This window comes from Actinomadura mexicana (assembly GCF_900188105.1).
GTDB lineage: Bacteria > Actinomycetota > Actinomycetes > Streptosporangiales > Streptosporangiaceae > Spirillospora > Spirillospora mexicana.
In genome coordinates this window covers 56,495-254,006 of record NZ_FZNP01000013.1, presented here as the reverse complement: position 1 = coordinate 254,006, position 197,512 = coordinate 56,495, and the positions used below count along the sequence as shown (strand labels likewise).

The 197,512-nt window shown below is 71.6% G+C and carries 207 protein-coding genes, 3 pseudogenes and 1 riboswitch (1 of these 211 only partly in view); of the genes and pseudogenes, 114 read left to right on the top strand and 96 right to left on the bottom strand.

What is annotated here, in order from left to right; all coding sequences use genetic code 11:
• Positions 1-641: 641 nt before the first annotated feature.
• Positions 642-1,025, bottom strand: coding sequence for a hypothetical protein (locus CHC11_RS30150; protein ID WP_089315221.1), 384 nt, complete (start codon positions 1,023-1,025; stop codon positions 642-644).
• A 351-nt stretch (positions 1,026-1,376) separates the two neighbouring features.
• Here CHC11_RS30150 and CHC11_RS30145 point away from each other — a divergent pair, with 351 nt between their 5' ends.
• Positions 1,377-2,876: a DMT family transporter gene (locus CHC11_RS30145; protein ID WP_143227374.1), complete on the top strand. Its 1,500-nt coding sequence runs from the start codon at positions 1,377-1,379 to the stop codon at positions 2,874-2,876.
• 154 nt (positions 2,877-3,030) lie between these two features.
• Here CHC11_RS30145 and CHC11_RS30140 read toward each other — a convergent pair whose 3' ends face one another.
• Positions 3,031-3,720 (bottom strand): methyltransferase domain-containing protein, encoded by a 690-nt coding sequence (locus CHC11_RS30140; protein WP_089315219.1) that lies wholly within the window; start codon positions 3,718-3,720, stop codon positions 3,031-3,033.
• Here CHC11_RS30140 and CHC11_RS30135 point away from each other — a divergent pair.
• Complete coding sequence (locus tag CHC11_RS30135) at positions 3,719-4,156, top strand: helix-turn-helix domain-containing protein (protein WP_245919943.1); 438 nt, start codon at positions 3,719-3,721, stop codon at positions 4,154-4,156. The genes CHC11_RS30140 and CHC11_RS30135 overlap by 2 nt on opposite strands.
• A gap of 467 nt (positions 4,157-4,623) precedes the next feature.
• On the opposite strand, the gene CHC11_RS30130 is transcribed toward CHC11_RS30135, so the two are convergent.
• Together CHC11_RS30130 and CHC11_RS30125 are read right to left on the bottom strand one after the other, a co-directional pair.
• Positions 4,624-5,175: a hypothetical protein gene (locus CHC11_RS30130; protein ID WP_089315218.1), complete on the bottom strand. Its 552-nt coding sequence runs from the start codon at positions 5,173-5,175 to the stop codon at positions 4,624-4,626.
• Between the two features lie 379 nt (positions 5,176-5,554).
• A complete protein-coding gene (locus tag CHC11_RS30125; RefSeq protein ID WP_245919935.1) occupies positions 5,555-6,049 on the bottom strand; it encodes a cupin domain-containing protein in 495 nt (164 codons plus the stop codon).
• Between the two features lie 126 nt (positions 6,050-6,175).
• Between CHC11_RS30125 and CHC11_RS30120 the strand changes: the two genes are divergently transcribed.
• Positions 6,176-7,048: a LysR family transcriptional regulator gene (locus CHC11_RS30120; protein ID WP_089315216.1), complete on the top strand. Its 873-nt coding sequence runs from the start codon at positions 6,176-6,178 to the stop codon at positions 7,046-7,048.
• A 46-nt stretch (positions 7,049-7,094) separates the two neighbouring features.
• Here the strand turns inward: CHC11_RS30120 and CHC11_RS30115 are convergent.
• The 3 genes and pseudogenes from CHC11_RS30115 to CHC11_RS30105 form a co-directional block, all read right to left on the bottom strand.
• Positions 7,095-7,459 (bottom strand): annotated as a pseudogene (locus CHC11_RS30115) (VOC family protein); the annotation flags it as partial.
• A 92-nt stretch (positions 7,460-7,551) separates the two neighbouring features.
• Positions 7,552-8,124: a helix-turn-helix domain-containing protein gene (locus tag CHC11_RS30110; RefSeq protein WP_089315215.1), complete on the bottom strand. Its 573-nt coding sequence runs from the start codon at positions 8,122-8,124 to the stop codon at positions 7,552-7,554.
• Positions 8,112-8,600, bottom strand: a complete 489-nt coding sequence (locus CHC11_RS30105) for a GNAT family N-acetyltransferase (protein ID WP_245919932.1) — start codon at positions 8,598-8,600, stop codon at positions 8,112-8,114. The genes CHC11_RS30110 and CHC11_RS30105 overlap by 13 nt, the downstream gene beginning before the upstream one ends.
• Before the next feature lie 205 nt (positions 8,601-8,805).
• On the opposite strand from CHC11_RS30105, the gene CHC11_RS30100 reads away from it, so the two are divergent.
• Positions 8,806-9,735 (top strand): Rieske (2Fe-2S) protein, encoded by a 930-nt coding sequence (locus tag CHC11_RS30100; protein WP_089315214.1) that lies wholly within the window; start codon positions 8,806-8,808, stop codon positions 9,733-9,735.
• Positions 9,736-9,864: 129 nt separating this feature from the next.
• Here the strand turns inward: CHC11_RS30100 and CHC11_RS30095 are convergent, their stop codons facing one another.
• Positions 9,865-10,221, bottom strand: coding sequence for a MerR family transcriptional regulator (locus tag CHC11_RS30095; RefSeq protein ID WP_089315213.1), 357 nt, complete (start codon positions 10,219-10,221; stop codon positions 9,865-9,867).
• 85 nt (positions 10,222-10,306) lie between these two features.
• Here CHC11_RS30095 and CHC11_RS30090 point away from each other — a divergent pair, with 85 nt between their 5' ends.
• Entirely contained in the window at positions 10,307-11,110 is an 804-nt protein-coding gene (locus CHC11_RS30090) for an aminotransferase class IV family protein (protein ID WP_089315212.1), read from the top strand.
• 158 nt (positions 11,111-11,268) lie between these two features.
• On the opposite strand, the gene CHC11_RS30085 is transcribed toward CHC11_RS30090, so the two are convergent.
• Positions 11,269-12,405, bottom strand: a complete 1,137-nt coding sequence (locus CHC11_RS30085) for a serine hydrolase domain-containing protein (RefSeq protein ID WP_218826306.1) — start codon at positions 12,403-12,405, stop codon at positions 11,269-11,271.
• 160 nt (positions 12,406-12,565) lie between these two features.
• On the opposite strand from CHC11_RS30085, the gene CHC11_RS30080 reads away from it, so the two are divergent.
• From CHC11_RS30080 to CHC11_RS30070, 3 genes are all read left to right on the top strand, one after another.
• Positions 12,566-13,009, top strand: coding sequence for a hypothetical protein (locus tag CHC11_RS30080; protein WP_089315211.1), 444 nt, complete (start codon positions 12,566-12,568; stop codon positions 13,007-13,009).
• 327 nt (positions 13,010-13,336) lie between these two features.
• Positions 13,337-13,510 (top strand): hydrophobic protein, encoded by a 174-nt coding sequence (locus CHC11_RS30075; RefSeq protein WP_089315210.1) that lies wholly within the window; start codon positions 13,337-13,339, stop codon positions 13,508-13,510.
• A gap of 134 nt (positions 13,511-13,644) precedes the next feature.
• Positions 13,645-15,162 (top strand): alpha/beta hydrolase domain-containing protein, encoded by a 1,518-nt coding sequence (locus CHC11_RS30070; RefSeq protein ID WP_089315209.1) that lies wholly within the window; start codon positions 13,645-13,647, stop codon positions 15,160-15,162.
• A 275-nt stretch (positions 15,163-15,437) separates the two neighbouring features.
• Here CHC11_RS30070 and CHC11_RS30065 read toward each other — a convergent pair whose 3' ends face one another.
• Both CHC11_RS30065 and CHC11_RS30060 read right to left on the bottom strand, forming a co-directional pair.
• A complete protein-coding gene (locus tag CHC11_RS30065) occupies positions 15,438-15,791 on the bottom strand; it encodes a PRC-barrel domain-containing protein (protein WP_089315208.1) in 354 nt (117 codons plus the stop codon).
• A gap of 61 nt (positions 15,792-15,852) precedes the next feature.
• On the bottom strand, positions 15,853-16,680 hold the full coding sequence (locus CHC11_RS30060; RefSeq protein WP_089315207.1) for an MBL fold metallo-hydrolase: 828 nt from the start codon (positions 16,678-16,680) through the stop codon (positions 15,853-15,855).
• 157 nt (positions 16,681-16,837) lie between these two features.
• Between CHC11_RS30060 and CHC11_RS30055 the strand changes: the two genes are divergently transcribed.
• The 5 genes from CHC11_RS30055 (at position 16,838) to CHC11_RS30035 (ending at position 20,088) form a co-directional block, all read left to right on the top strand.
• Positions 16,838-17,665 carry an SAM-dependent methyltransferase gene (locus CHC11_RS30055; protein WP_089315206.1) on the top strand — a complete coding sequence of 276 codons (828 nt, stop codon included), beginning with the start codon at positions 16,838-16,840 and terminating at the stop codon, positions 17,663-17,665.
• On the top strand, positions 17,662-17,877 hold the full coding sequence (locus tag CHC11_RS30050; protein WP_089315205.1) for a DUF397 domain-containing protein: 216 nt from the start codon (positions 17,662-17,664) through the stop codon (positions 17,875-17,877). Before CHC11_RS30055 ends, CHC11_RS30050 begins: the two co-directional genes overlap by 4 nt.
• A gap of 75 nt (positions 17,878-17,952) precedes the next feature.
• The gene (locus tag CHC11_RS30045) at positions 17,953-18,795 is read left to right on the top strand and encodes a helix-turn-helix domain-containing protein (RefSeq protein ID WP_179279077.1); all 843 of its coding nucleotides are present in this window, start codon (positions 17,953-17,955) and stop codon (positions 18,793-18,795) included.
• Positions 18,796-18,802: 7 nt separating this feature from the next.
• Positions 18,803-19,000, top strand: coding sequence for a DUF397 domain-containing protein (locus CHC11_RS30040; RefSeq protein WP_089315203.1), 198 nt, complete (start codon positions 18,803-18,805; stop codon positions 18,998-19,000).
• A 341-nt stretch (positions 19,001-19,341) separates the two neighbouring features.
• Positions 19,342-20,088: an ATP-binding protein gene (locus CHC11_RS30035; protein WP_089315202.1), complete on the top strand. Its 747-nt coding sequence runs from the start codon at positions 19,342-19,344 to the stop codon at positions 20,086-20,088.
• Between the two features lie 42 nt (positions 20,089-20,130).
• Here CHC11_RS30035 and CHC11_RS30030 read toward each other — a convergent pair whose 3' ends face one another.
• The 4 genes from CHC11_RS30030 to CHC11_RS30015 all read right to left on the bottom strand — a co-directional run bounded on the left by CHC11_RS30030 (position 20,131) and on the right by CHC11_RS30015 (position 22,703).
• Positions 20,131-20,616, bottom strand: coding sequence for a hypothetical protein (locus tag CHC11_RS30030; RefSeq protein WP_089315201.1), 486 nt, complete (start codon positions 20,614-20,616; stop codon positions 20,131-20,133).
• A gap of 6 nt (positions 20,617-20,622) precedes the next feature.
• Positions 20,623-21,210: a hypothetical protein gene (locus CHC11_RS30025; RefSeq protein ID WP_089315200.1), complete on the bottom strand. Its 588-nt coding sequence runs from the start codon at positions 21,208-21,210 to the stop codon at positions 20,623-20,625.
• A 492-nt stretch (positions 21,211-21,702) separates the two neighbouring features.
• Complete coding sequence (locus CHC11_RS30020) at positions 21,703-21,900, bottom strand: DUF397 domain-containing protein (protein WP_179279076.1); 198 nt, start codon at positions 21,898-21,900, stop codon at positions 21,703-21,705.
• A complete protein-coding gene (locus CHC11_RS30015) occupies positions 21,891-22,703 on the bottom strand; it encodes a helix-turn-helix domain-containing protein (protein WP_089315199.1) in 813 nt (270 codons plus the stop codon). The genes CHC11_RS30020 and CHC11_RS30015 overlap by 10 nt, the downstream gene beginning before the upstream one ends.
• 471 nt (positions 22,704-23,174) lie before the next feature.
• On the opposite strand from CHC11_RS30015, the gene CHC11_RS30010 reads away from it, so the two are divergent.
• Entirely contained in the window at positions 23,175-23,459 is a 285-nt protein-coding gene (locus CHC11_RS30010) for a putative quinol monooxygenase (RefSeq protein WP_089315251.1), read from the top strand.
• A gap of 13 nt (positions 23,460-23,472) precedes the next feature.
• On the opposite strand, the gene CHC11_RS30005 is transcribed toward CHC11_RS30010, so the two are convergent.
• Positions 23,473-24,792, bottom strand: coding sequence for a phosphotransferase family protein (locus tag CHC11_RS30005; RefSeq protein WP_089315198.1), 1,320 nt, complete (start codon positions 24,790-24,792; stop codon positions 23,473-23,475).
• Between the two features lie 7 nt (positions 24,793-24,799).
• Positions 24,800-25,420 (bottom strand): TetR/AcrR family transcriptional regulator, encoded by a 621-nt coding sequence (locus CHC11_RS30000; protein ID WP_089315197.1) that lies wholly within the window; start codon positions 25,418-25,420, stop codon positions 24,800-24,802.
• 114 nt (positions 25,421-25,534) lie between these two features.
• Between CHC11_RS30000 and CHC11_RS29995 the strand changes: the two genes are divergently transcribed.
• The 3 genes from CHC11_RS29995 to CHC11_RS29985 are packed head-to-tail and all read left to right on the top strand — an operon-like array spanning position 25,535 to position 27,886.
• On the top strand, positions 25,535-26,107 hold the full coding sequence (locus tag CHC11_RS29995; RefSeq protein ID WP_089315196.1) for a VOC family protein: 573 nt from the start codon (positions 25,535-25,537) through the stop codon (positions 26,105-26,107).
• Positions 26,091-26,732 carry a carboxymuconolactone decarboxylase family protein gene (locus CHC11_RS29990; protein ID WP_089315195.1) on the top strand — a complete coding sequence of 214 codons (642 nt, stop codon included), beginning with the start codon at positions 26,091-26,093 and terminating at the stop codon, positions 26,730-26,732. The genes CHC11_RS29995 and CHC11_RS29990 overlap by 17 nt, the downstream gene beginning before the upstream one ends.
• Complete coding sequence (locus CHC11_RS29985) at positions 26,732-27,886, top strand: acyl-CoA dehydrogenase family protein (protein WP_089315194.1); 1,155 nt, start codon at positions 26,732-26,734, stop codon at positions 27,884-27,886. The genes CHC11_RS29990 and CHC11_RS29985 overlap by 1 nt, the downstream gene beginning before the upstream one ends.
• A 12-nt stretch (positions 27,887-27,898) precedes the next feature.
• Here the strand turns inward: CHC11_RS29985 and CHC11_RS29980 are convergent, their stop codons facing one another.
• Together CHC11_RS29980 and sepF are read right to left on the bottom strand one after the other, a co-directional pair.
• Positions 27,899-28,453 carry a hypothetical protein gene (locus CHC11_RS29980; protein WP_143227372.1) on the bottom strand — a complete coding sequence of 185 codons (555 nt, stop codon included), beginning with the start codon at positions 28,451-28,453 and terminating at the stop codon, positions 27,899-27,901.
• Between the two features lie 203 nt (positions 28,454-28,656).
• The gene (gene sepF, locus CHC11_RS29975) at positions 28,657-28,863 is read right to left on the bottom strand and encodes a cell division protein SepF (RefSeq protein WP_089315192.1); all 207 of its coding nucleotides are present in this window, start codon (positions 28,861-28,863) and stop codon (positions 28,657-28,659) included.
• A 122-nt stretch (positions 28,864-28,985) separates the two neighbouring features.
• On the opposite strand from sepF, the gene CHC11_RS29970 reads away from it, so the two are divergent.
• Together CHC11_RS29970 and CHC11_RS29965 are read left to right on the top strand one after the other, a co-directional pair.
• Positions 28,986-29,348 carry a DUF1801 domain-containing protein gene (locus tag CHC11_RS29970; RefSeq protein WP_089315191.1) on the top strand — a complete coding sequence of 121 codons (363 nt, stop codon included), beginning with the start codon at positions 28,986-28,988 and terminating at the stop codon, positions 29,346-29,348.
• A 347-nt stretch (positions 29,349-29,695) separates the two neighbouring features.
• Positions 29,696-30,091 carry an ATP-binding protein gene (locus tag CHC11_RS29965; protein WP_245919930.1) on the top strand — a complete coding sequence of 132 codons (396 nt, stop codon included), beginning with the start codon at positions 29,696-29,698 and terminating at the stop codon, positions 30,089-30,091.
• A 56-nt stretch (positions 30,092-30,147) separates the two neighbouring features.
• Here the strand turns inward: CHC11_RS29965 and CHC11_RS29960 are convergent, their stop codons facing one another.
• From CHC11_RS29960 to CHC11_RS29950, 3 genes are all read right to left on the bottom strand, one after another.
• A complete protein-coding gene (locus CHC11_RS29960) occupies positions 30,148-30,804 on the bottom strand; it encodes a choice-of-anchor P family protein (RefSeq protein WP_089315190.1) in 657 nt (218 codons plus the stop codon).
• A 46-nt stretch (positions 30,805-30,850) separates the two neighbouring features.
• A complete protein-coding gene (locus CHC11_RS29955) occupies positions 30,851-31,657 on the bottom strand; it encodes a L,D-transpeptidase (RefSeq protein WP_089315189.1) in 807 nt (268 codons plus the stop codon).
• A 151-nt stretch (positions 31,658-31,808) separates the two neighbouring features.
• On the bottom strand, positions 31,809-32,282 hold the full coding sequence (locus CHC11_RS29950; protein ID WP_089315188.1) for a MarR family winged helix-turn-helix transcriptional regulator: 474 nt from the start codon (positions 32,280-32,282) through the stop codon (positions 31,809-31,811).
• A gap of 95 nt (positions 32,283-32,377) precedes the next feature.
• Between CHC11_RS29950 and CHC11_RS29945 the strand changes: the two genes are divergently transcribed.
• Positions 32,378-33,583, top strand: a complete 1,206-nt coding sequence (locus CHC11_RS29945) for a PP2C family protein-serine/threonine phosphatase (RefSeq protein ID WP_245919928.1) — start codon at positions 32,378-32,380, stop codon at positions 33,581-33,583.
• On the opposite strand, the gene CHC11_RS29940 is transcribed toward CHC11_RS29945, so the two are convergent.
• Positions 33,580-35,235, bottom strand: coding sequence for a sensor histidine kinase (locus CHC11_RS29940; protein WP_245919926.1), 1,656 nt, complete (start codon positions 35,233-35,235; stop codon positions 33,580-33,582). The genes CHC11_RS29945 and CHC11_RS29940 overlap by 4 nt on opposite strands.
• A complete protein-coding gene (locus CHC11_RS29935; protein WP_245919924.1) occupies positions 35,232-36,434 on the bottom strand; it encodes a PP2C family protein-serine/threonine phosphatase in 1,203 nt (400 codons plus the stop codon). The genes CHC11_RS29940 and CHC11_RS29935 overlap by 4 nt, the downstream gene beginning before the upstream one ends.
• A gap of 212 nt (positions 36,435-36,646) precedes the next feature.
• Between CHC11_RS29935 and CHC11_RS29930 the strand changes: the two genes are divergently transcribed.
• Together CHC11_RS29930 and CHC11_RS29925 are read left to right on the top strand one after the other, a co-directional pair.
• Entirely contained in the window at positions 36,647-37,279 is a 633-nt protein-coding gene (locus tag CHC11_RS29930) for an RNA polymerase sigma factor (RefSeq protein ID WP_089315187.1), read from the top strand.
• Between the two features lie 104 nt (positions 37,280-37,383).
• The gene (locus CHC11_RS29925; protein WP_143227370.1) at positions 37,384-38,538 is read left to right on the top strand and encodes a CU044_5270 family protein; all 1,155 of its coding nucleotides are present in this window, start codon (positions 37,384-37,386) and stop codon (positions 38,536-38,538) included.
• A gap of 67 nt (positions 38,539-38,605) precedes the next feature.
• On the opposite strand, the gene CHC11_RS29920 is transcribed toward CHC11_RS29925, so the two are convergent.
• Together CHC11_RS29920 and CHC11_RS29915 are read right to left on the bottom strand one after the other, a co-directional pair.
• Positions 38,606-38,842 carry a hypothetical protein gene (locus tag CHC11_RS29920; protein WP_089315185.1) on the bottom strand — a complete coding sequence of 79 codons (237 nt, stop codon included), beginning with the start codon at positions 38,840-38,842 and terminating at the stop codon, positions 38,606-38,608.
• A gap of 144 nt (positions 38,843-38,986) precedes the next feature.
• Entirely contained in the window at positions 38,987-40,471 is a 1,485-nt protein-coding gene (locus CHC11_RS29915) for a pentapeptide repeat-containing protein (RefSeq protein ID WP_143227369.1), read from the bottom strand.
• A gap of 197 nt (positions 40,472-40,668) precedes the next feature.
• Between CHC11_RS29915 and CHC11_RS29910 the strand changes: the two genes are divergently transcribed.
• The 6 genes from CHC11_RS29910 to CHC11_RS29885 all read left to right on the top strand — a co-directional run bounded on the left by CHC11_RS29910 (position 40,669) and on the right by CHC11_RS29885 (position 46,967).
• Positions 40,669-42,753, top strand: a complete 2,085-nt coding sequence (locus CHC11_RS29910; RefSeq protein ID WP_089315183.1) for an RNA degradosome polyphosphate kinase — start codon at positions 40,669-40,671, stop codon at positions 42,751-42,753.
• Positions 42,746-43,645, top strand: coding sequence for an NUDIX hydrolase (locus tag CHC11_RS29905; protein ID WP_089315182.1), 900 nt, complete (start codon positions 42,746-42,748; stop codon positions 43,643-43,645). The genes CHC11_RS29910 and CHC11_RS29905 overlap by 8 nt, the downstream gene beginning before the upstream one ends.
• Positions 43,646-43,742: 97 nt before the next feature.
• Entirely contained in the window at positions 43,743-44,462 is a 720-nt protein-coding gene (locus CHC11_RS29900; RefSeq protein ID WP_089315246.1) for an ABC transporter ATP-binding protein, read from the top strand.
• On the top strand, positions 44,459-45,178 hold the full coding sequence (locus CHC11_RS29895) for an ABC transporter permease (protein WP_089315181.1): 720 nt from the start codon (positions 44,459-44,461) through the stop codon (positions 45,176-45,178). Before CHC11_RS29900 ends, CHC11_RS29895 begins: the two co-directional genes overlap by 4 nt.
• Positions 45,175-46,296 carry a sensor histidine kinase gene (locus CHC11_RS29890; RefSeq protein WP_089315180.1) on the top strand — a complete coding sequence of 374 codons (1,122 nt, stop codon included), beginning with the start codon at positions 45,175-45,177 and terminating at the stop codon, positions 46,294-46,296. The genes CHC11_RS29895 and CHC11_RS29890 overlap by 4 nt, the downstream gene beginning before the upstream one ends.
• Positions 46,293-46,967 carry a response regulator gene (locus tag CHC11_RS29885; RefSeq protein ID WP_089315179.1) on the top strand — a complete coding sequence of 225 codons (675 nt, stop codon included), beginning with the start codon at positions 46,293-46,295 and terminating at the stop codon, positions 46,965-46,967. The genes CHC11_RS29890 and CHC11_RS29885 overlap by 4 nt, the downstream gene beginning before the upstream one ends.
• A 149-nt stretch (positions 46,968-47,116) precedes the next feature.
• On the opposite strand, the gene CHC11_RS29880 is transcribed toward CHC11_RS29885, so the two are convergent.
• On the bottom strand, positions 47,117-48,607 hold the full coding sequence (locus CHC11_RS29880) for a CYTH and CHAD domain-containing protein (RefSeq protein WP_245919921.1): 1,491 nt from the start codon (positions 48,605-48,607) through the stop codon (positions 47,117-47,119).
• A gap of 91 nt (positions 48,608-48,698) precedes the next feature.
• Here CHC11_RS29880 and CHC11_RS29875 point away from each other — a divergent pair, with 91 nt between their 5' ends.
• Positions 48,699-48,923: a nuclear transport factor 2 family protein gene (locus CHC11_RS29875; protein WP_179279074.1), complete on the top strand. Its 225-nt coding sequence runs from the start codon at positions 48,699-48,701 to the stop codon at positions 48,921-48,923.
• A gap of 3 nt (positions 48,924-48,926) precedes the next feature.
• Here the strand turns inward: CHC11_RS29875 and CHC11_RS29870 are convergent, their stop codons facing one another.
• On the bottom strand, positions 48,927-49,379 hold the full coding sequence (locus CHC11_RS29870; RefSeq protein ID WP_089315178.1) for a GNAT family N-acetyltransferase: 453 nt from the start codon (positions 49,377-49,379) through the stop codon (positions 48,927-48,929).
• Between the two features lie 149 nt (positions 49,380-49,528).
• On the opposite strand from CHC11_RS29870, the gene CHC11_RS29865 reads away from it, so the two are divergent.
• The 3 genes from CHC11_RS29865 (at position 49,529) to CHC11_RS29855 (ending at position 51,240) form a co-directional block, all read left to right on the top strand.
• Entirely contained in the window at positions 49,529-49,876 is a 348-nt protein-coding gene (locus tag CHC11_RS29865; RefSeq protein WP_342750012.1) for a WhiB family transcriptional regulator, read from the top strand.
• Positions 49,877-49,991: 115 nt separating this feature from the next.
• Entirely contained in the window at positions 49,992-50,609 is a 618-nt protein-coding gene (locus tag CHC11_RS29860; RefSeq protein WP_089315177.1) for a rhomboid family intramembrane serine protease, read from the top strand.
• 178 nt (positions 50,610-50,787) lie between these two features.
• Positions 50,788-51,240 (top strand): hypothetical protein, encoded by a 453-nt coding sequence (locus CHC11_RS29855; protein ID WP_143227368.1) that lies wholly within the window; start codon positions 50,788-50,790, stop codon positions 51,238-51,240.
• A 92-nt stretch (positions 51,241-51,332) separates the two neighbouring features.
• Here the strand turns inward: CHC11_RS29855 and CHC11_RS29850 are convergent, their stop codons facing one another.
• From CHC11_RS29850 to CHC11_RS29830, 5 genes are all read right to left on the bottom strand, one after another.
• Positions 51,333-52,091, bottom strand: coding sequence for an SDR family oxidoreductase (locus CHC11_RS29850; protein WP_089315175.1), 759 nt, complete (start codon positions 52,089-52,091; stop codon positions 51,333-51,335).
• Positions 52,092-52,177: 86 nt separating this feature from the next.
• Complete coding sequence (locus tag CHC11_RS29845) at positions 52,178-53,635, bottom strand: hypothetical protein (RefSeq protein ID WP_089315174.1); 1,458 nt, start codon at positions 53,633-53,635, stop codon at positions 52,178-52,180.
• 85 nt (positions 53,636-53,720) lie between these two features.
• Positions 53,721-54,506, bottom strand: a complete 786-nt coding sequence (locus CHC11_RS29840) for a sporulation protein (RefSeq protein WP_089315173.1) — start codon at positions 54,504-54,506, stop codon at positions 53,721-53,723.
• Between the two features lie 163 nt (positions 54,507-54,669).
• Positions 54,670-54,993, bottom strand: coding sequence for a DMT family transporter (locus CHC11_RS29835; RefSeq protein WP_089315172.1), 324 nt, complete (start codon positions 54,991-54,993; stop codon positions 54,670-54,672).
• Between the two features lie 33 nt (positions 54,994-55,026).
• Positions 55,027-55,090, bottom strand: a riboswitch (guanidine-III (ykkC-III) riboswitch).
• A gap of 80 nt (positions 55,091-55,170) precedes the next feature.
• Complete coding sequence (locus CHC11_RS29830; RefSeq protein WP_089315171.1) at positions 55,171-56,508, bottom strand: UDP-glucose dehydrogenase family protein; 1,338 nt, start codon at positions 56,506-56,508, stop codon at positions 55,171-55,173.
• Between the two features lie 266 nt (positions 56,509-56,774).
• Between CHC11_RS29830 and CHC11_RS29825 the strand changes: the two genes are divergently transcribed.
• Positions 56,775-58,610 (top strand): acyl-CoA dehydrogenase, encoded by a 1,836-nt coding sequence (locus CHC11_RS29825; protein WP_089315170.1) that lies wholly within the window; start codon positions 56,775-56,777, stop codon positions 58,608-58,610.
• An 87-nt stretch (positions 58,611-58,697) separates the two neighbouring features.
• On the opposite strand, the gene CHC11_RS29820 is transcribed toward CHC11_RS29825, so the two are convergent.
• On the bottom strand, positions 58,698-59,162 hold the full coding sequence (locus CHC11_RS29820; RefSeq protein ID WP_245919920.1) for a dienelactone hydrolase family protein: 465 nt from the start codon (positions 59,160-59,162) through the stop codon (positions 58,698-58,700).
• A 53-nt stretch (positions 59,163-59,215) separates the two neighbouring features.
• Complete coding sequence (locus CHC11_RS29815) at positions 59,216-59,665, bottom strand: hypothetical protein (protein ID WP_089315169.1); 450 nt, start codon at positions 59,663-59,665, stop codon at positions 59,216-59,218.
• A gap of 275 nt (positions 59,666-59,940) precedes the next feature.
• Here CHC11_RS29815 and CHC11_RS43570 point away from each other — a divergent pair, with 275 nt between their 5' ends.
• Complete coding sequence (locus CHC11_RS43570) at positions 59,941-60,069, top strand: hypothetical protein (RefSeq protein ID WP_281258386.1); 129 nt, start codon at positions 59,941-59,943, stop codon at positions 60,067-60,069.
• Between the two features lie 156 nt (positions 60,070-60,225).
• On the opposite strand, the gene CHC11_RS29810 is transcribed toward CHC11_RS43570, so the two are convergent.
• From CHC11_RS29810 to CHC11_RS29790, 4 genes are all read right to left on the bottom strand, one after another.
• On the bottom strand, positions 60,226-60,963 hold the full coding sequence (locus tag CHC11_RS29810) for a dienelactone hydrolase family protein (RefSeq protein WP_089315168.1): 738 nt from the start codon (positions 60,961-60,963) through the stop codon (positions 60,226-60,228).
• Positions 60,964-61,677: 714 nt separating this feature from the next.
• Positions 61,678-62,265 (bottom strand): type VII secretion system-associated protein, encoded by a 588-nt coding sequence (locus CHC11_RS29800; protein ID WP_179279073.1) that lies wholly within the window; start codon positions 62,263-62,265, stop codon positions 61,678-61,680.
• Positions 62,258-62,692: a hypothetical protein gene (locus CHC11_RS29795; protein WP_089315166.1), complete on the bottom strand. Its 435-nt coding sequence runs from the start codon at positions 62,690-62,692 to the stop codon at positions 62,258-62,260. The genes CHC11_RS29800 and CHC11_RS29795 overlap by 8 nt, the downstream gene beginning before the upstream one ends.
• A 1-nt stretch (position 62,693) precedes the next feature.
• Positions 62,694-64,106, bottom strand: a complete 1,413-nt coding sequence (locus CHC11_RS29790; protein WP_089315165.1) for a scabin-related ADP-ribosyltransferase — start codon at positions 64,104-64,106, stop codon at positions 62,694-62,696.
• A gap of 476 nt (positions 64,107-64,582) precedes the next feature.
• Between CHC11_RS29790 and CHC11_RS29785 the strand changes: the two genes are divergently transcribed.
• The gene (locus tag CHC11_RS29785; protein WP_089315164.1) at positions 64,583-66,067 is read left to right on the top strand and encodes an OmpA family protein; all 1,485 of its coding nucleotides are present in this window, start codon (positions 64,583-64,585) and stop codon (positions 66,065-66,067) included.
• Positions 66,068-66,105: 38 nt separating this feature from the next.
• Here CHC11_RS29785 and CHC11_RS29780 read toward each other — a convergent pair whose 3' ends face one another.
• The 4 genes from CHC11_RS29780 to CHC11_RS29765 all read right to left on the bottom strand — a co-directional run bounded on the left by CHC11_RS29780 (position 66,106) and on the right by CHC11_RS29765 (position 71,473).
• Complete coding sequence (locus tag CHC11_RS29780) at positions 66,106-67,503, bottom strand: dihydrolipoamide acetyltransferase family protein (RefSeq protein WP_089315243.1); 1,398 nt, start codon at positions 67,501-67,503, stop codon at positions 66,106-66,108.
• A 5-nt stretch (positions 67,504-67,508) separates the two neighbouring features.
• Positions 67,509-68,492: an alpha-ketoacid dehydrogenase subunit beta gene (locus CHC11_RS29775; protein ID WP_089315163.1), complete on the bottom strand. Its 984-nt coding sequence runs from the start codon at positions 68,490-68,492 to the stop codon at positions 67,509-67,511.
• The gene (pdhA, locus tag CHC11_RS29770; protein ID WP_089315162.1) at positions 68,489-69,619 is read right to left on the bottom strand and encodes a pyruvate dehydrogenase (acetyl-transferring) E1 component subunit alpha; all 1,131 of its coding nucleotides are present in this window, start codon (positions 69,617-69,619) and stop codon (positions 68,489-68,491) included. The genes CHC11_RS29775 and pdhA overlap by 4 nt, the downstream gene beginning before the upstream one ends.
• Positions 69,620-69,853: 234 nt before the next feature.
• Positions 69,854-71,473, bottom strand: a complete 1,620-nt coding sequence (locus CHC11_RS29765) for a hypothetical protein (protein ID WP_089315161.1) — start codon at positions 71,471-71,473, stop codon at positions 69,854-69,856.
• Positions 71,474-71,568: 95 nt separating this feature from the next.
• On the opposite strand from CHC11_RS29765, the gene purS reads away from it, so the two are divergent.
• The 4 genes from purS (at position 71,569) to purL (ending at position 76,618) form a co-directional block, all read left to right on the top strand.
• A complete protein-coding gene (gene purS / locus CHC11_RS29760) occupies positions 71,569-71,811 on the top strand; it encodes a phosphoribosylformylglycinamidine synthase subunit PurS (RefSeq protein ID WP_089315160.1) in 243 nt (80 codons plus the stop codon).
• A gap of 225 nt (positions 71,812-72,036) precedes the next feature.
• A complete protein-coding gene (locus CHC11_RS29755) occupies positions 72,037-72,477 on the top strand; it encodes an ATP-binding protein (RefSeq protein WP_245919942.1) in 441 nt (146 codons plus the stop codon).
• A gap of 101 nt (positions 72,478-72,578) precedes the next feature.
• Positions 72,579-73,259: a phosphoribosylformylglycinamidine synthase subunit PurQ gene (purQ, locus tag CHC11_RS29750; protein WP_089315158.1), complete on the top strand. Its 681-nt coding sequence runs from the start codon at positions 72,579-72,581 to the stop codon at positions 73,257-73,259.
• Positions 73,260-73,291: 32 nt separating this feature from the next.
• Positions 73,292-76,618 carry a phosphoribosylformylglycinamidine synthase subunit PurL gene (gene purL, locus CHC11_RS29745; RefSeq protein WP_425427360.1) on the top strand — a complete coding sequence of 1,109 codons (3,327 nt, stop codon included), beginning with the start codon at positions 73,292-73,294 and terminating at the stop codon, positions 76,616-76,618.
• Positions 76,619-76,681: 63 nt separating this feature from the next.
• On the opposite strand, the gene CHC11_RS43705 is transcribed toward purL, so the two are convergent.
• Positions 76,682-76,861: a DUF1737 domain-containing protein gene (locus CHC11_RS43705; protein ID WP_089315157.1), complete on the bottom strand. Its 180-nt coding sequence runs from the start codon at positions 76,859-76,861 to the stop codon at positions 76,682-76,684.
• Between the two features lie 235 nt (positions 76,862-77,096).
• Here CHC11_RS43705 and CHC11_RS29735 point away from each other — a divergent pair, with 235 nt between their 5' ends.
• Entirely contained in the window at positions 77,097-77,378 is a 282-nt protein-coding gene (locus CHC11_RS29735; RefSeq protein WP_089315156.1) for a hypothetical protein, read from the top strand.
• Between the two features lie 144 nt (positions 77,379-77,522).
• Here the strand turns inward: CHC11_RS29735 and CHC11_RS29730 are convergent, their stop codons facing one another.
• A complete protein-coding gene (locus CHC11_RS29730; protein ID WP_089315155.1) occupies positions 77,523-77,915 on the bottom strand; it encodes a VOC family protein in 393 nt (130 codons plus the stop codon).
• 469 nt (positions 77,916-78,384) lie between these two features.
• Here CHC11_RS29730 and CHC11_RS29720 point away from each other — a divergent pair, with 469 nt between their 5' ends.
• Both CHC11_RS29720 and CHC11_RS29715 read left to right on the top strand, forming a co-directional pair.
• On the top strand, positions 78,385-78,963 hold the full coding sequence (locus CHC11_RS29720) for a GNAT family N-acetyltransferase (RefSeq protein ID WP_089315154.1): 579 nt from the start codon (positions 78,385-78,387) through the stop codon (positions 78,961-78,963).
• A gap of 226 nt (positions 78,964-79,189) precedes the next feature.
• Complete coding sequence (locus CHC11_RS29715) at positions 79,190-79,426, top strand: hypothetical protein (RefSeq protein ID WP_143227366.1); 237 nt, start codon at positions 79,190-79,192, stop codon at positions 79,424-79,426.
• A gap of 257 nt (positions 79,427-79,683) precedes the next feature.
• Here CHC11_RS29715 and CHC11_RS29710 read toward each other — a convergent pair whose 3' ends face one another.
• From CHC11_RS29710 to CHC11_RS29700, 3 genes are all read right to left on the bottom strand, one after another.
• A complete protein-coding gene (locus CHC11_RS29710) occupies positions 79,684-80,652 on the bottom strand; it encodes a coiled-coil domain-containing protein (RefSeq protein WP_089315152.1) in 969 nt (322 codons plus the stop codon).
• Between the two features lie 149 nt (positions 80,653-80,801).
• On the bottom strand, positions 80,802-81,965 hold the full coding sequence (locus CHC11_RS29705) for a S8 family peptidase (RefSeq protein ID WP_089315151.1): 1,164 nt from the start codon (positions 81,963-81,965) through the stop codon (positions 80,802-80,804).
• A gap of 136 nt (positions 81,966-82,101) precedes the next feature.
• Positions 82,102-83,970, bottom strand: a complete 1,869-nt coding sequence (locus CHC11_RS29700) for a serine/threonine protein kinase (RefSeq protein WP_179279071.1) — start codon at positions 83,968-83,970, stop codon at positions 82,102-82,104.
• Between the two features lie 129 nt (positions 83,971-84,099).
• On the opposite strand from CHC11_RS29700, the gene CHC11_RS29695 reads away from it, so the two are divergent.
• Both CHC11_RS29695 and CHC11_RS29690 read left to right on the top strand, forming a co-directional pair.
• A complete protein-coding gene (locus CHC11_RS29695; RefSeq protein WP_089315149.1) occupies positions 84,100-84,543 on the top strand; it encodes a sterol carrier family protein in 444 nt (147 codons plus the stop codon).
• A 116-nt stretch (positions 84,544-84,659) separates the two neighbouring features.
• Entirely contained in the window at positions 84,660-85,298 is a 639-nt protein-coding gene (locus CHC11_RS29690; RefSeq protein ID WP_179279070.1) for a LamG domain-containing protein, read from the top strand.
• 19 nt (positions 85,299-85,317) lie between these two features.
• Here the strand turns inward: CHC11_RS29690 and CHC11_RS29685 are convergent, their stop codons facing one another.
• Positions 85,318-85,686 (bottom strand): hypothetical protein, encoded by a 369-nt coding sequence (locus tag CHC11_RS29685; RefSeq protein ID WP_089315147.1) that lies wholly within the window; start codon positions 85,684-85,686, stop codon positions 85,318-85,320.
• A gap of 128 nt (positions 85,687-85,814) precedes the next feature.
• Here CHC11_RS29685 and purF point away from each other — a divergent pair, with 128 nt between their 5' ends.
• On the top strand, positions 85,815-87,269 hold the full coding sequence (purF, locus tag CHC11_RS29680) for an amidophosphoribosyltransferase (RefSeq protein ID WP_089315146.1): 1,455 nt from the start codon (positions 85,815-85,817) through the stop codon (positions 87,267-87,269).
• Positions 87,266-88,306, top strand: a complete 1,041-nt coding sequence (gene purM, locus CHC11_RS29675) for a phosphoribosylformylglycinamidine cyclo-ligase (RefSeq protein ID WP_089315145.1) — start codon at positions 87,266-87,268, stop codon at positions 88,304-88,306. The genes purF and purM overlap by 4 nt, the downstream gene beginning before the upstream one ends.
• Before the next feature lie 200 nt (positions 88,307-88,506).
• Here purM and CHC11_RS29670 read toward each other — a convergent pair whose 3' ends face one another.
• Both CHC11_RS29670 and CHC11_RS29665 read right to left on the bottom strand, forming a co-directional pair.
• A complete protein-coding gene (locus tag CHC11_RS29670; protein ID WP_089315144.1) occupies positions 88,507-88,713 on the bottom strand; it encodes a DUF3073 domain-containing protein in 207 nt (68 codons plus the stop codon).
• Between the two features lie 311 nt (positions 88,714-89,024).
• Positions 89,025-90,107, bottom strand: coding sequence for a Leu/Phe/Val dehydrogenase (locus CHC11_RS29665; protein WP_089315143.1), 1,083 nt, complete (start codon positions 90,105-90,107; stop codon positions 89,025-89,027).
• Positions 90,108-90,152: 45 nt separating this feature from the next.
• Here CHC11_RS29665 and CHC11_RS29660 point away from each other — a divergent pair, with 45 nt between their 5' ends.
• The gene (locus CHC11_RS29660) at positions 90,153-91,130 is read left to right on the top strand and encodes a DUF8083 family protein (RefSeq protein WP_483860533.1); all 978 of its coding nucleotides are present in this window, start codon (positions 90,153-90,155) and stop codon (positions 91,128-91,130) included.
• A gap of 273 nt (positions 91,131-91,403) precedes the next feature.
• Complete coding sequence (gene bldC, locus CHC11_RS29655) at positions 91,404-91,607, top strand: developmental transcriptional regulator BldC (RefSeq protein WP_012850682.1); 204 nt, start codon at positions 91,404-91,406, stop codon at positions 91,605-91,607.
• 352 nt (positions 91,608-91,959) lie between these two features.
• Here bldC and CHC11_RS29650 read toward each other — a convergent pair whose 3' ends face one another.
• Positions 91,960-92,649 carry a TetR/AcrR family transcriptional regulator gene (locus CHC11_RS29650; protein WP_245919917.1) on the bottom strand — a complete coding sequence of 230 codons (690 nt, stop codon included), beginning with the start codon at positions 92,647-92,649 and terminating at the stop codon, positions 91,960-91,962.
• A gap of 278 nt (positions 92,650-92,927) precedes the next feature.
• On the opposite strand from CHC11_RS29650, the gene CHC11_RS29645 reads away from it, so the two are divergent.
• From CHC11_RS29645 to CHC11_RS29630, 4 genes are all read left to right on the top strand, one after another.
• Positions 92,928-94,034 carry a LacI family DNA-binding transcriptional regulator gene (locus CHC11_RS29645; protein WP_425427359.1) on the top strand — a complete coding sequence of 369 codons (1,107 nt, stop codon included), beginning with the start codon at positions 92,928-92,930 and terminating at the stop codon, positions 94,032-94,034.
• 570 nt (positions 94,035-94,604) lie between these two features.
• Positions 94,605-94,844, top strand: coding sequence for a hypothetical protein (locus CHC11_RS29640; RefSeq protein ID WP_089315141.1), 240 nt, complete (start codon positions 94,605-94,607; stop codon positions 94,842-94,844).
• Between the two features lie 85 nt (positions 94,845-94,929).
• Positions 94,930-95,763 (top strand): N-acetylmuramoyl-L-alanine amidase, encoded by an 834-nt coding sequence (locus tag CHC11_RS29635; protein WP_342750011.1) that lies wholly within the window; start codon positions 94,930-94,932, stop codon positions 95,761-95,763.
• Between the two features lie 54 nt (positions 95,764-95,817).
• Positions 95,818-97,254, top strand: a complete 1,437-nt coding sequence (locus CHC11_RS29630) for a N5-glutamine methyltransferase family protein (RefSeq protein WP_089315140.1) — start codon at positions 95,818-95,820, stop codon at positions 97,252-97,254.
• 19 nt (positions 97,255-97,273) lie between these two features.
• Here the strand turns inward: CHC11_RS29630 and CHC11_RS29625 are convergent, their stop codons facing one another.
• The gene (locus CHC11_RS29625; RefSeq protein ID WP_089315139.1) at positions 97,274-98,344 is read right to left on the bottom strand and encodes a quinone-dependent dihydroorotate dehydrogenase; all 1,071 of its coding nucleotides are present in this window, start codon (positions 98,342-98,344) and stop codon (positions 97,274-97,276) included.
• Positions 98,345-98,591: 247 nt separating this feature from the next.
• On the opposite strand from CHC11_RS29625, the gene CHC11_RS29620 reads away from it, so the two are divergent.
• Positions 98,592-98,786, top strand: coding sequence for a DUF6243 family protein (locus CHC11_RS29620; RefSeq protein ID WP_089315138.1), 195 nt, complete (start codon positions 98,592-98,594; stop codon positions 98,784-98,786).
• Positions 98,787-99,016: 230 nt separating this feature from the next.
• Here CHC11_RS29620 and CHC11_RS29615 read toward each other — a convergent pair whose 3' ends face one another.
• Entirely contained in the window at positions 99,017-100,189 is a 1,173-nt protein-coding gene (locus CHC11_RS29615; protein WP_089315137.1) for an alpha/beta hydrolase, read from the bottom strand.
• A gap of 163 nt (positions 100,190-100,352) precedes the next feature.
• Here CHC11_RS29615 and CHC11_RS29610 point away from each other — a divergent pair, with 163 nt between their 5' ends.
• Entirely contained in the window at positions 100,353-101,234 is an 882-nt protein-coding gene (locus tag CHC11_RS29610; protein ID WP_245919938.1) for a LysR family transcriptional regulator, read from the top strand.
• A gap of 59 nt (positions 101,235-101,293) precedes the next feature.
• On the opposite strand, the gene CHC11_RS29605 is transcribed toward CHC11_RS29610, so the two are convergent.
• The gene (locus tag CHC11_RS29605) at positions 101,294-102,457 is read right to left on the bottom strand and encodes a hypothetical protein (protein WP_089315135.1); all 1,164 of its coding nucleotides are present in this window, start codon (positions 102,455-102,457) and stop codon (positions 101,294-101,296) included.
• Positions 102,458-102,657: 200 nt separating this feature from the next.
• On the opposite strand from CHC11_RS29605, the gene CHC11_RS29600 reads away from it, so the two are divergent.
• The 7 genes from CHC11_RS29600 to CHC11_RS29570 all read left to right on the top strand — a co-directional run bounded on the left by CHC11_RS29600 (position 102,658) and on the right by CHC11_RS29570 (position 109,420).
• Entirely contained in the window at positions 102,658-103,641 is a 984-nt protein-coding gene (locus CHC11_RS29600; protein ID WP_089315134.1) for a hypothetical protein, read from the top strand.
• Between the two features lie 262 nt (positions 103,642-103,903).
• On the top strand, positions 103,904-105,283 hold the full coding sequence (locus CHC11_RS29595; RefSeq protein ID WP_089315133.1) for an extracellular solute-binding protein: 1,380 nt from the start codon (positions 103,904-103,906) through the stop codon (positions 105,281-105,283).
• A gap of 79 nt (positions 105,284-105,362) precedes the next feature.
• Entirely contained in the window at positions 105,363-106,307 is a 945-nt protein-coding gene (locus CHC11_RS29590) for a carbohydrate ABC transporter permease (RefSeq protein ID WP_089315132.1), read from the top strand.
• Positions 106,307-107,137 (top strand): carbohydrate ABC transporter permease, encoded by an 831-nt coding sequence (locus CHC11_RS29585; RefSeq protein ID WP_089315131.1) that lies wholly within the window; start codon positions 106,307-106,309, stop codon positions 107,135-107,137. Before CHC11_RS29590 ends, CHC11_RS29585 begins: the two co-directional genes overlap by 1 nt.
• Before the next feature lie 10 nt (positions 107,138-107,147).
• On the top strand, positions 107,148-108,464 hold the full coding sequence (locus tag CHC11_RS29580; protein ID WP_089315130.1) for an ABC transporter ATP-binding protein: 1,317 nt from the start codon (positions 107,148-107,150) through the stop codon (positions 108,462-108,464).
• Between the two features lie 4 nt (positions 108,465-108,468).
• Complete coding sequence (locus CHC11_RS29575; protein WP_089315129.1) at positions 108,469-108,675, top strand: hypothetical protein; 207 nt, start codon at positions 108,469-108,471, stop codon at positions 108,673-108,675.
• Positions 108,676-108,733: 58 nt separating this feature from the next.
• Positions 108,734-109,420, top strand: a complete 687-nt coding sequence (locus CHC11_RS29570) for a class I SAM-dependent methyltransferase (protein WP_218826303.1) — start codon at positions 108,734-108,736, stop codon at positions 109,418-109,420.
• A gap of 42 nt (positions 109,421-109,462) precedes the next feature.
• On the opposite strand, the gene CHC11_RS29565 is transcribed toward CHC11_RS29570, so the two are convergent.
• A complete protein-coding gene (locus CHC11_RS29565) occupies positions 109,463-110,416 on the bottom strand; it encodes a helix-turn-helix domain-containing protein (RefSeq protein ID WP_089315127.1) in 954 nt (317 codons plus the stop codon).
• A gap of 328 nt (positions 110,417-110,744) precedes the next feature.
• On the opposite strand from CHC11_RS29565, the gene CHC11_RS29560 reads away from it, so the two are divergent.
• Positions 110,745-111,326: a hypothetical protein gene (locus CHC11_RS29560; protein WP_089315126.1), complete on the top strand. Its 582-nt coding sequence runs from the start codon at positions 110,745-110,747 to the stop codon at positions 111,324-111,326.
• A 90-nt stretch (positions 111,327-111,416) separates the two neighbouring features.
• Here CHC11_RS29560 and CHC11_RS29555 read toward each other — a convergent pair whose 3' ends face one another.
• From CHC11_RS29555 to CHC11_RS29545, 3 genes are all read right to left on the bottom strand, one after another.
• Positions 111,417-111,611 (bottom strand): hypothetical protein, encoded by a 195-nt coding sequence (locus CHC11_RS29555; protein ID WP_089315125.1) that lies wholly within the window; start codon positions 111,609-111,611, stop codon positions 111,417-111,419.
• Positions 111,612-111,736: 125 nt separating this feature from the next.
• On the bottom strand, positions 111,737-112,288 hold the full coding sequence (locus CHC11_RS29550) for a GNAT family N-acetyltransferase (RefSeq protein ID WP_089315124.1): 552 nt from the start codon (positions 112,286-112,288) through the stop codon (positions 111,737-111,739).
• A gap of 31 nt (positions 112,289-112,319) precedes the next feature.
• Positions 112,320-112,823: a nuclear transport factor 2 family protein gene (locus tag CHC11_RS29545; RefSeq protein ID WP_089315123.1), complete on the bottom strand. Its 504-nt coding sequence runs from the start codon at positions 112,821-112,823 to the stop codon at positions 112,320-112,322.
• Between the two features lie 123 nt (positions 112,824-112,946).
• Between CHC11_RS29545 and CHC11_RS29540 the strand changes: the two genes are divergently transcribed.
• On the top strand, positions 112,947-113,912 hold the full coding sequence (locus CHC11_RS29540) for an alpha/beta fold hydrolase (RefSeq protein WP_089315122.1): 966 nt from the start codon (positions 112,947-112,949) through the stop codon (positions 113,910-113,912).
• 1 nt (position 113,913) lies between these two features.
• On the opposite strand, the gene fahA is transcribed toward CHC11_RS29540, so the two are convergent.
• The 4 genes from fahA to CHC11_RS29520 all read right to left on the bottom strand — a co-directional run bounded on the left by fahA (position 113,914) and on the right by CHC11_RS29520 (position 117,767).
• Entirely contained in the window at positions 113,914-115,086 is a 1,173-nt protein-coding gene (fahA, locus tag CHC11_RS29535) for a fumarylacetoacetase (protein ID WP_089315121.1), read from the bottom strand.
• Complete coding sequence (locus CHC11_RS29530) at positions 115,083-115,949, bottom strand: hypothetical protein (RefSeq protein ID WP_089315238.1); 867 nt, start codon at positions 115,947-115,949, stop codon at positions 115,083-115,085. Before CHC11_RS29530 ends, fahA begins: the two co-directional genes overlap by 4 nt.
• Positions 115,946-117,151, bottom strand: coding sequence for a homogentisate 1,2-dioxygenase (locus CHC11_RS29525; protein ID WP_089315120.1), 1,206 nt, complete (start codon positions 117,149-117,151; stop codon positions 115,946-115,948). Before CHC11_RS29525 ends, CHC11_RS29530 begins: the two co-directional genes overlap by 4 nt.
• An 82-nt stretch (positions 117,152-117,233) precedes the next feature.
• Positions 117,234-117,767 carry a MarR family winged helix-turn-helix transcriptional regulator gene (locus CHC11_RS29520; protein WP_089315119.1) on the bottom strand — a complete coding sequence of 178 codons (534 nt, stop codon included), beginning with the start codon at positions 117,765-117,767 and terminating at the stop codon, positions 117,234-117,236.
• Between the two features lie 191 nt (positions 117,768-117,958).
• Between CHC11_RS29520 and CHC11_RS29515 the strand changes: the two genes are divergently transcribed.
• The gene (locus CHC11_RS29515) at positions 117,959-119,692 is read left to right on the top strand and encodes a pyruvate dehydrogenase (RefSeq protein ID WP_089315118.1); all 1,734 of its coding nucleotides are present in this window, start codon (positions 117,959-117,961) and stop codon (positions 119,690-119,692) included.
• Positions 119,693-119,767: 75 nt separating this feature from the next.
• Here the strand turns inward: CHC11_RS29515 and CHC11_RS29510 are convergent, their stop codons facing one another.
• Positions 119,768-120,352: a TetR/AcrR family transcriptional regulator gene (locus CHC11_RS29510; protein WP_089315117.1), complete on the bottom strand. Its 585-nt coding sequence runs from the start codon at positions 120,350-120,352 to the stop codon at positions 119,768-119,770.
• 149 nt (positions 120,353-120,501) lie between these two features.
• On the opposite strand from CHC11_RS29510, the gene CHC11_RS29505 reads away from it, so the two are divergent.
• Entirely contained in the window at positions 120,502-122,103 is a 1,602-nt protein-coding gene (locus CHC11_RS29505; protein WP_483860532.1) for an MDR family MFS transporter, read from the top strand.
• A gap of 96 nt (positions 122,104-122,199) precedes the next feature.
• Entirely contained in the window at positions 122,200-123,864 is a 1,665-nt protein-coding gene (locus tag CHC11_RS29500; RefSeq protein ID WP_089315116.1) for an AMP-binding protein, read from the top strand.
• A gap of 4 nt (positions 123,865-123,868) precedes the next feature.
• Here the strand turns inward: CHC11_RS29500 and CHC11_RS29495 are convergent, their stop codons facing one another.
• A complete protein-coding gene (locus CHC11_RS29495) occupies positions 123,869-124,276 on the bottom strand; it encodes an ATP-binding protein (protein WP_245919915.1) in 408 nt (135 codons plus the stop codon).
• 290 nt (positions 124,277-124,566) lie between these two features.
• On the opposite strand from CHC11_RS29495, the gene CHC11_RS29490 reads away from it, so the two are divergent.
• Positions 124,567-125,715: a hypothetical protein gene (locus tag CHC11_RS29490; protein WP_089315115.1), complete on the top strand. Its 1,149-nt coding sequence runs from the start codon at positions 124,567-124,569 to the stop codon at positions 125,713-125,715.
• 22 nt (positions 125,716-125,737) lie between these two features.
• Positions 125,738-126,619: an SCO6745 family protein gene (locus tag CHC11_RS29485; RefSeq protein ID WP_089315114.1), complete on the top strand. Its 882-nt coding sequence runs from the start codon at positions 125,738-125,740 to the stop codon at positions 126,617-126,619.
• A gap of 1 nt (position 126,620) precedes the next feature.
• On the opposite strand, the gene CHC11_RS29480 is transcribed toward CHC11_RS29485, so the two are convergent.
• From CHC11_RS29480 to CHC11_RS29470, 3 genes are all read right to left on the bottom strand, one after another.
• Positions 126,621-127,244 carry a DUF4232 domain-containing protein gene (locus CHC11_RS29480; RefSeq protein ID WP_089315113.1) on the bottom strand — a complete coding sequence of 208 codons (624 nt, stop codon included), beginning with the start codon at positions 127,242-127,244 and terminating at the stop codon, positions 126,621-126,623.
• Between the two features lie 7 nt (positions 127,245-127,251).
• Positions 127,252-128,547: a PucR-like N-terminal domain-containing protein gene (locus CHC11_RS29475; protein ID WP_089315112.1), complete on the bottom strand. Its 1,296-nt coding sequence runs from the start codon at positions 128,545-128,547 to the stop codon at positions 127,252-127,254.
• Between the two features lie 205 nt (positions 128,548-128,752).
• On the bottom strand, positions 128,753-129,883 hold the full coding sequence (locus CHC11_RS29470) for a serine hydrolase domain-containing protein (RefSeq protein ID WP_179279069.1): 1,131 nt from the start codon (positions 129,881-129,883) through the stop codon (positions 128,753-128,755).
• A gap of 166 nt (positions 129,884-130,049) precedes the next feature.
• Here CHC11_RS29470 and CHC11_RS29465 point away from each other — a divergent pair, with 166 nt between their 5' ends.
• Positions 130,050-131,609 carry a flavin-containing monooxygenase gene (locus tag CHC11_RS29465; protein ID WP_089315110.1) on the top strand — a complete coding sequence of 520 codons (1,560 nt, stop codon included), beginning with the start codon at positions 130,050-130,052 and terminating at the stop codon, positions 131,607-131,609.
• On the top strand, positions 131,606-132,445 hold the full coding sequence (locus tag CHC11_RS29460; RefSeq protein WP_089315109.1) for a metal-dependent hydrolase: 840 nt from the start codon (positions 131,606-131,608) through the stop codon (positions 132,443-132,445). Before CHC11_RS29465 ends, CHC11_RS29460 begins: the two co-directional genes overlap by 4 nt.
• Before the next feature lie 18 nt (positions 132,446-132,463).
• On the opposite strand, the gene CHC11_RS29455 is transcribed toward CHC11_RS29460, so the two are convergent.
• The 6 genes from CHC11_RS29455 to CHC11_RS41685 all read right to left on the bottom strand — a co-directional run bounded on the left by CHC11_RS29455 (position 132,464) and on the right by CHC11_RS41685 (position 137,675).
• Positions 132,464-134,128 carry a hypothetical protein gene (locus CHC11_RS29455; protein ID WP_089315108.1) on the bottom strand — a complete coding sequence of 555 codons (1,665 nt, stop codon included), beginning with the start codon at positions 134,126-134,128 and terminating at the stop codon, positions 132,464-132,466.
• A gap of 198 nt (positions 134,129-134,326) precedes the next feature.
• Positions 134,327-135,067 carry a hypothetical protein gene (locus CHC11_RS29450; protein WP_143227364.1) on the bottom strand — a complete coding sequence of 247 codons (741 nt, stop codon included), beginning with the start codon at positions 135,065-135,067 and terminating at the stop codon, positions 134,327-134,329.
• Positions 135,068-135,386: 319 nt separating this feature from the next.
• On the bottom strand, positions 135,387-136,052 hold the full coding sequence (locus CHC11_RS29445; protein ID WP_089315106.1) for an NAD(P)H-dependent oxidoreductase: 666 nt from the start codon (positions 136,050-136,052) through the stop codon (positions 135,387-135,389).
• 34 nt (positions 136,053-136,086) lie between these two features.
• Entirely contained in the window at positions 136,087-136,419 is a 333-nt protein-coding gene (locus CHC11_RS29440) for an ArsR/SmtB family transcription factor (RefSeq protein WP_089315105.1), read from the bottom strand.
• A gap of 145 nt (positions 136,420-136,564) precedes the next feature.
• Positions 136,565-137,524 carry a DUF6596 domain-containing protein gene (locus CHC11_RS42940; protein WP_179279068.1) on the bottom strand — a complete coding sequence of 320 codons (960 nt, stop codon included), beginning with the start codon at positions 137,522-137,524 and terminating at the stop codon, positions 136,565-136,567.
• A 1-nt stretch (position 137,525) separates the two neighbouring features.
• Positions 137,526-137,675 carry a hypothetical protein gene (locus CHC11_RS41685; RefSeq protein ID WP_218826311.1) on the bottom strand — a complete coding sequence of 50 codons (150 nt, stop codon included), beginning with the start codon at positions 137,673-137,675 and terminating at the stop codon, positions 137,526-137,528.
• 237 nt (positions 137,676-137,912) lie between these two features.
• Here CHC11_RS41685 and CHC11_RS29430 point away from each other — a divergent pair, with 237 nt between their 5' ends.
• On the top strand, positions 137,913-138,383 hold the full coding sequence (locus CHC11_RS29430; protein ID WP_089315104.1) for a hypothetical protein: 471 nt from the start codon (positions 137,913-137,915) through the stop codon (positions 138,381-138,383).
• Positions 138,384-138,519: 136 nt separating this feature from the next.
• Here the strand turns inward: CHC11_RS29430 and CHC11_RS29425 are convergent, their stop codons facing one another.
• Positions 138,520-138,915, bottom strand: a complete 396-nt coding sequence (locus tag CHC11_RS29425) for a RidA family protein (protein WP_089315103.1) — start codon at positions 138,913-138,915, stop codon at positions 138,520-138,522.
• 131 nt (positions 138,916-139,046) lie between these two features.
• Here CHC11_RS29425 and CHC11_RS29420 point away from each other — a divergent pair, with 131 nt between their 5' ends.
• On the top strand, positions 139,047-140,021 hold the full coding sequence (locus CHC11_RS29420; RefSeq protein WP_089315102.1) for a helix-turn-helix transcriptional regulator: 975 nt from the start codon (positions 139,047-139,049) through the stop codon (positions 140,019-140,021).
• Positions 140,022-140,033: 12 nt separating this feature from the next.
• Here the strand turns inward: CHC11_RS29420 and CHC11_RS29415 are convergent, their stop codons facing one another.
• From CHC11_RS29415 to CHC11_RS29405, 3 genes are all read right to left on the bottom strand, one after another.
• Positions 140,034-140,441, bottom strand: a complete 408-nt coding sequence (locus tag CHC11_RS29415) for a YciI family protein (protein WP_089315101.1) — start codon at positions 140,439-140,441, stop codon at positions 140,034-140,036.
• A gap of 43 nt (positions 140,442-140,484) precedes the next feature.
• Positions 140,485-140,982 carry a pyridoxamine 5'-phosphate oxidase family protein gene (locus CHC11_RS29410; protein WP_089315100.1) on the bottom strand — a complete coding sequence of 166 codons (498 nt, stop codon included), beginning with the start codon at positions 140,980-140,982 and terminating at the stop codon, positions 140,485-140,487.
• Between the two features lie 221 nt (positions 140,983-141,203).
• Positions 141,204-142,355, bottom strand: coding sequence for an epoxide hydrolase family protein (locus CHC11_RS29405; RefSeq protein ID WP_089315099.1), 1,152 nt, complete (start codon positions 142,353-142,355; stop codon positions 141,204-141,206).
• A gap of 62 nt (positions 142,356-142,417) precedes the next feature.
• Here CHC11_RS29405 and CHC11_RS29400 point away from each other — a divergent pair, with 62 nt between their 5' ends.
• Positions 142,418-143,395: a helix-turn-helix transcriptional regulator gene (locus CHC11_RS29400; protein ID WP_089315098.1), complete on the top strand. Its 978-nt coding sequence runs from the start codon at positions 142,418-142,420 to the stop codon at positions 143,393-143,395.
• Between the two features lie 82 nt (positions 143,396-143,477).
• Here the strand turns inward: CHC11_RS29400 and CHC11_RS29395 are convergent, their stop codons facing one another.
• Positions 143,478-144,335, bottom strand: a complete 858-nt coding sequence (locus CHC11_RS29395) for a restriction system modified-DNA reader domain-containing protein (RefSeq protein ID WP_143227363.1) — start codon at positions 144,333-144,335, stop codon at positions 143,478-143,480.
• 274 nt (positions 144,336-144,609) lie between these two features.
• Between CHC11_RS29395 and CHC11_RS41680 the strand changes: the two genes are divergently transcribed.
• Positions 144,610-144,768 carry a hypothetical protein gene (locus tag CHC11_RS41680; protein ID WP_179279067.1) on the top strand — a complete coding sequence of 53 codons (159 nt, stop codon included), beginning with the start codon at positions 144,610-144,612 and terminating at the stop codon, positions 144,766-144,768.
• A gap of 4 nt (positions 144,769-144,772) precedes the next feature.
• Here the strand turns inward: CHC11_RS41680 and CHC11_RS29390 are convergent, their stop codons facing one another.
• The 5 genes from CHC11_RS29390 to CHC11_RS29370 form a co-directional block, all read right to left on the bottom strand.
• A complete protein-coding gene (locus CHC11_RS29390; RefSeq protein WP_179279066.1) occupies positions 144,773-145,825 on the bottom strand; it encodes a methyltransferase domain-containing protein in 1,053 nt (350 codons plus the stop codon).
• 80 nt (positions 145,826-145,905) lie between these two features.
• Entirely contained in the window at positions 145,906-146,868 is a 963-nt protein-coding gene (locus CHC11_RS29385; RefSeq protein WP_089315095.1) for an MvdC/MvdD family ATP grasp protein, read from the bottom strand.
• Entirely contained in the window at positions 146,868-147,125 is a 258-nt protein-coding gene (locus CHC11_RS29380; RefSeq protein ID WP_089315094.1) for a hypothetical protein, read from the bottom strand. Before CHC11_RS29380 ends, CHC11_RS29385 begins: the two co-directional genes overlap by 1 nt.
• Positions 147,126-147,272: 147 nt before the next feature.
• Complete coding sequence (locus CHC11_RS29375) at positions 147,273-147,458, bottom strand: DUF397 domain-containing protein (RefSeq protein WP_089315093.1); 186 nt, start codon at positions 147,456-147,458, stop codon at positions 147,273-147,275.
• Positions 147,455-148,267, bottom strand: coding sequence for a helix-turn-helix domain-containing protein (locus CHC11_RS29370; protein ID WP_281258384.1), 813 nt, complete (start codon positions 148,265-148,267; stop codon positions 147,455-147,457). Before CHC11_RS29370 ends, CHC11_RS29375 begins: the two co-directional genes overlap by 4 nt.
• A gap of 99 nt (positions 148,268-148,366) precedes the next feature.
• On the opposite strand from CHC11_RS29370, the gene CHC11_RS29365 reads away from it, so the two are divergent.
• Together CHC11_RS29365 and CHC11_RS29360 are read left to right on the top strand one after the other, a co-directional pair.
• Entirely contained in the window at positions 148,367-148,795 is a 429-nt protein-coding gene (locus CHC11_RS29365) for an ATP-binding protein (RefSeq protein ID WP_089315091.1), read from the top strand.
• Positions 148,796-148,861: 66 nt separating this feature from the next.
• Positions 148,862-149,248: pseudogene (locus tag CHC11_RS29360) on the top strand (transposase family protein); the annotation flags it as partial.
• A gap of 165 nt (positions 149,249-149,413) precedes the next feature.
• Here CHC11_RS29360 and CHC11_RS29355 read toward each other — a convergent pair.
• Positions 149,414-149,896 (bottom strand): hypothetical protein, encoded by a 483-nt coding sequence (locus CHC11_RS29355; protein ID WP_089315089.1) that lies wholly within the window; start codon positions 149,894-149,896, stop codon positions 149,414-149,416.
• A gap of 182 nt (positions 149,897-150,078) precedes the next feature.
• On the opposite strand from CHC11_RS29355, the pseudogene CHC11_RS42935 reads away from it, so the two are divergent.
• Positions 150,079-150,296: pseudogene (locus CHC11_RS42935) on the top strand (helix-turn-helix domain-containing protein); the annotation flags it as partial.
• Positions 150,297-150,491: 195 nt separating this feature from the next.
• Here CHC11_RS42935 and CHC11_RS29345 read toward each other — a convergent pair.
• Positions 150,492-151,919, bottom strand: a complete 1,428-nt coding sequence (locus CHC11_RS29345) for an MFS transporter (protein WP_089315087.1) — start codon at positions 151,917-151,919, stop codon at positions 150,492-150,494.
• A gap of 131 nt (positions 151,920-152,050) precedes the next feature.
• Between CHC11_RS29345 and CHC11_RS29340 the strand changes: the two genes are divergently transcribed.
• Complete coding sequence (locus tag CHC11_RS29340) at positions 152,051-152,548, top strand: winged helix-turn-helix transcriptional regulator (RefSeq protein WP_179279065.1); 498 nt, start codon at positions 152,051-152,053, stop codon at positions 152,546-152,548.
• A gap of 171 nt (positions 152,549-152,719) precedes the next feature.
• Here the strand turns inward: CHC11_RS29340 and CHC11_RS29335 are convergent, their stop codons facing one another.
• On the bottom strand, positions 152,720-153,475 hold the full coding sequence (locus CHC11_RS29335) for a carboxymuconolactone decarboxylase family protein (RefSeq protein ID WP_089315085.1): 756 nt from the start codon (positions 153,473-153,475) through the stop codon (positions 152,720-152,722).
• Between the two features lie 106 nt (positions 153,476-153,581).
• Here CHC11_RS29335 and CHC11_RS29330 point away from each other — a divergent pair, with 106 nt between their 5' ends.
• The 3 genes from CHC11_RS29330 to CHC11_RS29325 all read left to right on the top strand — a co-directional run bounded on the left by CHC11_RS29330 (position 153,582) and on the right by CHC11_RS29325 (position 155,380).
• The gene (locus CHC11_RS29330) at positions 153,582-154,133 is read left to right on the top strand and encodes a TetR/AcrR family transcriptional regulator (protein WP_089315084.1); all 552 of its coding nucleotides are present in this window, start codon (positions 153,582-153,584) and stop codon (positions 154,131-154,133) included.
• 569 nt (positions 154,134-154,702) lie between these two features.
• Complete coding sequence (locus tag CHC11_RS41675; protein ID WP_179279064.1) at positions 154,703-154,840, top strand: hypothetical protein; 138 nt, start codon at positions 154,703-154,705, stop codon at positions 154,838-154,840.
• Between the two features lie 213 nt (positions 154,841-155,053).
• On the top strand, positions 155,054-155,380 hold the full coding sequence (locus tag CHC11_RS29325; RefSeq protein WP_089315083.1) for a rhodanese-like domain-containing protein: 327 nt from the start codon (positions 155,054-155,056) through the stop codon (positions 155,378-155,380).
• Positions 155,381-155,444: 64 nt separating this feature from the next.
• Here CHC11_RS29325 and CHC11_RS29320 read toward each other — a convergent pair whose 3' ends face one another.
• The 3 genes from CHC11_RS29320 to CHC11_RS29310 are packed head-to-tail and all read right to left on the bottom strand — an operon-like array spanning position 155,445 to position 159,481.
• Positions 155,445-157,376, bottom strand: coding sequence for an ABC transporter permease (locus CHC11_RS29320; protein ID WP_089315082.1), 1,932 nt, complete (start codon positions 157,374-157,376; stop codon positions 155,445-155,447).
• 3 nt (positions 157,377-157,379) lie between these two features.
• On the bottom strand, positions 157,380-158,138 hold the full coding sequence (locus CHC11_RS29315) for an ABC transporter ATP-binding protein (RefSeq protein ID WP_089315081.1): 759 nt from the start codon (positions 158,136-158,138) through the stop codon (positions 157,380-157,382).
• 11 nt (positions 158,139-158,149) lie between these two features.
• Positions 158,150-159,481 (bottom strand): SGNH/GDSL hydrolase family protein, encoded by a 1,332-nt coding sequence (locus CHC11_RS29310; protein ID WP_089315080.1) that lies wholly within the window; start codon positions 159,479-159,481, stop codon positions 158,150-158,152.
• A 126-nt stretch (positions 159,482-159,607) separates the two neighbouring features.
• On the opposite strand from CHC11_RS29310, the gene CHC11_RS29305 reads away from it, so the two are divergent.
• On the top strand, positions 159,608-160,939 hold the full coding sequence (locus tag CHC11_RS29305; RefSeq protein ID WP_245919912.1) for a sensor histidine kinase: 1,332 nt from the start codon (positions 159,608-159,610) through the stop codon (positions 160,937-160,939).
• Entirely contained in the window at positions 160,909-161,595 is a 687-nt protein-coding gene (locus CHC11_RS29300) for a response regulator (RefSeq protein WP_089315079.1), read from the top strand. Before CHC11_RS29305 ends, CHC11_RS29300 begins: the two co-directional genes overlap by 31 nt.
• A gap of 11 nt (positions 161,596-161,606) precedes the next feature.
• Here the strand turns inward: CHC11_RS29300 and CHC11_RS29295 are convergent, their stop codons facing one another.
• Positions 161,607-162,356, bottom strand: a complete 750-nt coding sequence (locus CHC11_RS29295) for a GbsR/MarR family transcriptional regulator (RefSeq protein ID WP_089315233.1) — start codon at positions 162,354-162,356, stop codon at positions 161,607-161,609.
• Between the two features lie 253 nt (positions 162,357-162,609).
• On the opposite strand from CHC11_RS29295, the gene CHC11_RS29290 reads away from it, so the two are divergent.
• The 11 genes from CHC11_RS29290 (at position 162,610) to CHC11_RS29240 (ending at position 174,264) form a co-directional block, all read left to right on the top strand.
• Complete coding sequence (locus CHC11_RS29290) at positions 162,610-163,272, top strand: DUF4097 family beta strand repeat-containing protein (RefSeq protein WP_089315078.1); 663 nt, start codon at positions 162,610-162,612, stop codon at positions 163,270-163,272.
• A 37-nt stretch (positions 163,273-163,309) separates the two neighbouring features.
• On the top strand, positions 163,310-164,269 hold the full coding sequence (locus tag CHC11_RS29285; RefSeq protein ID WP_089315077.1) for an ATP-binding cassette domain-containing protein: 960 nt from the start codon (positions 163,310-163,312) through the stop codon (positions 164,267-164,269).
• Entirely contained in the window at positions 164,266-165,039 is a 774-nt protein-coding gene (locus CHC11_RS29280; protein ID WP_089315076.1) for an ABC transporter permease, read from the top strand. Before CHC11_RS29285 ends, CHC11_RS29280 begins: the two co-directional genes overlap by 4 nt.
• Positions 165,040-165,496: 457 nt before the next feature.
• Positions 165,497-167,095 carry a dolichyl-phosphate-mannose--protein mannosyltransferase gene (locus tag CHC11_RS29275; RefSeq protein ID WP_089315075.1) on the top strand — a complete coding sequence of 533 codons (1,599 nt, stop codon included), beginning with the start codon at positions 165,497-165,499 and terminating at the stop codon, positions 167,093-167,095.
• 49 nt (positions 167,096-167,144) lie between these two features.
• Positions 167,145-168,524 (top strand): DUF6801 domain-containing protein, encoded by a 1,380-nt coding sequence (locus CHC11_RS29270; protein ID WP_089315074.1) that lies wholly within the window; start codon positions 167,145-167,147, stop codon positions 168,522-168,524.
• Positions 168,525-168,595: 71 nt separating this feature from the next.
• Positions 168,596-169,612 carry a cupin-like domain-containing protein gene (locus tag CHC11_RS29265; RefSeq protein ID WP_089315073.1) on the top strand — a complete coding sequence of 339 codons (1,017 nt, stop codon included), beginning with the start codon at positions 168,596-168,598 and terminating at the stop codon, positions 169,610-169,612.
• A 259-nt stretch (positions 169,613-169,871) separates the two neighbouring features.
• Positions 169,872-170,705 carry a DUF6801 domain-containing protein gene (locus CHC11_RS41670; RefSeq protein ID WP_179279063.1) on the top strand — a complete coding sequence of 278 codons (834 nt, stop codon included), beginning with the start codon at positions 169,872-169,874 and terminating at the stop codon, positions 170,703-170,705.
• A 34-nt stretch (positions 170,706-170,739) separates the two neighbouring features.
• Complete coding sequence (locus CHC11_RS29255; RefSeq protein ID WP_089315072.1) at positions 170,740-171,216, top strand: hypothetical protein; 477 nt, start codon at positions 170,740-170,742, stop codon at positions 171,214-171,216.
• A gap of 108 nt (positions 171,217-171,324) precedes the next feature.
• Complete coding sequence (locus tag CHC11_RS29250) at positions 171,325-172,467, top strand: DUF6801 domain-containing protein (protein WP_089315071.1); 1,143 nt, start codon at positions 171,325-171,327, stop codon at positions 172,465-172,467.
• 8 nt (positions 172,468-172,475) lie between these two features.
• Positions 172,476-173,699 carry a lipase family protein gene (locus CHC11_RS29245; RefSeq protein WP_089315070.1) on the top strand — a complete coding sequence of 408 codons (1,224 nt, stop codon included), beginning with the start codon at positions 172,476-172,478 and terminating at the stop codon, positions 173,697-173,699.
• Positions 173,700-173,745: 46 nt separating this feature from the next.
• Positions 173,746-174,264, top strand: a complete 519-nt coding sequence (locus CHC11_RS29240; RefSeq protein WP_143227361.1) for a hypothetical protein — start codon at positions 173,746-173,748, stop codon at positions 174,262-174,264.
• Positions 174,265-174,271: 7 nt separating this feature from the next.
• Here the strand turns inward: CHC11_RS29240 and CHC11_RS29235 are convergent, their stop codons facing one another.
• Positions 174,272-174,625, bottom strand: a complete 354-nt coding sequence (locus CHC11_RS29235; protein WP_089315068.1) for a hypothetical protein — start codon at positions 174,623-174,625, stop codon at positions 174,272-174,274.
• Between the two features lie 98 nt (positions 174,626-174,723).
• On the opposite strand from CHC11_RS29235, the gene CHC11_RS29230 reads away from it, so the two are divergent.
• From CHC11_RS29230 to CHC11_RS29160, 16 genes are all read left to right on the top strand, one after another.
• Entirely contained in the window at positions 174,724-175,506 is a 783-nt protein-coding gene (locus CHC11_RS29230; RefSeq protein WP_089315067.1) for an MlaE family ABC transporter permease, read from the top strand.
• 2 nt (positions 175,507-175,508) lie between these two features.
• On the top strand, positions 175,509-176,378 hold the full coding sequence (locus CHC11_RS42200) for an MlaE family ABC transporter permease (RefSeq protein ID WP_218826302.1): 870 nt from the start codon (positions 175,509-175,511) through the stop codon (positions 176,376-176,378).
• Complete coding sequence (locus tag CHC11_RS42195; protein ID WP_218826301.1) at positions 176,375-177,631, top strand: MCE family protein; 1,257 nt, start codon at positions 176,375-176,377, stop codon at positions 177,629-177,631. The genes CHC11_RS42200 and CHC11_RS42195 overlap by 4 nt, the downstream gene beginning before the upstream one ends.
• A 68-nt stretch (positions 177,632-177,699) precedes the next feature.
• On the top strand, positions 177,700-178,740 hold the full coding sequence (locus CHC11_RS29220) for an MCE family protein (protein ID WP_089315066.1): 1,041 nt from the start codon (positions 177,700-177,702) through the stop codon (positions 178,738-178,740).
• Positions 178,737-179,780, top strand: a complete 1,044-nt coding sequence (locus tag CHC11_RS29215; protein WP_089315231.1) for an MCE family protein — start codon at positions 178,737-178,739, stop codon at positions 179,778-179,780. Before CHC11_RS29220 ends, CHC11_RS29215 begins: the two co-directional genes overlap by 4 nt.
• Positions 179,780-180,772: an MCE family protein gene (locus CHC11_RS29210; RefSeq protein ID WP_089315065.1), complete on the top strand. Its 993-nt coding sequence runs from the start codon at positions 179,780-179,782 to the stop codon at positions 180,770-180,772. The genes CHC11_RS29215 and CHC11_RS29210 overlap by 1 nt, the downstream gene beginning before the upstream one ends.
• Entirely contained in the window at positions 180,769-181,794 is a 1,026-nt protein-coding gene (locus CHC11_RS29205; protein ID WP_089315064.1) for an MCE family protein, read from the top strand. The genes CHC11_RS29210 and CHC11_RS29205 overlap by 4 nt, the downstream gene beginning before the upstream one ends.
• The gene (locus CHC11_RS43565; protein ID WP_089315063.1) at positions 181,794-183,059 is read left to right on the top strand and encodes an MCE family protein; all 1,266 of its coding nucleotides are present in this window, start codon (positions 181,794-181,796) and stop codon (positions 183,057-183,059) included. The genes CHC11_RS29205 and CHC11_RS43565 overlap by 1 nt, the downstream gene beginning before the upstream one ends.
• Positions 183,056-183,607: a hypothetical protein gene (locus tag CHC11_RS29195; protein ID WP_089315062.1), complete on the top strand. Its 552-nt coding sequence runs from the start codon at positions 183,056-183,058 to the stop codon at positions 183,605-183,607. Before CHC11_RS43565 ends, CHC11_RS29195 begins: the two co-directional genes overlap by 4 nt.
• Positions 183,604-184,125, top strand: a complete 522-nt coding sequence (locus CHC11_RS29190; RefSeq protein WP_089315061.1) for a hypothetical protein — start codon at positions 183,604-183,606, stop codon at positions 184,123-184,125. Before CHC11_RS29195 ends, CHC11_RS29190 begins: the two co-directional genes overlap by 4 nt.
• 9 nt (positions 184,126-184,134) lie before the next feature.
• Positions 184,135-184,686 (top strand): hypothetical protein, encoded by a 552-nt coding sequence (locus CHC11_RS29185; RefSeq protein ID WP_218826299.1) that lies wholly within the window; start codon positions 184,135-184,137, stop codon positions 184,684-184,686.
• 1 nt (position 184,687) lies between these two features.
• Positions 184,688-185,329 (top strand): hypothetical protein, encoded by a 642-nt coding sequence (locus tag CHC11_RS29180; RefSeq protein ID WP_245919910.1) that lies wholly within the window; start codon positions 184,688-184,690, stop codon positions 185,327-185,329.
• A gap of 195 nt (positions 185,330-185,524) precedes the next feature.
• Entirely contained in the window at positions 185,525-186,745 is a 1,221-nt protein-coding gene (locus CHC11_RS29175; protein WP_089315060.1) for a helix-turn-helix domain-containing protein, read from the top strand.
• A 139-nt stretch (positions 186,746-186,884) separates the two neighbouring features.
• Positions 186,885-188,600, top strand: coding sequence for an FAD-dependent oxidoreductase (locus CHC11_RS29170; protein WP_089315059.1), 1,716 nt, complete (start codon positions 186,885-186,887; stop codon positions 188,598-188,600).
• A 39-nt stretch (positions 188,601-188,639) separates the two neighbouring features.
• Positions 188,640-189,002, top strand: coding sequence for a PadR family transcriptional regulator (locus tag CHC11_RS29165; RefSeq protein ID WP_245919908.1), 363 nt, complete (start codon positions 188,640-188,642; stop codon positions 189,000-189,002).
• The gene (locus CHC11_RS29160; RefSeq protein WP_089315057.1) at positions 188,999-190,054 is read left to right on the top strand and encodes a hypothetical protein; all 1,056 of its coding nucleotides are present in this window, start codon (positions 188,999-189,001) and stop codon (positions 190,052-190,054) included. The genes CHC11_RS29165 and CHC11_RS29160 overlap by 4 nt, the downstream gene beginning before the upstream one ends.
• Before the next feature lie 18 nt (positions 190,055-190,072).
• On the opposite strand, the gene CHC11_RS29155 is transcribed toward CHC11_RS29160, so the two are convergent.
• Positions 190,073-191,290, bottom strand: coding sequence for a coiled-coil domain-containing protein (locus CHC11_RS29155; RefSeq protein WP_089315056.1), 1,218 nt, complete (start codon positions 191,288-191,290; stop codon positions 190,073-190,075).
• 207 nt (positions 191,291-191,497) lie between these two features.
• Between CHC11_RS29155 and CHC11_RS29150 the strand changes: the two genes are divergently transcribed.
• A complete protein-coding gene (locus CHC11_RS29150; protein WP_089315055.1) occupies positions 191,498-191,860 on the top strand; it encodes a VOC family protein in 363 nt (120 codons plus the stop codon).
• Positions 191,861-191,916: 56 nt separating this feature from the next.
• Here the strand turns inward: CHC11_RS29150 and CHC11_RS29145 are convergent, their stop codons facing one another.
• The 3 genes from CHC11_RS29145 to CHC11_RS29135 all read right to left on the bottom strand — a co-directional run bounded on the left by CHC11_RS29145 (position 191,917) and on the right by CHC11_RS29135 (position 194,691).
• Positions 191,917-193,326, bottom strand: a complete 1,410-nt coding sequence (locus CHC11_RS29145; protein ID WP_218826298.1) for a pyridoxal phosphate-dependent decarboxylase family protein — start codon at positions 193,324-193,326, stop codon at positions 191,917-191,919.
• Positions 193,327-193,361: 35 nt separating this feature from the next.
• Positions 193,362-194,192, bottom strand: coding sequence for an AraC family transcriptional regulator (locus CHC11_RS29140; protein WP_089315054.1), 831 nt, complete (start codon positions 194,190-194,192; stop codon positions 193,362-193,364).
• 166 nt (positions 194,193-194,358) lie between these two features.
• Positions 194,359-194,691, bottom strand: coding sequence for an ArsR/SmtB family transcription factor (locus CHC11_RS29135; RefSeq protein ID WP_218826297.1), 333 nt, complete (start codon positions 194,689-194,691; stop codon positions 194,359-194,361).
• Positions 194,692-194,782: 91 nt separating this feature from the next.
• Between CHC11_RS29135 and CHC11_RS29130 the strand changes: the two genes are divergently transcribed.
• The 3 genes from CHC11_RS29130 to CHC11_RS29120 form a co-directional block, all read left to right on the top strand.
• A complete protein-coding gene (locus tag CHC11_RS29130; protein ID WP_089315052.1) occupies positions 194,783-195,781 on the top strand; it encodes a zinc-dependent alcohol dehydrogenase family protein in 999 nt (332 codons plus the stop codon).
• 55 nt (positions 195,782-195,836) lie between these two features.
• Positions 195,837-197,063 carry an amidohydrolase family protein gene (locus CHC11_RS29125; protein ID WP_089315051.1) on the top strand — a complete coding sequence of 409 codons (1,227 nt, stop codon included), beginning with the start codon at positions 195,837-195,839 and terminating at the stop codon, positions 197,061-197,063.
• A gap of 279 nt (positions 197,064-197,342) precedes the next feature.
• Positions 197,343-197,512, top strand: the start of a protein-coding gene (locus CHC11_RS29120) for an RNA polymerase sigma factor (RefSeq protein ID WP_089315050.1). The gene runs 430 nt beyond the window's last position; only the first 170 of its 600 coding nucleotides appear in the window; the start codon lies at positions 197,343-197,345; the stop codon falls past the right edge of the window.

Below are 197,512 nucleotides of genomic sequence, written 5' to 3'. Positions count from 1 at the left end.
TGGGTGAAATGCCGCCTCTGTCTCGCCAACTGCCTTCCTCTCCGGTTCCCCCAACTCTAGTTGGGGGCCTGTCCGGAAGATCCGTGGCACCTCAGTACGACCGCCTTCGCGCTCCTCTACCCCGCCCTCGTCTACCTCACCTACCGCCGCACTGATCCCACCGGCGCTCATACGACATCCGACCTCATTCCCCTCAAGGCCGCTCTCGCCTATGGCGTCGTCATGAGCGTCATCACCGTCATAGCCGGCTTCACCACGGCCTATCAGTGAGCGCGGGGCGATTCCGTCCTCTCGGCCACCGCCACCATCGGCTGGAGGGCCGGGGCGGTAGCCGCCCGGACCTCGGTGGCCGCCCAGACCCATGCCGCCCTTGGTCAGGTGGATGCCCGCACGCATCTGCATGACGGCGGCGAGAGCGGTTGCGAACAGCTCTGCCCCCAGCATCGCGACGAGTTCGGTGGGCCCCGTCCAGTCGAGAAGGCTTCCCAGTGTGGGATGGCCCCGCCTGCGGGTCCTACGAAAAAGTGTCCCGGCAGGAGGCTCAAGGCCTCGCTGCCGGGACACTGGGTGGTGCCCGTCCACGAGTGACCTCGCGGATCTGTTTGTCAGACCATGGGACTACTGGTCGTCCGGATGGTCGTTCAGGGCAGCAGCACGATCGTGATCACGATCGCGATGACGGCCACGACGCCGGCCGCGCCCTTCTTCTTGTTCTTCGCGAGCTTCCAGACCAGGACGCCCGACCCGCCCGCAAAGATGAGCGCGGTCAGGACGGTCTCCGTGTAGTAGGCGATCAGGGCGCTCGCGAGGGTGAAGACGATGATCGTCCATTCAACCCTCTTCGCGAACACCCCGGCCGCGAGGGCCGGAACGGCCACGCAGGTGATCGTCAGGAGGTCGTGGTCCTGGAACGGGAAGATCAGGATGCCCAGGAGGGCCAGGCCCAGCAGCGCCCACTTCCTCTCCCGAGCGAACTGCCCCCCCAGGAAGCCCAGCAGGCCAGTCATGATGTAGGCGAATACCATTGCCGTCTCTTTTCTTTGTAGTGATGCCCGTAGGGCATGCTTCGGAGAAGACCGTGACGGCGTCGCCGCCAACGGCAAGTGCGATGCGTGAACTCGTCGGCGGAGGTCTCGGCCGGCTGCGTGAACCAGAGGGCGACGCGCGGTGCCCCGAGTACCCGGACCGGCCGGCGCGGGGGCCCGGGCTTGCCGACGGTGCGTCTGCGCAGGCCCCCCGATCGCTCTCGGGGGGCTTCCGCGTTCCTGCCCGGGCATCGCTTGACCGAGCGGTCTCGGCGGCGTCCGAGCTGCCCCGTAGGCAAATGCTCTGTCCCCGCCCCCGGCGGCCCTGCCGTCCGAGGGCACGCCGGGCATATGATCACCTCGAACTTCACAAACCAGAGAAATCTTCGGTTCTGCGGAGTCTCGTCGCATCCATCGGCGCGATCTCCAGGGGACCGGCTCAGAGCTGATCTCCTTGCGCGCCTGTTCGAGGGGATCAGGAAAATGAAAACTTCACCGGCCGCAGGGCCGGAGAGAATGGCCGTAGGCGCGGGTCTCACCCTCGTCGAAGGTTCGTCGAAGCTGTTCGGGCGGTCGATCTTCGCGAACTACCTGCTTGCGGGCATCTCGATGTCCGCTCTGGTACTCGCGACGGCCGAGTACGGCCTCGGCGCGGCAGTTCTGCTGCTGGTGGCGTACAGGTTCCAGATACTGGGGCTGTTCCGCCGCACGCAGCCGCGGCCTGAGCGGTTCCGGTACACCCGGAGAGCCGTGAAGGCCATCTGTGTGATCGCGTTGTCCGTTCTGGTCATCGTGACGGCCGATTACGGCCTCGGCGCGGTAGTTCTGCTGCTGGTGGTGTACGGGTGCAGGCTCCGGATACTGGGGCTGTTCCGCCACATGCGGCGGCCTGAGCGGCTCCGGTACACCCGGAGAGTCGTGAAGGCCATCGGTGTGATCTCGATGGCCGTTCTGGTCATCGCGGTGCCCGATTACGGCCTCGGCGCGGCAGTTCTGCTGCTGGTGGCGTACGGGTACAGGCTCCGGATACGGGGGCTGTTCCGTCTTACGGAACCGCGCCCTCAGCGGCTCCAGTTCACCTGGCAGGCCGTGACGGCCATCGTCGTCTTCGCCGGCTGCAACATCATGGGCCGGGGGATGATGGTCCTGGCGATGACGTCGGCGGGGACGGCTCTCGCCACCATCAACGCCATCACGTTCGCCGTCTCGACCATGACCTACTCGAATGAGGTCTGGCAGACGGGGCAGCGGTTCGCGGCGATGCTGGTGCCGCTGCTCATCGTGCTGGGCCTTGCCGTCTCCATCGAGGCATGGCACATCTCGGCGCGTCCGTGGGGGGTCATCTGGTCCATCGGATCGGCTCTCTCCGGCCTCATCTACATGGCGCTGTCCCGAAGCTACGTCGAGCGGGGCGGTGCGGAAGCCGACCAGTTCCAGGCACTGGGCACGAGCCTGGGCGTGGTCGGTCTCGCCATCTGGGCCAAGCTGGCGGGCGAGGACCCGTCGGTCGGCTGGTCCTGGGAGGTCCTCTTGGCGCTGCTCTGCACGGCGCTGATGACCGTCGTCATTCCCAGGTACCTGCACATGAGGGCGAGAAAGGCGCTCGGAGACGCCGTCTACACCATCTTGTGGAGCGTCATTCCGCTGCTCGGGCTTCTGGTCGACCTGATCATGGAGCAGAAGGTCCCGACGATGTGGCAGATCGTCGGGATGTCCTGGATCAGCGCGATCGCCGCCGGAGCGTCCCTGCTCCGGCTGCCGCCCGAGGCGAAGGCCGTTCAGTGGAGAAGGTTCCGCGGGATGGTCAAGCGTCTCAAGAAGCTGGTCGGCTGCAGGCTCGCCTACGGGTGACCCAGGCCGGTCGGTACTACGAGTGCGGTTTTGCATCACACCGCACTAAACCTGCGGCGGGGAGGTATCACAGCTTCCCCGCCGCGTTTGCATGAGCGCACCCTCCAGGACGGGTGGGGGTGAGCGGATGCCGGCCCCGATGGTGAAGCGGCGCTCAGTCGGCGCGGGTTCCCGAGGCGATGAAGATCGGGATGGCGACGAACAGGCGGTCGTCGCGGGCCCTGGCTGCCTGGTCGTCGAGCCAGGGGCCCTCTCCTCCGATGTTGGCGAGCGTCGGCAGGCAGGCGGCGTCCGTCCACACGATCGTGCGGACTTCGACGGAGACGTCGGTGAACCCGTGGTCCAGCAGGACGTTCCGGTACCGGCGGGCGATCCGCGGGTTCGGCATGCGGTCCGCGCGGGCGTGGACGAGGGAGCGGGTGAGTTCGGGATCGTCGGAGTCGATCACGAACGTGTCCCAGTCCTGGCCGATGAGCACCGCGCGGCCGTGGGAGGCCAGGACCCGGCGGGCCTCGGCGACGGCTCGTTCGGGCTCGGCGAGGGCGTGCAGGATCTTGTCGGCGCGGTAGCCGGTGACGGAGCCGTCATCGAGGGGCAGCGCGGTGGCGTCGGCGACGTGGAACTCGCCTGCGGGCCAGCGTTCGACGGCGACCTCGATCATGGCGGGGTCCAGGTCGACGCCGATGGCCCGCACCCCGCGGGCGGCCAGCTCGCCGACGGCGCGGCCGCTCCCGCAGCCGACGTCGACCACGGTGTCGCCCAGCGCTTCGTAGGTGTGTTCTCGCAGGTCGCGGGCCTGAGGGAGGGCGTCATAGGCGTCGAGGATGGTGAGCAGCTTGGACATGGCCGTCATTGTGCGACTTAATGTCGACATGAAGTCAATCGGTGAGGTGGCGGCGCAGTTCGGGTTGCCGACCCACGTGCTGCGGTACTGGGAGGCGGAAGGGCTGCTGGCACCGGCCCGCGCAGGCGACCGCCGCCGCTACGCCGACGCCGACGTGCACCGGGTGGCGGCGATCCTGATCTCGAAGGAAGCGGGCTTCGGACTCGCGGACATCCGGACGATGCTGGCCGCCCGCTCCACGTCGGCCCGCCATGAGGTGACGGTTCGCCACCGCGAGAGGCTGCTGATGCGGATCGCCAAGGCGCAGGCCGCGCTCGACATGATCGAGGGTGAATGCCCGCACGACGACATCATGACGTGCCCGCGCTTCCAGGGACTCCTTGCTGAACGACTGCAATCCTCTTCGGTGACGGGCCCCGATCGTCGCAACGCCTAGAAGACGGTCGAGTGCGCAGCCGGGAATGGTGAAGGAACCGCGGACGAACCGACACAGTCAGCCGAAAGGCGTTCGCGCCTATCTGTCTGCCGCATCGTCTCGCCGTTCGCGCGGAGACCGCTCCGACCATGGTGGCGAGGCGCTGCCCATGGCCTTCTCGCACAGGGGGCCTTCGCTTCCTGCGTTCGATGCGCGACGGTCAGAGCATCACCCTGCGGACCTGGAGCATCGTCGGCGGGGAACAGTGAAGCTCCTGGTGGCCGGGGTGTGCGCACACCTCGGCCGACCAGGAGCTTCCTGTGATCACGCTGTGCGGGCTGTGCTCGGCCTGTGAATTCAGCCCGCGTGATCTGCAATCGTCACCATGGCGCCGTTTCGGTCGCCCGGGCCGGCCCCAGACAGTGGCTCACCACTGCCGGCGAATGGAGCGGCGACTCATGGCGAGGTCATGCTTCGCCAATGCGGGCTCAGCCGCCCGTGTCCCAGGCGTACTTGCCGTTCTTGTAGCCCCGGACGTTGACGAACGGCTTGTAGGTCTTGCGGTTCCCCGTGTAGTAGAACGCGCCCTGAGCGTAGGACGTCACGTAGCTCCAGTTGCTCGGGTGGGTGACCTTCTTCACCGCCCAGCCCCGCCAGCGCCACACGTTCTTGTTGTAGGTGTAGGCCTTGAAGTTCGCCCGGTAGGAGCGGACGGAGCTGCCGTCCCAGCACCAGGTGAGGCGGTTGGTCACCGCGATGATCCACTTGCCGTTGGAGGCCTTGCGGCCGCGGGTGCGCTGGTAGTAACCGCACCGCTGGGCCGCCTGGATGGAGGCGTTCTCCTTGGCGGTCACCGGCTGGCCGGAGCGCTGGGCCTCGGAGATGAGCTCCTTCTTGGAGAGCGCCCCCTGGCTGGTGGTGGTCACCTCCTTGCCGGACTTGTCGGCGGGCTTGGTCTGCGCCTGCGCGGCCGGGCCCGCGGCGAGGACACCGGCGGCCAGAGCGCCGGAGAGGACGGTCACGATGGCGACACGCCGCATGTATTTCCTCCATGCTCGGAAATGGGGGGAGCGTGCAAGGTACCGCAGCGGGAGACTGCCGGGTGCCGTTGCACCTTTCTCGCCTTATGTGATGCCTGTGACGGCCGATTGGTTCCGGGTCGAACCGAACAATCCCGGAGGCGCCCCGAAGTCCTGCTTCGATGCTCATCACGTACGACCTCGCTGACCGCTGGGACCGGGGCCGGGCTGGGAACAAGGGACTGCTCGGCGCCCCGTTACTTCTGGTCGTCGAGCCTCGGGGCCCATTGGGGTCGGTGTCACCCAGCCAGACGTCCTGACCATCTGCCAGGGGCCGTTCCAGCGGTAGCGGCAGGAAATGAGCGCCCGATCTCTCTCCCAGGTGCGGCGACCGTGGCGGTCACCGGGAGGTTCGCAGCGACGTCCAGCGGGCGGCGTCCACGAAATGCACGTCGTAACGGTCCTGCTCGGGCAGCAGGCCGTCGAAGGGTTCCAACCCGTGCGGGACGCGGGCGAGGTGCCGGAAGTAGCCGAAGCGCTCGACACCCGGCGTCAGGACGGCCAGCAGGTCGGCGTCCGAACCGGGCGCTGCGCCGAAGGCGTGCGGCAGGCGGGGCGGCACGACGACCAGGCCGCCCTCGGCGACGGTCTCCATCCGGTCGCCCACAAGGAATTCGATCGTCCCGGCGAGGACGTAGAACAGCTCCGTGGAGAGCGCGTGGTAGTGCGGCTTGGCGCCGTCGCGGCCCGTCCCCATGGAGAGCCGGTTGGCGCCGAGCGCACCTGCGGTGTCACCCGCGTCGGCGAGGAGAGTGAACGCCCCGCCCGCCGGGAGGTCGACGACCTCCGCGGCTTCTGCCGAGACGACGAGGGGAGGTGACGAGTTAGTGGTCATCATGGCTCCTGAGCCGGTGGTTCCGCCGGTATGCGGTCGAGCTCCATTCGAGCGCGGGAACATCTCGTGAACCACAGGCGCTTTCGACCTTCGGTCATCACGGATCGAGATGAATCGAGGGGCCGGGTGGAGCTGCGCCAGCTGGAGTACTTCGTGGCGGTGGCCGAGGAGGGCGGCTTCGGTCGCGCGGCGGAGCGGCTCAGCATCGTGCAGTCGGCGGTGAGCCAGCAGGTCCGGAGGCTGGAACGTGAGCTGGGCGTGCCGCTGTTCGACCGTTCGACCCGGCGTGTGCGGCTCTCGGGCGCGGGCGAACGCCTGCTGCCCGAGGCGCGGGCCGTCCTCGCCGCCATGCGACGAACCCGGGACGTCGCCGCCGATGTCCGCGCGGGAAGGGACGGTGTCCTGCGGCTGGGCACCGTGCACGGACCGGGCGACCGGATGTACCGCGTCCTCGGCGAGCTGGCCGCCGCCGCGCCCCGCCTTCAGGTCCGCCCGCGCCGCCTCCCGATGCCCGACCGGCTGTCCGCCGTGCGCTCCGGCGAACTGGACGCCGCGCTGATCCGCGCGCTCACCGGCGCACCCGGCTTGGAACTGCTCCCGGTCTGGACGGACCCGCTGTACGTGGCCCTGCCCGCCGGGCACCCGCTGGCGCGCCGCGCCGAACTCGGCCTCGCCGACCTCGCGGACCTGCCCCTGCGGCTCGCGCCGCGCGAAGGCAACCCGCCCTTCCACGACCTGATCATCGATGCGTGCCGGACGGCCGGGACCTCACCGCCGTCGGGGCCGCCGTTCACCACGTTCCAGGAGACCCTCGCCGACATCGGCGTCGGCGCCGCGTCCTGGACCGTCTTCTACGAGGTGGCCGGTCTGCCGGAGATGCCCAGCGTCGCCGTCCGCCGCCTGGCCGGACCCGCCATGACGACCTCACTGGCCGTCGCTCCCGGCCCGCCCGGACCCGCGCTCCGCCACCTCTTGCAGGCCCTGGCCCGCGTGCCCTGACCGGAGCGCCGGGTGCCGTCGCGGAGTGTGAGGCCCTGCGTCAGCCCGGCGTGAGGACGCAGAACCCGTTGCCCTCCGGGCCGGCGAGGACCGTCCACGGGACGTCGCCCTGGCCCACGTCGGCGGGCGTCGCGCCGAGATCCTGGAGGCGCGCGACCAGCTCCGTCTGGTGGGTCGCGGAGGTGGTGGCGAGGTCGACGTGCACGCGGTTCTTCACCGTCTTGCGGTCCGGGACGGAGAAAATGTCCATGCAGACGGCGGCGGGGCGGGATAGGTGAAGCCCTCGGGCTGGAGGTTGGTGACGCCGGGTCCCTCGCTGGAGATGCTCCAGCCGAGCGCCTCCGCCCAGAACCTCCCGAGTGCGGAGTCGTCGTGAGCCTTGACCGCAATCTGAACAAGCCGCGTTGCCATGGCGTCGATCCTGAGTAGGCGCATCGCCCGGCGGAGCTACGTGCTCTCCGCGGCGCCGGTCGGCCGAGAACGCGGTTCGGCCGCCGGTCGCATCAGGCCGTGGCCTTGCGGGTCACGATCACGGCATAACGGCATTCGACGTCGCCGTCGTTGACGAACTCGCGCGCCTGGGGCCTGCCGAGTTCGAACGCGTCACCGGCGGTGAGGACGTGCGTGGCCGTCCCTTCGACGATGCTCAGCCTGCCGTCCAGCATCCAGACGAGCTGGGCGATGAACGCGTAGGACGCCGCCGGCATGGGCACCCGGGCACCGGCGGGCAGCACGACCTCGGTGACGTCTGCGGGAAAGCCCGGCCCCGATATCTGTCGTCGCAGGTAGCCCGAATCGGGGTCGGTCCAGTCAGGGGTCTCGGCCGCGCGCCGCACCTGGCCGGGGGCGGGGCCGTCCGCCGGTGACAGCAGCTCGGTCATGCTCAGCTCCAGGGCGGCGGAGAGCCTGCCGAGGAGGGCGGCGGTCGGGCTGCTCTGCCCTCGCTCCACCTTGCTGATCATCGCCCGGGACACACCGGAGACATCGGCGAGCCGGGCCAGTGACCAGCCGCGGCGCGCGCGCTCCGCCTTGACGCGCCGCCCGAGGACGTTCGGGTCGTCCATCAAAGTGGACATGCCGTCACCTCGGCGCCGAGCCGCAGCTCCATGAAGACGCTGTTGGGGTCGTGCACGTATTCGGCGAACGGTTCGCACGGGGTGAATCCGTGCCGCGCGTAGAGCCGCCGGGCCGGCGCGAAGAACTCCTGGCTGCCGGTCTCCAGCAGGACCCGCCGGTGCCCGCGCTCGGCGGCGGCGGCCAGCAGGTGCCGGAGCATGGCCGATCCGATCCCCGCGCCCCGCGCGGCCCGCGCCGTCCGCATGGACTTGAGCTCGGCGTCGCCGCCGCCGAGGTCTTTGAGCGCGCCGCATCCGCGCAGCTCCGGGCCCTCCCAGGCCGACCAGAACGCGACCGCCGGGCCGCGCAGCCCCGTCAGGTCCAGCGCATGGACCGATTCGGGGGGCGAGGTCGCGCGCATGTCGGCCAGGTGCTCCTCCAGCAGCCGGTGCACCTCCGGCCGGGCCAGGTCGTCGAGCTCGAAGCGCAACATCATCCAGTCTCCGCGTCACTGCTCGGGAGGACCGCCGCGGTCGACGTCCAGGATAGTGAACATATCCACTATAGGAATCAATCGTTCTGGGCAGGGCCGACACGCTCCCCGGGACGCAGCGATATCGCCGGCGAATCGGGTGGACGGTTTCAGGGGGTGTTCGTGGGATAGGGGAGCGGAGGTGTAGTCGTGTCTGGGGGAGGGCGTCATGAGCATGCCGCACAGAGCGGTCCACCGGCTGGAGAACGCGGAGGCCCTGGACAAGGTCGCCGAACCGGTCAGTTCCGCGGTCCAACGGGCGGTCCGGCCGCGCCTCGTCCGCGATCTGCTCAGCGGGACCAAGTTGGGGCACCCGCTGCATCCGGTGCTCACCGATGTGGTGATCGGCGCGTGGAGCATGGCCGGGCTGCTGGACGTCGCCGGGGGCCCCGGCGCCGAACCGGCCGCCGACCTGCTGACCGCGGCCGGAGTGGCCGCCGCCGTGCCCACCGCCCTCACCGGGCTCAACGACTGGGCCGACACGCTGGGAGCGGAGCGCCGGGTGGGGCTCGTCCACGCGGGCCTCAACACCGCGGCGCTGGGGCTGTATGCGGCGTCTCTCGTCGCAAGCGCCCGCGGGGGCCGTCGCAAGGGCAAGGCCCTGCGGCTCGCCGGCCTCGCGGCGATGGGGGCCAGCGCCTACCTCGGCGGTCACCTGACCTTCACCAGGGGCCTCAACGTCAACCGCACCGCGTGGCAGCATGGCCCGGAGGACTGGACGCCGGTACTGGCGGCGTCCGAACTGGCCGAGGGCGAACACCGCACGGCGGACGCGGACGGCGTGCGAATCCTGCTCTACCGGACGGGCACGAAGCTGCACGCCGTGGCCGCCACCTGCACCCACCTGGGCGGCCCGCTGGGCGAGGGGACGATCGAGAACGACTGCGTCACCTGCCCGTGGCACGGCAGCACGTTCCGCCTCGAAGACGGCGGTATCGAGCGGGGCCCGGCCACCTCTCCGCAACCGTCCTACGAGACGCGGATCCAGGACGGACGCATCGAAGTCCGCGTGCCCCCACCGGGCACCCAGTCCGACATGGCCGACGAGGGCACCCACCGAAGGGCTCGCCACCACCTCATCCGAACGCCGGCCTCATGACACCGCCCCCAGCGGCCGAGGTCGTCTAGGGGGTGGCCGAGGATCACTCCAGCCGGTCGCTGGAGAAGTCGGGCCGCCCTCGCGGGCCAGAAGTCGTCGGAGGAGGCGGCCCCGCTTGCGGACCGGCGGCTACTCGGCTGGTGAACGCGGGCCGAGGAACCCGGTGAGGGCCTCGTGGTTGCGTTGGAGGCCCTCGATGCGTGCGTTCAGCGCCGTGATCTCCTTGTGCAGGAGGTCGCGGATGTCCGCGCACCAGTCGAAGTCCGGCTGGTCGCTGCGGGTGCAGGGGAGCACCTGCCGGACCACCTCGGAGGACAGGCCCGCGTCCAGCAGCACCCGGATCTTCCGCACGGTCAGCACGGCGTCGTCGCCGTAGCGGCGGTAGCCGTTGGAGCCGCGCTCGGCCTGGAGCAGGCCCTGCTCCTCGTAGTACCGGAGAAGCCGCGGGCTGACCCCTGTCCGTCGGGACAACTCCCCGATCAGCATGTCACCGTCCTGGATTGACCTTCTCACCAGTGTGAATGTCTAACGTCGTCCTGCACGCGATCATTCCGCAACACTGGAGAAGCGCATGACCACTCTCGTCGTCCAACGCAATGGCCACGCGGCGACCACCGACGAACTCGCGCCGCTCGCCTTCGCCGGCCATGCCCACTTCACCGCCATGCAGGTGCGCGGCGGCCAGGTCCGGGGCCTCGACCTCCATCTGAAACGGCTGCGGTCCGCCTCGATGGAGCTGTTCGGCGGGGCGCTGCCGGACGAGCGGGTCCGCTCCTACCTGCGGACGGCGGTGGAGGCGGGACCCGCGGACGTCTCCCTGACGGCCACCGTGTACTCGTCCCCGGGGGAGTTCACTGCGGGCGGCGAGCCTGCCGAGCTCGAAGTCCTGGTCCGGACAGGGCCTCCCGCGTCCGGTCCGGAGGGGCCGCTGACGTTGACGACGGTCGAGTACGACCGGTTCCTGCCCGCCGTGAAGCACGTCGGAGAGGTCGCCAAGACCCACCTCATGCGTCGGGCCGTCCAGGAAGGCTTCGACGACGCCGCGTTCCTCGACCGCCGGGGGCGCCTCAGTGAGGCCACGATCTGGAACCTGGCCTTCTGGGACGGCGACGCCGTGGTGTGGCCGGAGGCCGAGATGCTGGTCGGGACCACGATGGGCATCGTCCGCCGGCAACTGGACCGGCTCGGCGCCCCCCAGCGCGTCCAGCAGATCACGCCCGCCGACCTACCAGGCCTGGCCGGCGCCGTGGTCATGAACTCCTGGACCCCGGGAGTCGCCGTCCACCGGATCGGTCCGGCCCCCGTCCCCGCGGCCCCGCGCTTCCTGGACCTGCTCCACCAGGCCTACAGGGCTGAACCCCTCACCAAGTTCTGACCTCGGGCTTTCACCGGACGGCGGCGGGGTCGCGAGTGACGTCGGGACACGTGGCGCAAGCCGCGGGCCGTCCACCGACCGGGCAGGTCGCCGCGGATCTGGCGATGATGCCGGCGTGGAGTGTCGCGGCTGGTCACCGGCCTCGCGGGGAATCGAGGCTAGTCGGTGTCGCGGGCGTGGTCGGCCAGGGCCTGGTTCATTTCCAGTTCGCGTTCCTCAAGGTTCCACTTGTCTGCTTGGGATGCCTGGTTGGTGACCCAGTAGACCATGGTGCCGTCGGGCAGGATCCGGCTGTAGCTGGCGAAGGACCAGTCGTTGCCGCCGTTGTGCCAGGCGACCCGGCCATCCTTGGTGTGCAGGACGCCCCAGCCGTAACCGTAGGCGGCCTCGGTACCGGGGATCGAAGCGTGGGGCTCGAACATCTTGGCCTTGGCGGCGGCGCTGAGAATCGTGTCGCCGAGCAGCGCGCGGTGCCACTTGAACATGTCACGACCGGTGGACAGCATGCCGCCGTTGCCGCGCAGGTTCCAGTACGGTCCGTCGGCGGCCCAGGGATGGTCGAACGGGCGGCCCTGGCCCGCGCCGTTCTCGTCGTACTCGACGGCCACCTGCGCACGGGCGAATTTCGGCAGTACGTAGCCCGTACGGGTCATTCCCGCCGGTGCGAACAAGCGCGTTGCCAGGAACCGCTCGTAGCTGGTTCCTGACACCTTCTCGACGATGGCGGCGAGCACGCTGAATCCCGTGTTCGAGTAGTGGAACTTCGCGCCGGGGCGGGAGAGCAGCTTGGACTTCAGTGCCTTGTCCAGCATTTCGTCGCGGGAGACGGGCTCGTAGTCGTCACCGAGCCCCTCGGCAAGCCCGGCCGTGTGCGTCAGCAGGTGATGCAGGGTGATGCCGCGCTTGTCCGCGGGCACCGGACCGAGGACCGTGCTGATCCGGTCGGTCGTCCGGAGCCTGCCCATCATCTCCAGCTTCATGATCGCGGCTGCGGTGAACTGCTTGGTGATCGACATGACGTCGTACACGGTGTCGCAGGTGGCCGGGGTGCTGGCCGTCCGGTCCGCAAGGCCGAAGCCCTTGCAGTGCACGAGCTCGGCGCCGCGGGCGGCGACCACCGTACCGCCCGGTCCTTCGGGCAGCGTGCGGTCGAGGTAACGGGCGATCGAACGGTCGACGGGCTCGGCCGCGCTCCGGGCGGCCCTCGGCACGCCCATGGCGTTGCCGCCGCAGCCCGCCGCGGCCAGCGCGGTCGTGAGCGCCATGGCGAGGTAGAGCGGATTGATCCGTTGCATGCGACCTCCAGAGCGGTGTCTTGCGGGGGTTGCGCCAGAGGCTGGCCGCGGCAGGCCGCGGTGATCAAGAGGTCATGCCGTTCGAGCTTGTGCGAGACGCTGTACGGCCTGTTCAGCAGTGGGGCATAGTGGAGCGATCGACGAGCATCGGGGTGAGACCGTGACCGCACCGCCACCGTCCCCGGACGTGGCCACCGACCAGGCCGAGTTCATCGCCGCGCTGCGCCGGCTCAAGGCCTGGTCGGGCCTCAGCTACCGGCAACTGGAGCGTCGGGCCGCCGAAGCCGGTCGAGTGCTGCCCTACTCGACCGCGTCCACCGCGCTCGGCCGCAAGAGCCTGCCCCGCGAGGAACTGCTGGTCGCCTTCGTCCTGGCGTGCGGGCTGGACGATGACGAGGCGGCGTCCTGGGTGGCCGCCAGGAAGCGCATCGCGGTCGGCGGTCCCGTCACCGCGATCGAGCCGAGGGCGGCCCGGAGGCCGCGGTGGCGGCCCGCGATCGGCTGGGCCGCGGTGGCGCTGAGCCTGGCGCTCGCCGGCGGTACGACGCTCTCCATGAAGGCCGGCGAAGAGGTCGAGACCGTCCAGGCCATCGTGGGGAAGTGACCCTGGCGGGGGCGTTGAAGTTCGATCATCGAACTGGATTCGTCGCACTGAGCGTCCGGGCCCTCACGGAGGGTGGCGGCTTGACCTCCGTGACGCCGGTGCGACCCGGCTCCTGGTACCGGACCGTCTGGTCTCGGGCATTTCCTCGTGAGAGTCCCTGCCGAGGTCGTGGGCGCGGTGGTCAGGTGCGGGCCGTGTGATCGAGCGCGCTTCCCGGACCATTCCGCTGCGTGTCCGAAATGAGATCTTTGTCGTGCATCAAGTGCCATTTGCCGGGGACAAAACGGCCCGTACAGACCGAAGGCAGACCCCCGAGGAGGACCCCCAATGCCTTGGCTGATGATTCTGGTGCTCCTGCTGGCGCTGATCCTGTTCGGCGTCGGCTTCACGCTCAAGATCCTGTGGGTGGTGGCCGCGATCGTCCTGATCCTGTGGCTGCTGGGCTTCGTGCTCCGCAGCGCCGGCCCGTCCGGCAAGCGCGGTCGCTGGTACCGCTGGTAACGAGCACATAGAACGGCGCCGCCCCGTCCGGGTTCTGGACGGGGCGGCGCCGTTTCCACGACCGGTGATTCACGCGATGTGGAGGACGGGGCGTGCGGCGCACACTGTGGCCCCCTGACATCGTGGAGGTTACCGTGCGTTTCTCCCTGCGGGTTCCCTGGCGGCGGGTCGCCGCCGCGGCGACGGGGGCGGGGCTGCTCGCCGCCCTGCTGTGCGCCTCGCCGCCCGCCCTGGCCGCGGCCCCCGGCCCCGTGGTCACCGTCCCGCCGCCGGGCGGCCACGGCTTCCCGTTCCTGGCGGCGGCCGAGGACCTCGGATCCTTCGGGTACACCGAGAGCGAGTACTTCATCACCGGCACCGCCACCTCGTACGCCAAGTCCGGGTTGTGGACGTCGAACGGCCGATGGGACGTGCGGGCGTCGGGGCAGGCCCCCTACAAGACCAGGCTCCTCGTGCGGCGCCCCTCCGATCCGGCGAGGTTCAACGGGACCGTCGTGGTCGAGTGGCTCAACGTCAGCGGGCAGCTGGAGCTGTCACCGGACTACTGGTTCGCCCGGGACGAGCTGCTGCGCAAGGGGTACGCGTGGGTCGGCGTCTCGGCGCAGTCGGTCGGCGTCAACGGGGGGTCGGGGGAGATCCGCGGGCTCAAGGGGTGGGACCCGGCCCGGTACGGCAGCCTCGTCCACCCCGGGGACGCCTTCTCCTACGACATCTTCACCCAGGCCGGGCGGGCCCTGCGCAGCCCGGACGGGCCCGACCCGCTCGGCGGGCTCGCGGTGGACACGCTGCTGGCGGACGGGGAGTCGCAGTCCGCCGGGCTCATGACCACCTACGCCAACGCCGTCCAGCCGGTCTCGCGGGTCTACGACGGTTTCATGATCCACAGCAACGGCGCGGTCGGGGCCCCGATCAGCGGCGAGCCGGCCGACACCCTGTGGATGCCGAACCCGTCCCGGATCAGGACGGACCTGACCGTGCCCACCTTCGTGGTGCTGACCGAGACCGACGTCCCGCTGGCGGCGGCCGCGCGGCAGCCGGACACCGGCCGGGTCGTGCACTGGGAGCTGGCCGGCACCTCGCACGGCGACCAGTGGGCCTATGACCTGGGCGGCCCGACGCTGAAGAAGTCGGCGGGGTCGGCGGCGCCCGCGCCCGGCTGCGCGGCCGGGTCGGCCCCGTACAACGACGGACCCGGGCACTACTCGATGAACGCGGCGCTGCGCCGGCTGGACGCGTGGGCGCGCGGCGGGGCGCGGCCGTCGAGCGGGGCGCCGCTCGACACGGTCCTGCGCGACCCGCGAACCGGGCTGGCGACCGGGGGAGTCCGGTTGCCGGACGTCGCGGTGCCGACCCGGACGCTCACCGGGATGCGCGACACCGCAGGCAGCGGCCTCTTCTGCGGCCTCTACGGCGCCCGGGACCCGTGGAACGGCGGCGCCGATCCCTGGGACCGGCATGACGCGGGCGACCCGTCCGATCCGTCCCTGCCGTGGACGGCGGAGCCGGTGCTCGGCGTGCTGTACCCGACGCATGCCGACTATGCCGGCAAGGTCCGGGCGGCCGCGCAGGCGTCGGTGAGCGCCGGCCATCTGCTGCCCGAGGACGCGGCGACGATCATCGCGGCCGCGGAGGGCTCCGGCGTCGGCGGCTGACACCCGCCCGACAGGAGCACGGCCCGGTCCAGGCCGACGGCCTCCACCGAGGCGCAGCCACCGGAGCGCCTCGGTGGAGTCACGTCCCTGGCCCGGCGGGTGGACGGACTCCAGGGTGACCGCACGGTCTGCGACGCCGGCGATGTCGGATGTACTCCGGGGCTGCCGGGCGTTCCATCCGATCACTGCGGGAGGCGGTGTACGCGGTCGCCCGCGCCGGGGGGCGTCGGACTTGCGTTGCCTCTGCCCGACGGACGTGAGCGCAGGGCGGGACGTCAGCGCCGGGCGAGGAGCCGCTTTTCGGGCGCCGCCCGGTAGGGGAGCCGGTAGTAGGCGAAGACCTCCGGTTCGGCCTCGGCGAACAGCTCGCCATTGGTGTCGATCCCCGGGGCGCCCTTGACCTGTTTCTTGTCGTGCGCGACGCGGAGGTGGCCCGGGCCCAGGGTGCATCCGGCCAGCGGCACGAAGACCAGGCGCTGCCGGGTCGGCATGCCGACCCTGACCGTGGCGAACGAGGGCTGGTCGGTGAGCGTGTCGACGTAGACGGCCTCCAGCGGCCCGATCTTGCTGCCGGACGGGTCGACCACGTCCCGGCCGCGCCACTGCCGGATGTCCTCGATCTCGAACATGTCCTGTCCAACCGTAGGTTCTCCACTGCATTTACCCAGCTCACAGTGGATATACCGGGTCTCACGAATGGCGGAAGGCGTGGGTCTCCCCGGGCGCGACGTACGTGGCCCTGTCGGACAGTCCACGACGCTCCAACTCGCGCCGGAAGTCGTCCAGGGGCGACTTCATGACGGTGTAGTCGTTGTAGTGGACCGGCACCGCGGCCGCCGGGCGGATCGTTTCGACGAGGTCCGCGCCCTGGGCGCCGTCCATGGTGACCACGAGCCCGCCGGGCAGCGTGGTGCCGCCCAGGTGGAGCACGGCCAGATCGATGTCGGGGGTGCGGCGGGCGATCTGCCGGATGCCGTCGAACATCAGGGTGTCGCCGGTGATGTAGAGGCGGAACTGCACGTCGCCGTTCGCGGGGCCGAACTCCAGGAGGCTGCCCATGACCGGCGGCAGCAGCCATTGGACGGAACCGGGGGCGTGCCGGCCCGGCATGGACGTGATGCGCAGGAGCGCGCCGTCCTTGACGAGGGTGTGGGACTCCCAGGTGCGCAGGCCGACCGCGTGGCGGAAACGGTGCCAGCCCTGGAGGCGCCGGGCCGCGTGGGGCGTGGTGACGATGGGCAGCCCGCGGTCGAGTTTCGCGCGGGCGATCCGGTCCCAGTGGTCGCCGTGCAGGTGGGACAGGACGACGGCGTCCAGCCGCGGGAGGTCGCCGGCCTGGAGGGCGGGCTCGGTGAGCCGCCGCGAGGACAGCCCGAATCCGAGATACGCCCGCTGCCCGCGGTGCAGGAAGTTGGGGTCGGTCAGTAGGGTGAACGGCCCGCAGCGCAGCAGCGTCGTCGCGTTGCCGATGAACTGCATGGAGAGTTGGCGCAGCGCGAGATCCGATTCGGTTTTCATGCCTTTCCCCCTTTGGGCCGGTCATGCCCGTGGAAGGGAGTGCGAACCCTTCGGGGCGCGGCGGAACGAGGCCCGGGAACCCTTGCGGAAGCGGTGCGGGAGGGGCGACCCTTGCTTCATAATTCGTGCATCACAAGTTGTGGCAAGGGAGCGAAGGGTGACCGACACCGAACCGGCTCCGCCCGGCGTGGACACCACGGTCCCGACCCCGGCCCGGATGTACGACTACTACCTGGGCGGCACCGACAACTTCGAGGTCGACCGCGCGGCGGCGGAGAAGGTTCTGGCGAACATGCCGGAGGCCGGGGACGCGGCCTGGGCGAACCGCGGCTTCCTGCAGCGCTCGGTGCGATGGCTGGCCCAGCTCGGGATCCGGCAGTTCATCGACGTGGGCGCGGGCCTGCCGACGATGAACAACACGCACGACGCGGCGCAGGCGGTCGCGCCCGACGCGAGCGTCCTGTACGTCGACAACGACCCGATGGTGCGGGCCCACGCCGAGAGACTGCTGGCCGGGTCCACCGGGACGGCGTTCATCACGGCCGACTTCCGCGACCCCGACGGGGTGCTCGGGCACGAGGTCACCGGCAAGATGATCGACCTGACCGAGCCCGTCGCGCTGCTGGTCGTGGCGCTGGTCCACTTCGTGCCGGACGAGGACGACCCGTGGGGCGTCGTCCGGCGCTACATGGACCGGCTCGCGCCCGGCAGCTATCTGGTGCTGTCCGCGGGCACCGGCGACCGGCAGGCCGACCGGGTGGTCGGCACGCTCAGGGACGTGTACGCCAGGTCCACCGCGAGCGTTCATCTGCGGTCGCGTACGGAGGTCGAGCGCTTCTTCACCGGTATGCAGATCGTCCCGCCGTGGGAGGGGGCGGCGGCGAAGGTCTGCTACATCGGTGAATGGGGTGCGGAGGACCCCGACGCGGCCGACAGTGACGGCTCGCGGTGGGCGTACTGCGCGGTGGCGAGGAGGGAAGGGTGAGAAAGCCGTCCGTCGAGGAGCTGGGCCTCGACCCCGGCGCCCTGGAATGGCGACGCTCGCAGACCGGCCAGGGCGGCATCGAGGTCGCCTTCGCCGGCGAGTGGACGCTGCTGCGCACGTCCGGAAGCCTGATCTCGGTGTTCGACGAGCACGAGTGGGCCTGCTTCCTCGACGGGGTACGGAAAGGGGAGTTCGACCACGCCGCTTCCTGAACCGGCCAAATCTGTGATTCACAAATTCGGAAGGCGTAGGCTGATGCCGGCCGTAGGTCGAGGGAGGTGGCACCGGTGAGCGACGCTTACGGGGCCACCATCGCCAAGCGGGGGCTGGCACGCCGCTTGAAGGAGCTGCGCGTCGAGGCCGAGTACACGGCCAACCAGGTCTGCGACCGGCTGAACTGGGGACGGGGGAAGGTCGGCCGGTTCGAGGCCAACAACTGGGTTCGGCCCGAGCTCAGCGATATCCGCGACCTCGCGCGCATCTACGAGGGCAGCGATCTCGGTGAGCTGGAGGAACTGGCGGGCCGTGCTCGGCGGCGGGCCTGGTGGCGTGACTACCCCGAGGTGTTCGACAACGAGTTCCCGGGCTTCGAGAGCGACGCGTCGAGCATCCGGGTGGTCATGCCGCTGGTCCTGCCGGGGCTTTTGCAGACCCTGCCGTACATGCAGGCGCTGCTGTCGGTCGGCACGAGGACGCCGGAGTGGCGGGAGCGCGCGATGCGGGCGCGGCTGCGCCGGCAGCAGATCCTCGACCGCGGGGACGGGACGGCGCCGGAGCTGACCGCGGTCATCACCGAGGCGTCCCTGCTGTACGAATGGGGCGATCCGGGCGACCGGCGCGCCCAGTTCGCCCACCTGCTCGCCATGTCCGGGCGGCCGAACGTGGAACTGAGGCTGCTGCGGCTCGCCGACGGGATGCACCCGGGCATGTCCACGCTGGTCAACATCTTCCGGTTCCCCGGCGGGGAGCCGCCCATGGTCTTCCTCGAGAACGACGCGGACGTCCAGGAGATCGACACCCCCGACGACGTGGAGGGCTATGACGAGATCTTCGAGCAGATCCGCCAGGCGGCGCTCAGTCCCGCCGACACCGCGGAGCATCTGAGGAAAGTGATCTCAACTCTGGAGTAGCACCGACATGGACCTCTCTCAGGCGCGGTGGGTCAAGGCGACCGCCAGCGCCAGCAGCAACGGGGGCTGTGTCGAGGTCGCCGATCTCGACACGGCCGCGGCGCTGCGCGACAGCAGGACACCGGAGGCCGGGGCGCACGTCGTATCCCGATCCGTGCTCGCCGCGTTCCTCGACGACGTGCGGGCGGGCCGTTACGACCGCTGAGGCCGGGCCGCACACAGGATCCCCCAGGGCTGCACTCCTGGGGGATCCTTCATGTGTGCGGCCCTCTCTCAGGCGCCGACCACGCTACCGCGTGGGGGCCGGCCCGTCCCGGTACCTGCCGGTACACGCAGGGGACGCGACAGCGAAGCGTGCTATGTAAGTAATTGGGCGTATCCGTGAACGTCTCACTCGCAGTTGAAACTTTCTTGTCATGACGCGGGCTCGGTGGCGGAGGATGTGCGAGGCTTGATCTGTGATTCACACATAGCGACTTGCGAAGTAAAAGGCTCATGTCGCGATTGTCTGAATGCGATGTCCCCGCAACCCCGAGGGTGGGCGCCATGACGAAGGCCTCGACGATGTGCGAGATCCCCTGGAGGCTGGAGGACGGCGGCTGCGCGGCACTGCCCCTGCCCGCGGACGACTCCATCGCCCGCGTCGCCCGCTCCCACGTCACGGCCCTGCTCCCGGCGCTCGGCCTGTCCGTACAGGACGTCCACGACATCAAGCTCATGGTCAGCGAGCTCGCCACGAACGTCCTGCACCATGCGCTGCCCTCGGACGGACCGTCGGGCGCCGAACTCTGGGTCTACCAGCGCGGCGACGGCCACGGCCGCGACGAACTGGTCGTCAAGGCATTCGACACGCGTAGGGACTGGCGTCCCTGCGGCACGGCCCCCGGCCGGTCCGACCACGGCCGCGGCCTGAAGATCGTCGAGCTGCTGGCGCAGGGCAGGTGGGGCCACCACCCGTCCCGGTCGCGGCTGCGGACGCCGGCGGCCCGCGGCAAGGCGACCTGGTTCGCCCTGCCGCTCCCGCACACCGTCCGCCGCCGCCACGTGTGGAGGGTCGAGGGCCCCTATGCGACCAAGGACCTCCAGACCATGCTCGTCCAGCGGGGCCTCGGGCACTTCGAAGCCGACGCGGGCAGGACCGCCCTCACCGACGGCCGCGGCCTGACCGTCTGGTGCGAGGCGGCCATGTTCCGATGGCGCACCGGTTCCGGAGAGTCCGGCGGCCTCCCGATCACCGACATCACCGAAGCCTGCGAGCGGATCGTCGAACTCTGCGAGTCCTCACCCGCCTGACGCCGGCCCGCGCGGTCGCCGGTCGCGGGAGGCCGCCCTCGCTCACGCGTCCGCCACCGGCGGTCCGTCCTCCCGCCTGCGGCGCCCCGGCAGCCGGCGCAGGCCCACGAAGATCAGCAGGCCGCCGGCCGCCAGCAGCAGCACATTCATGATCCACTCGTGGGACGCGTCCCGCAGGTACACGGTCCCCGAGCGGCCGACGTCCCGGGCGCGAGCGGTGCCCCCCGCGCGCAGGCCCTTGCCGCTGCCGTACAGGGCCACGGTGGGACGCTCCACCGAGCCGTTGTCGGAGTGGAAGCCCCCGCGCAGCGTGCACGCCTCATGACCGGGGTGCCGGATGCAGCTCCGCTCGCGCGCGGTGAAGACACCGGGCGTTCCCTTCCCGGCCTGCGACGCGCGCAGCACGGGCCCGGCGTTGGGGATCACCAGCAACATCAGGACCAGGCCGAACAGCGCCATGAGCACTCCGAACGGCGAGACGCCCCGCGGGCGCGGGGGCGGCGCGGTCCGCGGCCTTTCGAGCGTCACCGGCCGTCACGCCGCTTCGGGGACGGGCCTGCGCTGGAGCGGTGCGGCGCAAGAGCAGCGCATGGCTTCGCGCTCGGACGCGTTCGGCCTGCGGTGCAGGTACATCGCCACCACCATGGGGATGGTGACGAGCGTGTTGTAGAACAGGTGCAGTTCCACGCGCGGCACCAGGAGCTGGATGATGCTCGTGGGCGCGGGACGTCCGGCGATGTTGGAGTCGGACATCGCCTGCACCAGCAGCAGCAGGTGCTCGAAGTGGTGCCAGACCTGGATGCCGAGGGAGACCGCCCACCAGGTGCGGGCCCGCCCGGTGAACCCGGGCAGCAGCAGGAAGAGCCCGATCAGCATGATCAGCGCGTAGCCGTAGTGCATCCACTCCGAGGTGACCAGCCACGGGAACGGCACACCCAGCACTCCGCGCGCCTCGGGGACCGGCCAGCCGAGCACCCAGATCTGGATGGCCTGCACGACGTGCTCGGCCCAGTGGGCGATGACGATGAATGCGTAGATGTTCAGGGCCGCGCGGTGGTGACGCGTGTTGAGCAAATGCACCACCGACCGCAGCCCGCCGCGTTCTTCCAGTACGTTCGCCACCGGCGATCACCTTTCACGAGATGACGGGGACCTTCCTCATCTCAACACGTATCGCAGATGGGCGCGTATTACGAATTGCTCTCATGAGCGGCCACAGGTGGACGGTATCGCCGGTCCCGCCGGTCCCGCCGCGACTCGACTTTTGCCATTCGATCCTGGATACTGCCGCGGCGCGGTTTATGGCACTTCCGAAAAGGGTCCCGCCCGCGGGACCTTCGCCGGAAGACGGGGCGAGTCGGTGGAGGTCACGGGTGCCGCACTTGATCCTGGCGGTCAGGTGCCGAAAATTCTTCCCCCATAGTGAGGACCGTGGGGCTGGCGGATCCTCGCCGTCACGAAGACGACTGGTGCAGGAGTCGTGCATTGTCGGCACCGTCGAACTGCGGCCCCGTATCGCTGTAACTTGACTTGCGCCGTGTTCCTGGATATTCGGCGCGGCTCACGGCCGGCCGAACGAGAGCCGCCACGGCGGCGGAAACGAGGGACGGCGCATCAGGGCGCGTCGTGGGTTCCGCGCCTGATATCGGCGGCGAGCCGGCGGAAGTCGTCCGCCGAGAGCGTGAACCGTGGGCCGGCCGGGCTCTTGCTGTCGCGGATTGCGATATCGCCGGACAGCCGCGCGACCTCGACACAGTTGGACTGCCCGCCGGTGCCGCTGCGGCTCGACCTGCGCCACGAGGTCATGTCCATCGCTCCAGCTGGGCTTCCAGGAGGAGCCTGGAAGGGCCGACCGGAGTGGCGATGTCACTGATCGAATCGTACTTCACGACCACTTCCTGGACGGCGAGCGGATCCATCAGGAACCGCCCCCGCGTCGTCGCCTCGTCATATGCGAGATCGCGGTCGTCCACCGTGAGGACCGTGATCGGTCCGTCGAGGCCCGGATGGGCTCCCGCCTGGTTCTCGACCACGCGGATGCTGACCTGCGGCAGTTCGCCGAGCGCCAGGAGGTGGGCGAGCTGGTCGCGCATGACCTCGCGTGAACCGATCAGCTGCGCCAGGGCGGCCCAGCTCACGAACGCGGTCATCCGGGGCGGTTTCTCCTTGTCGAAGACGGCGGACCTGCGTGCCATCCGTCGTTCCAGGTCGGCGTCGAGATCGTTTCCCGGCCCGGCCGTGAGCGCCGCCCTGGCATAGTCCGGGGTCTGGAGCAGGCCGGGGATCATCGTGGGCTCCCACATGCGGATCCGGGAGGCGCGCCGCTCGAACTCGGCGAGGGACGAGAGCCAGTCGCCCTCGTCCGCCGTGCCGGCGAAGCCGACCAGGTTCGTGAACATCCCGCCGGTGCTCCAGAGGCGGTCGACGGTCTCGGCGTGGGACGGCCGGAGTCGAAGCGTCGCGGACTCGTACCTGGAGACGGTCGAGCGGTCGCAGTCGAGGACGTCGCCGAGGGCCTGCCCCGACATGCCGTTCGCTTCGCGGTAGCGGCGCAGATGAACCGCGATGAAATGCCACATCGAGCGTGACGGGTCGAGTGAGTCCCGGGCGTGCATGGCCCCTCCGGTTTGTCGCGATCCATTCCGGAACGTAGTGAACCTATCGCGGAGAGTGCTGGCCGCGGGCCGCATCAGCGGAAACGTCCGAAGAGGTCGCGCCGGTGCCGCCACCCGGGGCGCCCGGGACCCGGACGCCGGGTGTGGTCGTCGCGCCGGGAGGCCGCGCATCGAGAACGAGATGCGCCTGCTCCATCCGGTCGGGCGGGTGGGGCGGCCGGGTGGCGGACAAGTGCTCGTGGGGTCGGACGGGTTCCTCGAAGTACTGCTGAACGGTCCGCGTCGCCCTGAGCGCGAGCCACCGGCCCTCCCGGGCCGGTGGCTCGCCGCGTCGCACCGGCGATGACTTCTCCGCACGGCGATGACTTCTCCGCACCGGCCCGGTCCGTACTGGTGACCAGAGTCCGGCAGGGAGTGCGAGGACGCTCGTGTAAGGCGAGCCGCCCGCACCGAGTGGATGACGAGGCCCACATGATCATCATTGCGGGAAGGCTGCACGTGGACGCCGAGGCCCGCGACGCCTATCTGGCGGGCTGCCGGACGGTCGTCGAAACGGCGCGGTCCGCGCCCGGCTGCCTCGATTTCGCGCTGTCCGCCGACCTGCTGGAACCGGACCGGATCAACGTGTACGAGCGCTGGGAGTCCGGCGAGGACGTCGAACGCTTCCGCGGCGACGGCCAGGAGCCCGAGCAGGCGGCGCGCATCCGCGACGCCGAGGTGACGAGGTACGTGATCTCCGCCGTCGAGGCGCCGTGAGCGGGAGGCGGCCTCAGACGCTGGGGAGTGCGAGGTGGCGGGGGTTCGCGACCGTCAGTTTGTCGGTCACCGAGGCTCGCACCGCGGCCACCACCTCGCCCGTCCGGTCGTCGAGAGCACCCGCGCGGATGGCTTCCGCGAGTTCGGTGTCGGTCGCGCATCCGAGGGGCTTCAGCCGGTTCTGATGGGCGACCCTGTGGGCGTCGCCCAGGAGGAGTTCCCTGCGGGCCATGCGGAGGGCGGACGCGGCGACGCGCGCATGGAAGCGGAGGCGGTCGTCGGGCTGTTCGGCCTCCGAGAGGAACGCCCCTACCGCGTCGATGAGAGTGTGCGCGTCCGGCCGGTCGTGCGGTGCGCTGTCCGGCCCCGCCGCGCTCTCCAGCGGATCCTGGACGGTCGTCGGCTCCGTCATGCCCAGCGCCAGCAGGAGGTCGTGTTCCTGCTCGCAGACCTTCCGGCCCAGGACGGCGTACTCGATCGAGGGGTCCGCGCCGCTGAGGAAGCGTTCGGCCTGGTGGCGGCACAGGATCGTCCAGCGGAGGGTGCCGTAGACCTCCCACCAGTGGAGCTCTTCGAGCGTGGGCGGCGTTCCCCCGGCGGCGGCGTAGCCGGCGAGGAGGTCCTCACGCGTCCCGAAACCGCCGACGGGGCGCGGGGAGCCGAAACGCCACGCCTTCACGCAGAGCCAGCCGAGGTCTTCGGCCGGATCGCCGAGGTGGGTGAGCTCCCAGTCCAGGACGCCGGTCACGCCGCCGGGGGAGATCATCAGGTTCCCGTTGCGGAAGTCGCCGTGGACGACCGTCCGGCCGCCGGGCGCCGGGCGGTGCTCGTCCAGCCAGCGCAGGGCCAGTTCCACGGCCGGACGGGCCTCGAACGCCGCGTAGTGCTCGGTGAGCCCGGCGAGGGCGTCGTCGTCGGGCAGCCCGGGAACGGGCGACATCGTGTGCAGCCGTGCCAGGATGCCGCCCAGCTCACGCGCGAGGCCGGGGCGGACGCCCGCGAAGCGCCCGTCGCGCAGGAGCCGCCGCGGGATCGTCTCCCCGGCCAGCCGCTCCATGATCATGTAGGGGGCGCCCTCCAGGTCGTCGCCGTGATCGGCCAGACCCGGGACCGGGACGCCGGCCCGCGCGGCCGAGGCGAGCAGGCCGGCCTCGCGGCCCATCGCCGTGGGGTCGAGGGAGCCGGGCGGATCACGGCGCAGGATGAGCGGACGGCCGTCCGCGTCGAAGGACCAGGTCTCCCGGCTGGCCCCGCCGGACAGCCGGCGCAGCCCGGTGACCTGGGCGCCGAGCCGGTCCGCCAGCGCGGCGGCGAGGTCGCGGGTCGGTTCCATGGCTCTCCTAGTCGGGCAGGCCGAGGGCGCGGACGCTGAGGGTGTCCAGGGTCTCCAGGAGGCGTTCGGCGCCCTGCGGATCGCTGCCCTGGACGATCCACAGGTACAGGGAGTGGTCGACCATCGTGGCGAGGGCGCCCGCCGCCGTCTCCGCGTCGAGGTCGGGCGGGACGAGCCCCTCCCGCTGCCAGCGCGCGATCACCCGCGCGGACCGTCCCACCGATGAGGCCCGGTGCTTGCGCCGCAGCTCCTGGAACTCCTCGTTGAACGTGGCGACCTGCTCGATGATCGCCATCATCCGGGCGTTGCGCAGGTAGGCCTCGTAGTAGGCGCGGTTGGCGCGGCGGACGCGGTCGGCGGGCCCCGGCCCCGCGGACGGCACCAGCGCGTGGTCGGTCATCTCCTCGAACAGCCGGTCGGCGACCTCCAGGAACACCGCTTCCTTGGTGGGGAAGTAGGTGTAGAAGGAGCCGTAGGCGACGCCCGCGTGCCGGGTGATGTGCGCGACCCGGGTCTCGGGGAAGCCGCGCTCCTCGAACACCTCGCGGGCGGCGGCGAGCAGGCGCTCCCTGGTCCGGGCGCCGCGCTCGGTGAGCGGCCGGCCGCCGGGATCGTCGCCGCTGCGCATCGCCGTGCTTCCTCCCGCCGGGGTTGACAACCCGGGAACGGTATCCGAGCATCAGGCAAGTTGATATGACTGTCAAGTCAACTTCCGCGGCGCGCTCCGCCGCAAGGAGGTTCCATGAACACCGAGTTCGAACTCGGCGGCATCAACCATCTGGCGCTGGTGTCGTCGGACATGAGACGCACGGTCGACTTCTACTCCGGCGTCCTCGGCATGCCCCTGATCAAGACCATCGACCTGCCGGGCGGCCTGGGGCAGCACTTCTTCTTCGACTGCGGCGGCGGCGACTGCGTGGCGTTCTTCTGGTTCCCGGACGCGCCGAACGGCGTCCCCGGCGTCTCCGCCCCCGCCGGGCGGCCCGAGCAGGGCGAACTGCTCAGCGCCGTCGGATCGATGAACCACGTCGCGTTCCACGTCCCGACCGACAGGTTCGACGAGTACCGGCGGCGGCTCAAGGACAAGGGCGTCACCGTCAGCCCCGTCCTCAACCACGACGACAGCCCGCTGGGCGTCTCCGGCGACGTGCACGACGGCGTCTTCGTCCGGTCGTTCTACTTCCAGGACCCGGACGGGATCCTCCTCGAGTTCGCCTGCTGGACGCGCACGTTCGACGCCTCCGACGTCTCCCACGAACCGAAGACCGCCGCCGACCGGACCGCAGGGAAGGACAGGCATGCCGCGACTGCGTGAGGTCCCCCGCGCCGAAGTCACCGACGAGCAGATCCTCTTCTTCTACGACCGCCTCTTCGCGCCCGACCGCGACCCGGCCGTCGACCACGGCACCGCGACCGGCTCGCCGGGCGACTGGTGGACGGTGTTCGCCCAGTCCCCGGACGTGTTCCGGCACGCCGTCCGCGGCTTCGCCCTGTACCGGGGCGCCGACCTCGACCCCGTCCTGCGCGAGCTCGGCCAGTGCCGGGCCGGGTGGGCGCGCGGCAGCCAGTTCGTCTTCTCCCAGCACTGCAAGCAGATGCGGGCCCTCGGCATGCCCGAGGAGAAGATCGAGTCCATTCCGCACTGGCAGACGGCCGACTGCTACTCGCCCCTCGAACGCGCCGTGCTCGCCTACACCGACTGCCTCGTCCTGGACGGCGGCCGCGTCCCCGACGCCGTCTTCGAGGTGCTGCAGAAGCACCTCCCCGACAAGGAGATCCTCCAGCTCACCTACATCACCTGCATGTACGACATGCACGCGACGATGTCCCGGGCCCTGCGGCTGGAGTTCGACGACCGTCCCGAACCGGTCGTCGAGGTGGCGGCGCCCGAGGGGTACGGCACCCGCGACATCTCCGCCGACCTCACCGGGGAGGGCTGATGCTGTTCCCCGTGCCCGACCGCGTCCGGGACGTCCGCGACGCCGTCCACGCGTTCATGACCGAGCGCGTCGAACCGGCCGAGCCCGCCCTCAACGCGGGCGACCGCGGGAAACTCCTGAAACTGCGCCAGGAGGCGAAGGACGAGGGACTCTGGGCACTCGGCCACCCCGCCGAACTGGGCGGCGGCGGCATGCCGTTCCTCGACTACGTCTACATCAACGAGGTGCAGGGACGCAGCGAGTGGGGGCAGCTCGCCCTCGGCACGTTCACCCTCCAGGACTCGCTGATGCTGCACACGTATGCGAGCCCCCGCTGGCGTGACCGCTACCTCGCCCCGATGGTCGCGGGCGAGGTCTCCCCGAGCTTCGCGATGACCGAGCCCGCCTACGCCGGCTCCGACCCGACCCAGCTCCAGACGAGGGCCGTCCTGGACGGCGACCACTGGGTCATCAGCGGCCGCAAGTGGTTCACCACCGGCGCCGGCGAGGCCGCGTACACCACCGTCATGTGCCGGACGGAGCCCGAGGGCACGCCTCCGCACCGCTCGTTCAGCATGATCATCGTCCCGACGGACACGCCCGGCTACGAGATCGTCCGGGAGACGCCCGTCCTCGGCCTGAACGGCGGCCACTACGAGGTCGCCTACAACGACGTCCGGGTCCCGGCGGACAACCTCCTCGGCCCGCGCGGCCACGGCTTCGTCATCGCGCAGGAGCGCCTCGGCCCCGGCCGCATCTTCCACTGCATGCGCTGGCTCGGCCAGGCCCAGCGCGCCTTCGAGCTGATGTGCGCCCGCCTGGGCTCCCGCGTCGCGTTCGGCGAGGCCCTCTCGGCGAAGCAGCTGATGCAGCAGCACGTCTTCGACTCCTACACCGAGATCCAGGCCGCCCGCCTGCTCACCCTCCAGGCCGCCGAGCAGATCGACGCGGGCGACCAGGCGCGCATCGAGATCGGCGCCATCAAGGTCGTCGGCGCCCGCATGCTGCACAACGTCATCGACCGCGCCATCCAGACCCACGGCGCCGCCGGCCTCACCGACGACACCCCCCTCTCCCGCATGTACCGCCACGCCCGCGAGGCCCGCATCTACGACGGCCCGGACGAAGTCCACATCCAGAGCACCGCCAAGCGCATCCTCAAGAAACTCGGCTAGACGGAACCGGCCTCACCCCGAGCGAGGTCCTCCACCCGAAGACCTCCCGGGTGTGCCGGCACCGGCCTCCAGGCAATCCAGCCCCCGGCTGTAACCGGGATCCTGCTCGTCCAGTCGGCGGAGCCGCAGATGACGCGAGTCCTTCCGCTCCTGCCATTCGTAACCGTCGACGAAGACGCCGCTCAGTTCGACCGTGGCGGCGGCGGCGAACACCAGGCCGTGCTCGGCGATCCACGCGTCCGCGAAAGTGGCGAACGGTTCCTCGTAGTAGTCGTAGTCGTCCCTCAGCGGCCACTCCGCGGCGAGGCAGGCCGCGATGACGGCGGCGCCCTGGGGGTCCGCCTCGCCCCGCAGATATGCGCGGGCGGACCCGACCAGATCTGCGCGGCTCCGCGGGTCGTCGAGCAGATGGTCGATCTCGTCGCGCGTCTCCTTCACCCACTGCTGAACGGTGGAGACGGCGCCAGTGTCGAGTTCGAACGAAGGTCCGTGCGTCCCGCCGCGACGTGGATGGAGCGCGGCGCGCCAATCATCAGGAATGACGAGAAGATTCTCGTTTTTGGGCATGTGGGCAGATTAGTGCCGTCGTCCGACAGAATCAGGGGACCATGGAAGGGCATTCGCGCGTGTCCGAGGCGATTTCCCGCACTTCCCGTCCTCGCTCCTGGTGGGACGGCCCTCGCGTCCGGCCATGGCGCCGAATCGACCGAGGTTCAGGTGATGGCCATGGTCGCCGAAGGGAGCGCGATCCCCGCGCGCATCCGGCGCTCTCAGGGCTGGAGAAGGAAGAGCTTCCGGTCGACGCGGTCGAGTGCGCCGCCGCGGCCGACGACCAGGCCGGTGGCGAAGTCGACGAGGCGTTTGGCGTCGCCGTCCGGGAGGTCCGTCAGGTCCATGAGCCCGGGCACGCCCTTGCGGAAGAAGTGCCCGACGTACAGGACCTCGTTGTAGTTCTGCGGACGCAGCGACTTGACCACGGGCCCCAGTCTGCCCGGCGCCTTCCCCGGGTCAAGTCACCCACGCCACAGGCAAGAAGTTTCTCCCGATTGTCGATCCGCCCGTCCGCCGAGCGACGTGTTGGTGACGAGAGGGGATCGACATGGGTAAGCACGCGAATGTTCAGGAGTACGCGGCGGACGTGCCGGAGGGGCTGCGGGAGGTCCTGGAGAAGGCGCTCGCGGTGGTCGGCGAGGCGATGCCCGAGGTCGAGCCCGCGCTGTGGCACGGTCAGCCGACCTGGAGCCTCGGGGACAAGCCGGGACAGAAGCCGGTGTGCTTCCTCAAGGCGTACCCCAGGCATGTGACGTTCGGCTTCTGGCAAGGCCAACTGATCGAGGGCGGCGCTGACCGCTTGGAGGCCATGTCCAGGCAGATGGCCGGTGTGAAGCTGCGCAGCCTGGACGACGTCGACGCCGACCTGTTCGCCGGCTGGGTGGAGCAGGCGCGCGACCTGGAAAAGTAGTCAAGGCTGCTGACGTCAGAACAACTTGACGCACACGCGCGCCGTCGGAGACCGCCGCCCCGGCGCGAGGAGGTCCTCGAACTCCTCGCGCCGGGGAGGTGATCGCGAGGAGGGCGGTCCACGGACGGCAACTCGCCGTCCGCTCGGCCCGTCGCGCGGGAAAGCCCCGGGACGATGGGCGCGCCTGCACGGTTCGCCTCACCATCCCGGTGACCGCGCCCCGCCACGACCCACGCGTCGACCGGAGGAGGCACTGCAATAGGCGCCAAAAAGTTTCTCTCGGTTAGCACTGGGAAATCTGTGTGCTAGAGGGAACGGAGGCGATTGGCATGGAGGTCGTTCTTGAAATGACCCTGCCGAGGAACGCAGAGAGCGCTCCGCTGGTGCGGCACACGCTCGACGCCTCTCTCCGCGGGCTCGGAGTGGGTTCCGAGGTCCGTGCCGATATCGCGCTCGCGCTGGGTGAGGCGTGCGCGAACGTCATTCAGCATGCCGCGGCCGGAATGGAGTACGAGGTCCGGGCGCGGATGGACGGGGCGCGGTGCGTCGTGGACGTCATCGACGGGGGCACGGTGGACGGGGCGGACGGGGCCGCGGTGTGGGAGCACGCGGAGGCGCCGCCGCTGGCCGAGCACGGGCGGGGGCTTCGCTTGATGCGGGCGTTCACGGAGGGGGTCCAGATCGCCGGGCGCCCTCACCGGAACGGGTCGATCGTGCATTTCGAGAAGTCGCTGGCGAGCTGACGGCAGGGAACGGCCCGGCGGGCGGGTGCCCGCCGGGCCGCGGCTCCCGGGGCCCGTCAGCCGGTGACCGGCAGGTCGTGCTCGACCGGGGTCGGCGCGGGTGCCTCGGAGGGGCCGTGCGCGGGGCCGGCGGCCTTGCCGCAGGTGGCGGACGCGACCCGGATGGCGCCCCTCTTCCCGGGCAGGGCCAGCTCCATGCCGGTGACGGCGAGGCGCCCGTCGGCCGTGCGCTGCTGCTTGTTGAGGACCAGGGCCGTCCGGCCGAGGCCGTCCACGTCGACGGGGACGGTGGTGTTGGGCGGCGGGGTGGAGTCCAGGTGCTTGCCGGCGATCGTGGCGCGGGCGAGATGGGCGCCGCCCTGCCCCGCGGTGCACTTGGCGGTGACCGCGTCGGCCAGCAGCTTGGCGGACGGGACGGACAGGTGCGCGACGGTCGAGCGGGCGCGGGCGGCGGAGGCGTCGACGTCCAGCGCGGACGCCTTGACCAGCTTGGTGCGGTCTTCGCGGAGCAGGCTCTTGCTGACCCGGCCGGTGCTGGAGGAGACGGCGGGCACCGGCGGGACGGCGAGCGGCCCGGTCACGGTCAGCCCGTATGCCGAGCCCTCGCTCCCGGGGGCGGCGGCGAACGCCGGAGCCGGGGCGGCGGCCGCGGCGAGGCCGGTGGCCAGCAGCCCGGCCGTGGCGAACCGTTTGGCGGCATGGATGTGGCGCATGAACTTACTCCGATTCTGGTGAGGGCTGGGAGTGGTGCCCGGCCGGTCAGGCCGAGATGAACACCAGGGAACCGAGCGGCACCCGGGACAGCGCCTTCAGCGCGACCGCGGGCACGCGCACGCAGCCGTGCGTGGCGGCCTTGCCGAACACCGAGGCGTCGGGCCAGCCGTGGAGCGCGACGGTGCCGGGACCGCCGCCGAAGGTGTCGAGGGTCGCCGAGTGGGTACCGAGCGGCAGGACGATGGGACTCGGCGTCTTCCCGGCCGGGGCGAGCGTCGCCATGACGAACGTCCGGCCGGTCGGCGTCGGGGTCTTGACGTCGCCGACCGCGACCGGCCAGCGCCCCACCGGGCGCGCGGACTTCTCCAGGACGAGCCGCCTGCGGGTGAGGTCGACGCGGACGGTGTAGGGCGTGCGCGCGGTCTTCAGCGCGGTGCCGGGGACCCACCCGGTCGCCCCGTTGGGACGGCTCGGCAGGAGCACCCTGCGCCAGTCGCCGGAGGTCTCCACGACGGGCACCCACGTGGGGCCGCCGAGTTCGGTGGTGGGAAGGGTGGCGAAGCGGTGTCCGGCCGGACGGTCGAACACCGGCGCCGGGCTGGTCGGGTGGACGACCAGGCCGTCGGTGGCGCCGCCGGGAGTGGTGTCGGCCGGGGCGCCGGTGACGGTCGTGAAGGTCGTGGCCTCGGGGACCTCGGCCGGCGCGGCGTTCCCGCCCCTGGTCCCGGCCGACGCCGTGCCGTGCCCGGAGGAGGAGCCGCCGCAGCCGCCGGCGGAAAGGAGCAGGGCAGTGGTGATCCCGCCCGCGGTGACGGCGCGCAGGGAATGCCGAGGGGCACGTATGGTCGCCATGAGCGGGGATGTTAGTAGTGGTGAAGGCGGCCGTATCGAGAATGGCGAAAACGCTCCGGACACCGCCGTTGTAAATATATATAATGCTCTATTTGGAAGGCGCTTTGCGGAGGGTCACGACTTTTCGGGGAAAACGGATTCCATGGACGGTTCACGCGAGCATGGAGAGGGAACCGCCGTCGTCGCCGGGACGGGTGGCCGCCTCGTGGAACTCGGTGAGCCCCCGCAGCAGCGCGGCCTGCGCGGCGGCCGGCATCTCGGCCAGCACGCGGGTGAGGTCCTCGCGCCGCCGCAGCCGGAGCCGGTCGAGGAGCGCCTGCCCGTCGGAGCTCAGCCGGACGGTGACCTGGCGCCGGTCGCGCCCCGGGTCGCGCGTCAGCAGCCCGGCGGCCTCCAGCCGGTCGCACAGCCGGCTCGCCGACGACACCAGCGCGCCGAGCTCGCCCGCCAGCCTGCTGATGTTGACGGGCCCCCGCTCCAGGACGAACAGCGCACGCAGTTGCGTGGACGGAATAGGGACATCCGGGGCATTGTGGGCGCGCGACCACACGTTCAAGAGGGTGGAGGCCGCATCGTCGAGCGCAGCCGCGGATTCCGCGGCGTCCTCACCCGACGTGGCCACCATGCCCTCCACTGTTACACACGACGTCGCCCACGGCATCCCGGCGGCCGCGGGTCCACCGGCCGCCGGGGCCCTGCGGCGACGAGGCGAGGATCGAGATGCACGGTGCACCCGGGGAGAACGGGCCGTTCGAGGCCGCCAGGAAGGCGATGTGGGCGGCCCCGCCGAACGAGGTGATCGCCGTCGCGGCCGACATGCTCGACCGGCACGCCGGCGGCGCGGACACCGAGGTCCTGGTGATCGACTACCGGCAGACGTTCCTCGTCCGGACGCGCTCCGCCGGCGACGACGTCCCCGTGGACAACACGCCGGCGGGACGGGCGTTCGCCTCGCAGCGGCCCGTCCGGGAGGACGGGGGCGGGCTCGCCCACCTGCCGCTGACCGTGAAGGGGGAGCGGATCGGGATCCTGTCGGTGCGGCTTCCGGACGGCGGGCCGCCCTGGCTGGACGACTTCGCCGGCGTGCTCGCCCGCGCCCTCAAGATCGCCGACCAGGCCACCGACCGGTACCGGCGCCTGCGCCGGCGGACGCGGCTGACCCTGGCCGCCGAGATGCAGTGGGATCTGCTGCCCGCGCCCGCCTACCAGGCGTCCGAGCTCTGCTTCGCGGGCCAGCTGGAGCCCGCGTACGCGGTGTGGGGCGACGCCTACGACTGGGCCACCTCGGGTGAGCGGTTCACGCTGACCGTCAGCAACGGGATGGGGTCGGGCACCGAGGCGGCGGAGCTCACCCATCTGGCGATCAGCGCGCTGCGCAACGCCCGCCGGTCCGGCGGCGACATCGTCGAGCAGGCCGAGCTCGCCGACGAGGCGGTGTTCGGACGGTACCGGGGCGAGCGGCTCGTGGACGCGCTGCTGCTGGAGTTCGACCTCGCCGACGGGCGGGTCCGGGCCATCGACGCGGGCTCACCGGTGATCACCCGGATGCGGGGCGGCGCCACGGACCGGATCGGGTTCGAGGCGCAGATGCCGCTCGGGATGTTCGGCGACACACGCTACGTGCCGCAGGAGTTCGCCGTCGAGCCGGGCGACCGGCTGGTCATCGTCAGCGACGGGGTGCACACCGCACGGTCGCCCGCCGGGGTCCTGTACGGCGACGCCGGGCTGCCCCAGGCGATGCGCGCCACCCGGTTGCAGGAGCCGCCCGAGGCCGTACGCACCATGGTCCGGCACTACGTCGGCTTCCACGAGGGCACCGAGCCGTCCGACGACGCCGTGATCGTGTGCGTCGACTGGACGGGCCGTGACCCGGACCCCGGCGAGGGCGACCCCGGCAAGGTCGTCGTGGCCGGCGAGGACGCCTAGCCTTCGGCGTCCTCTGCGGTGCCGGTCGGCGGCTGGGCGGGCAGCGTCCACCGGAACGTGGTCCCGGGGGCGGCCGCATCCGGCTCGGCGTGCTCGTCGGCGGCGAGCCAGATGCGGCCGCCGTGGTATTCGACGATCTTCTTGCACAGCGCCAGGCCGATCCCCGTTCCGGTGTACTCCTCGCGCGAGTGCAGCCGCTGGAAGATGAGGAAGATCCGGTCGGCGTAGCGGGGGTCGATGCCGATGCCGTTGTCGGCGCAGCCGAACTCCCACTCGTCCCCGGCCCGGCGGACGTCGATGGTGACGCGCGGCGGCACGCCCTCCCGGCGGAACTTGATCGCGTTTCCGACGAGGTTCTGGAACAGCTGGACCAGCTGGGTGCGGTCGCCGGGCACGTCGGGCAACTCCGCCACGTCCACCTCGGCGCCGGTCTCCTCGCGCAGCGTGGAAAGGTTGTCCAGCGCCTGCCGGACGACCTCGTCCAGGTCGACGGAGTCCTCGGGGCGCGCCGTCCGGCCGACGCGGGAGAAGCTCAGCAGGTCGTTGATCAGGGCCTGCATGCGCTTGGCGCCGTCCACGGCGAACGCGATGTACTGCCGCCCGCGCTCGTCGAGCTGGTCCCCGTACCGGCGTTCGAGCATCTGGCAGAAGCTGGCGATCTTGCGCAGCGGCTCCTGCAGGTCGTGGCTCGCGACGTAGGCGAACTGCTCCAGCTCGGCGTTGGAGCGGCGCAGCTCCTCGGTCTGCTCGTCGAGCCGGCGGGACTTGTCCTCGCTGGTGCGCCACTCCTCGGTGATCCGGGCGCGCATCGCGTCGATGATCGCCGCCAGCTCGTTGATCTCCGCCGGGCCGGGGACGTCGAGGCGGTGCCCGAAGTCGCCCTCGGAGACGGCGCGGACGCGTCCGCTCAGGGTCGACACCGGTGTCAGCACGGTCCGGCGGAACAGCACGGCGAGCAGCAGCGCGGCGACGACGACCATGGCGAGCGCGGCGAACGTGGACCACTGGGCGGTCCTCGCGCGGGAGTTCAGCTTCGCGGCCGCCCGGTCGTGCAGCGCGGTGATGCCGGCCTGGAGCGGCGTCATGTCGCCGCGCGCCTGCACGAGCAGGCGGCTCGCCACCCGGCTCTGGCCGCGGTCGATGCCCTGCCCGCCGGGCCCGGCCGCGATCCGGTCGGCGAACCCGGCCCGCCAGGCGCGCGAGTCGGCGGTCGCCTTGGCGAGGAGCCGGTCGACATCCTCGTGCCCGGTCACCCCGGCGAGGAGGCGGCGCATGCGGGCCGCGGACGCCGCCTCCTGGCGCACGGCGGCCCGGTACTGCTCGACGTGCTCGCGTCCGCCGTCCTCGGCGTACGCGCGGATGGCCGTGTCCTGGCCGGTGACGGCGGTGGAGAGCCGGAACTGCTCCAGCGTCGCCGGGTCGACGCGCTCGATCAGGACGTCGCGGGCCTGCTCGTTCTCGTACAGCGCCATCCCGGCCTGCACGAACGCGGCCAGCAGGAGGGCGCCGAGGACGGCGGAGCCGATCCGGTAGATCTGGACGAGCCGCACCCGGCCCATCCCCTGGCCCTCGGGGATCTGCGCGCCGGGCAGCACGGCGCCCGGTCCGGCGGCCCGCGGCTCCTCGCCGGTCTCGGCGGACGCGGCGGTCACCGGTCGTCCCCCCGGCTCAGCATCAGCAGGGCGAGGTCGTCGGCCAGAACGTCCCCGTTCAGCCGTTCGGCCTCTGCGATAAGTCCGTCGACGAGCACGTCGCCGTGCCTCCCCTCCTCGTGCGCGGCCCTGGCGAGCCGCAGCAGGCCGGCCATGTCGAGGTGCCCGCCGTCCTCACCGTCGGCCCCCTCGATCAGTCCGTCGGTGTAGAGCAGCAGGCCCCACCGGTCGCCGAGCTCCAGGTCGGCGGCGGGCCATCGGGCGCCCGGGAGCAGCCCGAGCGCCGGGCCCCGCGGCTCGTCCGGGAGGGCCTCCACGCCGCCCGGGGAGAAGAACAGCGGGCACGGATGCCCGGCCCGGTGCACCCGGGCGGTGCGCCGGTCGGGCGCGATCGTCACCATGCAGGCGGTCGTGAAGATCTCGTCGCTCCACCGCTCGTGCTGCAGCACGGCGTCGAGGGTGTCGAGGAGGCGCGGGCCCGTGTGCCCGGCGAGCACGAGCGTCCGCCACGCCATGCGGAGCCGGACGCCGAGGGACGCCTCGTCCGCGCCGTGCCCGCTCACGTCGCCGATCACGGCGTGCACGGCGCCGTCGGCGGTCTCCACGGTGTCGTGGAAGTCGCCGCCGAGCAGGGCCCGGTCGCGTCCCGGCCGGTAGCGGGTGTGGTGCCGCAGCGTCGTGTCGTGCAGGATCGGCACGGGCAGCAGGCCGCGCTCCAGCCGGGCGTTCTCCCGGCTGAGGGCGCGCGCCTCGACGAGTTGCCGCTCGGACTCGTCGGCGCGCTTGCGCTCGATGGCGTAGCTGATCGCCCGGGTGAGCAGCGCGCCGTCGGCGTCCTGCTTGACGAGGTAGTCCTGGGCGCCGGCGGCGACGGCCGCGACGCCGACGTGGGCGTCGGCGAGGCCGGTCAGCACGAGCACGGCGGTGGTCGGCGCGTGCTCGCGCACCTGGTGGAGGGCGTCGAGGCCCTGCGCGTCCGGGAGGGACAGGTCGACGATGACGCACTGGATGTCGGCCCGCAGCGCGGCGAGGGCCTCGGCGAGCGTGGCCGCGACGGTGATCCGCAGGCCGGGCTGCGCCTCGGTCAGCAGATCCTCGAACAGGAACGCGTCGCCGGGATCGTCCTCGACGAGAAGGAGGTGCGGGGAACCGGCGACACCGAGGAGCCGCTCCGCACCGCGACTGGGCATCGCGGCCATGTCTCAGCTCCTTCTGTCCGGCGCGGCCGGGTCGATGTCAGGCGGGAGGCCCTTGCCATCGAGCAAATGTTAGAGGTATCGAGCGCTCGGGGCGCACGCGGAGCGGCCAAAAGGGCTCGCCCGGAGGAACCTGCTCGCCTTCCGGTAACGATGTCCTCTCCCGCGCCACTACCTCGTGACATGACCCGAACGGACGGACGGAGGAGCACGCGGTGGCAGACGAGGGCCCCGATGAACAGCGCTTCACCGCGATCTACGACGAGTGCCGCCAGCGCGTGTGGGCCTACGCCGCCGCCCGCGCCGGCGGCCAGGTCGCGGACGAGGTGGTGAGCGAGACCTTCGCCGTGGCGTGGCGGCGGCTCGCCGACGTCCCGGACCCGGCGCTGCCGTGGCTGCTCGGCGTCGCGCGGAACGTGCTGCGCGACGGGCACCGCGCGCGGGTGCGGCGCGAGTCGTTCGCGGCCGAGCTCGGACGGTGGGCGCCGCGCCAGACCGGCGACGTCGCCGAGGAGGTGGCGGAGCGGCTCGCGGTGCTGCGCGCGATGGCGGCGCTGCCCGAGGGGGACCGGGAGATCCTGATCCTCATCGCCTGGCAGGGCCTGACCCCGCGCGAGGCCGCCCGGGTGGTCGGCTGCTCGCCGGCGGCGCTGCGGGTGCGCCTGCACCGCGCGCGCCGCCGCCTGGTCCGCGCGGCGGAGGACGAGCAGACCGGCGCCCGGACGGCACGCGCCCGACCGGATCCGCCCCGCCCGCCCGCCCGAACCGACACGGAGCCCGGCACGGGCGGCGCGCCGGTACGCGGATCGCGGTCGCAGGTCCGGTTCATCAAGGAGGAGACGGCATGAGCGGGAGCGGGTCTGGGACGCGGCGGACCGGTGTCTCGCAGGGAGACGGCATGAGTGGTGTGAAGCGCGGATCGCGGGGGGCCGGTCCTTCGCGGGGAGACGGGATGAAGGATGTGATGCGGGTGTTGCGGGATGCCAGGCCTGAGGAGATGGGTCCGGGTGCGCCGGTGGACGAGGGCGTGCGGCGGGACGAGCTGGCGCGGGCCATGGCGGCGCCGCGTTCGGAGGCCGGGAGCGCCGCGCCCGTGCGGCGGCGGGTGCGGCCGGTCTGGGGACTGGGGCTGGCCGGGGCGGTCGCGGCCGGTGCGGTCGCCGCGGCGGCGGTGCTCGTCGCTCCCGGCGGGGACGGGACTGCGCCGCCCCGGCCGGGTGGAGGCGGCGAGCGGGTGCTCGACGCGAAGACCGTCCTGCTCGCGGCGGCCGAGGGGGCGGACGGGCAGACCGAGACGATGCGGGCCTTCTGGTACCAGGTGACGGTCTCGTCCGCCACGTACACGGTCGGCGAGGGCGGCGGCCGCTACGCCGTCACGGTCAGGAGCAAGGCGGAGAGCTGGACGCCGAGCAGGCCCGGCGGCAAGGCGTGGGGCGCGCAGCAGGAGCTGGGGGCCGAGCCCGCGACGAAGGCGGACGAGGAGGCGTGGCGGCGCGCCGGATCGCCCGGGACGTTCAAGATCGAGATCCCCGTCGGGCCGGCGGCCAAGGGCCGGCCGAAGGAATTCACCGCGAAGACGGCGCCCGGTCCGCGCGCTTTCAGCGGCTCCGCGCTCGTCGGCGGCGACAAGGTGTTCTGGCTGGGCCGGAACGTGACCATGAAGGACCTGCGGTCACTGCCGTCCGACCCGAAGCGGCTCAAGGCCGAACTGCTGCGCTGGTACGAGGGCCACGACACCGAGTCGAACCGGCCGATGGCGTCGGACCGGTGGCTGTACACCGTGGCGCGCGGCCTGGTGATGGAGATGCCGGTGAAGCCGGGGGTGCGGGCGGCCGCGTTCCGGATGCTGGCGGGGCTCCCGGCGGTGCGGTCGCTCGGAAAGGTCACCGATTCGCAGGGGCGGACGGGGAGCGCCATCGCGCTGGAGGAGAAGACGCCGCGGGGCGTGGTCCGGGAAGAAATGATCATTGATCTGGCGGCGGGCGCCGCGCTGGCCAGTAGGAACGTCATGGTGGCGCCGGCGGCCGGGGTCGACGTCCCGGCGGGGCGGACGATGAACTCCACCGCCCTGGTCGGCGCCGAATGGACGGATTCCAAGCCGCGCTGACGTCATTGCGGAAGGGACGGTGCCGGCACGGTGCCGTCCCTTCCCGGCGTTAGTGGCCGGGTTGTGATCAGGCGCTTCTGGGAGTGCGGCGCGCGGTTTTCTGTGCGGCTTTGCGACCCGCGGCGGCCGCCCTGGCGCGGTTCAGGCTTTCGCGGACCTTGGCGGCGCCGCGCGCCGCGGTCACGGTGTCCTTGGCGCGCCCGGCGTAAACGGCGAGCACCTCGGCGACGGGGGGAGGCTGCCATTCCTCCTTCGCCACGAGCGGCAGGACGGGGACGGGTGCGACGGCGGAGTTTCCGGACACGGGGTTTCCAGTCACGGGGACGAGCGCGAGATGCGATTGGCAGTGCGGGCACTGCACCCCCGGATGGGTGTCTCTGCTCATAACAAGAATCATTACGCGTGGGTCTGACAAAACAACCCCCGCCTTTAGCGGGCCGCCGGGCGCTTATGTGCTACGGGCGCTCGGGTGGGCGGCGCGGACGCTCCCCGTGCGGTTGTCGTGCCGCGTCCGGTCGTCGTGGCGGACCAGTGAGGCGCCGCAGCACAGCAGCGCGATGATGACGGCGAGCCAGGCAACGGCGCGTCCCGCCCGCAGCCCGTATCCGCAGGTGATCCACAGAAGGTGCAGGCCGGCGCGGCGCCACGGGTCGCGCTCGCCGTGCCGCCGCATCTCCAGCGCGCTGTAGCGGAAGTCGCGGGCGAGGCGGTCGCGGTCGGAGTCGGCCGTGGCGCGCGCCAGCGCCTGGTACAGCGCGCGCAGCCGGTCGTCGTGGCCGGCCCCGTCGGCGAGGTCCTCGGCGAGGACGGCCCGGTCGCGGCGGTGCCACGGCCGCGTCCGGCGCCGCCCGGTCGCGGTCGCGAACGCGCAGTCGCCCGTGATCCGCAGCGCGTCCGGCCGCCGCAGCCCGAGGAAGCCGCAGCCGCTGAGGTCGACGTCGGCGAGCAGCAGCCGGGTCGCGTCGGCGCGGCGCAGCGAGAGGAGCCGGACGCCGGAGGGGCCGGGCCCGGCGGGCGGCTCGGCGAGCCCCTGGATCGGGTGGGCCAGCGCCCGGACGGCGGCGGGGCCCTCGAACACCGCGTCCTCCAGGTCGAGTTCGGCGTGCCGGAGCCGGAAGTCGGCCTCCCCGTGGACGATCGCGCCGCGGGCGATGACCTGCCGTGCCGCCGCGTGCACCCGCAGCCCGCCGTGCACGGTCGCGTCCGACAGCGCGATCCGGCCGCCCGCCGCCAGCGGGCCGAGCCAGGCGCCGTGCCGGAACCGCGCCCGCTCGAACCGGGCGTGCCGCGTCACCTCGACGCGCTTGAACGACACGTCGCCGCGGAAGCAGGCCCCCTGCATCGCCGCGTCCCGCCCGAACCGCGCGCGGTCGAAGCAGGCCGCGCCCATGAACACGGCGCCGCGGAAGGCGGCGTCGGCGTGCCACCGCGTCTCGCCGAAGAGGGCGTCGCCGGTGAACACGGCCTCCTCGTAGGAGGCGTGCCGGTGGAACCGGGCCTCGTGGAAGGACACGTTGCGCCCGAAGCGCGCCCCCCGGAACGAGACGTTGCCGAAGAACCGCGCGTCGTAGAACGACGCGCCGCCGAGGAAGCGGGCGCCGTCGAACGAGCTGTCGCCCTCGACGCAGAAGCCGCGCAGCCCCGCGTCCGCCGGCAGCACCGCGCCGTCGAACCGGGTCCGGCCGAGGTGGGGCCGCCCGTCGGGCCCGGTGACGGTGTCCAGCACCCCGTCCAGCAGCCACGGCGGGACGGTGACGCCGCGCAGGTCGAGATCGGCGCCGGGGTGCAGCGAGCCCATGAAACGCTCGAACTCGCGGGGGCGCAGGTGGGCGGGGCAGCCGCCCAGGCCGCCCACGGCCCGGCCGGTGCAGCCGTCGACGGCGGTGCAGCGCGGCCAGAACACCGTGGGCGGCGAAGCCTCGTGAGGAGTCACGGTCTTCGTTCTACCCACGCGGGGGCGCGCAGTGAAGGTCTCCCGGTGGCCAGGTCGTTGCGACCCCCTGCCACGTCCGGCGGGGAGGACCGGGGCGGAGTGATCTGCGGGAACCGCGGGAATGATCGACGTATCAGATACATCGGTGGAACCCGCAAGTTCGACTTTCGTTAACCTAAGTCAGGGAAAATTCTGGCATGACCGTCAATCCAGGACACGTCCCCCCACAGTCCGAGGCGCTGCCCGACGACCGCTTCCTCGACCGGGAGGAGGGCTGGCTGAGATTCAACCAGCGCGTCCTGGAGCTCGCCGAGGATCCGGACCTGCCGCTGCTCGAACGCGTCCGCTTCCTGTCGATCTTCTCCAGCAACCTGGACGAGTTCTTCATGGTCCGCGTCGCCGGGCTCGCCCGCCGGATGGCGACCGGCCTGGCCGTCCAGTCCGCGAGCGGCCGCCAGCCCCGCGAGGTGCTCGCGCGCACCGGCGTGGTCGCGCACGAGCTGATGCAGCGGCACGCGTCGTGCTTCCGCAAGGAGATCCTGCCCGCGCTCGAAGACGAGGGCATCGACCTGCTGCGCTGGGACGAGCTGGCCGAGACCGAGCAGGAGCGGCTGCGGCGGCTCTTCCGCGACCGGATCTACCCCGTGCTCACCCCGCTCGTCGTCGACTCCGCGCACCCGTTCCCCTACATCTCGGGCCTGTCGCTGAACCTCGCGGTGATCGTCCGCGACCCGGAGACCGACGCCACGATGTTCGCCCGGGTGAAGGTGCCGCCGCTGCTGCCGCGCTTCATCGAGGCGTCCCCCGACCGGTTCACGCCGCTGGAGGACGTCATCGCCGCGCACCTCGGGCAGCTGTTCGTCGGGATGGAGGTCGTCGAGCACCACGCGTTCCGGGTCACCCGCAACCAGGACCTGGAGATCGACGACGACATCAGCGAGGGCCTGCTGCAGGCGCTCGAACGCGAGCTGCTGCGCCGCCGGTTCGGCCCCGTCGTCCGGCTGGAGGTCGAGGAGTCGATCTCCGAGGGGGTCCTGGACCTGCTCACCTCCGAGCTGGGGGTGGACGAGGGCCAGATCTACCGCGTCGTCGGGCCGCTCGACCTCGGCGGCCTCGCCGCCTTCGCCGACCTCGACCGCCCGGAGCTGAAGTACCCCCCTTTCGTCCCCTCGAAGGAGGCGCTGCCCGAGGACGTCAGCATCTTCAGCGCCATCCGTGAGCGCGACGTCCTCGTCCACCACCCCTACGACTCGTTCACCACGACCGTCCAGCGGCTGATCGAGGACGCCGCGACCGACCCGCGCGTCCTGGCGATCAAGCAGACGCTGTACCGGACGAGCGGCGACTCCCCGATCGTGGACGCGCTGATGAGCGCGGCCGAGGCCGGCAAGCAGGTCGTGGTCGTCGTCGAGCTGAAGGCCCGGTTCGACGAGCGCGCCAACATCGCCTGGGCGCGCAAGCTGGAGACCGCCGGCTGCCACGTCGTCTACGGGTTCGTCGGGCTGAAGACGCACTGCAAGCTCGCGCTGATCGTCCGGCAGGAGTCCGAGGGCCAGCTGCGCCGCTACTGCCACATCGGCACCGGCAACTACCACCCGAAGACCGCGCGCCTTTACGAGGACTTCGGGCTGCTCACCGCCGACCCCGAGGTCGGCGAGGACGTCAGCGCCCTGTTCAACCACCTCACCGGCTACTCGCGGCAGAGCTCCTACCACCGGCTGCTCGTCGCGCCGAACAGCCTGCGCTCCGGGCTCGTCCAGCGGATCGAGCACGAGATCGACAACCGGCGGGCCGGGCACCCGGCCCGCGTCCGGATCAAGTGCAACGCCCTGGTGGACGAGGTGATCATCGACGCGCTCTACCGGGCGTCGCGGGCCGGCGTGCCGGTGGACGTCTGGGTCCGCGGCATCTGCGCGCTGCGTCCCGGCGTGCCCGGCCTGTCCGACATGATCAGGGTGCGCAGCGTCCTCGGCCGGTTCCTGGAGCACTCCCGCGTGTTCGCGTTCGAGAACGGCGGCGAGCCGGAGGTGTGGATCGGCAGCGCCGACCTGATGCACCGCAACCTGGACCGCCGCGTCGAGGCCCTCGTCACCGTCACCGACCGGCCCCAGCGCGACGACCTGCTCGCCCTGATGGACCGGGCCATGGACGAGGACGTCCACGCCTGGGCGCTCGACGCGGAGGGCACCTGGACGCGCAGCCGGGCTCGCCCCGGCGAGATCCTCCAGGACATCCAGACCCACCTGGTGAAGAGCCGCCGGTGGAGGACGATCGATGCCTGACGTCATCCGGGCGGCCGGGGCGCTGCTGTGGCGGGACGGCCCCGAGTTCGCGCTGATCCACCGCCCCCGCCACGACGACTGGTCGTTCCCCAAGGGCAAGGTCGATCCGGGCGAGCACGTGCTGCGCGCCGCCGTCCGCGAGATCGAGGAGGAGACCGGGGTCGTCCCCCGCCTCGGGCGAAGGCTGCCGACCGTCTCCTATCCGATCGGCACCCGGACCAAGCGGGTCGAGTACTGGGCCGCCCGCCCGGCCGCGGTGAGCGGGTTCACCCCCAACGAGGAGGTGGACGAGGTGGTGTGGCTGCCGGCGGAGGAGGCCGAGGCCCGGCTCACCTACCGGCACGACGCCGACCTGCTCCGCGAGTTCCTGCGCGGGCCGCTCCACACCGCGCCGCTGGTGATCCTGCGGCATGCGCGAGCGGGGGAGAAGAGGGCCTGGCGGGATGCCGACGAGCTGCGCCCGCTGGACGAGGCCGGCCGCGCCGAGGCGGCGGACCTCGCCGGGCTGCTGCACTCCTACGGGCCCCTGCGGACCGTCAGCTCGGCGACCGCGCGCTGCCTGGAGACCGTCCTGCCCTACGCGCGGCGCGTCCGCGTCCCCGTCGAGACGGAGGCGGCGTTCACGGTCGGCGAGACCAACCCCGGCCAGGCGGTGGAGCGGCTGCTGTCCATGGCGGGCACGCCCGCGGTGGTGAGCACGCACGGCGAGATCGTCACCGAGCTCATCGCCGGCCTCTGCCGGCAGCTCGGCGAGAAGGCCCCGGACGACACGACCCTCGACAAGGCCGAGTTCTGGACCGTCCACCTGGCCGACGGCACACTGGCCGCCCTGGAACGCCACACCCCCCGCACGGCGGAGCCCCAGACGTCCCCAGGCGGCTGCGAGCCCTGAGCGGAGACCGGCCCGGCGAAAGTCATGCCGTGGTCGGAGAACGAATTTCGACCGTGGTCGGATGACCGCGAGACGCGGGCGCCCGAAGCTGGGCGTCATGACATCACAGACGACGGCCACCCCGGCGATCAGGGTCGAGGGGCTGACGAAACGGTACGGCCGGCGCACGGTGGTCGACGATCTGACGTTCACGGTCAGGCCGGGGGCGGTGACGGGCTTCTTCGGCCCGAACGGGGCTGGCAAGACCACGGCGTTGAAGGCGGTCGTGGGACTGGCGCGGCCGTCGGCGGGCACCGTGTCGGTGCTGGGATCGCCGGTGGCCTCGGTGGCGCCGGACGCGCGCCGGATCGGCGTCCACATCGAGCCGTGCGGCGCGCATCCCGCCCGGTCGGCCCGCGCGCATCTGCGGGCGCTGGCGCTGTCGGCGGGGCTGCCGCGGCACCGCGTCGAGGAGGTCCTGGAGGTCGCCGAGCTGACGCGGGCGGCGGGCCGCCGGGTCGGCGCCTACTCACTCGGGATGCGGCAGCGGCTCGGGCTGGCGGCCGCGCTGCTGGGCGACCCGGAGATCCTGGTGCTGGACGAGCCGGCCAACGGGCTGGACCCGCAGGGGATCCGCTGGCTCCGGACGATGCTGCGGAACCGGGCGGCCCAGGGCGGCACGGTGCTGCTGTCCAGCCACCTGCTCGCGGAGGCCGCGCAGACGGTCGACGACGTGGTCGTCATCGACCGTGGCAGGCTGGTGCACGAGGGGCCGATCAGTGAGGTGGAGTCGCTGGAGGACGTGTTCCTTGAGCTGACCGGGGGGTTGGAGCGATGATCGGCCTGCTGCGGGGGGAACTGCTCAAGTCGGTGACGACCCGTGCCGTGTGGGGATTCGCTGCCGGGGGAACGGCCTTCGCCGCCCTGAACGCGGTGCTCGTCGCCGTGGCGTCGGGAACGCTCGACGAGGTGCCGGAGAAGAAGGAGGCGCTGTCGGGGTTTCCGGTCCTGCTGCTGCTGTGGGGACTGGTCGGCGCGGCGGGCGAGTACCGCCAGCGGACCGCCGCGCCCACGGCACTGGTGGCCCGGCGCGGCCGGGGAACCGTCCTGGCGGTGCGGATCGCGGCGTACGCGCTGACCGGTCTCGGGCTGGCGCTGCTCGTCAACGCGGTCGCGGTCGGCGTGGCGCTGCCGCTGCTGGCGGACCAGCCCGGCCCGGACCTGACGTCCGGCCAGGCGGCCGAGGTCGTGGCGGGCAACGTCTCGGCGCTCGTCCTGGCGACGGTGCTGGGCGCGGCGCTCGGTGCGCTGATCCGCAGCCCGGTCGTCGGCGCGGTGGTGCTGCTGATCCTGGCTCTGGTGGTGCAGCCCCTGGTGAGCGGGGCGTGGGAGCGGGCGGCGAACCTCTCGCCGTTCGGCGCGGCAGACATCATGACGGGCGGGACCCACGACACGACTCTCACGGTCACGCAGGCAGGCGCGGTGCTCGCGATCTGGGCGGTGCTCGCGGTGCTGGTCGCGGTCGAGGGCGAACGACGGCGTGACCTGGCGTGAACGTCCCGGCGAGGGTCTGGGCGGTGCGGGGCCTGCAGGCCGCGCACCGCCCGGTGCTGTTCGACATCGTGCTCGCCGTGGCGGCGACCATCGTGGAAGTGGGGTTGCTGTTCAACGACGGCACCCGGCCCGCGCCCCTGCCGATCGCGGTGACCGTCCTCACCGGTGCCGTGCTCTTGGGCCGCCGCAGATTCGGGGTGACGGTGACCGCGGTGACGGTCGCCGCGGCGGCCGCGGTCACCGCGGCCGGGTACTCGCCCGGAGGAGCGCCGGCCGTCGTCGCGCTGTGGTCGCTCGCCGAGACACGCGACCGGCGCCTCTCGCTCGCGGTGCTGGCACCGGTGGCCGTGTTCCTGGAAGCCGACAACGTCTGCAGCCCGCCGGTGTCGATCGGGGCGTGGATGCTGGGCGCCTACATGCAGACGCGCCGCCGCTACGTCCAGGCGGTGGAGGAACGAGCCGCCACCCTCGAACGCGAACGGGAGCAGCTCGACCTGATCGCGGCGCAGCGCGAACGCGGCTCGATCGCCCGCGAACTGCACGACATCGTCGCCCACTCGGTGACGGTGATGCTGATCGGGGTCCGCGGCGCCCGCGACGTCCTGGAGACCGAACCGCAGGTGGCCGCGCGGACGCTGGAGCGGGTGGAGACCAGCGCCGAGCAGAGCCTGGCCGAACTGCGCCGGATCCTGGTCCTGCTGCGCGGGCGGCACGCGGCCGAGACGCGACCGCAGCCGTCGCTGGCGGACCTGGACGACCTGGTCACCGGGTACCGCGCGGCGGGACTGCCCGTCCGGCTGGAGGTCGCCGGGGAGCGGTCGGACCTGCCGAGCGGAGTGGAGCTGTCCGCCTACCGGATCGTCGAGGAGGCGTTGACCAACGCGCTGAAGCACGCCGGGGCGACACTGGTCACGGTACGGCTGAGCTACGGCGGAGCGGACCTGGAGGTGCGGGTGCACGACGACGGGACGGGAACCGGCGAGCCGGGCCCCGGCGGGCACGGCCTGGTGGGGATGCGGGAGCGGGTCGCCTTGCTCGGCGGTGAGCTGGAGGCGGGCCGGGTCCCCGGCGGCGGGTTCCGCGTCGCGGCCCGGCTTCCGGTCGGGGAGCGGGCGTGACGATCCGGGTGCTGATCGTCGATGATCAGGAACTGATCCGGATCGGTTTCCGGCTGTTCCTGCAGACCCGGGCCGACCTGGAGGTCGTCGGCGAGGCCGCGGACGGCCGCGAGGCCCTCGCGCGGGCCGCGGAGCTGCGGCCGGACGTCGTCCTGATGGACGTCAGGATGCCGCGGATGGACGGCGTCGAGGCCACCGCCCGCCTCACCGGCACCGACCGTCCGCCTCGCGTGCTGATCCTCACGACCTACGACCTCGACGAGTACGTGTTCGGGGCGCTGCGCGCCGGGGCCTCGGGGTTCCTGCTGAAGGACGCCCCCCGCGAGCGGCTGCTGGAGGCGATCCACGTGGTCCACCAGGGCGAGGCGCTGCTGTCCCCGTCGATCACCCGCCGCCTGATCGAGGACTACGCCGACCGCACCGACCCGGTCCGGCCCGCACCGGATCTGCTGACCGCGCTGACCCCGCGCGAGCGCGAGATGCTCCTGCTCGTGGCCCAGGGCCTGTCGAACCAGGAGATCGCGGCGCGGCTCGTCGTCACCGAGGCCACCGTCAAGAGCCACGTCGGCAGCGTGTTCGCCAAGCTCCACCTCCGCGACCGCGTCCAAGCCGTCGTGCTGGCCTACGAGCACGGCATCGTCGTCCCGGGCCGCCGTCCCGGCCCGCAATGAAAGATCGCTCACGTGTGAGGACGAGCCAGGAACCCGCGGACCTGCCCTGGAGGCCGCCACCGCCTTCCGCCGCCCCGTGAACCTCATCCGCTGACCAGGGCTCTTGCGCGGCGGGGGCCGCTTCGACCGGACCCTGGACCGACACGGGTCTAGAACGAGGGGCCCAGCGTCCGTGACCAGGTGGTCGCCAGGAGGTCGCGGGCCTTCTCCGCCTCTCCCTGCTCCCTGCCGTAGAGGACGCCGACCGCGAAGGCGTCCGCGGTCGTGCGGGCGCGGGCGGCGGCCCGTTCGAGGTGCTCCATCGCGATCACGGCGTCCTGGTGGGCCCCGAGGACCTCCTGGATGCGCTTGGTGTCCTTCACCACCCGCTTGGCCGCCGCGCCCAGCACGGGGACCGCCAGCTCGGCCGCGTATCGGGCGCGCTTGGCCGCCTTCCGCGTCTCGTGGCGCGCGAGGTCGGGGTCGGCGGACGTCTTGATCGACGCGTAGTCCCCGGCCATCCGCTCCCAGGCCCGGGTGACGAGCGCGGGCAGCTCCTTGCGGGCCTTCTTGCCGGCCGCGGCCGCCAGCGGCGGGTCGGCGACCAGCCTGTCGAGGCCGTCGAGCAGCGCGAAGTACCGCGCGTCCCGCAGGGCCGAGTTCAGGTGCCGGTACGCGGCCCGCTCGTGCCGCTCCAGGTCGGCCAGCAGGAAGGGCGGCGCCTCCGCGAACCGTGTCCGGAGCACCTCCAGGTCGCGGACCTCGCCGAGGGTCTGGGCCACCCACCGCAGCTCGGGCCCGAGCTGCGCGGTCCGCTCCGCGTCCAGGACGGGCCGGTAGCTGCGCAGGACGCTCCTCGTCCTTCGCACGGCCACCCGCATGCGGTGGACGGCGTCGTCCTCGCCGAGCCGCGCCCCGGGGTCGAACCGCAGGATCGCCTCGACCTGCTCGGCGAGGTAGGCCAGCACGACCTCGCCGGTCGTGATCGAAGGGGCCTTCCCGTTGCTGGTCGCCGCCGTGATCCGCGACCGGGCCTCCGCCCGCTGCCGCGCGGCCTGCGACGGCGTGACGCCGTCTCCGAGCAGCCTCGCCAGCTTGGACGCCGACTTGGCCTTCTTCGCGCCGGCCTTGCGCAGGCGCTTGCCCGCGGCCTTCAGCAGCTCCGGCGTCCCCGTGCCGAGTTCGACCTCGATCTCCCGCCACCGCTCGGGCTCGGCCTCGCGCCCGCGCCCGGTCACCAGGTCGTCGGCGATCTCCGCGAGGGCCTCGCCGTCCGCGCCGAGCAGGCGCACGACCGTCCGGCGGGTCTCCAGGGTCGCGACGGGGCGCAGCTCCGCGCCGCGGATGTGCGCGGCGACCAGCCCGGCCAGGCGCGCGGGAACGAGCAGGGGCCGTCCCAGCGGCGCCCTGAACTCGTGCTTCTCGTCCTGTCCGGCCGGCATCTTCAGGTGCCAGCCCGCGTCCGGCCCGCCCCGCCGCCGGCGCAGCGTGATCCTGTTGGCCGCCAGGCGCAGGTCCGCGGTGTCGAAATAGGTGGCGTGCAGCTCCCGGACCTCCGGCTCCCCGACCGACGCCACGCCCGTCAGCCCGTCCAGATCCGGCAGGACGAACCCGGCCGAGGCGTCGTACTTCTGCTCGATCTCCAGATGCCGCTCGGCCACGCGCTGCTCCTCAGGGATCGGTGACGAATCGGGTACACACCCAGGTAGCCAGCATTCCACGCCAAGGTGAACACCAACAGAAACCGTTCCGGTGCCTACGGGGCCAGGACGGCGCTATGCCGAGACCTGGCACGAGACCGGTGACGGCCTTGTCGTGGTGACCGGGAGGTACCGGGGGACGGCCAGGGCCACCGGTTCTTCGTACGAGGCGGAGTTCGCGCATCTCTGGCGCGTCACCGAGGGCAGGATCTCCTGGTTGCACCAGTTCACCGACACCGCGCGGTGGTGGGACGCCCTCGTCCCGCGAACCGCGTGAGGTTCAGGCGAGGTGGTATTTCATGCCCATGTGGGACGGGCGGAAGCCGATCTTCTGGTAGAAGCGGATCGCGTCGGGGCGCTGGCGGTCGGTGGTGAGCTGGACGACGCGGCAGCCGCGGGCGCGCGCCCGGTCGATGGCCCAGGTGATCATGAGCTGGCCGAGCCCGGCACCGCGCTGCTCGGCGGCCACGCGGACGCCCTCGATCTGGGCGCGCTCGCCGCCGGTGTAGGTGAGGCCGGGGATGAAGGTGAGCTGGAGCGTGCCGGCGACCGCGCCGGCGATCTCGGCCACGACCAGGCTGTTGTTGGGGTCCTTCGCGATCGCGGCGAACGCTGTGAAGTAGGCCTCCGGGATCCCCTCACCCGGTGTTTCGCGGGTGGAGCCCAGGGGATCGTCGGCGAGGAGCCGGACGATCTCGGGAAGATCGTCGACCGTCGCCTCGCGGAAGGTCACTTCTTGATCACTCTGCACACCTCCAAGGTTATCGGGGCGCTAAGTTGCAGCGTTCGCCCATGTCTTGTAGTACTACGATGTGTAGTACTACGCTGAGTGGAGACCCCCCGGCTCGGACGGCGGTCTCATCGCCGCGCAGGGAGAAGCCAATGCACAACACCGGGTCCATGCACGACACCGAGAACGAGGAGCACTGGACCGACCACGCCATCTGTCGCGGCGCGGATCCTGACCTGTTCTTCCCGATCGGCTACTCCGCGCCCGTGCTCCAGGCGCAGGAGGACGCCGCCAAGGCGATCTGTTCCAACTGCCCCGTGCAAGCCGACTGCCTCGCGTGGGCGCTGCGGGTGGGGGAGCCCGACGGCATCTGGGGCGGGACGACCCCCGAGGAGCGGCGCTACCTGCGCCGGACGGCCGACGCCCCGGCGCGGCGGCCGCTGCCGGTGATCGTGGTGCGCGGCGACGCCTCCGAGTCGGAGCACGCGTCGGCCGCCTAGCAGGCGCCCGGGCGGCCGCCCGACGAGGGGCCGCCCCGCCGGAAGGCCACCGGCACCTATCGACCGTCCGGTGCGTTGGGGGAGTCAGGGACGCACAGACTTTACGGTGGCTGACATGAGCTTTACCCCAGACCGGCAACGTTCCGAGGGCCTGGCGAAGCACGGCGTCCGCGCCCTGGCATCGGCGGTGCTGATCCTCACGGTGACCGCCGCGATGTGGATGCTGGAGGCGTTCGACTACACGACGAACGGCCGGCTCGACCGGTTCGGGATCCAGCCGCGCGACGTGGACGACCTGCCGGACATCTTCACCGCGCCGTTCATGCACGCCGGCTTCGGGCACCTGACGGCCAACACGGTCCCGTTCCTGATCCTCGGCTTCGTCGCGGCGGCGCGGGGCATCGCCAAGTTCCTCGCCGCCAGCCTGATCGTCATCGTGGTCGGCGGGCTCGGGGTGTGGTTCCTCAGTTCCGCCAACACCCTCGGGTCCAGCCTCCTGATCTTCGGGTTCTTCGGCTATCTGGTGGGACGCGGGATCTTCGAGCGGCGGGTGCCCGACATCGCCATCGCGGTCGCCGTCGTCGCCGTCTACGGGACGATGCTGCTCGGCGTCCTTCCGAGCGACCCCACGATCTCCTGGCAGGGCCACCTCTTCGGCCTGCTCGGCGGCGTCCTCGCCTCGTGGTTCCTGCGCCGCGGCAAGGCCGAGGCCCCCAGGGGGACGTCCGGCTGACGCCACCCGCCCGTCGGCCCGAATATGTCGCTAAGTGCCCCTTTTTGTCGTTAATGGATGCCAATCTGGTGACTCCATTGTTTTGTCGTTGCCATGGCTTTTCTTGATCTTCGCCGGGTATCGGTCATCCCGAGGCGGGCGACCCCGCCCACCAGGGGGAACGAGCAGGGGGAGAAGGATGAGCGTGCGAAGAGCGATGGCCGTGGCGGCCGCTGGCGCGGCCGCGGGGGCGTTCGTCGTGATCGGGTCGGGGGCGGCGGAGGCGCGGGCGGACACCCAGCTCTGCGAGTACTCCGTCACGGCCCGGGACGGACTCAACGTCCACGAGTTGCCGAACGTGCATTCGAAGATCGTGGGCGTCCTGAAGTACCACCAGAGGCCGTGGGCCGACTGCAGGAAGACGGGCTTCACCGAGATTCGCGGCAACGTCCCGGTGCAGCTCCGGCACGGGTTCATCGACGTCAAGTACCTGCACAGGATCCGCGTCATCCCCACGGGCGGCGTGGAGACGGGCGCGGGCGGCACGTCCGCCGGCCCGGACTCCGCGCTCGCCGCGGCGGGCCTGGCCACCGTCCTCGCCGGCGGCGGGATCGCGCTCGCGGCACGGCGACGGGCGACCGGTCCCGCCTGATCGGCGCGGCGGCGACGGGGCCGTAGGACTCCTGCCCCGTCGCTCCGCACGGGTGAGGGCGGCCGCGTCGCCGTGGCGCGGCGACGCGGCCGTCAGCTCCGCGACGGGTTCGGCCTGATGGTGACGTCCGAGACGACCGCGTCGCGCGGCGTCTCCAGCGCGGCGACCAGCACGCGCGCGACGGTGGCGGGTGCCGCGAAGTCGTCCTCGGCGTAGGGGTGGCCCTCCTGGGCGCGCACGCTGCGCTGCATCTCCGTGGCCGTCCGCCCCGGGTAGACGGTCGTGACGCGCAGGGACGGCTCCTCCGCGCGCAGCGAGTCGGCCAGCGCGCGCAGCCCGAACTTGCTCGCCGCGTACGCCGACCATTCGGGGTTGGCGCGCAGCCCGGCGGTGGAGTTGACGAACACCACGTGCCCCCCGGCGGCGCGCAGCGCGGGCAGCAGCAGCCGCGTCAGCTCCGCCGCCGACACCAGGTTGACCGACAGGTGCTCCAGCCACTCGTCGGCCTCGGTGGCGCCGACCGTCCCCAGATGCACCATCCCCGCCGCGTGGACGACGCCGTCCAGCCGGGCGGGGATCCCGGCCGCCGCGAGCCGCGCCTCGATGCGGCGCGGCTCGGTCAGGTCGAGCGCGATCGTGCCGATGGACGCCGCGCGCGGCGGCGAGGCGACCGCTCCCCGGTGGATGACCTGCGTGGCCGCGTGCGCGCCGCCGCGCAGCGTCGCGGCGAGCTTGTCCAGGCGCTCGGCGGAGCGGCCGGTGAGAAGGAGGTCGTGCCCGCGCTCGCGCAGCAGCTCCGCCACCGCCGTGCCGATGCCGCCCGTCGCGCCCGTGATCAGATACGTGCCCATGGCGTCCCATTCTCGTCGATCCCCTACCCCGGATGGACGTTCGGGGCGGCGCCCTGGTTCGGTCCCGCCCCGGGCCGGTCCGCGGCTCAGTTCGGGCGCAGCACCCGCGTCGCGCCGGCGATCAGCGCCGTCACCAGCACCCACCCCGTCGCGACCAGCGCGTACGCCACCCAGCGGGACCAGCTCACCGCGTCGTAGGACAGCTGCTGCCCGAACGTGTCGAGCGGGATCAGCAGGTCCAGCGTGTAGATCAGCGCGTGGAAGGAGGGCAGCTCGTTCGGCGGCTTGACCGCACGGGGATGCTCGATCGAGAACACCGTCGTCCCGACGGCCAGCAACGCGGCGAACCATGCGAACGCCAGCCAGGGCCGGTAGCCGAACCCCACCGTCCAGTCGAGCACGTGGTTCCACGCCCCGGGGACCGGGTGCAGCCCGCGGCGGCGCGCCCGCAGCTTGGCGAGCTGGACCTTCCGGGCCAGGTCGTCGTGGCCGATGCTGTGGTACCACCCGGCGAGCTGCTCGTACGGCTGGAGATGGAACTCCTCGTCCCGCGACACCCAGCTGAGCCGGTCCTTGAACTCGGCGCCGCGCAGCGTCTGGTACGTCATGCCGTTCAGGTACAGCTCGTCCGGCCAGATGTCCGGGTGGTCCATGAGCAGGTCGATCCTGGAGTACGACAGCGAGACCCGGCCCTTGATCCGCTCCTCCGGCCACAGCAGCAGCTCGTCGACCTGCATGTGGCTGGCGTGCAGGGCCATCCGGGCCGGATCGGAGGAGTCCAGGCGGCCCCGGGCGAACGACAGGATGCCGTTGATGCGGGCGCTGCGCAGGCGGACGGTGCCGAACGTGCTGAACCCGTGGCTCAGCTCGGCGGTGTCCTCGACGACCATGTTCTGCGCGTCCAGGGCGAGGCGGCCCGGATTGACGAGCCTGGTCCGCTCCATGAACAGCCCGCCGTTCATCCGCGCGCCCGCGAACCGCACCCCGCCGGTGATCTCGGCGTCCCGGATGAACGCCCCGGCCTCCACGACGAGGGCGCCGCCGGAGACGGCCCACTTCTCCGGGGCGGACGCGGTGACCCGCGTCCCGTTCATCCGCAGGCCGCCGAGGATCTGCGCCCGCGGCAGCCGGACCTCCCCCTCGATGTCCGACCCGGACAGGCTGAGGAAGCCGTCGGCGCGAAGGCCGCCGCCGTCGAAGCCGGGCATCCGGCAGTCGGAGAAGCGGAGCTGGCGCGTCGCGGCGTTGGCGAACACCGGCTCCTCCACGAGCCGGCAGTCCTCCAGGAGCAGCTCCGCCTCGACCCGCCCGCCCGCGACGTCCAGCCGCCCGGTGATGTAGGCGCCGCGGAGCCGGACGGCCGCGACCGCGCCGGGCCGCGGCTCGCACTCGCCGAGCAGCAGCCTGGTGATGATCTCGGCGCGGACGATGCGGTCGGGCAGGGGGCCGGCCGGCCGGTCCTCGCCGAGGACGACGGTCGAGCCGTTGGGGAACGCCGTCCACAGGCGCCGTTCCGCGTTGCTCAGTCCGGGGGGCAGGGGCACGGGACCTCTCTCCACGCGGAGATCCCCTCCGCGATCGGCATCGCGGAGGGGATCCCCGTGAACGGCTGGACGGTGTGGACGGCGATCAGAAGAAGCCCCGCCTGCGCCCGGCGTCCCGCAGGAAGCCGTCGAGCTGCTGCTCCCAGTTGGTCTGCTCGACGGTCGCGTAGTCGACCGTGAAGCGGCTGAACGCGTCATGGCCCTCGGTGAACACCCCGCCGCGCTTGTCGAGCTCCAGCACGACCTCCATCGACCGCGGGGAGGACACGAACGTCACTTCGAGCTGCTTGATGCCGCGCGCGTACTGCCCCGGCGGATAGAACTCGATCTCCTGGTAGAAGGGCAGCTCCTGGTGGACGCCCCAGATGCGGCCCTTCTCGCAGTCGGCGTTGCGGAACTGGAAGCCGAGGTTGGAGAACGCCACGAGGAGGCGCTCCTGCGCGGGCAGCGGGTGGACGGCGATCGGGTCGAGGTCGCCCGGGTCGACCGCGCCCGTCACCTCCAGCTCCGTCGCGATCCCGACGGTCGTGCCGTGCAGCTGGCGCCCGTACATGTGGGTGAGCGGCGCCTCCCACGGGATGGGGAACTGGAACGGGATGCTGTGCCGCGCGCCCTCCTGCAGGCTGAACCCGCCCGCGACCGGCATCTTGGCGTACTCCAGGTTCGAGGTGTACTCGTTGTCGCCCGACTCGACCTCGACCCTGGTGCGCAGGGCGAGGTTCACCGCCTTGATGTCGGAGTTGTGCTGGCCTCCGATGATGGCGATCTCGCCGGTGACGACGCCGCCGGGCGTCGTGTTCGGGTCGTGCAGGATCGTCTCGATCGAGGGGCCGCCGATGCCCATCGCCTGACGCAGCTTCTTGAAGACCAAGGTCCGTCCTCCCGTGTTCGAGCGACTCCCCGCGCTCTCGTCCCATAGACGCTGTTACGGGAGATTACGTTCCGGGGAACTTGGCTGACCTGCGATGGCGGTGGCCGTTGCTGGCCGTTGCTGGCCGTTGCCGGCCGTTCGCGCTGCTGCTCCGCCCTGCCGGTCAGTGGCCGCCTCCGGCGAGGTTCAGCCCGACGACCCCGAGGACGATGAGCGCGAGCGCGACGATGCGGGTCGCGGAGACCTCGTCGCCCATGACGAGCATGCCGAGGGCCGCCGTCCCGACCGCCCCGATGCCGACCCAGACGGCGTAGGCGGTGCCGACCTCCAGGTGCTTGAGGGCGATGGTGAGCAGGCCGAAGGACGCTGCGGCGAACACGAGGAATCCCGCCGACTCCAGCGGCTGGGTGAAGCCCTTGCTTGCCTTCAGGCACAGGGCCATGGCGACCTCGAAGAGGCCGGCGACGATGACGAGGATCCAGGCCATGGTGGTGCTCCCGGAGAACGAGACGAGTGCTGTCACGCGCCGTCTTCGCGTTCCGGGTACGGCGCACCTCGTCCGGGAGAGACCCGTCGCCCGCATGGGCGTGGCCCTCGTCTTGACCAACGGCCCTGGAACGCGCGGTGTTCCCCGCGCCCACTCGGCGCGGGGGCCGGTCCCTGTTCAGGACCGGCCCAGGGCGCGGTACTCCCAGCCCGCCGCGCGCCAGCGGGCGGCGTCGAGCGCGTGCCGCCCGTCCACGACCCGTCTGTGCCGGACGACCCCGGCCAGCGCCTCCGGCTCGACCTCCCGGAAGTCCGACCACTCGGTCAGCAGGACGACGACGTCGGCGTCCCGCGCCACGTCGAACGCGCTCTCGCCGTAGGTGAGTTCGGGGAACGCGCGGCGGGCGTTGTCGAGGGCGACCGGGTCGTAGACGCGCACGTCCCCGCCGAGGCCGTGGATGGTGCGCGCCACGTCCAGCGCGGGAGCGTCCCGGATGTCGTCGGAGTTGGGCTTGAACGCGGCGCCCCAGGCGGCCACGCGCTTGCCGGCGAGGTCGCCGCCCAGCAGCCCACGGACGAGGTCGACGGTGCGGGCCCTGCGGCGCCGGTTGATGTCGTCCACCTCGCGCAGGAACGACACGGCCTGGCCGACGCCGATCTCCTCGGCGCGGTGCGCGAACGCCCGGATGTCCTTGGGCAGGCAGCCGCCGCCGAAGCCCAGGCCCGGCCGCAGGAACTTGCCGCCGATGCGGTCGTCCAGCGCCAGCGAGTCGGCCAGGTCCTTGACGTCGGCGCCGACCGCCTCGCAGACCTCGGCCATCGCGTTGATGTAGGAGATCTTCGTGGCGAGGAAGGAGTTCGCCGCGACCTTGACCAGCTCGGCGGTCGCGAGGTCCGTGCGGATCACCGGGGTGCCGAGGTCGAGGACGGGCTTGAACGCCGCCCGCAGCCGCTCGTGCGCCCAGTCGGACGCGACGCCGAACACCAGCCGGTCGGGGCGCAGCGTGTCGTCCACGGCGAAGCCCTCGCGGAGGAACTCGGGGTTCCAGGCCAGCTCGACATCGGTCCCGGCGGGCGCCAGCTCCTGCACGAGGCCGGTGAGGCGCGCGGCCGTCCCGACCGGCACGGTGGACTTGCCGACGACCAGGGACCTGCGGCGCAGATGCGGCGCCAGGGAGCGGACGGCGGCGTCGACGTAGGTCAGGTCCGCGGCGTCCGAATCGGCTTGCTGGGGCGTCCCCACGCACACGAAATGGACGTCCCCGAACTCCCCGGCCTCCGCGAAGGAGGTGGTGAACCGGAGCCGGCCCGAGTCGAGCGCCTTGGTGAGCAGCTCCGGCAGCCCCGGTTCGAAGATCGGGACCTCGCCCGACGCCAGTCGCTCGATCTTGTGCCGGTCGACGTCCACGCCGAGGACCTCGAACCCCAGCACGGCCATGCAGATCGCGTGCGTGGCGCCGAGGTAGCCGGTCCCGATGACGGTCAGCCTCGGGGCGGCCTCCTCCTCCAGCCTCATTGCGCACCTCCTCGTGCACCGCGGTGAATTCGGCCCGCCTGATCTTGCCACCCCCGCCGCGCGGGGCGTAGGAGGGTGCGACTCAAGGGGGCTTCGTGACTTGGGTCACGCGGAGGAGGCGGGCGTGGTATCGATGTGGCCTGCCTTCCCGGAAAGCGCACGATTGGGGTGGTTGTCAGTGGTTACCAGCGGGTAGCATGCTGTTGAGTTACTAACCAGTACGCAGCGGGGCCGCCGGTCGCCGCCGGAACCAGACGGAGTCTCGAATGGGGCACTACAAGAGCAACCTCCGGGACCTGGAGTTCAACCTCTTCGAGGTGTTCAGGCGCCAGGACCTCCTCGGCAGCGGCCCGTACGCCGAACTGGACGAGGACACCGTGCGCAGCATCCTCGACGAGGTGAACCGGCTGGCCGAGGGCCCGCTCGCCGCCTCCTTCGAGGAGGCGGACCGCAACCCGCCGTCGTTCGACCCCGCCGCGGGCACGGTCACGATGCCGGAGGGCTTCAAGAAGTCGTTCAAGGCGTGGATGGACTCCGAGTGGTACCGCCTCGACCTCGCTCCCGAGTTCGGCGGCAGCGGCGCCCCGCGCTCGCTGACCTGGGCCGTGGCCGAGCAGGTGCTGGGCGCCAACCCGGCCGTCTACATGTTCGCCTCCGGCCCCGGTTTCGCGCAGATCCTCTGGCACATCGGCACGCCCGAGCAGAAGAAGTTCGCCGAGCTCGCCCTTGAGCGGCAGTGGGGCGCCACGATGGTGCTGACCGAGCCGGACGCCGGCTCCGACGTCGGCGCCGGGCGCGCCAAGGCCGTCCAGCAGCCGGACGGCACCTGGCACATCGAGGGCGTCAAGCGCTTCATCACCTCGGCCGAGCACGACATGTCCGAGAACATCTTCCACCTGGTGCTGGCCCGCCCCGAGGGCGCCGGCCCCGGCACCAAGGGCCTGTCGATGTTCCTCGTCCCCAAGTACCTGGTGGACGTGGAGACCGGCGAGCTCGGCGAGCGCAACGGCGCCTACGTGACCAACGTCGAGAAGAAGATGGGCCTCAAGGTCTCCACGACCTGCGAGCTCACCCTCGGCGAGAGGCACCCGGCGATCGGCTACCTGGTCGGCGACGTCCATCAGGGCATCCGGCAGATGTTCCTCGTCATCGAGTACGCGCGGATGATGGTCGGCACCAAGGCCATCGCCACCCTGTCGACCGGCTACCTCAACGCGCTGGAGTACGCGAAGGAGCGCGTCCAGGGTGCGGACATGACCCAGATGACGGACAAGTCCGCCCCGCGGGTGACGATCACCCGCCACCCGGACGTCCGGCGCAGCCTCATGACGCAGAAGGCCTACGCCGAGGGCATGCGCGCCCTCGTGCTGCTCACCGCGTCCTACCAGGACGCCGTGCAGCTCGCCGAGTTCGAGGGCCGCAAGGACGAGACCGCCGAGAAGGTCAACGACCTCCTGCTGCCGATCGTGAAGGGCTTCGGCTCCGAGCGGGCGTACGCGCTGCTCGGCGCGGAGTCGCTGCAGACGCTCGGCGGGTCCGGGTTCCTGCAGGAGTACCCGATCGAGCAGTACATCCGCGACTCCAAGATCGACACGCTGTACGAGGGCACCACCGCGATCCAGGGCCAGGACCTGTTCTTCCGCAAGATCCTGCGAGACAACGGCGAGGCGCTGAAGGTGCTCGTCGAGGAGATCCGGACGTTCGCCGGCTCCGAGGCCGGCAACGGCCGGCTCAAGAACGAGCGCGCGCAACTCGGCCGGGCCCTCGACGACGTCCAGGGCATCATCGACCCGATGGTCGGCTGGGCGCTCGGCTCGATGGAGAACCCGAAGGAGCTCTACAAGATCGGGCTCAACTCCTCGCGCCTGCTGCTCGCCCTCGGCGACCTGATCGTCGCCTGGCTCCTGTGCCGCCAGGCCGAGGTCGCGCTCAACGCCTTGGACGGCGGCGACGTGTCCGACTCCGACAAGGCGTTCTACACCGGCAAGGTCGCGGCCGCGCAGTTCTTCTGCCAGACCGTCCTGCCCCGCCTCGCCTCCGACCGCGCCGTCACCGAGTCCACCACCCTCGACGTGATGGACCTCCCCGAAGACGCGTTCTAACCCGCAGCACTGTGGCCCTGCCCCCGGGCAGGGCCACAGTGCTACCAGGCAGCCGAGCCGTCCTCCTCCGCCGCAGAAAGAAACGGCCTACTTCGCGGCCGGTGTCTGGCTAGGACGCGGGGTCGCGTACAGGGCGGCCTGCCGGTCGTTCCCTTCGTCGTCCCATTGCAGCAGGACGTGCAGCGGAATGGTGACCTGGCGGGCTTCCTCGAAGGTGGTGGGTGGCATGAAGCTCCCGGCGAACAGGACGGCGGCCGAGATGCGCGGCTCGACCACCGCCAGCCGGACGCCGACGGCGATCACTCCCCCCGAGAACCCGACCGGACCGCCGAGCCCGGGCAGGGACAGGAGGGCGTCCAGGGCGGCCTGCCATTCGGGGACCGCCCTGTCGACCAGCGGGAGGACGAGCCGGTCGACGATCTCCTCGCCGACCGGTTCGCCGGCCTCCAGCGCCCGGTGCAGGTCGGCGTGGGCCTGCTCCGCGGAGGCGGAACGGGGCCGGTCGCCGCTTCCGGGGAGCTCGATGGTGGCCGCGGCGAAGCCGTCCGCCACCGAGTGCCGGGCCCGGGCCGCCGGTTCCCGTCACCACGGCCTCAGAGATTTCGTCACGAGAATGCTTTGTCGGTCATGGCTCGGGCCGCGTTCAGGAATTCCTCGAGCTGGTCGGGGGTCGGGTCCAGATCGCCGACCATTCCTGACAGAAGGATGATCTTCGTGCTGTTGGAGAGTTCGGGGCTGATGCCGTTCTTGGCCTCGACGGGCAGTTTCTCGATCGCGATCTTTATGAGGGTTTCGGCCGCCTGGGGGTCCAGGTCGTCGGGATCGCCGAGTCGCAGGCGCACCGAGGTGACGAACTCGATGATCTCGGCGTCGTCCACAGGTGATCCATCGCGGACGAAGCGCCGCATCGCCGCCTCGAAGAAGGCGGCGGTCGCCAGTGACAGGTACTGGTTGGCCATGGCGTTGTCCATCTGGGAGAGCAGTCGCCGGTGCTCGTCGATTCGTCCGGTGAGTTGGGCCCGCAAGGTCGCCATCTGGTGGTCGGTCACCGGCATCGTCTCGCCTCTTCATTCTGCTGGGTTGAATGCCCGCTGCTCGCGTATGCCGACTATGCGACAGCCGCTGCCGCGACGACTCTTGGTTTGGCACTGGGAAGCGTCGACCGAACCGGTCTCCGGGTGAAAAACTGCCCTATTCTATCGAGTCCCGGTTGCCCGGGTGTGCCGAGACCCTTCCGGTTCGGAGCTGACCTCTGTGGTCGGCTCGGGTTCCTCGTGGCGTCGGTGGTTGCTCAGGCCGGCCGGACGCCGGCGTCGTCGACGAGATCCGGATGCTGGTCTGCCCGGCCTCACGAGGCAAGGGAACCCGCGTCTTCGAAGACCAGCAAGACCTCAAGGTGGCCGAAGCCGCGGCATTCGAGAACGGCATCACACTTCTGCGCTACGAGATCAAGAACTGAGAACGCCTGCGACGACCCCGCCCACGTCAGGGCACGGGGGGCGTCCCGGCCACCCACGATTCAGCCGATGGAGGCGCCGGTGGCCGTGCGCCGCCCCGACCGGTCGGCACCGGCGATGTCCGGTACCGGCGCGATCGGGGCGGGGCCGGCCCGCGACTAGGTCAGATGGCGGATGAAGAACGCCGCCGCGGCGTCCCCCGCGAACTGCGGGACGCCGGTGTGCCCGCCCATGTTGGCGTTCAGCGTCTTCTCCTTGGAACCGAAGGCGTCGAACAGATCAAGGGCCGCCTGCCGGTCGTTCCCTTCGTCGTCCCACTGCAGCAGGACGTGCAGCGGAATGGTGACCTGCCGGGCCTCCTCGAGAAGGGTGCGAGGCACGAAACTCCCGGCGAACAGAACGGCGGCCGAGACGCGCGGCTCGACCGCCGCCAGCCGGACGCCGATGGCGGTCACCCCTCCCGAGAACCCGACCGGGCCGTCGATCTCGGGCAGTGCGAGGAGGGCGTCCAGGGTGGCCTGCCACTCCGGGACCGCCTTCTCGACCAGCGGGAGGACGAGCCGGTCCACGATCTCCCCGTCGACCGGCCCGCCGGCCGCCACCGCCCGCTGCAGGTCGGCGCGGGCCTGCTCGGCGGTGGCCGAACGGGGTCGGTTTCCGCCTCCGGGGAGCTCGATGGTGGCCGCGGCGAAGCCGTCCCTCGCCGAGTGCCGGGCCCGGGCCGTGACGCGGGGACGCATCCTGTCCAGTCCGCCGGGGTGGCCCATCAGGATCAGCGGAACCGGTGCGTCGGCGGACGCGGACCCGGGCGTCCACAGGATGCCGGGGATCTCGCCGAGGGTGAATTCGCGTTCGAGGACGCCGTCGTCGAGGCGCTGCTCGGAGGTGAACTGCATGGTCGTGCCTTTCGGGAGAGCTCATAACGGCGCTCCCGGACGACCTAACGTCCGACCGTGACCCCAGAGAGGAGCACCCATGTCGATACTGCGTTCACGGGTACCACCTCCTCGTTCTCTGGCACGGCCTTCAGAAAAGTAGCAGCGGTCCCCGCGCCCCGCCAACGGGATTTTGGCGGATCCGGCCGCCACGGAGCCGAGTGAATCGCGAGGTCACCGAAGAAGGGTGGTGGAGCGCGCGCATCCGGTCGGGTCTCCGGAACCGGCGGACGCACCAACGGCCTTGCCCTGTGCCTGGCGAGCGGCGGAAGCCCTCGGCCCAGCGATGTCGCCGAGCTCACAGGGCCGGCCGGCCGCCCGAAGCTTGACCTTGCCCCCGACGCGCGGACGATCATCATTGTCGGCGGCAGGGAACGTCGACTCACTGCGAGGCAGGGAGCAACGAAGATGATCAACATGAGCAGTCCACAGGGCGACGACGACGTCGCCAGCGACGCAGAGCTGGAAGAAGCGCTGGACCTCGCGGGGTTCGACCCCAGTAAGGTCCTGGGCAAGTAACTCCACAGAAGGATGATTTCTCGGCTCGCCGAGGTTCCATCTGGTTTCATGGGCGACCTCTTCGGAGGTCGCTTCTTATTTCCACGGCAGCTCAAGTGAGAGCCGCTCCCGACAGGAGGCGGGCTTGCACTTCAGTGAGAAGAGCGGCTTGGTGGATCAACGCCCTGAGTGCAGTCTCAGATTCTGAGAGTCGATCTTCCAGCGCGCGGGGCTGTTGATATTAATAACGATGTCGATGTTGTCAGGGACGGACGAAGCGAGTTCTGTCGCAGGGAGGGCCCGCCATGACCCTCCCTCAAACAGTGGCTCCTTCGGCAGTTGCTCTCGGGAGGTGAAAGCGAAGACGCCCTCGATGCCGTCGGTCTCATGAACCCAGACGGAGCCGCTGCCTGCTTCGGGACCGGTCGCGACCAATACCTCGGAGGATCGCAACTGGGCAAGCGCTTGACTTTCGTCTCCGTACCCTGCCACTACCAGTTGGATCGCAGCGTCCAGTTGGTCGGTCGGCTCGGGAAAGCCAAGCACCTCAGGTGAAGGTCGGTAATCAGGATTCTTCTTGAAGAGGTCTGTTATTTTCCCATCTTCGTCGATGCTCCATGCTCCGACAATGCCATATGCGGGAACGTCGTCATCTGAGTCGAAGAAGGGGTCGATCTCGTAGAGCCAGGAGCCGGGGTGCTGATTGGCGTACTCCAAGGCCTCCGGTGAATCGGGCGGCGTCAGGGCGCCGTCGTTGTCAGTCATCAGAGCCAACCCAATCATCGAAGTAGCGGATCTGTTCGCCGACGGGAACCACGGATTCGCAGGAGGTCGGGTCGAAGATATAGATCATGTTCCGGCGTGTCGGCCGCTTGAAGAGGCTGAGCAGCATCTTCAAGCCGCGCCTGGGTGGGAGGACGTACAGCATCCTACCGCCGCCCATGTCTCTGGACATTCCCGACGGATGGGCGTCGCGCCTCGCGCCGTTCACGCACAACCTGATGCCTTCGGCATCAGTGTGTCGACGTATCTCCTGAAATGCCGAGAAAAGGTCGTCCGCTTCCGAGTTCCACTCCCGCCCGTCTTCGGCGCGCAGTGTCAGCAGCCACGGCGGCCCCACCTCCGAGGCTGACACGGTCCAGGTGCCGCGCACGCCATCCGCAGTCAGTACCGGAATAGACTCGGACTGCATGTCACCTTCCTTGGAAGTGCGGATTCTCGACTACCTTGCCGGTATAGGAAAGCCCTTTTACCTCGCGGGCACGCCTGATGTGTTCACGGGGAATGTGGTCAAGGTAGGCCATCTCTTTTTCGGACTGCCCCCAGAGGACGAGGCGGTATTTCAGTCCCAATGCCTTGTTGACATTGATGGCTGGTGCGGGGGATTCAACCTCGTATACCCAGCCATGAAGCTTTCGCTTGCTGCCCTGAACGGCAACCGTAAACGGCTTGGCGGCATCCTCCGTCATCGAGGTGCCGATGAATCTCGACGGCTCGTTGAGTTCTGCATACCTCTTCAGATCGTTACTCGTTCCGCGTGCGCGGAAGCCATCTCCATTGATGAAGATGTCGTCCGGACTTCTGGTGTCCCCCCGAAACACTCGCTGGGGATTTCTAACTGCCCTTCTGTATTTTTCGAGCGGGTCGTCCTGTGAGCGAATCCTCTCCTGGTCCCCGTCCCGCCCCTTGCCGTCGTCCTTGCTTCGCGAGTCGGGTGCGCCGGCGGCTATGGGATCGAGGTCTTTGTCAGTGAATGAGTGAGCGAGAGGTTCTTTCGCCTTCTCCGGGACCGGGGCCACGGCTTCGCCCTCGGCTTTCTTACCATGGTCTTGCTCGCCGTCGGTGGGTGCGGGCGGTGCTTCGGCGTCCGGCTCGGGTTCGGGGACCGGCGGGGCCTCTTCGAGTTGCTCACCGATCTCGGCGGGGGGCTTTCCGTCCGCGACCTCGGAGGGGTTCGTTTCGGCCGGGCGTTCGACGTCCTCCGCCCGATCGTCGAGGATGCCGTGGTCGAGCGGTTGAGCATCCTGCGGAGGAGTCGGTCCGGTGCCGTCGCCCGGCTCCGGCGTGACGTCGGCCGACTCGTCGGTTCTGTAAGTCTCCGGGGCCGGTGGCCGGTTTTCCTGCGGCTTCGGATGGCTCGGAGTGACCTGCTCCGAAGCCTCGGTGTCCTGCTCGCCGGGGGCCGCCGGGTCTGCGTTGTCCGGTTCGCGATTGTCGTCGGCGGGAGGTTCTGCCTCGTCGGGGCGCGCTTTCGATGTGTCCGAGGGTTCGGTCTCGGCGGCGTCCGCTTCGTTCTCGTCGGTTTCGAGCTTCTCGCCTCGGGCGATTGCGAGGGAGTCGGCGCGGGGGGTGCCTATTCTGTTGGGGTCGTCGTTGGGGTCGTTGCTGTTCTCGGCTCGGATGCTGCGGGCGGGTGGCGGCGTCTCGCGCTTCTGGTCTGTCCCGGGTTCGTAGGGCTGCTGCGCGGCGGCGCGGCTCTCCAGGCGGGACTTCTGCCCGGGCGCGCCGGGCTGGTCCTGGGGGAGGGACGGAGCCTGATCGGACGCCTTGGGCTGGTCGCCGGTCTCCACCTTGGTATCGGTCCTGGTGGGATGCTCGACGCCCACGCCTCAGCCCTTCCGCAGATGAAACCCGACCACGGTCGATCCGTTTCGCGTACTGTCAGATGTTTCCGATGGCGTGCGGGGCTGACGTTCGGTCACATCGACTGCCCATTGAAGCGTGATTGTGGGAGATTGGCACGCTTCGCTGATCGTATGAGCGAATGTCTCTTTCGAAAACACGGTGGACCCGTGGGTGACCCGCGTCTTCGGCGCCGCTACCGTTCGGCTGCCGATGAACGACGGGACCGCATGCCGGTAACTCCGGGGACTCGCAGGTTCGGCTCCGGGAGTGCGATCGGCCAGGTCCCGCTCTCGGATGTTGGATGTCCGATTCGCTCAGGCTGATCGGATGTCGGCTCAAGGCTCGGGTTCCGCGTGGGGCCTGAGGCGGTGGGGCTTGTGAGGTTCTGGCGGGGGGTGGTGCGGTTGACTACTGTTGCCCGCGTTCCTCGCCCGTCCCCCTCCCGAGCGGATGAACGATGCGTGCGCTGCCCCTCGCCGTTTCTCTTGCCGGACTGCTGGTCGTCGCCGGGTGCGCCGATCCCGACCAGGCTCGGAAGGTCGCTCCGCCGACGGTGCGTGCGGGCGGGGCTCTGCCCACCGTGCAGCCTGCGGGCGCGTACGCCAAGGAGGGGTGGTTCGGTGGTGCGGACGGCCTGCACGCGCGGGTGGCCATCAGGGGCGTCGAGCGGCAGGCCGCCAAGTCGGTGCTGCGCTACAGCGTGACGTCGCTGGACTCGTCGGTGAAGTCGGTCCCGTTCGAGATCGCGCTGCTGGACACGGCCGGGCGCCGGCTCTACAAGCCGACCGGCACCACCAGCGGCTCCGGCTTCGCGCCGGGCACGACCCGCGAGATGTCCGCCGACTACCCGCCGATCCCGGCGACCGTCCAGAAGGTCACCGCGATCACGCCCGGGACGGCCGGAGAGTTCCCCGGGATCCCGGTGGCGGCCGCGTCGGCCGCGCCGTCCGCGACGGCGACGCCCTCCCCCTCGTCCGCGCCGCCGGGCGGGACGGTCTCCTCGTCTCCCTCGGCGCCGTCCTCCCCGTCGGTCGGTGCCGAGCCGGAGGTCGGGGCCGAGCCGTTCATGGCGGTGGCTCCGTCCCCGATCACGACCTCGCCATCAGGGTCGCCCTCGACGACCGCGCCGGGTGGGAACCCCGTCGACCTGTACGACCTCGTCGAGGGGGACAAGCGGACCGTCTCGTCCAGCGGATCGAGCGCCACGGTCAGCCTGCGCGGCGATGGTCTGTTCGAGAGCGGTTCGGGCAAGCTGTCGAGTCAGGGCAAGGCCCTCCTCGACGAGGTCGCTCAGCAGATCAAGGCGAAGGCGGCGGGGGCGCTGGCGTTCGAGGGGCATGCCGGCGACGCGAAGCTGTCCGGGGAGCGGGCCCAGGCCGTTCTGAGCGAGGTGAAGGGCAGGCTCGGTGCCGGATTCACCTACGCCGCGAACGGCAAGCAGGACGGTGACGGCGTCGACATCACCTACCAGCTCAAGTCGACCGCGCCGGGCTCCGTCCAGCCGGCCTCTTTCCGTGCGCAGGACGGTCAGAAGGTGGCGTCCCGCACGGCTCCCTTTGGCGCCGCCAAGAGGCGCCTTGAGGTCAAACCCTTCTATCGGGACGGCGCCTACGTCGTCGCCGTGTTCGACATCGTGAACGAGGGGCCCGGTACCACGCCGCCGGACGCGTCCTACCCGAACCCGAGCTACCCGGGCGGCGTGTTCGGAGCGTTCTCGATCCAGGCGCCGGGCCAGAAGGACGTCTACCGCGCCGTCCGCGTCGGTCCTGCGACGCCGGGCCGTCCCACCGACTATGTCGACGCTGGACGGGCCGTCTTCCGTACCGCGGTCAACGAGCCCGTCCGAGGCTTCGTCTACCTTCCCGCCCCGCCCGGCAACGTCACGTCCGTGACCTTCGACGCCGGGCCCTTCGGCAAGGTCGAGAAGGTCCCCGTTTCCTGAGTGTGGGGGCCGGCTCCAGGCCGGCCCCCACGGAACCGTCAGCGGCTCCAGGCGAGCATGCGGATGGGGTCTTCCAGCATGTCCCCGACGTCGCGCAGGACGCGGGAGCCCAGCTCGCCGTCCACGATGCGGTGGTCGAACGAGAGCGCCAGCGTGGTCACCTTGCGGATAGCGAGCTCGCCCTCGTGCACCCACGGCATGTCCCGGACCTGGCCGAACGCCAGGATCGCGGCCTCGCCCGGGGTGAGGATCGGGGTCCCGGAGTCCACCCCGAACACGCCGACGTTCGTGATCGTGATCGTCCCGTCGGACAGGTCGGCGGGGGACGCCTTGCCCGCGCGGGCCTTCGCCGCCAGCTCGTTCAGAGCGCGCGCGAGGCCAGGCAGGTCGAGGTCGTGCGCGTCCTTCACCTTGGGGACGATGAGGCCGCGGTCGGTGGCGGCCGCTATCCCCAGGTTCACGTAGCGCTTGACGACGATCTCCGCGCCGTCCGGGCCGTCCGCCCAGGTGGAGTTCACCATCGGGTTGCGCGCCACCGCGGTGAGCAGCGCGCGCGCCACCAGCAGCAGCGGCGACACCTTCACGTCCGCGAACTCGGGCAGCTCGCGGAGCCGCTTGACGGTCTCCATCGTCCGCGTCACGTCCACCTGGAGGAACTCGGTGACGTGCGGGGCGGTGAACGCCGAACCGGACATCGCCGCCGCGGTCGCCTTGCGGACGCCCTTGACGGGGACGCGCTCCTCGCGCGGGCCCGCCTGGACGGGCGTGCCGGGTGCCTCGGCCCCGGCCTGCGCGGCGAGGACGTCCTCGCGCGTGATCGATCCCTGCGGGCCCGACCCGGTGATGGACATGAGATCCACCCCGAGGTCCTTGGCCATCTTGCGGACGGGCGGCTTGGCCAGCGGCAGCCCGTCGCCCGCAGGGCTCGGACGGGGCGCCGGAGGCGCCTGCGGGGCCGGTGCGGGGGCGGCCGGGGATGCGGAGGCCCCGTTGGCGGACTTGCGGGCACGGCGCTTGGTCGTCCCCTCCTTCACGCCGTAGCCGACGAGGACGGGCGTGCGCTTCGGCGGCCCCTGCGGCGACACCATGCCCGGCTCGTTGACGGTCGGGACGCCCTCCTCGCGGAGCGCGGCCGCCTGCGCCGGAGGTTCCGACACCGGCTCGGCCAGTGCAGGGGCCACGCCGCCCTCGCCGCCGGCGTCCACCGCGATGATCGGGACCCCGACGTCCACGGTCTGCCCCTCGGTGACCAGCAGCTCGGCCACCACGCCCTCGAACGGGCAGGGCAGCTCCACGATCGCCTTCGCCGTCTCGATCTCGACGATGGTCTGGTTCACCTCGACGGTGTCGCCGGGCTGGACGTGCCACTTGACGATCTCGGCCTCCGTCAGGCCCTCGCCCACATCCGGCAGTTTGAACAGTTTGGGCTGGCTCACCGGCGTCACCACGCGAAGGTCCGGTCGACCGCGTCCAGGATGCGGTCGAGGTCGGGCAGGTAATGGTCCTCGATGCGGGACGGCGGGTACGGGGTGGAGAACCCGCCGACGCGCAGCACCGGCGACTCCAGCCGGTAGAAGCACTTCTCGGTGATCCGGGCGGCCAGCTCGGCGCCGTACCCGTTGAAGACCGGGGCCTCGTGGACGACGACGCAGCGTCCCGTCCGGTTCACCGAGTCGGTCACCGTGCCGATGTCGAGCGGGTTCAGCGAGCGCAGGTCGATGACCTCCAGCTCCCGCCCCTCCTCGGCTGCGGCACCGGCGGCCTCCAGGCACGTCTTCACCGCCGGCCCGTAGGCCAGCAGCGTCGCGTGCCCGCCCGGCCGCACGACCGCGGCCCGGTGCAGCGGCGTCCAGCCGGTCGCGTCCGAGTCGGTGTCGACCTCCGCCTTGTCCCAGTAGCGGCGCTTCGGCTCGAAGAAGACCACCGGGTCGGGGGAGGCGATCGACTGCTGGATCATCGAGTAGGCGTCCAGCGGGTTCGAGCACGCCACCACGCGCAGGCCGGCGGTGTGCGTGAAGTACGCCTCCGGCGACTCGGAGTGGTGCTCGACCGCGCCGATGCCGCCGCCGCACGGGATCCGCACGACGACCGGCAGCTCCAGCGCGCCGAGCGAGCGCATCCGCATCTTCGCCAGCTGCGTGATGATCTGGTCGGCGGCGGGGAACACGAACCCGTCGAACTGGATCTCCACCACGGGACGGTAGCCGCGCAGCGCCAGCCCGATCGCCGTTCCGACGATGCCGGACTCGGCGAGCGGGGTGTCGATGACCCGCTCCTCGCCGAAGTCCTTCTGCAGGCCGTCGGTGATGCGGAAGACGCCGCCGAGCTTGCCGACGTCCTCGCCCATGACCAGGACCTTCGGGTCGTTCTCCATGGCCTTGCGCAGGCCCTCGTTGAGGGCCTTGCCGAGGGTCAGGGTGCTCACTTCGCCTCCTCCTCGAACGAGGCCAGGTAGGCGGCGAACTGCTCCTGCTCCTCGGTCATGAGCGGGTGCTCGTCCCCGTACACGTGGTCGAACATCGACAGCGGCCCCGGGTCGGGCAGCGCCAGGCACGCCTCACGCAGCTCCCTGGTGATCTGCTTGGCCTCGTCCTCCACCTTCTGGAAGAACCCGGCGTCCGCCAGGTCGCCGCGCACCAGATACGCCTTGACGCGCTCGATGGGGTCCTTGAGCTTCCACGCCTCCTCCTCGGCCTTCAGCCGGTAGCGCGTGGGGTCGTCGGTCGTGGTGTGGGCGCCCATCCGGTACGTGTACGCCTCGACGAGAGTGGGGCCCTGGCCCGTCCTGGCGTTCTCCAGGGCCTTCCTGGTGACGGCCAGGCAAGCGAACACGTCGTTGCCGTCCACGCGGACGCCTGGGAAGCCGAAACCCTGCGCACGCTTGTAGAGGGGGATCCTGGACTGCCGTTCGAGGGGCTCGGAGATGGCCCACTGGTTGTTCTGGCAGAAGAACACGATCGGCGCGTTGAAGACCGAGGCGAACACGAACGATTCGTTCACGTCGCCTTGGGACGTCGCCCCGTCCCCGAAGTAGGCGATCGTGGCGCCCGCCGACGGGGTGCCGAGCACGCCGTCCCGCTGGATGCCCATCGCGTACCCCGTCGCGTGCAGCGTCTGGCTGCCGATCACGACGGTGTACAGGTGGAAGCCGTGCTCCTTCGGGTCCCAACCGCCGTGGTTGACGCCGCGGAACATGCCGAGCAGCTTCAGCGGCTCCACGTCCCGGCACCAGGCGACGCCGTGCTCGCGGTACGTCGGGAAGACCATGTCGTTGGCGGACGCCGCCCGCCCGGAGCCGATCTGCGCCGCCTCCTGCCCGAGCAGCGACGCCCAGAGGCCGAGCTCGCCCTGCCGGGTGAGCGCCACGGCCTCCTGGTCGATCCGCCGCACGATCACCAGGTCGCGGTAGAGGCCGCGCACGTCCTCGGCGCCGAGGTCGAGGGGGTAGTCCGGGTGCTCGACCCGCTCGCCCTCGGGGGTGAGCAGCTGGACGAGTTCGGGCTCGGCGACCTTCGGGGTGTCGGGCGCGCCGCGCACGGAGTCGATCGTCATCGATGACACTCCTCGTTCGGGGCCGTCACGCGGGGTCGCCGCGCGGCCGGCCGATGCCAACGGCCCCGTCCCCGGTAGGGGACAAAAGCCGCAATGCCATCGTGGCAGACATCACACCCTGCGGTGCAAGTTCCCCGCCACCGCGATGCGAGCCCCGCCACCGGAGGTCCTACCCCCGGCCCTACCCGGCGACCCTGACGTGACGCACGTTACGTCCGCCGTTCCCGGCGCCAGCTACTCCCGGGAGAGCGCGCGGGTGGCGCCCGCCGCGACCGTCAGGCCGAGGAGCAGGCCCGCGGCGACGATGAAGTTGGCGATCCACTGGTAGAGGCCCTTGGGCGCGAACTCCATCTCCTGGCCGAGGCTGCCGATCGGCAGGAGGAGGTCGAGCGTGTAGAAGAAGGCGTTGAAATGCGGCTTGTGGCCTTCGTCCAGGACGTCCGGCCGGTGGATCGAGAAGACGATCGTCCCGAAGGCGAGCAGGCCGATCAGCCAGCTCGCGGCGCGGAACGGGCGGTAGCCGTAGCCGACCAGCCCGTCCTGGAACCAGCCGACGATCTTGCGGGGGACGCCCTGAGTCCTGCGCCGGTCCCGCGCCTTGGCGAGCAGGACGGAGCGGCCGTCGGCGTCCAGGCCGAGGGAGCGGTAGGTCTGCGCGAGCCGCTCGTAGGGCTGCGGGGCGTAGCCGTCGGTGTCGCGGCGCAGCCACGCCAGGCGCTCGCGGGCGGTGAGCGGCGGTTCGAGGGTCTCGTACTGGAGGCCGTCGAGCTGGAGGCGCTCCGGCCACGACGCGGCGTCGTCGCGCAGCAGGTTGATGCGCGCGTAGGACAGGTCCGCGGTCCCCTTGATCGGCTCGGCGGTGCGCATCAGCAGCTCCTCGGCCTGGAGGCGCTGCAGGCCGAGCGCCGTCCCCTCGTCGTGGAGCAGGCGGGCGTCGCGCAGGCTGAGCTGCCCGGTGACGCGGGCTCCGGAGAAGCTGACGGCGCCGACGGCGGTGAACCCGTCCGAGCAGTAGACGTCGGTCTCGACGGACAGGTCGTCGGCGTTCAGGGCGGTCCGCTTGGGGGCGGCCAGGCGGGCGCCGACGAACGACAGGTATCCGCCGACGCGGGCGCCGCGCAGCCGGACCTCCCCCTCGGCGCTGAACCCGCCGTCGCAGAACACGTTCGCGGCCACGTCCAGGCGGCTGGCGTACAGGGCGGCGCCGGACGGGTTGTACAGCCGCGCGCCCCGGAAGATCAGCTGGCCGCCGACGCGGGACCCCGGCAGCCGGACCTCGCCGTTGGCGGTGAACCCCTGGTCGCAGTAGACGTTCGCCTCGACCGACAGGCGGTCGGCGAGCATCGCGTCCCCGCCGGGGTTGGACAGGTGCACGCCCGACATGTTGAGGATGCCGGTGATGTTCGCGCCGTCCAGCCACAGGCCGCCGTTGATGCGGCTGCCCTCCAGCCACAGGTGGCCGTCCACCCGCGTGCCGGAGGCGATCAGGCCGGGCAGCCGGCAGCGCATCAGGTGGACGCTGTTCATGCTCGCCCAGTACAGGTGCGGCGCCTCGTCGAAGTCGCAGCCGGTGAGCGCCAGCGGGACGTGGACCTCGGCGTGGCCGAGGTTCAGCGAGCCGGTGATGCGGGCGCCGCCGAGCCGCACGGCGGCGACCTGGCCGGGCTCGGCCTCCACCGCGCCGACGAGCAGCGCGACGAGGACCTCCGCCCTGACCATCCGGTCACGTCCCCAGCGGTCGGAGCGCGTGATGTCGTCCATCGCCTGGTCGCCGGACGACAGGTCGACGGATTCGCCCTTGGGGAACGCCTCCCACAGGCGGCGCTCCACGGGCGTGAGGTCCTCGATGTTCATCGGCAGGCTCCGGGGGTGCTGATGGCTCGTGATGGGCCATGGTGCCGTACGCTTCAGGATCGTAAGCAAAAGCGCAGATCAGTGAGGGGGCGACCGTGGCGCGTGTCGTCGTGGACGTCATGCTCAAGCCGGAGATCCTCGACCCGCAGGGGCAGGCGATCGCCCGCAAGCTGCCGCAGATGGGGTTCGACGGGGTCGTGGCCGTCCGGCAGGGCAAGCGGTTCGAGGTGGAACTGGAGGGGGACGCCGACGAGGCGGCCCTGGAGAAGGTCGGCAAGATCGCCGAGACGCTGCTGGCGAACCCGGTCATCGAGAACTACGAGGTGCACGTTCTGTAACCGCCCGGCCGGGTGGCCGGTACCGGCCCTCCGCCCGAGTCGGCGGTAGAACACCGCTCGGTTTCCGGCTGTGACATGGCCCGTTCCAAATGCCGGGCCCGCGACTGTGGCGGTTACGGAAGATTTTTCCGGGGAAGTGTTAGCTGCGTTGAGTCGTCGAGCACGCTCCGGGACCGGGGGCACGGTCGGGACGCCCGGAGCATGACACGAGGTGTCCGGGTGGATATGAGGTTCTCGCTCGCGCTGCCGCGCGACGCGCTGAGCATCCCGGTGGTCCGGCGGGTGACGGGCGAGGCCCTGCGGGGGCTCGGCGTCTCCGAGGACTGCGTCGACGACCTGCTGGTCGCGATATCCGAGGCGTGCACGAACGTCATCGAGCACGCCCGCGCGAACGGCGACTACCACGTGACCGGGCACGTGGACGACGGCACCTGCCTGCTCAAGATCATGGACTGGGGCCGCGGGCTCCGGTCCGCCCCGCCGGAGCCCGAGCCGCTGAGCGAGTCGGGCCGCGGGATCACGCTCATGCGCGCGCTGGTGGACGACCTGGACATCGACTCCGCGCCCGGCCGGGGCACCGTCGTTCACCTGCGAAAGCGGCTGACCTGGAGGGACGGGGCGCTGGTACGGCGCCTCGACCGCAGCCTCATTCCCAACGCCGGGTAGATTGGGACCCGCGCGCGGGGGAATGCGACGCGCATCGGGGTTGATCGGCGGAGGAGATCCCGATCGTCTCGGCCGCACCTCATTTCGGAGGAACAGAACAGATGGACGCTGCCCGGGTTGGGATCATCACCTTCCCAGGTTCCCTTGACGACAAGGACGCCGCACGCGCGGTGCGGCTTGCCGGCGCGGAGCCCGTCGCCCTCTGGCACGGCGACCGCGACCTGCGGGGGGTCGACGCCGTCGTCCTGCCCGGCGGGTTCTCCTACGGGGACTACCTGCGCGCCGGGGCGATCGCCCGGTTCGCGCCGCTGATGTCCGAGGTCGTGGCCGCCGCGGGCGACGGCCTGCCGGTCCTCGGCATCTGCAACGGGTTCCAGGTGCTGTGCGAGTCGCACCTGCTGCCCGGCGCGCTGCTCCCGAACGCGGGGCTGCACTTCGTCTGCCGCGACCAGCGGCTGCGCGTCGAGAACGCCGACACCGCCTGGACGTCGGAGTACCACGAGGGCCAGGAACTGGTGATCCCGGTGAAGAACCGGGACGGCCGCTACACCGCCGACCGGGAGACGCTGATCGAACTGGCCGACTCCGGCCGCATCGTCGCCCGCTACCTCGACCTGAACCCGAACGGCTCCCAGGACGACATCGCCGGGATCTGCAACGAGGCCGGCAACGTGGTCGGGCTCATGCCCCATCCCGAGCACGCCGTCGAGTCGCTGACCGGGCCGTCCACCGACGGCCTCGGCTTCTTCACCTCGATCGTCAAGAGACTGGTCAACGCATGAGTGAGCAACGGCCCAACGCTTCCGGAAGGGCTATGCGAGACGAGGACGAGCCCTCGATGGAGTGGCTCGGCGAGCTCAAGTCCGACGCCGACGACCCGGAGCTCCAGCCCATCAACCCTGCTGTGACGCAGGGTTTCAAGGCCATCCTCGAAGAGGATCAGCCCTCCTCCCAGCCCGGCCCCCAGGAGCCGGCGCCCGAACCGGCCCCCGGGCCCTTCACCGGGCCCATCCCGGTGCTGAACGACGAGGAGCCCGCTCCGGGCCCCGCGGCGTCCCCGGGGATGTCCGACCAGGAGTTCGCGCGCGCCCTGGAAGAGGAGCGCTCTGGCGGCGACCCCACGTCCACCGTCGTGGACCCGCCGCTCACCGTGCCCGACCTGAGCGCCTTCGCCGCGCCGCCCACCCGCGGCACGGGCACGGGCCCGCAGCCCGCGGTCGGTCACGGCACGGGCCCGCAGCCCGCCGTGGGCCATGGCACGGGCCCGCAGCCCGCCGTGGGCCATGGCACGGGCCCCCAGCCCGCCGTAGGCCACGGCACGGGCTCTCACGCGGTCGGTCATGGCACGGGCCCGCAGCCGACCGTGCGCCCGGGCACCGGCCCGCAGCCTCTCATCGACCTGAACACGGGTCCGCTGTCGCAGGGCCCCGGCACCGGCCCGCAGCCCTCGGTAGGCCCGGGGACGGGTCCTCAGCCCGCCGTGGACACCGGTACCGGCCCGCTGCCCGCCGTCGGCCACGGCACGGGCCCGCAGCCGACCGTGCGCCCCGGCACCGGCCCGCTGCCCGCCGTCGGACGGGGCACGGGTCCCCAGCCCGCGGTCGGCCTCGGCACGGGCCCCCTGCCCGCCGTCCGCCCGGCGACGGGCCCGCTGCCCAGGGTCGGCCCGGGGACGGGTCCGCTGCCCGCGGTCGGTTCCGGTTCCGGTACCGGCCCGCAGCCCGCCGTAGGCCACGGCACGGGTCCGCAGCCCGCCCTCGGCTCCGGTACAAGCCCGCAGCCCGCCGTCGGCCACGGCACGGGCCCGCAGCCCGCCCTCGGGCGCGGTACCGGTCCGCAGCCCGCCATCGAGGCGTCCGGGCGCTACGACCAGGGCACGGACACGGTCGCCGTCGCCGCCGCGTCTCCCGAGCGTCCGCAGCCGTACGCCGAGCTCGGAATGAACGAGGAGGAGTACCAGCGCGTCCGCAACATCCTCGGACGCCGGCCCACCTCGGCCGAGCTGGCGATCTACTCGGTCATGTGGAGCGAGCACTGCTCCTACAAGAGCTCCAAGGTGCATCTGCGCCAGTTCGGCGACAAGGCCCCGAAGACGGACAAGCTCCTCGTCGGCATGGGGGAGAACGCCGGTGTCGTGGACATCGGCCAGGGCTGGGCGGTCACCTTCAAGGTGGAGTCGCACAACCACCCGTCCTACGTCGAGCCGTACCAGGGCGCCGCGACCGGCGTCGGCGGGATCGTCCGCGACATCATGTCGATGGGGGCGCGACCCATCGCCGTCATGGACTCGCTGCGCTTCGGCCCGGCCGACGCCGCCGACACCCAGCGCGTCCTGCCCGGCGTCGTCGCCGGCGTGGGCGGTTACGGCAACTCCCTCGGCCTGCCCAACATCGGCGGCGAGACGGTCTTCGACGCCTGCTACGAGCAGAACCCGCTCGTGAACGCCCTGTGCGTCGGCGTGATGAAGCACGAGGACATCAAGCGCGCGGTGGCCCCCGGCCCCGGCAACCAGGTGATCCTGTTCGGCGCCCTGACCGGCCCGGACGGCATCGGCGGCGCCTCCGTGCTCGCCTCGGCCACCTTCGACGAGGAGTCGCACCAGAAGCGGCCGTCGGTCCAGGTCGGCGACCCGTTCATGGAGAAGCTGCTCATCGAGTGCTGCCTGGAGCTGTTCCACGAGGACCTCGTGGTCGGCATCCAGGACCTCGGCGCCGCCGGGGTGTCGTGCGCGACGACGGAGCTGGCCGCGGCCGGCACCGGCGGCATGCACGTCGACCTCGACACCGTCCCGCTCCGCGACGAGACGCTCCTCCCCGAGGAGATCCTCATGAGCGAGTCGCAGGAGCGCATGATGGCGGTGGTGGAGCCCGCCAAGGTCGAGCGCTTCATGGAGATCTGCGCGCGCTGGGAGATCCCGGCCACCGTGATCGGGACGGTCACCGACACGCGCCGGCTGGTCATGACGTGGCGGGGCGAGACGATCGTCGACATCCCGCCGGTCACGGCCGCCGACGAGGGCCCGGTCTACAACCGCCCGCTGGCGCCCCCGCACGACCTCGGCGCCCTGCAGTCCGACACCCCGGGCCGGCTCACCCGCCCGTCCAACGGCGACGAGCTGCGCCGGACCGTCCTCTGGCTGGCCGGGTCCCCGAACCTCGCCGGCAAGACGTGGGTGACCTCCCAGTACGACCGGTACGTCCTGGGCAACACCGTGATGGCGATGCCCGAGAACGCCGGCGTGGTCCGCATCGACGACGAGTCGGGCCTCGGCATCGCGCTGTCCCTGGACGGCAACGGCCGCTACGCCCGGCTCGACCCGTACGCGGGCGCGCAGCTCGCGCTGTCCGAGGCGTTCCGCAACGTCGCGGCGACCGGCGCGCGGCCCCTGGCCGTCACCAACTGCCTCAACTTCGGCTCCCCGGAGGACCCGGGTGTCATGTGGCAGTTCGCGCAGGCGGTCGAGGGCCTGGCGGACGGCTGCCAGTACCTCGGCATCCCGGTGACGGGCGGCAACGTCAGCTTCTACAACCAGACGGGCAGCACCCCGATCAACCCGACCCCGGTCATCGGCGTCCTCGGCGTCCACGACGACGTGCGCCGCCGGGTGAACATGTCGCTGACCACCGACGGCGCCACGATCGCCCTCCTCGGCGAGACCCGCGAGGAGTTCGGCGGCTCGGAATGGGCGCACGTCGTCTACGGCCACCTGGGCGGCCTGCCGCCGCTGGTCGACCTGAAGGCCGAGGCGGCACTGGCCTCGGTGATGGTCGCGGCCGTCCGCGAGGGCCTGGTCAACGCCGTGCACGACCTGTCCGACGGCGGCCTCTCGCAGACGCTGGTGGAGTCGTGCCTGCGCGGCGGCCTCGGCGCCCGCATCACCCTGCAGGGCGACCCGTTCGTCTCGCTGTTCAGCGAGTCGGTGGCCCGCGCCATGGTCGTCGTCCGTCCGGGCGCCGAGTCACGCCTCGTGGCCCTGTGCGAGTCGGCAGGCGTCCCGGTCAGCCAGCTCGGCGTGGCAGGCGGCGACAGCCTGCACGTGACGGGCCGCGGCCCCGAAGGCGACCAGCAGGAGCTGTTCAGCATCGGCCTCTCCGAACTCCGCGAGGCCCACGAACGGATGCTCCCCACCTACGCCGACTGACGCGACCAGCGAAGGGGCGCCCCCGGTTCGGGGGCGCCCCTTCGCATGTCACGTCCGCCCGCGCTACTCCGGGCGACGAGTGAGCGCCTGAGCCACGATGACGCGATCCCCGTTGAACGTCACCGACGGAGACCCGTGCAGCTCATAGCCCAAGTCGAGCGCCTCACTGACCCGCCGGCAGAACGTCTCATCGTCAGGCCCGGTAAGAACCCGATACCGCGGCAGCTCCCGCTTGTCACCCATATCTCGACCCTAGAGGACCGCGATCCGGCGCTGTCGCCCGTGACGACTCCCGCCATTCCGCACAGGGCGGCGAATCCTTGCGCTCCCCACGGCGGCCGCCCCTTTTTGATCTTCTGGCGCCGTCCTGCGCTTGCCGAGACCGGGTGCGGCTGGACGGTCCTTCTCCGCGAACACAAATCAGATCGGTGAGGCGGCCTCGCGGTCGCACCACCTCTACCTGTCGGGGAGAAACCTGATGAAAGCCCTGCGCACCACACTGGCCAACTGGCTCTGCGTGCTGATCCGTGTGCTCGACCCGTCCCGGAAGTTCGTCACGGAACCGTCCCGCACGCTCGTCGTTCACACGACCTGCAAGGACGCGGCTCGGATCGAGAAGGTCGCTCTGGAGTGGGCGCAAGCCTGCTTCGGAGAGGCCGGCACGTACACGATCGTGCCCGGTTACACGGTCACGCCGGACGTGTACATGCACGAGTTCACCGGGAAGTTCACGGCCAAGGTGACCGTGCTGGAAGGCTGATCCGACGACCTGAGGCCCGACGCGTCGCCGCGTCGAGCCCCCACCGCAGCGGCCCTCCCTTCACCGGGAGGGCCGCCCACCTCTCCGCAAGGGACGCGCATCGTTACGAGCGCCCCGGCGCGGGTCCAGGGGGGTGTCAGGCGGTCACCGGTGGCAGACGGCTTCCAAAGTGACGCCGTCCGGGCCTTCCCAGAACACGGCGTAGTAGGTGGGGCCGTACTGGGGGAACTCCTGGGGCTCGTAGAGCACGTTCGCGCCCCGCTTGACCGCCCACTCATGCAGGCGATCCACCTCCTCTCGGGTCTTCACCATGAAAGCGAGGTGCTGGAGACCTGGACGGTGGCGCGAGTAGTCGCCGTCCTCCAGGGCCGGATAGAAGAACAGGTACGTGCCTGGCTTGCCGCCCGCCGGACGGTAGGAGAACTCCTCGTCGGCAGCGAAGAAGATTTCGAAACCGACCAGGGGCATGAACTCGTCGTAGTACGTCCTGGCTTGACCAAGGTCCCGGACATTCACGCCAATGTGTCCTAGGGGCATCTGGCGATCATAAGCCGACCATCCGGTCGCCGCCGGTATGGGGCCGGGATCCACCTGGCGCCACGAGGCATGGTCACCCGCCGGTTACGCAGACCGGCAGGGGACCAACCGACGTGGGACGAGTTGGACGACGAAGACTAGGGGCCCCGAACCCATCGGGCCCAGTGGAAGGATGGTCACCGCGGCGCTGGTCGGCTCGGATGGGGCAGTGGCGGAGGGTCTTATTCAAAGTGTGTGAATCCTAGGTCCTCACAGACCTGTCCGACCGGGGCGTGCTGTTCGGGCTGGGCGGGTCGGTCTACGACTGGAATGACCCGTTCGACGGGCTGTTCCTGCAGACCTGGCGATGGTCGCCGAGTTCGAGGCCAACCTCGGTCACCTACGCACCCGCGAGGGCATGGCACTGGCCTGGATACAGCCGGGGAGAAAAACGATCGCTTCACCGATGTCGGCGTGAAACGGTTGCCCCATGCCTCAACCGATCTTGCGCACCGAGCGTCTGCTGCTGGTGCCGCTGGCCGATCGGCATCTCGACCTGGAGGTCCACCTGGACTCCGACCTCGAGGTGCTGCGTTATCTCGACGCGAGGACGCCGACCAGGGACGAGGTGGTCGCAACTCATCAGCGGCGGATCGCCGTGGCAGGCAAGGTGGACGGGTTGGGCTTCTGGATGGCCCACCTCTCCGATGGAGGGGAGGAAGGTGAGTTCGTCGGGCTCATGATGCTGCCGCCTGCGCATGGTCCCGATCAGCCCGACGATCCCACGGTCTGCGATCTGGGGTACCGGCTCGTCCGCCGGTACTGGCGGCAGGGCCTGGCCAGTGAAGCGTCCCGCGCCCTTCTGCGGCACGCCTTCGACACGGTCGGGCAGAGCCGTGTGATCGCGCAGACCATGGCCGCCAATGCCGGATCCATAGGAGTGATGCGGGCCATCGGCATGCGGTACGTGCGCACGTACTACCCGCAGTTCGACGATCCGCTGCCGGACGCGCACCTCGGCGAGGTCGAGTATGAGATGACCCGCACCATGTGGGAGGAGATGCGCTGAGGCGGCGGCACCCGGCCTCGGATTCCGCTCCGGCACGAAACGAAGACTTCCGCGCCCCTGATGGGCCGGGATCTCGGCTCGGCCCAGGGGGCTGTCCGGCAGATCTCGTTCCGATGCTCGTCAACCCCCGTTCAGCGCGGCGGGCAGGTCATCGGCCGCGGTTGCCCGGGGTGTAGCGGGCCCACTTGCCACCGGCGATCGAGGCCCAGTGGTCGGTGGTGCCCGGGTGCAGGCCGAGGAGTTTGCCGATCACGGGCGGTGGGAGCTGGCGGGCGTATTCGAGCAGGGCGCTGTTGCGGTCGGGGCGGGGGTCGACGCCTATCGCGGTGAGGCGGCGGGCCAGGCTCGTGTGGTGAAGGGGTCTGTCTGGCTTCTTGCCGGGAAACAGCCATGGGGCCTGGTGGAGTTGGCCGGCGATGCCGCTGGGCGGCCGGAGGGGAAGCTGGTTGATCAGGTGATCTAGTGGCGGGAGTAGGTCGAGGTCGGTCTGACCGAGGCGCAGTTGGGTCCGCCCGTCCGGAGTGTGGAGCAGGTGCTTGCGGTGAGGGTGACGATCCGGGTGACGGGCTGGGCGTAGAGCAGCACCAGGCATGCGGCGACGCGATCGGCGGTGTTGAGGGTGTCGTCGGTGAGTATGCGGCGGGCCAGGTCCCAGCGGACGTCAGCGGGGGTGAACCGGCTCGGCTCGTTGCGCGTTGGTGTGGGGATGGCGTCCCCTTATTAGAAGACCGAGACGTGGACGTGGTCGTAGTGGTTGGCGGTTACGCCGCCTCGGTTCTCCATGGCGCGCCAGCCGGGGCTGCGGAGGTCGTAGATGCGTTGGCGCCAGATGATGTACTTGATGCCGAGGGCGCTCGCGTGGGCGATGGCGTAGGCGGCGGTGCGGTCGCCCAGGGACTGGGCGCTGCCGGAGGCCATGACGCCGCCCGTGGTCACCATGAAGTCGCAGGCGTGGCCGGTGCCGTGGTCCTGCGGGTCGCCGGTCTGCCGGACGCAGCCGATCGTGGGGAAGGGGCCCGTCTCCAGGTCGAGGGTGTTCTTCACCTTGAGCATGCGCGGGGTGACGCCGCCCATGCCGACGCTCGGGGACTCGGGCTTGTACTTCTTGACCAGGGACTGGATCTGCGACTTGCGCCGCCTCAGGTCCTTGATCTCCTTGTTCAGCTCCGTCATCTTCTGCTGGGCCTGCCTGCGGGCCGCCAGCTGGTCGTTGACGAGCTTCTGGATCTGGGCGACCTTGCCCGCCTTGTTCTGGGCGAGGTGGCTGACCAAGGTGGCGTTGCTGAGCAGGTCGGAGGGGTTCGCGTCGGCCAGGAAGGTGACCGTGGGGTCCTCGCCGTTGGTCATGTACTGGGACGCGGCGAGCTGGGCGACGACGCCGCGGGCCTCCCGGAGGTCGCGCTGCAGGTCGTTGGACCTGTCCAGCGCCCTCTTCGCGGCGAACTCGGCGTCCTTCAGCTTGGCGAGGTCGCCGCCGTACTCCTTGTCGAGCTGCTCGATCTGGCGGTTCAGCTTCGCGAACTTGCCGCTGTCGCCCGGGTCGAGGGGCAGGGACGCCGGCGCGGCCGCGGACGGGGTGGCGGCGGCGACCAGGGGCACCGCGGCGGCGAGGGCCACGAGAGCCGCGGTGGCGTGGCGCCGGCGACGGCGGCTGCCGGCGTTCCGAGGGGTGGAGGCGGGGGTCTCCACGTGTTCTCCTCTCGTCATGGCCGAAGGTCAATGAACGTTAAAGAGCCGTCTGCCTCGCCAAGGGTAAACCCCTGCGGTCATGGGACGGGGCGTAGGTGCGAGATGCCCGGCTCCCTTGCTGGGAGCCGGGCCATCTTACGTGACGGGACTCACAGCTTGCCCTTCCACAGGAGCCTGTTGGGCTGCGAACGCAGTCCCTTGAGGCCGTGGGTGGAATTGTCGTTCAGCACCTTCTGCACCGTCGGGAAGGTGGCCTTCGGGTGGGTCGACAGGTAGAGGGCGGCGACACCGCTGACGTAGGGGGCGGCCATGGACGTTCCGCTGAGCGCCTTGCGGCCGCCGCCGGGCCACGTCGAGTAGATGCCGTAGCCGGGGGCGTTGATGTCGACGCACTTGCCCCAGTTGGAGAACGAGGCGCGCGTGTCGCTCTTGGTGGTCGCGCCGACCGCCATGACCCAGCCCGCGCCGGCCGGCGAGACCTTGCAGGCGTCGGCGTTGGAGTTGCCGGCGGCGACGGAGGTGAACACGCCGGACTTGGACAGGTTCATCACGGCGGTGTTCACCGCCGTGGACTTGGGGCCGCCGAGGGACATGTTCGCCACGGCCGGCTTGACGGCGTTGGCGCGCAGCCAGTTGGCGGCCTCGACGATGTCCGACATCGAGCCCTCGCCGTTGCAGTCGAGGACGCGCACGGCCCGCAGTTTCACGGACTTGGCGGCGCCGTAGGTCTTGGAGCCGATGATGCCCGCGACGTGGGTGCCGTGGCCGTTGCAGTCACGTCCGTCGCCGTTGAACCCGCTCGCCGCCCACGCGATCGAGGCGCGGCCGCCGAACTCCTTGTGCTTGACGTCCAGGCCGGTGTCGATGATGTAGGCGTTCACGCCCTTGCCGGACGACTTGTAGGTGTAGGTCTTGGACAGCTTCGCCGACCGCTGGTCGATGCGGTCGAGCCCCCAGGGCAGAGGTGCGCGCTGCGTCGTGGTGGCCTTGACGATCTGGTCCTGCTCGATCGCGGCGACGCGGCCGTCGCGGCGCAGCTTGTTCAGCTGGTCGCCGCTCAGCCGCGCGGCGAAGCCGTTCAGGACGCCGTCGAAGCGCCGGACGCCCGTCGCCTTGACCTTCTTGGCGGCGGCGTCGGTGGACGCGCCGGTCTTCAGCGTGACGATGTACCGGCCGGGCACCGGGGTGCCTTCCGCCGCCGTCACCTTCACCAGGGACGACGAGTCGTCGGCGAGCACCGGGAACGCCGCGGCGGCGCCGAGGCATGCCGCGACCGAGCCGACGAGCAGCAGCCTTCGGTGGACGGTCCGCAAGGCGTCTCCTTCTGCCGGGGAGCGCGCGGAGGCGTCCCGCTCATGATCGATGGTTTCGATCGAGGGGAAACCCTAGCGGAACTGTCCTGATATGAGACGACAAAATGGACGCCTTGCCGGAATTGGCACAAGCAGGTCAGGTCCGGTTGAGCCGTCCTCCGTAGCCGAGGCTCGTGCCCGGCCTCGTCCAGGTGTACTGGAGCGTCCCGTCCGGCTGCCGGGTGACCTGGACCACCCCGGACGTGCACGGCTTGCCGATCTCCAAATTCATCTTCAGCGCGCTCTCGGTGCCCCGCGCGAGCCGGAGGGTGCCGTTGCAGTTCTCCCGCGGGTACAGGGCACGCCCGGTCGTCCCGCCGGTCTGGAACGTGATCTCCACCGGGAAGGACGCGTTGCGGCCCGTGTTGACCACCGTCCCCTTCCACGTCCCCGCGAACGAGGCCGGGATCGTGGTGACCGGGCGGTTGTCGGACGTGTTGGTGCTGTCGGGCGGCGACCCGTCGTCGTCGGCTTTCAACTGCGGCCACAGGACCAGGGCGATGATGGCGATGCCGACGCTGACGCCGATGGCCAGCGACAGCGCCAGGCCGAGGACGTGGTTGCCGGGGCGCCGCATCTTCGCGAGGGCCGCGAAGGGCGAGGTGCGGTTCGGGGAGCGGTGCCCGCCGCCGCCCTCGCGCCCCTGCCCCAGCCCCGGGATGAGGGGGTTCGGGGCGGTGGGGTCCGGCGGGGCGGGCATGTCGACGGCGTCGAACGTGGCCGTCCGGTCGGTCCCGACGGCGTCGAACCTGGCGGTCTGCTCGGCCTGGTCGCGCCCGCCCGCGTGGGCGTGCTGCTCGGACCGGTTCGGGCCGACCGCGTTGAAGGTCGCGGTCGCCTCGAACGCGGTGGGGTCCAGGTCGGCGGGCGGCGGTTCGGGCTCCGGACGCGCGCGTCGGGAGCGCGAGAGCTTCTCGAGCAGCGGCACGGAAGGCGACGCGGAGTCCGCGGCTGGACCCGGGGGCGGGCCCGGAGGCGTGGCGGGGCCCGGCGTGAACCAGGCCGGGGCGGCGGCTCCCATGGGGCTCCCCGGGGCGTCCGCGGGGGAACGCGGCGGCGGCGTGACCCGCGGCAGGGTGTGGCGGACCATCACGCCCGTCGCGAGGGCGCGGCCCTCCTCGACCATCGAGGCCGGCAGGCGCTCGGCGAGGGCGCTGCCCCTGCCCAGCAGCTGTTCGAGGATCGTCCTGGCCATCGGACGCTCGGCCGGGTCCTTGGCCAGGGCGGCCGTCACCACCTCGCGCAAAGAGTCGGGCATTTCCGACAGATCGGCCTCGTCGTAGACGATCCGCTGCATCACCTCGGACGGCGAGCCCTCGCCGAACGGCGGCTTGCCCGCGGCGGCGAACAGGACGGTCGACGCCCAGGCGAACACGTCGGCGGCCGGGCCGATGCCCATGCCGCTCAACTGCTCGGGTGACTTGTAGGCGGGGTCCTCGGTCATGTGCCCGCGGAACGCCACGTTCACGGCCTCCATCGCGTGGGCGATGGCGAAATCGCTCATCCGGGGACCGTCCCGGCCGAGAAGTACGTTCCCGGGTTTCAGACCGTGGTGGACGGCGCCCGCGCGATGGACGGCGGCCAGGGCGATCGCCATTCCGATCGCCACGCGCTCCACGACGACGACGCCGCGCACGCCCTCCTCGTCCACGAGCTGCTGGAGGGACGGCCCGTCCACCCACTCGCTCACCACGTAGGGACGGTCGCCCTCGACGTCGGCGTGCAGGATCGCCGCCGTGCAGAAGCCGGAGACCTTCCGGGCCGGGGTGAACGCGTCGGCGAACCGCGACCGCGCGACCGGCTCGCCGCTCAACCGCACGTGCAGGACCTTCACGGCGACGGGGCGCCCGGAGGGGTCCCCGCCGAGGAAGACGGCGCCCTGCTCGCCCACGCCGAGCCGTCCCGTGATCTCGAACGAACCGAGCCGTGTCGGGTCGCCCGGCTGCAGGGGCAGCGCCTCGGGCATCTGACGAACCTCCGTCTCTTCCGGGGACGGCGTCCCCGGCCTCCCCGTTCCCTGCACCCCCATGCCTGGCACCGGGGTCCTTTCTACCGCCTGCGCGGTACCGAGGCCGACCCGGTAGCGTCGTGCGCGATGCCGCGAACACCGCTTTCCCCCACCGTCCTGAACGAGCAGCGCGCCGCGCTCGGGATGGCGCCCTACACCGGCGCGGACGAGCCCGCCGCGCTGCGCCGCGCGGCTCTGGACACGGTCCTCGCCGGCATCGAGGCGGGAGGGGCCGAAGCGAGCCGTCCGGTGGTCAGGGGAGCGGTGCGGTACCTGCTCGACCGGCTGGCCGAGCTCGCCCCGGGCCGTTCGGTGGAGGTCCGGGTCCCTCCGCACGCCGTCGTTCAGTGCATCGACGGCCCGCACCATACCCGGGGTACGCCACCGAATGTGGTGGAGATGGACGCCGCCACCTGGATCGCGCTGGCCACCGGGCGCCTCACCTGGGAAGACGCCGCGGCGAACGGACGGGTCCGGGCGAGCGGCCCGCGCGCCGACCTGACGCCCCACCTCCCGCTGCCCCTCGACTGACGGTTCCCCCCCTCGACTGACGGTTCCCCCCCCTCGACTGACGGTTCCCCCTCGACGGGACGGGAAGGCGCGCATAGCGTGCGCGGGTAACGCGCGCCCTACCGGAGGTGATCCCCGTGCTGATCGCGCACTGGACGTTCGACGCCGGCACCGTGGACGGCCGCCGCGCCGCCGACACCGCCGGAGCCGGCCCCGCCGCCGAACTGGCGGAGACCGCCCGGATCGTCCCCGGCCGGGACGGGGAGGCGCTGTCGCTCGGCGAGAACGACCGCGCCTTGATCCCCGCGGCGCCGCAACTCGTCCTGAGCCAGATCTTCGGGTTCAGCCTGGCCTTGTTCGTCCGGGTCGACGAGGGACCCACCGGCGAGTGGCGCAGCCTCCTCTACAAGCCCGTCGCCGAGAACGACGCGCGCGGCCTCGGCCTGTGGCTCTACCCGGACGCGATGAGGCTGCGCGTCCAGGTGTTCACCGTCAAGGGCCCCGACTACATCGACAGCCGGGCCAGGCTGACCGTGGGCGAATGGACGCACATCGCCTTCGTCGTGGACACCCGGGGCATGGCCCTCCACATCGACGGCGAGCAGGACTCCGCCGTCCCGCTGGAACACCCCGTCGTCACCCCGGCCGGGCCCATCTACCTGGGCAGGGAGCCTGCCAAGCCCGGCTTCGGCGGCCTCATCGACGATCTGCGCGTGTACGCCTCGGCGCTCGGGCAGGAGGCCGTCCGTGCCCTGGCCGACCAGCCAGGCGGCTAGATCGGGCGGCTGGGCCGGGCTACCGGGGAGTCGCCCGGGCGAAGGGGAACTCGCGTTCGACGCAGTTCCGCCGCGACAGGTCGTCGGGGTACCGGGCCGCGTCCCCGCACTGGGCCGCTTTGCTCAGCAGCCACAGAAGCGTCCCGGACCCGATCAGGAGGGCCGCCGCGGAGCAGACCACCCCCACGAGGGCGGGACGCCGGTCGGGGTCGCGGCGCACGAGGGAGACCGTCCCGAGGACGAGGCCCACGAGCGCCGGGATCATTCCCGCGAAGCACGCCGCGAGCCCGGCCAGCCCGACGATGCCGAGCAGCCGGGAGGCCCGCGCCAGGGTGCTCCGCCGCAGCGGCGACGGGGGCGAGTGGGTGCGGTACCCGGGCATGGTCATGCGCTCCTCCACGTGTCGTCCCCCAGATTCCCCCGCACCCCGTGTCGCCCTTGGTTTCGGGGAGTAAAGGTCGGTTAAGGAGATCCCACCGATCGGAGCAGGTGAACCGGGCATCTAGACTGGCGAACGTGCCTCTCCGTGACGGACGTCTGAGCCACGACATCGACCCCTCCGACCGTGCTCCGCAGGATGCCTGCGGGGTCTTCGGCGTCTGGGTTCCCGCCGAGGAGGCGGCCCGGGCCGAAGTGAGCAAGCTCACGTACTACGGGCTGTACGCGCTCCAGCACCGCGGGCAAGAGTCGGCGGGCATCGCCGTCAGCGACGGCTCGCGCATCGTCGTGTTCAAGGACATGGGCCTCGTCGCCCAGGTCTTCGACGAGTCGGTGCTGAACACCCTGCGCGGCCACATCGCCGTCGGCCACTGCCGCTACTCCACGACCGGCTCGCCCACGTGGGAGAACGCGCAGCCCACGTTCCGGTCCACCGACGACGGCGGGCTGGCGCTCGTCCACAACGGCAACCTGATCAACACGCCGGAGCTGGCCGCGCGGCTGGACCCCGGCGAGCTGACCGCCACGACCGACACCGAGGTCCTGACCGCCCTGCTCGCCGCGCGCGGCCAGGGCGGCGCGCTGGAGGCGGCCCGGGAGATCCTCCCGGCGACGCGCGGCGCGTTCTCCCTGGTCTTCATGGACGAGGGGACGCTCTACGCCGCCCGCGACCCCGAGGGCATCCGGCCGCTCGTGCTCGGCTCCTTGGAGGACCGCGGCTGGGTGGTCGCCTCGGAGACGGCCGGGCTCGACATCGTCGGCGCCCGGTTCGTCCGGGAGGTCGAGCCGGGCGAGCTGCTCGCGCTCGACGGCGAGGGCGTGCGGTCCGAGAGGTTCGCCGAGGCGCGCCCGAAGGGCTGCCTGTTCGAGTACGTGTACCTGGCGCGGCCCGACACGACGATCGCCGGGCGCAGCGTCCAGGCCACCCGCGTCGAGGTCGGGCGGCGGCTGGCCCGCGAGCACCCCGTCGAGGCCGACATGGTCATCCCGACGCCCGAGTCGGGCACGCCGGCCGCGATCGGCTACGCCGAGGCGTCCGGCATCCCCTACGGCCAGGGCCTGGTGAAGAACTCCTACGTCGGCCGGACGTTCATCCAGCCGTCCCAGACGATCCGCCAGCTCGGCATCCGGCTGAAGCTGAACCCGCTGCGGGAGGCGATCGAGGGCCGGCGGCTGGTCGTGGTGGACGACTCGATCGTGCGCGGCAACACCCAGCGCGCCATCGTGTCGATGCTGCGGGACGCGGGCGCCGCCGAGGTGCACGTGCGCATCTCCAGCCCGCCCGTCGCCTGGCCCTGCTTCTACGGCATCGACTTCGCGACCCGGGCCGAGCTGATCGCCGGGAACCTGTCGGTGGAGGAGATCCGCGACTCCATCGGCGCCGACTCGCTCGGCTACGTCTCCCTGGAGGAGCTGATCTCCGCCTCGCACATCGCCAAGGACAGGCTGTGCCGGGCGTGCTTCGACGGCCAGTACCCCATTCCGGTGGAGCAGGACGCCCGCGGCAAGCACCTGCTGGAGGCCACCCGATGACGGACCGCCCGACGACCTCCTACGAGGCCGCAGGCGTCGACATCGCGGCGGGCGAGCGCGCCGTGGAGCTGATGAAGTCGCGGGTGGCCCGTGCGCGGCGGCCCGAGGTCGTCGACGACGTCAGCGGGTTCGCGGGGCTCTTCGACGCCTCGGCCCTGCTGCGCTACAAGAGGCCCTTGCTCGCGACGTCCACGGACGGCGTCGGTACCAAGGTCGACCTGGCGCGTCGTCTCGGCGTCTACGACACGATCGGGCACGACCTGGTCGGCATGGTCATCGACGACCTCGCCGTCTGCGGCGCCGAACCGCTGTTCATGACCGACTACATCGCCTGCGGCAAGGTCGTCCCGGAGCGCATCGCCGACATCGTCGGCGGGATCGCGGACGCGTGCGCCCTGGCCGGTTGCGCTCTCGTGGGCGGCGAGACCGCCGAGCACCCGGGCCTGCTGGAGGCCGACGAGTTCGACGTGGCGGGCGCCGGGACGGGCGTCGTCGAGGCCGACCGGGTCCTGGGGCCGGAACGCGTGAAGGCGGGCGACGTCGTGGTCGCCATGGCGTCGTCCGGCATCCACTCGAACGGTTATTCGCTCGTCCGGCACATCCTGGCGACGACGGATCTGACGCTGGAGACCCGGCCGGCCGAACTCGACCGTCCGCTGGGTGAGGAGCTCCTCACCCCGACGCGCATCTACGCCAGGGACTGCCTGGCCCTGGCCGAGACCGGCGGAGTGCGGGCGTTCGCGCACATCACGGGCGGCGGGCTGGCGGCGAACCTGGCCCGGTCCCTTCCGCCGGGGGTGGACGCCGCGCTGGACCGCTCGTCCTGGGAGGTCCCGGCCGTCTTCCGCCTGCTCCAGGCGCACGGTGACGTGCCGCAGGCCGAAATGGACAAGACGTTCAACCTCGGCGTGGGCATGGCCGCGATCGTCGCCCCGGACCGCGCCGACGAGGCGCTCCGCCTGCTGGCCTCCCGCGGCGTCCCGTCCTGGCCCCTCGGCGAGATCACCGAGGGCACCGGCCATGCGACCCTCCGCTGACCGGCCGGCCCCGCCCGACCTCGCGGACGGGCTGAACGTGACGCTGAGCGCCTCTTCGACCTCTCAGGCCAAGAAGGGCATGCCGGACACGGGACGTGGCCCGTGGGGTCGCTCAGCGTGAGCGGCGGCCCGCGGGCGTGCTCCGGCTCATGACAAACGCCACCGCCCGGCGGTGCGGGCGGTGGCGTGCTGTCTGCCGGTCAACCGGAGGTGCCGTCCTTGCGGGGCTCCGTGCCGTAGTCGTCGGCGTAGTCGGCGTACTTCTCGACGAGCTCGTCGTAGGAGTCTTCGCCGGAGTCGCTGACTCCTAGTTCGTCCTTAAGGCGGTCGAGGTCCGTGTTGCCGGTGCTGTACTTGAGCTGCCGGGCAACCTTCACCTGCTTGGCCTTGGCTCGGCCGCGACCCATTGGCTCGACCCCCTCGATGGTCAGGGCTTTCGTGGGCCCATCAACGCGCGCGTGTACCACACGAACCGGTGCCTGATGAGCCATGCGTCAGTCACGAGTACAACCGTACCCGTTTTGCGCCTGGCTCGGTACATCGACGGTACGTGGCGGCGCCCCTGTTGCTGATGACAACAGTGTATCCGGTGGTCACGTCAACGTGCGAAGGCCACCGTGGGACGGTCGTACGCCGCCCCGCGGCGGCCCTCACAACGGTTTTGCAACGGTCTAAACAGGTCTAGGAATCCCACCCCCCGGCCGCGCCCTCCGGGAGCTCAGAGGAGGATGCCGCGCAGCCTGCCGACCTCCGACATCCGGCGCTCGGCGAGGCGGTCGGCGGCCACCGCCGGCGGGACCCCCTCGTCGGAGGCCAAGGCGAAGATCTTCCGGGTGGTGTCGTAGATGCCCGCGGCGCGGGCCTTGGCGCGGTCGAAGTTGAAGCCCTCGATCTCGTCCGCGACCTGGATCACGCCGCCGGAGTTCACCACGTAGTCGGGCGCGTACAGGACGCCGCGGTCGGCGAGGCGCTTCTCCACGCCCGGGTGGGCGAGCTGGTTGTTGGCGGCGCCGCAGACGACCTTGGCGGCCAGCACGGGCACGGTGTCGTCGTCGAGGGAGCCGCCCAGCGCGCAGGGCGCGTACACGTCGAGTTCCGTGCGGACCATGGCGCCGGCGTCGGCGACCACCTCCACCTCGGGGTGCAGCGCCCGGACGCGGTCGACGGCGGTCTCGTCCACGTCGCAGATCACGACGTCCGCGCCGTCCTCGCGCAGGTGCTCGACCAGGCGGTGGCCCACCTTCCCGACGCCCTCCACCCCGACCCGCCTGCCGCGCAGCGTCGGCCGGCCCCACACCGTCTCGGCCGCGGCCCGCATGCCCTGGAACACGCCGAACGCCGTGAGGATGGACGAGTCGCCGGCGCCGCCGTGCGCGACCGTCCGCCCGGTGACGAAGCGGCACTCGCGCGCGACGATGTCCATGTCCTCGCTGAAGGTGCCCACGTCGCACGCCGTGTAGTACCGGCCGTTCAGCGACTGGACGAACCGCCCGTAGGCCCGCAGCATCGCCTCGGACTTGTCCTTGGCGGGGTCGCCGATGATGACGGCCTTGCCGCCGCCGAGGTCGAGCCCGGCCAGGGCGTTCTTGTACGCCATTCCCCGGGACAGGTTCAGCACGTCGGCGAGGGCCTCCTCCTCGGAGCCGTACGGATAGAAGCGGGTCCCTCCCAAAGACGGGCCGAGCGCGGTGGAGTAGACGGCGATGATGGCGCGCAGGCCGCTGGCCTCGTCCTGGCAGAAGACGACCTGCTCGTGTCGGGGTTCGGTGCCCTTGTGGGGCGCCCCGAAGACATTAGGCACGGTAGTGCCCTCCTCTCTGTCTCTAAGATCAGCCTAGGGCGCGCGATGGCGCCACGCCCGACCGAATCTCATGCCGCGATGCGATTCTCATGTCACGATGCGATGGTGCTTCCGTACGCGGCGTACCTACGGGTTTATGAACCGGTGACCGCCTTCCCGGAGCCCGCGCGGACCCTGTGGACGGTCTACGCCGACTCCAGGCGCCGTCCCAGGCGGATCCACGCGCTCGGGGTGGAGCACCGGGAGTCCGTGCTCAGGCTGACGGGCTCGCCGCCCGAGGTCGTCCCGGAACGGGAGAGCAGGGACGCCTACGTGCGGCGCCTGGAGGACATGATCTACGTGTGCCCGTGGGGGACGCGGCTGCGGTCCTGGCTGGCCTTCGAGCGCTTCCGGGGCGAGCAGGCGGCGGGCGTGGCGGCGGCCTTCGTCCCGCCGCCCCTGTCCGAGCGGGTGCGGAGCGACTTCGAGCAGTGGAAGAACGCCGGCCGCTCCCTGCGCCCGCACATCCTGACGAGTACCTGGCACGTTCCGCTGGACTGGTTCGTGCCGTTCGCGCGCGGTGAGCGGTGCCTGATGCTCGGCACGCCGGGGAGCGGGTACCGGCTCGCGGACGACACGGCCGAGGAGCTCACGGCCCACGGCCCGGCGACGGCGGCGCCCGCACGGACGCTGATCTACGTCACCTCGATGGAAGAGGCCCGCCGCCGGGTGGCGGCCGCGCTCCCGGTGGTGCGCGAGAACCTCGGCGAGGGGACGGAGGACGTCTACCTCCTGTCGGCGGGACGGCTGGAGACGCTCGGCCGGTGGCTCGGCGAGTTCCACCCCCGCGCGCTCGTGGAGCTCGACTACGGCGGGCTCGTCCATCTCCTCGACGACACCACGCTCCGTACCGACGAGTCGGTCGCGGAGATGACCGTGGCCCTCACCGGTATGGAGCGAGGCGAGGTCGAGCTGACCGTCGCGATGTACAAACGTCTCCTCGCCCGCTGGCGCCCCGTGCGGGCGCTGGAGGCCGCGAACTAAAACAAATTTCCCGAATCCGCGCGCGATACGACTATACGTGTCGCTAGAATCACGCAGCGTGACCCAGGCACCACCGGACATGCACACTTCCCCGCTCTCGCGGGGATGTTTGCACGCAACTACCGCCAGGAACTTGCTTGTTGCGCTGAGTGGTGGCAAGGTTACACGTTGTGATGTCATAGTGGCTCTTTCGGGCCATAGGGGACATCAGTGACCACGCGAGGATCAATCGCAGGATCGCTGTCATCGGTCCACGGAGGAGAGGCCGCAAACATGTCAGCACGTACGCCAGAGGCCGAGCCCCTGCTGACGCCGGCGGAGGTGGCGACGATGTTCCGCGTCGACCCCAAGACCGTCACGCGCTGGGCGAAGGCGGGAAAGCTCACGTCCATCCGCACGCTCGGCGGACATCGCCGGTACCGCGAGGCGGAGGTGCGGGCGCTGCTCGCGGGAATCCCGCAGCAGCGCTCGGAGTAGTCACGCCGACCGGCAGGGCTCCTGGGGAGCCCTCCGGGCGCACAGCGCAAGAGGGGGGCGGCCAGGAGGCTCTTGAACGGACCTCGCGCCCGAGTTGTGTGCGGGGACCCGCTCGGTGGTCTCCTGGCCGACACGGGACCACGGTCATCCGAGAATCGTCGGTCCCGAACGCCGAAGCCGCACTGTCCCCGGGACGGGCACCAGATCGCCCGCTCCCGGGGACAGACCGCGGCCCGGTTCCGTTCCGGGGGTTGTGTCCGGTTGTGGACGCGACCGAGTTGGATGTCCGAAACTCCGCCCATGTCAGCGCGATAACCGCAGGTAGAACGGTTACCGGTTCGTCTCCGCGCGACTAATGGCTCATCTCTTCGTGGGCCAGGCGGTCGAACAGCGCGCCCGTGCCCGGGTCGTGCCTGCCGGAGATCTGCATGATCACCACGAGCTGGTCGACCAGCAGCCGCTCCAGGTCGGGGCGGGACACGTCGCGGTTCTCCAGCCAGTCGAGGCCGGCGGTCTCCACGGTCGCCATCCAGCAGCGCAGCGTGATGCGCAGGATCGGCGGCGGAACGTCGATGTCCAGCGAGTGCAGGATCCGGTCGAGCAGCAGCCGGCGGATCCCGTCCACGATCTCGCCGGCCTCGCCCGAGCGGTCGGCCGGCCCGCCGCGCAGCAGCGCCGTGTAACCGGCCGCGTGGCTCTCCACGAAGTCGAAGTAGCGCTTCAGCGAGATCCGCAGCCGTTCGAGGGGCTTGCCCTCCGTGGGCGGTTCCAGCAGCACCGACAGGTGCTTCGCGGCGCTGCCGAGCGCCGCGATGTACAGCTCGTTCTTGCCGCCGAAGTAGTGGTAGACCAGCGCGCGGGAGGCTCCCGCCTTCGCCGCGACGTCGTCGATCGAGACGTCCTCGGGCGAGCGCGTGCTGAACAGCTGCAGCGCCGCCTCGATCAGTTCGTCCCGCCGTTCGTCCACGCTGAGTCGGCGACGGCCGCGCCCGCCGCTCGGCCGGCTGCGCGCCTTCGCACCGGCCACCGCACGATCTCCCACCTGGGCAGGGTATCCGAGCCGGGCACGGTCAGGGTGCACACCGAGCGCGCCGGTGGCGGGCCCGCCACCGGCGCGCGGCCGCTCCCCGGGGCGACTGTGATCCAGAACACCACAGGCCCGAACCACTATTGACGGATGCCCGTTACTCACTGTCGCGGCGGTATGGGGGGAAGGCGCGGCATCATGGCATCTCCTCCTGAGCGGAGGGCGGCGCGCCGAATTCCCCCCACCGGGGCGCTGCCGCGGCAGGTCCTGCAGGTTCCCCTGGACGGAGTGCCATGTCAGCCGATGAAGCAAATCCCCCGCACGACATGCTGGGAGAGGGCGCGGTGCCCCGGCCGCGCAGCGAGCCCTCTCCCGTACCGCGCGACGGGGGCCAGACGGTGCCCGCGCCGAAACCGACGATCCGCAATGTGGCCGAACGCGCCGGTGTGTCCAAATCGCTCGTCTCGCTGGTCATGCGAGGGTCACCGCACGTGAGCGAACGCCGGAGGCAGGCCGTGCTGCAGGCCGCCCGGGAGCTCGGCTACCGCCCGAACGCCGTGGCGCGCAGCCTGGTCGAGGGACGCACCCGGCTGATCGGCGCCATCGTCGCCGACCTGCACAACCCGTTCTTCGCCGAGTTCCTCGACGGGCTCCAGGAGAGCCTGCACGGCGCGGGGCTGCGGATGCTGGTCGGCAGCGGCCGCTGGGACCCGATGTTCGAGGCCGAGGCGGTCGAGGCGTTCCTGGAGATGCGGGTGGACGGGCTGGTGCTGCTCAGCGTCGTCCCCGAGTCGCTCAAGGAGGCCGCCGCCAGCGTCCCCGTGGTGGTCGTCGGCGAGCGCGACGTGGTCGGCGTCGACATCGTGGTTGACGACGACGAGCTCGGCGCGAGCCTGGCCGTCGACCATCTCGTCCAGCACGGCCACCGCCGGATCGCGCACATCGAGGGCGCGCGCTCCACCACCGCGCGCTACCGCCGCGCCGGCTACGAGAAGGCGATGCGGCGGCACGACCTGGCCGGCGAGATCGTCGTCGAGCCCGGCGACTTCACCGAGGACGGCGGCTACCGGGCCGCGCTCTCCCTGCTGCGCCGCGACGCCCGGCCGACCGCGATCTTCGCTCCCAACGACCTGGTCGCCACCGGGGCGCTGTCGGCCGCCGACGAGCTCGGCATGGGGGTCCCGGCGGACCTGTCGATCATCGGCTACGACAACACCCACCTCGCGGCGATCCGGCACATCTCACTGACCAGCGTCGACCAGCCGCGCCGCGACATGGGCCGGGTGGCCGCCGAGATGCTCACCGCGCGCATCGGCGACCCGTCGCGCGTCGCGCGGCAGAAGCTGGTCGTCCCGCACCTGGTGGTCCGCTCGACGACGGGGCCCGCTCCCGCCGTGTGAACCCGCCCGTGCGGCGCCGTAGGACGTCCCCCCGCCTTCCCCTCGCTCCCGTCGGCCCGGTCCGTGCCGTGATCCCACGTCGTGACGCCCGCCGCCCGCCGCACGCCGTCACAGCAGCGCCGCTCCGGTCGTGACGCGGTGACCCACGCCGCGGTGCTCCGTGATGCGGTGGCCTGTGATGCGGTGGCCTGTGATGCGGTGGCCTGTGCTCCTGAGGCCCGGGACGCGGTAGCGCATGACGCGGTGCGCCTGGCCGTCGTTCTGGTGGTCGGTCCGCCCATGTGACCCGCGGTCGCGGCGCCATCGTTCTTGAGGCCGTGCTCGGTTACGGCGTCGGCGCCGCCGGGGTCGGTTATGGACGGGGTGCGGGATGGTCGATCGTTTCTCGCGACCGGTGCGTGCCGGGTAAGGGGGAGGCCAAACCTGCCGCATTCGCCGGGACGGGCCCCGCGGCCAGGTGGTTAATGGGACTTCACCGTCGGCGAGCAGTCCCGGGCGGCCTCGCGAGGGCCGCCGGGCCGGACCTGCCGGCGGCCGGGAGAGGGTCCGTTCACCAGAGGGGAACAGGTCGTGCGTGATCCGGAACTGGTGTCGTGCGCGCAGCGCGCGGCGAGCGAATTGGAACGCGCGTGGTCGGAGTGGCGCCACGCCCGCGGCCTCGCCGAGCAGGTGTCGGAGTCCGTCGCCAGCTACGTGGCCCATTCGATCGACCACCCCTGGGGGCGTCCCCGCGTGGTCCTCGGCCTGGACGCCGACGAGGCGCGCGCGCTCGCGGCCCTGCTGGGCAAGGAGGACCCCCTGCGCGGCTGATTTCTCCCGACTCCGTTTGACGAACCTGCGGCGGTGTGCAGACTGTCAGGGTCGGTAACGAAGTCATCACGGAGGAAAACGGCCTTTGCGAATTCATCGAGGCGGCCCCGCGGTCGCCGGTATCGCGCTGTGCCTGGGCGCGCTCGTCGCGTGCAACGGATCCTCCGGGACGTCCGGCGGTGAGGCCGCCGGGCCGCCGACGGCCGCGGCCTCCCCCGGCGCCGAGGGCGGCAAGTCGCCCGCGTCGGCCAAGGGGGACGCGGAGTCGCTGGACGGCAAGGTGATCGTCATCGACCCCGGGCACAACGGCGGCAACGCCGACCACCCGTCGGAGATCAACCGGCAGGTGAAGATCGGCAACGGCAGCAAGGCGTGCGACACGACCGGCACCGAGACCAGGGCCGGCTACGCCGAGCACGCCTTCACCTGGGACGTGTCGAAGAGGCTCGCCGGCATCCTGAGGTCCCGGGGCGCGAAGGTCTCGCTGACCCGCGAGGACGACAAGGGCGTCGGGCCCTGCGTCACCGAGCGCGCCGCGCTCGGCAACCGGCTGAAGGCCGACGCCGCGCTGTCCGTCCACGCCGACGGGGCGGCCGCGTCCGGCCATGGCTTCCACATCATCGAGCCGCTCTCCATCGGCCGGAACGCCGAGATGGTGTCCGGTTCCGCCGAGCTCGGCGAGGCGCTGCGGAACGCCTATCACGAGGGCACCGGCATCCCGTACTCCAACTACCTCGGCAAGAAGGCGATCGACCGGCGCGACGACCTCGGCGGCCTCAACATGTCGACCGTGCCGAAGGTCTTCATCGAGTGCGGCAACATGCAGAACAAGGGCGACGCGGACAAGCTGTCCAGCGCGTCCTTCCGGCAGCGCATCGCCGAGTCCCTGGCCGAGGGCTTCCAGACCTACCTGGGCTGACCGCGAACGGCGGTCCGGGACGCGCGCCGGGTCCGCAGCGGGCAGGATGAGCGGATGCCTGATCTTCGTCGTGTGCGCGAACTGCTGCTCGGGGCCGGTTACACCGTCGCGGGAGTGCGCGAGTCGCTCGGCCCCGTCGCGGGCGGGGCGCTGGCGCGCGACGAGATCGTGCCCGCGCTGCGGGCGACGGCCGGCGGCTCGCCGGTCGAGGTGCTGACCCGGCTGTTCTGGCTCCAGGTGCCCGTCCCCGAAGACGCGATCGCCGCGGACGGGCTGGTGGCGGCGGGGCTCGCCGAGGTGTCGGGCGGGCAGGCGCGGGCGCTGCTGCGCGTCGAGCCGCTGGAGGCGGTGGACGGCGACGGGCACGCCGGTTACGCCGTGTCCGATCTGAAGGTGCGGCCCGGGGACGGGCGCGTCCCGGCGCACGACCATGTGGTGGGAACCGGCGGCGCGTCGGGGAACCTCGCCCGGCTGGTTGTCCACAGGCCTGTGGAGAACCTGCTCGATCTGGGCACGGGCTGCGGCGTCCAGGCCGTGCACGCGGCGGGGCGGTCGCCGGGCGCGCGCATCACCGCGACGGACGTGAACCCGCGGGCGCTGGAGCTGGCCGGAATGAGCTTCGCGCTGTCCGGCGTGGACGGCGCCGAACTGCTGCGCGGGTCGCTGCTGGAGCCGGTCGAGGGCCGCCGGTTCGACCTGATCGTGTCGAATCCGCCGTTCGTCGTCGCGCCGCCCGGCGACCGGCGGTTCACCTACCGCGAGTCCGGGATGGCGGGCGACGACTTCTGCCGGCGGCTCGTCGAGAGCGCCTCCCGGTACCTGAACGACGGCGGATACTGCCAGCTCCTGGCCAACTGGCTGCATGTCGAGGGGGTTCCCTGGGAGGAGCGCGTCGGCGCGTGGGTGGACGGCTGCGACGCGTGGATCGTCCAGCGCGACGTCCAGGATCCGGCGGAGTACGCCGAGTTGTGGCTGCGGGATTCCTGCGAGGCGGGCACGCCCGAGTACCGCGCCCGGTACGGGGCGTGGCTCGACGAGTTCGAGCGGCGGGACGTCACCGGGATCGGGTTCGGCTGGATCACCCTGCGGCGCAGCGAACGCCCGTCCGTCCGGATCGAGGAGCTGCGGCACGCCGTCGAGCAGCCCGTCGGCGCGTACGCGCACGAGGTGCTGGACGGCCTCGCGAAGGCGGAGGAGTTTTCCACAGCCTGTGGACAGCTACTGGCGGTGCCCGGCCTCGTCCAGGAGCAGATCGGCCCGCCCGGCGCCGAGGACCCGGAGCGGATCGTCCTGCGGCAGGCGCATCGGCTCCGCCGCGCCGCCGGCGTCGGGACGGTCGAGGCCGCCCTCGCGGGGGTCTGCGACGGCACCCTGCCCCTCGATCCGCTCCTGGACGCCATCGCCCAGCTCACGGACATGGACCCCGGCGAGGTCCGCGCGCACGCCGGCGCCGTCCTGCCGGAGCTGATCGCCGACGGCTTCTTCGCCTGACCGGGCGCGCGTCCCCGGGTCAGCCGCGGGCTTCGTCCAGGGTGCGGAAGGCGCTGCCGCGCAGGCGGCGCGACAGGCCGCGGTTGACGCGGTGCGCCCAGAGCGGACCGCCGTAGATCATGCCGGTGTAGCCCTGGACGAGGGTCGCGCCCGCCCGGACGCGTTCCCACACGTCGTCGGCCGTCTCGACCCCGCCGACGGAGACCAGCGCGAGCCGCCCGCCCGTGCGGGACCGCAGCCGGCGCAGGACCTCGAGCGACCGCTCGCGCAGCGGCGCGCCCGAAAGCCCGCCGGTCTCCTTGACCAGCGCGGGCGGGCTGAGCAGGGCGTCCCGGCCGATGGTGGTGTTGGTCGCGATGATGCCGTCGAGGCCGAGTTCGAGGGCGAGGTCGGCGACGGCGTCGACGTCGTCGTCCGCCAGGTCCGGCGCGATCTTCACCAGCAGCGGGACGCGGCGGGCGGACGAGCGGTCGGCGGCATCGCGCACGGCCGTCAGCAGCGGGCGCAGATGCTCCACGGCCTGGAGGTTCCGCAGGCCGGGCGTGTTGGGGGAGCTGACGTTGACGACGAGGTAGTCGGCGTGCGGGGCGAGCCGCTCGGTGCTCGCCACGTAGTCGGCGGCGGCCGAGACCTCCGGGACGACCTTGGTCTTGCCGATGTTGGCGCCGACGATCGTCCCCGGCGCCCGGCCGGCGAGCCGCCGCGCGGCGGCCTCCGAGCCCGCGTTGTTGAAGCCCATCCGGTTGACGACCGCCCGGTCCGGGACGAGCCGGAACAGCCGCGGGCGCGGGTTGCCGGGCTGCGGGCGGCCGGTCACCGTCCCGATCTCGACGTGGCCGAACCCGAACGCGCCGAGCGCCGCGTAGGCGACGGCGTCCTTGTCGAACCCGGCGGCGAGCCCGAGCGGGCTCGGGAAGTCCAGCCCGAACGCGCGGACGGCGAGCGCCGGGTCGCGGGGCGCGAACAGCCGCCGCAGCAGCGGCACCGCACCGGGCACCGCCTGGATCGCCCGCAGCGCGCGCAGGGTCAGGTGGTGGACGTTCTCCGCCGACACGCGGGCGATGACCAGTGAGAAAAGGAGTCGATACATCACCCGCCAGTATCTCAGCCGGGCAGCGGGAAAATCGTTTGAGGGGTCGGCGAGCCGCTGCCTACCCTGACCGCATGCTTCTCCATGCCGAGGCCACCGCCTGGTGGCCCAAGCCGCAGCGCGTCTACCGCGACCGTCCCGCCGGCGGGTCCGGCCGGGCGTGATCGGCGCCTGAGCAGCACGCTCCCGCACGGCCGGACCTGGGTGCGAACGAACCACGACACACCCAGCCGAACGGGAGAACCTCATGTCCAAGAGCCGAGGCCGCAACGGCATGCTCGGCGTGGGCGGCCAGCGCAGGAACCTGTCGCGCAGCGAGCTGCGCGGCGGGAAGGCGCCAGCAGCCGACGGCGGCGCCGGTACGGCGGCCGAGAGGAAGAAGGAGCTGCTCCGCAAGATGCGCGAGCGCACCGAGCAGCGCACCTCCGACAACGACGAGTAGCAAGAGGACCGCGCCGGCCCCCACTCGGGGACCGGCGCGGTTCATCGTCGCCGCAGGTGCGGCGGGCGTCCTGCGCCGTGCGGTGTGGATCGGGGCGCGTACGGCACGTTCCTACAGCCTCGGCGGCGACCGGTGCCAGGAGGTACCGCCAGGCCGTCCGTGCCGGGCCGGACGATCAGGTGCGCCGCCGAGCAGCGCGCAGGACGGTGGGGGCGCCGCGCCGTCGGAACCTAGTGCCGGGGCGTTGTTCTCTCCCGTGATCTCACCATGGCGGCGAAGGCCTCGATCGCGTCGATGACGGCTTCGAAGCGGAGCGAGTGGAACAGGTCGAAGGCGTGGTGCCCGCCTTTCAGCTCGGCGTAGACGACGGGGGCGGCCGAGGTCCGGCGTAGCCGGTCGGCGAAGTGCCGGGCGTCCGCCACGGGCACGAGCGTGTCCTTGTCGCCGTGTGCCAGGAAGAAGGGCGGTGAGTCCGCCGCGATGTGCGACTCCGGTGACGACTCGGGTCCCTGGCCGAAATAGGGGCCGTACCAGGTGTTCAGGCAGATGGCGGCGCTGACCGAGGTGTCGGCGTTCTCGAAGCCGGGCTGGAAGGCGGGGTCGTTCTGGGTGAGTGCGGCCAGCGCCGCCATGTGCCCGCCTGCCGAACTGCCCGCGACGAACAGCGTTGCGGGATCGGCGCCGTACTGGTGGGCGTTCTCACGCACCCAGGCGATGACCTTCTTGAGGTCGATCAGGTGGTCGGGATGCTCGGCATGGGGTCGTAGCCGGTAGTTGGCGCTGATGCACACCCAGCCGCGGCCGGCGAGCCGGTAGAGCAGCGGCAGCGACTGGCTGTTCTTGCGTCCCCCGGAGTAGCCGCCTCCGTGCAGGTGGATCATGACGGGGGCGCCTTGCGGGCGCGAGCGGTGGTGGTAGAGGTCGAGCAGGTTGCGGCGACCCGCGTCGCCGTAGGCGAGGTTGGCCACGCGCCGCACGTCCCGGCGTCGCCGGAAAAAGGGCAGGAGCAGGATGCGGGCCAGCGGGAGCCGCCGCCGCAGTCTTTCGGCGAGGTCGGCATCGATGGCGGCGCGCCATCCGGTGCCCAGCCCTTCGGCCATGGCGTGCTCGATCCTGCCCCTGTCGCCCAGCGCGCGATGGGCGACGACAGCGAGCCCGAGTGTGGTCGCGGCGGCCAGAGCGACGGCCGCCCAGCCGCCCGCCGAGTCGATGTCGCCCTGCGCGAACGCCAGCGATGTCCAGACCCCCAGCCAGTAGACGGCCACGAAGAACGGCAACTCGTTCACGGCCAGGCCGAGGAAGTAGCTCAGGCGCCCGAGGGGGCGCGACCACGGCACCGGCCGCAGCGCGAACAGCGTGCCGATCGCGGCGAGCACCACAGGGATCAGATAACCGACGGGCACCGAACCTCCAAGGACGGCAGCTTCCTGCGCTGCCTCTGAGCACGCCCTCATCCGGGACGCTCTGCGTCCCCCAGCTTCCTCGCCTCACCCGCGTCGCATCAACGACGGATCCGATAACGTCCTTGAACTCTGAGCTAAGGAATCGGGAGGCCCGCCCGTGGAGATGCGGGAGATCGAGATCTTTCTGACGCTGGCCGAGGAGCTGCACTTCAGCCGTACGGCCGAGCGGCTGGGCATCAGCCCCGCCCGCGTCAGCCAATCGATCAAAAAGCAGGAGCGGCGCATCGGCGCGCCCCTGTTCGACCGCACCACCCGAGCCGTCCGCCTCTCCCCACTCGGGGAGCAGCTGCATCAGGCGCTCAGGGACGGCCACCGGCAGATCATGCAGGGAATCGCGACTGCTCAGGCGACCGCCGAGGGCACCGCGGGGACACTGACCCTCGGCACCCTCGGCCCGTACTCCACGCAGATCAAGAACGTTCTCGACCTGTTCCTGGCCCGCCATCCCCAGGCCCGCCTCCAGCACCGCGAGATCCAGCCGGCCTCCCCCCTGGACCTGCTCCAGTCGGGGGAGTTGGACGTGGCGTACCTGTGGCTGCCGGTCCGCGAGCCCGAACTGACCGTCAGAGCGACCCCGCGCACCTCCGAAGTGCTGCTGATGGTCTCCGCCGACCACCCCTTCGCGGAACGGGGCACGATCTGCCTTGAAGATCTCGGCGACTGCACCGTGGTCGAAGGCCGGTCGATCCCCTCCTACATGGAGGAGGTCTTCAACCCCCGGCACACCCCTTCCGGCCGCCCCGTCCGCCGGGGCCCCAAGGTCACCACCTGGCAGGAGACGCTCAGCGTCGTCTCCTCAGGCCAGGCCACCGCCGCGGTCACCGCCGAGGTGGCCGACTTCTACTCCTGGCCCGGCCTGGCGTTCGTCCCGATCCGAGACGCCCCCCTCTGCCAGTGGTGCTTCGTATGGCGTACTTCAAGCGAGACTCCGCTCATTCGCGCATTCGCCAGCGCAGCCGTTGATGCCCATCAACCGGCCAAGTAGGACCCCAACGGATCGGTGGCGCCCACCACTCTTGTGAGCAAGTGCCCAGACTCGCGAACTCAGCGGCGGAATATGAGGCGGACGTCGCGGGCTGCTTCCCGCATCGTTTGCCGGGCGGCGCGGAGAGGGGCGCGTACGGTGACCCGCCACGTCGAGCGGATGCCGTGTCCTATCGGGCGCAGCACGCTTTGCCGCACCCAGCGGGCCGGGGCCACGACCAGTACCTGTACCGGGACGACGACCAGCGTTCGCCAGAGCCATCGGAGGATACGGGCGGCGAGGCGCCACGTTCCCACGGCCCCCGCGACGACCGGAGCCAGGAGGTACCGCCACACCGCCCGTGCGGGCGCGAGGATCAGGACGCGTCCCAGCCAGGCCAGGCAGCGCCCGATCAGTCGCCACGACCAGGCCACCGCCGCCGCGAAGGCGCGCCGGCCGGCGGCGAGCGCGCCGCCGAGAGCGCCGAGGACGGTGCGGGTGCCGCGGCCGAGCCACGTGAGGCCGGCCCAGAGGGCGCGGGCCAGCCAGGCGAGGCCGAGCAGCGGTGGGCGCAGGACGTAGCGCCACAGCAGTACGGCCGGCAGGACGACGAGCACACCGATCAGCAGGCCGATGCCCTTGAGGAGCAGGCCGAGGCCGTGCGCGAGGACGCCGAACAGCCAGGCGAGCCCGCGGCCGAGCGCCCGGAGCGGGCGCAGCAGGAGGAGCGCGAGCAGTCCTCCGAGGCCGCGTCCGAGCAGGGCCAGGAAACGGCCGGTCGGCGCGATGAGGACGCGGTGGACCCACCGGGCCAGCCGACCGGTCCCGCGCCCGAACCATCGCAGGAAGCCGAGGACCACGACGACGGCGAGCCAGCGCAGCGGCCGGACGAGAAGGAGGTCGAGCAGCGCGGCGACGCCCCGGCCGACGGCGGCCAGCAGCCGTCCGGTCGGCGCGAGCAGCCACCGGTACAGGGCGCGCCAGGTGCCGCGCAGCATCCGGCCGACGAGCCGGGCGAACCGGCCCGGCACCCGCTTGAGAACGCTCCAGGCCGCCCGGACGCCGCGGGCCGCCAGCACGGCCAGGTCCCAGCCGAACCGCAGCGGGATCACGACGATCAGCGCCACCACGCGGGCCGGCACGACGATCCACGCCGGCCCCGGGCCCCGATCCGGTACCGGCGTCGGGGGAGGTTGCTTCGTCAGGTCGACGGGGCCGCCCGCTGAGTCGTTTCCCGTGGTCACCGCTGCCTTCCTCGTCCGCCGCCGCAGGGATGCGGCCCCAGCATGTGACTCGGCGCGGGGGCACCCGGTTCCAGGCGGTTGAACCCGTTCCACGGGGTTCACCGTATTCCTCCTCGATCCGGGAGAGCGTCGGCTCCACCTCGATCGACGTGCGGGACCTGGAACGGAGCCGGGGCCCAGGACGACCTGGAGGACACGACATGACATTCCCCCGTTGGGCGATCCCCGCTGCGGCCGCCCTCACGGCCTCGGGACTGGTACTGAGCGGGTGCGGGCAGGAGAAGGCCGGAGGGAAGCAGAACGCCGCCGGTTCCCAGACGCAGACGAAGCCGTCGGCCGAGCCGTCCGAGTCGCCCGCCCCCGCGCCGACCGTGCTGGAGGTGGCCAGCGTCACCAAGCTCGGCAGGGTCGTCACCGACGGCGCGGGCAAGACGCTCTACCGCTTCGACAACGACACCGCCCGGCCGCCCGCGTCGACCTGCGCGGGCGCGTGCGCCAAGGCGTGGCCGCCGGTGTGGGCGGGCCAGGGGAACACCGAGGTCAAGGGCGTCCGGCAGTCGCTGGTCGGCAAGGTGAAGCGGCCGGACGGCAAGTGGCAGGTCACGCTCGGCGGGTGGCCGCTCTACCGGTTCGCCAAGGACGGCAGCCCCGGCGACACGAAGGGGCAGGGCGTGGGCGGCACCTGGTATGCCGCGGCACCGACCGGCAAGAAGGCGGCCCCGCTCAAGCAGGCGAACGGCAACCGCTGGAAGGGCTGGACGGTCGTGAAGGCCAAGCGGGACCCGAAGCTCGGCCTGATCCTGACCGACGGCAAGGGCATGACGCTCTACCGCTACGACAAGGACAAGAACAAGCCGCCGACGACCAACTGCTTCGGCTCGTGCAAGAAGGCGTGGCCGCCGGCCGTCTTCAACGGCTGGAAGCACCTCAAGCTCGAAGGCGTCTCGAAGAAGGTCGTCAACTTCATCGAGCGCAAGGACGACGGCAAGTGCCAGCTCACGATCGATGGCTGGCCCATGTACTACTACGAGCAGGACAAGCAGCCCGGCGACACCAAGGGCCAGGGCGTCGGCGGGGTCTGGTGGGCCACCACCCCGACCGGCAAGAAGGCCGTCGGCACCGGGTCCGGCGGCACGGGGTCCGGCGGCGGAGGCGGCGGCTACGGATCGGGCGGCGGCTACTAGAGCCGTCCACCACGCCGTACCCGCCCATCAGGCGAAGGCGCGGAGGGCGGCGCGGGCCGGTCGGGGCCCGCGCTCCCTCCGCGCCTTCTTCACGCGCTGACCAGGATCTCCCTCGCACCCGGACCGAGGCCCCTCGCAGTCCGTCCGATCACGCTCCGCATCTCGACACTCACGGGATCCGATGGTCGAATGGGGGACCAGTCCCGCCCAGGGTGCGGCCCGGCGAAGTGCCCGCAGTCCGGTGGGACCTCCGGGAGGCCCCATGGGCGAGCGAGTCGATCGAACGGAGAGCGACCAGGCGGGACATGCCCGGCCCCGGGAGAGGGCGGCCGGGCGGCGCGGTCCCGCGGAGCGGGCGCGATCGGCATGGCTCAGGGGCGCGGTGGCGCTGGCGCTGCTGGCCGGCGGGCTGACGGCCTGCGGGGGCGGCGGCGGGACGCCGAAGCTCACCTGGTACGTCAATCCCGACAACGGCGGCCAGGCGGCCCTCGCGAAGTCCTGCACGCAGGCCGCGGGCGGCCGGTACCGGATCGAGACGTCCCCGCTGCCGAGCGACGCCACGCAGCAGCGCGAACAACTGATCAGACGGCTGGCCGCCAAGGACTCCGGGCTCGACCTCATGAGCCTGGACCCGGTCTTCGTCGCGGAGGCCGCCAACGCCGGGTTCCTGCGCCCGTTCACCAAGGGCGAGGCCGCGCCGCTGACCGACGGCGTGTTCGCCCCCGCGGTGCAGAGCTCGATGTGGGAGGGCAAGCTCTACGCGGCGCCCTTCTGGGCCAACACCCAGCTGCTGTGGTACCGCAAGTCGGTGGCGAAGAAGGCGGGCATCGATCCGAACGCGCCCGACTTCACCTGGGACGAGCTCATCGACGCCGCCGTCCGGACGAACACCGCGATCGGCGTCCAGGGCAACCGGTACGAGGGCTACATGGTGTGGATCAACGCTTTGATCGCCTCGACCGGGGGACGCGTCATCAGCGACGCCGAGAAGGGCGACGACGCGCGCATCGACATCGACTCGCCGGCCGGCGGGCGGGCGGCGTCGATCATCCGGAGGCTCGCCCGGTCCTCCGCCGCGAGCCCGACGCTGTCCACCGACATCGAGGAGCAGTCCCGGGCGACGATCAACGGCGCGCGCGGCGGCTTCCTGCTCAACTGGGGCTACGTCTGGCGGGCCGAGAAGGGGGACGCCGACGCGGGCTCCATCGGCAGGGACATCGTCGGCGACCTCGGCTGGGCCCGCTACCCGCGGGTCGACCCGCGGCAGCCGAGCAGGCCGCCGTTCGGAGGCATCGAGATCGGTGTCGGCGCCTACGGCAGGCACAAGGACCTGGCCGTGGAGGCGACACGGTGCATCACCTCGCCGGCCGGCATGAAGCGGTACATGCTCGACGAGGGCAACGTCGCCGCCCGCCCGGCGATCTTCGATGATCCCGACATCCTCAAGGAGTTCCCGATGGCCCCGCTGATGCGGGACTCCATCGCCGCGGCCGCGCCCCGTCCGGCCACCCCCTACTACGCCGACCTGTCCGGCGCCGTCCAGAACCGCTGGCATCCGCCCGCGTCGGTGAATCCCGCGACGACGCCGCGCCGGTCCGCGGAGTTCGCCCGGGCCGTCCTCGGCGACCAGGCGCTGCTGTGAGGCCCGGCGCTGCTGAGAGGCAGGTACCGCTGTGAGGCAGGTACCGCTGTGAGGAAGGCTCGGAAAGGAAGGTGTCCGGATGACGTCCGCAGAAACGGCACCGAAGATCAACCGGACTGACGGTGCTCCCGCCCGCGCGGAGATCTCCGACCGCGGCCGCGCCGAGCGCAGGCTCGGGCTGCTGCTCTCGCTGCCCGCCGTGGTGGTGATGCTGCTGGTCACCGCGTACCCGCTGGTCAACGCCGTCTACGAGTCGCTGTACAGCTACCGCATCACCGCGCCCGAGGACCGGCACTTCGTCGGGCTCGGCAACTACGCGACCGCGCTGTCGGACGCCCTGTTCTGGCAGACGGTGCTCACCACCCTGGTCATCACGGTGGCGACGGTGGGGGTGGAGCTGGTCATCGGGTTCGCGCTCGCGATGGTGATGCACCGGGCCGTCTTCGGGCGGCGGACGGTGCGGACCGCGATCCTGCTGCCCTACGGGATCGTCACGGTCATCTCGGCGTTCGCGTGGAAGTACGCGTTCGACGTCCAGTCGGGGTTCGTCAACTCCTGGTTCGGGCTCGGCGACTTCGCCTGGTTCTCCGACCGCTGGGCGGCGCTGTTCGTGATCATCCTGTCGGAGATCTGGAAGACGACCCCGTTCGTGTCGCTGCTGCTGCTCGCCGGGCTGGCGCAGGTGCCGGCCGACCTCGGCGAGGCCGCGACGGTGGACGGCGCGACGGCGTGGCAGCGCCTCAGAAGGGTCACGATCCCCAACATGAAGGCCGCGATCCTCGTCGCGGTGCTGTTCCGGACGCTGGACGCGTGGCGGATCTTCGACAACGTGTTCGTCATGACGTCCGGCCAGGAGAAGACCCAGGTTCTGTCGTTCCTGACCTACCAGCAGATCATCACCCGGACCGAGCTCGGCCTCGGCAACGCGGTCGGGGTGCTGCTGTTCCTGTCGGTGGTGCTGATCGCCGCCGTGTTCATCAAGGGGTTCCGGGTGGACCTGTCCCAGGTGCGAGGTGATCGCTGATGGAGTCGGCGCGCTCGAAGTCGCTGTGGATCGTCGCCTCGCTGCTCATCCTGGTGTGGACGGCCTTCCCGGTCGTGTGGATCGTGATGCTGTCGTTCAAGCAGCCCAGCGAGGTCGGCAACGTCCAGGGCTTCTTCCCGAAGACCTGGACGTGGGACAACTACGAGACGGTCTTCAAGACCGACCTGTTCACCTCGGCGCTGATCAACTCGATCGGCATCTCGCTGATCGCCACGTTCGTCGGGGTGGTGTTCGCGACGCTGGTGGCCTACGCCATCGCGCGGCTGGAGTTCCCCGGCAAGCGGCTGATCCTGTCGTTCGCGCTCGCCATCGCGATGTTCCCCGTGGTGTCGCTGGTCGGGCCGCTGTTCGACCTGTGGCGCAACATCGGCCTGTACGACACCTGGCCGGGCCTGATCATCCCCTACATCTCGTTCGCGCTGCCGCTCGCGATCTGGACGCTGTCGGCGTTCTTCCGCGAGATCCCCTGGGAGATGGAGCAGGCCGCGCAGGTGGACGGGGCCACCACCTGGCAGGCGTTCCGCAAGGTGATCGTCCCGCTGGCGGCGCCGGGCGTGTTCACCGCCGCGATCCTGACCTTCTTCTTCTGCTGGAACGACTTCGTCTTCGGGATCTCGCTGACCTCCACCGACCGGGCCCGGCCCGTCCCGGCGGCGCTGGCGTTCTTCACCGGGGAGTCCTACTTCGAGCAGCCCACCACCGCCATCTGCGCCGCCGCCGTCGTCGTCACGGTCCCGGTCGTGGTCATCGTCCTGGCGTTCCAGCGCCGCATCGTGGCCGGGCTGACGTCCGGCGCCGTCAAAGGCTGAGGGGGAGACCATGGCCGCCATCACCATGAGGAACATCGTCAAGCGGTACGGCGACGGTTTCCCGGCCGTGAACGACGTGTCCCTGGACGTGCGGGACGGCGAGTTCATGATCCTGGTCGGGCCGTCCGGCTGCGGCAAGTCCACGCTGCTGCGGATGGTCGTCGGGCTGGAGGACATCACCTCCGGCGAGATGCTCATCGGCGACCGGGTCGTCAACAAGATCGCGCCGCGGCGGCGGAACCTGTCGATGGTGTTCCAGAACTACGCGCTCTACCCGCACCTCAGCGTGTACGAGAACATCGCCTTCCCGCTCCGCCTCGCCAAGGTCGCCGACGACGAGGTGCGGCGGCGCGTGACGGAGACCGCCGAGCTGCTGGAGCTGACCGAGCACCTGGACCGCAAGCCCGCGAACCTGTCCGGCGGGCAGCGGCAGCGGGTCGCGATGGGACGCGCGATCGTCCGGCAGGCGGACGCGTTCCTGTTCGACGAGCCGCTGTCGAACCTGGACGCCAAGCTGCGCGGGCAGATGCGCACCGAGATCTCCCGGCTCCAGCGGCGCCTCGGCGTCACCACCGTGTACGTCACGCACGACCAGACGGAGGCGATGACGCTCGGCGACCGGGTCGCGGTGCTGCGCAGGGGCGTCCTGCAGCAGGTCGGGAGCCCGCGCGAGCTGTACGAGGAGCCGGTCAACCTGTTCGTCGCCGGGTTTATCGGGTCGCCGTCGATGAACTTCCTGCCCGCCTCCGTGACACCGGCCGCGCCGGACCGCTCCGGCGACGGCGTGCTCCTGGAGACGCCGCTCGGGCGGTTCGAGCTGCGCGACGCGCGCAAGGCCGCCGCGATCGGCGACCGGTCGGTCGTGCTCGTCGGGATCCGCCCGGAGCACTTCGAGGACGCCTCGCTCGTCGGCGGGGAGAAGCAGGCGCGCGGCAGCCTCGTGCGGGTCCGGGTGGACGTGACCGAATGGCTGGGCAACGAGCAGTACGCCTACATCCCGTACGAGGCGCCCGAGGACCTCGCCGCCCGGCTGCGCGACCTGTCCCGGGAGCTCGACGGCGACCAGCTGCGGACCCAGGCGGTCGTGGCCCTGGACGCGGCCAGCGTGATCGCGCCCGGCCGCGAGGCCGAGCTGTGGATCGACACGGCGCGGGCGCACCTGTTCGACCCGGCCACCGGCGAGAACCTGACCCGCGACGAGGAGCGCGTCGCGCAGCTCGACCGGCTCGCCGAGGAGTCGCGCGCCGCCCACCGGGAGGCGCGGAGGGAGGCCCTGGGCGAGCCGTCCGCCGAAGCCGCGGGCAGGACGTCCGCGACGAAACCCTGAGCCGATGCATGTCGTCTTCACCCCGCCAGGGGAGTCGTCGGCCGGCGGGCTGGACCTGCCGTGGTCCGAGCCGCACGACTCCCGGGACGGCGAGCGGTTCGTGGAGATCGGGCGGCCGGGCCTGTCCCGGCACGCGGCTCGGTCGGTGGCCGGACCCGGCCACCGCCGCCGCATCCTCACCTCCCTCCCGTCGGAGGTTCCCAGGACCTGACAGAGGCCGGTCTTTCCCCATGACACGAACGGTTGATCTCTCTGGCACGATCGGAGGCATGTACGAGCGCTTCGCCCACGAGTACGCCACCCATGCCGAGGACAGCTCCTACAACGCCCACTACGACCGTCCCGCCGTGCTCGGCCTCGCGGGGGACGTGGCCGGCCTCACCGTCTTCGACGCCGCGTGCGGTCCCGGCCTCTACGCGCGGGAGCTGCTGGACCGCGGCGCCCGCGTCGTCGGCTGCGACGTCAGCCCCACCTTCGTCGACATGGCCCGAGAACGCACCGGAGGGCGCGCCGACCTGCGCGTCCATGACCTGTCCACGCCGGTGGCCTGGATGCCGGACGCCTCCGTCGACCTGGTGCTGCTCGCGCTGGCCCTGCACTATTTCGACGACCGGGTCGCGCTGCTGAGGGAGTTCCGCCGCATCCTGGCCCCGGGCGGCGCGCTCGTCCTCTCGACGGAGCACCCGATGGCGGGGTGGCTGCGCCTGGGCGGCTCCTACTTCCTCGAAGAGCCGGTGGAGGAGTCGCTGAGCCCCGAACGGGACTGGCCGATCCGGGCGTGGCGGCGCCCCCTGACGGCGATCTGCGCCGAGTTCCGCGCGGCCGGGTTCCTGATCGAGGAGCTCCTGGAGCCGCGTCCCGCCGCCGAGATGGCCGACCGCTACCCCGAAGACCACGCCAAGCTGGAGCAGGCTCCCGCCTTCGTGGCCTTCCGCCTGGTCCCGGCCCGCTCCTGACTCCTCGCGTCCCGTCGCACCGATGCGCGGCGGGGCGGCGGGTCAGCCGACCGGATCGTCCTGGACGTTGTAGGGGCGGCAGCCGTGATGGTCGGCGCCGGATGCGAGGCCGTCGCTGCGGACCAGGTGGTCGGTGCCGTAGCCGCGGCGCTGCTGGTAGGCCCAGTAGGCGCGGCGGGCGGGGCCCGTCCACCGCTCGAAGACCAGCACCTCGCGCACGCGGGCTCCGCCGCTGGCCTTGATCACGAGATCGCCGGGCAGCAGCGACGCCATCGGGACCCGGCGGCAGTAGGACGCCTCGAGCAGCGCCGAGTTGGGGCCGGGCTTCGGCAGCCCGAGCGCCATGGACGCATACCCCGAGCCGTCGGTCCGGTAGCCCTGGTAGCCGGCGTTCTGGTCGTAGGGCACCCGCCGGGCGCCGTGCGGATGCCAGGACCGGGCCCGGGCCAGGACGGCGTCGCGGCTGATCGTTCTGACGGGCCGCCGGGCCGTCTCGGACGGCCGGGCGCCCGCGTCCCCGGCCACCGGCGGCGTCTGCAGCGCCGCGCCCAAAGCCACCCCGGCGCTCCCGGCGACGAGCGTGCAACCGGCGACGGCGCCGAGGAGGAGCAGCCGGCGGGAGCGCGGCCGCCCGGCCCGTGACCCCGCGTGCGCGGGCTCGCTGGGCCCGAGGCCGGTGACGGGCTCGGACGGGGTCGCCGCCTCCACCGAGGACGGGGCCGAGCGCCGGGCCTCGTCCGCCACCTCCCACAGGACGGCGAGGCGGCGCGCGTCCGCGCCGCACAGGTCCGCGAGCGAGGTGACGGCGTCGGCCGGGATCCACGTCTCCCCGCCGAGCCAGCGGCTCCAGGACGAGCGGCTCGCATGCGTCCTGCGCTCCAGGGTGCGCAGATCGAGCCCGGATCCCTCCTTCAGGGCGCGCAGTTCGGTGAGCAGGATCCGCACCGCCTCGGGCAGGCCGTCGGGCAGCGGAGTCGGCGGTCGTCTTCGGCTCATTGCTTGCCTCCCTCGGGCAGGGCTGGCCATTATGCCCAGTTCCCTCTGCGCCGGTAAGCGAACCGAAGCTTGATCACCCAGCGTTCCTGAATAGGCACCACATGTGATCGCCGTGCGCATTCCGCGCTGTCTCACTGTCCCGCGTCAGCCCCTACGGGGACGACGTTCTCGCAGGTCGAGAGCGGCTCGCGCGTCCCGGTGTCCCAACCTTTCCGAAGGGCCTGCCGAATGGCACGTGGTGATCCCTATCGTGTGCCGGGTCGATCGACACCCCCCAACTCGGCGCCCGACGGGGCGCAATTCCCGCACAATTCACGGAGGATTACCAATGGTTTCCCCTCGGACCGTTCTCCTCGGCGTCAGCTCGCTGGCGCTGGCCGGCGGAACCGCCTTCGGACTGTACGGCGTGTCCACCCCCGCCGCGCACCCGGCGCCGGCGCAGGGCGTCCAGCTCCAGGCGGCGGACGCCAAGGTCGCGGTCGCGGCCGTCCCGAAGGTCACCCGGGCCCAGGTGATCACCCGGGCCAAGACCTGGCACCCGCACACCAGCAGCCGCGTCCCCTACAGCCAGTCGAAGACCCACGGCGGCTACCGCACCGACTGCTCCGGCTACGCGTCCATGACGCTGCGCCTGCCCAAGTCCGGCCCCAACACCGTCGGCCTGGCCTCCTCCACCTACAGCAAGCGGATCTCGATGTCGCAGCTGAAGAAGGGCGACCTCGTCATCGACGCGATCGGGAGCAACACCACCCGGCACGTCGTCATCTTCGAGAAGTGGACCAGCAGCAAGCACACCGCCTACTGGGCGTACGAGCAGCGCGGCGGCTACGGCACCGACCACCGCACCCGCACGTACGGGCTGTCCAGCGGCAGCCAGTACAAGGCCTACCGGCCGAAGAACATCACCTGACCTGACCCTGCTCGCCGCGGAGCTCCCCCGCGAAGCGCCCGGCCGGACCCCTCCCGGCCGGGCGCTTCGCCGTGCGCCCGTTGCGCCGGGCTATGCGGCCGTCTCGGCGATCTCCCAGCGCCCCACCTCGCGGTAGTCCGAGTCGTAGACGGCGGACCCGTCCCCCGGCTTCAACGCGTAGTGCCGGACGTTCCCGCCCCAGTAGCGCAGGATCCGCCCCAACTCGGCGACGGCGTCCTCGGCGACGGCGCCCTCACTCAGGTCCACTTCAAGAACGAACTTCACGCGCCCGCCTCCCAACGATCGACGCCTTCAAGTGTGTCATTGAAGCTCCCAGTGAGGCTTTGGCCGCCAAAGCGCTGACCGGCACTCGGAAACCCTCAACCGGCGATGCGTTCTGCCCGTGGGCGTCAGCGGAGCTTCTTCACCAGCAGCTCGAACTCCAGGTCGTCGCGCCTGGGCAGGCCGAAGCGCTCGTCGCCGTAGGGGAACGGGCTCGTCTCGCCGGTCCGGGCGTAGCCGCGCCGGACGTACCAGGCGATCAGTTCCTCGCGCAGGCTGATCACCGTCATGTGCATCTCGGCCGCGCCCCACTGCTCGCGCGCCCGCCACTCGGCCTCGGCGAGGACCCGGCGGCCGAGCCCGCCGCCCTGCTGGGACGGGTCGACGGCGAACATGCCGAAGTAGGCGTGGCCGCCGCGGTCCTCCAGCTGGCAGCAGGCCATCGGCGCGCCGTCCAGCTCGGCCACCAGCATCACCGCGCGCGGGTCGTGCACCACGGCCGCGACGGCGTCCGGGTCGGTGCGCCGGCCGTCGAGGAGGTCGGCCTCGGTCGTCCATCCGGCGCGGCTGGAGTCCCCGCGGTAGGCGCTCTCCACGAGCGCGACGAGGGCCGGGACGTCGTCCGCCGTGGCCGTCCGGAATATCGGTTCCATGCTGCTCACCAGGTTCGTGCCGCTCATCAGGTGCGACTCTAGCCGGGCCGCGCGGCTCCTAGCCGGTCGCCTGGTCGACGCGGCAGCCGGGGCCGAGTGGACGGGTGATCGTCCAGTGGCGGCGGAAGTGGCATCTCGCCATCTTCCAGCGGCCGTCCTCGACCACGTACTCGTCGTCGTACTCGCCGGTGCTCACCGACTCGGTGCCGTCCTCCAGGTTCACCTGGCGGAACTTGAGCGTCCAGCGTCCCGAGGCGCGCGTCCCGTCGTGCACGGTGATGTCCGGATGCGTCGCGTGGTGCATGTCGAGGATGACGTTCCTGCCGTCGACCTTCCGGAGCGCGATCGACTCGAAGACCCTGGCCATGCCCTCCGCATCGTCGAACGCGCCCAGCCGGCCGTAGTCGATCGAGGCGCCCGAGGTGATGAAGCAGGCCCGGAACCCCTCCGGGTCCTTGGCGTCGCAGGCCCGCAGGTAGCGGTGCTTGAGCGCCTTGATCTCCTCGATGGCCTCCAGCCGGGCGACGCGCGCGGCGAGGTCGGGACTCGGGGGGTGCGACATGGTGGCCCGACCCTGGCCGACGGGACGGCCGCCCGTCCACCCGCCGTCCCGGTGACCGGGAGATCGGCGCGCCGTGCCGCGCGCGAGGCTTCAGGATCGGTCCTACCGGAGGGAGGGCCCGGCATGAGCTTCCGCGAACGTCGCCACATGCTGGACGCGGGCGACGTCACCCTTCATGTGGTCGAGCAGGGCGACGGCCTCCCCGTGGTGATGTGCCATGGCTTCCCGGGCCTCTGGTACAGCTGGCGGCGGCAGCTCCCGGCGCTGGCCGAGGCGGGATACCGGGCCATCGCCCTCGACATGAGGGGATACGGGCGCAGCAGCCGCCCGCCTTCGCCGCACGCCTACGACCGGCGGCACACCGTCGCCGACCTCGTCGGCGTCCTGGACGCCCTGGGCATCGACCAGGCCGTCTTCGCGGGCCACGACTTCGGGGCCGCTGTCGTCTGGGATCTGCCTCAATGGGCTCCTGGGCGGGTCAAGGCACTGATGCAGCTGAGCGTGCCGCGCATGCCCGTCTCGAAGCGCCCGCCCACCGAGCTCTATGCACGGATGGCCGAACAGCACTTCGTCCATGTGCACTACTTCCAGGAGGAGGGGCCCGCGGACGAGGAGTTGGGGGCCGATCCGGAGCGCTTCCTGGCGAACGTCTTCTGGGCGCTCAGCGGCGGCTACCGGTACCTCGACATCTGGCAGCACCCGAGCGAAGGCAACGGATACCTCGACGTGCTCCCCGAAGCCCCGCCCCTGCCATGGCCGTGGTTGTCACAGGACGAGTTCGCCTTCTACACCGACGAGTTCCGCCGGACGGGCTTCACCGGTGGCCTCAACTGGTACCGGGCCTACGACCACGTCTGGAACGAGAAGCAGAGCCGCCCGGACGAGCCCGTCACCGTTCCCACGTTGTTCCTCGTCGGCGAGCGTGACCCCGTCCTCCAGATGATGGGTTCCGACGCCCTCAGGCAGATGGAGGTCCACGTCCCGGGCCTACGCAATGTCCACGTCATCGAGGGCGCCGGTCACTTCGTCCAGATGGAGGCGGCCGGCGAGGTCAACGAGGCGATGCTCGCCTTCCTCGCCGGCCTGTGACCTACCGCCGGCGGGCGGGGAGCACCCGGCCGGTCACCTCTCCGAACCCGATGCGGGTACCGGAGGGGCCGGGGGCCGAGGCGGTGATCGAGACCTCGTCGCCGTCCTCCAGGAAGGTGCGCGGCTCGCCGTCGACCGTCACGGGCTCCGTGCCGCCCCACGTGAGCTCGATGAAGGCGCCGCGCTGGTCCTTGGCCGGGCCCGAGACCGTCCCGGAGGCGAACAGGTCGCCGGTGCGGGAAGAGGCGCCGTTCACCGTCATGTGCGCGAGCATCTGGGCGGGCGACCAGTACATCTCCCGGTAGGGCGGGCGGGAGACGACCTGCCCGTTCCAGGAGACGGCGAGATCGAGGTCCAGGCCCCACGGGTTCTTCTCGCGCAGGTAGGGCAGCGGCTCGGGGTCCTGCGGCGGCGTGGCGACGCGGGCGGCCTCCAGGGCGAGGAGCGGGACGACCCAGTGGGACACCGACGTCGCGAAGCTCTTTCCCAGGAACGGGCCGAGCGGGACGTACTCCCACGCCTGGATGTCGCGGGCCGACCAGTCGTTGACCAGGACGACGCCGAACACGCGCTCGTCGAAGTCGTCCGCGCTCACCGGGTCGCCCAGCGCCGAGCCGGTGCCGACCACGAAGCCGACCTCGGCCTCGATGTCCAGGCGGCGGCTCTCCCCGAAGGCGGGCGCGGTCTCGCCCTTGCGCTGCCCGCTCGGGCGCACGATCGGCGTCCCGGACGGGACGACCGTCCCGGCGCGGCCGTGGTACCCGACCGGCAGGTGCTTCCAGTTCGGCATGAGGGGCTCGGAGCCGGGCCGGAACAGCCGGCCGAGGTTGGACGCGTGGTGCTCGGAGGCGTAGAAGTCCACGTAGTCGGCGACCTCGAACGGCATGTGCAGGGTCACCGCGTCGAGGAGGTGGACGGCCTCGTCCGGGACGTCCTCGGAGACCAGGTCCAGGACCTGCTCGCGGACCTCGACCCAGCGCGCGTGGCCCTCGGCCATGAACGGGTTCAGCGAGGGCGCGGCGAAGACGCCGTCGCCGAGGCAGGCGGCGAGGTCCACGACGGAGTCGGCCACGCGGACGCCCACGCGGGGCGCCGTGCCCGGGGTCGAGAAAACGCCGTAGGGGAGGTTGGCGAGCCCGAAGAGGGAGTCCTCGGGGATCGCGACGCGGGTCATCGGGTGGTCTCCAGGAGTGCGGACCCGAGCAGCCCGAGGTCCGCGAGTTCGGTCAGGGGGTCGGTGATGCTGCACGTCCCGAACGACAGGAACCGGGCGCGGGCCGCGGCCGTGCGCGCCTCGCCGAGCCGCGCCACGCGGGCGGCGACCGACGGCGCGTCGCGGTCGGCCAGGACGGCGGCGAGCTCGGCGTCCGGGCGGCCGTCCAGGGCGGCGTCGGTCGCGAGCAGCAGGTTCAGGAAGCCGTGCTGGTGGAACCCGGTCTCCGGGTCGGTGTTCCGGACGGGGTGGTGCAGCCCCGCCGTCGCCTTGAACGGCACGCCGGCGGCCACGACCGCCGTGACGGCGGCGGCCAGTTCGTCCGGGCCCGGGTACAGGTGGGCCTTCACCCCGCCGGTGCGGAACTTCGCGCGGTCGCCGCGCGCGGCGACCGCCTCGATGAACGCGGGCCGCCGCTCGTCGCGGGGGATCTCGACGTACACGGGCACGCCGGGGCGGCCGAGCACGCGGAAGAACTCCTCCGGGCCCATGGCGGGCGGGACGGCGACCTCCAGCCCGTGCACCTCGACGGGCAGGTCGGCGGCGACGCCCACCGCCTTCGCGGCCTCGCACGGGCCGTTCGGCGCGGTGATCGACACGTCGAGCGGCTCGCCGCCGAGCAGCGGGTACAGGGCGTCGAGCGCGGTCGCGGGCAGCACGAGCGGGCCGACGAGGCCGGCGTAGGCGGCGGCGCGGTGGCCGCGGTGCGCCGGGACGGCGCCGGCGAGCGGCGCGAGCCCCGGCGGGAAGACGGCGGCGTCGTCGCACAGGCCCATCGCGAACCGGGGGATCGTCAGCGGGGGGACCGCGAACCGGGGGGTCATCGCCGCCCCGCCCACGTCCAGGCGTACGCCTCGTCCTCGCAGGCCAGGCCGCCCTCGCCCAGTTCGAGCGGGCGGAAGGTGTCGACCATGACCGCCAGTTCGTCGAAGAACTCGACGCCGATGCTGCGCTCGTACGCGCCGGGCTGCGGGCCGTGCGCGAGGCCGCCCGGGTGCACCGAGACCGAGCCCTGCCCGATGCCGGAGCCCTTGCGCGCCTCGTAGTCGCCGCCGCAGTAGAACATGATCTCGTCGGAGTCCACGTTCGAGTGGTAGTAGGGCACCGGGATCGACAGCGGGTGGTAGTCCACCTTGCGCGGCACGAAGTTGCAGACCACGAAGCCCGGGCCCTCGAACACCTGGTGGACGGGCGGCGGCTGGTGGACGCGGCCGGTGATCGGCTCGAAGTCGTGGACGCTGAACGTGAACGGGTACAGGCAGCCGTCCCAGCCGACGACGTCGAACGGGTGGCGCGCGTAGGTCAGGCGGGTGCCGGCGATGCCGCGCGACGTGCGGTGCTTGACGAGGACCTCGACGTCCGCGCCGTCGGCCTGGAGGGGCTCGGCGGGGGCGTGCAGGTCCCGCTCGCAGTACGGGGCGCTCTCCAGGAACTGGCCGTAGCGCGACAGGTAGCGCTTCGGCGGCGCGACGTGACCGGCGGCCTCGATCGCGTACGCGCGCAGCGGCTGGTCGCCGGTGGGCAGCCACCGGTGCGTGGTCGAGGCCGGGATGACGACGTAGTCGCCCTGCTCCGCCCGCACCGTCCCGAAGATCGTCTCGACCGTGGCGGTGCCGGACTCGATGTAGACGATCTCGTCGCCGGTCGCGTTGCGGTACAGCGGCGAGTCGGCGGCGGACACGACGTAGGAGAGCCGGACGTCGCCGTTGCCGAGGACGACCCTGCGGCCGGTGACGACGTCGGTCTCGGACCACGTCTCCTTGGGGAACAGCTCGTGCAGCTTGAGATGGCGCGGCCGCAGCGGATGGTTGGGCGTCGTGGTCTGGTCGGGGACGTCCCAGACCCGCGAGTCGACGATCGCGGACGGGATCTCCCGGTGGTACAGCAGCGACGAGTCGGAGGAGAAGCCCTCCTCGCCCATCAGCTCCTCGAAGTGAAGCCGCTCCTCGCCGTCCCCGCGGCCGATGTGACGGTGCTGGGTGTGGCGTTTCGGCGGCACGTGGCCGACCCGGCGGTAGTGGGCCATGCTCCCTCGCCTCCGATGGTTAACGCATTAACTATTTTCTGCCGACCCTACGGCTGTTCTCCCTCCGGGGGGAAGGCCCTAATCAGCTCCGCTCGCGGACGTCGAAGGAGCCGCGCCCCGCCATGAGCTTGTCCAGCAGCATGATGAGCATCCGCTGCTCGGTCTCGGTGAGCACGTCCGCCCACTGCCGCTCGCGCTCGTTCTGCCCGGCGAAGATCTCCAGCATGGCGTCCTGCCCCCGCTCGGTCAGCGCGAGGATCACCGACCGGCCGTCCCGCTCGCCCGGGGTGCGCACGAGCATCCCGTTCGCGACGAGCGTCTTGCTCAGGTTGGAGACGGCGGCCCTGCTCATCCCGGCCAGCGCGGCGGCCCGGCCCGGCTCCAGGGGACCGGCGAGCCAGGTCACGAACAGCAGCCGGAACGCCGACCAGGAGTGGCCGCGCGGCCGGTGCACCGTGGACTCCAGGTCGTAGGTGACGATCGCCGACGCCCGGTTCAGGGTCAGCAGCAGCCGCGTCGCCAGCCGGTGCCGGAACCCGAACTCCGCCGAGAGCCGCCGTCCCGCCAGATCGACGAACGACCAGAAGTCCGGCTCCGGTTCGCCGTCCGTGCTCATCTGTGCGTGCTCATCTGTGCGTGTTCATCTGTGCGTGCTCATCCGCTCGCCGTCCCATCGATCTAGTTCATGGATTGACTATTTAACCCCCGTGGGGCGCGGGTGTCAGCCGTCAAGCGGTGTCAGCCGTAAGCCAGGGGGCATTGCCGAAGCGGAGGGAAGTGCCGGGGGACTCAGCGGGGGAGAGGCGAATGGCGACCGTCGCCGACCAGTTCATCGAGGTGCTGCGGCAGGCCGGCGTCCGGCGGATCTACGGGGTGGTGGGCGACAGCCTCAACCCGGTCGTGGACGCCGTGCGGCGGACGCGCGGGATCGACTGGGTGCACGTCCGCAACGAGGAGGCGGGCGCGTTCGCGGCGGCGGCCGAGGCGCAGACGACGGGACGGCTCGCCGTGTGCGCGGGCAGCTGCGGCCCCGGCAACACCCACCTCATCCAGGGCCTTTACGACGCGCACCGGTCGGGCGCGCCGGTGCTGGCGCTGGCGTCGCAGATCCCGAGCGTGCAGATCGGCAGCGGCTACTTCCAGGAGACCCACCCCGAGCGGCTCTTCGTCGACTGCAGCCACTTCTGCGAGCCGATCGTCACCCCGGAGCAGATGCCGCGCCTCCTGCGGACCGCGATCCAGCACGCGATCGGGCTCGGTGGCGTCTCCGTGCTGACGCTTCCCGGCGACGTCGCGGGCAGTGACGCCGCGGCCCCCACCGGCGAGCATGACTTCCTCGTCCGCAAGGGCATCGTCCGTCCCCCGTCCGACCAGGTGGAGCAGCTCGCCGGCGCGCTCAACCGGGCGCGGAAGGTGATGCTGTTCTGCGGATACGGTGTCCGGGACGCCCACGCCGAGGTGATCGAGCTGGCGCACCGGGTGCTCTCGCCGGTCGGCCACGCGCTGCGCGGCAAGGAGTGGATCCAGTACGACAACCCGTTCGACGTGGGGATGAGCGGCCTGCTCGGCTACGGCGCCTGCTACGAGGCGATGCAGGACGCCGATCTCGTCCTCCTGCTCGGCACCGACTTCCCCTACGACCCGTTCCTGCCGGGCAAGAACACCGTCCAGGTGGACGACGACCCGTCGAAGCCGGGCCGCCGGACCCCGCTCGACCTCGCGGTCCACGGGGACGTCGGGGAGACGATCCGGCTCGTCCTGGACAAGGTCGAGCAGAAGCACGACCGCTCCTATCTCGACGAGATGCTGCAGCGCCACACGCGGGCGCTGGAGAACGTGGTCTCCGCCTACACCCGCGACATCGACCGGCACATCCCGATCCACCCCGAGTACGTCGCCGGCGTCCTGGACGACCTCGCCGACGACGACGCGATCTTCACCGTGGACACCGGGATGTGCAACGTCTGGGCCGCCCGCTACATCACCCCGAACGGGCGCCGCCGCGTGATGGGCTCGTTCGTCCACGGCTCCATGGCCAACGCGCTCCCGCACGCCATCGGCGCCCAGTTCGGCGCGCCCGGACGCCAGGTCGTCTCGATCTCCGGCGACGGCGGTCTCGGCATGCTGCTCGGCGAGCTGCTCACGGTGCGGCTGCACCGCGTCCCCGTGAAGATCATTCTGTTCGACAACGCGTCGCTCGGCATGGTGAAGCTGGAGATGATGGTGGACGGCCTGCCGTCCTACGAGACCGACCACGAGCCCGTCGACTACGCCGCGATCGCCGAGGCGGCCGGCATCGAGTCGGCGCGGGTGGAGCGCCCGTCCGACGTGCGCACCGTGATGGAGCGGGCGCTCGCCGCGCCCGGCCCCTACCTGGTGGACGTCGTGACCGACCCGAACGCGCTGTCCCTCCCGCCGCGCATCACGGCGCAGCAGGTGAAGGGCTTCGCGCTGTCGGCCGGCAAGACCGTCCTCACCGGCGGCGTCGGCAAGATGCTCGACCTGGCCCGCAGCAACCTGCGCAACATCCCCCGCCCCTGACACGTCGGCTCCCGGGGTTCGGGTCGATCATTCGGGACTTCAAGGTCTTCGATCGGCCGTCCGCCGTGGCCGGGCTCAGCGGAACTCGCGGGCCATCTCGGTGAGGGTCTCGGCCGCGACCTCGGCGAGGGGGCGGACGGGCTGCTCCTCGATCCAGGTCAGGGACGCGATGCGCAGCGCGGTCATGAAGGCGCCGGCCATGACGCGGGCGCGCAGGTGCGGGAGGCCGTCGCGGGAGGCGATCAGGTCGGCGAGGGCGCGCTCGAACTCGGCGTAGGTGGCGAGCTGCCGCCCGAGGACGGACGGGTGCTTGCGGGCGAGGCGCGTCTGCGCGGCCCATTGGGGGTCCAGTTCGCCGGCCTCCGCGTGCAGCGCGTCCAGCGAGGCGCGCAGCGCCGTCCAGGACGACTCGCCGGGCGGGCGGGACGCGAAGGTCTCCAGCACGGCGTTCATCCGCTGCTCGTCGCCGTAGAGGAGGGCGTCCTCCTTGCCGGCGAAGTAGTTGGAGAAGGTGCGGCGGGACACGCCCGCCGCGTCGGCGATGGCCTCGACGGTGATCTCGTCCAGGCCGTGCTCGACGGCGAGGCGCACCGCGGCCTCGTGCAGCGCGCGGCGCGTCGCCTCCTTCTTGCGCTCGCGCAGCCCGCCGGTGGTCTCCATGGTCGCCCCAGCCTAGCGGGCAAAAAGATGCCCAACGCGAAAATTTGCGCAGTGGGAATAAAGTTGGCGGGACGGAAGTTGATCCCCTCGTTCCCACTTCACCCGGAGAGGCCCACCCCACCGTGGCCCACTTCAGCCGGAGGCGTTCCTTGACCGAGCAGGTCCCCGCGAGATCGGTCCCGATGTCGCACCGCCAGATCCTCGAAGCGCTCAGCGGCCTGCTGCTGGTGCTGTTCGTGGCGATGCTGAGCAGCACCGTCGTGTCCACCGCTCTGCCGCAGATCATCGGTGCGCTCAAGGGCAGCCAGTCGCAGTACACCTGGGTCGTCACCGCGACGCTGCTCGTGTCGACCGCCAGCACCCCGATCTGGGGCAAGCTGGCCGACCTCTACGACAAGAAGATGCTGCTCCAGGCGGGCGTCGGCATCTTCGTGCTGGCGTCGGTGGCGTCCGGGTTCGCGCAGAGCACCGCGCAGCTCATCGCGTTCCGCGCGGTGCAGGGCCTCGGCGTCGGCGCGCTGCAGATCCTCGTCCAGATCATCATGGCGGCGATGATCAGCCCGCGCGACCGGGGCCGCTACTACGGCTACCTCGGCGGCGTGATGGCCGTCGCCACGGTCGGCGGGCCGCTGCTCGGCGGGCTCATCGTCGACTCCGCGCTCGGCTGGCGCTGGTGCTTCTTCATCGGCGTGCCGTTCGCGGTCGTGGCCTTCGGGCTGCTGCAGAAGACCCTGCGCCTCCCGCACGTCCGGCGGCCGAACGTCAGGATCGACTACGTGGGCGCGACGCTCATCGCCGCCGGCGTCAGCGTGCTGCTGATCTGGGTCACCTTCGTCGGCGAGAACTTCGCCTGGCTGTCGTGGCAGACGGCCGCGATGGCCGGCTCCGGCGTCGTGCTGCTCGCCGCGGCCGTGTGGGTCGAGTCCCGCGCGGCGGAGCCGATCGTCCCGCTGGACATCGTGGCGCGCCGCAACACCGCGCTCGCGATCACCGCCAGCCTCGCCGTCGGCATGGCGATGTTCGGCGGCGCCGTCTTCCTCGGCCAGTACTTCCAGATCGGGCGCGGCTACAGCCCGACCAAGGCGGGCCTGCTCACGTTCCCGATGATGCTCGGCGTGTTCGGCGCGTCCACCGTCGCCGGGCGCCTCGCGTCCAAGACCGGCAAGGTCAAGCCCTACATCCTCATCGGGACGATCGTGCTGACCGCCGGGTTCGGCCTGCTGGCCACCATCGACCACCAGACCTCGCTCGTCTTCATCGGCGCCGCGATGTTCCTGGTCGGCGCCGGGGTCGGCATGACGATGCAGAACCTCGTCCTCGTCGTGCAGAACTCGGTGCACCTGCACGAGGTCGGCGCCGCGAGCGGGACGGTCACGTTCTTCCGCTCCCTCGGCGGGACGGTCGGCGTCTCGGTGCTCGGCGCCGTCCTGGCGAACCAGGTCGCGAGCCGGATCGCCGACGGGCTGCGCGAGCTCGGGGTGAACCCGGGCGCGGGCGGGGGCGACGCGGGCACCCTCGACATCCGCGCGCTGCCCGCCCCCGTCCAGGAGATCGTCCGGGCCGCCTACGGCGACGCCACCGGCCACATCTTCCTGATCTCCGCGGCGATCGCGATCGTCGGCATCCTCGCGGCGGCGTTCCTCAAGCCGGTGACCCTGCGCGACAGCCTCGACCTCGCAGGCTCGTCGGAACCCGCGAAGCAGGACGTCCCCGTGCCCGCCGCGGAGGGCCGCACGTTGTCAGGCTCCTGACAAAAGCCCGGCCGAAGAGCTGGGCCGAGTCAGAAGAGGACCAGAGCCTCCGTCCGTACGGTCGATACCCCCAACCCCGTACCCCGGAGGCGGTAGATGAGCGGACGATCGCAGTTCGGGCCCCGCGCGGTGCCGGCCAGGCGGGCGAGGCCGGCCAGACGGACGGTGTCGGCCGGGTGGGCGGTGTCGGCCGTGCGGGCGGGCGGGATGTTCGCCCGCAGCGGCCTGTGGCGGCCCGGACCGCCGCTGAAGGTCGCCCGCCAGCTCGGCGCCCTGCACCGCTGGGGCACCCTGCTCGGCGGGACGCTCGCCTCCGCCGCCGCCCGCGACCCCGGCGCCGTCGCGATCGTCGACGACGACGGGGAGCTGACCTACGGCGAGGTCGACGCCCGCACCGACCGTCTCGCCGCCGCCCTGTCCCGCCCCGGTTCCGGCTCCGGCGCCGCGCCGCGCGTCGCCGTCCTGTGCCGCAACCACCGGGGCATGGTCGAGGCGCTCGTCGCGTGCAGCAAGCGCGGCTCCGACCTCGTCCTGCTCAACACCGGGATGAGCACCGAGCAGCTCGTGACCGTCCTGCGGCAGCAGGAGGTCGAGGTGGTGATCGCCGACGCGGAGTTCGCCGGCTTCATCGCGGCCGTGCCGAAGACCGTGCGGGTGGTCACCGCGGGCGGGACGGGCTCGGAGCTGGAGAACCTCATCGTCACGGCCCCCGCCGCACCGATCGGCCCCCCGCGGAGGGCGGGCCGGACGATCGTGCTCAGCTCCGGCACGACCGGCCGCCCCAAGGGCGCCGACCGGCACTCGCGCCCCGGGCTGTCGCCGCTGACGTCGATCCTGTCCCGCATCCCCTGCCGGGTGCACGAGCGGATGTTCATCGAGGCGCCGCTGTTCCACACCTGGGGCTACGCGATGCTCCAGATCGCGGTCTCGCTGCGCGCCACGATCGTCCTGCGGGCCCGCTTCGACCCCGAGCAGACGCTCCGCACGATCGACCGGACCCGCGCGACCGCGCTGGTCGCCGTCCCGGTCATGCTGCAACGCGTCCTGGACCTCCCGGAGGCCGCGCGCCGCGAGCACGACACGTCCTCCCTGCGGATCGCGGCCGTCAGCGGCTCGGCGCTGCCCGCGACGCTCGCCACCGCCTTCATGGACGAATTCGGCGACGTCCTCTACAACCTGTACGGGTCGACGGAGGCGTCCTGGGTGACGATCGCGACGCCCGCCGACCTGCGCGCCTGCCCCGACACCGCGGGCACGGCGCCGCCGGGGACGCGGGTCGCGGTCCTGGACGAGGAGGGCGCCCCCGTCCCGCCCGGCACCACGGGCCTGATCTTCGCCGCGAACGAGCTGCCGTTCGCCGGCTACACCAGCGGCGACACCAAGGAGATGCGCGACGGCCTGATGAGCCTCGGCGACGTCGGCCACCTCGACGAGCACGGCCGGCTCTTCGTGCACGGCCGCGGCGACGACATGATCGTCTCGGGCGGGGAGAACGTCTTCCCCGGCGCGATCGAGGAGGTGCTGGAGAAGCTGCCGCAGGTGCGGGAGGTCGCCGTGACCGGCGTCCCGGACGAGGAGTTCGGCCGGCGCGCCGCCGCGTTCGTCGTCCTGCGCGAGGGCGAGACCCTCGACGCGGACGCCGTCCGCGCCCACGTCCGCGACCATCTGGCCCGCTACGCGGTCCCGCGCGACGTCCACTTCCTGGACGCCCTGCCCCGCAACGCCACCGGCAAGGTCGTGCGCAGCGCCCTCCCCGCCTGACGGGTCAGACGGCGGCGGGCGGACGGCGGCCGTCGATGACGAACCACAGGCGGGTGCGGTGGGGGGTCTGGTCCAGGCCCCATTCGTCGGCGAGGGCGTCGATGACGGTGAGGCCGCGGCCGTGGTCGAGGCGGGGCGGGCCGCCGGGGTCGGACCGGGCGGGGCCGTCGTCGGACACCTCGACGCGGAGCCGCCCGCCGTCGGTGGCGACCGCGACGCTGATGAGGCCGGAGCCGTGCAGGATGGCGTTGGCGACGCCCTCGGCGGTCATCAGCTCGACGTCGTCGAGGAGCGCCTCGTCCGCGAAGACCTTCGCGGCGCGCTCGCGGACGGCGCGGCGGGCGCGGCGGCCGCCGTCGCCCTCCCCGGTGAAGCCGATCGGTTCGCCGAGCCGTTCCATCCCCTCGGTCACTGCATTCACCACACTTGTTTCGGGAAGCGTTCCGCAATCATTCATCTGCGCTGAGTGACCGGGCAACGCTACGGACGCTTTGATCTTGGGCTTTCCGGGACAGGGCGGCCTTAGTTGGCGGAGCTTACGGCAGGAGTCGCCGCTCCAACCGCACATCATGAAAAACATCTCCGTCGCGTGGGGCACTACTCACCCGGGCGCACAAAACCGGGAACTTCTCCGTCTTCCGGCGAGAATCACCGCACACCTTCCTCATGTCACGCTGGGGCCCCACCCCTGGGAGGAACGCCATGCACGCGGTCGTCCTCGCCTGCGCTGCGCAGGTCGTCTACATCGTCGCGTACGTACTGTTCAAGACGGCCGCCGGGCGGATGGGCCCGCTCTCGGGCCGCCGCCCGCTGCACGCCGCCGGACTGCTCGTGCGGAGCCCGCGCTGGCTCGCCGGGCTCGCGGTGCTCATGGCGGGCTTCGGACTCTCCGCCACCGCGCTGGTCGCCCTGCCCGTCGCGGCGACGCTGCCCGCCTACGGGCTCGGCCTCGTCCTGCTGCTGGCCGTCGGGATGAGCGGCTTCGGCGAGCGGCCCACCTCGCGCGAGTGGCTCGCCGTCCTCATCACGGTCGCCGCGATGGTGACCGCGGCGCTGTCGGTGCTGCCGGTGCTGCCGGGCCACGGCGGGGCGGCGCCGCACCGCGTCGGCGCCGCGGCGGCCGCGCTGCCGATGTGGAAGGCCGCGCTGGTGTGCGTGCCCTCGCTGGCCGTCCCGCTGTGGATGTTCTGCGTGCGCGACCGCCCGGTCGGCGGCCGGCACGCGCGCCCGCTGACGGGCATCGCCTACGGGATCGGCGCGGGCGTCCTGCTCGGCGCGACCGAGGTCTTCGGGCAGGGCATGGCGATGATGTTCGCCGCGGGACGGGGGACGGGCGTGCCGTCCTCTCCGCACCCCTACCTGTTCCTGCTCGCGGGCGCGTTCGGCGTCGGGCTGCTGTCGATCGGCCTCCAGCGCTGCCGCCTCACCGTCATCGTCACCGTCGTCACGGTCACCGCGAAGACGCACCTGCTGCTGTCGGCCACGCTGCTGTACGCGGAACCGTGGCCGCGCGAGCCCGGGCCCTTCTGGCTCCGGGCCGCGGGTGTCGGGCTGGCCGTGCTGGCGCTGCTGGCGTTCCCCCGCCACGAGCGCCGGGCCCTGCTCGCTCCGCACGGCCGGAGGTCCCCCGGACCGGGCGAGCCGCGCGAGCTGCCCTCCGTCCTGCCGTCCCGGCCGCACACGCTGCCCGCGGTGCCGCCGTCCCGTCCGGGCGGGGCGCCGCCGGTGCCGCCGTCCCAGATCAGCGCGCCTCCCGGCGGATGGCCGGTCGGGCGGGCCCCGGAGGGCGAGCCAGGCGGCACCCATCTGGGCAGGACCAATCTAGGCAATGTCAAGATAGAGTGGAGGTGATTCCGAGAGAGAGGACCGCGTGATGGTGGAGGACCCCGGCTTCGCACGGCGGATGTGGCACAACCTCGAACCCCTGCACGCCCTGTTCTGGTACTCCCCCGAGGTCTTCGCCGAGGCGCGGGGACTCGGCTATGACGTGGAGACGCGCTGGCCGAGCTACTTCGCCTGGCGCGCCGCGCCGCTCGGCGCCGCGGGCGGTCGGGCCGTGTCGGCCGCCTTCTACAGCTTCAGCCCGCGCATGGTGGCCGAGCACATCCCCGCCGCCTGGACGGTCGCGCCGCCGGGCCGCGTCCTGGAGGCCCGCATGCGTGCCGTCGACCGCATGTACCGGACGCTCCTCGGCGACGGCGTCGCAGGCCCGGACCTTGCCGAGGCCGCCGAGCTGGCCCGCGCCGCCGCCGAGGCCGCGAGCACCGCCGGACGCCCGATCGCCGCCGCCAACGCCGACCTGCCCTGGCCGGACGAGCCGCACCTCGTGCTGTGGCACGCCATCGGCATCCTGCGCGAGCAGCGCGGGGACGGGCACGTGGCCGCGCTCCTCGGCCGCGGGCTCGACCCGGTCGAGGCGCTGGTGTCGTTCGCCGCCGTCGGGGCCGCGTCCGTGGAGACGTTCGCGAGCCGCGGCTGGACGGGCGAGGAGTGGGCCGCCGCCCGCGACCGCCTCGCGTCCCGCGGGCTCGTCGACGCGGACGGCTCCGCGACCGATCGTGGGCGCGAGCTGCGCGACGACGTCGAGCGGACGACCGACGACCTCGCCTGCGAGCCGTGGCGGACGCTCGGCGCCGCCAAGGCCGACCGGCTGGCGGAGCTCACGTTGCCGATCCTGGTGAAGGTGCTGGAGACCGGGCTGATGCCCGCGCAGAACACGCTCGGCATCGGCAGGGTCCAGGCGCCGCCCCGCTGAGTCACCGGGTCGGGAGCCGCCAGGCGGTCTCCTCCAGGCGGCCCGTGGTGCCGAGGTCGATCGGCCCGTTGGCCGGGACGATCACGACGGGCCGTCCCGGCGCCGGGCGGACTTCGAGGTACTTCCCGGCCACCGCCACGGTGTTCGCATCGGTGACCGTGTTGCGCCAGACGATCACGAACACGGCCTTGCGGCCCGGACGGATCGTCAGCGGCTTCGCGCCGGCGTCCTTGACCTGCCTCGTGCCGCGCACGGTCGTCACGTCGAACGGCTGCTGCTTCTCGTCGAGGACGCGCAGCGCCGGGTAGCCGTTCAGCCGGTACGGGCGGTGCCCGCAGTTGTGCAGCTCGATCTGCGCCGCGCGCAGTCCCATCGCGGTGTCCGGCTCTCTCATCGAGACGGCGATGCCCTCCGGCGTGCAGGGAGGCGGGGGCGGCGACGAGGGCAGCCGCTGCACCCCGGGCATGGTGGGCGGCGGCGTCGCGGCGGTGGGCCCCGTGGCGGACCCCGCGCCGTGCCCCGTGGTGGGCACGGCCGCGGAGCCGCACGCGCCGAGGCCGAGCGCGCCGAGGGCGGCGCCCGCCGCGCCGAGCAGGCGGATACGGGTCCGCTTCGTAACGTTCACCCGCAGATCATCGCAAATGTCGGAGGTGGGGCGGGCGGGCGGGCGTGCGGCGCCCCGCCGCCGGGCGGTGCGGGGCGGGGGCGGGACGGCGCGACCGCAGATGGGCGGCGCGGAGCGCGACCTCGATGCCGAACCGGGCCTCCGGGTCGGCCAGCGCGTCCCCGAGGGTCTGCTCGATCTTGCGCATCCGGTACCGGACGGTCTGCGGGTGGATGTGCAGCTGCTCGGCGATCTCGGCGGCCGTGCCGCGGGTGACGAGCCAGGTCCGCAGGGTCTCGGTCAGGCGGTCCTGCTGGCCCGGGGTCATGTCGTCCAGGACGCCGAGGCGCCGCCGGGTCAGCTGCTCGACCAGCGCGGGGTCCGACAGCAGCCACAGCGTGACGAGGTTCTCCTCGCACAGCGTCACCGGTCCGTCGAGGACGCCGTCGAGCGCGAGGCCGAGCGCCTGCCGCGCCCAGCGCAGGGAGTCCGCGGCCTGGCCGACCGGCATGGCGAGGCCGACCGCGATCCGGCGGTCCGGGAGCGCCTCGCCCAGCATCGCGCGGCGCTCGGGCGTGAACGGGCCGGGCAGGAGCAGGTGCGGCTCCGGGCACTCCAGCTCGGCGAGGACGTCCTCGTCCAGCGCCGTCCAGACGCAGTGGGCGTCCGGCTCGACGGCGACCAGCGTGACCGCGTCCGGCAGCGGCCACCCGGCCCCGTCCGCCGCCCCCCTGAGCCCGCCGTCGGCGTCATGGTCGGCGCCGTCCGGGCCGGGGGCGGCGAGCAGGAGGCGCAGCAGCCGCCGGCGCCGCTCGTCCAGCGCGAGGATGGGACGCGCCCTGGCGTGCAGGTAGCCGTCGAGCGACTGCGCGGCCAGCTCGTCCATGTAGGCCAGCAGCGCGTCGGCCAGCCGCGACAGCACGGCCGAGGAGATGTCGTGGCGCGGCGCGACCTTCATGACGCGGCGCCACGCGACCTGCCCGCCGATCCGGTACGCGGCCTGGAGGCTGTCCATGCTGCGCCCCTCGTGGGCCTCGTACTGGCCGAGCATCCGCGCCGTCCCGGCCGAGTCCTCGCCTGCCGGCGACCCGGACGGCGCGGCGATCCGCTCGGTGAACACGGCCAGGCTGCGCTCGACGCCGAGCCGCAGCACGTGGCCGTAGGGGCCGTCGAGCGGCCGGGCGTACTCGGGGATGGCGCGGCGGATCTCGGCGACGATCTCCTCGGCGAGGCTCGGCAGCTCCGGCCGGATCAGCTCGGCGAGCCGCGGCGGGAGGTGCGCGGCGCGCTCGGCGGGAACGCCGGTTGCGAGGGCTCGGTTCATCGGCACACCTCGATGCTCTTCATCGGCACACCTCCGTCTGCCCGGCAGTGCGGCGGGACGTCCCGACCGTACGCACCGCGCGCACTCTTCTTCTGTAGTGCGGAGGAACAAAACCCAGCGCTCGCTGCTCATCCGCTGACAACCGGGCGCGCACGCCGAGACGGTTCCTCGGGTGGACGCCCGGACGCCCGCCCAGGGAACGGGATCAGGCGCAGAAGGCGGTGTCGGCGGCCTTGGCGAGGTCGGCCCGGAAGGTCTTGTCGTACTCCAGTTTGGACTCGTTGTAGGTGATGACGGCCTGGCTGCGTCCGTCGGCGCTGGTGTAGGTCCACGTCCGGTACCCGGGGAAGCCGCCGTCGTGGCCCCACGCGTACCCGCAGGAGAACTTGATGCGGGCGACGCCGAGGCCGTAGTCCTCCACGATCCCGTCGTCGTCGACCGGCCGGACGTTCCGCAACTCGCGCATCTGCTTCGGCGGCAGCAGCCTGCCGGTGAACAGGGCGCGGTGGAACCGGGCCACGTCGTCGACCGTGCTGACGATGCCGCCGGACGTCCGCGCACTGGACGGGCTGATCTGGGTGCTCACGTCCCCGTATTCGTAGTAGTACCCGTGCACGTACCGGCCGGGGAACGAGGGATCGGTCGTCGGGTAGGACGTGTGCCGCAGCCGCAGCGGCGTGAAGATGCGGCGCTGGAACTCGGTGCCCACCGGTCGTCCGGTCGCCCTCTCGATGATCATTCCGGCCAGGACGTAGTTGGTGTTGGAGTAGTTCCAGCCCGTCCCGGGCGCGTACCGCGGCGGCTTCTCCATCGCGATCGCGACGAGCTCCTCCGGCGTCCAGGACCGCGCGGGGTCGGACATCACCCGCGGATCCGGCGTGTAGTCGTTCAGGCCGCTGGTCTGCGCGAGCAACTGCCGGACGGTGATCTTCGAGCCGTCGTTGCCGTTGCCGGCGACGGCGCCCGGGAGCCACCTGTCCACGGTGTCGTCCAGCGACAGCCGGTGCTCGGCGGCGAGCTGGAGCACGACCGTCGAGGTGAACGACTTGGTCACGCTCGCGATCCGGAACAGGAGCCGGTGGTCCATCGGGGCGCCCGCGGCCTTGTCGGACACGCCCGAGGCCACGTGCGAGACGTGCCCGCCGCGGCGGGTCATCACGATCACGCCGGGCGCGCCGTCGGCGACGAGCCGGTCGGCGGCCGCCCGCACCTTCCGGTCGAGCCCGTGCGGGCCGCGGGAGGGGGCGGCGCTCGCCGCCGGGGCCGCGACGAGGGCCGTCCCGGCGATCAGGGCGGTGGCCGAGGCGAGGGAGGCGGTGAGGGAGATCCGTGACATGGGTTCCTCCTGAGAAGGTCGTCCGCTGAACGTGATCAAGCTTTCCGGCGGGCGCCCCCGGCGGCACTGGGCCCAGAACCCGAGCGGAGGGTGTACCCGACGACACCTGACGGGGTGGGCCTCCGGCGGTATATTCGACAAGTGCTCCAATAGCAGGAGGTGCGCCATGCCGGACGCGAGGCCGGACGCGAGGCCCGACGCGAGGCCCGACGCCGAGGTCGCGATCATCGGGGCCGGGCTGAGCGGGATCGGCATGGGGATCGCGCTCCGGCGCGCCGGCATCGACGACTTCGTCATCCTGGAGCGCGCGGGCGACATCGGCGGGACGTGGCGCGACAACGTCTACCCCGGCATCGGCGTGGACGTGCCCGCGCAGGCGTACCAGTTCAGCTACGCCCTCAACCCCCGCTGGAGCCGGGTGTTCGCCCCGGGCTCGGAGGTCAAGGAGTACCTCGACCGGCTCGCCGACCGGTACGGCACGCGCCGCCACGTCCGCCTGCGCACCGAGGTCACCGAGCGCGTCTGGGACGAGGACGCCGGGCTCTGGCGCCTGCGGACGCCCGCCGGGGAGGTGACGGCCCGCTTCGTGGTCAGCGCGATCGGCGCGTTCGTCGACCCCAAGCCGGCCGGCATCGCGGGCCTCGACGACTTCGAGGGCACGGTGCTGCGTTCGTCCGGCTGGGACCACGGCCACGACCTGACCGGGAAGCGGGTCGCGGTCATCGGGACGGGCGCCAGCGCCGTCCAGATCGTCCCGGAGATCGCGCCACGGACCGCACGCCTCGACATCTACCAGCGCACTCCGATCTGGGTGGGCCCGAAGCTGGACGCGCCCGTCCCGCGCCCGGTGCGGTGGCTGTTCCGGCGCGCCCCCCGCGTCCAGGACGCCGTCCGCCGCATGGCCACCCGCGGTGTCGAGATGGTTCTGGTCGACCTGGTCGTCGGGCATGGCAAGGCGCCGTACCTCGCGCGCGGCGGCGCGCGGCTGGCCCGATCACTCTGGTACCGGACGCAGGTCAAGGACCCCGGCACGCGCCGGAGGCTGACACCCGGCTACGGCCTCGGCTGCAAGCGCCCGTCCGTCTCCAACACCTACCTCAGGACCTTCAACCGGCCGGACGTCGCACTGGTCACCGACGCCATCGACCGGGTCACGGCCACGGGCGTCCGCACCGTGGACGGCCGCGAACGCGACGTGGACGCCATCGTCCTCGCGACGGGGTTCCGCCTGGCCAGCGACCCGGAGGTCTACCGCCGAACCCCGGTGCGCGGCCGCGGCGGCTTCGACCTCGCGACGTTCTACGCGGAGAACCGGCTCGCCTCCTACGAGGGCATCAGCATCCCCGGGCTGCCCAACCACTTCATGATGTTCGGCCCGTACGGCTGGGTCGGCGGCACCTGGCACCAGCTCGTCGAGACGACCTCGGCCCACGTCGTCCGCGTGATCCAGGAGGCCCGCCGCCGGGGCGCGACCTCGGTGGAGGTGCGTCCCGGACCGACCGAGCGCTGGACGAACCGCATGCGCGAACGGCTCGCCGGCTCGCTGTGGGCGACCAACGGCTGCGCCACCGCCAACAGCTACTACTTCGACCACCATGGCGACACCCCCTACCTGCGGCCGACGAGCGCGGCGCAGGCCGCGCACGCCGCCCGCACGTTCCCGCTGGACGACTACGCCTACTCGGCCCCCGACACGTCCCCCGCGTCCGAGGAGAAGTCCGCATGACCCAGCACGCCATCCAGACCCGCCGGGTCGCCTTCGACCACCCGAAGGGGTCCCTGCGCCGCCACTACGTGGACGGCGACCTCGTCATGAGCCACCTCGTGGCCCTGCTGTCGGCGACGTTCCCGCCGGGCGAGGACTTCTTCGTCCGGTCGGTGCGGCACTACCGCGACCGCATCACCGACCCGGACCTCGCCGCGCAGGTGCGCGGCTTCATCGGGCAGGAGGTCGTCCACGGCCGCGAGCACGACCACCTCAACAGGACGCTCCGCGCGATGGGCTACCCGACCCATCGGATCTCCGCCGTCGTCAGGCGCGACCTCCGCCTCGCCGACCGCTTCCTGCCGCCGATCGTCCGCCTCGGCTTCACCGCCGGGCTGGAGCACTACACCGCGACCGCGGCCGAGTGCCTGCTCACCGACCCCCGCGCGCAGGAGCTGCTCGGCGACACCAGCGTCCGGTCGATCCTGCTGTGGCACGCGCTGGAGGAGTCCGAGCACAAGGCCGTCGCGTTCGACGTCTTCCGGCACGTCGGCGGCACCGAGCGCACACGCATCCGGACCATGCGGTTCATCAGCGCCGGATTCCTGTTCCTCATGGTCACCGGCACGTTCGTCTCGCTGCTGGGCGACCCCGCCACCTACCGTCCGGGGCGGCTGCTCCGCAGCCTCGCCGCGCTCCGGCACTCGCCGTTCCTCGGGCGCGAGGTGATCCGGCGCCTGCGCGCCTACAACGAGCCCGGCTTCCACCCGGACGACTTCGACAGCACCGACCTGCTGGAACGCTGGCGCGAAAAGCTCTTCGGCGCCGAGGGGACCCTCACCGCCAACCTCAGGTGACCGGCGCTCCGGGGCCGGTCACCGAGGGGTGACGACCGTGCGGTCTCCGTCCGGCTCGTACGCCACGACCTGGACGACCGGCAGGCGGGCCGCGGCGCCGGAGCGCGGGCCCGGCACCACGAGCAGGGGAGCCCCGCCCCGCCGGTCCGCCGCGGTCTCGTGGGAGCCGAGCTCACCGACCGACTTCAGCCGCGCGACGCCCGGCCCGGCCGCGGCCACCAGATGCCAGCGCCGGGGGGACCGCCACCACACGGCGGCGGCCTCCGTCCAGCTGGACGAGGCATGGTCGCTGTTCGTCCCGCCCCGCTCGGACAGCGCCTGCCCGTCCTCGGAGATCAGGAGCGAGCCGCCCGGGGCACCCGACGGCGAGGACGCGTCCACCGTCAGCAGGGTCGCCCGGCCGCCGCCGTCGGGCAGGTCGCCGCTCCAGAGCCGCCCGAGCCGCAGGTCGCCCGACTCGCTCAGCGTCGCCGCCCCTGCGCAGGCGACCGCGTTCAACGCCGCCCACTCGGACCGTCTCCCCCGCTCCGGCGGGTCCCGGAACCACACGCTCGGCGCCGCGGACCGCGGATCGTTCGAGGCGAGCTGGGTGACCGTCTGCGTCCCGGACGTCATCTGGAACACCACATAGTTCTGGCAGCGCGGGGTGAACCACTGCCACGGCAGCGGAGCGGTCAGCCCGTCCCGGACGGCCACCGGCTGCCAGTCCGGAGACCGCCCGGACGGAACCGCCGCCCGCACGTCCCGCAGCCATGGCGGAACGAGGTAGCGCCACGTCATGCCCACCATGACGAGCTGCCCCGCGTTCGTGACGAGCTTGCGGACCGACTCCACGCCCCGCGACAGCCGCCGCTCGAAGTACTGCGCCACGCTGGGCGTGTCCCGCGGTCCGGGGGAGTCGCGCAGCACGACCAGGGACGCCCCGTCCACCGGCCCGGCGTACAGGACGGCGACGCGGCCGAGCGGCGGATCGCGGCGGTCGTTCCGCCAGGCATCAGCGGCCCGCCGCAGCAGCTTCGCGTCGTGGAGCAGCCCGCCCTGGGAGGGCCACACGTCGACGGTGGGCGCGTCGCTCGCCTGCCACGTACTCGCACTGATCAGAGCGGGTGCGCCGTGGCGCTCGTCCTCCCCGGTCAGGGCGGTCCCGGCGACCGCCAGCAGCACCACCGCGACCACGCCCGCCACGGCGGCGCGCCCTGCGGGCGGGACGGCGGGCGGCGGGCGCAGCCGCACGAGGTCGGGGTCGAACGCCTCGATCTCGGCCCGCTGCGCGACCTCGTCCATGCCGGTCCGGTCGTCCACGGCGCCGATGATCCGGTCCACGTCCCCGAAGTCGACCGGGACATGGACGCTCAGCTCCGCGACGGTCTCGGGAGCGGTGAGACCGTCCCGGCCCAGCAGGTAGGCGAGCCGCTCGTGCCGCGGGAATTCCAGCAGAGCCGCCCGGACGGGGCCAGGCCCGATCCGCGCGGGTTCGAAGAGGAGACCGTTCAGCCGATGCCGCCCGGTCGGCGGGTCTGTGAGCAGGATCGCGACGAGTCGCGCCCGCATGGCCGGATAGCCGCCGCGCCGCGTCCGCATGGCCCTGGCGACGGCCCGGCGAGCGCGCGAGAGCGGGTGGTCACCGTCGTCAAGCGTCAGGTAGGCGAGCCGTAGAAGGCGGCCGTAGTTCTCGTGTCTCATCCTTCGTATCGCCCCTCTCCCAACATCGCCGTCGAATGATCGACGATGGTTCGCGCTCGGAGTCTCGGTCGGCGAGACCGTCTCCAAGGAGGGCATCCGCACAGGCCACCGGTTCGGGAAGGTGCTGAACGGCTTCTCCGCGAAGCTCGGCTCCGGCCGGCTCGCCCGGCTGCGCCGCAGGTCACCCTGCGCGGCGTCTCAGCGGCGCAGCGCTCCACGCAGGGTGATGCCGTGCCGCGTGCGCAGCCGCCGCAACTCCCACATCGCCACAGCGGTGACGGACAGCGGGGCTCCCAGGATGAAGGCCACCCGTACCCCGAACGGGACGCTGTCGTAGGCGCCCCGGAACACGTCGAAGAGGGCGACCTCCCAGACGAGCAGTGTCGCGAGCAGCGGTGGAACGGTCTCGTGGAGGTCCGCCGTCCGGAAGACGTGCACGAGCGACTGCGCGATGCCGTAGAGGCCGAAGGGGGCGAGCCACAGCAGGAAGGCGCCGATCGCGAACAGCAGGACCACCCGCCCCGGTGACGCCGTCCAGTTCGTGTCCTCGGTCACCCAGCCCCGCCCCGTGATCAGTCTCGGCGTGCCGAGCGTGAGGAACAGCGCGAGCAGCGCCCCGGCGGGCTTGGCGGCGCGGCGCAGGAAGAGGCTCCGGTTGGGCGGGCGGGCCGCCGCGATGAAGACGGCGACGGCGATCGGGAAGGTCACCGCCAGCGTGATGAGGGTGGTGCGGATCTGGGCGAAGCGGTCGTCGATCACGGCGTCGGCGTCCGATGCCAGCCCAGAGGAGAGCAGCATCCACGTGACGGCGACCAGGCCGACGATCGTTCGCCAGACCTGCACCGTCTTCACCGCCGGGTCGTGCACACGGTCCGGCCGGGACGGCGTGAACACCGCACGCCCCACGGCGAACGGGTTGAAGAGACGTCCGAAGGTCAACCGGCGCGGCCGAGCGGGCTGCCAAGGGCCCTGCGGCGGCTGCCACGGGCCCTGCGGCGGCGGTCCGGGCTGCCACCCCGGTCCCGGCGCCTGCCCTCCTCCGTAGGGATTCACCGCGCCCCGCCCCCGCGTCCGCTCATCACGCGTCCTTCCCGTCGCCGTGCCCAGAGGTCACGAGGAGAATACGCAAGATCTCAGCGAGTGAAAGCGCTTTATCTCAGCCGCGGTCGCGCCGCGAGGGCGCGGACCACCAGCCGCCCGGTCTCCAGTTGCTCCTTCATCCGGTTCACGCGCACGTCCGCGTGCCGCCGCTTCAGGTTCAGGGCCGCGGCGAGTTGAGCGCGATGGACTCCCTGACGGTCTCCAGCGCCGCTGCTCGCTCCCGGTCGGTCATGTGGGCCGGGCCGTAGGTGACCACGGGGTCGAGCACCTGGTAGCCGACGAACTCCAGCATTCCGCGATGGATGTGGAACAGGAAGTCGTTCATGGGGCCGAAGGCGCCGCCAGGCTGGAACGACTCGCAGGCTCCGCCGGTCGTGAACAGCAGCATCGCCCGCTTCCCGGCGAGCGCCGCGTCGCCGAAGAGGCCGTACTTTCCGCCGAAGACCGCGCCCATGGCGAAGACCCGGTCCACCCAGCCCTTGAGGATGGCGGGCAGCGAGAACCACCACATCGGGAACGACAGCACCAGCAGGTCGGCGGCCAGCAGGCGATCAAGGTGGGCCCGGACGGTCGCGTCGAGCGTCCCGTCCTCGACCGCGCGCATCTGCTCGGCCTGCGGCTTGAAGTGGCCCTCCACCGACGCGAAGTCGTCGCGGGCAAGGGCCGGGGACCATGCCTCGGAGTAGAGGTCGAGGACGTCGACGCGGTACCCGGCGTCCCGCAGGGCCTGGGCCGCAGTGGTCATCTGGGCGGTGCTGAACGAGCGGGGCTCGGGGTGGGCGTGGACGATCAGGGCCACGGGAGCGGTGTCCAGGGTCGGCATGAGGAGATCATATCGACATATCTCGATTCGTCAATCAGATGGTGACGGCGAGCGCCTCCGCCAGTCGCGCCAGCCGCTCCTCGTCCCGCCGGTAGTGCGTCCACTTGCCCACCCGGGTGGGACGCACGAGCCCGGCCCGTTCGAGCGTGCTCATGTAGCTGGAGACGGTCGACTGGGCGAGCCCCGCCTTCGCCTGGATGTGCGTGACGCACACGCCGACCGCCTGGCGGTCCGCGATCGGCTCCCACTCGCCGAAGTGCTTCTCGGGGTCCCTCAGCCACTGCATGATCTGCAGACGGGCCGGGTTGCCGAGGGCCTTGAAGACCTCGATCAGTTCTTCCGAGCCCAATCCCGCCGCCGCGGCCATCCGCCATCTCCCTCACCAGTCGGACCGACAGACCACGATATCTCGATATCCAGTCGCCCCGTCGGGCCCGCGGCCGCCTGCTCCCGCAACGGCCGGACGGTGCGGCCGGACGGTGCGGTCAGACGGGTGCGGCCGAGCGGTGCGGTCAGCCGAGGCGGGCGGCCTTGCCGAGCAGGTAGCGCTGCTCGACCTGGTTGCCGGTCAGGGCGGCCGCCTGGCGGTACAGGTCGGCGGCGGAGGCGGTGTCGCCGGTCATCTGCAGGAGATGGGCGCGCACCGCGCGCTCGCGTTGCCGGGTGAGGGGATCCAGGTCCAGGTGATGCCGGGTGTTGAGGTCGTCCAGTAGGGCCAGGCCCCGGGCCGGCCCGTACGCCTGGGCGACCGCCACCACGCGGCTGAGCCGGATCGGCGCGGTGGGGGTGAGGCGTTCGAGCCACAGGTACAGCATCGCGATCTGCGGCCAGTCGGTCTCCTCCGGCGACGCGGCCGCCGCGTGCACGGCCGCGATGGCCGCCTGGAGCCGGTACGGGCCCGCCGCGCCGCGGTTCCAGACGCTGTCGATCAGCTCGGTGCCCGCACGGATCAGGTCGGGGTCCCAGCGCGTGCGGTCCTGCTCGTCCAGCGGCACCAGTTCGCGGTCGGCGCCGGTGCGCGCGTGGCGCCGGGAATCGGTGAGCAGCATCAGCGCCAGCAGGCTCGTCGCCTCGGCGTCGTCGGGGAGCGCGGCGTGGAGCATGCGGGTCAGCCGGATCGCCTCCCGGGTCAGGTCGACGCGGGCGAGTTCACGCACGGCGAAGCTGGCCAGGACCTCCTTGAGCTCGGCGAACGGCCCGTCGGTGGCGACCACGCCGTCCGCCGCCCTGCGGACGGTAGTGCTGACCACCGGGTGGCCGAGACCCTCGCTGGCGACGAACTCGCCGGTCTCGGTGAGCTCCTGCTCGAACTTCTGGTACTCGGCGAACGCGGCGAGCGCCTCCTCCGACGGAGCGCCGGCGGTCGCGGCGTCCCAGGCGGCGGCAAGGGTGTAGCTGAGCAGCAGGTACTTCATGACGATGCTCCCTTCGGTCTCCACGGTGCGCGGGCCGGGTTCCCGCTGTATAGCCACGTCAGCCGGGGTGTATGTCCCGGCGGCGCAGGACGAGCCCGACGACGGTCGTCCAGGTGAAGGCGACCACGCCGTTCAGCGCGATCTGAAGGCTCATGTGATCCGGTGACATGGGCACCAGCAGGACGAGCGCGGCGGCGCCGTTCAGCACGCCTCGGCAGCAGCCCGGCGGCGACCAGCGTGCGGGACGTCCGGCGGACGCCGGGGGCCGTGGGGGCGATGGCGGTGGCCATGGAATCCTCCTCCTCGATGGGGTCTCGCCGCTACCTCGGGACCGCGTCCGCGATCTCGACCCCATCGCCGAGTGACCTACATCACACCAACGTGATGTCCGACAGCGTCCAGCCGCTCCGAGGTACCGGCGAACACCCACACAGAGGAGGACGTGATGTCCGAGACCACCCCGCACGAGACCACCCTGAACGAGACCATCCCGGACGAGACCGACCGGCCGAGTGCCGAAGTGCAGGCCCTCGACCGCCTGGTCGGCACCTGGAAGGTCACCGGGGGCGCCGAGGGGACCGTGCGCTACGAGTGGATGCCCGGCCGCTACTTCCTGCTCCAGCACGTCGACCTCACCCAGTTCGGCGAGCCCGTCACCGGCATCGAAGTGATCGGCAACCTGCGCCCGTTCGGCGAGCCCCCCGGCGAGGACGTGATGTCGCGGTACTACGACTCGTTCGGCAACACCTTCGACTACGTCTACGAGCTGACCGGCGACAAGCTGACCATCTGGGGCGGCGCGAAGGGCGGCCCCGCCTACTTCGAAGGCACGTTCAGCCCTGACGGCTCCTCCCTCACCGGCGAGTGGGTCTACCCGGGCGGCGGCGGCTACAAGTCCACGATGACCCGCATCTGACACCCCGCGAACAACTCCAAGAGCGCCGGACCCCTCAACGGGGCCCGGCGCTCTTCTCCTACCGGATCCCCATGCCCGGCGGAGCGCCGAGAAGTTCAGCCGTCAGAGGCAATGGCGCAGGGGCGGCGAGGTCGCGTCAGGCTACGGCGGTTCCTTCGAGTTCGACCATCAGGGTGGGGATCGCCAGGCGGGTCACTCCCAGCATCGTGGTGCTCGTCGCCACTCCGGCCGCGCCCAGCCGACCCGCAAGGACGCCGTAGTGTTGGAAGAGCAGGTCGACGTCGGTGGTGTAGACGTTGAGGCGGACGAGGTCCACCAGGGACATGCCGGCCTCGCCGAGCACGGCTTCCAGGTTGTCGATGCTCAGTGCCAGCTGCGCCGCCATGTCGCCGGCGTGCTGCGGCTCGCCGTCCGCGCTCATCGCGGTCTGTCCTGAGCAGTACAGGGTCCGGGTGTGCCCGGAGGCGACCTCGCCCTGGTTGTAGCCGAGGTCCACCGACCACGTCCACGGGTTGACCGTCGTTCGCTCCATTGCCGTATCAGCTCCATCCGGTTCGTTGGCAGTGCGTCGTCCGCCGGCTCAGTAGCCGCGCTGTGACGTCGTGGTGAGAGCCTCCCAACGAATCACGACATCCTTTGTCGTGTATTCGGTAGGTTCCTCGCATGCGTGCCGACCGGTTGGTCTCGCTGGTGCTGTTGCTGCGCCGGCACGGTCGGCTGTCCGCGACGGCGCTGGCCCGCGAGCTGGAGGTGTCCACGCGCACCGTGCTGCGCGACATCGAGGCGCTGTCCGCCGCCGGTGTCCCGGTCTACGCCGAACGCGGTCGGCACGGCGGCTTCGCACTGCTGCCCGGTTTCCGGACCGAGTTGACCGGGCTGAACCACGACGAGGCGCTCGCCCTGCTGGTCGCCGGATCGCGGCGCGGCGCGCAGGCGTTCGGTCTCGGCTCGGCGCTCGCCTCGGCCATGCTCAAGGTGGTGGACGCGTTGCCCGCGAGCTACCGGGACACCGCGGCCGACGCTGCCCAGCGATTGCTCATCGATCCGGAGGCCGACCTCCTCGCGCGCCGGCAGGTCGCCGAAGAACTGCCCGACGCGGTCGTGGCCGAGGTGAGGCGCGCGGTGTTCGCCGGGCACAAGCTGCGCATCCACTACGCGGCCATGGACCAGACCCCCAAGTGGCGGACGGTGGACCCGATCGGCCTGGTCACCGTCCGCGGCCAGGGCTACCTGCTGGCCACGAGGTCCGGCGCGGACCGTACGTACCGGCTGTCACGGATCGTGGCCGCCGAGGAACTCGACGAACCCGCACAGCGGACAGAGCGGGTCGATCTGGACCGGGCCTGGCAAGAGCGCAGCACGCGGTTCCGGACGGGCGGCGACCAGGTCGCCGTTCTCGCTCGGGTGCACCCGGCGCGGCGGAAGGAACTGGTGGGTACCGCGCTGGCCGTCCTCACCGAGGAGGACGCCGCCGACGGCTGGCTGCGCCTGGAGGTGACCTTCCAGGATTCGAGGCACGCGGTATGGGCGCTGTGGCAGCTCGCCACCAGCGCGGAAGTTCTCGCCCCGCAGTGGTTGCGCACCTCGCTGCGCGACCGCGCCGCCGCTGTCGCCGCCCGCTACGAGGACTCACGCTGACCGGCGACGTGCTCACTCGGTCACGGTGGGCATCGCGGTGAAGAACGGCCGCACCTCAAGCCACTCCTGGATCGGCCTCCCGCCCGCGCCGGGCGCCGCGGACAGTTCGGCGGCCAGTTCGAGTGCGCGCTCGTAGGTCTCGACGTCGACCACCATCCAGCCGGCGATCAGGTCTTTGGTCTCCGCGAACGGGCCGCCGGTGACCGGTGGGCGGCCCTCGCCGTCCGAGCGGACGAAGGTGCCCTGCGGGGAGATCGCCTGGCTTTCGACGTACTCGCCGGACGCCTCCAGCCGCGCGGCGAAGTCCTCCGTGTACTGGACGTGGGCCGCGCGCTCCTCCGGGGTCCACCGGTCCATCCGCACGTCGTTGACCGGCGCGGGCGCGCCCCGATGGTGCTTGAGCAGCAGGTACCTGGCCATCGACTTCTCCTCGGGTGGTGGTCCGGTCACGGCCGCGTCGACCTCAGGCGTTCTGCCGCTCGGCCCGTTGCCGCATCAGCTCCTCGACCGCGGTGGGCAGGGTGGTCTCGAAGTCGATGAGCTTCACCCAGGTCGGGGTGACGACGATCCGGACCATGCCGTCGTAGAGCGAGCGGACCTCGGCCTCCCACTCGACGCGCTGCTCGGGCGTCATCTCGTAGCTGCCGTTCATCTGGAGGTACTCGTCCGGGATGCCGTCGACGGCGTCGAGCTCGGCGCGCCCCCGGATGAGCAGGATCTTCGGCGGGTGCACCTCGGTGTCGACCGTCAGCGCCACCTCGGGACGCTCGCGCAGGTGCGCCAGCTTCGGGGCGTTCCTGCTCGTGCACATGACGATCTCCGAGCCGTTCCAGGTGAACGCGATCGGCACGTTGCGGGGTGTGCCGTCCTTGGCGACGTAGGCCAGGCGGGTCAGGTCGCGGGCCAGCAGTTCCTGGCTGAACGGCCTGTCGAGGATCTCGTTGATCTCGTGCTGCTCCATGGTCGTCGCTCCTGTCCTGGTGCCGTCGAGCGGCCGTTCTCGGCTGCTCGTGCACCTGGGACGGAGCCGCCCCCACGTTCTCGACATCCGCGGCGACGAGATCGCGAAGTTTCCGCCCGGCGCCGTAGTACGCCGGGCTGGTGCGGGCCTGGGCCGTGAGCGGCTGGCCGGGGACCCGGCCGCTCACGGGCGGGACACGGCGCGGACCTATGCCGTTCCGGTCAGTCCAGGCTCCGGAAGAAGGCCCGGAGGTCGGCGATCATCAGGTCGGGGGCCTCCAGGGCCGCGAAGTGGCCGCCCCGTTCGAACTCCGACCAGCGCACCACGTTGTGCGCCTGGTCGGCCAGCGGGCGGACCGAGAAGTCCGTGGGGAACACCGCGACCGCGGTCGGCACCGTCCCGCGCTCCTTCGGCGCCCACATGGTGAAGTCGTTGAACCGCTCGTAGTAGGTGTGCGCCGCCGAGCCCGCGGTGCCGGTGAACCAGTAGATGCTCACGTCGGTGAGGATCCGGTCCCGGTCCACCGCGTCCTCGGGGAGCTCGGCGGCCGGGTCCGTCCAGTCCTTGAACTTCTCCACGATCCAGGCGAGCTGACCGGCGGGGGAGTCGTGCAGCGCGGCCGCGACCGTCTGCGGGCGGGTGCCCTGGAGCTGCATGTAGGCACCCAGTTTCTCCTGCCACTCCTTCATCCCGGCAAGCCGTCCACGCTCGGCCTCGTTCAGCGACCCCATGATCGTCGGATCGCCGGTGGGGAAGGTGAGCAGGCCGTTGACGTGCACGCCGATGACACCGTCCGGCGCGGCGCGTCCCAGCAGTGGAGCGATGAACGCGCTGACGTCGCCGCCCTGCACGCCGTACCGGTCGTAGCCGAGCCTGGACATCAGTTCCGCCAGCGCCGCGGCGGTGCGGCCGTCCGTCCAGCCGGTGCCGGGCAGCGGGCCGGAGAAGCCGTACCCCGGCAGCGACGGGACCACCAGGTGGAAGGCGTCGGCGGCCTCGCCGCCGTGGGCCACTGGGTCGGTGAGCGGGCCGATGAGGTCGAGGAACTCGACGACCGAGCCGGGCCAGCCGTGCAGCAGCAGGAGCGGGGTGGCGTCGGGCTCGGGGGAGCGTACGTGCAGGAAGTGCACCTGCGCCCCGTCCACGGTGCTGGTGAACTGCGGGTACGCGTTGAGCGCGGCCTCCTGGGCGTGCCAGTCGAAGCCGTCGGCCCAGTAGGCGGCGAGCTCCCGCAGGTAGCCGGTCGGCACGCCGCGCTCCCAGCCGGTGCCGGGCAGCTCGGGGGCCCAGCGAGTACGGCGCAGCCGCTCGTGCAGGTCGTCGAGGTCGGCCTTCGAAACCTCGACGCGGTAGGGCTGGATCTCATTCGTCATGTCCGTCACGGTATGAGCTATTGGTGTCAGCCTCTGGCACTGATCGGGGCCACAATGACGCCATGTTGGAGACTTCCGCGCGGCTGCTGCGCCTGCTGTCGCTCCTGCAGGCGCGCACGGACTGGACCGGCGCCGAACTCGCCGACCGGCTGGAGGTCGGCCTGCGCACCGTGCGGCGCGACGTCGAACGGCTGCGCGAGCTGGGCTATCCGGTGGACGCCACCCCGGGAGTGGCCGGCGGGTACCGGCTCGGGGCGGGGGCCGCGTTGCCGCCGCTGCTGCTCGACGACGAGGAGGCCGTGGCGGTGGCGATCAGCCTGCGTATGGCCGCGACGGGCAGCGTCGCGGGCTTGGAGGAGGGTGCGGTGCGCGCGCTGGCGAAGCTCCAGCAGCTCCTGCCGTCCCGGCTGCGACACCGCGTGGAGGCGTTCCGCACGGCGACCGTGGCGCTGCCCGGGGCGGCCGATCCGGGGGTCGGCGCCGATCTGCTGGCGGCGATCGCCGCCGCGTGCCGCGACCGGCGCCGCGTGCGCCTGCGCTACCGGGGGCGCGAGGGGGTCACCGTGCGCGAGGTCGAGCCGCACCGGCTGGTGCACACCCCGCGCCGGTGGTACCTGGTGGCGTGGGACGTGGTCAAGGACGACTGGCGCACCTTCCGGGTCGACCGGATCGAGGAGCCGCTCGGGCCGCCGGGGGCGCGCTCCACGCCGCGCACGCCGCCCGAGGAGGACACCGCCGCCTACGTCTCGCGCGCCATCACCTCGGCGCCGTACACGTACCAGGCCCGCGTCCTCTTCCAGGCCCCGCTGGAGGAGGTGGCCCCCCACACCTCGCCCGGCGCCGGACGGCTGGAGGCCGTGGACGCGCGCACCTGCCTGTTCACGGCCGGCTCGAACTCGCTGCGCGAGCTGGCGGTGCACCTGGCGGTGAAGGGGTTCGACTTCGAGGTGCTGGAGCCGCCCGAGCTGGTCCCGGTGCTGCGCGAGGTCCGCGACCGCCTCGACCGCGCCGCGACCACGTCGGACGCGGGTTCCGATTGAGACCAGGTCAGAGGTGTCTCAGTTGAAGCCCCGCGATCACTACCCCTTGATGGCGGGTGGCTCACAACGCTTCCTTCGCGGCTCAGTCTGCGGAGGGCGCGTTGAGACGCTCTCGGAGGAACGCGAGGGTGATCCTGCCGGTCTCGCTCTTCACCGCCCAGAATGTCCAGCCGTTCTCGTCACCCTGGGTGACATAGTCGGCCGCGCCCGAGGGGCTGCCGAAGATGCGCCCGTCGTGCTCGATGCGCCCGTCGGGCAAGACCGTTGCTTCAGCTGGGTGAGCCCGGCTGGTGGAGACGAGTTTCGCTTGTGGTTCAAGGAGGCCTGCAACCAGGAGGTCTCGCACCGTGCCGTGAATCCTCCGCCTGACCCTCTTGCCGTCACCGCTCGACATTTGCGGGGCGAGGGGCGTCTGTTCGGTTCTCACGCTGGGCGGCGCGGTGTCGTAGCCGAGGAGACGCAGGACGCGGACGAACGGAATGACGCAGGATTCGAGCATCTGGCGATCGTGTGGCGGAAGCGTTTCGTCGACCGGGCGGCGCATGTTGTGGAGACGGGCGCTCGAGGCCGCGTTGAGGAGGTCGTACAGGCGCCCCTCAAGCCATCCGACCTGGGCCGAGTGGAAGCCGTACTTAGTGTCCCTGCGTACCAGGACAGCGCGCGACCAGTGGTCTTTCTGGCTGAGGTGGGTCGATAGCCGAGATCTGATGCCCGCAGGAGCCTTGCCTACGTAGGCGCCCCACGTTCCGTCGGAGGCGGTGGGGTCGAGGAGTGCGTAGACACCGGCTACGTCCCAGTCGGAGCCGACAGTTCTTGCCCCCGCGCGTTCCACGATGGCCATACGCAGGGCGAAATGATCGATGTAGACATCGATCGGCTCCTGGGCCGATCCGGGGATGACCACGTTCGTCGCTAGGCTGTCGACCGCACCGATCTTCAAGATTCCCTCCAAGCTTTTCAGAAATCGTACGGCCGGGCGGCGCATGCGCTGGTGCCTCTGAATGATCTGGCCCGCTTGAGACGGCAAACCGTGACCCTCAGTGGAAATAGCCCGTGGTTTCACGGGGGCGCACCCCTTAACGGTCGACGGCGCCCCCGACTGACTGGGACGCTAAGGAAGTTGATGCCCAAGTCGGCAGACCCCTAGGAAGAATACGGCGAAGTAGATATCCTGCAACGTTCGTCGTAATGCTCGGGGTGCGAGGTGATGAGATATGGCCGACTCGTTCGGAGAGCGGGCAAGGCGGTCGCGGAACTTCGGGTTCCTGCTGCGGCATGAGCCTCTGCTGGTGGTGGACGGTGCGGCCGCTGAGACCGATATCTACAGCGACCCGGACGGCGGCCATGGACGCGAGGGGATGTGCGCCTGCTGAGCGGCTACGGCTGTCCGGGGGCGGGCCAGCTCTCGCCTTCGGGCGTCTGGAACCACAGGCGGTGCTGGTCGTGGCCGATGGTGAGGCCGAACGCTTCGACGTCGGGGCGGTCGTGCGCGGTCCACCAGGCGTGGGCGTTTTCGACTTGACGCCAGATGTCGGATGGGCCGCCGTGCTCGACCTTGGCGGGGGCGTCGCCCGAAATATTCGCCCATGAGCCGTCAGGAGTGGTGAGCCGGGTCGTGGTGGTACCAGGGAAGGCGTTGACGCCGGGAAGGCGCTGCCAGACCAGCAGGGACAGCCCAGGAGTGCGGAGGGCGTTGCGGCCGACGTCGCTGGTGCGGGTATGGGCGGTGCTGGTGTCGATGGGCACGCCTTCGGGGATGCCGGGTAGCGCGACGTCGCGACGGGCGGACATGAATCCCCAGGTGCAGGAGACCAGAGGGCCGGTCGCGGTGCCGTCGTCGGCCACGGTGAGGCGTGCGAGTGCCCCGGCCCATGTCATGCCGCGCGGCCGGACGTCGGCCAGGACGATGCCGCCGGGGCGGGTCTGGTCCACCCATGTGTTCGGGACGCGTTCGGTGGCCACGGTGGCTATGAGCCGATCGTAGGGAGCGCGGGCGGGGCAACCCCGGGCGCCGTCTCCCGCCATGAGTGAGGGGTGATAGCCGGCATCGGCCAGCCGCTTCCGGGCTAGGTTGATCAGGTGGGGGTCGATGTCCACACTGACGACCTGTGACGAGCCGAGCCGCTCGGACAGCAACGCGGCGTTGTAGCCGGTGCCGGTGCCGATCTCCAGAACGCTCATGCCGTCGGCCACGTCCAGGATCTGTAACATCCGGAGCATCAGACTCGGGCGGGTGCTGGAGCTGGTGGACCACAGCATGCCGGGCTGATCGGGGTGTTCCTTGCGCTGGGTGACGAGCGTGTCGTTGGAGTAGGCGAGTCGAAGCCAGCGCGGGTCCGTGGCGTCCACCAGGTCGGGCGGGTCGTCGTCGGAGTAGAAGGCGGGGACGAAAACGTGGCGGGGAACGCGGGCGACTGTCCTGCGCCACACAGGCTCGGTGATAGCGCCTTGGTCGCTGAGCAAATCGGCTAGGGCTTGTGCGTGGGTTCGCCATGTGTCGGGTGGGACGGTCATGCTGCGGCCCCTAGAAGGGTGTCGGCGATGGCGTCGGAGATGGGTGCCCCAGTGCGTTCCTGCAGCCAGGCCCATTGGGCGCCGGGGCCGCATTCTAGGAACCACCATGCCCCGTCGTCGGTCACCGCGAAGTCGAACACACCCAACGCCAGGTCGAGCGCCGAGAGGTAGGCGTGGCAGGCATCGGCCACGTCGGAGGGGACGGCGATGACGGCGTAGCTGAGGGTGTCATAGGCGGTGCGGAAGTCCTGACGTCCGTGCAGGTCTTCGGTGAAGATCGCGACAGCGTGCGCCTGGCCGCCGGCGGTGGCGACCAGGCGGACGTCATGGCTTTTGCGGATGTTGGCTTGGAAGAGGTGCAAGGTGGTGGACACCCGGGTGTCGAGGGCGTCCGGGTCCACGGGTGTGGTGTAGATCAGCTTCACCCGGTCGGCCTCGCTGACCAGCTTGTGCATAGTGGCTTTGTAGACCACGCCCTCACAGCAACGGGCGAACGTCTCGGCGTCGCTGGGGCTGTTGGTGAGCAGACTCGCGGGGAGGGTGAAGCCGCAGCGGGCGGCTGTGGCCATCTGGAGCGGCCGGTACTCGGCGTCGGCCAACCGTGCCGGGTGCGATACCCAACGGGCGGGCAGCGACATGAACACCCCGCCGAAACCGAACCGGGCTTCCACGGTGGCGAATCGCCGTTCCGGCTCGCTTAAGGTGGCCGGGAATCGAAACGGTTGCGGTTGCCGGTAGTACACCGCCGTGACGTCTTCTAGTGGGATGACTCCGTCGGGCGTGGTGAGGCGTCCCCGCCATCCTTCGCGGGCAAGGCGGAAACTCGCGCTGGACGCAGACGGAAACGAGGCGGTGTCGAACCGCATCACGCGGGCGCCGCGTTGAGCGAGCGCATCACGGACGTATGCCGCTTCCCCGTCGTCCTGCTCGGCGAGCAGGAGAACCAGCGAATCTGGCATCAGTCGGTCACCGTCTGTGTGTAGTCGTCCTTCTTGGTCTTGCTGTCGTCGGTGTACTCGGTTGCAACCTTCTCTTGCCGGGTGCTGGTGGGCTTACCGTGCTTGCCCATGGCCCGGACCGGGGCGGGATCGACGGCCTGGTCCATTCCCCACGGGCGAGCGTCGGGAGTCGGCTGCTGGGCGCTGACGGGCACAACGTGCCCCGGGAGGCCGAGTGGGAAGCGGTCACGAGCGTGAACCAACGGGCTCTCGGTCATGGTGGACGGTCCTCTAGAGCTGGTTTTTTGCCATATCGGCTCGCTCACTGCATGGCCTCCGCTTGGTGGGCCGGCCCTGGGGCCTTGCCTTCGACCAGTCGATTTCACCGTAGGTCGAAGGCGAGGCCGTCCGCGTTGGCGGGAGGGTTAGAGGTCCAGGTCTCCGCCCTTCACGCGGGTGATGAGCTGGGCGAAGCTTGTGGAGGTTAGGGTGAGGTGGCCGGTTTCGGGTGCCTTGCTGTCTCTGATGCCGCGTCCCTCTGCGAGAGCGGCTACCTCCACGCATTCGTTTCCGGACGCGTTGCTCCGACTGGCCTTCCGCCATTCGATCACTTCATGGCCTCCATAATCCGGGCGACATGACTCCGTGAGGCGGACGCTGACAAGGCTTCCGAGCCTATGAGGTCGAAGCGCCTTACGAAGTCGTCAAGCATCGTGGGGTCGTGCGTCAGTCTGCCACCTGTATTCGCTTCCATGTAGGCCGCAGACCAGTTTCCTCCGCTTAGAAGGGTGAACGAGCCGTCCAGGCCGATATGCGCCCCCACGTCGCGTGGCACAGTGCGAAGGATGACGTTTCGTCTGTGGCTAAGGGTTATCAGATGGGTGAGCTGTTGTCGCATGACCTCAGGTCCGCCGACCGGCTGTTCTAACGCCGCCTCGTTGAGCAGGATGCGCAGCTCGGGAGGCCTCTCTCGTTGGAGGACCGCTTGCCTCGCCATGCGTGCCGCAACGGCCGCTTCGACGTCCTCAATGATCTGGCCATCTTCAAGCAGCGTTCGGGCGTAGTCCTCGATCTGGAGCAGCCCAGGGATGATTGCGAGTGCCCAGTAGCTCACACAGGTCGCTTTCGCCTCCAAGGGAGTGTATTGGGACCACCAGCCTGGGTCGTGTGTTCTCACGGCTAATCGTCGAAGCCGGGTGAAATGGCCGCGAGTGCGCCAAACCAGGTCTAAAGTTTCGGCGTGCTTCATGGGTAGGTTTTCGCGGCCCGATTCCCAGTTCGAAACGTGAGATTTAGTCACACCCAGAAGTCTTCCCAGGGCTTCCTGTGTCATGTTCCTTTCTGTGCGCCATATGCGCAGGTCAGAGGCAAGCCAGTGCCAGTGATCGTTGTCTGGATCAAGGTCATTCGCGGAAGTCAATCAAGATCCCCAAAGTACAGGTCGGTTGATTGAATGATGCTGACTGTATCTGGAGGCGGCATTCTTTCGCCAGAGATTGGTCACGAAAGGTGGACCGGAATGAATGGCATTCGGGACTTGCGGGACAAGCGTCCGTCGAAGGCGCCCGACGAGTTCGCGCTTCGCTGGCGCGCTTATCCCGAGAGCGTGTATCTGACGCGGTCGCTCGTGTCGCAGGCGTGTGGGGCGTGGGGGTTGCCGCATCTCGACTATGTCGGGCGGACGATCATGTCGGAGTTGGCGACGAACGCCGTGGTGCACGCCGTCGAGGGGCATGAGATCCAGGCGTGGGTCACACTCCTGGACGGTGCCGTCGAGTTCCGGGTGTGGGATCCGTCCCACGCGCCACCGGTCATGCCGGAGACCGATGTCGAGGCCGAGGGCGGGCGGGGCCTGATGATGGTGCGGCTCCTGGCGACCGGCGGCTGCGGATACCGGTACATCGACGGCGGTCGCGGCAAGGTCGTCTGGGCGCGGCTGGCCCTCTAGAACCCCTGCCCGTCCGGCGAGCGGACGCACCCGACCCCCTGGGGTGCGACCGCGCTTCCCCCCACCTCGCCGGACGGGCGGGCTCGAAGCCGGCAGGAGGCGGACGCCGCGACCTGGACCTCGGGGACGATGCCCGGCAAGATCCACGACCTCACCGCCGTCCGCGTCCGGGGCATCCTGCGCGCGCTGCAGAAGGCCGGAATCCTCACCCTGTCCGACAAGTCCTACCAAGGAGCCGAAGCCTCGGTCGTCATCCCGCCCTACAAGGGCAAGAACAAGCCCGAGTCGCAGAAGCAGGCCAACCGGGCGCACGCCAAGCTCCGCGGGCCCGGCGAACGCGCGAACGCCCAGCTCGAATCATGGCGAATCCTCCACAAGCTCCGCTGCAGCCCCAGCAAGGCCGGCCACCTGGTCAAGGCCATCGCCGTCCTGCAGAACTACGAGCTCACCTGAGGATGAAAAAGGGTCAGTCATGCCGGGCCCGAAGGCCAGCGGCCCTCGTGCAGGACCACGAAGGACATGACGGCCTCCATCCCTGAGCGGATTGGTGTGATGACCCCGGTGTCCGCCCGGACACCGGAACCGTCACGAGGATCGGAGGCCCCGCTCCTCATAGCATCAGATGATGTAAGAACCGACTTGGCGGCGTTCTTTGGAGGACAGCAACTCCAACGGCAGCAGCGGGATCGCCTCTCGGTTGGCCGCCAGGTAGCAAAGCAGCACCAGCGCGCTGCCGTCCTCGTCCTTGAACAGCAGCCAATGCGCGAGGTCCACCGAGCCGCTGGAGAAACCGGACGAGTGCATCACCGGATCCAGCATCGCCATGTAACCCTCCGGAAGCAGTTTCTTGCGAATCTTCCGGAAGTTCGCCGACGGGAAGGAACTGATCATCAGGAACAGCTGCCCGAACGTCTGAGTATGGTGCATAATCCGCCCGGGCGTGACCGGGACCGGAGCTCGCACAACATGGTCGATCAGGTTCGGATGGGCGAGCCACCGCCAGGTCTCCCGAGAGGTCACCGTATCCGGAAGCTTGTCCTCCATACGCTCCAGGTGTACAGGCAGCCACTCCCGCGCCCACTCGTTGATGAAAGCCTCCACTGATCAACCCCGCCGGCCCCCGATTCTTCCGGACGCGGCCCACCGCATGTCAAGCCCGCAGGGCGCTCCCGCCCCTGGCGCGAGGGGGAGTCTGAGTATTCCGGCCCGCAGAGATGCCGCATGGGCGGTGCCGACTCACACTGAGCCTTTCTCAGCGGCAGTTCGGTGTGCGCTGATCGACCCTGGCCTACGCCACCGGTGTCGTCCGCCGCCACCGCCAGGCCCTCGGCAGCAAGGGCCGGTGCCTACCCCCGGGAACGCAGGCACTGATGACCCTGGTCTACCTGCGCAAGGGCGAGACCTACGCCGAGCTGGGCGCCGGATTCGCCGTCTCATCCCCACCGCGTGGCGCTACGTCAGCGAGGCCGTCGACCTGCTCGCCGCCCGCGCACCCAAACTCATCCTGCTGAAGCTGCGCTGCTGCCTCCATCGTGCCGCCCGCCTCGCCAAGGCCATCCACACCCTGCAAATCCGCGAGACCTCATCACGCTGAAAAAGGCTCAGTGTACGCCGCTTCGACTGGGTAATTACCATTTGTTTAGCCCGCCCGCTGAGGTGAATTCCTGTAGGGCGGCGACGAGCGGAACGTCGTCGGTCAAGCCGCCGGTCTGGACCGGCGGGTCGCGCGCACGGGTGTGATGCCGAGCGCGGTGACGGCACTGAGGGCCGCGGCGAGGGCGATGAACCACCAGCCGTGCCGGAAGGTCGTCGGCAGGTGATCGGACGAGCCGTCGAGGGAGCCGAGGACGGCGATCAGGACGGCGACGCCGAGGACGTAGCCGAGCTGCCGGCAGGTGTTCACCACGGCGCTGCCGGTGGCGGCCTGGGTCTTCGGCAGATCTTTCGTGGCGGCACCGATCATGCTGGGCAGGGCCAGGCCGATGCCGATGCCGACGATGATCCATCCCGGCAGGATCTGCGTCAGGTAGCGCGGGTCGGTGGAGGCGCCCGCGGCGAGCATCAGCGTGCCGACGCAGAACAGCAGATTGCCCAGGGCCACCAGGAGACCGACCGGCATACGCCGCACCAGTCGCTGGCCGACGGCAGCGAAGATCGGCACCATCAGCGGCCCTGGAGCGATGGCGAGTCCGGTGCGGATCTCGGAGAACCCGGCGGCGTTCTCCAGCCACAGCACGACGCTGAAGAAGAGCGCGCCGAACGCGGTGCAGAACACCAGCACGGTGACGTTGGCCCACACGAAGGTCCGCACCCGGAACAGCGCCGGGTCGATGACCGGATCGGGACGCCGTGAGATCCGGGCGGCGATGACGGCGATGCCGAGGATCGCGACGCCGAAGGCGGTCAGGGTCCTGGCGTCCGCCCAGTCCCATTCGTCGCCCTTCACCAGGCCGAGCGCGGCCGCGCCGATCGCGACGGCGAGGACGGCCGCGCCGGTGAGGTCGGGCGACCGGACGACGGACTCGTCACGGCTGTCCGGGACCAGGCGCTGCGCGGCGACGAAGGCCAGCAGCCCGACGGGCAGGTTGATCAGGAAGATCCAGTGCCAGGACACCTGGAGCAGAACGCCGCCGGCGACGGGGCCGAGGGCACCGGCGAGGGAACTGGTGGTCGCCCAGATCTTCACCGCGCCCGCGCGCCTTTCGGGAGGCAGCGCGGTGAGCATGAGTCCGAGGCTGGCCGGGGTGAGCGCGGCGGCGCCGGCCGCCTGCAGAACTCGGAACGCCACCAGCCACCACAGTGAGGGAGCGAACGCGCACGCGGCACTGGCCAGGGTGAACAGGGCCAGGCCGACCAGGAATCCCCTCTTGCGGCTGTGCCGGTCGGCCAGACGTCCGGCCGGGATCAGCAGCGCCGCGTAGACGATGGCGTACGCGTTGAGAACCCAGCTGAGGTCCGGCAACGACGCGCCCGGGAAGCTGCGCCCGATGGCGGTGAACGCGACGTTGACCACGAAGACGTCGAGCATGGCCATGAACGCCGCCGCGCAGAGCACGACGACGATGGCGGTCGGGCGTTCAATCCGGGCCGGTGACGTCCGGGCCGTCAGTGCGTCAGGGGGCATGAGGGATTCCAATCCGGGTGGGGTCCTGGGTCCGCCGGTCGAACTCGCCAGCGACATGCTGACTGACCCTTGGTATAGCCAGCAGGCGCTGACTATATCCCGGTTCAGTCACCGCGGATAGCATGGGGGCCATGTCTGCTGTCATGGAAGGCGCGCTCGCCGACCTCGGATCCTGGAAACCCGCCGATTGCTCGCTGGTCAAGGCCCTGGAGGTCGTGGGAACCCGGTCGGCGCTGCTGATACTGCGCGAGTGCTACTACGGCACCACCCGCTTCGGCGGCTTCGCGCAGCGCGTCGGCATCACCGAACGGGCCGCCGCGAAGCAACTGCGCCAGCTCACCGAGGCCGGTCTCCTCGCCAAGCGCCCCTACCGAGACGAGGGTGACCGCACTCGCGAGGAGTATGTCCTGACCGAGATGGGCCGCGACCTACTGCCGGCCGTCCTCGGCCTCATCCAGTGGGGCGACAAGCACCTCCACAACGGCCGTCCACCGGTTCTGCACGTCGAACACGACACCGGTACCGCCGTCCGGGTCGAGTTGCGCAGTGAAGCAGGAAACCCTGTCGCGCTGGAGGACATCGGCGTCCGTCGCAACCCCCGATGGCGGTCACCGTCCTCATCGTCCTGACATGGCCGCTGCCGAGCGCGGCGAACGACACATGCGCAACGCGCGATCTCTACCTTCGGCCAGCCGGTCTCGGGCAGCGTTGACCAGTTCGGGGTCGATGTCCACGCTGACGATCTGGGACGAGCCGAGCCGCTCCGACGGCAACGCGGCGTTGCAGCCGGTGCCGGTGGCCTACGGGTGGGGATAGGCGATCCGTCGTACCGCCGGGGCCGAGACCACCTGGACAGAAGTCTGCCCTGGCACGTCGATGTGGGCGAAACCACCCTCGAACGAGATCCGCACATCGCAGACGGTGGACACCGCCTCACCGGCCGCGTCGAGCACGGTGTACCCGTCGATGAGTTCGACCACGGTCGCCACTCGCCATCCGGTCGCCATCATCATCCCTGAGTCTTCCTCCTGCTGAACGTCTGGTGCTTGGGGGAAGTCGAGTTCCGGTCGGGCAAGGTGATTGAAGTAGTTGGAGAAGGTGTGGAGCGCGACATGTGCCGTCACCTCGGCGAGCTCAGTGTCGGTGACTCCCGCGTCCCGTATCTGTCCGAGTACCTCATCGGCCACCCGGCCGCGGGTGCGCATGATCTCGCGGGCGGTCCGCAGGAGGGCCTGGGTGTGGGGGTCCTTTGACTCCGCCCGGCGCGCCGCGCGGAGTTCCTCTTCGGTGATCTTCATCAGGCCGCCCCGCACGGTGTGCGCGGACACGCAGTAGGCGCAGGAGTTCTCGGCGGCGACGAGCAGCGCGAGGAGCTCACCTGTGCGCGCGCCGAGCACACCGCGGGTGAGAGCGTCACGGAACGCCAGGTAACCGCGCAGTGCCGCCGGACTGGCGGCCATCGATCGGTAGAGGTTCGGCACTCGGCCGAGTTGCCTCTGCACGGCGTCCAGAAGTTCGCGCTGTTCCTCGACGGTGGCTTGGGGGATCCGGGGCATGGCAGCCTCATCCTTGACATGGCGACGGTACCGATCGGTACCGTCTGGCGGTCAGGACGGTACTGCTCAGTTCCGTTTCGGTCAAGCGGGCCTGTATTCTCACGGCATGCCCACCCGAGCCCGCGAACGCCTGATGTCGACGGCGGAGGAACTCTTCTACGCCGAGGGCATCCGCGCTGTTGGCATCGAGCGCATCCTGGAGGTTTCGGGCGTCGGCCGGGCGTCCTTCTACCGCCATTTCCCCGGGAAGGACGACCTGGTCGTCGAAATCCTTCGGCACCGTGACAGTGCTTGGCGCCGGTGGCTGGCGGACAGCGTCGCGGCGATCGGCGCGCCGGCCGAGCAGCGCCCTCTGGCCGTTTTCGCCGCCCTGGCCGAGCGCTTCGGCCGACGTGACTTCCGCGGCTGCGCCTTCATCAACACGATGGTCGAGGCCGCCGATGTCGACAGCCCCGCGCACCTGGTGGCGGTGGAGCACAAGCAGAAGGTCAGCGCCTACCTGGACGAACTGCTCGCGGAGGCGGGACGAACCGACCACGCCGCGCTCGCCGAAGCCTTCATCCTGCTCATCGACGGTGCGATCGTGACGGCGCTGCGGGAGGGCACTCCCGATGCCGCTTGGCGCGCGCGGACCATCGCCGCCGCGTTGCTCTCCTGACGGCTTTCTCGCACCGTTCAGTCCGAAAGCGCGCAGGCCGGCCGGTGCTCGGGCTTGGGCTCCACGAACAGTGCGTTGCGTCCGGCGGCGTCTGCTCAAAAGTCAGCGTGACCACCTCATGGACCTTGTCCAGGAGGATCCAGGGCGGACGACCGAGGCGGGGCCCATCGGCCGGCCCGTGGAACGCCACAACGGATTTCAGGCGCAGAACACTAGATGTCCAGATCTCCGCGCTTCGCGCGGGTGATGAGCTGGAAGAAGCTGGCGGGGGAGAGAGCGAGGCGACGTCCACTTGCGAAAGGTTGCGTTCTTCGCGCCAAACCCGCAGGTCAACGGACAGCCAGTGCCGCAGGTTGTGATCGGGGTCGAGGCGATCCACTCGTGCCATTCAAGATCCTTCGCTTGGGGATCACTGAAACGCGACAAGCGGAACCGGGCGGCGGGAAGGTGTGGGCAGGGTTCAGGGAGAAGGATGGCCCGGGATGAATGGCATTCAGGACAGGCGGGACAAGCGTCCGTCAAAGGCGCCTAACGAGTTCGGGCTTCGGTGGCGGGCACATCCGGAGAGCGTGTATCTGACGCGTTCGCTCGTGTCGGAGGCGTGTGAGGCGTGGGGGCTGGTGCGGCTCTTGGCGACCGGCGGCTGCGGATACCGGCACATCAGCGGCGGTCGCGGCAAGGTCGTCTGGGCGCGGCCGACCCTCTAGAACCCCCGCCCGTCCGGCGAGCGGACGCACCCGACCCCCTGGGGTGCGACCTCGCTTCCCCCCACCTTCGCCGGACGGGCGGGTGGCCGACTGGTAGGCCCCCGATCGGGCTCTCGTCGCGAGCTTCGGGTTCTGCGGCGCCTTGTAAACGGACTACAGTCCGGTACGATGGCAATAACCGGACCGCAGTCCTAAACTCTTGGAGGGTACGGCATGACCGCACTCATCACCCGCGACGAGCTGAAGGCAGCGATCGAGGCGGGCTCCGTGACCGTCCTCGACACCCTGGGCGGGGAGCACTACGCCAAGCAGCACCTGCCCGGCGCCCGCGAGCTTGTCCTGGCCGACGTCGACGCCCGGGCGCCGTCCCTGCTCCCCGACCGCGACGCCGCGATCGTCACCTACTGCTCCAACCCGGGGTGCGCCAACAGCGGGCAGGTCGCCGACCGGCTCACCGGCCTCGGCTACACCAACGTCCGCAAGTACCGCGAGGGCATCCAGGACTGGGTGGAGGCCGGCCTTCCCACCGAGTCCGCCTGACGCCGCCCGGGGGAGGTCGAGCGCATGGCCCGACCCCGCCCTATGGACGGGCTCACGTGGGGCTTCAGTCGCGGGCGGCGACCAGGGCCGTGGGGGACGGCCTGGTCGCGGCCAGGGCGGTGAGGGCGGCGGCTGCCGCGGTGACGGCCAGGGACACTGCGATCAGGAATCCGAGCAAGGTCCACGGCACGGCGAGGATACGCACGCCCTGCATCGCCGGGAGGAAGCCCGCCAAGGCCCCCGCCGCGACCAGGACCCCCAGGGACAGGCCGATGAAGGTGACCGCGGCGGACTCGATGACGGCCATCCGGACGACCTGGGCGCGGGTCAGGCCGGTGGCGCGGGCGACGGCGAACTCCGTGCGGCGCTCGGCGGCGGCGATCACGACGGCGTTGACGACCGCGATGGCGGCGTACAGGCCGGACATGCCCATCAGGACGGACATGATCCCCGTGGTGCCGCGCTGCTGGTCCGCCACTCTGGCGTCGGCCCACTCGTGGAGGGTGCGCACCTCGCCGAGTCCGGCGGCGCGGATCCGGGCGGCGACGGCCTGCGGCGACGTCCCGGGCGCGACCTGGACCAGGGTCTCGGTGGGCGCGCCCGCGAGCATCTCGGCGGGGACGAGGTCGCGCGGCACCAGGAAGTTGTCGCTTCCGTTCTCCAGTACTTCCGGCAGGCGCGCGACCGTGCGCAGCTTGAGCTTGCTGGAGCCGATCCGTGCCGTGGCCGTACCGCTGCGGACGCCGGTGCCGGCCATGCCGGGGCCGATCGCGATGGTGCGTCCGCGCAGCGCGTCGAGGGAGCCGGAGAGCAGGGTGAGGCGGTGGGTGCGCCGGTAGGCGGTGCCGTCCACGGCGGTGATCCCCGAGTGGTGCGTCCGCCGGTAGGAGCGTTGGCCCACACGATGCCGGGACGTCACCGACATCTCGACCTGGCTCTGCGGGGACGCCAGGGCGACGCCCGGGACCTGCGGGAGCCGGGCCGCGGCGGCTCCGGTCGAGGTGACCACCAGGTCGGCGGCGGTGATCCGTTCGAGGTCCGCGCCGGTGGCGCGGGCCAGTGAGTTCAGCGCGCCGGTCAGGCCGACGAGCAGGCCGACGAGGACGATGACGGGCGCGGCCGTCGAGGCGCTGCGCCGGACGGCGTCGCGCAGGTTCGCCTGCGCCAGTTCACCGAGCACCCCGGTGCGCAGCACGGTCCCGAGCACGTGGCCGACCAGCGGGACGGCGAGGGGGCTCAGCGCGCTGAGGGCGATCGACCCGAACACCGACACGCCCATCGCGATCAGCAGGACGCCGAGCAGGTCGGCGCCGTGCCCGGCCGTGACCAGCATGATCGTCAGCGCGAGCGAGGACAGGCCCGACAGCCAGCGGCCGACGGTCATCACCCGGGTCGCGCGCGGGGCGTCGCGTAGGGCGTCCAAGGGACGCACCCGGGCCGCCCGGTAGGAGGCCGACAGCACCCCGAAGACGGCGACGCCGATGCCCACGCTCGGTGACAGCAGCAGGACCCCGGGGGACCAGTGCGCGGAGAAGTCGCGGGGGAGCAGCCCGATCCCGATCAGCAGCCGGGCCTGGAGCCAGGTGCCCGGCACGCCCAGCAGGATCCCGAGGACGCTGCCCGCCAGCCCCAGCAGGAACGCCTCGCCCAGCAGCAGCCTGACCAGTTGGGGACGGCTCCCGCCGAGCATGCGCAGCAGAGCCAGGTCCTTGCGCCGCTGCTCCACGGCGAAGGCGAACGTCGAGCCCACGATGAACACCGCCAGGAACATCGCCAGTGGTGTGGCCATGCCCAGCAGCGTCGCCGCCCCCACGTACCCCTCCCGGATCTGCTCGGCCGTCCTGCCGGAGGTGCCCGGCGGGATCTTCGGCTCGCCCGTCGAGAGCAGCACGAGCACCGACGACTGGACCAGCGCCACGCCCAGGGAGACGGTCAGCAGCGCCCCGGCGAACAGCGGCCAGCGGTCCCGGACGGTGCTGGCGGAGATGCGCAGCACGTGTCAGCCCTCCAACCGGGTGAGCCGTTCGGCGACCTGGGCGGCGGACGGGCGGATCAGGCGGTCGGCGACGCGGCCGTCCGACAGGAACACGACCGCGTCGGCGCTCGCCGCCGCGACCGGGTCGTGGGTGACCATCACGACGGTCTGCCCGGCGGTGTCGACCATGCGGCGCAGCAGCCGCAGGACCGTGCGGGCCGACCCGGTGTCCAGGGCTCCGGTGGGTTCGTCGGCGAACAGCACCGACGGCCGCGTCACCATCGCGCGGGCGATCGCCACGCGCTGCTGCTGCCCGCCCGACAGCTCGCGCGGACGGTGCCGCGCGCGGTCGGCCAGGCCCACATCGGCGAGGGCGGCCCGGACGTCCTTGCGCGACGGCCGGGCGCCGGCCAGCTTCAGCGGGAGCGCGACGTTCTGCTCGGCGGTGAGCGAGGCGATCAGGTTGAAGTTCTGGAAGACGAACCCCACGGCGCGGCGCCGCAGCTCCGTCAGGGTCGCGTCGGCGGCATGGGTGACGTCCCGCCCGGCGAGCACGACGCGGCCGGACGTCACCTTGTCGAGGCCCGCGGCGCAGTGCAGCAGGGTCGACTTCCCCGACCCCGAGGGGCCCATCACGGCCGTCCAGGAACCGGCGGGGAAGGTCACGCTGACGTCGGTCAGCGCCTGCACCCGTGCCTCGCCCGTCCCGTAGTGCCTGCTCACCTGGTAGAGCTGCACCGGCGCGACCGGGACGGCGGCGGGCGCTGGGCCGGGGCCCGCCATCGCGGGACCCCTCATCGCAGGACCCGCAGGTCGATGCCGCGCGCCAGGGCCTGGTAGCCCGCGTCGTTGGGGTGCAGGCCGTCCTGGTAGACGTACGAGAGCCGGGAACGGTCGGGGTCGGCGGGATCGGCCATGATGCGGTCGGCGTCCAGGACGGCGTCGTAGGCGCCGCCGGTCCGGATCCAGTGGTTCACGGCGTCGCGGGTCTTCTCGACCTGCGGCGTCCAGACGGGGAACAGGGCGCCCTTCATCGGTCCGATGGTCGTCCCGACGATCGTGAGGCCGCGGGCGCGGGCGGCGCGGACCAGTTGCCGCTGCGCGTCGATGACCTGCGCGGCCGTCGCCGGTCCGCCGGGCCGCAGGCACGGGTCCCCGGGCGTGACGCGGATGTCGTTGGCGCCCAGGTGGACGATCACTGCCCGCACACCGGGGCGGTCCAGGACGTCGCGGGCGAACCGGGCGGTGGCCTTCTCCCCGCCGCACGCCGAGTCGTGGCGCAGCCGGTTGCCGCCGATGCCCGCGTTGACGACGCCGAGCGGGTCGCGGGCGGCGGCCAGACGCTCGGCCAGCGCGTCCGGCAGGCGCGCGTGGGCGCCGTTCGCGGCCCCGACGCCGTCGATGAGCGAGTCGCCGAAGGCGACCACCGTGCCCGCGCTGTTCTCGCCGGACCGACCGCTACCGCCGGTGACCTCCACGCCCGTCAGGTAGTACAGCGCGTCGGTGGAGCCGGTGTAGGCGCCGGCGCCCACGTCGGACAGATGGTCGCCGGAGGCGCGGTAGGCGGGCTGGGTGGTGAAGCGGTGGAAGGTCGCGGGCCCCGTCGCGCCGGTGAACCGCAGCGTGACCGCCAGCTTCTCCAGCGCCACGGTGGCCAGCGGCACCGGATCGCTGGCGAGCTCGGCGCCCGGCGCCACGGCGACGGACCGCGCGCCGCCGAAGGTCAGCGCCGTCGTGGTGTCCGGCCACGCCTGGGCGCCGCCCGCCGAGCGGGCGACGGCCGCGCCCGCGACCCGCAGCGGCCGGGTCCCGTACCGGTTGGACAGCCGGATCCGCACCTTCGCGCCGCCCGCGCTGAGCCGGACGACCTGGCGCAGCGAGTGGTCGCCGAAGCCTTCCACGGACCAGTTCGGCCCCTCGTCCTCACCGCCGGCGATCGGGCGCTGCATCGCCGCGCCCCAGCTCTGCGACCAGCCCGCGGTCCGCGGGGAGGCGGTCCGGTGGGACGCGGCCTGCGCCTCGGCCGGCGCGGGACGGGGCCAGGCGTATCCGAGCCCGCCGATCAGTGCCGCGGCGGTCACGACGGCCAGGGGCGCGACCACCCGTGAGGGAAGTGTTCGTGTCATGCTTCGATCCCACCGCCAGGGCACCGCCGGCCGCATCACGGTGAACCACCAACTTGGAGGTATGCCTGGCACTACCTCGGCGTTCGCCCGGGTCGGGCAGGCCGCGGGGTCGGCTACCGTACGGCTGTGCCGAACGACCCGCCGTCCACCCTGCCGGCCGCGATGGGGCGCCCCGGGTTCCTGCTGACGGCCTGGCCTTGGCGCGCCGCCGCCTACCTGCTGTCGACCGCGGCCGTCGTGGTCGCGGCGGGCGTGCCGCTGGTGCTGCTCGGCATGCCGCTGCTCCTTGCCGCCGCCTCGGACGCCGCGCTCGGCGGGCGGGCGCTGCCGGCCGTCGTCGGCCTCCTGCTGGTCGGCGGGCTCGGGCCGGTGGCGACCATCCCGCTGACCGGGCTGGAACGGCGCCGGCTCCGTCTGGTGGACGCCCGCCCGGTGGGCCCGGGGCATCGCCGGCCGCCCGAACGGGGCGTCCTGCCGTGGCTCCGCACCCGCTACACCGAGCCGGTCACCTGGCGCGCGCTCGGCTACTTCCTGCTGCTGGCCGCCGCCGTCCCCGTCCTGTACGCGGCGCTGCTGTCCGTGCTGGTCTTCCAGTTCGGCGCCGTGGCCGCCCCGCTGATCCTGCTCGGTGACACCGGGCCGATGGTGCTCGGTCCCGTGAAGGTCGCCACCCCGGGGGACTCGCTGCCCTACGCGGTCGGCGGTCTGGTGCTGCTGCCCGCCGTCCCGTACCTGCTGGCCGTGGTCGCCGCGGCGCAGGGCGCGCTCGCCCGGGCCCTGCTGCGCCACCGCTCCGGCGACCGGCTCCAGGCCGAGCTGGTCGAGGTCGCGCGGTCCCGGGCCCGGCTGGTCGACGCGTTCGAGGCCGAGCGCCGCCGCATCGAGCGCGACCTGCACGACGGCGCCCAGCAGCGGCTGCTCGCGCTCACCCTGAAGCTCGGGATCGCCCGCGTGGACCTGCCGCCCGGCTCCCCGGCGGCCGACAGCGTCGCGGACGCCCACGCGGAGGCCAAGCGGCTCATGACCGAGCTGCGGGAACTCGTCAACGGGATCCATCCCCGCGTCCTCACCGACCGGGGCCTGGAAGCGGCGCTGGGCGAGCTGGCCGACCGGTCCCCGCTCGCGGTCACCGTCGAGGCCGACCTGCCCGCACGGCCGCCCCGCCAGGTCGAGAGCACGGCCTACTTCGCCGCCGCCGAGGCGCTCACCAACGCCGCCAAGCACAGCGGCGCCGACCGGGCCGCGGTGTCCGCGCGCCTGGCGGGCGGCGTCCTCACCGTGGAGGTCGCCGACGACGGCGCGGGCGGCGCCGACCCGGCCCGCGGCACCGGGCTGACCGGCCTCGCCGACCGGGTGGCGGTGATCGACGGCAGACTGCTCGTGTCGAGCCCCGCCGGGGGCCCGACCCTCGTCCGTGTGGAGCTCCCTTGCGAACCGAACCGACCGCCGTCCGGGTAGTCCTCGCCGAGGACGGCGTCCTGCTGCGGGAGGGCCTGGCCGGGCTGCTCGCCAGGTTCGGCTTCGACGTCGTCGCCGCCGTCGACGACGCCGGGGCCCTGCTCGCGGCCGTCGCCGAGCACCGTCCCGACCTGGTCGTCACCGACATCCGGATGCCGCCGGACTTCTCCGACGAGGGCCTGCGGGCCGCCGTGCGGCTGCGCCGCGCCGACCCCGGGCTCGCGGTGGTGGCGCTCAGCCAGTACGTCGAACTGAGCTACGCCGCCGACCTGCTGGACTCCGGCGACGGCCGCCGGGTCGGCTACCTGCTCAAGGACCGGGTGGTGGACGTCGCCGACTTCGTCGCCGCGCTGCGCCAGGTCGTCGGCGGCGGCACGGTGGTGGACGCCCAGGTCATCCGGCAGCTCATCGGCCGCCGCCGGGACCCGCTCGCGGCCCTGTCCCCGCGCGAGCACGAGGTGCTCGCGCTGATCGCCGAAGGGCACTCCAACGCCGCCATCGCCCGGCGGCTGGTCGTCACCGACGCGACCGTGGGCAAGCACGTCCGCAGCATCCTGGCCAAGCTCGACCTTCCCCAGACCGACGACACGCACCGCAGGGTCCTCGCCGTCCTGACCTACCTCCGAGGCCGCCCCCCGGGCACCGCCCCCGAGTGAATCCGCAGGACCTAGTCGTGATCTGAGGCGGCCTTGGCGGGGGCTTCGAGGGTGGTTTCGGGGCGGGTGTAGAGGACGTCGCGGGCCTGTTCCAAGGCGCGGGTGAGGCTCTCGCCGACGAAGTCGAGGAAGCGGGCGGCGTTCTCCAGGCGGTTGCCGGCCGGGGTTTCGCGGCCGAGGATGCCGGCGCCCCGCCGTGCGGTCTCGCTGAATCGGTCGTTGTCCCGGAGGCTGCGGACCATCGACTGGTACCAGAGGTCGTTGTCGATGACGTAGCGCTCGCGGCGGCCGTCGCTCTCCCGGCGGAGGAGCTCCAGATCCGCCAGGAACGTCACCGCTTTGGAGACGGACGCGGGGCTGACCTGGAGACGCTGGGTGAGGTCGGACGCGGTGAGGCTGGTGTCGGAGGTGTAGAGGCACCCCATCACGCGGGCCATCATCTTGGGCAGGCCCGACGTCATGAGGACGGTGGTGAGGGTCTCCTGGAACTCCTGGACGGCCTCGGCGTCGCGTCCGTGGGGCTGCGGGGCCGCCTGCGCACCCCGGGGTGCGGTCTGGGCGCGCCGCCGGGTGCGGCGCTGGGTGGCGTGGTGGGCCAGGTCGGCGCGGTAGCCGGTGGGGCCGCCGTTGCGCATCACCTCGCGGGTGACCGTGGAGGTCGGACGGTCGAGACGGCGGGCGATCTCGGCGTAGGCGAGGCCGTCTGCCAGCCCGACCGCGATCTGCTGGCGTTCCTGCTGGGTGAGCCTGCCTCCCGGCATCACGACCCCCTTCGTGCCCCGCGGGGCCCCGGCGTTGCCTGACGCCTTCACCATAGCGTTCACCTTCATCACATTGCAACGCCTGTTGGGTCCAGTGTTGCGTTAGGCGATAGACCGTTGCAATGATTTCAGTGAGTTAACCTGGGCAAATGCTGTCTCAGTGCAAAGATTTCGTTGTGCGAATCTGGAAAGCAACGTAGCTTTTGCGTTGTTCGAAACAACGAGCCGCGAGGCGAACCGCGAGGAGAGCACGATGCAGAAGTTCGAAACCCCCGCCCCGGTCTCCGCCGTCCTGAACGTCCCCGCGGGGCGCGTCCAGCTCATCGCCGCCGACCGGGCCGACACCGCGGTCGAGGTCCTGCCCGCCGACGCCTCCAAGGGGCGCGACGTGAAGGCCGCGGAGCAGACCACGGTCGAGTACGCCGACGGCGTCCTGCGGATCGCGGTCCCGGTGAAGAACCAGTACCTCGGCCCCTCCGGAGCCATCGAGGTGACGGTCCAGCTGCCCACCGGCTCCCAGGTGGAGGCGAAGGCGGCCGGCACCGAGTTCCGCGCCGTCGGACGGTTCGGCGACGTCGCCTTCGAGGGCGCCTACCGCTCGATCAAGCTGGACGAGGCCGCGAGCGTCCGCCTCACCGCCATCGACGGCGACGTCGAGGTCGGCCGGCTGGGCGGTCCCGCGGAGATCAGCGCCCAGCGGGGCGACATCCGGATCGCCGAGGCCGTGCGCGGCAAGGTCGTCCTGCGCACCCTGTCCGGCGACATCTCGGTCGGCGCCGCCCCCGGCGTCTCGGCCTCGCTGGACGCCGGCACCGGCCACGGCCGCATCACCAACGCCCTCAAGAACGACGGCACCGCCGAACTCGACATCCACGCCACCACCACGCAGGGCGACATCACCGCCCGCAGCCTCTGACCCCCGGCCTCGAAGCGACCCCCCCGAGGAGCAGCACATGACCGACCTGGCCATCGCGGCGAACGGACTGCGCAAGTCCTACCGCGACAAGAAGGGCGAGAAGGTCGTCCTGGACGGCATCGACCTGGCCGTCCCCGAAGGGACGATCTTCTCCCTGCTCGGCCCGAACGGAGCGGGCAAGACCACCGCCGTCCAGATCCTGTCCACCCTGATCCGCGCCGACGGCGGCGAGGTCCGCGTCGCGGGGTTCGACCTGGCCCGCCAGGCCGACGACGTGCGCGGCGCGATCGGGGTGACCGGGCAGTACTCGGCGGTCGACAAGCTGCTGACCGGCGAGGAGAACCTCCTCCTCATGGCCGACCTGAAGCACCTGCCGAAGGGCGAGGGCAGGCGCAAGGCCAAGGATCTGCTGGAGAAGTTCGACCTGGTCGACGCGGCGGGCAAACCGGCCTCCACCTACTCCGGCGGCATGCAGCGCCGGCTCGACCTGGCGATGACCCTGGTCGGCGACCCGCGCCTGATCTTCCTGGACGAGCCCACCACCGGCCTCGACCCCCGCAGCCGGCGCGCCATGTGGGGCATCGTCCGCGACCTCGTCCGCAACGGCGTCACCATCTTCCTCACCACGCAGTACCTGGACGAGGCCGACGAGCTCGCCGACCGCATCGCCCTGCTCGACCACGGGCGGCTGATCGCCGAGGGCACCGCCGATGAGCTGAAGCGGCGCATCCCCGGCGGCCACATCCAGCTGAAGTTCGGCGACCCGGGCCGTCTCGACGCCGCCGCGCTTGCCCTCGGCGCCGGCGCCCCCGACCCCGAGGCGCTCACCCTGCAGGTGCCGAGCGACGGCAGCGTCCGGATGATCCGGGACGTGCTCGCCGTCCTGGACGAGTACTCGATCGAGATCGACGAGATGTCGGTGCACACGCCCGACCTCGACGACGTCTTCCTCACCCTCACCGGCCGGGAGGCCGACAGCAAGGAGGCCCTCCGATGAGCACCCTCACCCTCGCCGCGCGCGACTCCTCCACCATGGTCCGGCGCCAGCTCAAGCGCATCCTCCGCTACCCGTCCATGACCGTGCAGCTGATCATCACGCCCGTCATCATCCTGCTGCTGTTCGTCTACGTCCTCGGCGGCACCCTCGGGAACGGGCTCGGCGGCGGCCGCGACGCCTACGTCAACTACGTCGTCCCCGGCATCCTGCTCATGACGGCCGCCACCGCCGCGACCGGAACCGCCGTCATGGTCGCCACCGACATGACCGAGGGCATCGTCGCCCGCTTCCGCACCATGCGGATCTCCCGGGCCTCGGTCCTCACCGGCCACGTCGTCGCCAGCGTCGTCCAGCAGCTCTTCGGGATGGCCGTCCTCATCGGCATCGCCCTGGCGATCGGCTTCCGCCCGAACGCCGACGCCGTCGAATGGCTGGCGGCCGCCGGCATGCTGACCCTGTTCGCCGTGGCCGTCACCTGGCTGTCGGTCGCCCTCGGCCTGAAGTCCTCGACCCCCGAGGCCGCCAGCAACGCCCCGATGCCGCTGATCCTGCTGCCGTTCCTCGGCAGCGGCTTCGTCCCCACCGACTCCATGCCCACCGCCCTGCGCTGGTTCGCCGAGTACCAGCCCTTCACCCCGATCATGGAGACCGTCCGCGGCCTCCTGCTCGGCACCCCGATCGGCAACAGTGGCGCCATCGCCACCGCCTGGTGCGCCGGCCTCGCCGTCCTCTCCTACCTCTGGGCCAAGCGCACCTACAACAAGGCCTGACCGTGAACCGGCCGAACAGGGCCGTCAGACCACCGGGTCTGACGGCCCTGAACGCTTTCCGCCGCCGGTTCGGATTCCGATGGCCTCGCGGAGCAGCAGGACGGTGCCGCGTCCAGGCTGGTACTCCGCATTGAGGATGAGAACGGGGGTCGACGGCGCTGGGCCACCCGTGGACGGGCACCACCTTTCGCGCCCCGGCGATCCAGATCGCGCGGGCGGCACCGCCGGAGTCGCCCGGCCGCTTTCGTGGTGCGGAAATTGCGCATTGCGGGACAGCGGCGTCCGGGAATGTTGTCGCTGGTCTCTATAACGGCATTCGGGTTTCCGGAGCGGGACGTTAGAAAACTCACGAGGGTGAGTGAACGGCCCCTTTTCTTCGTCGCGGACTTGGTTCATCCGGTGGTCCGCCGCTCAATACGGTTCTTCTCCCCGTCCACGCCGTAGCGAAGGGGGGAGCATGGTGACCGCCTTCGTAGCGGTGGAAGAACCGGCGTCCGCGACCGATCCGCCGGCCGGTTGGCGCGCGTCCGCGTGGGGCTGGCTCGGGCCGCTGCTCGTCGCGGCCTTCGCCGGATTCCTGGTGTTCGATCGGCTGGGCTCCCCGCACGCCCTCGTCTGGGACGAGACGTACTACGCCAAGGACGCCTGGGCGCTCCTGCACTACGGGGTCGAGCACAACTGGCGCGGCGGACCGGACGGCGAGCCGGCCAACTCCTACTTCCTCGCCGGGCACCCGGTGGCGGGGCTCGCGGGCGGCGGTGAGTGGGCCGCGCATCCGCCGCTCGGGAAATGGCTCATCGCCGCCGGAACGGCCGTCTTCGGCTCCGGCCCGTTCGGCTTCCGCTGCGCCGCCGGTGCGGCGGGCGTGCTGGCGGTTCTGCTGCTGGCCCGCATCGCCCGGCGGCTGACCGGATCGACCGTGCTCGGCTGCGCGGCCGGGCTGCTGCTCGCGCTGGACGGCACATGGCTGGTGTCCAGCCGCGCGTCCATGCTCGACATCTTCCTGCTGGTGTGGGTGCTGGCCGGGTTCGGCTGCCTCGTCGCCGATCGGGACAGGACGCGGGAAGCCCTGGTCACGCGTATCGAGGGCGGGCGGCCCGGCGGGCCGTTCCTCCGGCACGGGTGGCGCCTGGCCGCCGGGGTCTGCTTCGGCCTCGCCTGCGCCACGAAATGGTCCGGCCTCTACGTGCTCGTGTTCTTCTGGGCGCTGGCGCTGATCTGGGACAGGAATGCGCGCAGGGACGCCGGGGCCCTCCGGCCGTGGCGTGGCATGGTCAGGCTCGACCTCCTGCCGTCGCTGGTCCAGGTGTGGGCCGTCGCCGGGGCCGTCTATCTGGCCAGTTGGTGGGGCTGGTTCGTCTCAGGGACGCCGCTGCAGAAGACACTCTTCGGCCAGAACGTTTCCGGGTTCCAGCGGCGCTGGGCCGAGGCGCATCCGAGCGGCCTGTGGCCGTCGTTCCTGGATCCGCTGCGGTCGCTGTGGCACTACCACGCGATGACGCTGGACTTCCACAACGGTGTGACGCAGGCGAACCCCGGCCAGTCGTGGCCGTGGCAGTGGCCGGTCCTCGGGCATCCGGCCGTCTTCTGGCGCACTTCCGTGCCGCGGGGGCGGGACGGATGCGGCGCCGCGACGTGCGTCAGCGAGATCTCCCACCTGGGAACGCCCGCCATCTGGTGGTTCTCCATCGTCGCGCTGCTCGGCATGGTGGTCTGCGCGTTCGCGGCGCGCGAGTGGCGGGCCGCGGCGGTCGCGGGCGGCTACCTCGCGAGCTGGCTGCCCTGGTTCCCGGCCGCGCTCGCCGACCGGACGATGTACTCCACCTACGCGCTCCCGATGCTGCCGTTCGCGATCCTCGCGATCGTCCTGCTCTTCGACGGCGTCCGCGCCCCGTACCGGGACCGCCCGGTGCCGCGCCTGCTGCTCTGCGCCGCCGGGGCCGCCTACCTCGCGCTCGTCGCCGTGAACCTGGCCCACCTCCTGCCGATCCTCACGGGCCGGCCCGTCCCGGAGGCGGACTGGCAGGCGCGCCTGTGGCTCCCCGGCTGGACGTGACCTCTCGCCGGCCCGCACATCCGCAGCAGTTCAGGAGAGGTGATCGACGATGAGGACCCCGGCCCGCTGGAGGCTCGGCGCCGCGACGGCCGTCGGGCTGGGCGCGCTCGTGACCGGATCGGTGCCGGGCGGCGTGGCGCGGGCGCAGGAGGCGGACGCCGCCCTGACCTACGCGTGCCGCCTGCCGTCCGGGACGTCGCAGGAGGTCGCTGTCCGGGTGCGGGGGACGTTCCCCGCGGCGGGGAAGGCCGGGCGCCCCGTGCGGCCGGGGCGCGTCACGGCGACCGTGACGGTCCCGAAGGCCGCGGTGCCCGAGGTGAGCGCGCTCGGGGGAGCCTCGGTCGCCGGCATCGCGGAGCTCGGGATCTCCGTGCGGCAGAACGGCAAGGCCGCCCCGGCGACCTGGCCGGGGCTCACCACGCCCGCCACCCCGGTCGCGGACGGCGCCGACCTGGTACTGGCCGCGTCCGGGGACGTCCCGGCGGTCACGCCCGCCGGGACCGGCGACCTCACGTTCACCGCCGGGGACCTGGCGCTGGCGCTGAGCCCGCGCGACGCCCACGGCGGCGTCCCCGAGGACGCGAAGCCGGCGATCACCATCGGGTGCGAGCCGTCCGGGGAGCACGTCCTCGCCACGGTGCCCGTGCCCGCCGGGACGGCCCCGGCGACGCCCGCGCCGCCGAAGCCCGCGCCGCCGAAGACGGGGGATCGGGCCGCCGCCGAGGCGCCCGGCGGGACCCCGGCCGAGTGCGGGAAGTTCACCGGGCCCACCGACGACTGGTACCCCGGCTGCGTCTACCTGTCCGGATTCTCCAACGTCACCAAGCTCAAGGGCGCCGCGATCCTGAACGATCCGGAGTTCGGCCGCCCGGCCCTCACCAACCTCGTCTACTCGCTCACCGACACCGGCGCCTCCGTCCGGCAGCGGTTCGTCTCGCCGCTGCGGTCGCGGTCGACGTTTCTGACCTTCGGGTTCATGCCGACGACCGCGACGATGGAGATGACGCAGCGTCCCCTCGGACCCGGCGAGGACTACGGGACGTTCGAGGCCGTCAGCGACATGCAGACGGGCATCCAGTCGGTCAACGCCCACATGCGGATGTCGATCCGCATCTCGGACGTCTCCGTCAACGGGACGCCGCTGAACGTCGGCGAGAACTGCCGCACCGCGACGGACGCCGACATCGCCCTCAAGGGCGAGATGACCAGCGTCCTGGAGGGCGGGACGCTCGACGGCTCGTTCAGCATCCCGCGCTTCACCGGCTGCGGAGCCGGCGAGGACCTCAGCCCGCTCTTCGACGGCACCGTCTCCGGCCCCGGGAACCTGCTGCGCGTCAGCCTGGGCGCCACCTGCATCCCCGACGCCGACATCAGCTGCCCGCCGGTCGTCCCCGCGCCCGCGCGCACCGCCCCGCCCCCCGCCGGCTGACCGAACACGCCTGCTGACCGAACACGCCTGCTGACCGAACACGCCTGCTGACCGAACACGGAGGGAACGCCGTGACCACCACCACCCGACCGAAGGACCAGTGGCGCCGCTGGATCGCCGAGAACCTGCTGCTCGGCAACCCGCCGGAGGTGATCCGCACGGCGCTGGCGAGCAACGGGTTCAGCGAGGAGGAGGCCGCCCGCGAGGTGGCCGGCGCGCTGGCGAGCCCGTACGTGCTGGGCGCGACCCGCGTCGCCAACCGGCTCCGCAAGCGCGAGTGGACGCTGACCGTCTACGCCAGGCTCGCCCGGATGCGCGCGGGCGGCGGCGAGATCGCCCGGCGGGAGCGCCTCTCCCGGGACGAGTTCTTCGAGGAGTACTACTTCCAGAACAGGCCGGTCATCATCACCGGGATGCTCAAATCGTGGCCCGCGCTCACGAAGTGGGACTTCGACCATCTGCGCGCGACGTGCGGCGGCAACGAGGTCGAGGTGCAGTTCGGGCGCGAGTCCGACGAGAACTACGAGATCAACGGGCCGAAGCACAAGCGGCTGATGCCGTTCCGCGAGTACGTCGACATGGTCGAGGCGGCCGGGACGACCAACGACTTCTACATGACGGCGAACAACGCGTCCCGCAACCAGCGGGCACTGGACGTCCTGTGGGACGACATCGACCCGATCTCCGAGTACCTCGACGGCGACGAGGCCAAGGGCCGCAGCTTCTTCTGGCTCGGCCCGCCCGGCACGAAGACGCCCTACCACCACGACCTGACCAACAACTTCATGGCGCAGGTGATGGGCCGCAAGAAGGTCAGGATGGTGCCGATGCACGACACCGCCCACGTCTACAACACGCTGCACTGCTACTCGGAGGTCGACGGGAGCGACGTCGACTACGACAAGTTCCCCGCCATGCGCGGGGCGCAGGTGCTGGAGTGCACGCTCGCCCCCGGTGAGCTGCTGTTCATCCCGATCGGGTGGTGGCACTACGTCGAGGGCCTCGACGCCACGATCACGATGAGCTTCACCAACTTCCTGAAGTACAACGACTTCGCCTCCGACTACACCACCTACCAGCACCTCTGATCGATTCGCGCCGGTGATTCGAGCACCGGATGACAAAATGCGGAAATGCTGTCGTCCGGTGATCGGATGCTGCCCTCGAAAAGTCGCAGAAATGTCAAATCCTGTACCCGGGGCAGCAATTTTCAAAAGCCGTTGAACGGTGAGCGAGAACGCCTTCGTTTTTGTCAGTCGATCGTGGAGACTCGCCCGATGGCGGCCGGTAATTTACCGCTTCGAAACGTACGGGAAATCTGGTTCCGGACGAACGAAAGGCAGAAAGTTGGACGACAAGCTCGGTACGCGCAAGCGGCGCACGGCCAAGGGCCTCGCGACCGCGGCCATCGGGGGCCTCGGCCTCTCCCTGCTCGGCGTCGTCGGCGCCGGCCCCGCCCTGGCGGACCCGATCCACCAGACGCTGAACTTCCACTGCGTCTTCCCGCTGATCGGCAACCAGCCGCTCACCGTCGACATCGACAGCGACTTCCCGTCCACCATCAAGGTCGGGGAGCTGTCGCCGCCGTTCCACATCAAGTCGACGGCGCACATCACCGGCACCATCACCAACGGCCTGCGCGCGGTGAAGGCCGTCACGCTGGAGGGCACGGCCTCCGCCGACTCGGTCGTGTCGGTGCCCGAGGACCCGAACCTGCCGGTCGCGACGGACGTCGTCATCAACAAGGTCGACATCCCGCAGCAGGCCGGGGCGACCTGGGACCTGGTCGCCGAGGGCGACGCGCCGCAGCTGGTGTTCAGCCAGACCGGCGAGGGCAAGATCACGATCGTCGGGCTGACGCAGCACATCAACCCGAAGAAGGCCGACGGCAGCGAGGTCTGGGCCGGCGGCAAGGACGTCGTCTGCACCAAGGACCCGGGGCAGGACGAGCCGTTCGCCCACTTCACCATCACCGACGGCGGCACCCCCACCCCGACGCCCACGCCCACCCCCACGCCGACTCCCACCCCCACGCCGACCCCCACTCCCACGCCGACCCCCACTCCCACGCCGACGCCGACTCCTACTCCCACGCCCACCCACCCCCACCCCCACCCCCACGCCGACCCCCACTCCCACGCCCACCCCCACGCCCACCCCCACGCCCCCCACCGGCGGTGAGCACTACGACTTCACCCTCTCCGGTGAGACGTTCGTGAAGGCGCCGAACGGCAAGGCGCCCCTGACCGGCTCCGTCGGCGCCGACCTGGACCTGGACACCGGCGCCGTCTCCGCGGACCTGCGGCTGGAGCCGACCAAGGGCAACTTCCAGATCCTCGGCTTCCTGCCGGTGACCGCCGACATCGGCCTCGTCACGCAGGGCCCGACCACCGGGCTCTACAAGGACGGCCAGCTGACGACCAACAGCAAGGTCATCACCAAGATGTCGTCGTTCAGCGCGTTCGGCGCCATCCCGATCGGCGGCGGTGAGAACTGCCAGACGACCGAGCCGTCCGACATCCGGCTCCAGTCGCCCGCGGGCGAGTTCTTCGACCCGGGCGTCGGCGGCAAGATCAGCGGCCGGTACTCGCTCTCGTCGATCGACCAGTGCGGGCCGCTGACCGGCATCCTCAACCTCTTCACCGCCGGTGACGGCAACACCATCGACCTGACCCTCACGCCCAAGGCGTGACGGCGGCGGTGAGCTGACGGTCAACCAAGGCGGGTCCCCGCCGTGCCGCGAACGCGGCTCGCCGCAGGTGCGGCGAGGGGCCCGTCCCGTACGAGGCGAGGTCGACAGGTGACGAAGAAGAAGAGAACGGGCGCCGCCCTGGCCCTGGCCGCCGCCCTGCTGGCGTCGAGCCTCGCCGGCGCGGGCACCGCCGCGGCGGGCCCGGCCACCCTCGGACTGGACTACCACTGCACGTTCCCGCTCCTCGGGCCCCAGCCGGTGCACGTGGAGCTCAGCGCGGACGTCCCCGACCGGGTCGCGATCGGCGAGGTGATGCCGGGGATCGTCGTCGACTCGGTGTCGGCGGTGAGCGCCGAGTCCGCGCGGGGCCTGCGGGCCCTGTACGCGACGGCCCTGGAGGGCCACGCGCTGGCCGACGCGACGCTGACCGTCCCCGAGATGCCGGACGGCCTGCCCGTCGAGGTCGACTCGGCACTGGACACGACGCCCATTCCCGCGTCCGGCGGCTTCACCGTGAAGGGACGCGGCACGGCGCCCGACCTGACGTTCACGCAGTCCGGGCCCGGCAAGGTCACCATCGGGAACCTCGTCCTGACCCTGACCCCGCGGACGGACGACGGCGGCGCCTCCGGGCTCGGCACGTTCGAGTCCGAATGCGCGCAGGACCCGGGGCAGGACGACGTCCTCGCCTCCTTCGAGATCGTGGACGAGGACGGCGGCCCGGGGGCCGCGCCGTACTCCTACGCGCTCAAGGGCTCCTCCACGATCAAGGCGTCCGGGGGGACGCTCCCGCTGACCGGCGCGCTCGACGCGAAGGTCGGCGGCGGCGCGGTCACCGGCGGGCTCACGCTCGACCCGTCCAAGGCCCGGTTCACGATGCTCGGCTTCCTGCCCGTGACGGCCGACGTCACGTTCGCCGCCGAAGGCGGGACGACCGGGACGTACAAGGACGGCGTCCTCACCACGACCTCCGAGATGACGGCGCGCTTCCCCTCGTTCACGGTGTTCGGCTTCCTGCCGGTCGGGGGCGGCGACGCGTGCCGGACGTCCCAGCCGTCCGGCATCACGCTGACGTCGGCCGCCGGGTTCGACCCGAAGGCGGGCGGCGCCCTGACCGGCGTCTACGAGCTGCCGCCGATCGACGGCTGCGGCGCGCTCACCGGCGCGCTCGGCTCCTCCCTCGCCGGCCCCGGCAACGCGATCACCGTGACGCTCACCCCGAAGCCGAGCACCCAGAAGAAGACGAGCTAGGAGCAGGGATGCCGAACCACCACCACCGGCGCACGGCGCTCCTCGCCCCGGCCGTCGCGCTGCTGGCCGCGCTCTGCGCCGTCCCCGCGTCCACCGCGCCCGCGTCGGCGGCCCCGGCGACCGCCCCCGGCCCGGCGGGGGACGCCTTCTACACCCCGCCCTCGCCGCTGCCGGCCGGCTCCCCGGGCGACGTCGTCCGGGCGCGCCCGGCGAAGGCGGGCCCGCCGGCCGCGCGCTCGCTCGCCGACGCCTGGCAGGTCATGTACCTGTCGACCGACGCGCTCGGCAGGCCCGTCGCCGTCACCGGGATCGTCCTCGTGCCGAAGAAGGCGGACGCGGCGAAGGCACCGGTCGTCGGGTTCGGCCCCGGCACCAGCGGCCCGGCGTTCCGCTGCGCGCCGTCCAGGTTCATCGACCAGGGCGCCTTCTACGAGCAGGCCGCGCTGAACGAGATGCTCGGGAAGGGCTACGCGGTCGCCGTCACCGACTACCAGGGCTACCACGAGAACCCGGCGACCACCTACGTGGTCGACTCCATGGGCTACTCCGTCATCGACGCGGTCCGCGCGGCGCAGCGGCTCCCCGAGTCGGGCCTGTCGAAGGACGCGCAGGTCGCGTTCCGCGGCTACTCGCAGGGCGGCGCGGCCGCGATGTGGGCGGGGCAGAAGCAGCCGGAGTACGCGCCGGAGCTGAGGCTCGCGGGCGTCGCCGGCGGCGGCGTGCCGTCCGACCTCGCCGCCGTGGGCCTGCCGCTGGAAGGCCGGGACCCGTTCGGCTTCCTCCTCTACTCGATGGTCGGCATGGACCACGCCTATCCCGAGCTGGACCTCGCGTCCTACCTCAACGACGCCGGCCGCGCCATGGTGGACGGCCTGGAGGGCGGCGCCTGCACGCTGGAGCTGCTGCTCGACTACAAGGGCAAGACGATCCCGGACTACTTCACCACCAGCCCGTTCGCGACCGAGGCGTGGCTGAACCGGGTGACGGAGAACCAGCTCGGCGCCGAACCCGTCAAGGTCCCCGTGTTCCAGTACCACTCGGCCTCCGACGAGATCGTCGCGTACGGGCAGGCCAAGCAGCTCCGGGACGACTACTGCAAGCTCGGCGTCCCCGTCACCTGGAAGACGTGGGAGGGCGTCAGCCACATCACGCTCGTCCACCGCGGCAGCGAGGACGCGATGGCGTTCCTCGCGGACCGCTTCGCCGGGAAGCCCGCCACCTCCAACTGCTGAGACCCGACTCGCTGAAGCGTCGCCCACCCCCGAGAAGGAGACAACCATGGTTCGGCGATCCGTCGCCCTTGTGGCGCTGGCCTCGGCGGCCGCACTGTCCGCGGCCGGATGCGGCTCGGAGAAGAAGGACGGCCCCGAGGTCGCCTGGGCGGGCAGGGCCTGCGGCGTCCTCACGCAGAGCGCCCCGATGCAGGCGCCGAAGCTGGACGGCGCGAGCGTGCTGAAGTCCAAGGCGTCGCTCGTCCAGCTCCTCGACGGCATCTCCGACCGGATGCGGACGCTGGAGACCAGGCTGTCCGGGCTGGGCGCGCCGCCCGTCGACAACGGCGAGGCCGTGTTCTCCACCACGATGAACAACCTCACCCGGACGCACTCCACCGTCTCCACCGCGTCCAAGAACCTCAAGCGCGCGAAGGTGAACGACAAGCGATCGCTGCAACGGGCCGTCGACCAGATGGGCAAGGCGTTCGGGCAGTACAACGGCTATCAGGGGCCCGCGCAGGATCTCCGGAAGAACCCGCAGCTGGCCGCGGCGTTCGCCAAGGCGCCGGCATGCAAGGGGTGACGCCGCGTCAGGACCCGGGGGCGCCGGGGGACTTCATGCAGGCCATGAGCGCCTTCTGCGTCCGGCCGTCCTGGGGGTCGGGCCGCCATCCCGTCGTGTCCTTCGGCACCTTGACGCCCCGCTTGCGCATGCAGGCCACGAACGCGTTCACGACCTTCGGCGGCGCGGACGTCGGCACCCCGGCCGGGGCCTTCGCCGAGCCGCCCTTGGCCGAGTCGCCCGCGCCCGGGGCGCCGGAAGGCGGGTCCGAGACCTCGGCCTGCGCCGGGGCCGACGGCTTCGGCTTCTCGCCGTCGCCCCCGCACGCGCTGAGGGCGAGCGCCGGAACGAGCAGCAGAGCCGCCAGATGAAGTCGGTTCACAGGGGTCCCTCCAGCGGGATCGGGCCTCGACGATATCGGGCCAAACCGGGACATCGGGAGAGCGTGAGGCGCCGGGAGCGCGGAGGGGAGGTGCGGGCATGCCGTCACCGGCCACGTATCCGCTGAGCGCGCTGCGCGAGGCGGGCCGCATGTTCGCGCTCGGCGCCACCGTGTTCGGCATGGCGTTCCGGCGGCCCTTCCAGGTCCGCGAGTTCGTCGAGCAGTTCTGGTTCATCGCCAGCGTCACGATCCTGCCGACGGCGCTCGTGTCGATCCCGTTCGGCGCGGTGACGTCGCTGCAGGTCGGCTCCCTCACCCAGCAGTTCGGCGCGCAGTCGTTCACCGGCGCCGCCAGCGTCCTGGTGGTGATCCAGCAGGCCAGCCCGATGATCGTGGCGCTGCTGGTGTCGGGGGTGGCGGGCTCGACGATCTGCGCGGACATCGGCGCCCGGACGATCCGCGAGGAGCTGGACGCGATGGAGGTGCTCGGCGTCTCGCCCGTCCAGCGGCTCGTCGTCCCGCGCGTCCTCGCCTGCGTCGCCGTGGCGTTCCTGCTGAACGGCCTGGTCTCGGTCGTCGGCGTCGCGGGCGGCTACTACTTCAACGTCATGATGCAGGGCGGGACGCCCGGCGCGTACGTCGCGAGCTTCTCCGCCCTCGCCCAGCTCCCCGACCTCTACGTCGGCGAGGCGAAGGCGCTGCTGTTCGGCTTCGTCACCGGGATCGTCGCCGCCTACCGGGGCCTGAACCCGAGGGGCGGCCCGAAGGGCGTCGGCGACGTGGTGAACCAGTCGGTCGTCATCACGTTCCTGCTGCTGTTCCTGCTCAACCTCGTGATCACCGGGATCTACCTCCAGGTCGTCCCGCCGAAGGGAGGCTGAGCATGAACCTCGTCTTTCCGAGGGGGCGACCCCCCGGCAGGGGCCTCGCCGGGCTCAGAGCCGGGCCCGCCGGATGGTTCGCGTGGCTGGACCAGCCCGGCGACCAGGGCGTCTTCTACGTCCGGGCGCTGCTGTGGACGCCGCGCGCCGTCCACCGCTACCGCAGGGAGGTGCAGCGGCTGCTCTCGGAGGTCGCGTTCGGCAGCGGCGGCCTCGGCGTGGTCGGCGGGACGATCGGCGTGATGGTCGCGATGACCCTCGCGACCGGCGTCGTCGTCGGCATGCAGGGCTACTCGGCCCTCCAGCAGATCGGGACCTCGGCGTTCACCGGGTTCGCCTCCGCCTACATCAACACCCGCGAGATCGCCCCGGTGGTGTCGGGCCTGGCGCTCTCGGCGACGGTCGGCGCGGGGTTCACCGCGCAGCTCGGCGCCATGCGCATCAGCGACGAGGTGGACGCCCTGGAGGTCATGGGCATCCCGTCGCTGCCGTACCTGGTGACGACGCGGATCGTCGCGGGCGCCGTCGCGATCCTCCCGCTCTACGCGATCGGGCTGCTGTGCGCCTACCTGGCGTCCCGGGAGGTCACGGTCGTGGTCAACGGGCAGTCGGCGGGCACCTACGACCACTACTTCGGGCTGTTCCTGTCGCCGGTGGACGTCGTCCTGTCGTTCTTCAAGGTGCTGGTCTTCAGCGTCCTGGTGATCCTGTCGCACTGCTACTACGGCTACCGCGCGGCCGGGGGCCCCGCCGGGGTGGGGCGGGCCGTCGGCCGCGCGGTCCGCACGTCCATCGTCCTGATCAGCGTGAGCGACTTCTTCTTCAGCCTCGCGCTCTGGGGCACCAGCACGACGGTGAAGGTGGCCGGGTGAACGCCCGGGGGGTCCTGGGCCGGCGGCTCGCGGGGGTGGCGTTCCTGCTCGTGCCGGTACTGCTGGTCTGGCTGTCGGTCGCCGTCTACGGCAAGAAGTTCACGGACGTCGCCTGGGTGACGCTGCGGACGGCGAGCGCGGGCAGCGAGATGCGCCCGCACGCGGACGTGAAGCTGCGCGGCGTGGTCGTCGGCGAGGTCCGCGAGATCTCCTCGGACGGCGGCGTCGCGACGCTGCGGCTGGCGATCCGGCCGGACAAGGTGAGGCTGCTGCCGCGCAACGTGTCGGCGCAGCTCCTGCCGACGACGCTGTTCGGGGCCCGGTTCGTCGCGCTCGTCCCGCCGGCGCGGCCGTCCCCCGAGCGGCTCACCGCCGGGAGCGTCATCAGCCAGGACCGGTCGGCGAACGCGATCGAGCTCCAGCAGGTGATGGACAACCTGTTTCCGCTGCTCACGGCCGTACGGCCGGCGGAGCTGGCGGCGACGCTCACCGCGGTCTCCCAGGCGCTGGACGGGCGGGGCGCCGACCTCGGCCGGACGATGGTCGAGCTGGACGCCTACCTCAAGAAGGTCAACCCGAGCCTGCCCGCCCTCAACCGCGACATCAGGCTGCTCGTCGAGGTGAGCCGCGACTACACCGAGGCCGCGCCCGACATCCTCCAGGCTCTCAACGACTTCGCCTACACGAGCCGGTCGCTGGTCGAGCAGAGGAACGACCTCGCGCGGCTGTACGCGTCGGTGACGGACGCCTCCTCGGACCTGGCCGACTTCCTGCACGAGAACTCCGGCAACGTCATCCGCCTCTCGGCGGCGAGCCGGCCGACGCTCGAACTGCTGAGCAGGTACGCGCCCGAGTACCCGTGCACGCTGCGGATGCTGACCGACTTCGTCCCGGTGATGGACAAGGTGCTCGGCAAGGGCACCGACCGGCCCGGCCTGCACGTGAACGTCAGGACGCTGCCGTCCAAGGGGCGCTACGTCCCGGGTAAGGACCGTCCGCGCTACACCGACAGGAGCGGCCCGCACTGCTATCCGGTGGGCGGGACCGCCCTCCCGAGATCGGCGCCGCCGAATGCGGCCACGCCGGTCGCGGTGGCGCCGGGCGCGCTCGGCCTGCCGAACTCGCCCGAGGAGAACCGCCTCGTCAACGAGCTGCTCGCACCCGGGCTCCAGGACGTCCCGGAGGCGCTGCCGGACTGGAGCAGCGTCCTCGTCGGGCCCGTCTACCGGGGCACGGAGGTGAGGCTGGGATGAACCGGACCGCTCGTGTGAACCGGACCGCTCGTGTGAACCGGACCGCTCGTGTGAACCGGACCGCTCGTGTGAACCGGAGGAGCCTGGCGAGGCCGCTGGTCAAGTCGCTGGCGTTCGTCGCGGTGACCGTGGTCGCGACCGCGATGCTCGCGCTCAGCATCACCCGGACCGGGGGCGGTGACACCGTCTCCTACCGGGCGCGGTTCTCCGACGCCTCCGGGCTGCGCGAGGGCGACGGCGTCCGGATCGCGGGCGTCGAGATCGGCAGGGTCGGCGGCATCGAGGTCGTGGACCGCCGCGTCGCGCTCGTCTCGTTCTCCGTCGAGCGCGGGCGCCGGCTGCCCGCCTCGTCCACCGCGACGATCAAGTACCTGAACCTGATCGGGCAGCGGTACGTCGAGCTGGGGCGCGGCGCGGGGGAGGGCGGGACGCTGCGGCCCGGCGCCACCATCCCCGTCGAGCGGACGGCGCCCGCGCTGAACCTGACGCAGCTCTTCAACGGGTTCCAGCCGCTGTTCCAGGCGCTGTCCCCGCGGGACGTGAACCAGCTCGCCGGGTCGATCGTGCAGGTGCTGCAGGGCGAGGGCGGGACGGTCGAGGGGCTGCTGTCCACCGTCGGGTCGCTGACGCGCGGCATCGCCGACAAGGACCAGGTCATCGGGCAGGTCGTCGACAACCTCAACGCCGTCCTCGACACGATCAACTCGCGCGGCGACGACCTCGGGAACCTGATCGGGACGCTGCGGCGGCTCGTGTCCGGGCTGGCCGCCGACCGCACCGCGATCGGCGAGGCGATCGGCGCGCTGGACGACCTCGCGAGCACCACCACCGGCCTGCTGCGCGACGGCCGCGAACCGCTCAAGCGCGACATCGCGCAGCTCGGGCGGCTGTCGGAGAACCTGTCGGACGACTCCCCGAAGGTCGAGTCGTTCCTGCGGCTGCTGCCGGTGAAGATGACCGCGATCGGGCGCATCGCCTCCTACGGGTCGTGGATGAACCTCTACCTCTGCGAGGCCGACCTCGGCGGCGCCGCCTACCGGCAGTACCCGGGCGAGGAGCATCCGCCGCCCACCGGTGTCCCGCTCACGGCCGAAAGGTGCGGCGCATGACGAAGAGACGGCCGGTCAAGGGCCGGCGGCCCCGGCTGAGGCCCGTCCGGGAGCGGAACCCGGTCGCGGTCGCGGTCGTGTCGCTCGCGCTGATCACCGCGCTGGGCCTGCTGTCGTTCAACGCCCGGAACCTGCCGGTGATCGGCGGCGGCACCCGCTACACCGCCGAGTTCGGCGAGGCCGCCGGGCTGCGCCCCGGCAACGAGGTCCGCGTCGCGGGGGTGAAGGTCGGCGAGGTCACGGGCGTCCGGCTTGACGGCGCGAAGGTCGCCGTCGCGTTCCGGGTGCGCCGCACCTGGATCGGGGACGCCAGCACCGCCGCCATCGCGATCAAGACGCTGCTCGGCGACAAGTTCCTCGCCGTCGACCCGCTCGGCGCCCGGCCGCAGGATCCGGGCCGCCGCATCCCCCTCGCCCGGACGACCTCCCCCTACGACGTGACGAGGGCGTTCGAGGACCTCGCCGGGACGGTCGGGCGGATCGACTCGGCCGAGCTCGCCGCGAGTCTCGACGCGATCTCCACGACGTTCGCCGGGACGGCGCCGAGCGTCCGCAGGGCACTGGACGGCGTCTCGGCGCTGTCGAAGACGATCTCGTCGCGGGACGCGGAGCTGGCGCGGCTGCTCGCCAACACGCGGCAGGTCACCGGGACGATGGCGGGCCAGAGCGCGAACGTCGAGGCGCTGCTGCGGGACGGGAACCTGCTGCTCGGTGAGATCCGGCACCGCCGCGAGGCGATCCACGCGCTGCTCACGGGCACGCAGGCGCTGTCGCGGCAGCTCGTCGGGCTCGTCGACGACAACCAGCGGCAGCTCGACCCGACGCTCCGCGCCCTCGGCCGCGTCACCGACCTGCTGCGCGAGAACCAGGACGACCTCGACAGGGCGCTGAAGACGGCCGGCCCCTACACGCGGCTGCTGGGCAACACGCTCGGCAACGGGCGCTGGATGGACGGCTACCTGTGCGGGCTCGTCCCGAAGGAGTACGGGGCGAAGGCCCCCGACCAAGGGTGCATGCCGCCCAAGAAGGGGGGTGGCTGATGCTGCGCCGGCTGAGTACCCCGCTGGTCGCCGCCGGGCTCGCCGTCGTGGTCGCCGCCGTCGTCCTGGTCGCCCTGCGCGACCCGGGCGGGACCCGGATCACCGTGTACTTCCCGACCGCGGTCGGCGTCTACAAGGGCTCCGACGTGCGGGTCCTCGGTGTGAAGGTCGGCGCGGTCGACTCCGTCCGGGCCGAGGGGACCCGGGTCCGGACGGTCATGACCGTCGACCGCGGCGTGGACGTCCCGGCCGGGGCGAAGGCCGTGGCGGTCGCGCCGAGCCTGGTGGCCGACCGGTACGTCCAGCTCACGCCCGCCTACACGTCCGGCCCCAGGATGGCGGCCGGGACGGTGATCCCGGCCGACCGGACCGCGACGCCCATGGAGCTCGACAAGGTCTACGACAGCATCCGCAGGCTGGCCGCCGACCTCGGGCCCAAGGGCCTGAACAAGGACGGCGCGCTGTCGCGGCTCCTCGAAACGGGCGCCGAGAACCTCGGCGGCAACGGGCACGACATCCGCACGACCACCGAGCGGATGGCGCAGGCGGCCAGGACCCTGTCCGGCTCGCAGAAGGACCTGTTCGCGACGATCCGCGGCCTCCAGACGTTCACGACGACGTTGAGGACCAACAACGGGCAGGTCAGGGAGGCGGAGCGGCAGCTCGCCGACGTCTCCGGCTTCCTCGCCGACGACCGCGAGGAGCTGGACGCCGCGCTGAAGGCGCTGGCCGAGGCGCTCGCCCGGGTCAAGGCGTTCGTGCACGACAACCGGCGGCAGATCGCCGGGAACGTCGGGAAGCTCGCCGACATCACGCAGCTGCTGGTGAAGCAGCGCCGGTCGCTGGCGGAGGCCCTGGACGTCCAGCCGCTCAACGCCACCAACATCCTGAACGCCTACGACCCGGCGACGCGGTCGCTGATGGGGCGGCAGAACCTCGGCGAGCTGGCCCCGCCGCTGCCGGTGGCCGGGCAGCGGAGGGCGGCGCCATGATCCGGCACGTCGTGTGGACGGCCCTCGCCTGCACCGCCCTCGGCGGGTGCGGCTTCTCCGGCGCGGCGGACCTCCCGCTGCCGGGCGGCGCCGACCTCGGCGACCACCCGTACACGGTGCGGGCGCGGTTCGCGAACGTGCTGAACCTCGTCCCGCAGTCGGCGGTGAAGGTCAACGACGTCGCGGTCGGGCGGGTGGTGAAGGTCGCGCTGCCCCGGGACGGCTGGACGGCGGAGGTCACCATGAAGGTCGACGGCGATGTCCGGCTCCCCGCGAACGCCTACGCCGAGCTGCGCCAGTCGAGCCTGCTGGGGGAGAAGTTCGTGCAGCTCAGCGCCGGACCGCCGGGCGGGGCCCAGGCTGCCGCGGGGCCGGGCGCGCTGGCGGACGGCGCGGTGATCCCGGAGTCCCGGACGAACCGGAACCCCGAGGTCGAGGAGGTCTTCGGCGCGCTGTCGATGCTGCTGAACGGCGGCGGCATCGCGCAGCTCCGGACGATCACCGTCGAGCTGAACCGGGCGCTCGGCGGCAACGAACCGCAGGTCCGGTCGCTGCTGGAGCAGGCCCGCAGGCTCGTCGGCGACCTGGACGCGAACAGGCGGGGCATCACCGACGCCATCGACGGCCTGAACCGGCTGTCGGCCACGCTGCGCGGCCGCCGGGACCAGATCGGCGTCGCCCTCGACGACATCGAACCCGGCCTCGCGGTGCTGGCCGAGCAGCGCGGGGCGCTCGTCCGGATGCTGCGATCGCTGGACGACCTGTCGCGCGCGGCGGTCACGACCGTCCGGCGGAGCCGGGACGACATGATCGCCGACCTGCGCGCCCTCGAACCGACGCTGCGCGAACTCTCCGACGCCGGCCGCGACCTGCCGAACGCGCTGCAGGTGCTGGCGACCTATCCGTTCACCGACGCCGTCCTGCCCGCGGTGAAGGGCGACTACCTGAACGTGTACCTCCAGATCACCGCCCGGCCGGGGACCCAGGTCGTCCCGCCGGTCAAGCCCGCGCAGGGGGACTGATGCCGACCGCGGCCACCAGGGTCAAGAACCTCGTCTTCCTCGTCGTCGGCCTACTGGCGATGGGCCACGTCGGCCTCTCCTACGCCGACCTCGGCGGGTACGTCGGCTACCGCGACTACTACGTCGTGCGGGCCGACCTCGCCGAGGCGGGCGGCCTCGCGGAGAACGCCGACGTCACCTACCGGGGCACCTCGGTCGGACGGGTCGGCACGCTGCACCTGACCGGCGACGGCGTGCTGGCCGACCTGAAGATCGAGAAGTCGGCGCCGCGGGTTCCCGCACGCACGCGGGCCGTCGTCGCGAACCGGTCGGCGATCGGCGAGCAGTACATCGACCTCCGCCCGGCCACGAGCGCGGGGCCGTTCCTGGCGGGCGGCTCGGTGATCCCGCGTTCGTCGACGGCGACTCCGGCCCCGGTGACGGACCTGCTCACCAGCGTGAACGCGCTCGCCTCGTCCGTCCCGACCGACGCGCTGCGGACGGTCGTCGGGGAGCTGGGCCAGGCGTTCGCCGGGCAGGGACCCGACCTCCGGGTCCTCCTGGACAGCACGAGATCGCTCACCCGCGCCGCGAACGAGAACGCCGGGCCGACCACCTCGCTCATCGGCGACGCCGGGACCGTCCTGCGCACCCAGAACCAGGAGGCCGCGTCGCTGAAGGCGTTCGGCCGCGACGCGCGGCTCCTCTCCGAGCAGCTGCGCAGGTCCGACCCGGCCTTCCGGAAGCTGGTGTCGACGGCGCCGGGCGCGGCGGGCGAGTTCCGGGCGCTGGTGCGCGACCTCGACCCGTCCCTCAGCGTCCTGGTCGCGAACCTGCTGACCACGTCCGATCTGCTGGAACCCCGGGCGGACGGTCTGGAGCAGCTCCTGGCGAAGCTGCCCGCGGCGGTCTCCACCGGCATGTCGGTCGCCCAGGACGGCAGGCTCGACTTCGGGATGGTCACGACGTTCTTCGACCCGCCGGACTGCACGAGCGGCTACGGCGGCACGAGGTACCGCAACGGCCTGGACACCTCGCCCGGCCCAGCGCTCAACACGGCCGCCCATTGCGGTGCGCCGCCGTCCAGCGGCGTGAACGTGCGCGGCGCGGGCAATGCTCCGCGACGTCCGGTCCCGGCTCCGGCGCGGGCGGGCTCGGTCCTCTCCGCCGGCTCGCCCGCACTCCCGGGTTCGCCTGCCCTGCCGGGCGCGCTCGCTCTGCCGGGCGTCGCGGACGGACCCGCCGGCATGGGCGGCCTTCTCGGCGTCGAGGGGGCAGGCGGATGACCGCGACCGCCGAGCGGGAGACCCGGGGCCGGCGGGACGGGCTCCTCGCCGGGTGGGGGCTGGTCGGATGGGCGGCGATCGCCGCCGCCGCCGTGTTCCTCGCCTGGTCGGGCTGGACGGTGTTGCGCGACGAGCCGGATGCGCGGAGCGCGCCCGAACGCGCGCGGGACGTCGTGCTGCGGAGCGCCCGGGAGCAGATCGCCGCGCTCAACTCGATGGATCCCGCGCGGGTGGACGCCGGGCTGCGCGCCTGGCGGGACGCCTCCACCGGCGCGCTGCACGACCAGCTCGCCCGGGACGAGCCGCGGAACCGCACCAGGATCGGCCAGTCGCGGACCACCGCCGCGGCGACCGTCACCGGAGCCGCCGTCACGTCGCTCGACGTCCGGGCGGGGAAGGCGAAGGTCATCGCGTCCGTACAGGTGAAGCTGGCTTTGCGGGGCGGCGCGCCCACTCTGCAGCGCAAGCGGTTCGAGACCGGGACGGTCCGCACACCGTCCGGGTGGAAGCTCGAATCGCTCATCGCGATCCCGGTCGGTGCACGATGAGGCGGCCGCTCAGGCTCTACCGGCCGTTCTCCGTCGCGCTCGCGCTCGTCGTGCTCGCGCTGGCCCTGCGTCCCGCCGCCGGGCTGGCACGTGGCAACGGCCTGACGGGCGACGAGACCTCGGGGGACACCGCCGTCCTGGACGACGTCGCCACGACCGAAGTCATCGGGGACGTGTCGACGGCCCTCGTCCACGTGTTCAGCTACGCGCCGGACGACGTCGCCGCCACCGGGCAGGCCGCGGGACGGGAGCTGTCAGGCCGGGCGCTGGAGGAGTACCGGCGGCTTTTCGCGCAGGTCAGGCAGCAGGCCCCGGCCCAGCGCGTCACGCTCGCCACCCGCGTCGTGCGTGCCGGGGTCGTCTCGCTGACCGGCGACACCGCCCGGCTCCTGGTCTTCCTCGACCAGACCGCCACCCGCGCGGGCGGACCGGACGGCACGCCCGCCGCCGCGCAGCTCATGGTGACCGCGCACCGCGACCGCGGCCACTGGACGATCACCGGTCTCACCTCGGCCTGAGGGGCTCGCATGGCAGACGACACCCTGCACCGTACGGACGACGGCCTGCACGGCCCGGACGACACCCTGCAACGGACGGCGACCGCCCTGCTCGTCCTCGCCGCGCTGTTCGCCGCCTGGGCCGGCCGGTCCTGGTACTCGGCCGCGCACGACGACGCCGCCGCCTACTCCCGCGCGCGCGACGACGTCCTGGAGGCGGGGGAGCAGGGCGTCCAGAACCTCAACACCCTCGACTACCGCTCCCTCGGGCCCGGCCTGAAGACCTGGCAGGACTCCAGCACCGGCGACCTGCACCGGCAGATCACGCAGGGCCGTCCGGCCTTCGAGGAGCAGGTCGCCAAGGCCCGGACGATCACCAGGGCCCGCATCCTGGACGCCGCCGTCGCCGAACTGGACGAGCGCTCCGGCAGGGCCCGGCTGCTGGTCGCCGTCGAGATCACCGTCACCCCGCCGGGCGGCGAACCGGCCACCAGGCAGAGCCGCCTGGTCGGCGAACTGACCAGGACGTCCGGCGGCTGGAAGCTCAGCAAGCTGGGCCAGGCACCTGCTGAAGGAGTGTGACATGGCGGAGCTCGGTGACAGGGCGGAGCTCGGTGGCAGGGCGGAGCTCGGTGGCAGGGCGGAGCTCGGTGGCAGGGCGGAGCTTGGCGGAATGGCCGCGCGGACCGTACGGAGCGCCGCGTGGTGGCGGGCCCGCGCGTCCTCGCCCATCGCGCTCGGCCTCGCCGCCGTCCTGCTCGCCGCGCTCGGCGTGTGGGCGCTCCGGCAGGCGGACGGGCTGCGGGACGACCCGTCCGCCCGCAACACCGCCCTCACCGACGGCGCCGCCACCAGCGAGGTCAAGGGCGCCGTCGCCGACATGATCGGCAAGGTGTTCTCCTACGACCACGCCGAACCCGGCCGGACGTCGGAGGCCGCCCGCACGTCCCTCACCGGCGACGCCGTCCGCCAGTACGAGGCGGTCTTCGGGAAGGTCCGCGAGGACGCCCCCAAGGCGAGGACCGTGCTCAGCACCCGCGTCACCGACAGCGCCGTCACCACCCTGACCGGGGACCGCGCCGCCGTCCTCGTCTTCGCCGACCAGCAGACCACCCGCACGAGCGACGGCGAGAGCACCCACGCCCCCGCCATGCTCACCGTCACCGCCGTCCGCCGCGACGGCCACTGGAAGATCACCGCCCTCGACACCTTCACCCCCGGCTGATCCCGCAATTCCCGCTCCCGTGCGGGGGCAAGAAAAGCGAGGGTCGAAATGCCCGCGCCGACCTGGCGCTTTATCAACCGACTCCAGAAATGGGCGAGGAACAGGTTATTCCAGCGACAACCGGACCCCCGGCCCGTCCGGAATGCTGGAGAAGCGCTCCGCACTTCGGCGGGGTTCAGGCAGGGGGAATGGCGCATGGTGCGAACCGGGTTGGACGTCCGCGCGTTCGAGGCGGTGCCCGCGTGGGTGGCGCGGCGGCTGAGGCCGCACGTGGACCGGGCCGCCGACGGGCTGCTGGCCGAGCTGCGCCGCGGCGACCCGCAGATCGGCGAGGAGGAGGCCGGGCGCGCCCGCGCCGGGATCGCCGCCGGGATACGGCACTTCTGCGACCTCGTCGAGGATCCGGGCGCCGGCTGGGAGCGGGTCGCCGCGTTCTACCTGCGGGTCGGGCGGCACCTGGCGCGCGACGGCCGCGACCCCGTGGAGACGCACCAGGCGCTGCGCCGTTCCGCGCTCGTCGCGTGGCGGACGCTCGGCGCCGTCCCCGGCGGCCTCGACCTCGACCGCGCCGCGCTCAGCCTCGTCGTGGACGCCCAGTTCTGCTACATGGACGCGGTCGCGGAGGTGATCGCCGTCGGGTACTCCGCGGAGGTCGCCGAGCGCCGGGACCGCCGCGAGGAGCCGAACCGGCGGCGGCGCGGGGCCAAGCTGCTGCACCTGCTGCTCGCCGAGCCGCCCGCCGCGCCGGCGCGGGTCGCGGCGCTCGCCGCGGACGCGCGCTGGCCGCTGCCCGCGACCGTCGCCGTAGCGACCGCCCGGCGGCGGCGATCGGGCCCGGCGCGCGCGCCGCTCGCGCTGCCGGACGGGCTGCTGGCCGACCTCGCCGCGGCGGAGCCGTGCCTGATCGTCCCCGGCCCGGACGGGAGGGGACCGGGCCTGCTGCCCGCCGCGCTGCTGCGCGACTGGACGGTGGCCCTCGGCCCCGCCGTCCCCGTCGCGCGCGCCGCCGAGTCGCTGCGCTGGGCGCGCGAGACCCTCGCCCTCGCGACCCGCGGCGTCATCCCGGACGGCGGGCTGATCCGCAGCGCAGAGCACGTCCCCGTCCTCGTGGTGTCGCGGGCGGGGGAGCTGATCGACGACGCGGCCGCCGTCCGGCTCGCGCCGCTGCTGGCCGTCCCGCCGCCCCGCCGGGAAAGGCTCGCCGAAACGCTGCTGGCCCTGCTGGAGCACAATTTCAACGCCGCCGACGCGAGCCGCCGGCTGCGCGTCCACCCGCAGACCGTCCGCTACCGCCTGCGCGCTTTGAAGGACCTTTTCGGGGACGAACTGCGCGACCCGCGGCGATGCCTGGAAATGGAGCTGATCCTGCACTCGCGGATGGTCAACGGCGACCGCGGGCAGGCGGCCGCCCGCTGAGCCGCGCTTTGTCACTCCGATGACAAACACGGGTTCTGAATCGCTGCGGTGCGCGCCTGGCGCGCGACGCTTCGAAGGGCCACACTCGGCCCCTTCGTTCCCCCGACGATGGTGGTGTGCGGTGTCCGATGAAAGCGCGATGGCCCAGGAAAGCGCGGTGCCCGGTGACGATGACTTCGACGTCATCGTGGTGGGCTCGGGGTTCGGCGGCAGCGTGTCGGCCCTGCGGCTGGCGGAGAAGGGCTACCGGGTCGCGGTGATCGAGGCCGGGCGCCGCTTCGACGAGGGCACGCTCCCCCGGACGTCCTGGCGGCTGCGCAAGTACGTGTGGGCGCCGCGCCTCGGGATGCGCGGGATCCAGCGCGTCCACCTGGTGGGCGGGAAGGCCGGCGTCCTCGTGCTGGCCGGGGCGGGTGTCGGCGGCGGCTCCCTCGTCTACGCCAACACCCTCTACGTCCCGCCGGAGCCGTTCTTCAAGGACCGCCAGTGGGGCCACATCACCGACTGGCAGGACGAGCTGGCGCCGTTCTACGACCAGGCCCGCCGCATGCTCGGCGTCACCGCGAACCCGCTCGTCACGCCCGCCGACGAGGCGATAAAACGCGTCGCCGACCGGATGGGCGTCGGCCACACCTACCACCCGACGCCGGTCGGCGTGTTCTTCGGCGCGAAGCCCGGAGAGGACACCGCCGACCCCTACTTCGGCGGCGCGGGCCCCCGCCGCACCACCTGCACCGGCTGCGGTTCCTGCATGATCGGCTGCAAGGTCGGCGCCAAGAACATGCTGACCAAGAACTACCTGTACCTGGCGGAGAAGGCGGGCGTGCGGGTCGTCCCCGACACCACCGTCACCGCCCTGGCGCCCCGGGGGTCCGGCGGGTACGAGGTGACCGTCGAGCACACCGGCCCGCTCCGCAGGCGCCGCCGGACGCTGACCGCCGAGCACGTCGTCCTCGCCGCCGGGACGTACGGGACGCAGCGCCTCCTGCACCGCATGCGCGCCGCCGGGCGCCTCCCGCACCTGTCGCCGCGCCTCGGCGAGCTCACCCGCACCAACTCCGAGGCGCTCCTCGGCGTCGAGCGCATGACCGTCTGGCACCGCAGGAAGGACGTCGACCACAGCACGGGCCTCGCCATCACCTCGTCCTTCCACCCTGACGACAAGACCCACATCGAACCCACCCGCTACGGCGCGGGCAACAACGCCATGGGCGTCATCCGGACCCTGCTGGTCGACGGCGGGGGCGCGCCCCGCTGGCTGAAGTTCCTCGGCCAGTCCGCCCGGCACCCGACCGTCATCCTGCGCGGCCTGTCCCTCAGGGACTGGGCCAAGCGGACCGTCATCGCCCTGGTCATGCAGACCGCCGACAACTCCATCACCATCGGCGAGAAGCGCGGCCGCCTCGGCCGCCGCAGGCTGGTCGCGCGCCAGGGCGCCGGGGAGCCCAACCCCACCTGGATCCCCGTCGCGCACAAGGCCGTCCGGATGCTCGCCGAGGAACTCGACGCCACACCCGGCGGGACGTGGTTCGACCTCTTCAACATCCCGACGACCGCTCACTTCATCGGCGGCTGCGTCATCGGCGAGACGCCCGAGACCGGCGTCGTCGACCCCTTCCACCGCGTCCACGGCCACCCCGGCCTGCACATCGTGGACGGCTCGGCGGTCACCGCGAACCTCGGCGTCAACCCGTCCCTCACCATCACGGCCCAGGCCGAGCGCGCCATGGCCTTCTGGCCGAACCGCGGCCAGAAGGACCCCCGTCCCGAACCCGGCCGCCCCTACGAGCGCATCGACCGCGTCCTGCCCGAGAACCCCGCCGTCCCGCCCACGGCCCCCGCCGCGCTCAGGTGACGCCTTGCCATAGTCAAATGATCGATATATAACGATGACATGCCCAAATCGATGCAGGAGCCGACGTTCCTGATCCTCACCGCGCTCGCGGACGGCCCGCAGCACGGCTACGGGATCATGTCCGACGTCGAGCAGATCTCCGCCGGGCGCGCCCGGCTGCGCGCCGGCACGCTCTACGCCGCGCTGGACCGGCTGCAGGACGAGCGGCTCATCGCCCCCGACCGCGAGGAGGTCGTGGACGGCCGGCTGCGCCGCTACTACCGGCTCACCGAGGACGGCGCCGCCGCGCTGAGCGCCGAGGTCGAGGCGCTCCAGCACCGGACGCGGGTCGCCGCCCGCCGCCTGGCCGCCTTCCCGAACCTGCGCGGCGGCACGACCCCGGCCTTCGGGGGGCTCCGATGAGCGCGCTCGAACTCCGCTACCGCCGCCTCCTCGCCTGCTACCCGGCCGGGCACCGCGCCGAGCACGGGGAGGAGATGCTGGACGTGCTGATGTCCGCCGCCCGCCCCGAGCAGACCCGGCCGTCCCTCGCCGACGCCGCCGACCTGCTCTCCGGCGCCGTCCGCATCCGGCTGCGCCGCGCCGCGGGCGACGCCACCGGTTCGCCGTGGCCCGGCGCGTTCGCGGTGGCCGGGTTCGTCTCGATGCTCATGCTGCTGGCCGACGGGGTGCGGTTCGCCGTCAACATCCCCCAAAGGGGGATCCTGCTCGAAATGCGGCTGGACGACGGCGCCAGCCTCTGGGGCCTGCTCCCCGTCTACTACGGCACCGCGCCGTTCTGGCTGGCGTGGGCGGCCATCACGGTCCTGGCCTGGCGGGGAGCCCGCCGACACGCCGCCACCGCCGCCTGCACGGTGACCGCCGCGCAGATCGTCCTCGTGCTCGGGGCCGCGAACTTCCCGGAAGCCCCGTACGCGTCGGTGGCGTCCTCCACGGCGGGCGTCCCGCTGCCGCTCGCACTGCTGGCGACAGCCTCGCTGGTCGCATCCCCCGGCCCCCGGCATGGCGCCCGCCTGCTCGGACGCGCCCGCGTCGCCGGGGTCGCGGCCATGGCGGGCGTCCTGGTCGCGCTCACGTCGCAGCCGCTCTTCACCCTCCTCCTCCAAGGCGACCTCGGCCTGCCGAATCTGATGAGGGACCCCGACCGGGCTTACGGCTTCGTGCAGACGTGGAGTCGCCTCCAACTCACAGCCGCTCTGGTCATCGCCGTAGTCGCCTGCGCCGCCCTGTCGAGGTCCGGCCAGGGCCGCCGGGCCTGCGCACTCCTGGCCATGGCGGGTCTGCCGCTCCTCGTCCGCGTGGGCCTGTCGTACATGGAGGAGGGCGGCGACTCTCCGATACTCACCCACCTCCTGGTGGAGTGCCTGGCGGGTTTCGCCGTGACGATGCTCTGCGTCCGCCTCGTGGAACTCCCGCTCAGGAACAGGGCCCCCGGGCGACCCGGCAAAGCCTGACGGCTCGGGCTCCTGGCGCTACTCCTCGGCCCCGGCCATCTCGGGCTCTGCCGGCGGGTCCTCGATCGCGCGGCGGGTCGCCTGGTGGACGCGGACGGCCAGGATCGCGCGGGCGAACCGTCCGGCCATCTCCCCGTCCATCACCTCCGGGACCTGGTCGACGCCGACCAGGCCGCCGGGCCGGGCGGTGACCGCGCCCACGTCGCCGACCCGCACGCCGCGGCCGTCGTCGAGATCGTCCACGGACGGCAGGTCCAGCGCCGCGCGCAGGGTGTCCTGCAACGCCCGCACGGTCGCGGCGTCGCGGTCGATGCGGATCTCGGCGGCGTCCGCGCGCTCCTCGGCCCGGTCGGCCCGCGCCCGCTCGCCGTCGATCCGGGCGTCGGCGGTGTCGGCGAGCTGCTCGGCGCGCTCGGCCCGCGCGGCCAGATCCACGGCCCGCGCCGTGGCGGCGTCGCGTTCCACGCTCAGCCCCGCGACCTCGGCCTGCACGACGCTCAGCTCCGCGCGCAGCCGCCGCTCGGTCTCGGCCGCGGCCTCCAGCCCGGCGCGCGCCTCCGACAGCTCGGCCCGCACGCCCGCCAGCTCGACCCGCGCGTCCGCCAGGTCGCTCCTGGCCGCGGCCAGCGCGAGCTGGTCGTTGCTCAGCCGCGCGGCGAGATCGTCGCGTTCGCGCTCGGCCTCGGTGCGCGCCTGGTGCTCGGTACTCCAGGCCGCCTCGGCGCGCTTGCGGAGCCCCTCGGCGCTCGCGGCCTCGTTGGCGGACGTGGCGCGGGCCTGCTGGTGGGCGCCGGCCTCCTTCCACGCGTTGGCCTCGCTCTCCTGCGCCGCCATGATGCTGGCCTTGGCGGCGGCGAGCCCCTCGGCCAGCTCCTCCTGCGCCTCGACGGCCTCCTGGCGGGCGGCCTCGGCGCGGGCCTCGGCCTCGCTCGCCAGGATGTCCGCCTGGGCGGCCTCCCGCCGCGCGTCCCGCGCCTCGGCGAACGCCTTCTCCGCGCCCTCCAGCACGTCGCGGACCTCGCCGTCCAGCCGCACGCCCAGCACGCCCGCGCTCTCGACGAGCTGCGCGACCAGCCCGGCCAGCCGCTCCACGTCCTGCCCGAACGCGCCCACCGGCGCGGGAACGGCGCTCGGGGCGCGCTCCACGAGCTCATCCGCGGCCGCCGGCGCGCCGCCCGGCAACCGGATCGGCGCGGTCAGTACGCCGTCGTCCGGGACCTCTTGATCTTCGCGCACGCGAGCATCCTAGTGAACCACCCTGTTTCGCACCTCCCCCGCGAACAGCTACATATCGGTTAACCGAGCGGCACGGCCGGCCGGGGGGTCTCAGCGCAAGGATGTTCAAGCCCGGGGCCCTCCGGTGCGGGCAGGCTGGTCGCACGCGGGGCGCTGAGGAAGCGCCCGGCCGTCCGTTCCAGCCATGTACGTCAGCAGGGGGTCCCCATGTCCGTCCTCAACGCTCTCGGCGCGGTCATCATCGACTGCGCCGATCACACCGCACTGGCCGAGTTCTACCGGAAGGCCACCGGGTGGGAGGTCAGCTACGGCGACGACGACGTCGTCTACCTCGGCAACGGGTCCGCGCCGCAGCTGGCGCTCCAGCGGATCGTGGGCTACCGGCCCCCCGTCTGGCCCGGCCCCGCCAAGCACGCCCACCTCGACTTCGCCGTCGCGGACGTCGAGGTCGCGGTGAAGGAACTGCTCGCTCTCGGCGCGAGCCGCCCGGACGCCCAGCCCGGCGAGGGCGAATGGACCGTGCTCATCGACCCGGAGGGCCACCCGTTCTGCGTCGCCGCCGGCGACTGAGCACCACCGCAGCGTCACCACCGGCGCCGGGCCCAAGAACGGCCGCTCCTCGCAGATCAAGGCGCTGATCGCCCTGGTCGAGCGCGGGTGCACTGGCGGATGACGGCCAGCGCGTTCTGGACCTCGGCGAGGTGGGTGCGGTGGCTGGTCGGGTTCAACCGCAGGAAGAACCGTCCTTCGATGCTGGTGCTCGATAGGAAGAGCCGCTGGGTGGCGTTGATCCGTTCGAGCAGTCGGCGGTTGGTCTCGTCGCTGCCGTACGTCCGGAACACCACCACCGACAGGTCGGGTTCCCACGGCACATCGAAGCGCGGATCTTCGGCTAGCTCTCGGTGGATGACCTCGGCCAGGTCGAGTTTCTCGTCCAGAGCGTCGCGGAAGGCGGCGACGCCGTGCAGGTGTAGTGGGAGCCATAGCCGAAGGCCGCGGAACTCCCGCGTGAGCTCTGGCCCGAGGTGTCCGAAGTCCGGCAGCGCAGCCACTGTCTCCAGGTCCTGCAGGTAGTGGCCGTCGTCGGCGTGGGCGGCGTGCAGCCTGGCGGCGTCCCGTACCAGGACGACCCCTGTTCCGTACTGGAGGAACAGGCTCTTGTGCGGATCAAGGACGATCGAGTCGGCACGCTCGATCCCCGTGAGCCGCCTGCGGCCCCGGGCTGTCAGTTGCAGGCCCCCTCCGTAGGCGGCGTCGGCGTGAAACCACAATCCCTCTTGCGCAGCAAGCTCGCCGAGGTCGAGCAGCGGGTCCACCGTCCCGGTGCTGGTCGTGCCCGCGGTCCCGATCAGCAGGAAGGGGCGACGCCCACGGGCCCGGTCGTCATCGATCATCCGGGCGGCCGCCCCAGGGTCCATGCGGAGCCGCCGGGTCGGCACGGTCACCACCGCTGACGCGGGAAGACCGGCGATCCGTGCCGCCTTGGCCACGCAGAAGTGAGTGTGCTCGGTGACGTACAGCGTGCCGCCGGTCAGATCCTCACCGAGCCGATCGTGGCGGGCAGCGACGATCGCCGCCAACGTCGCCATCGACCCGCCCGTGGTCACCAGACCACCGGCGCTCGCCGGAAGCCCGAACAGATCTGCCAGCCACCGCAGGAGGCCCTGTTCCATGGCGACCAGCGCGGGGGCGAGTTGGGCCACTGCGGTGAACCGGTTGTACACCTGGGCGAACGCGTCGGCGAAAGCCGAGGAGATGAGGCCGCCGGCCGGGAAGTAGCCGTAATATCCAGGGCCCGACGAATCGAGGCCGTGCGCGGCGGCGTCCTGGAAGGCGTCCAGCAGCAGCTCGAAGCGCCCGGCCTCTTCCGGTGGCGGCTGCAACATCCGCGCCACAGCGTGCTCGGCTTCACCGAATCGACTGGCGGGTGCCCCGGGCAGGCTGTCGACATAGTCGGCGATCCGTGCCGTGATCGCACGTCCCATCGTTTCGATCGTTGAGCGATCGGGTTCCAACGCCTGATTGCCCTCGTACATGTCGCGCCTCCGGGGTCCGAGCTGGTCCGGTGATGCTAGGAGGGTGCGCTGGACGATGCTTGTACGAAATTGCAGCCCCGCTGATAGACACCCGGTGGCACGCCGAGGATCCGGCGGAAGTGCCGGGTCAGGTGCGCCTGGTCGAAGAAGCCCACCTTGGCGGCGACTTCGGCCGGCGGCGATCCGCCCTCCAGCAGCCGCTGCGCGTTGCGGACACGGACCTGTGTGAGGAAGGCGTGCGGCGGCAAGCCGTACGCTTCGCGAAACGAACGCAGCAGGGTGAACGGCCGCGTGCCGGTCGCGGTGGCGAGCTCTTCGAGACTAGGCGGATCGAGGAGCCGCTCATACAGCAGTGCGCGAGCTTGAACGACGAAGTCACCCCGTATGGGCGGAGGCACTGAAACTGCCGAGGAATTGCCGTGGGCACGCAAGAGCCATGCCAACGCCAAGCGCAGCACCGACTCGGCAGTTAGCGCGTCTTCAGTCTCAGCAGCGGCATGCGCCCTCACCAGCAGCCGAGCAGCCCCGTCGTCATAGCTGACCCGGTTGGGGAAGAACGGCTTGCCGCGGTCTCCGCCGAGTTCTGTCAGAACCTCGCAGCTCGGATAGAGGACCCGATACCGCCAGCCGCCGGCCATCGCCGTCCCAGTGTGAACCACCTCGGGATTGATGAGAACCACGGCGCCTGGGCCAACGCGTTCGACCCCGTCCTTGAACCGGATCTCCTCCGCACCGGCCTGTATCACGCCTATCGCGAAGGTCTCATGTCCATGGCGGGCGAACGCATGCCCGGCGAAGTGTGCCCGCATCAGTCGCAGACCCCCGAGGCCGTCCAACGTCCACAGCCGCGCCGCAGGTTCGACCATGCCCGCCTTCCCCCCACCACCGTCCGCGATCGTTCATCCCGGTACGGCATCCACATCGTCGGATCATCGCCTCCCATCACAAAAGATGACGCTCCGCCCGCACGGCACCGAAACCGGGCGGCTCGCTCTCGACGAACCCCGCCGTGTACGCCGAATTCCGAGGACGCTAGGCGGGCTGCGGGGACGTGCGGTCGGCGGTGACGATGGCGTCGACCAGGCCCGGGAAGACCACGTCGATCTCGTCGCGCCGGAGGGCGTTCATCCGCGAGGTGCCGACGTAGTACTGCCGGATGAGCCCGGCCTCGCGGAGGATCCGGAAGTGGTGCGTGGCCGTGGAGTTGCTCACGGGCAGGTCGAAGGCCCCGCAGCGGATGTCGGCGGCGGCCTCGCAGAGCTTCGTGACGATGCTCCGCCGCACCGGGTCGACAAGGGCTTCGAGGATCTGCTGCAGCGGGATCGTCCCGACGTCGGGGTGCTGCGGGATGCGGTCGTCCTCCATGGAGCCCATAATACGACATCCGTCAAAGTTTGACAGTCATCGTACTTAGCGGTGACAGTAGACCGACCTGCTACGAGGAAGGACCCACGCGATGGCGATGACGGTGATGTTCCACGAGCTCGGCGGTCCCGAGGTGATGAGGCTGGAGGACGTGGAGGTCGGCGAGCCCGGTCCGGGCGAGCTGCGGATCCGGGTGGAGGCGATCGGCCTGAACAGGGCCGAGGTGCTGTTCCGGACCGGTCGCTACATCGAGCCGGTGAAGGCGTTCCCGGCCAGGCTGGGCACCGAGGCGGCGGGCGTGGTGGAGGCGGTAGGCGAAGGAGTCGACTCGTTTCGGCCAGGACAGCCGGTCAGCACCGTGCCCGGGTTCTCCCAGAACGAGTACGGGATCTACGCGGAGCGGGCGATCGTGCCCGCCTCGGCCGTCCTGCCCCGTCCCGAGGGCCTCGGTGCGGTCGAGGGCGCGGCGGTGTGGATGCCGTACCTCACGGCCTACGGCGCGCTGGTCGAGGTCGGCGGCATGCGGCCCGGCGACACGGTCGTGCTGAACGCGGCGTCCAGCAGCGTGGGGCTGGCCGCCATCCATGTCGCCGACCGGATCGGAGCGACCGCGATCGCCCTGACCCGCACCGCCGCCAAGAAGGAGGCACTGTTGAGGGAGGGCGCGGCCGAGGTGATCGTCACCGAGTCGGACGACGTGGCCGGACGCGTGCTCGCGGCGACCGGTGGCCGGGGCGCCGAGTTCGTCTTCGACGCCGTCGCGGGCCCCGGCGTGACGGACCTGGCCCGGCTCGTCGCACCCGGCGGGACTCTCCTGGTGTACGGGGCGCTGAGCGGCGAGCCGACCCCCTATCCGGGCATCGACCTCGGCATGCCGGCGCTGAACATGCGCACGTACACGATGCTGGAGACGACCAGGGACCCAGAACGCCTCCGCCGCGCCGCCGCCTTCGTGACCTCCGGCCTGCGCTCAGGCGCGTTCCGCCCCGTCATCGACCGCACCTTCCCCCTGACCGAGGTGGCCGACGCCCACCGCCACCTGGAGTCGAACACCCAGATCGGCAAGGTCGTCGTCACCGTCCCCCGCTGAGGCCCCGCGCGGTCACCGACCGAGCGGCCCGTCTCCCCAGGGATCGAGGTAAGCCATGTCCATGACCGCTATCACCGGTGCCAGGGTCTTCGACGGCGAGAAGACCCTGGGCGTGACCACCGTGCTCGTCGAGGACGGGCGGATCGCCCGCGTCGGCGGTGACGCCCCCGAGGATGCCGAGGCCGTCGACGGCAGCGGGGCGACGCTCCTGCCGGGCCTGATCGACGCCCACGTCCACACCGACCGGGACGCCCTGGCCCTGGCGCTGCGGTTCGGCGTGACGACCGAGCTGGAGATGCAGGGCCTCCACACGCGCGACAACCGCGGGGGGATCGCCGAGGACGACACCGTCGCCGATGTGCGTTCCTCCGGGTTCGGCATCACACCGCCGGGCGGCCACCCCAGTGAGCTGTTCCCGCCGGGTTTCCGCCCCGGGCCGCCCCCGGGCGCGAAACCGGCCGGGCAGCCGCCGCTCATACCGTTCTCCACCACCCCCGAGGAGGCCGTCGCGTTCGTCCCGCAGCTGATCGAACGCGGCTCGGACTACATCAAGTTCATGGTCGACGACGGCAGCGTCGAGGGGCACCCCGGCCTTCCGATGCTCGACCAGGCCACCCTGAACGCCGGCGTGGCCGAGGCCAAGGGGCGCGGCATGCTCACCGTCGCCCACACCCTGACCGTGGACGCCACCCGCATGGCCATCGAGGCGGGCATCGACGGCCTGGCCCACCTGTTCATGGACCGGCCCCACACCGCGGAGATCATCGACCTGGTCAAGGACGCGGGAGTGTTCGTCGTCCCCTGCGTCGTGCTGAACGCCTCGATGATGGGGATCACCGGCGGCGAGCTCGCCGCCGACCCCCGCGTCGCCTCCCGGCTGAGCGCCGACTGGGACAGGGCGCTGCGCTCCAGCTTCGGCCACTACCCGCAGGGCGAGATCGAAGACGTCCTGGCCACGGTCAAGGCCCTCGGCGACGCGGGCGTGGACCTGCTGGCGGGCACCGACGTCTCCGTTCCCCTGACGTTCCTGGGCGGGCTCGCCCATGGCGCGAGCGTCCACCACGAACTGCAGTACCTGGTCCGCGCCGGCCTCAGCCCCGTCCAGGCTCTGCGCGCGGCCACCTCTGTCCCCGCCCGCCGCTTCGGCCTCGACGACCGCGGACGCATCGCCGAGGGCCTGTGCGCCGACCTCCTCCTGGTCGAGGGCGATCCCATCACCACCATCTCCGACACCCTCAACACCCGCGCCGTCTGGCGCCGCGGCACCCGCCTCCCGGCCTGACGCAAGGACTGACCGGCGGGACCGCCACACACATGGTGTCGACCGCGGGTGAGGGCTTGAGTGCCTTCAAAGCCTCCTTTCGGCGAAAGGTCGCGCCGTTCAGAATCACGGCGTGGCCGGGATCATGAATGATCAAACGGATGTCGGAACCGGCCTCGTCGTCTTCGCCTCGGATGTCGGAGACGGATACTTGGACGGCGGCTTCTGCGCGAGAGTGGGAACCGGATGCGGGTGGCTCGGCAACAACGGGTGTCCTGACCTGAAGCCGAGAGGCCGTGTATGAGCACTGCGAGTGAAGAGGACGCCGACGACGCCTCCGTCATCGGGCGGTCCCGCCGGGAACCCGAGGCGTTCGCCGAGGTGTTCCGCCGGTACGCCCCGGACATCAAGCGGTACGTGATTCGCCGGCTGGGCGCCGACGCCGCCGAGGACGTGGTGGCCGAGACGTT

Excerpts from the sequence above, each read along its gene's own strand:
- CHC11_RS30150 (WP_089315221.1), bottom strand. The coding sequence starts at position 1,025 with ATGGTATTCGCCTACATCATGACTGGCCTGCTGGGCTTCCTGGGGGGG.
- CHC11_RS30145 (WP_143227374.1), top strand. The coding sequence starts at position 1,377 with ATGATCACCTCGAACTTCACAAACCAGAGAAATCTTCGGTTCTGCGGA.
- CHC11_RS30135 (WP_245919943.1), top strand. The coding sequence starts at position 3,719 with ATGGCCGTCATTGTGCGACTTAATGTCGACATGAAGTCAATCGGTGAG.
- CHC11_RS30140 (WP_089315219.1), bottom strand. The coding sequence starts at position 3,720 with ATGTCCAAGCTGCTCACCATCCTCGACGCCTATGACGCCCTCCCTCAG.
- CHC11_RS30130 (WP_089315218.1), bottom strand. The coding sequence starts at position 5,175 with ATGCGGCGTGTCGCCATCGTGACCGTCCTCTCCGGCGCTCTGGCCGCC.
- CHC11_RS30125 (WP_245919935.1), bottom strand. The coding sequence starts at position 6,049 with ATGACCACTAACTCGTCACCTCCCCTCGTCGTCTCGGCAGAAGCCGCG.
- CHC11_RS30110 (WP_089315215.1), bottom strand. The coding sequence starts at position 8,124 with ATGTCCACTTTGATGGACGACCCGAACGTCCTCGGGCGGCGCGTCAAG.
- CHC11_RS30105 (WP_245919932.1), bottom strand. The coding sequence starts at position 8,600 with ATGATGTTGCGCTTCGAGCTCGACGACCTGGCCCGGCCGGAGGTGCAC.
- CHC11_RS30100 (WP_089315214.1), top strand. The coding sequence starts at position 8,806 with ATGAGCATGCCGCACAGAGCGGTCCACCGGCTGGAGAACGCGGAGGCC.
- CHC11_RS30095 (WP_089315213.1), bottom strand. The coding sequence starts at position 10,221 with ATGCTGATCGGGGAGTTGTCCCGACGGACAGGGGTCAGCCCGCGGCTT.
- CHC11_RS30090 (WP_089315212.1), top strand. The coding sequence starts at position 10,307 with ATGACCACTCTCGTCGTCCAACGCAATGGCCACGCGGCGACCACCGAC.
- CHC11_RS30085 (WP_218826306.1), bottom strand. The coding sequence starts at position 12,405 with ATGCAACGGATCAATCCGCTCTACCTCGCCATGGCGCTCACGACCGCG.
- CHC11_RS30075 (WP_089315210.1), top strand. The coding sequence starts at position 13,337 with ATGCCTTGGCTGATGATTCTGGTGCTCCTGCTGGCGCTGATCCTGTTC.
- CHC11_RS30065 (WP_089315208.1), bottom strand. The coding sequence starts at position 15,791 with ATGTTCGAGATCGAGGACATCCGGCAGTGGCGCGGCCGGGACGTGGTC.
- CHC11_RS30060 (WP_089315207.1), bottom strand. The coding sequence starts at position 16,680 with ATGAAAACCGAATCGGATCTCGCGCTGCGCCAACTCTCCATGCAGTTC.
- CHC11_RS30040 (WP_089315203.1), top strand. The coding sequence starts at position 18,803 with ATGGACCTCTCTCAGGCGCGGTGGGTCAAGGCGACCGCCAGCGCCAGC.
- CHC11_RS30035 (WP_089315202.1), top strand. The coding sequence starts at position 19,342 with ATGACGAAGGCCTCGACGATGTGCGAGATCCCCTGGAGGCTGGAGGAC.
- CHC11_RS30020 (WP_179279076.1), bottom strand. The coding sequence starts at position 21,900 with ATGGACATGACCTCGTGGCGCAGGTCGAGCCGCAGCGGCACCGGCGGG.
- CHC11_RS30015 (WP_089315199.1), bottom strand. The coding sequence starts at position 22,703 with ATGCACGCCCGGGACTCACTCGACCCGTCACGCTCGATGTGGCATTTC.
- CHC11_RS30010 (WP_089315251.1), top strand. The coding sequence starts at position 23,175 with ATGATCATCATTGCGGGAAGGCTGCACGTGGACGCCGAGGCCCGCGAC.
- CHC11_RS30005 (WP_089315198.1), bottom strand. The coding sequence starts at position 24,792 with ATGGAACCGACCCGCGACCTCGCCGCCGCGCTGGCGGACCGGCTCGGC.
- CHC11_RS30000 (WP_089315197.1), bottom strand. The coding sequence starts at position 25,420 with ATGCGCAGCGGCGACGATCCCGGCGGCCGGCCGCTCACCGAGCGCGGC.
- CHC11_RS29995 (WP_089315196.1), top strand. The coding sequence starts at position 25,535 with ATGAACACCGAGTTCGAACTCGGCGGCATCAACCATCTGGCGCTGGTG.
- CHC11_RS29990 (WP_089315195.1), top strand. The coding sequence starts at position 26,091 with ATGCCGCGACTGCGTGAGGTCCCCCGCGCCGAAGTCACCGACGAGCAG.
- CHC11_RS29985 (WP_089315194.1), top strand. The coding sequence starts at position 26,732 with ATGCTGTTCCCCGTGCCCGACCGCGTCCGGGACGTCCGCGACGCCGTC.
- CHC11_RS29980 (WP_143227372.1), bottom strand. The coding sequence starts at position 28,453 with ATGCCCAAAAACGAGAATCTTCTCGTCATTCCTGATGATTGGCGCGCC.
- CHC11_RS29970 (WP_089315191.1), top strand. The coding sequence starts at position 28,986 with ATGGGTAAGCACGCGAATGTTCAGGAGTACGCGGCGGACGTGCCGGAG.
- CHC11_RS29965 (WP_245919930.1), top strand. The coding sequence starts at position 29,696 with ATGACCCTGCCGAGGAACGCAGAGAGCGCTCCGCTGGTGCGGCACACG.
- CHC11_RS29960 (WP_089315190.1), bottom strand. The coding sequence starts at position 30,804 with ATGCGCCACATCCATGCCGCCAAACGGTTCGCCACGGCCGGGCTGCTG.
- CHC11_RS29955 (WP_089315189.1), bottom strand. The coding sequence starts at position 31,657 with ATGGCGACCATACGTGCCCCTCGGCATTCCCTGCGCGCCGTCACCGCG.
- CHC11_RS29950 (WP_089315188.1), bottom strand. The coding sequence starts at position 32,282 with ATGGTGGCCACGTCGGGTGAGGACGCCGCGGAATCCGCGGCTGCGCTC.
- CHC11_RS29945 (WP_245919928.1), top strand. The coding sequence starts at position 32,378 with ATGCACGGTGCACCCGGGGAGAACGGGCCGTTCGAGGCCGCCAGGAAG.
- CHC11_RS29935 (WP_245919924.1), bottom strand. The coding sequence starts at position 36,434 with ATGGCCGCGATGCCCAGTCGCGGTGCGGAGCGGCTCCTCGGTGTCGCC.
- CHC11_RS29925 (WP_143227370.1), top strand. The coding sequence starts at position 37,384 with ATGAAGGATGTGATGCGGGTGTTGCGGGATGCCAGGCCTGAGGAGATG.
- CHC11_RS29910 (WP_089315183.1), top strand. The coding sequence starts at position 40,669 with ATGACCGTCAATCCAGGACACGTCCCCCCACAGTCCGAGGCGCTGCCC.
- CHC11_RS29905 (WP_089315182.1), top strand. The coding sequence starts at position 42,746 with ATGCCTGACGTCATCCGGGCGGCCGGGGCGCTGCTGTGGCGGGACGGC.
- CHC11_RS29900 (WP_089315246.1), top strand. The coding sequence starts at position 43,743 with ATGACATCACAGACGACGGCCACCCCGGCGATCAGGGTCGAGGGGCTG.
- CHC11_RS29895 (WP_089315181.1), top strand. The coding sequence starts at position 44,459 with ATGATCGGCCTGCTGCGGGGGGAACTGCTCAAGTCGGTGACGACCCGT.
- CHC11_RS29865 (WP_342750012.1), top strand. The coding sequence starts at position 49,529 with ATGCACAACACCGGGTCCATGCACGACACCGAGAACGAGGAGCACTGG.
- CHC11_RS29860 (WP_089315177.1), top strand. The coding sequence starts at position 49,992 with ATGAGCTTTACCCCAGACCGGCAACGTTCCGAGGGCCTGGCGAAGCAC.
- CHC11_RS29855 (WP_143227368.1), top strand. The coding sequence starts at position 50,788 with ATGAGCGTGCGAAGAGCGATGGCCGTGGCGGCCGCTGGCGCGGCCGCG.
- CHC11_RS29850 (WP_089315175.1), bottom strand. The coding sequence starts at position 52,091 with ATGGGCACGTATCTGATCACGGGCGCGACGGGCGGCATCGGCACGGCG.
- CHC11_RS29835 (WP_089315172.1), bottom strand. The coding sequence starts at position 54,993 with ATGGCCTGGATCCTCGTCATCGTCGCCGGCCTCTTCGAGGTCGCCATG.
- CHC11_RS29830 (WP_089315171.1), bottom strand. The coding sequence starts at position 56,508 with ATGAGGCTGGAGGAGGAGGCCGCCCCGAGGCTGACCGTCATCGGGACC.
- CHC11_RS29825 (WP_089315170.1), top strand. The coding sequence starts at position 56,775 with ATGGGGCACTACAAGAGCAACCTCCGGGACCTGGAGTTCAACCTCTTC.
- CHC11_RS29815 (WP_089315169.1), bottom strand. The coding sequence starts at position 59,665 with ATGCCGGTGACCGACCACCAGATGGCGACCTTGCGGGCCCAACTCACC.
- CHC11_RS43570 (WP_281258386.1), top strand. The coding sequence starts at position 59,941 with ATGCTGGTCTGCCCGGCCTCACGAGGCAAGGGAACCCGCGTCTTCGAA.
- CHC11_RS29810 (WP_089315168.1), bottom strand. The coding sequence starts at position 60,963 with ATGCAGTTCACCTCCGAGCAGCGCCTCGACGACGGCGTCCTCGAACGC.
- CHC11_RS29800 (WP_179279073.1), bottom strand. The coding sequence starts at position 62,265 with ATGACTGACAACGACGGCGCCCTGACGCCGCCCGATTCACCGGAGGCC.
- CHC11_RS29795 (WP_089315166.1), bottom strand. The coding sequence starts at position 62,692 with ATGCAGTCCGAGTCTATTCCGGTACTGACTGCGGATGGCGTGCGCGGC.
- CHC11_RS29785 (WP_089315164.1), top strand. The coding sequence starts at position 64,583 with ATGCGTGCGCTGCCCCTCGCCGTTTCTCTTGCCGGACTGCTGGTCGTC.
- pdhA (WP_089315162.1), bottom strand. The coding sequence starts at position 69,619 with ATGACGATCGACTCCGTGCGCGGCGCGCCCGACACCCCGAAGGTCGCC.
- CHC11_RS29765 (WP_089315161.1), bottom strand. The coding sequence starts at position 71,473 with ATGAACATCGAGGACCTCACGCCCGTGGAGCGCCGCCTGTGGGAGGCG.
- CHC11_RS29755 (WP_245919942.1), top strand. The coding sequence starts at position 72,037 with ATGAGGTTCTCGCTCGCGCTGCCGCGCGACGCGCTGAGCATCCCGGTG.
- purQ (WP_089315158.1), top strand. The coding sequence starts at position 72,579 with ATGGACGCTGCCCGGGTTGGGATCATCACCTTCCCAGGTTCCCTTGAC.
- purL (WP_425427360.1), top strand. The coding sequence starts at position 73,292 with ATGCGAGACGAGGACGAGCCCTCGATGGAGTGGCTCGGCGAGCTCAAG.
- CHC11_RS43705 (WP_089315157.1), bottom strand. The coding sequence starts at position 76,861 with ATGGGTGACAAGCGGGAGCTGCCGCGGTATCGGGTTCTTACCGGGCCT.
- CHC11_RS29735 (WP_089315156.1), top strand. The coding sequence starts at position 77,097 with ATGAAAGCCCTGCGCACCACACTGGCCAACTGGCTCTGCGTGCTGATC.
- CHC11_RS29730 (WP_089315155.1), bottom strand. The coding sequence starts at position 77,915 with ATGCCCCTAGGACACATTGGCGTGAATGTCCGGGACCTTGGTCAAGCC.
- CHC11_RS29720 (WP_089315154.1), top strand. The coding sequence starts at position 78,385 with ATGCCTCAACCGATCTTGCGCACCGAGCGTCTGCTGCTGGTGCCGCTG.
- CHC11_RS29700 (WP_179279071.1), bottom strand. The coding sequence starts at position 83,970 with ATGCCCGAGGCGCTGCCCCTGCAGCCGGGCGACCCGACACGGCTCGGT.
- CHC11_RS29695 (WP_089315149.1), top strand. The coding sequence starts at position 84,100 with ATGCCGCGAACACCGCTTTCCCCCACCGTCCTGAACGAGCAGCGCGCC.
- CHC11_RS29685 (WP_089315147.1), bottom strand. The coding sequence starts at position 85,686 with ATGACCATGCCCGGGTACCGCACCCACTCGCCCCCGTCGCCGCTGCGG.
- purM (WP_089315145.1), top strand. The coding sequence starts at position 87,266 with ATGACGGACCGCCCGACGACCTCCTACGAGGCCGCAGGCGTCGACATC.
- CHC11_RS29670 (WP_089315144.1), bottom strand. The coding sequence starts at position 88,713 with ATGGGTCGCGGCCGAGCCAAGGCCAAGCAGGTGAAGGTTGCCCGGCAG.
- CHC11_RS29660 (WP_483860533.1), top strand. The coding sequence starts at position 90,153 with ATGGCGCCACGCCCGACCGAATCTCATGCCGCGATGCGATTCTCATGT.
- bldC (WP_012850682.1), top strand. The coding sequence starts at position 91,404 with ATGTCAGCACGTACGCCAGAGGCCGAGCCCCTGCTGACGCCGGCGGAG.
- CHC11_RS29645 (WP_425427359.1), top strand. The coding sequence starts at position 92,928 with ATGTCAGCCGATGAAGCAAATCCCCCGCACGACATGCTGGGAGAGGGC.
- CHC11_RS29630 (WP_089315140.1), top strand. The coding sequence starts at position 95,818 with ATGCCTGATCTTCGTCGTGTGCGCGAACTGCTGCTCGGGGCCGGTTAC.
- CHC11_RS29625 (WP_089315139.1), bottom strand. The coding sequence starts at position 98,344 with ATGTATCGACTCCTTTTCTCACTGGTCATCGCCCGCGTGTCGGCGGAG.
- CHC11_RS29620 (WP_089315138.1), top strand. The coding sequence starts at position 98,592 with ATGTCCAAGAGCCGAGGCCGCAACGGCATGCTCGGCGTGGGCGGCCAG.
- CHC11_RS29610 (WP_245919938.1), top strand. The coding sequence starts at position 100,353 with ATGCGGGAGATCGAGATCTTTCTGACGCTGGCCGAGGAGCTGCACTTC.
- CHC11_RS29600 (WP_089315134.1), top strand. The coding sequence starts at position 102,658 with ATGACATTCCCCCGTTGGGCGATCCCCGCTGCGGCCGCCCTCACGGCC.
- CHC11_RS29595 (WP_089315133.1), top strand. The coding sequence starts at position 103,904 with ATGGGCGAGCGAGTCGATCGAACGGAGAGCGACCAGGCGGGACATGCC.
- CHC11_RS29590 (WP_089315132.1), top strand. The coding sequence starts at position 105,363 with ATGACGTCCGCAGAAACGGCACCGAAGATCAACCGGACTGACGGTGCT.
- CHC11_RS29585 (WP_089315131.1), top strand. The coding sequence starts at position 106,307 with ATGGAGTCGGCGCGCTCGAAGTCGCTGTGGATCGTCGCCTCGCTGCTC.
- CHC11_RS29580 (WP_089315130.1), top strand. The coding sequence starts at position 107,148 with ATGGCCGCCATCACCATGAGGAACATCGTCAAGCGGTACGGCGACGGT.
- CHC11_RS29575 (WP_089315129.1), top strand. The coding sequence starts at position 108,469 with ATGCATGTCGTCTTCACCCCGCCAGGGGAGTCGTCGGCCGGCGGGCTG.
- CHC11_RS29570 (WP_218826303.1), top strand. The coding sequence starts at position 108,734 with ATGTACGAGCGCTTCGCCCACGAGTACGCCACCCATGCCGAGGACAGC.
- CHC11_RS29565 (WP_089315127.1), bottom strand. The coding sequence starts at position 110,416 with ATGAGCCGAAGACGACCGCCGACTCCGCTGCCCGACGGCCTGCCCGAG.
- CHC11_RS29560 (WP_089315126.1), top strand. The coding sequence starts at position 110,745 with ATGGTTTCCCCTCGGACCGTTCTCCTCGGCGTCAGCTCGCTGGCGCTG.
- CHC11_RS29550 (WP_089315124.1), bottom strand. The coding sequence starts at position 112,288 with ATGAGCGGCACGAACCTGGTGAGCAGCATGGAACCGATATTCCGGACG.
- CHC11_RS29545 (WP_089315123.1), bottom strand. The coding sequence starts at position 112,823 with ATGTCGCACCCCCCGAGTCCCGACCTCGCCGCGCGCGTCGCCCGGCTG.
- CHC11_RS29540 (WP_089315122.1), top strand. The coding sequence starts at position 112,947 with ATGAGCTTCCGCGAACGTCGCCACATGCTGGACGCGGGCGACGTCACC.
- fahA (WP_089315121.1), bottom strand. The coding sequence starts at position 115,086 with ATGACCCGCGTCGCGATCCCCGAGGACTCCCTCTTCGGGCTCGCCAAC.
- CHC11_RS29530 (WP_089315238.1), bottom strand. The coding sequence starts at position 115,949 with ATGACCCCCCGGTTCGCGGTCCCCCCGCTGACGATCCCCCGGTTCGCG.
- CHC11_RS29525 (WP_089315120.1), bottom strand. The coding sequence starts at position 117,151 with ATGGCCCACTACCGCCGGGTCGGCCACGTGCCGCCGAAACGCCACACC.
- CHC11_RS29520 (WP_089315119.1), bottom strand. The coding sequence starts at position 117,767 with ATGAGCACGGACGGCGAACCGGAGCCGGACTTCTGGTCGTTCGTCGAT.
- CHC11_RS29515 (WP_089315118.1), top strand. The coding sequence starts at position 117,959 with ATGGCGACCGTCGCCGACCAGTTCATCGAGGTGCTGCGGCAGGCCGGC.
- CHC11_RS29510 (WP_089315117.1), bottom strand. The coding sequence starts at position 120,352 with ATGGAGACCACCGGCGGGCTGCGCGAGCGCAAGAAGGAGGCGACGCGC.
- CHC11_RS29500 (WP_089315116.1), top strand. The coding sequence starts at position 122,200 with ATGAGCGGACGATCGCAGTTCGGGCCCCGCGCGGTGCCGGCCAGGCGG.
- CHC11_RS29490 (WP_089315115.1), top strand. The coding sequence starts at position 124,567 with ATGCACGCGGTCGTCCTCGCCTGCGCTGCGCAGGTCGTCTACATCGTC.
- CHC11_RS29485 (WP_089315114.1), top strand. The coding sequence starts at position 125,738 with ATGGTGGAGGACCCCGGCTTCGCACGGCGGATGTGGCACAACCTCGAA.
- CHC11_RS29475 (WP_089315112.1), bottom strand. The coding sequence starts at position 128,547 with ATGAACCGAGCCCTCGCAACCGGCGTTCCCGCCGAGCGCGCCGCGCAC.
- CHC11_RS29470 (WP_179279069.1), bottom strand. The coding sequence starts at position 129,883 with ATGTCACGGATCTCCCTCACCGCCTCCCTCGCCTCGGCCACCGCCCTG.
- CHC11_RS29465 (WP_089315110.1), top strand. The coding sequence starts at position 130,050 with ATGCCGGACGCGAGGCCGGACGCGAGGCCCGACGCGAGGCCCGACGCC.
- CHC11_RS29460 (WP_089315109.1), top strand. The coding sequence starts at position 131,606 with ATGACCCAGCACGCCATCCAGACCCGCCGGGTCGCCTTCGACCACCCG.
- CHC11_RS29455 (WP_089315108.1), bottom strand. The coding sequence starts at position 134,128 with ATGAGACACGAGAACTACGGCCGCCTTCTACGGCTCGCCTACCTGACG.
- CHC11_RS29445 (WP_089315106.1), bottom strand. The coding sequence starts at position 136,052 with ATGCCGACCCTGGACACCGCTCCCGTGGCCCTGATCGTCCACGCCCAC.
- CHC11_RS29440 (WP_089315105.1), bottom strand. The coding sequence starts at position 136,419 with ATGGCCGCGGCGGCGGGATTGGGCTCGGAAGAACTGATCGAGGTCTTC.
- CHC11_RS29430 (WP_089315104.1), top strand. The coding sequence starts at position 137,913 with ATGTCCGAGACCACCCCGCACGAGACCACCCTGAACGAGACCATCCCG.
- CHC11_RS29425 (WP_089315103.1), bottom strand. The coding sequence starts at position 138,915 with ATGGAGCGAACGACGGTCAACCCGTGGACGTGGTCGGTGGACCTCGGC.
- CHC11_RS29420 (WP_089315102.1), top strand. The coding sequence starts at position 139,047 with ATGCGTGCCGACCGGTTGGTCTCGCTGGTGCTGTTGCTGCGCCGGCAC.
- CHC11_RS29415 (WP_089315101.1), bottom strand. The coding sequence starts at position 140,441 with ATGGCCAGGTACCTGCTGCTCAAGCACCATCGGGGCGCGCCCGCGCCG.
- CHC11_RS29410 (WP_089315100.1), bottom strand. The coding sequence starts at position 140,982 with ATGGAGCAGCACGAGATCAACGAGATCCTCGACAGGCCGTTCAGCCAG.
- CHC11_RS29405 (WP_089315099.1), bottom strand. The coding sequence starts at position 142,355 with ATGACGAATGAGATCCAGCCCTACCGCGTCGAGGTTTCGAAGGCCGAC.
- CHC11_RS29400 (WP_089315098.1), top strand. The coding sequence starts at position 142,418 with ATGTTGGAGACTTCCGCGCGGCTGCTGCGCCTGCTGTCGCTCCTGCAG.
- CHC11_RS41680 (WP_179279067.1), top strand. The coding sequence starts at position 144,610 with ATGGCCGACTCGTTCGGAGAGCGGGCAAGGCGGTCGCGGAACTTCGGG.
- CHC11_RS29385 (WP_089315095.1), bottom strand. The coding sequence starts at position 146,868 with ATGCCAGATTCGCTGGTTCTCCTGCTCGCCGAGCAGGACGACGGGGAA.
- CHC11_RS29380 (WP_089315094.1), bottom strand. The coding sequence starts at position 147,125 with ATGACCGAGAGCCCGTTGGTTCACGCTCGTGACCGCTTCCCACTCGGC.
- CHC11_RS29365 (WP_089315091.1), top strand. The coding sequence starts at position 148,367 with ATGAATGGCATTCGGGACTTGCGGGACAAGCGTCCGTCGAAGGCGCCC.
- CHC11_RS29345 (WP_089315087.1), bottom strand. The coding sequence starts at position 151,919 with ATGCCCCCTGACGCACTGACGGCCCGGACGTCACCGGCCCGGATTGAA.
- CHC11_RS29340 (WP_179279065.1), top strand. The coding sequence starts at position 152,051 with ATGTCTGCTGTCATGGAAGGCGCGCTCGCCGACCTCGGATCCTGGAAA.
- CHC11_RS29335 (WP_089315085.1), bottom strand. The coding sequence starts at position 153,475 with ATGCCCCGGATCCCCCAAGCCACCGTCGAGGAACAGCGCGAACTTCTG.
- CHC11_RS29330 (WP_089315084.1), top strand. The coding sequence starts at position 153,582 with ATGCCCACCCGAGCCCGCGAACGCCTGATGTCGACGGCGGAGGAACTC.
- CHC11_RS29325 (WP_089315083.1), top strand. The coding sequence starts at position 155,054 with ATGACCGCACTCATCACCCGCGACGAGCTGAAGGCAGCGATCGAGGCG.
- CHC11_RS29315 (WP_089315081.1), bottom strand. The coding sequence starts at position 158,138 with ATGGCGGGCCCCGGCCCAGCGCCCGCCGCCGTCCCGGTCGCGCCGGTG.
- CHC11_RS29310 (WP_089315080.1), bottom strand. The coding sequence starts at position 159,481 with ATGACACGAACACTTCCCTCACGGGTGGTCGCGCCCCTGGCCGTCGTG.
- CHC11_RS29295 (WP_089315233.1), bottom strand. The coding sequence starts at position 162,356 with ATGCCGGGAGGCAGGCTCACCCAGCAGGAACGCCAGCAGATCGCGGTC.
- CHC11_RS29290 (WP_089315078.1), top strand. The coding sequence starts at position 162,610 with ATGCAGAAGTTCGAAACCCCCGCCCCGGTCTCCGCCGTCCTGAACGTC.
- CHC11_RS29285 (WP_089315077.1), top strand. The coding sequence starts at position 163,310 with ATGACCGACCTGGCCATCGCGGCGAACGGACTGCGCAAGTCCTACCGC.
- CHC11_RS29280 (WP_089315076.1), top strand. The coding sequence starts at position 164,266 with ATGAGCACCCTCACCCTCGCCGCGCGCGACTCCTCCACCATGGTCCGG.
- CHC11_RS29275 (WP_089315075.1), top strand. The coding sequence starts at position 165,497 with ATGGTGACCGCCTTCGTAGCGGTGGAAGAACCGGCGTCCGCGACCGAT.
- CHC11_RS29270 (WP_089315074.1), top strand. The coding sequence starts at position 167,145 with ATGAGGACCCCGGCCCGCTGGAGGCTCGGCGCCGCGACGGCCGTCGGG.
- CHC11_RS29245 (WP_089315070.1), top strand. The coding sequence starts at position 172,476 with ATGCCGAACCACCACCACCGGCGCACGGCGCTCCTCGCCCCGGCCGTC.
- CHC11_RS29240 (WP_143227361.1), top strand. The coding sequence starts at position 173,746 with ATGGTTCGGCGATCCGTCGCCCTTGTGGCGCTGGCCTCGGCGGCCGCA.
- CHC11_RS29230 (WP_089315067.1), top strand. The coding sequence starts at position 174,724 with ATGCCGTCACCGGCCACGTATCCGCTGAGCGCGCTGCGCGAGGCGGGC.
- CHC11_RS42200 (WP_218826302.1), top strand. The coding sequence starts at position 175,509 with ATGAACCTCGTCTTTCCGAGGGGGCGACCCCCCGGCAGGGGCCTCGCC.
- CHC11_RS29215 (WP_089315231.1), top strand. The coding sequence starts at position 178,737 with ATGACGAAGAGACGGCCGGTCAAGGGCCGGCGGCCCCGGCTGAGGCCC.
- CHC11_RS29210 (WP_089315065.1), top strand. The coding sequence starts at position 179,780 with ATGCTGCGCCGGCTGAGTACCCCGCTGGTCGCCGCCGGGCTCGCCGTC.
- CHC11_RS29205 (WP_089315064.1), top strand. The coding sequence starts at position 180,769 with ATGATCCGGCACGTCGTGTGGACGGCCCTCGCCTGCACCGCCCTCGGC.
- CHC11_RS43565 (WP_089315063.1), top strand. The coding sequence starts at position 181,794 with ATGCCGACCGCGGCCACCAGGGTCAAGAACCTCGTCTTCCTCGTCGTC.
- CHC11_RS29195 (WP_089315062.1), top strand. The coding sequence starts at position 183,056 with ATGACCGCGACCGCCGAGCGGGAGACCCGGGGCCGGCGGGACGGGCTC.
- CHC11_RS29190 (WP_089315061.1), top strand. The coding sequence starts at position 183,604 with ATGAGGCGGCCGCTCAGGCTCTACCGGCCGTTCTCCGTCGCGCTCGCG.
- CHC11_RS29185 (WP_218826299.1), top strand. The coding sequence starts at position 184,135 with ATGGCAGACGACACCCTGCACCGTACGGACGACGGCCTGCACGGCCCG.
- CHC11_RS29180 (WP_245919910.1), top strand. The coding sequence starts at position 184,688 with ATGGCGGAGCTCGGTGACAGGGCGGAGCTCGGTGGCAGGGCGGAGCTC.
- CHC11_RS29175 (WP_089315060.1), top strand. The coding sequence starts at position 185,525 with ATGGTGCGAACCGGGTTGGACGTCCGCGCGTTCGAGGCGGTGCCCGCG.
- CHC11_RS29170 (WP_089315059.1), top strand. The coding sequence starts at position 186,885 with ATGGCCCAGGAAAGCGCGGTGCCCGGTGACGATGACTTCGACGTCATC.
- CHC11_RS29165 (WP_245919908.1), top strand. The coding sequence starts at position 188,640 with ATGCCCAAATCGATGCAGGAGCCGACGTTCCTGATCCTCACCGCGCTC.
- CHC11_RS29160 (WP_089315057.1), top strand. The coding sequence starts at position 188,999 with ATGAGCGCGCTCGAACTCCGCTACCGCCGCCTCCTCGCCTGCTACCCG.
- CHC11_RS29150 (WP_089315055.1), top strand. The coding sequence starts at position 191,498 with ATGTCCGTCCTCAACGCTCTCGGCGCGGTCATCATCGACTGCGCCGAT.
- CHC11_RS29145 (WP_218826298.1), bottom strand. The coding sequence starts at position 193,326 with ATGTACGAGGGCAATCAGGCGTTGGAACCCGATCGCTCAACGATCGAA.
- CHC11_RS29140 (WP_089315054.1), bottom strand. The coding sequence starts at position 194,192 with ATGGTCGAACCTGCGGCGCGGCTGTGGACGTTGGACGGCCTCGGGGGT.
- CHC11_RS29135 (WP_218826297.1), bottom strand. The coding sequence starts at position 194,691 with ATGGAGGACGACCGCATCCCGCAGCACCCCGACGTCGGGACGATCCCG.
- CHC11_RS29130 (WP_089315052.1), top strand. The coding sequence starts at position 194,783 with ATGGCGATGACGGTGATGTTCCACGAGCTCGGCGGTCCCGAGGTGATG.
- CHC11_RS29125 (WP_089315051.1), top strand. The coding sequence starts at position 195,837 with ATGTCCATGACCGCTATCACCGGTGCCAGGGTCTTCGACGGCGAGAAG.